Below are 195,026 nucleotides of genomic sequence, written 5' to 3'. Positions count from 1 at the left end.
CCGAGGCGATCATCTCGAGGGTGGACTGCTGGCGCTGGACCTCGGCGTCGACCGCGGCGGCGATCTCCGGGTCGAGCTCGTGCAGCGACTGATTGAGCAGGGTCATCGGCGGTCTCCTTGGGTGTGGGCGCGGTGGGCGGCGCAGGCGTCGGCGGACAGCGCGCCGGCGATGTCCTCGGCCCGTGGCCGCAACTGCCGGCTACCGGTGTGCAGGGGTGCGGGCAGGGGGAGTTGAGGCGGGGAGCTCATGAGACGGCGGCCGTGGCGGTGGGGACGAGGGTGCGGCGGAGACGGTTGAAGAACTTCGGCTGATTGAGCGAGAGCACGGCGACGGGGATGCCCTCGCGCCGGTAGACGGCCGTGAAGGAGCGGCTGTCGACGTCACCTTCGACGACTTCGGGCTCGGCGTCGGGCGTGACGTGTCCGGCGAGCTGGATGCGTACCTGGTACTGGTCGGACCAGAAGTACGGCGCGGTGAGCGGGGCGGGGGCGGACACACCGGTCAGCAGTGTGCGGGCGGCGGTCCTGGCCTGCTCGGTGGCGTTGCTCCAGTGTTCGATGCGGGTGTGCCGTCCGGTGAACGGGTTGGGACAGCGGGCGACGTCACCGACGGCGACCACGCCGGGGACACTTGTCGAGCAGCCGGCGTCGCACACCACGCCGTCGTCCACCTGCACGCCGGAACCGGCGAGCCAGTCGGTGGCGGGCCTGACACCCACCCCGACCACGACGACGTCGGCGGGCAGCACCAGCCCGCCCGCCAGCCGTACGCCCGTGACCCGTCCCTCGCCGATGAGTTCCGCCACGCCGGTTCCGCACAGCAGGCGAACCCCGTGATCCTTGTGGAGCGAGGAGCACACCAGCCCCATCCGGCGCCCCAGTTGGCGTTCCAGCGGTACGTCGAGCGCCTCGACGACGGTGACGTGGAGCCCGAGCCGGCGGGCGGTGGACGCCACCTCGGCGCCGATGAAACCGGCGCCGATGACGACGACCCTGGGCCGGCCGTCCAGCAACTCGGCGCGCAGGGCCTTGGCATCGTCCAGGGTGCGCAGGGTGTGGACACCGGCCAGTCCGTCCGCGCCGGGGAGCGTCCGCGGGCTGGCGCCGGTCGCGACGACGACTCCGTCGGTACGCACGTGCCGTCCTCCGGCCAGAGCGACGGTACGGGCGAGGGAGTCGAGCCGCACCGCGCGCTCGCCGAGCAGCCATTGCACGTCCAGGTCCTCGTATTCGTCCGCGTCACCGAGCGCGAGCGCGTCGGCGTCGAGGTCCCCTTTGAGGAAGTCCTTGGACAGCGGCGGGCGGTCGTAGGGAGTGTGCCGCTCCTCCCCCACGACGACGATCTCGCCGTCGTAGCCCTCCGCGCGCAGCGCGCGGACCGTGCTCAGTCCTGCCAGCGACGCACCGACGACGGTGATGCTCCTCATGCGGACTCCAGAGAGAGTGTTTCGCATAACACAACGACGTTCTCTATGCGCAACATGCTTCGGGTGGCATGCCGGGGTTGTCAAGAGGGTGGAGTGGCGCATCAATCCCTCATGGCGCTCAATGTTGCGCGATTCGCAACGAAGAACCCGTCCATCTGCCGAAAGGGCCACAACAGCAGGTGGACGGGCGCGGCTGGGGAGGGGGGCGGGGAGGGGTCAGTGCGTGGACCGTGCCTCGAGCTTGCTCTGCAGCCAGGTGTGGAAAGCACCGATGTGGTGCTCGCTGGGCACCAGGACGCCGCCCTTGGCGTACATCCGGGAGCTCATTCCGGGCTGGGTGCGTTCGCAGGCGTCGAAGTCCTGGCGGTTGACCCGGTCGAAGAGTTCCACGGACCGGCTGACGTCCTTTCCGCCGTCCACGACGTGCGGGAGGTAGAGCCAGTCGCACTCGACGACCGTGCGGTCGTGGGCTATCGGGTACATCCGATGGAAGATCACGTGGTCGGGCACGAGGTTGACGAAGACCTGCGGCCGGACGGTGATGGCGTAGTAGCGACGGTCCTGGTCCTCGGCGACCCCGGGAATGCGGTCAAGACCCTCGGATCCGTCGACGGTGAAGCCCTGGACCTCCTCACCGAACTCGGCACCATGGCCCACGTAGTACTGGGCCGCATAGCCGTCCGCGAACTCCGGCAGCACCTCGGTGAGTTCGGGATGGATCGTGGCGCAGTGATAGCACTCCATGAAGTTCTCGATGATGAGCTTCCAGTTCGCCCTCACGTCATAGACGATCCGCCTGCCGACCGACAGGTTCTCGATCCCATAGCGCTCGATCGACTCGACGTCGCCCAGGCGGGAGACGACGTCACCGATGACGTCCGCCTCGAAGGAGGGCGGATTCTCCGCCAGGCAGACCCACACATACCCGAGCCACTCCCGTACGTGGACGTTGATCAGCCCGTACTCGGTCCGGTCGATGTCCGGCATCGACGTCAGGTTGGGCGCGGCCACCAGCTTGCCGTCCAGTCCGTAGGTCCAGGCGTGGTACGGGCACTGGAAGGCCCGCTTGACCTCGCCGGACTCCTCGGTGCACAGCTTGGCCCCGCGATGCCGGCAGATGTTCAGGAACGCCTTGACCGAGCCGTCCCGGGACCGGGAGATCAGCACGCTCTCGCGTCCCACCTGGCAGGTGCGGAAAGCTCCGGGCCTGGCCAGCTCGGAGGCGCGGGCCGCACAGAACCACATGGCCTCGAACACCCGCTCCTGCTCCTGGGCGAAGACCTCGGGGGCCGTGTAGTACTCGCCGGGCAGCGTGGGGATCAGGCTGGGCGGCAGGTTCGTGATGGTCATCGTGTCACCTTCGGAAGATGTCAGACGCGCACGCGGCGGGGGTCGAAAAGGTCGATGGAGTGGTCGGTGGTGCCTTCGGTGGCCAGATCGGCGAGGATCTCGCCGATCACGGGGACGAACTTGAAACCGTGGCCGGAGAAGCCGCAGGCCACCGTCACCTGCGGATGCTCGGGGTGCCGGGCGACGACGAAGTGCTCGTCCGGCGTGTTGGCGTACATGCAGGCCGCGGCCTTGAGGAAGCGGCCGGGCAGGGTGGGGATGCGCGGGCGCAGGTACTCGGCCATGGCCGCGATCTCGTCCGGGTGGATCCGGCGGTCGAGGGTGTCGGGGTCGCTGGGGACGCCCTTGCGGAAGAAGGCGACCTTGGCGCCCCCGTCGGGGCCGTCGAGGGAGGGGAAGCCGTAGATCTGGGTACCGTCCGGGTCCTCCCAGATGTAGACGGGGTGCCGGTCGGCGGTGAACGGGCCGGTTCCGCCCTCGGGTTGGAACCAGTACATGACCTGACGCTCCACGGTCACGCTCACACCGAGGTCGGCCAGGAGCTTCGGCGCCCAGGCCCCGGGGGCGATGACGAGCCGGTCGGCGGTGTAGGCACCACGGTCGGTGACCACCCAGGCCCTGCCGCCCGGGCCGTCGGCCTCCCAGCCGAGGACCGTTTCCGCGAAGTGCAGATCGGCACCGCGGGCCCGGGCCAGGTCCAGGTGGGCCGTCACGGTCGTCTCGGGCCGAGTGATGCCGGCGTTGCGCTCGTAGAAGGCGACGTCCTCGGCCGCCGGGTTGAAGGTGGGGAAGCGGCGCCGGATGTCGGCGGCGCCCAGGACCTCGTGGTCCAGGCCCCACTCGTGGGCGCTGCGCAGGGTGCCGGCGAAGGCCGCGCTGTCCTCACGGCCGATCATGAGACCCCCGGTCTCGGTGAAGACCTCACGGCCGGAGTCGGCGGCCAGCTTCTCCCACAGTTCTCGGGCACGCAGGAGCAGGGGTACGTAGGCCGGGTCCTCGAAGTAGGCCTGCCGGTAGATACGTGATCCACCGTGGCTGGCGCCGAGGTTGTGGGCCGGGCCGAAGCGCTCCAGGCCGAGCACTCGCTTGCCGCGGGCGGCGAGGTGACAGGCGGCTGCGCTGCCCATGCCGCCCAGGCCGACGACGATCACGTCGTACGAAGAGGCCATGTGTCCATCTCCTGGTAGTCGTGCCGACGGGATTCCGGTCCCGCCGGCGCTCGGGCCGGTTCAGCGCCGGATGGGGGACATCTCGGGGTCGGACAGGGGCTCGGCGGCGGTGAGGGCCGCGCCCCCGGCGCCGAAGTACTCGATCTCCACCGGGGCTTCGGGAGCGGTGTGTCTCCCCGCCCGGCCGGCCGGCCGGGCGCACACGACGGCGACCCGGCGCCGATCACGAGGACCTCGTCGTCGCCTATCAGCCGGACGTGGTGGCCCGTCTCCCGCGTTTCACCGCCCGGTTCGAAGGTGTCGGAGGTGACGAGGGGCTCGATCCGCGCGGTCACAGGACCACCACCGAGCGCAGCACGTCGCCGTCGCGCATCTTGGCGAACGCGGCCTCCACGTCGTCCAGAGTGATCGTCTCGGTGACGAAGCCGCCCAGATCGAAGCGGCCCTGGAGGTAGAGGTCGATCAGGGCGGGGAAGTCCCGGGAGGGCAGGCAGTCCCCGTACCAGGAGGACTTCAGGGCCCCGCCGCGACCGAAGACGTCCAGCAGCGGCAGGGTGAGGGTCAGCTCCGGGGCGGGGACGCCAACGAGGACGGCGGTGCCGGCCAGGTCACGGGCGTAGAAGGCCTGCCTGAAGGTCTCGGGGCGGCCGACCGCGTCCACGACGACGTCGGCACCGAAACCGCCCGTCAGCTTGCGGATCGCCTCGACGGCGTCGGTCCTGGAGGAGTCGACGGTGTCCGTCGCGCCGAACTGCTCGGCCCACTTCAGCTTCCGCTCGTCGACGTCGACGGCGATGATGCGTCCTGCGCCGGCCACCTTGGCGCCCGCGATGGCGGCCATGCCCACGCCGCCACAGCCGATCACCGCGATCGAGTCGCCGCGGCCCACGCCGCCTGTGTTGACCGCGGCGCCGAACCCGGCCGTCACACCACAGCCGAGCAGCCCCGCCGCGGCGGGAGAGGCGGTCGCGTCCACCTTGGTGCACTGGCCGGCGGCGACCAGGGTCTTCTCGGCGAAGGCGCCGACGCCCAGGACCGGGGAGAGCGGGGTGCCGTCCGCCAGGGTCATGGGCCGGGTGGCGTTGTGGGTGGCGAAGCAGTACCACGGCCTGCCTTTGCGGCAGGCCCGGCAAGTGCCACAGACAGCACGCCAGTTGAGGACGACGAAATCGCCGGGAGCGAGGCCGGCGACGCCCTCGCCGACCGTCTCGACGACACCCGCCGCCTCGTGGCCGAGCAGGAAGGGGAATTCGTCGTTGATCCCACCCTCCCGGTAGTGCAGGTCCGTGTGGCAGACGCCGCAGGACCGCACCCGCACCAGCGCCTCACCGGGGCCGGGGTTCGGCACCAGGATCGTCTCCACCGAAACCGGTGCGCCCCGCTTCCGGGCGACGACGGCGCGTACCTCGTGTGTCACGGTCGATCTCCTCGTCGAGGGGACGGCCGAATGCGATCTACGGGATCTTCGGCCTGGTGTTCTGGATGGCGGGAGGACGTCGATCGCTCCCCCGGAGCGATCGACGAGGGGAGGGGGAGAACTTCACCGGGGCCCTGACGAGACCGGTACCGGGCCGCTGACCGAGTTGCACATAACGCAACTCCATTCGCAATGAGCAACGATCGACCAAACTGTCTCCCTGTGGCCACCCTCTGTCAAGGGGTTGGCCGGGCGGACTTGCCGTCCGCCGCCGGACCTCGCGCCGCACCGTGGTCTTCCGCCGACGAACAGGCGGCCCTAATGTGCGGGGAGAAAGTCGGCGCCAAGCGCCCAACCGGCGTCTTGTCCGGTCACTCTGACCCCTGGCCACACGCCGACGAATACGTATAGTTGCGCTATGGGCAACCACACCGCAGATAGCGAAACGGCAGGTCCCGCGGTGAACGGAGTGCAGTCCGTCGACCGCGCCGTCAGCGTCCTGGAGATCCTCGCCCAGCGTGGCGAGGCGGGCGTCAGCGAGGTGGCCGCCGAGATCGAGGTCCACAAGTCCACCGCGTTCCGTCTGCTCGGGGCACTGGAGGCGCGCGGCCTGGTCGACCAGACGGCCGAGCGGGGCAAGTACCGGCTGGGCTTCGGGATCGTGCGCCTGGCGGGCGCGGTCACGGGACGCCTCGACATCACCCAAGAGGGCCGGCCGGTGTGCGAGCGGCTCAGCGAGGAGATCGGCGAGACGGTCAACATCGCGGTCCTGCAGGAGCACTTCGCGGTCAACCTCTGCCAGGTACACGGCCCGGGCGCGGTCGGCACGCACAACTGGGTCGGGCAACTCACCCCGGTGTACGCCACGTCGAGCGGCAAGATCCTGCTGGCCCACCTACCGGCGGAGGAGCGCGCCGCCGTGCTCGCGACGTGCGAGGTGGAGAAGCTGACGCCGCGCACCCCGACGGCCGGGACCAGGCTGGAGAAGGACCTCGCCGAGGCGCGGGAGCGCGGGTACGCGGTGACGCTGGAGGAGTTCGAGATCGGACTGCACGCCCTGGCCGCCCCGATCCGGTCCCGCGACGGCGAGGTCATCGCCGCGCTCAGCGCCTCCGGTCCCGCGTACCGCTTCACCGAGGGACGCATCCACGAGGTCGCACCCCTGCTGGTCAGGGGCGCTGAGGAGATCAGCCGCCGGATGGGCCACCTGGGCTGAGGCTCGACGGGACGCTCAGCGCAGCGGTGACCGTGCCGACGCCGCCTCGACGCCCCAGCGGGCCGTCACCCGTACCGCGTCCAGTGTCGAGACGACATCGTGCACCCGCAGGCACCAGACGCCCTGCGCGGCGGCGAGCACGGACACCGCGGCCGTCGCGGCATCCCGCTGCCGTGCCGGGCGCGGTTGTCCCGTCGCCCGGTCCGCCAGCAGACGGCCCAGGAACGACTTGCGTGACGCGCCCACCAGGACGGGACGACCCAGTGCACTGACCTCCCCGAGGCGGCCCAGCAGCTCCCAGTTGTGCTCGGGCGCCTTGGCGAAGCCCAGCCCGGGGTCGACGATCAGGCAGCCGGGCGGGACCCCCGCCTCCAGCGCGGCCTCGATCCTCGAACGCAGCTCGTCGAGCACGTCGCTGACGATCTCGTCGTACAGGGCGTTCGCCTGCATGCCCGCGGAGTGCCCGCGCCAGTGCATCACCACGTACGGCGTGCCCGCCCGGGCCATCAGCGGCAGCATCGCGGGGTCGGCGAGGCCCCCTGAGACGTCGTTGACCATCCGCGCACCGGCCTCCAGCGCGCGGGCGGCGACCTCGGCCCGCATGGTGTCGACACTGACGATCGCGCCCGTCGCGGCGAGTTCCCGGACGACGGGCAGGACGCGTCGCAGCTCCTCCTCGATGGGCGGGCGTGCCGCGCCGGGGCGAGTCGACTCGCCGCCCACGTCCACGATGTCCGCACCCTGTTCGAGCAGCGCGAGCCCGTGCGCGACGGCCGCGTCCGCGGCGAACGACAGCCCGCCGTCGGAGAACGAGTCCGGGGTGACGTTCACTACGCCCATGACCAGGGTCTGGCCGGGCCGTGGCAGCCCGTGCGGGTGGAGTACCGGTGTTCCCGGGTGGGTGGGAGTGGGGGCGTGGGCGGTGGCGGTCATGGGTGTCCGCCTTTCGATGCGTATGACGAAACCTGCTGCCAGAACCCGCTCAGACGTATTCCGTCGCCGCGTCGAGCAACCAGTCCGTCAGATAGCCGGCGAACGAGGAGCGGACCAGGACCCAGAATCCGGCTCTGGGTTCGTCCCGGGCGACCAGGACGACCTGCGTGCGGCCCAGGGTGGTCTGGGCGCAGCGTCCCGAGCCGAAGACCCGCGGGTGCAGGTCCAGGGAACAGCCGTGGGCCAGCAGGTCATGGGCGCGAGGGCCCGTGACGAGGAGCGTGGTGCGCTGCGCGGAGACGTCGGTGACCGAGACCGGCTCGTCTCCCGCGGCCTCCCGGATCCGGCTCTCCACCTCTCGTTCACCGCCCGGCGGTCCCACCACCAGCCATTCGTCCGGGCCGAGCCACAGCGCGGTCAACTCCCCCGCACGTACGACGGTGTTCGGTTGGAGGGGCAGCTGGAGACCCAGTGCGAGCCCGACGGCTTCCGCCGCCGTTCCCTTGGCGTCCAGGCGCACGTCGAGCTGGGCCAGGAAGGGGAGTTCGGCCAGCCGGATCGCACCCCCGGACGTGCGAGTCGCGGCGGCCAGTCGGCCGGCGACATGCGACAGAGGGCTGCGGAGCGGGGCGGTAAGGGCGGTGTCAGCCATCGCGACGGGCTCCCTCGGGGTCGTAGAGGACGGGGCTTGCCACGGTCACCGGCACCAGTTGGTCGCCCACGGGGGCGTACAGACGCTCGCCGATCCGATTCCGGCCACCCTTGATCAGGGCGAGCGCGAAGGTGCGGCCGAGGGCCGCGCTGCGGTAGCTGGAGGTGACGTGGCCGAGCATCGGGACGGGCGGGGCGGGAAGCACGCTGTCGGCCACCAGGTGGGTGCCCTCGGGCAGGAAGGCGCCGGGGTCCTCGGGGAGGAGGCCGACCAGGTGCTTGCGGTCGGGGCGGAGGTTGTCCGCACGGGCGTATGACCGCTTGCCGACGAAGTCCGGCTTCTTCTTCGACACCACCCAGCTCATGCCGAGGTCCTGGGGAGTGACGGTGCCGTCGGTGTCCTGGCCGATGATCGGGTAGCCCTTCTCGGCTCGCAGGACGTGCATGGTCTCCGTGCCGTACGGGGTGATGCCGTACGGGGCGCCGGCCTCGTACAGTGCCTCCCACAGGGCGAGGGCCTCCCAGGGCGAGACATTGATCTCGTAGGCGAGTTCGCCGGAGAAGCTGATCCGGCACACCCTGGCCTCGATGCCCGCGACGGTCGTCTGTCGCCATGCCATGAACGGGAAGTCGTCGTTGGCCACGGCCAGTCGGGGGGCGAGCGAGCCCAGGACCTCGCGGGAGCGGGGGCCGACCAAGGCGACCGTGGCCCACTGCTCGGTCACGGAGGTGCAGTGGACCTTCAGCTCGGGCCACTCGGTCTGGTGCCACTCCTCCATCCAGTCGAGTACGGCGGCGGCGTTGCCCGTCGTCGTGGTGACCAGGAAGCGGTTCTGGGCGACGCGGATGACCGTGCCGTCGTCGAAGACCATGCCGTCCGGGCGGCACATGACGCCGTAGCGGATCATGCCGACCTTCAGGGTGCTCATCATGTTGGTGTAGAGCCGGTCAAGGAGGACCCCCGCGTCCGGGCCCTGCACGTCGATCTTCCCGAGGGTGGAGGCGTCCATGAAGGCCACGCCCTCGCGGGCGGCGGCGCACTCGCGCAGCACGGCCGCCTCCATGTCCTCGCCGTCCTGCGGGTAGTACCAGGGACGCTTCCACTGGCCGACGTTCTCGAACAGGGCGCCGTGCGCGACATGCCAGTGGTGGAGGGCCGTCGTGCGGACCGGGTCGCTCAGCGTGCCCCGGTCGCGGCCGGCGAGCGCGGCGAAGGAGACGGGTGTGTAGGGCGGGCGGAACGTCGTCGTGCCGAGTGCCGAGATGTCCACGCCGAGCAGTTCGGCTACGACGCCGCTGGCCAGGACTCCGGAGGTCTTGCCCTGGTCGTTGGCGGTGCCGGCCGTGGTGTACCGCTTGGTGTGTTCGACCGAGCGCAGGCCGGCGCCGGTCGCGCGGGCCAGGTCGTCGACGGTGACGTCGCGTTGGAGGTCGACGAAACGGGGAGCGTCCGAGGCGCCCGGGAGGACGTACACGTGCATCGGTGGCGTCTGCCGCGGCTGGGCGGCCACCTCCGGGAGGCGGGGCGCCTCGGGCGTGTACCCCTCGGCCTCGACGGCGCGGGCACCGGCGGCCGCGCCCTGTGCCAGGACCGTCGCGGGGTCGAGGACGCCGCTCGCGCCGCCCACGACCTCGACCGCCTGGCGGCAGGTGTCGGGGACGAAGGAGCCCAGCGTCTCGTCGTGGCGCAGCCTGCCGCCCGACTGGCTGAACAGGTGTGCCACCGGGTTCCAGCCGCCGGAGACCAGCAGCAGGTCGGCGGCGAACTCCCGCCGCCCCGCGGACTCTCCGTACGGTGCGACGGTCACGGTGGTGAGGCGTGCCTCGCCCTCGGTGCCGGTGACGGCGTGGCCGGCCAGCACCTCGATCCCGGCCGCCCTCGCGCGCTCGGTCCACTCCCCCGGTCCGGGGCGGGTGTCGACGATCGCCGTGACGGCCAGGCCGGCCGCGGTGAGGTCCAGCGCTGCCGCGTAGGCACTGTCGTTGGTGGTGAGGACGACGGCGCGGCGGCCCGGCAGGACACCGTGGCGGTTGACGTACGTGCGGGCCGAGGAGGCCAGCATCACTCCGGGGCGGTCGTTGTCCGCGAAGGCGAGTGAGCGCTCGTGGGCGCCGGTGGCGAGGACTACGCGGCGGGCGCGGACGCGCCAGACACGTTCGCGGGAGACGTTGTCGGGGGCCTCGGCGCCGAGGTGGTTGGTACGGCGCTCGACGGCGACGAGGTGGTTGTCGTCGTAGTAGCCGAAGACGGTGGTCCGGCGCAGGACGCGGACCTCGGGGGCGGTGTCGAGCTGTCCGGTGATCTCCCGCACCCAGTCGAGGTGTTCGGCCGTGCCCAGGAGGCTGCCGCCCGGCTCCGACTGGTCGTCGGCGAGGATGACGCGGGCGCCGCTTCTCGCTGCCGCAGCCGCGGCCGCGAGGCCTGCCGGACCCGCGCCGACGACCAGCAGGTCGCAGTGGGCGTGTACGGCGTCGTAGCGGGCCGGGTCCGGTTCGGTGGCGAGACGGCCCTGGCCGGGAAGGCTGCTCGCCACGAGGCCGTCGTAGAGCTCGACGGTCGTCGCGGGCAGCATGGGCTCCGGGAAGGGCTCCTCGATCTGGACGACCGCGTTGGGCTCCTCCACACCGGCGGAGAAGATGCCGCGGGGGCGGCCGAGCTTGATGCTGGTGCCGGCGTGGATGACGCCGTTCGCGAGGAGGGCGGAGGCGAGGGTGTCGCCCCGGAAGCCGCGGTATTCGGTGCCGTCGAAGGAGAAGGTGAGGGGGGCGTCGCGGTCGATGCGGCCGCGGGTGGGGTGGCGGAAGGGCTGGCCCGCTGCGGAGCCGCTGATGAATGCGGCTTCGCCCCCGCCGCCCCTGCCCGTCCCATCCTGGGGGCTGCCGCCCCCAGACCCCCGCTTCGGCCCTGAAGGGGCCTCGTCCGCCAGCGCCGGACGGGCTGGTTGTGGACGTGGCTGAGAGACGAACGGACGCGGCTCCGCTGTCGCCGGGCGCTCCTCCCCCGTCCGGTACACCGCCAGGATCTCGTTCGACGACGTGTCCCGCACCGCGTTGAACCAGCGGCGGCAGCCCGCCGCGTGGCTCCAGCGTTCGGCGAAGGGACCCTTCGTGTTGTCACGGAAGAACAGGTACCGGGCCCACTCCTCGTCGCTGAGGGCCGCCGGGTCCTCCGGATACGGCACGTGGGCCTGGCCGCCGTAGTGGAACTCGGCCTCGTCGCGGGGCCCGCACCACGGGCAGGGGATGAGCAGCATGGATCGGCTCCCTAGTGGGCCACCGCGGCCGCGCCGTGCTCGTCGACGAGCGCGCCGGTGGTGAAACGGTCGAGCGAGAAGGGGGCGTTGAGGGGGTGGGGGGTGTCGTGGGCGATGGTGTGGGCGTAGACCGAGCCGACCCCCGGGGTGGCCTTGAAACCGCCCGTGCCCCAGCCGCAGTTGAGGTAGAGGTTGTCGACCGGTGTGAGCCCGATGATCGGTGAGGCGTCGGGGCTGACGTCGACGATGCCGCCCCAGGTGCGCAGGACGTGGGCGCGGGCGAAGACCGGGAAGAGCTCGAGGGCCGCCGACATCTGCTCCTCGATGATGTGGAAGGCGCCGCGCTGGGTGTAGGAGTTGTACGCGTCGATGCCCGCGCCCATGACCAGCTCGCCCTTGTGGGCCTGGCTGACGTACACGTGGACCGCGTTGGACATCACCACGGTCGGGTGCACCGGTTCCAGCAGCTCCGAGACCAGCGCCTGCAAGGGGTGGCTCTGGAGCGGGAGTTCGATGCCGGCCATGGCCGCGAGGACCGAGGTGTGACCCGCCGAGCAGAGCGCCACCTTGCCCGCCGCGATGGGCCCGAGGTTCGTCTGCACGCCGATCACGCGGTTGCCGACCACGTCCAGGCCGGTGACCTCGCAGTTCTGGATGATGTCGATCCCGGCGGCGTCCGCGGAGCGGGCCAGCCCCCAGGCGACGTAGTCGTGCTTGGCGATGCCCGCCCGCGGCTGGTAGGTGGCGCCCAGGACCGGATAGCGCACGTCCGGTGAGATGTTGACGATCGGGCAGACTTCCTTGACGCCGTCCGCGTCGAGCCACTGGGCGTCCACGCCGTTGAGGCGGTTGGCCTCCACGCGGCGCACGCTGTCGCGGACGTCCTGGAGGCTGTGCGCGAGGTTCAGCACGCCGCGCTGGGAGAAGAGGATCGGGTAGTCGAGCTCCTCCGCCAGGCCCTCCCACAGCTTGAGGGCGTGCTCGTAGATGCCGGCGCTCTCGTCCCACAGGTAGTTGGAGCGGATGATCGTGGTGTTGCGGGCCATGTTGCCGCCCGCGAGCCAGCCCTTCTCCAGCACGGCGACCTTGGTGATGCCGTGGTTCCTCGCCAGATAGTGGGCGGTGGCCAGGCCGTGTCCGCCGCCGCCGACGATCACCACGTCGTACGACCGCTTCGGCTCCGGCGTACGCCACAGCCAGTCGGGGTGGTCGGGGAGGTCGGCGCCGGGGGTGCGGGCGTTCATCGGACGTCTCCGTCTGCTGAAAGGTACGGATACTGCGGGCACTTGGGGACTGGAGCGTTCATGCGGCGGTGGCGTTCCTCTCAGCGGCCTCGACGACGTTGGCGAGCAGCATGGCCCGCGTCATGGGGCCCACGCCCCCGGGCATGGGCGCGAGCCATCCGGCGACCCTGGCGGCGTCCGGGTGCACATCGCCGACCAGCCCTTGATCGGTGCGGGTGATGCCGACGTCCAGGACCGCCGCGCCGGGGCGCAGCATGTCCTTCGTGATCAGTCCGGGCGAGCCGGCGGCCGCGATGACGATGTCCGCCTCGCGGACGTGCCAGGCCAGGCCCTTGGTGCCGGTGTGGCACAGGGTCACGGTGGCGTTCTCGGACCTGCGGGTGAGGAGCAGGCCGATGGGGCGTCCTACCGTGAGGCCCCTGCCGACCACACACACCCGGGCCCCTGCGAGCGGCACCTCGTACCGGCGGAGCAGTTCCACGATGCCGCGCGGGGTGCACGGCAGCGGGGCGTCGACGCCCAGGACGAGCCGGCCGAGGTTGACGGGATGCAGGCCGTCGGCGTCCTTGGCCGGGTCCATGCGTTCCAGTACGGCGTTGGCGTCCAGGTGGCGCGGGAGCGGGAGCTGGACGATGTAGCCGGTGCAGGCCGGGTCGGCGTTGAGTTCGTCGATGACGTCCTCGACCTGCTGTTGCGAGGCGTCGGCGGGCAGTTCCCGGCGGAGGGAGGCGATGCCCACCTGGGCGCAGTCGCGGTGCTTTCCGGCGACGTAGGCGTGGCTGCCGGGGTCCTCGCCGACCAGGACGGTGCCCAGACCCGGCGGCCGATCACCGTCGGCGGTCAACTTGGCGACGCGCTCCGCGAGTTCGCCGCGGATGTCGGCGGCGGTGGCCTTGCCGTCGAGCAGCTGTGCGTTCACCGGCGGTGTTCCTTCCCTCGGAGTCGACGCGGGGTGTCAGCCACGGAGGCGGGACATGGTGGGGTCGAACAGCGGCTCCGCGGCGACGACCGCCTCGACACGCTGGTCGAAGTAGCCGATGTGGACGGTGGTGCCGGGGGTGGCGAGTTCGGCGGGGAGCCAGGCGTAGGCGATGCCCTTGCCGATGGTGTAGCCGTAGGCGGCGCTGGTGACGTAGCCGACCGCGCGGTCGCCGTCGTACACCGGCTCCTTGCCCATGACGACCGACCGCGGGTCGTCGATGGTGAGGCAGGTCAGCTTCCGCCGTACGTCGGCCTTGCGGCGCTCCAGCGCGGCCTTGCCGATGAAGTCGTCCTTGTCGGGCTTGACGGCGAAGCCGACGCCGGCCTCGTAGGGGTCGTGCTCGTAGGTCATGTCGGTGCCGAAGGAGCGGTAGCCCTTCTCCAGGCGGAGGCTGTTGAAGGCGCCGCGGCCGGCGATGACGCCACCGAGGGGCGCCGCCGCCTGCCACAGGGTGTCCCACAGCTTCAGGCCCTGGTCGGCCGTGGTGTAGAGCTCCCAGCCGAGTTCGCCGACGTACGACAGCCGCATCGCGGTGACGGGCACCGAGCCGATGTAGGCGCGCTTGGCGCGGAAGTACTTCAGGCCGTCGCCCGAGAAGTCCTCGTCCGTCAGCGGTTGCAGGACCTTGCGGGCGAGCGGGCCCCACAGGCCGACGCAGCAGGTGCCGGGGGTGATGTCGCGGACCTGGACCGTGCCGTCGGCGGGGAGGTGGCGGGTGAACCAGTCCAGGTCCAGGTTGCCGTTGGCGCCGACCTGGAAGAGGTCGCGGGCCAGACGGGCTACGGTGACGTCGCTGCGGATGCCGCCGTCGTGGTTGAGAAGCAGGGTGTAGGTGACCGAGCCGACGGACTTGGCGACCTTGCCGGTGCACAGGCGCTCCAGGAAGCCTGCGGCACCTGGGCCCGTCACCTCCACTCGCTTGAGGGCAGTCATGTCGTACATCGCCACGGTCTCGCGGGTGACCTGGGCCTCGGCGCCGACGATGGGCGACCAGAACCGGGCTGCCCAGTCCCCCGGCGTGGGGATGCTGCGGCCTTCGACGAGGCGCGCGTTGGCCTCGTACCACTGCGGGCGCTCCCAGCCGTTGGCCTCCAGGAAGAGGGCGCCCTGCTCCTGTTGGCGGGCGTGGAAGGGGCTGGTGCGGATCGGGCGCGGGTGTCCCGACGGCTGGAGGGGGTGGAGGATGTCGTAGACCTCGACGAAGTTCTGGCAGTCACGGGCCAGGACGTACTCCGGGGACAGTTGGTGCGGCTCGAAGCGGTTGACGTCGCACTCGTGCAGGTCGAAGGACGAACAGTGGCCGTCGACGAGCCACTCGGCCATCGCCCGGCCCACGCCCGCGGAGTGGGTGACCCACACGGCCTCCGCGACCCAGAAGCCCTTGACGTCCGGGGACTCGCCGAGGAGCGGGAAGTTGTCGGTGGTGAAGGAGAACAGGCCGTTGATGCCCTCCTCGACCTTCGCCTCCCGCGTCGCCGGGAGCAGGGACTGGGTTTCGGTCCAGGCGGGCTCGAAGTCCTCCTCGGTGAACTTCAGGATCGACGGCATCTCGTCGGCCTCGTCCACGGAGAGGATGTCGTCGGCGGAGATGGGCATGGGGCGGTGCCCGTAGTAGCCGATGCCGATGCCGTCGAAGCGGTCGCGGTAGTAGAGGTCGGCGTCCTGGTGGCGCAGGATCGGGCGGACCGCCTCCTCGGTCTGGCCGGCGAGGGCCGGTACCGGGCCGGTCCAGGCGAGTTGGTGGGCGAGCGGGGTCAGCGGGAGGTTCATGCCGACCATGCGGGCGATCTTCGGGCCCCAGATGCCGGCGCAGCACACCACGATGTCGGCGGGGATCTCGCCCTGGTCGGTCAGGACGCCGGTCACCGCGCCGTCGGCCCGAGTGACGTCGAGGACCTCGTGGCGGGCCAGGAAGCGCACGCCGCGCCCGGTGGCCCGGCGGATCTGCGCCTCGACCGCGAGGACGGCCTTGGCGAGGCCGTCGGTCGGGACCAGGAGGCCGCCGAGGACCTTGTCGCGGTTGACCAGCGGGTGCTGCTCGACGCACTCGTCGGCGGTCAGGATCCGTGACTCGATGCCCCAGGCGCTGATCCAGCCGTGGCGGCGGTGGAGTTCGGTCAGGCGCTCCTCAGTGGTCGCCAGTTCCAGCCCACCGACCTGCAGGAAGCAGGGCTTGCCGTCGACGTCGAGGGAGCAGAACTTCTCGACGGTGTAGCGGGCCAGTTCGGCCATGGTCTTTGAGGAGTTCGTCTGGAAGACCAGACCCGGAGCGTGCGAGGTGGAGCCCCCGGTGGCGGGGAGGGGGCCCTGGTCGACCACGGTCACCTCGGTCCAGCCGCGCGCGGAGATCTCGTCCGCGAGAGCCGCGCCGACGACTCCCGCTCCGATGATGACCACTCGGGGTCCCGCCATCGCCGCACCTCCGGTTTGAAAACCAGTCGAGCCGATCCAGTTGCTGTCTACGCAACTTGATTCAGGTTGCGCAACTCAATGTGCCTTCCGCGCAGGTGGGTGTCAAGGGTCCGAGACCTCGGAAAAACGAGCCGGAACACGGCGATGCCCGGTGGGCGGTGCGCACGGGGTGCGCACCGCCCACCGGGCATGTTCCGGCCGGTTTCCGGCTGCCGGATCCAGGCGTTACTTGATCCAGGCGTCCACCTTGTCGCGGTTGGCCTCGACCCACTTCTTCGCCGCCGCCTCGGGGGTCATCTTGTCCACCGCGATGTACTTGGCCACGACGTTCTGGTCGTCGTTCGTCCAGCTGAAGTTCTTCACCAGGTCATAGGCCGGGCTGCCCGACTTGGCGAACTTCGCACTGACGATCTTGTCCAGCTTGTACACGGGGTAGTCGCAGGCGACCTTCTCCGCGTCGGCGTCGCAGCCGTCCTTGTACTCGGGCAGCTTGACCTTCTCCAGCGGTACCTCGGACATGAACCACTGTGGCTCGTAGAAGTAGCCGATCACCCATTCCTTGTCCTTCTCCGCCTTGCGGAAAGCCTGGATGAGTGCGGTCTCGCTGCCCGCGTACACCACCTTGAAGTCCAGCTGCAGGTTCTTCACCAGCGCCTCGTCGTTGGTGACGAACGACGGGTCACCGTCGAGGAGCTGGCCCTTTCCGCCGGACTCGGACGTCTTGAACTCGGCCGCGTACTTGTCGAGGTTGTTCCAGTCGAGGATGTCGGGGTGCGCCTTGGCCAGCCACGGCGGCACGTACCAGCCGATGAGGCCTTCGTTACCGGTCGGGCCGGCGTCGACGGCGGTCTTCTGGCCGGTGATGTACTTCTTCTTCAGGTCGTCGTGACCCCAGTTCTCGACGACGGCGTCGACCTCGCCCGTCCCGAAGCCCTGCCAGGCGATCTCCTCCTTCAGGTCCTTCTTGGTGACCTTGCAGCCGAGGTCCTGCTCCGCCACGTAGGCGATGACCGCCGCGTTGGCCTCGTAGCCCACCCACGGGTTGACCGCGAGGTTGAAGGTGCCGCACTTCCCGGAACCGCCCGAGCCGCCGGCCTCCGAGGAGCTGTCACCGACCTTCGCACCGCCGCAGGCGGTGAGTGTGAGGCCGAGGACCGCTATGCCGGCCGCGCCGACTCTCCACTGTCTTGCTTGCCTTGCCATGGTCAGTTGCTCCTTACGCACCGGTACGCCGCGCCGCTGCCTGAGTGATCCTGTCGAACATGACTCCGAGAAGGACGATGGCCAGCCCAGCGGCGAGCCCCTTCCCGTACAGCTGTCCCTGCGAGAAGCCGGCCACGACGTCGTAGCCGAGGGCGCCCGCGCCTACCAGGCCGCCCACAACAACCATCGACAGCACGTAGATCAGGCCCTGGTTGGTGGCCAGGGTCAGGGCACCGCGTGCCATCGGCAGTTGAACCTTGGTGATGATCTGCCAGGTGTTGCACCCGGCGGAGGTGGCCGCCTCCACGGTGGTGGCAGGCACGTTCCGCACCCCGTCCGCGATGATCTTCATGGCGACGGGCGCCGCGTAGACGACGGCCGCGACGATCGCCGTGAAGCGGGTCGCCCCGAACAGCGCGAGGAACGGCACGAGATAGACGAACGGCGGCATGACCTGCGCCGCGTCCAGACTGGGCCTGAGCAGCCGGTCCACGAGCGCGCTGCGTCCCATCCACACGCCGAAGACGATGCCGAGCAGCATGACGAGCACCGTCGCGACGACGGTGGACGCGAGGGTCGTCATGCTGTCCGACCACACTCCGGTGCCGACCAGAAGGGCCACGCACACCGCCGTGGTGATGCCTGCGCGCCAGCCTCCGAGGACGACGCCGAGCGCGATCAACGCCGCGCCGACGAGCCACCACGGGGAGTCGGTGAGCAGTGTCTGGAACGGGTTGAGCAGACCGTTGGTGAGGGCGTCGCGGAAGGCGTTGGTGACACCCGACAGGTTGTCCTGCGCCCAGGTGGTCACCGTGTCGGCCCCACTGGAGATGGCGCTGCCGACGCCGCCCTCGCCTGGGAACTCCGCCCCCCACACATAGGTGTGGGACAGGTAGATCAGGACGGCCGTAACCGCCGCACCCACGCCCAGCAGCGGGCGTCGCCAGGCCGGGAAGCGGTTCTTCGAACGCCGGGCCGCCTCCTCGCGTCCGCTCGCCGCGGTGGTGACGCGGTCCAGCACGATGGCCATGACCACGATGGCCAGACCCGCGTTGAAGGCCGTGCCGACGTCGAGCGACTGGAGCGCCTGGATGACGGTCTTGCCGAGGCCGGGCGCGTCGATCAGGGCGGCGATGGTCACCATGGCCAGGGCCGCCATGATGGTCTGGTTCACGCCCATGACCACGGTCTGCTTGGACATGGGCAGCAGCACCTTCGTCAGGGACTGCCGCCGGGTGGCGCCCAGCGAGTCGGCCGCCTCGACCGTGGTCTTCGGTACGGAACGGATGGCGTGCGCGGTGATGCGCATCGCGGGCGGCGCCGCGTAGATCAGCGTGGCGATGGTGGCGGACGCCGGGCCGATCAGGAAGAACAGGGTCAGCGGGGCCAGATAGACGAAGGTCGGCATCGTCTGCATGAAGTCCAGGAAGGGCGTCGCGATCCGGTTGAACCGGTCGGACAGCCCCGCCCACACGCCCAGCGGGATCGCGAACAGCAGCGCCACGAAGACCGCGGAGACGGTGAGCGCCAGGGTGTCCATGCTCTCCTGCCACAGGCCCTGCAGGCCGAGGAAGGTGAAGCCGGCCACCGCCAGCAGCGCGACCCGCCAGTTGCCCATGGCCCAGGAGACGTAGCCCGCGATGCCGACGACACCCAGCCATCCGATCTGTGGGACGGGCCGGTCGGCGGAGGGCTGCGAAATCAGTTCCTGCACGAACGTCACCAGGGAGTCGATGACCAGGCGGATCTCGTTGAAGAAGTACAGGAAGAGCGGGTTGGAGTCGCGGTTGGCGCCGATCGAGTCGTTGACGTCGTTGAACCACCGGTGCAGATCGGTGAGGTCCGCCGCCGCGAGGGACAGCGTCTGCCGTCCGCGCAGCACGGCGAACAGCACCAGCCAGACGAGAAGGATCGCGCCCACCACCATGGACCGGCTGACCCCGCGCCCGCTCCTGACGGGAGCGTCCTGCTCGACGACCTGGGTCTGCTCCGGTTTCTCGGCCTTCTCCACGGTGACGGTCATCACGCGCCGCCTTCGTGCCCGGCGACCACCGCGAGGATCTCCTCGTCGCCGACGATGCCGAGCAGCTTGCCGTTGTCGACGACCTTGACCGGCTTGTCGGCCGCGAGTACCGCCCGCGTGGCCTCCTTCACCACGACGTCCGGACCCAACTCGGGACCGTCCAGTTCGTCGCCGTCCGCCGGCGGGCGCATGATCCACCGCAGGGTCAGCACGTCGCCGCGCGGCACGTCCTTGACGAACTCGCGCACGTAGTCGTCCGCCGGGGCTCCCACGAGCTCGTCGCCGGTACCGCACTGGACCATCTTGCCGTCGCGCATGATCAGGATGCGGTCGCCCAGCTTGAGTGCCTCGGAGAGGTCGTGGGTGATGAACACCATCGTCTTGCCGACCTCGTGGTGCAGGCGGATGACCTCGTTCTGCATGTCACGGCGGATCAGCGGGTCGAGCGCCGAGAACGGCTCGTCGAAGAAGAGCACGTCCGGATCACCGGCCAGCGCACGGGCCAGGCCTACGCGCTGCTGCATACCGCCGGACAACTGGTCGGGGAAGGAGTTCTCGTAGCCCGCCAGGCCGACCAGCTCGACGACCTCCTGCGCCCGCCTGGTGCGTTCGGACCTGCCCATGCCCCGGATCTCCAGACCGAACGACACGTTGTCGACGACGCGGCGGTGGGGCAGCAGCCCGAAGTGCTGGAAGACCATGGAGAACTTCCGGCGCCGCAGGTCGCGCAGGCGTTTGGCGTCCGCCTGACGGATGTCCTCTCCCTCGAAGACGATCTCACCGGCGGTGGGTTCGATCAGCCGGGTCAGGCATCGCACCAGCGTGGACTTGCCCGAACCGGACAGGCCCATGACGACGAAGACCTCGCCGGGCGAGACGTCGAAGTGGACGTCGCGTACGGCCGCGGTGCATCCGGTGCGGTCCATGAGCTCGCGGCGGGTGAGCCCGCACAACTCGTCGGAGTCCGGCACCTGGTCGGCCTTCGGCCCGAACACCTTCCACAGCCTGCGCACGGAGATGACCGGGGTGGAGCCCGAGTCCTGGGGCGTGCCGCGCCGCTGCGGCACCTCGGTCTGTGTGGTCACGTTCGACCTTCTTTCGGCGTTCAGCCGCGGAACCAAAGCTGCGGCCGTGGTTGGATGTTCTGCCAGATGTGCTTGGGTTCTCGGTACTCGCCCAGGCCGGCCGGTCCCAGCTCGCGGCCCACGCCCGAGCGCCCGAAGCCACCCCATTCCGCTTGCGGCACGTAGGGGTGGTAGTCGTTGATCCACACCGTGCCGTGGCGCAGCCGCCGGGCGACCCGCTGGGCCTTGCCGGCGTCCTGCGTCCAGACGGCTCCGGCCAGTCCGTACTCGGTGTCGTTGGCGATGCGTACGGCGTCGTCCTCGTCGGTGAAGCGCTCCACGGTGAGCACGGGCCCGAAGGACTCCTCGTGCACCACGCGCATGTCCTGCCGGCACTCGTCGAGGAGGGTCGGCGGGTAGTAGTGGCCGTTCGCGAGCGCCGGGTCGTCCGGCCGCTCGCCGCCGCAGCGCAGTACGGCGCCCTCGGCGAGACCGGCCGCGACGTACGCCTCGACCTTCTCCCGGTGCTGTGCGGAGATCAGCGCGCCGGTCTCGGCCTCGGGGTCGAAGGGGCCGCCGAGGCGGATTTGCCGGGCCCGGCGGACGACCTCGTCGACGAAGCGGTCGTGCAGGGAGTCCTCGACGATCAGCCGAGCCCCTGCCGAGCACACCTGTCCCGAGTGCAGGAAGACGGCGGTGAGGGCGAAGTCGACGGCCGTCTCGAAGTCGGCGTCGGCGAAGACGACGTTGGGGTTCTTGCCGCCGAGTTCCAGCGCGACCTTCTTCACGGTCGCGGCGGCGGCGGCCATGATCCGCTTGCCGGTCTCCAGGCCTCCGGTGAAGGAGACCATGTCCACGGCCGGGTCCTCGGACAGCGGCGCCCCCACCTCGGGTCCCGTGCCCAGGACAAGGTTCGCGGCGCCGGCCGGGAGCCCTGCCTCCCGCAGTGCCTTCATCAACAGGATCGAGGTGGAAGGGGTGAGTTCGCTGGGCTTGAGGACGATCGTGTTGCCGGCGAGGAGCGCCGGGGCGACCTTCCAACTGGCTTGAAGCAGCGGGTAGTTCCAGGGGGTGATGAGCCCGCACACACCGACCGGCTCGTAGACGACCCGGCTCACGGCGTCGTCGCGGCCGGTGTCGATCACCCGGCCGGCGTCGGTGCCGCCGAGCCCTCCGTAGAAACGGAAGCAGGAGACGACATCGGCGATGTCGTACTCGCTCTCCACCAGCCGCTTGCCGGTGTCCAGCGACTCGGCGCGGGCGAACTCCTTCGCGTCGCGCTCGATGAGGTCGGCCGTGCGCAGCAGCAGTGCGCCGCGCTCCCGCTCGGGAGTGCCCGGCCAGCGCCCTTCGTCGAAGGCCCGGCGGGCCGCGGCGATCGCCTCCTCGGCGTCGGGGCGCGTTCCTTCCGAGACGGTCGCCACGAGCGTGCCGTCAGCGGGACATCGGATCTCCCGGTGCCCGCCGGCCACCGGGTCCCGCCATTCACCATCCACGTACAGGTCTGCCACGCGCCGAGCCTTTCAACTGAAGTCGTTGCGCATCGTGCACCCGATTGCTTGTGGTGGAACACCCTGGCGAATGGCCAGACAGACGTCAAGGGGTTGACCGATGACGATTCGGCCATCCGATCACTTGCACGACCACCCTTGACCGCAAGCGGCGACAAGCCGACGATGTTGCGTATCGCTCACCATGTTGTGCAATACGCACCGACGGAGGCCGACGTGTCCCCCAAGTTCCCTCGACCGCATCCTGGCCGTGAGTATGTCCTCACCCTCTCCTGTCCGGACAGCACCGGACTGGTCCACGCCGTGAGCGGCTTCCTCGTCAGGAACTCCGGCAACATCCTGGAAAGCCAGCAGTTCGACGAGCGACTTCAGGGTCGTTTCTTCATGAGGGTCCACTTCGACGTTTCCGATCCGGACGCCGATCTGGAAAGTCTGCGTTACCGGTTCGGTCCCGTGGCCCAGGCCTACGGCATCTCTTGGACCCTGAACGACGCGGCCACGCCGATCCGGACGCTGATCATGGTGTCCAAGTTCGGCCACTGCCTCAACGACCTGCTCTTCCGTCGGCGAACCGGCAGCCTCAACATCGAGATCCCCGCGATCGTCTCCAATCACCGGGACTTCGAGGGGCTCGCGGAGACGTACGGCATCCCCTTCCACCACATCCCGGTGACCAAGGAGACGAAGCCCGAAGCCGAGGCACGGCTGCTGGAGCTCGTGCGTGAACTGAACATCGACCTGGTGGTACTGGCCCGCTACATGCAGGTCCTCTCCGACGACCTGTGCAAGCAGCTGGAGGGGCGCGCCATCAACATCCACCACTCGTTCCTCCCCAGTTTCAAGGGCGCGCGCCCCTACGAGCAGGCCTACCAGCGCGGCGTCAAGCTCATCGGCGCGACGGCGCACTATGTGACACCGGACCTGGACGAGGGCCAGATCATCGAGCAGGACGTGGTCCGGGTGGACCACTCGCTGGACCCCGGCGACCTGGTCACGGTCGGGCGGGATGTGGAGGCGCAGGTGCTCGCGCACGCGGTGAAGTGGCACAGCGAGAGCCGCGTGATGGTGGACGACAACCGCACGGTGGTCTTCCGCTGAGCCGCGCCCACCGGGGGGCGGGACCGGATTCCTGGTCCCGCCCTGTCGTATACGGCTCGTATGCTCGTCCTCGCCCCGGCAGACGAGCATGCGACGCCGATCCCGTCACAGTGGCCCTGGATCTCGTCGGTGTACCGCTGGTCTGTCTTCTCGCACGGTCCGCAGCCGGGCATCCCCTGGACGAAATCGGCTTCCCGTCGGTACCGGTCGCCGCCCTTCTCCCGGTTCAGCCGCCGAGCCGGTCCAGCAGCGCTCGGCGCCACCGCTCCGTTTCCGCGATCTGGTTGAACGTGAACAGGTGCAGACCGGCCACCCCTGCCGAAGGTGCGCAGAGCGCCCCCTCGCTGTGGGACAGCAGCCTTTCGGGGGCATACCCTCCGGGGGCCGCGAAACGCACGAACCACGAGGCGTGCCTCGTCAGGAAGCGTGTCGACTCCCCCACCCCGATCTTCGTGGCCATCGCCAGCAGTTTCGCGCGCTGCACGGGCCCCGCGATGCCCACATGGACCGGCAGGGTGACATCCCGGCGCCGGATGCGAACGATCCACTCCCCCAGCAGCCGCGGGTCGAAGCAGAGGTTGCTCACGATGTACGTGGCGTGCTCACGCTTGTCCCACATCGCCTGGACGGTGACGTCGTCGTGGATGAGGGGATGGCTCTCGGGGTAGCCGGTGACGCCGACGTGCGCGAAGGGCCTGCCCAGCTCGCTCAGCCTGCGCAGCACCGGCAGTGCCCCGTCATAGGCCCCGGCCGGCGGGTCGGCGTCGCCGGCCGGGACGAAGACGTCGTCCACGCCCGCCTCGCGGAGCCGGCCCGCGACCTCCTTCAGGTGCAGATCATCCCGCAGGAGCCGCGCCGGGACGTGCGGGACGACCCGGTAACCGTGCGCCGCGAGCCGGCCGGCGAGGTCGAGCGTCGGTTCCAGGCCCTTGACCGGCGACGCCGTCACGGTGACGACGACGTCACGCGGGACATGGGCGAGGACCTTGTCCTCGGTCGCCTTCCCGGGCAGCACCTCGTAGCGGACGCTCTCCAGCAACGTCCTCAACCCCGTGACACCCAAGGCCTGCCTACCCGTCCTGCTTCCGGGCGTCACGGTGGCGGTAGAACGCCGCCTTGGACGGCTCCGGCGGCTTCTTGTCGAGGATCAGGTCGGCGGCCTTCTCGGCGATCATCATCACGGGGGCGTAGATGTTGCCGTTGGTGACGTACGGCATCACCGACGCGTCCACGACGCGCAGGCCGTCCACCCCGTGCACGCGCATGCTGGTGGGGTCGACGACGGACATCTCGTCGGTGCCCATCTTGCAGGTGCAGGACGGATGCAGGGCGGTCTCCCCCTCCTTCGCGACCCAGGCGAGGATCTCCTCGTCCGTCTCCACCTTGGGCCCCGGCGAGATCTCCCCGCCGTTGTAAGCGGCGAGCGCGGGCTGGTCGAGGAGCTTGCGGGTCACGCGGATCGCCTCGACCCATTCGCGGCGGTCCTGCTCGGTGGAGAGGTAGTTGAAGCGCAACGCGGGGTGCTCGCGCGGGTCCCTGCTCTTGATCTTCACCGAGCCGATGGCGTCGGAGTACATGGGGCCGACGTGCACCTGGTAGCCGTGACCGCCGGACGGTGAGGAGCCGTCGTAGCGGACGGCGACCGGCAGGAAGTGGAACATCAGATTGGGGTAGTCCACCTCCTCGTTGCTGCGGGCGAAGCCGCCGGCCTCGAAGTGGTTGGTGGCGGCCGGGCCCTTGCGGAAGAGCCACTGCAGCCCGATGAAGGGGGCGCGCCACTTCGCCATGTACGGCTGCATGGAGACGGGTTGCCTGCAGGCGTACTGGACGTACACCTCCAGGTGGTCCTGCATGTTCTCGCCGACGCCCGGGAGGTCGTGGACGACGTCGACACCCAGGGCGCGCAGTTCCTCGGCGTTGCCGACGCCGGAGAGCTGGAGCAGCTGTGGGGAGTTGATGGCACCGCCGCAGAGGATGACTTCCCTGGCGCGGACCTGCTGGAGCGCGCCGCGGCCGCGCCGGTACTCGACGCCGACGGCACGCTTGCCCTCGAAGAGGACGCGCGTGACGAGGGCACGGGTCCTGACGGTGAGGTTCGGCCGCTTCATGGCGGGCTTGAGGTACGCCTTCGAGGCCGACAGGCGACGTCCGCGGTGGACGTTGCGGTCGAACCTGGCGAAGCCTTCCTGCCGATAGCCGTTCACGTCGTCGGTGGGCGGGTAGCCCGCTTCCTCGGTGGCCTTGAGGAAGGCGCCGAAGAGCGGGTTGGTCGCCGGACCACGTTCGAGGACGAGGGGGCCGTCGTGGCCGCGGAACTCGTCGTCCGGGTCGGCTGCCAGACAGTTCTCCATCCGCCGGAAGTACGGCAGACAGTGCGCGTAGTCCCAGGTCTCCATGCCGGGGTCGGCCGCCCACCGCTCGTAGTCCATGGGGTTGCCGCGCTGGAAGATCATGCCGTTGATGCTGCTGGAGCCGCCCAGCACCTTGCCGCGCGCGTGGTAGATGCGCCGGCCCCCCATGTGGGGTTCGGGCTCGGACTCGTACTTCCAGTCGTAGAACCGGCTGCCGATCGGGTAGGTCAGCGCCGCGGGCATCTGGATGAACACATCCCACGGATGGTCGGAACGGCCGGCCTCCAGTACCAGCACCCGGTTCGCCGGGTCCGCGGAGAGTCTGTTCGCCAGTGCGCTGCCGGCCGATCCGCCGCCGACGATGACGAAGTCGTATTGCAGGGGAGCCATGGTGCCTCGTCTCGCTCGCGCCGTAGATACGCGAGGCATGCTAGTACCGGTAGCGCTATACGCACCAGGTTGCGAACAACGCAACTTGTGGGGCTTCGTTTCGGTGCCGTTACTTGCAACGCTGTTGTTTACTGCGCGTATAGTTTCGTTGTGAGCAACCAAAGCCAAGACACCGAAACGTCACATTCGCAGGCCGGTGGAGTCCAGTCGGTCGACCGCGCCATCAGCGTCCTGGAGATCCTGGCCCAGCGCGGCGAGGCGGGCGTCAGCGAGGTGGCCGCCGAGATCGAGGTTCACAAGTCGACCGCGTTCCGTCTGCTCGGCGCCCTGGAGGCGCGGGGCCTGGTGGAGCAGGCGGGGGAACGCGGCAAGTACCGCCTCGGCTTCGGCATCGTACGCCTGGCCGGCGCGGTGACGGGACGTATCGACATCACCCAGCAGGGCCGCCCGGTGTGCGAGCGTCTCGCGGAGGAGCTCGGCGAGACGGTCAACATCGCCGTACTGCAGGAGCACTACGCGATCAACCTCTACCAGGTACGCGGCCCGGGAGCGGTCACCGCGCACAACTGGGTCGGCCAGCTGACGCCGCTGCACGCCACGTCCAGCGGCAAGGTACTGCTGGCACATCTGCCCACCAAGGAGCGCGCCGCGCTGCTGGCCGAGTCCGGCCTCAAGAAGGTCACGCCGCACACCATCACCTCGAAGACCAAGCTCGAGAAGAACCTCGCCGAGGTGCGGGAAGCCGGCTACGCATGGACGAAGGAGGAACTGGAGCTCGGCCTGCACGCCATGGCGGCGCCGGTCCTCGACCGGGACGGAGAGGTCATCGCGGCCGTCACGGCCTCCGGGCCCGCGTACCGGTTCACGGAGGAGCGGATGCGCGAGCTGGCCCCGGTACTGATCAAGGGCGCCGAGGAGATCAGCCACCGGATGGGCTACCTGGGCTGAGTCACCCCCGAGGGGTACCCAGGCGCTCGTTCACCCAGTCGTGGAAAGCACCGATGTGGTGCTCGCTGGGCACCAGGACGCCGCCCTTGGCGTACATCCGGGAGCTCATTCCGGGCTGGGTGCGTTCGCAGGCGTCGAAGTCCTGGCGGTTGACCCGGTCGAAGAGTTCCACGGACCGGCTGACGTCCTTTCCGCCGTCCACGACGTGCGGGAGGTAGAGCCAGTCGCACTCGACGACCGTGCGGTCGTGGGCCATCGGGTACATCCGGTGGAAGATCACGTGGTCGGGCACGAGGTTGACGAAGACCTGCGGCCGGACGGTGATGGCGTAGTAGCGACGGTCCTGGTCCTCGGCGACCCCGGGAATGCGGTCAAGACCCTCGGATCCGTCGATGGTGAAGCCCTGGACCTCCTCACCGAACTCGGCACCGTGGCCCACGTAGTACTGGGCCGCGTAGCCGTCCGCGAACTCCGGCAGCACCTCGGTGAGTTCGGGATGGATCGTGGCGCAGTGATAGCACTCCATGAAGTTCTCGATGATGAGCTTCCAGTTCGCCCTCACGTCATAGACGATCCGCCTGCCGACCGACAGGTTCTCGATCCCGTAGCGCTCGATCGACTCGACGTCGCCCAGGCGGGAGACGACGTCACCGATGACGTCCGCCTCGAAGGAGGGCGGATTCTCCGCCAGGCAGACCCACACGTAGCCGAGCCATTCGCGCACGGCCACGCTCACCAGGCCGTACTCGGTACGGCCCACGTCGGGCATCTTGGTGAGGTTGGGCGCCGCGACGAGTTTGCCGTCCAGGCCGTAGGTCCAGGCGTGGTACGGGCACTGGAAGGCCCGCTTGACCTCGCCGGACTCCTCGGTGCACAGCTTGGCCCCGCGATGCCGGCACACGTTGAAGTACGCACGGATCGAGTTGTCCCGGGCCCGGGTGACCAGGATGCTCTCGCGGCCTACGTCGACGGTCCGGAAGGCACCGGGCTTCGTCAGCTCGGACGCGCGCGCGACGCAGAACCACATGGTCTCGAATATGCGCTCCTGCTCCTGGGCGAAAATCCCGGGGTCCGTGTAGGAGGAACCGGGGAGGGTGGCGATCAGGCTGTCCGGCAGGCTGGTCGAGGTCACGGTGAACTCCTCGGAGTACGTCGTGGAGGGGTCATTCACGCGCCGGGAAGAGCCACTCCGGAAGGCGTTGTGTATAGAGCAACGCTACGCGCTATGTGCAACCGCAGCATGGGTTGCCACCGGGGCGGTGTCAAGACGTGGTGGAGGCGATCTGCTTGCGCCAGCGCGTGAACAGCCGCGGCTGGTTCATCCCGAGTACGGCGACCGGATGCCCGGCCCGCCGGTATACGGCCAGGACGTCCCGGTCGTCCGCGGCACCCGCCTCGATGGTGACGCTGTCCGCTCCGGCCGCGTGACCGGCGAACTGGATCTTCACTCCGTACTGGTCGGACCAGAAGTACGGCGGCCGCGGGGCACCCGGCTCCACCGCACCGCCCGCGAGCAGCGTGGCGACCGCCGCGTCGGGGCGCTCGCGCGCACCGGTCCAGTGTTCGACGCGGCGATGGGCCGCCGTGCGCGGGTCGTACCAGTTGGCGCAGTCGCCGACCGCGACCACACCCGCCAGGCTGGTGCGCCCGTCCGCGCCACACTTGACGCCGTTGTCGAGAGCGATGCCGGAACCTGCCAGCCACTCGACGCACGGGCGGGCCCCCACACCGACCACCACGATGTCGGCGGGGATGCTGCGGCCATCCTCCAACAGGACGGCGTCGACGCGGGTTTCCCCGCTCAACCCCTTGACGCCCGCACCGCACAACAGCCGTACGCCGTGGTCCGTGTGCAGTCCGGAGACAACGGCGCCCATGGCTTCGCCGAGTGGTCCGGCCAGTGGTGTCGGGGCCGCCTCGACGACCGTCACGTCCAGACCGAGGGCGCGAGCGGTGGAGGCGACCTCGGCTCCGATGAAGCCGCCACCGATCACCACCAGCCTCCCCCCTTCGGCCAGTTCGCCGCGCAGGGCCCTGGCGTCGTCCAGGGTGCGCAGCGTGTGGACTCCGGCCAGACCCTCGGAGCCGGGGAGGGTGCGCGCCGCGGCGCCGGTCGCGATGACGACGCCGTCGGCCCGCACCTCCCGGCCGTCGGCGAGCCGGACGGCACGCTCCGTGTGGTCGAGTCCGGTCGCACGGACGCCGAGCAGCCACTCCGCCGCCAGGTCCTCGTCGGCGGACTCAAGGGCGAGTTCGGCCTCCCCGAGGATGCCGGCGAGGAACTCCTTGGACAGCGGCGGCCGGTCGTACGGACGGTGAAGCTCCTCGCCGATGACGACCAACCGCCCGTCATATCCCTGCTTCCGCAACGAGCGTGCCGCCGACAGGCCGGCCAGCGAGGCACCGACCACGGCGACCGTCCTCACGCGGGACCGCCGGCGAGCCGGGCCGCGACGCAGGGCGGCAGGTTGGGGGCGTCCATGGACAGGCGGACGTAGACCATGCCGTCCTCGACGAAGACCTCGTGGGTCCGCACCGGAAGCTTGGCCGGCGGGGAGTCGACCGCGCCGGTCCTCAGGTCGAACTTCGAAGCATGCAGCGGGCATTCCACCTCACAACCCTCCAGCCAGCCGTCGGCGAGCGACGCGTCCTGGTGGGTGCAGGTGTCGTCGATGGCGAAGAGTTCGCCGTCGTCGGTGTGGAACACCGAAACCGGCGGATCGACATCGAGCCGGTGGGCCTCGCCTCGCGGGAGATCCTCGAGACGGCACGCGGGAATCATCATGACACCTCGGTGCGTATAGCGAAACGGATTGCGGTAAGCGCAACATTAGTTTGAGGTCGCCCAGAACCCTTGTCAAGGCGTTCCGAGGCTCCTCCGAGTCGTTCGTCGCGTTGCGTCATGGAAAACGCGATTCACATAAGACAACTACAGCCCGCTGTGTCGACTCACGGCGATCGTGAGCCGACACAGCGGGCGCGCGGGGTGCGCCGACGGGCGTCAGAAGCCGCGGTCCATCCAGTCCTGGAGGTGCGGGGCCTCCGCCGCGACGGTCGTCGTCTCCCCGTGCCCGGTGTGCACGACGGTGTCGCCCGGCAGCTTCAGCAGCCGGTCCCGGATCGACTCGATGATGGTCGGGAAGTGGCTGTACGACCGCCCCGTGGCCCCCGGTCCGCCGGCGAACAGGGTGTCGCCACTGAAGAGCGCCGCGAGAGAAGGCGCGTACAGACAGACCGCGCCGGGGGCGTGGCCGGGGGTGTGCAGCACGGTCAGCTCGACGCCGGCCACCGCGATGCTCTGGCCGTCGGTCAGTTCGGCGTCCGGCGCCTTGTCCGGGTGGGTCTGTTTCCACAGCGGCAGGTCGTCCGGATGGAGGAGGACCGGGGCGCCCGTGAGCGCCGCGAGTTCGGGCGCGGCGTCGATGTGGTCGTTGTGCGCGTGGGTGCACACGACGGCCCGCAGGGTGCGTCCGCCGACGGCTCGGGCGATCGCCTGGGCGTCATGTGCGGCGTCGATGACGATCGCCTCCGTGTCGTCGCCGACGATCCACACGTTGTTGTCGACGTCCCAGGTGCCGCCGTCCAGCGAGAACGTTCCCGAGGTGACGAGGTGTTCGATGCGGGCGGCCATCACAGGACCACCACCGAGCGCAGCACGTCGCCGTGGCGCATCCGCTCGAAGGCCTTCTCGACCTCGTCCAGCGCGATGGTCTCCGTGACGAAGGCGTCCAGGGCGAGCCGGCCTTGGAGATAGAGGTCGATCAGCATCGGGAAGTCCCTGCTCGGCAGGCAGTCGCCGTACCAGGAGGACTTCAGCGCGCCGCCGCGGCCGAAGACGTCCAGCAGCGGCAGTTCCAGCTTCATCTCCGGGGTGGGCACACCGACCAGGACGACCGTACCGGCGAGGTCGCGAGCGTAGAAGGCCTGCCGGTACGTCTCCGGGCGGCCCACCGCCTCGATCACCACGTCCGCGCCGAATCCACCGGTCAACTCGCGGATCGCCTCGACCGCGTCGGCGTTCCCGGAGTTGACGGTGTGGGTCGCGCCCAGCTTCGCGGCGGTCTCCAGCTTGCGGTCGTCGATGTCGACCGCGATGACCTTCGCCGCGCCCGCCAGGTTCGCCCCGGCGATCGCCGCGGCCCCGACACCGCCGCAGCCGATGACGGCGACCGAGTCCCCCCGTCCGACGCTCCCGGTGTTGATGGCCGCGCCGATTCCCGCCATCACGCCACACCCCAGCAGACCGGCGGCGGCGGCCGACGCGGTCTGGTCGACCTTCGTGCACTGCCCGGCCGCGACCAGCGTCTTCTCCGCGAACGCGCCGATGCCCAGCGCCGGCGAGAGCTCGGTGCCGTCAGTCAAGGTCATCTTCTGCTTCGCGTTGTGCGTGTTGAAGCAGTACCAGGGCCGTCCGCGCAGACAGGCCCGGCACTGACCGCACACCGCGCGCCAGTTGAGGATGACGAAGTCGCCGGGAGCGACGTCGGTGACCCCCTCCCCGACCGACTCCACGACCCCCGCGGCCTCGTGGCCCAGCAGGAACGGGAAGTCGTCGTTGATGCCGCCCTCGCGATAGTGCAGATCGGTGTGGCAGACCCCGCAGGCCTCGATCTTCACCAGTGCCTCACCCGGACCCGGGTCGGGCACGATGATCGTTTCCAGGCTGACGGGGGCGCCCTTGCCCCGCGCGACGACAGCACGGACCTGGTGCGTCATGGCCACTCCTCGACTGGTCGAGACTTGAATCAGATGTTGCTCATTACGGCACACATCTCACGTGTCGCAACACAGCATCGTTGAGCGCCGACCGGGGGTCAAGGAGCGCGACGACGGTTCCGTCAGCCGGTCGGGAGGGCGGCACAGCGGCGTGAACGCCAGGCGGGGCGTGGCGGCACATGTCGGATCCACGACTCCGCCGCTCGCGGGTCCCACCGCTTCTCAGCGGGCAGAGGAGGTGGACTGCGTGGTGTGCGTGGACCGGCCGGTCGTCATGGGGTCACCGTGGGAAGGCACCCGCCGTCGAGCGGGCGGGAACGCCGCTCGGCCGGTACGCGCCCGACGCCACCGTGAGCAGTCGACGCGCTGTGAACTGCGTCTCGACCCACTCCCGCTCGGGGTCGGAGTCCCAGGTGATCCCGGCTCCCGTACCGAAGCGCAGTGACGAGCCGCCGGAAGCGGTGCGGTCGATCCAGAAGGTGCGGATGCCGACCGCGAGCTCGCCCGCGGCGCGGTCGGCGTCGACCCAGCCGACGCCACCGCAGCAGGGGCCGCGCGGCGCGCCCTCCAGCGCCTCGATGAGCGGACGACCGGCGGAACGCGGCACGCCCGTCGGTCACGCACGGGGCTGCGTGTCCGCGGAGGCCGGTTCCAGCCGCACGACGACGGACTTCGACGTGGGCGTGTTGCTGACGGCGGCCGTGGAGTCCAGGGGCACGAGGACGTTGGTCTCGGGGAAATAGGCGGCGCAACAGCCTCGGGGGGTCGGGTACGGCACGGCCCGGAAGGCACGCGCCCTGCGCTCCACGCCGTCCCCGTACTCGCTGACGATGTCGACGAGGTCTCCCTCTGCCAGACCTCGCTCGGTGAGGTCGTCGGGGTGCAGGAAGAGCACCCGGCGGCCTTGGCGGACCCCGCGGTAGCGGTCGTCCAGGCCGTAGATGGTGGTGTTGTACTGGTCGTGGGAGCGGAGCGTCTGCAGCAGCAGTCGGCCCGGCGGGACGTGGGGCCACTCCAGCGGGTTGACCGTGAAGTTGGCCAGACCGGTGGCGGTCGTGAACCGGCGCTCGTCGCGGGGCGGGTGGGGCAGGGCGAAACCGCCCGGCCGTCGTACCCGGGTGTTGAAGTCGCCGAAGCCGGGGATCACGCGTTCGATGCGGTCGCGGATGCGGTCGTAGTCCGCCTCGAAGTCCTCCCACGGTACCTGCGGACCTGTCTCGTCGAGGGTGGCCCGTGCCATCCGGCAGATGATCGCGACCTCGCTCAGCAGATGCTCGGACGCGGGGGCGAGCCGCCCCCGCGAGAGGTGCACCATGCCCATGGAATCCTCCACCGTGACCAGTTGGGGCCCGCTCGGCCCCTCGTCGGCTTCGGTCCGGCCGAGACAGGGGAGGATGAGGGACCGCTCCCCTGCGATGACATGCGAGCGATTGAGCTTGGTCGAGATCTGGACGGTGAGGCGGCAGTTGCGCAGCGCCCGCTCGGTCAGCTCGGTGTCGGGGGCCGCGGCGACGAAATTGCCGCCCAGCGCGACGAAGACCCGTACGTCTCCGTCGCGCATGGCACGGATCGTCTCCACCGCGTCGTGACCGTGCTGCCGCGGGGGCGTGAACGCGAACTCGGCGCCGAGCGCGTCCAGGAACGCGCCGTCCGGCTTCTCGTAGATCCCCATCGTCCGGTCGCCCTGCACGTTGGAGTGACCGCGCACCGGACAGAGACCGGCGCCCGGGCGGCCGATGTTGCCGCGCAGCAGCAGAAAGTTGACCACGTCCCGGATGGTGGGTACCGAGTGACGGTGCTGCGTGAGCCCCATCGCCCAGCAGACCACGACCTTGTCGGCGGCCAGCACCTGGCGGAACGCGGCCCGGATCTCCTCCTCGGGCAGGCCGGTGGCTTCCAGGATGTCGTCCCACGACGCCTTGCGGGCCTGCTCGGCGAATTCCTCGAAGCCATGCGTGTACCGGTCGATGAAGGAGGTGTCCAGGCAGGTGCCGGGGGCTTCGTCCTCCGCCTCCAGCAGCATGCGGTTGAAGGCCTGGAACAGCGCCTGGTCTCCGCCCAGCCTGATCGGCAGGAACTGGTCCGCCAGCCGGGTGCCGCCGCCCAGCAGGCCGGAGGGCCGCTGGGGGTTCTTGAACCGGAGCAGCCCGGCCTCGGGCAGGGGGTTCACGGCGATGATGCGAGCGCCCCGCCGCTTGGCCTGTTCCAGCGCGGAGAGCATGCGGGGGTGGTTGGTGCCGGGGTTCTGGCCGACCACGAGGATGAGATCGGCCTCGTGGAGGTCGTCCAGACGGACGCTGCCCTTGCCGATGCCGATGGTCTCCGTCAGGGCCGAACCGCTGGACTCATGGCACAGGTTGGAGCAGTCCGGCAGGTTGTTGGTGCCGAGCATCCGGACGAAGAGCTGATAGACGAACGCGGCCTCGTTGCTCGCCCGTCCGGAGGTGTAGAACGCCGCCTGGCCCGGGTGAGCGAGCGCGGTGAGTTCGCGGGCGATCACGGCGAAGGCGTCGTCCCAGGAGATCGGCTGGTAGCGGTCGCTGCCGGCCGGGCGGTACATGGGGTGGGTGAGGCGTCCTTGCTGCCCGAGCCAGTAGTCGCCGCGGGGAAGCAGGTCGTCCAGGGTGTGCTCGGCGAAGAAGTCCGGGGTGACCCGGCGGAGGGTGGCCTCCTCGGCCACCGCCTTGGCCCCGTTCTCGCAGAACTCCGCCCGGTGCCGGTGTTCCGGCTCGGGCCAGGCGCAACCGGGGCAGTCGAAGCCCCCCTTCTGGTTGACCTGGAGCAGGGTGAGCAGGCTGCGGCGGGCCCCCATCTGCTCCCCGGCGTGGCGCAGTGAGGAAGTGACCGCCGGGATGCCGGCGGCGTACTCCTTTGGGGGCCCGACCCGCAGACGGGCGTCGCCGGGATCCTCAGCAGGTGCCTTGCGAGTCATCGGAAGTGCTACTCCGCAGGTAGAGGGGATCAGAGCCACTCATCGCCGGGCTCGCGGCCCGGCGTACGGGGAGCCGCCACCGGAGACCAGGCGAGTTGCTCATTAAGCAACAGTATCTCCATACGCAACGCACTAAGAAAGCCTGACGTGCGACCTTCTGTCAAGGCCGCCCGCGCCGCCGATTCGACGCAGCACCCACGAAACCCCGAGAGAGAACACGGCAATGGCGTCCGGCAACCCGGTCCGCGCGCCGCACACGTCCACCGGATGCCGGAGTGCCCCGTGTGAGCGTGCGGGCAACGTGGCAGCGATCCTGCATGCCCCTGATGGTCACCCGTGCGACGGGAAGCACCGGTCCTGTTGACCGAGGCCCGCGTCCCGAGGGTTGGCGCGACCTCCTCGACCCGGCCCGGCGGCTGCCCGACCACTCCGGCAGCCGCCGCGTCGACCGGCACTCGGCCGGCCTGAGCGTGAAGTCCCGTACGGTGTGCGCGCGAAGGCATTCGGCCTGGCGCCGGTCCTGCCGAGGAGGGCTGACCATCCGGATGGTCCGTTCTCACGACATCGCCGAGGCGATCGGGGGCAGGGTGTGGCTGTGCCCTTGACCACCCCCGCGATCCCTGCGCGCCCCGGACCGCCGCTCGTGCCCGCGCTGCTCGCCGCCGCCCACGGCGGCCCGGCCCTCGCGGTCACCGCTGTCGCGGGCCTGCTCGCGCTCCGCGCGGACCTGCGCCCCTTCGACGCCGTCGCCGTCACCGCGGCGGTGTTCACCGGCCAGCTCACGATCGGCTGGGGCAACGACCTGCTCGACCTGCGGCGCGACCGCGCCGTAGGTCGTACCGACAAGCCTCTGGCCGTCGGGGCCCTCCCGGTCAGCCGGGTGGTGCCGGCCCTGCTCGTGGCCGCACTCGCCTGCCTCGTGCTGTCCGCGCTGACCGACTGGCGCAGCGCGCTGGTCAACGCCACCCTTGCCACCGGTGCGGGCCACGCCTACAACCTGGGGCTCAAGGCGACCGTGTGGTCCTGGGCGCCGTACGCGTGCGCCTTCGGCACGCTGCCGTCGGTCGTCACGCTCGCCGACCCCGCCCAGGGCTGGGCGCCGCTGTGGATGGCCGGCGCCGGCGCCGCGCTCGGTGTCGGGGCACACCTGCTCAACACGCTGCCCGACCTCGCCGACGACGAGCGGACCGGCGTCCGCGGGCTCCCGCACCGGCTCGGTGAACGTCGCTCGCGCGTCCTTGCCTCCGTGCTGCTGCCCGCCGCCTCGCTGCTCGCCGTGCTCGGCCCCGCGGGAACCCCCCGGGCGTGGGCGTGGGCGGCCGTCGCTGTGGTGATCGTCCTCGCCGTGCTCACTCTGGTCGCCCACGGTCGTACTCCCTTCCGGGCCGCGGTGGCCATCGCCCTGGTCGACGTCGTCCTGCTCGTGGCAGCCGGCTGATGGCGCCCCCGCCCCACCTCTTCGACCTAGCGGTGGCCGGCCTGCGCGCGCAGCGTCGTCGGGAGTCCGTCGCCCACTCGCCCGGCCGGCCGACCAGTCCGACCAGCTCAACCGGTTCGGCCGGTTCGGCCGGTTCGGCCGGTTCGGTCAGCACGACCAGTTCGACCAGTTCGACCAGCCGATCACAGGAGCCAGCATGAGCATGCGCGTCCTCAGCGTTCGCGGCGCCCTGCCGGAGCACCGCCACCGTCAGGAGGAGATCACCGAGTCCTTCGCCTCCACGCTGGTCGAGGGCACGGTCGACCGTGGCGTCCTGGAACGGTTCCACCGCAACGCGTGCGTCGAGACCCGGCACACCGTGCTCCCGCTGGAGGAGTACGCCCGGCTCGAGGACTTCGGCCAGTCGAACGACGTCTTCATCCGGGCCGGTGTCGAGCTCGGCGCCCGCGCGGTCGTCGACGCGCTCAAGGGCGTCGGCCTCACACCGGCCGACGTCGACTACATCGTGTCGTGCACGGTGACCGGCCTGGCCGTCCCCTCGCTCGAGGCCCGCGTCGCGGCGGAGATCGGGCTGCGGCCCGACGTGGTGCGCCTGCCCCTCGTCGGCCTGGGCTGCGTGGCGGGCGTGGCCGGTGTCGCCCGCCTGCACGACCTGCTGCGCGGCCGTCCGGACGGGGTCGCGGTGCTGATGTCGGTCGAGCTGTGCTCGCTCACGCTGCAGCGCGACGACACCTCGGTCGCCAACCTCGTGGCCAGCGGCCTGTTCGGGGACGGCGCCGCGGCGGTGGTGGCCGTCGGGTCCGAGCATCCGCTCGCGCGGTCCGACGACCCGGCTCGTCCCGAGGTCCTGGCCTCGCGCAGCCGCCTCTACCCCGACTCGGAGCGCATGATGGGCTGGGACGTCGGCTCCGGCGGGCTGAAGATCGTGCTCGACCCGTCGGTCCCCGACCTGGTGCGCCGTCACATCGGTGACGACGTCCGGGGCTTCCTCGCCGACCACGGACTGACCCGCGACGACCTCGGCTGGTACGTGGCGCACCCGGGCGGCCCCAAGGTCCTCGAAGCGCTGCAGGAGGCCCTCGGCATCGAGCGGGACGCCCTGGGCGTGACCTGGGACTCGCTGCGGCGGATCGGCAACCTGTCCTCCGCCTCGGTGTTGCACGTCCTGGCGGACACCCTCGCCGAGCGCCCGGCGCCGCCCGGCTCCTACGGGCTCATGGTCGCCATGGGTCCGGGCTTCTGTTCCGAGTTCGTGCTCCTGCGCGCCCCGGGCGGTGAGCGGTGAGCAGCGAGGTCCTGTTCACCGTCCTGGTCCTGGCCGTCGGTCTGGAGCGGGTCGCCGAACTGATCGTGTCCCGGCGCAACGCCGCCTTCAGCCTCGCGCGGGGCGGCGTGGAGTCCGGGCGGGGGCACTACCCGTTCATGGTGGTGCTGCACACGGGTCTGCTGGTCGGCGCGCTCGTGGAGGTGTGGACGCGCCGCCCGGACACGGTGGCGGTTCTCGCCTGGACCATGCTCGCCCTCGTCGCGGCCTCGCAGGCGTTGCGCTGGTGGTGCATCGCCACCCTGGGACGGCAGTGGAACACCCGGGTGATCGTCGTGCCGGGTGGCGCTCGCGTGACGGGCGGCCCCTACCGCTGGGTCCCGCACCCCAACTACGTCGCCGTCGTCGTGGAGGGGTTCGCGCTGCCGTTGGTGCACTCGGCATGGGTCACGGCGGTTCTCTTCACCGTGCTCAACGGGTGCCTGCTCGCCACCCGTATCCGCACCGAGGACGCCGCCCTGGCAGAACTGGCCTGAAGGAGGCGCCCATGGACCTGCTCGTCGTCGGCGGGGGGCCGGCAGGCCTGGCCACCGCCCTGCACGCGGCCCGGGCGGGGCTCGATGTGACCGTGTGGGAGCAACGCGCCGGCACCGTCGACAAGGCGTGCGGCGAGGGCCTGATGCCGGGGGCCGTCACCGCCCTGGCGGTCCTCGGGGTGTGCCCGCCGGGGCACGATCTGCGCGGCATCCGCTACGTCGCCGGACCGCGCCGTGTCGATGCCGACTTCGGAGCGGGACCGGGCCGCGGGGTGCGCCGCACGACGCTGCACGCCGCGCTGCGTGAGGTGGTGCTGGCCGCGGGCGTACGGGTCGAACAGCGCACCGCGCGCCGTGTCGAGCAGGACAAGAGCGGTGTGTCGGTCGACGGCGTCCGTGCCGGTCACCTCGTCGCGGCCGACGGCCTCCACTCGCCGATCCGCCGGGCACTGGGGCTCGACCGGCCACGCCCGGCCCGCCCGCGGCACGGGCTGCGGCGGCACTACCTGCTCGCCCCCTGGAGCGATCACGTCGAGGTCCACTGGTCCCGGGGCGCGGAGGCCTACGTGACCCCGGTGGCCGACGACCTCGTGGGGGTCGCGGTGCTCACCACCGCCCGCGGGTCGTACGACGACCACCTGGCCGCGTTCCCCGAGCTGCGGGAGCGGCTGGCCGGGGCCGGGCACGCCGGGCCGGTGCGCGGGGCGGGCCCGCTCCGCCAGGACACGAGCGCGCGCACCGCCGGCCGGGTGCTGCTCGTCGGCGATGCCGCCGGCTACGTCGACGCGCTGACCGGAGAGGGCATCGCGCTGGCGCTCGCGCAGGCGCCGGCGGCCGTCCGGGCCGTCTCCAGCGGTGACCTGGCGGGCTACGAGCGGGAGTGGCGGCGGCTCACCCGGCGCTACCGCTGGCTGACCCACGCCCTGCTCGGCGCGACACGGCTGCCCCCGGCCCGCGCTGCGCTGGTGCCGCTGGCCCAGCGGCTGCCCTGGCTGTTCTCCGCGGCCGTCGACGCGCTGGCCCGCCCCGCCGGGCAGGACGTGGAGGCGGGCAGGTCGAGCGGGTAGTCCCTGGCCACCGCCCGGTCACCGACCCACGCGGCACTCCCGCCTACGGGGCGGTCCCGGCGGCCGGAGCGGACGGCCCCACGGGCGGGTGGGACGGACACCGCTCGGGCGCCTTCGAAGGTCCTCGTGCGCTGTGAGGCAGACAGCGGGGCGCTGAGGGGCAAGAGCGGTCGGCTTCGTGGACCTAGCGTGCCGGGTGGAGAACCCGCGGTGCCGGAACCCGCGGTTCACGCACGACATCAGGAGAGTCACATGTCCGACGCCGTCGAGCCGGTTCAGCCGGTCCTGGAGCCGGCGGCCGCCGCGTTCGCCGAGGCGACCGCGAACCCGCCCTATCTCTTCGACCTGCCACCCGCCGAGGGCCGCAAGGCCGTCGACGAGGTGCAGTCCGGGGAGATCGCCAAGCCGGAGGTCGACGAGGAGTGGATCACCGTCTCCGGTGGCCCCACCGGAGCGGTCCGCACCCGGATCGTCCGCCCGGCCGGCGCCGGAGGTGTCCTGCCGGTGATCGTCTACATTCACGGGGCGGGCTGGGTGTTCGGCAACGCCCACACGCACGACCGGCTGGTGCGCGAGCTGGCCGTGGGTGCGAACGCCGCCGTGGTATTCCCCGAGTACGACCTCTCGCCCGAGGCCCGCTACCCGGTCGCCGTCGAGCAGAACTACGCGGTCGCCCGCTGGATCGTGGAGCAGGGCGCGTCCAGGGGTCTGGACGCCGGCCGCATCGCGGTGGCCGGTGACTCGGTGGGCGGGAACATGACCGCCGCGCTGACCCTGATGGCCAAGGAGCGGGGCGATGTCCCCCTGGTCCAGCAGGTGCTGTTCTACCCCGTCACCGACGCGTCCTTCGACACCGCCTCCTACCACCAGTTCGCGGAGGGCTACTTCCTGCGCCGCGACGGCATGCGGTGGTTCTGGGACCAGTACACGAGTGACGAGGCCGAGCGCGCCCAGATCACCGCCTCCCCGCTGCGGGCCACCACCGAGCAGCTGGCGGGGCTGCCGCCGGCCCTGGTCGTCACCGGTGAGGCCGACGTCCTGCGCGACGAGGGCGAGGCCTACGCGAACAAGCTCCGCGCGGCCGGCGTGCCGGTGACCGCGGTGCGTTTCCAGGGCGTCATCCACGACTTCGTGATGCTCAACGCCCTGCGCGAGACCCACGCCGCCGAAGCCGCCATCGCGCTGGCCGTGGGCACACTGCGCACCGCCCTGCACGGCCACTGAGACATCCCCCAAGAGACCTCGACGAGGAGAACCCGTATGTCCACCACCCCCACCGTCCTTCTGGTGCACGGCGCCTTCGCGGACGCCGGCAGCTGGTCCGGTGTCGTCGCCGAGCTGCAGCACGACGGCATCCCTGTCGTGGCCCCGCCGAACCCGCTGCGCGGCCTGGCGTCCGACGCCGCCTACATCGCCTCAGTCGCCGCCCAGATCAAGGGTCCGGTCGTGCTGGTCGGCCACTCCTACGGCGGTGCGCTGATCTCCGTGGCCGGCACCGTCGACAACGTCGTCGGGCTCGTCTACGTGGCGGCCTACGTCACCGAGAAGGGCGAGAGCCTGGGCGAGCTGCAGGGCCGCTTCCCCTTGTCGCCGCTGGTCGGCAGTCTGCGCGAGGGGACGTACCCCGTCGAGGGTGCGCAGCCCGCGGTGGAGTTCACCATCAAGCCGGAGGCGTTCCCCGAGATCTTCGCCGCGGACGTGCCGGCCGAGGTCACCAAGGTGCTCGCCGTCAGTCAGCGGCCGCTGGCCGCCGGGGCGTTCACGGAGGCGGCGTCGGCCGCCGCGTGGCGGGCCAAGCCGTCCTGGGCGCTCGTGGCCGGCGCGGACCAGGCGATCAACCCCGAGGTGCAGCGCTTCGGCGCCGAGCGCGCCGGGGCGACCGTCGTCGAGCTGGCGGGCGCCTCGCACGCCGTGGCGGTGTCCCGGCCCAAGGAGGTCGCCGACCTGATCCGCGAGGCGGTGCGCGCGACCGGCTGACGCGACGCCTCCCTGCCTGCCGTGCGCACCGCGTGTTCACGGCAGGCCCACCATGCCCTCATACAATTCTCGTGATCATGTTCGGGCGATCTGGCCCGGGCCTGGTGTGCACGAGGGGGCGGATTGGCCGGGGAGAGCGCGGCGTTCGGGGCGCTGCTACGGGAGTTGCGGCTCGCGGCGTCGCTGACGCTGGAGGGTCTGGCCGAGACGTCGGGGGTCAGCGTGCGGGGCATCGGGGATCTGGAGCGGGGTCGTCGGGCGGCCCCGCAGCGCCGTACGGTGGCCGCGCTCGCCGACGGCCTCGGCCTGGCGGAGCCGGGACGCGAACGCCTCCTGGCCGCCGCCCGGGCCGGACGCTGCCCCGGTTACAGCCCGGCCGGTGTGCGCGCCTTTCCCCGCGGCATCGCCGACTTCGTGGGACGGGAGCGGGAGTCGGCGCGGCTGCGGGAGCTGGCGAGGGGGGCGGGGTCCAGCGTGGGAGGTACGCCGTCCAGGCCCCCCGTCGTGGCCGCCGTGTCCGGTCCCCCGGGCGCCGGCAAGACCACCCTCGTCCTGCACGCCGCGCGGGAGCTGGCGGACCACTTCCCGGACGGCCAGTTCCTGGTGGACCTGCGCGGCATGGAGGACGCCCCGCCCGAGCCCGCCGAGTTGATGCTGGGCGTGCTCAAGGCGCTGGGTGTGGCCGACCGGGATCTGGCGAAGGCCGGGCCGCAGGGCCATCCCGGGCTGTACCGGCAGGTGTTGGCCGACCGGCGGTGTCTGCTGGTGCTGGACAACGCCCGTGACGAGGCCCAGGTCCGCCCGTTGCTGCCCGGCGGCGGAGCGGTGCTGGTCCTGGTGACCAGCCGACGGATGCTCACCGGGCTGGAGAGCGTGCACCGGCTGCCGCTCGGGGAGTTGAGCGCGGACGAGGCGGCCGTGTTCCTGACGGGCCTGGTGGGTGCGGAGCGGGCCGGTGCGGATCCGGCCGCGCTGGCCGAGGTCGCCGAGCGGTGCGGGCATCTGCCGCTGGCGCTGCGGGTGGCCGGCAACTGGCTGGCCACCCGTACCGGTTGGAGTGTGCGCCGGCTGGCCGACCGGCTGGCCCTGGAGGAACGCCGCCTGGACGTACTGGCGGCCGGAGACCTCAGGGTGTCGGCCGCGTTCGACCTGTCGTACCGGCAGCTCACGCCCGGGGCGGCCCGGCTGTTCCGTCGGCTCGCCCTGGTGGAGGGGCCGGACGTCGGCGCGGCCTGCGCGGCACGGCTGACCGGGCAGCACCTGTTCGACGCCGAGGACACCCTGGAGGAACTGGTCGAGACCGGTCTGCTGGGGATGGAGGGTGACCGCTACCGCTTCCACGACCTGCTACGGCTGTTCGCCCGCGCCCGGCTGGCGGCGGAGGAGAGCGCCGAGGACTCCGGGCGGGCCCGCGCCGCGATGCACCACTGGCTCCTGGAGACCGCCGTGGTGGCGGGCCGCTGGTACGAGCCCGGGCACGGGGCCCCGCCGGCCGCCTGGCAGGGCGACGTCGACCTGTCGAGCGCCGAGAGTGCCCGCCGGTGGCTGCAGGCGGAGGGCGCCAACTGGCTGGCCGCGCTGCGCCGGGCCGCCGAGGCGGGCGAGCACGCCGGGGTGGTGGAGGTGGCCGAGGCCCTGCACTGGTTCTCCGACCAGTGGATCTACTGGGGGCACTGGCCGGAGGTCTTCGGCACCGCCGCCCGCAGCGCGCAGGCCCTCGGCGATCCACTCGCCGAGGCGACCCAGCTCAACTACCACGCCTGGGCGCTGCTCGTGTGCGAGGGACGCCACCGCGACAGTCTCGCCCGCGCCGCGCAGGCGCTCGCGGTCGCCGAGCGCGCCGGTGACCCGGGGCAGCAGGCGTGGGCGCACTTCTACACGGGCTGGGCGCTGCGCTGGCTCGGCGACTTCACGTCGGCCGCCGAACACAACCAGCGGGCCGCCGAGCTGTTCCGGGCCGCCGGTGACGTGCACGGCGCCCTCCAGGCCATGAGCGGCCAGGGCAGCGTCCTGCTGGAGGCCGGCCGGCCGGAGGAGGCCATCGCCGCCAACCAGCGGATGCTGACCCTCCTCGACCGGGCCCAGGACCGCCTCGAACCGCACATCGCGCTGTTCACCCGGCTCAACAGACACAACGGAAACGGTCGCGCCTACGCCCTCCTGGAGCGCTGGGACGAGGCCGTCGAGCACCTGCGAACGGCCGTCGAGCTCAGCCACGACAGCGGCAACACCGGTCTGGAGAGCCGCTCTCTGGTCGAACTCGGCAAGGCTTTGCGCGCCGCCGGACGCGAGGCCGAGGCCCGGGACACGTTCGCCCGCTGTCTGTCCCTCGGCGCGGGCGCGGACCCGGGTGCGGTCACACAGGCCCGTGAGCAACTCGCCCGCGCGGACTGACCCGGCTTTCTGCCTGTGTTCTGCCTGGAGCCCCCGGCGCCCGCCTGCTTGGCTGCTGGGGAACCGGCGGGCCGCCAGACCGAGAGGCCGCCGGCGCACACGACAGGGGGCGAGCCAGTTGAGTCCGGTGCTGACCACCGCTTCGGTTCCCGACCGGGACAAGGTCGCGTACTGGCGGGACGCGGTGGGGCGAGCCGTCGTACCCATGACCGTCACCCCGCGCGGCACCGGCCCGTTCGACGGCCGGATCACGACCACCGGCCTCGGGTGTCTGCGGGTGTCCACGCTGGAGGCGGACGCCGGACGGGTCAGCCGCACGCCGTCACTCATCGCGTCCTCACCCGAGGCGTTCCTGGCCGTGGGAGTCCAGGTGTCGGGGTCGGCGACCCTCGCCCAGGACGGTCGGCGGGCCGCGGTGAGGCAGGGGGACCTCATGGTCTACGACACGACACGACCGTACTCCCTGGACCACCCGGAGCGGTTCGTCTCCCACGTCTTCGTGCTCCCCCGTCACGCGCTGGGCGTTCCCGACGCCGACCTGCGCCGGATCACCGGCACCGCCATCGGCGCCGCCGACGGCTTCGGCACGGTGCTGCCGCCCTTCCTGGCCTCGCTGGCGGCCTCGGCGCACTCCTACTCCCCGGCCGTCGGGGGCAGGCTGGCCGGCAGCGTCGTCGACCTCGTCGCCGCCCTGGTGACCGAACGCACCCGTCAGGCCGACGCCGGCCCGGACGGCACGCGCGACCCCCTGGTGGTGCGGGTGCGCGACCACATCGACCGGAACCTGGGTGATCCCGCCCTGTCACCCGAGGCCATCGCGGGGGCGCACCAGATCTCCGTCCGATATCTGCACCGGCTCTTCGAAGGCGAGGGCATCACCGTCACCCGCCTCGTCCAGCGGCGCAGACTGGAGGAGTGCGCGCGCGAGCTGGCCCGCCGCGGCCGGACGAACCCCACCGTGTCGGCGGTCGCCCGGCGCTGGGGCTTCGTCAGCCCCACCCACTTCAGCCGCGCGTTCCGTACGGCCTACGGCGTCCCGCCCCGCGAGTGGCGGGATCGGCGCGCTCCCGCGGCCGCCGGGGCGGAGAGCGCGTTCCCCGGGACCTGATCCGTACCGTCGGCGCCGGGCCCCGCCGCCCGGGACCCGGCCCCGCCTCTTCCTACGCCGCCGCCTCCTTCTCGGTCTCCCCGATCTCCGTGACCCCGGCCGGCCGCTGGGCGAACTGCGTGCGGTGCAGCTGCTCGTACCGTCCGCCCAGCGCGAGCAGTTCCTCGTGCGTGCCCCGTTCCACGATCCGGCCCGCCTCGACGACCAGGATCAGGTCGGCCGTGCGGACGGTGGACAGCCGGTGCGCGATCACCACGGCCGTCCTGCCGTCCAGCGCCTCGGCGAGGGCCTCCTGGACGGCCGCCTCCGAGGTGTTGTCCAGATGTGCGGTGGCCTCGTCGAGGATGACGACGCGCTGGCGGGCCAGCAGCAGGCGGGCGATGGTCATGCGCTGGCGTTCGCCGCCGGAGAGGCGGTAGCCGCGTTCGCCGACCACGGTGTCGAGGCCGTCGGGCAGGGAGCGTACGAGATCGTCGAGACGGGCGCGGCCCAGGGCGTCCCACAGCTCCTCCTCCGTGGCGGTGGGGCGGGCCAGGAGGAGGTTGGCGCGGACGGTGTCGTGGAAGAGGTGGCCGTCCTGGGTGACCATGCCGAGGGTGGAGCGCAGCGAGTCGGCGCTCAGGTCGCGGACGTCGACCCCGCCGATCCGGACGCTGCCCTCGTCCACGTCGTACAGGCGCGGCAGCAGCTGGGCGACGGTCGACTTGCCGGCACCGGAGGAGCCGACGAGCGCGACGGTCTGCCCGGGCTCGGCGCGGAAGGAGATGCCGTGCAGGACCTCGTCGCCGCCCCGGGTGTCGAGGGAGGCCACCTCCTCCAGGGAGGCGAGGGAGACCTTGTCGGCGGAGGGGTAGCCGAAGCGGACGTCGTCGAACTCGACGGCGACCGGGCCTTCGGGGACCTCGCGGGCGTCCGGTTTCTCCTCGATGAGCGGCCTGAGGTCGAGCACCTCGAAGACCCGCTCGAAGCTGACCAGAGCGCTCATCACCTCGACGCGGGCGCCGGCCAGCGCGGTCAGCGGTGCGTACAGGCGGGTCAGGAGCAGGGCGAGGGCCACCACGGCGCCCGGGTCGAGGGTGCCGCGCAGGGCGAACCAGCCGCCGAGCCCGTAGACCAGGGCCAGTGCCAGGGCGGAGACCAGGGTGAGCGCGGTGATGAACACCGTCTGGGCCATGGCTGTCCGTACGCCGATGTCCCGCACCCGGCGGGCCCGGACCGCGAACTCCTCGGACTCCTCCTCCGGACGGCCGAAGAGCTTGACGAGCGTGGCGCCGGGCGCCGAGAAGCGCTCGGTCATCCGGGTGCCCATCGCCGCGTTCAGGGCCGCCGCCTCCCGTTGCATCCCGGCCATCCGGCTGCCCATGCGCCGGGCCGGGATCACGAACACCGGCAGCAGTACCAGTGCCAGGAGGGTGATCTGCCAGGAGAGGGTGAGCATCACGGCGAGCGTGAGCAGCAGGGTCACCACGTTGCTGACCACTCCGGAGAGGGTGTTGCTGAAGGCGCGCTGGGCGCCGATGACGTCGTTGTTGAGACGGGAGACGAGCGCTCCCGTACGAGTACGTGTGAAGAACGCGACCGGCATCCGCTGCACATGGTCGAACACCGCTGTCCGCAGATCGAGGATGAGGCTCTCCCCGAGCGTCGCCGACAGGCGCCGGCCGAGCACTCCGAGGGCCGCCTCCGCGACCGCGATCAGTGCGATGAGCAGGGCGAGACGTACGACCGCGCTCTCGTCGCCGCCCGACACGATCGTGTTCACGACGCGTCCGGCGAGCACCGGGGTGGCGACGGCGAGCAGCGCGGTCACGACGCCGAGCGCCACGAATTTCGCGATACGGCGGCGGTGCGGGCGGGCGAACGTGCCGATGCGGCGCAGCGTGGCGCGGGCGAGAGGGCGGCGTTCCCGCTCGGCGTTCATCACACTGTGCAGCTGTGTCCAGGCTGTGGTCTCCATACTCATGGGAGAGAACCTAGAACCTCAAGCATGATTGAGGTCAATGTCCGTCCGCTGCCCGCCCTCGCGAAGGATCCGATGACCGTGCGCCATCCTCTGTCCCCGCATCCGCAACCCGCAGTTGGCGCGGACTGGGAAGCCTCTGGGAGCGTGACAGCGGTACAGCTCCCCGAACTCCCCCGTCGTGCCACGGTCCGCAGGCTGCGCCAGATCCTGTGCCTGCTTCCGCTCCTGCTCGTCACCGTCGTCGCGGTGGAGCACCGGTCCGTGCTCGCCGAGGGTTTCGGCCATCTGCAGAACGCCCGCTGGCCCTGGCTGGCGGTCGCGGTCTGCGCCACCTGCCTGACCTGGGTGGCCGCCGCGTGCACCCGGCAGGGCGCGGTCGTCGAGTCGCTGCCCAAGCGGCGGCTGCTGGCCACGCAGTTCGCGGCGGGCGCGGCCAACCACCTGCTGCCGACCGGGCTGGGCGCGAGCGCGGTCAACCTGCGGTTCATGACGGTGTGCGGGCTGCCGCTCGCCCGTTCCTCCGCCGCGCTCGCGCTGTATCTGCTGGCGGAGTCGATCGGCCGGCTCGGCATGCTGGCCGTGCTGCTCGTCGCCTTCCCGGACGCGCTGCGCCTCGGGGCGCTCCTGCCCGAGGGGGCCGTCGGCCCGCTGGTGCTGGCCGTCGTGGCGGCCCTGACCGTGGCGGCGGGCGTGCTCGCGTGTGTACGACGGGTCCGAAGGGCCGTGTCGTCCTTCCTGCGGACGGCGCTGGGCGAGGCGCGTTCCGTGCACACCCGGCCGGCCCGGGCGCTCGCCCTGTGGGGCGGTTCGCTGGCCTTTCCGCTGCTGCAGGCGGCCGGACTGGTGGCGGTGGGGCAGGCGATGGGGCTGCCGGTGCCACCCGCGCACATGGCCCTCGCGTATCTCGCCGCGACGGTGGCGGTGGCCCTGGTGCCCACGCCGGGCGGGGTCGGTTCGGTGGAGGCGGCCCTGATCGTGGCCCTGGTCGCGGCGGGCGGCCCGGTGGCCGTGGCGACGGCCGTGGTCCTCGCCTACCGGATCATCACGGTGTGGCTGCCGCTGCTGCCGGGCGCGTTGACGCTCGCCGCGCTGGTCCGGCTGAAGGTGATCTGACCCCGGCGGGGTGAGGCCCCCGGCTCGGCCGGGTGCCCGGCGCCCGGCCGGGAGGATCGGCTGAAAGAGTGCGATCGGCGACCCCGCCCGGTACGAACTCCTGTGCCGGATACGGCAGGATGAGCGGTCGCGCGACCACGAAACCTTCACGGTCTGCGCGATCGCACATCCCGCAATTCGAACAGGTGGCAACGTGACGGCATTTCAACGGGATCTCACCATGGACGACCTGGTCGCTGCCGGAATCGCCGTGGTCGCGGGCCTGCTGGCGGCGTTCCTGCTGCGCATGCTGCTCAAGTGGCTGGGCAAGCACGCCGACCGCACCAGGTGGAGCGGCGACGACGTGATCGTGGCCGCGCTCAGGACCGTGGTGCCCTCGGGCGCGATCGCGGGCGGTGTGGCCGTCGCCGCGGCGGCGCTGCCGCTCACCTCGGGGGTCCAGCGCACCGTCAACCAGATCCTCACCGTCCTGCTGATCTTCGTCGTCACGGTGGCGGCGGCCCGGGTCGTCGCCGGCCTCGTCCGGACGGTCACCCAGTCCCGCTCCGGGGTCGCCGGGTCGGCCACGATCTTCGTCAACATCACGCGGGTGCTGGTCCTGGCGATCGGCTTCCTGGTGGTGCTGCAGACGCTGGGCATCTCCATAGCCCCGATGCTCACCGCCCTCGGGGTCGGCGGTCTGGCGGTCGCGCTCGCGCTCCAGGACACCCTGGCCAACCTCTTCGCGGGCATCCACATCCTGGCCTCCAAGACCGTCCAGCCCGGCGACTACATCCGGCTGAGCAGCGGCGAGGAGGGCTACGTCGAGGACATCAACTGGCGTCAGACCACGGTCCGCGCGCTCTCCAACAACCTGGTCGTCATCCCCAACGGGGAGCTCGCGAAGACGAACATGACCAACTTCATGCGTCCCGAGCAGCAGTTGACGATCCTGGTCCAGGTGGGGGTCGCCTACGACAGCGACCTGGAGCAGGTCGAGCGGGTGACCTGCGAGGTCGTCACCGAGGTGATGACCGGCGTCGAGGGCGCCCTCCCGGACCACGAGCCGCTGGTCCGCTTCCACACCTTCGGCGACTCGCGGATCGGCTTCACCGTCATCCTGGGCGTCGGCGAGTTCAGCGACCAGTACCGGATCAAGCACGAGTTCATCAAGCGCCTGCACCGGCGCTACCGCGCGGAGGGCATCCGCGTCCCGGCGCCGCAGCGGACGGTGGCACTGCAGCAGGGCGCGGTGGTGATCCCGCAGCAGCGCGGCTCGGAGTTCGAGCCGGGCGAAGTCGCCTCCGCCCGGCTCGACTGATCCCCTACAGGGTGGCCGAGTTGTCGTGGTGCCTGCTCGCCGGGCTCTGCGACCTGCGCAGCGTCGAGGTCACCGGCGTCACCGTCCAGTCCGGGTGACCGGGCATCCGCGGGGTCTTCGTGCCGTACAGCCAGTCGCGCAGGAATCCGGACTGGTCCTGCCCGGAGACCTCCGTGGCGACGGCGATGTAGTCCTCGGTGGACGCCGAGGAGTTGCGGTACCGCTCCAGGAAGGTGCGCTCGACGGCCTGGAAGACGTCCTGGCCGACGGCCTGCCGCAGGGCGTACAGGACGAGGACGCCGCCCAGGTAGCGCTGGCTGTCGAAGAGGTTGGCCGCGTTGGGCGAGGCGACCGGCCCGGAGGACTTGCGCCACTGGTCGCCGCGCGCGTAGGTGTCCTTCATCCGGGCTTCCATCGTGGTCAGGCCCAGTGAGTCGGCCCAGCCGCGTTCGTAGCGGTACAGCAGCCCGTAGAAGTCGGCGTGGCCCTCGTTCAGCCACAGGTCGGCCCAGGTGGCGGGGCTGACGCTGTTGCCGAAGTAGGAGTGGACCAGCTCGTGCATCATGTGCGAGCCGATCTTCGGCTCCGCCTGGAGCAGGTAGTTCGGCTTGTAGAGGGTGAGGGTCTGGGTCTCCAGGCCCGTGAAGTCGAAGGCGTTCGGGTCGTCCGAGTTGCAGGGCAGCAGGCCGTACGTCTCGAAGGGGTAGGCCCCCAGTCGTGCCTCGACCCACTCGACGAGGGCGGGCGTCAGGGCCAGCGCCGGCTCCAGGGCGGCCTCGCGCGCGACCGGCACGACGTCCCTCAGCGGCAGTCCGTGCGGGCCCTGCCGGTCCTTGACCACGTAGTCGCCGACCGTGATCTGCACCAGCTCGGTGGCGATGGGTGAGCGGGAGCGGTAGGTGTACGCGGTCCGGTCGCCGTCGAGGCTCTCGGTGTGGACGAGGGAACCGGACGCGACGCCGCGCAGGCCGTTGGGCACGGTGAGGCGGAAGGTGAAGTCGGCCTTGTCCGCCGGGTGGTCGTTGCAGGGGAAGACGGTGTGCGCGGAGTTCGGCTGGGGGCACACCGCGAAGCCGTCCGGGGTGGCGACCCACGCGGTGTGTGCGAGCTGCCGGCGCGGGTCGGCCGTGTACTCCACGCACACGGTCACGGAGGTGTCCTGCGCCAGCGGCGCGTCCGGCGTGATCCGCAGCTTCTCGTCCACCTGCTCGTGGCCGGCCGGGCGGCCGGCGACACGGACGGCGCGTATGTCCAGGCCGAGGGCGTCGAGGGAGAGCCGGGTCAGGGCCTGGGTCGTGCGTATCCGCAGGGTGGCCTCGGCTTCGACGAGCCGCGTCGTCGCGTCGTAGGCGAGGTCGAGGTGGTAGGCGGACACGCGGTAGCCGTCGTTGCCGAGGCTGGGGTAGACGGGGTCGCCGAGGGTCTCCGGCCCCGGTGTCCCGGTCTCCTCCGGGGCCGCGAAGGCCGAGGGCGCCGTGGTCATGGCCACGGCGGTGCCGAGGAGCAGGGTGGCCGGGGCCGTCACTCTGGTGCGATATCTCATGGTCAGCTTTCGCTCGGACGGCCGGGTGGTCATATCCGGCCGTTCGTCCAGTGGGCGATCGTGGCGATCACCCTCCATGACCACATGATCGGAAGAGTTGGTTGCCTCAGAGGGCGGTTTTCTCCCACGGCTCGCTGCACAACTGTGCGGACCCCTGTCGAGTCGAGGTCGTCCACGAGATATCTTGATGTCGAGCAATGTTGCAGACGTGGAGCGGAGCACCCGGTGACTGACTCGACCATCATCTATACGCACACTGACGAGGCCCCGGCCCTGGCGACGTATTCCTTCCTGCCGGTGGTCCAGGCGTACGCCTCGCAGGCGGGTGTCGCCGTCGAAACCCGCGACATCTCGCTGGCCGGGCGCATCATCGCGCTGTTCCCGGAGTACCTGGAGGAGGGCCAGCGCATCCCGGACGCCCTCGCGGAGCTCGGCGAGCTGGCCAAGACGCCCGAGGCCAACATCATCAAGCTGCCGAACATCTCGGCGTCGATCCCGCAGCTGAAGGCCGCGATCGCCGAGCTGCAGGCCCAGGGCTACGCGCTGCCGAACTACCCGGACGACCCGAAGACCGACGAGGAGCGGGAGATCCAGGCCCGCTACGACAAGGTCAAGGGCTCCGCGGTCAACCCGGTCCTGCGTGAGGGCAACTCCGACCGCCGCGCCCCCGCCTCGGTCAAGAACTACGCCAAGACCCACCCGCACCGCATGGGCGCCTGGAGCGGCGAGTCCAAGACCAACGTGGCGACCATGGGCGAGAACGACTTCCGCTCCACCGAGAAGTCCGCCGTGATCTCCGAGGCGGGCTCCCTCAGGATCGAGCTGGTCGGCGACGACGGCACCACCACCGTCCTGCGCGAGTCGGTACCCGTCCTCGCGGGCGAGGTCGTCGACGCCTCGGTGATGCGCGTGGCCGCCCTGCGCGAGTTCCTGACCGCGCAGGTCGCCCGGGCCAAGGCCGAGGGCGTGCTGTTCTCCGTGCACCTCAAGGCCACGATGATGAAGGTCTCGGACCCGATCGTCTTCGGTCACGTGGTGCGCGCCTTCTTCCCGAAGACCTTCGCGAAGTACGGCGAGGCCCTCGCCGCGGCCGGCTTGACCCCGAACGACGGTCTGGGCGGCATCTACAAGGGCCTGGAGGGCCTGCCGGAGGGCGCCGAGATCAAGGCCTCGTTCGACGCCGAGCTCGCCGAGGGCCCGGAGCTGGCCATGGTCGACTCCGACAAGGGCATCACCAACCTGCACGTGCCGTCCGACGTGATCGTCGACGCCTCGATGCCGGCCATGATCCGCACCTCCGGCCACATGTGGGGCCCGGACGGCCAGGAGGCCGACACCCTCGCGGTGCTCCCGGACTCCAGCTACTCCGGCGTCTACCAGGCCGTGATCGACGACTGCCGCGCCAACGGCGCCTACGACCCGTCGACGATGGGCTCGGTCCCGAACGTCGGCCTCATGGCGCAGAAGGCCGAGGAGTACGGCAGCCACGACAAGACGTTCGAGATCCCGACCACCGGCACGGTCCGCCTCGTCGACCCGACCGGCAACGTGGTCATCGAGCAGGCCGTCTCCGCCGGTGACATCTTCCGCGCCTGCCAGACCAAGGACGCCCCGATCAGGGACTGGGTGAAGCTGGCCGTCACCCGTGCCCGCGCCACCGGCGACCCGGCGGTGTTCTGGCTGGACGAGACCCGCGCGCACGACGCCAACCTGATCACCAAGGTCAACACGTACCTGCCGGAGCACGACACCGAGGGCCTGGACATCCGGATCCTCAACCCGGTCGAGGCCACCAAGCTGTCTGTGGAGCGCATCCGCCGCGGCGAGAACACCATCTCGGTGACCGGCAACGTGCTGCGTGACTACCTCACCGACCTGTTCCCGATCCTGGAGCTGGGCACCAGCGCCAAGATGCTGTCGGTGGTCCCGCTGATGGCGGGCGGCGGCCTGTTCGAGACGGGCGCCGGCGGCTCCGCCCCGAAGCACGTCCAGCAGCTGGTCAAGGAGAACTACCTGCGCTGGGACTCCCTCGGTGAGTTCTTCGCGCTGGTCCCGTCCCTGGAGCAGCTCGCCGACTTCACGGGCAACTCCCGGGCGAAGGTCCTCGCCGACACCCTCGACCGCGCCACGGCGACCTTCCTCAACGAGGACAAGTCCCCGACCCGTCGCGTCGGAGGCATCGACAACCGCGGCAGCCACTTCTACCTGTCCCTGTACTGGGCGCAGGAGCTTGCCGCGCAGACCGACGACGCGGACCTGGCGAAGGCCTTCGCCCCGCTCGCCGAGGCGCTCACCACCAACGAGCAGAAGATCGTGGACGAGCTGAACGCCGTCCAGGGCTCGGCGGCCGAGATCGGCGGCTACTACCAGCCCGACCCGGCCAAGGCCGCCGCGATCATGCGCCCGTCGGCCACGTGGAACGAGACGCTCGCGTCTCTGTAACCGAGCGACGGCCTCCTAGAGGCTCCGCATGACTCCGCCCCGGTCGGCACTGCCCGGCCGGGGCGGAGCAGTGTCTCACCAGTCCCGGGTGGCGATCAGTTCCTCCACGTCCGCGTCCGCGAAGCCGTAGGCCTGCGCCACGAACCAGAAGTCCTCGGCTATCTCCTCGCGCGCCACGGTCTCGATGTCGCTGTCGGCCTCCTCGAACGCGGCCTGGAGGTCGTTGAACTCCTCGGTGGCGGCGTGTGTCAGGGCGTACAGCGCCGCCAGGTCGGCGGGCCGGTCGGCCTCGACGCGCTCACACAGCCGCAGCAGGATGTCCCTGCCCCGGTCCACCACGTGGTCGGGGTAGTAGTCGTCCCGGTACAGCCCCTTGAGGAACGGGTGTTCGGTCACCTGCTGGTTACTGACGGGCATGCTGCTCCCCGGCCTTCCTGCGTTTTGATGTGGCACCTTGATCGTGCACCACGCCACTGACAACGCCCCGGGAGCCGCCTCGTGACCTCCGCCCCACCGTCCTACGAGCTGCTGCCCGGCGCGGCCGTCTCCCCGGTGATCCTGCATGTGCCGCACTCGGCGCGGGAGATACCACCGGCGGTGCGGGCGGGGATCGTGCTGGACGACGCGGGGCTTGAGCGGGAGCTCGACCACATCACCGACGCGCACACCGCCGAGATCGCCGCGGCTGCCGCGCAGCGGTCGGCCGTCACGCCCTGGCGGTTCGTCAACCGGCTCTCCCGGCTGGTCGTGGACCCCGAGCGGTTCCCGGACGAGCGGGAGGAGATGCTCGCCGTCGGCATGGGCGCCGTGTACACCCGGACCACGCACCGCGCGCCGCTGCGGCCGGCCGACACCGACCCGGAGCCCCTGCTGGAGCGGTACTTCCGGCCGTACGCGCGGGCGATGACCCGGGCGGTGGCCGACCGGCTGGCCGCCGCAGGGCGGGTCGTGATCATCGACGTGCACTCCTACCCCACCGAGGCGCTGCCCTACGAGCTGCACGGCCAGGGGCCTCGGCCGCCGGTCTGCCTGGGCACGGACTCCTTCCACACGCCCCGCGAGCTGCTCGACGCGGCCCGGGAGGTGTTCGCCGGGTGCGGGGAGATCGGGCTCGACAGCCCGTTCGCCGGGACGTACGTGCCGCTCGACTTCCACGGGAGCCAACCGCGCGTGTCCGCACTGATGGTGGAGATCCGCCGGGACACCTACATGAGCGAGCCGGGCGGCCCCGCCGGCCCCGGCCTGACCCCGCTCGCGGCGGCACTGGCGCATCTCGTCGACGCCGTGACCGGCTGACCTCCGGCCGGCACACTCCCGCGCGTCAGCCGCCCGGCGCCGGTGAGGGGTCCGCGGGGCGCGGATCGGCGCGCTGCGCCCGGGGGCGGCCTCGGCGCCGAGCCAGCGGGCCACGCGACACCGGATGCGTCTCCCGCCCGGCGAACACCGGAGACCACGACCCCGAGATCTTCGCGGAGCCGGACCGGACCGGCTGTCCCGCGATCCAGCTGCCCGGCGCCGGTGACGGGTGCGCGGGGGCGCGGATCGGCGCGGGCGACACCGGATACATCCCCCGCCCGGCGAACACCGGAGACCACGACCCCGAGGCCTTCGCAGAGCCGGACCGGACCGGCTGTCCCGCGTACTCCCGCGCGTCAGCCGCCCGGCGCCGGTGACGGGGGCGCGGGGGCGCGGATCAGCGCGGGCGACACCGGATACATCCCCCGCCCCGCGAACACCGGAAACCACGAACCCGAGATCTTCGCAGAGCCGGACCGGACCGAGCGTCCCGCGATCCGCACCCGCGTCTCGTGGTCGGCAGCGGGCGCACGTGCGGTTCGCGGTGCCGGCCGACCAGGGCCGCCGGCGCCTGAAGACGGTGATCCGCGGGCAACGGGCCCGGCCGTCACCCGGTGACGGAAGGCACCCTGCCCTCCCGACCGCTCAGGCGCGCAGCCACTCGGTGACCACCACCTCCCCGCCGGCCCGCAGGCGCAGGGCGAACGGTCCGGCCGGGGTGACATCGGAGCTGAAGCGTCCGAGGTCGTCGGCCACGAGGGTGGCACCCGCCCGGGGCCCGCTCAGGACCTCGATGCCGGCCGGCTGCGGTGGCAGGACCTGCCCCATCAGTCCCTGCGAGGTCACCTCGACGTCGATGGTCACGTCCCCGGAGTGGAAGGTCAGCATCCGGGGCGGGTCCGTCGCTCCTCTGACCGGGATCGCGTCGACCAGCGAGTCGAAGGTGAGCTCGGCGAGCCGGGCGTCGAGGTCGTGCAGCGCGTAGGCCTCCACGGCGAGCTGCCGCAGCGCGGTCGGTACCGGGTCGAGAATGCCGGCCGCCTGACGCAGATCGTCCAGCAGGCCGTCGTCGAACCCCGCGTCGGGTTCCTCGTCGGGCACCTCGTCGCCGATGCCTTCGCCGGCGAAGAAGCCCCCGTTCAGGTCGTTCAGGTCGTTCAGGTCGTTCAGGTCATCCATATCGCTCATGTCGTTCACAACGCTCCCCGTGCGTCGAGTCGGGCCCGCAGGCGGCGCAGACAGCGCTGGCGCAGCGGCCCGATACTGCCCACCGCGATACCCAGTGCGGCGGACACCTCCTGGTAGCTGGGCGGCGGCGAGGCCATCAGCACTCGCAGCAACTGCCTGCACCGGTCGCCGAGTTCCTCGAACTCCTGCCACACCCGTCGGATGCGCTCCGTCTCGGCGGCGGCCTCCTCCGAGTCGAGGAACGACTGCTCGGGCGTACGGTCCTCGCTGATCCGGTCCAGGACCTGCGGATCGTCCGTGGGTGTCAGCCGCCTCAGGCTCTTGAGGACCTTCAGGCACTCGTGCCGCGCGGTGCTGGCCAGCCAGGAGCCCGCCTTCTGCGGTTCGCGGATCCGGCCCAGGTGCTGGGCGAAACGGAACCACACCGTCTGGTACACCTCGTGCGCGTCGGCGTCGGACAGCCGGTGTGCGCGCACCACGGACCACACCAGTGGGCTCAGCCCCTCCACCAGCGCCTTCCAGGCCGCCCCGTCGCCGTCGACGGCGGACTGGACGAGCACGCCGACATCTGCACGGTCCACGGCCCCACCCCTCGTGTACGGCCAGTCATGGTACGCCGTGGAGGGGGCCGTTCCGGCCGTCATGCGCCCGCCGTGGGCTGCCCGCCCGTGACCGGCCGCCAGCTCGCCGGCCGCAGCGCCGGCACGTGCGCCCCGCGCACTTCCGCGAACTCGGTGTTGGCGGCGAGCAGTTGCTGACGGGCCACCCGGGGGTCGGTTTCCTTGTGCGCGGTCATGTGGGCGGCGACCAGACCGGCGACGACGGGGGTGGCGAAGGAGGTGCCGCTCCAGTGCGCGAACCCCTCGAAGGACACCCGATCGGGGGTGTCGGACTCACCGTCCTCGCTCAACACCCCGCTGTGCTGCGGGGACTGGCAGGTGCAGGGGTAGGTGAAGCCGTAGCGGCAGGCGTCGTAGGTGGTGTGCTGGTACACGTACGGGACGGGTGCCTCGAAGCCGGTGAGGACGCTGGTGAGGCGCTCGCCCGGAGCGTAGGCGTTCACCCAGGGGCCGTGGTTGCTGAAGCAGGCTCCGAACTCGCCGTCGCCGCGCAGCGCGCCGACCGACAGGACGACGTCCCGGTAGTCGGGCAGCGCGGCGTAGGCGGCGGGCCAGAAGGGCGTGGCGCTGGCGTTGTTGCCCGCCGCGGCGATCAACAGGGTGCGCTGCTGCCGGAGTTCCTCCATGAAGGCCTGGACGCCGAGTAGGCCGTCGGTGCGGCCGTTGGAGGTGCCGGCGGAGAGGCTGATGATGTCGGGCCAGCCGTCCTCGACGGCGTCGAACAGCCGCTCGCCGAACTCCGACTCCAGGATGGCGCCGGCGTCGTTGAGACTGCTGCGGACGGTGATGTCGGTGTTGGGTGCGACGGCCGCGACGAGGCCCGCGATGAACGTGCCGTGTCCGATGTACTGCAGGAGGTTGCCGTCGCCGTCGGTCTCGGTGCCGTGCAGGTCGCCCCTGACGTGGGCGAGCAGGGGGCCGGCCGCCGTGTGGTCGTGCGTGAGGCCGTTGTCGACGACGAGGACGCCGACGGCGGTGTCCGGGTCGTGGCCGGCCTCGGCCCGGGCCGGGTTGATGCCCCCGGTACGCGGGGCGGGCACCGGCTCGTCGCCGGGACAGGAGTTGACCGCGATCGACACCACGTGGTTACGGCTGACCAGCCGGTGGCCCCTGCGCCCCTCGGGCTCGCGCAGGGCCCGCAGCGCGTGCGCGACGGCCAGGTCGGCGCGCCGGTCGCCCTGACCGGGGTCGCCGACCTGGATGCGGGTGATGCCCGAGCGGTTGGTCTCCGGGCTCGCCCGGCGTACGTGGTCGGCGCTCAGGTCGGGCGCCGCGGTGAAGTGGCTGCGCACGCTGTCCTCGACGAGCCGTGCCTCCTCACCGTCGCGGGCGAGCACGACGCCCTTCTCGTAGATGAACTCCGCCGAGTCGTCCGGTCCCAGGGCCAGGGGGACGTCGGGCATGGAGCGCTGGATCTGGTCGAACTGTTCGTGGAATCGCTGTGGTGCCATTGGCAGGTCCTCCCACTGAGGCGGTGGTCGACAGTCAGAGCCGCGGGGACGCCGCCTGATACAGCGCCAAACGCGTGTGGTGTGCAACCGGGGCCACTACCATCCATGGAGTGACAGCGGGAAGCGACTCGGTTCTCGAACTGCTGCCGATGGTGTTCGCAGCGCCCAACGAGGCCCTGGCGCGGGCAGAACACGTGCTGGAATCAGATCCGTCACCGTGGTGCGCCTCCGTAGCCCACCAGGTGATCGGCATCTGGCAGCGGGACTGGGGCGACATGAAGGTCGCGCTGCACCATCTGCGCCGCGCCCGTGACCTGGCGGCGCGCGCGGGTTCCGCGGACCGGGAGGCGGACGTCCTGGCCGCGCTCGGCGTGGCGCTGGTGCACGCGGGCCGCACCCGGGAGGGCCTGAAGGAACTGGAGCGCGGTGTCGCCGTCAGCGGCGGGCACACCCGCGCGCGCGTCCTGTACCGGCGGGCCTACGCCTCGTGGGTGCTGGGACATCACCGGGCCGCGCTGGACGACGTGCGTCGGTCCATCCCCGTGCTGCGCCAGGCGGACGACGTCATCTGGACGGCCCGTGCGCTGACCCTGCGCGCGACCGTGCATCTCGCGCTCGGCACGGTGGACCGGGCGGACGCCGACTTCACGGCCGCCGAGGCACTGTGGGACACCACCGGCCAGGAGCACGACAAGGCGGACGCGGTGGAGAGCCGGGGCCTCGCCGCCTTCCGCTCGGGCGACATCCCGGTGGCGCTGCGGCTGCTGGACGAGGCGGGCGAGCGGTACGCCAAGCTCGGCACTCCGACCTTCATGCTCAACATCCGGCGCTGCGAGGTCCTGATGGCGGCCGGCCTGGCCCCGGAGGCGCTGGCCGAGGCGGACGCGGCGATCGGGGTCCTCGACGGGATCGGCGGACAGTCCACGCGCAAGGCCGAGCTGCTGCTGGCAGCGGCACGGGCGGCCCGGCTGGCGGGCGACCCGCACACGGCGATCGCCCGCGCGGACATGGCCGTACGGCTGTTCGCCGGTCAGCGGCGCACCTGGTGGGAGACGCACGCCCGGCTGGTACTGATCGAGGCGCGGGTCGCCGCCGGGCGCGGCTCGGGCCGGCTGGTCGCGGACACCGCCGCGGTGGCGGAGCGGCTGGCCTCGTTCGGCTCGCCGGCCGCGCCGGAGGCGTCGCTGCTCGCCGGGCGGATCGCCCTGGGCCTCGGCTGGACGGCGGACGCCGAACGGCATCTGACGGCCGCCGCACGCAGCCGGCACAGCGGGCCGCCGCTGGCGCGGATGACGGGCTGGGCGGCGCAGGCGCTGTGGGCCCGGGCGGCCGGTTCCGGCCGGGGTGTGCTGGAGGCCTGCCGGCGCGGGCTCGACGTGCTCGACGACCACCGGATGACGCTCGGCGCCTCGGAGCTGCGGGCCCGGGCCACCGCACAGGGCGCCGAACTCGCCGCGCTGGCCCAGCAGGCCAGCCTCGACTCGGGCGGCCCGCGGCGGCTGCTGGTGTGGAGCGAGCGCTGGCGGGCCACGGTCCTGTCCGCGCCACCCACCCGGCCCCCCGCCGACCCGGCCCTGCTCAGCGGGCTCACCGCCTTCCGGGAGATCGCCGCCCGCGCCGAGGCGGCCCGGATGGAGGGCCGTCCGGTGCCGACGCTGGAGCGGGACCAGCGGCGCCTGGAGCGGGAGATCCGCTCCCGGACCCTGCACATCCGCGGCGAGGCACCCGGCGGCGGCGACCGCTTCGACCCCGCCCGGCTGCTGGCACGGCTGGGGGACGACGACGTGCGGCTGGTGGAGCTGGCCGTCGTCGACGGGCGGGTGCACGTGCTGCTGTGCGGGCAGGGGCGGGTGCGGCGGTTCGAGGCGGGGCTGCTGGCCGCGGCGGAGACCGAGGCCGAGCATGTGCAGGCGGGGCTGCGGCGGTTGGCCCACCCGGGAGCGGAGGCCCGACTTCCCGTGGTGGAGGCCGCGGGGCGGCGCCTGGAGGAGCTGCTGTTGGGTCCGGCGGCGGCGCAACTGGGGTCGGGGCCGGTCGTGGTGGTGCCCCCGGGCCGGCTGCACCGGGTGCCGTGGGCGCTGCTGCCGTCGCTGCGGGAGCGGGTGTTCAGCGTGTCGCCGTCGGCGAGCAGCTGGCTGCGCGCCCGGGAGACGTCCCCGCCGCCGGGTGGCCGCCAGGTCCTGGTGCGTGGGCCGGGGTTGGCGACCGGTGGTGCCGAGGTGCCCGAACTGGCCGAACGGTACGGCGGATCGACCGTTCTGGAGCACGAGGACGCGCGGGTGCCCAGGGTGTTGGCGGAGCTGGACGGGTCGGCGCTGGCCCACATCGCCGCGCACGGCACGTTCCGCGCGGACAGCCCGTTGTTCTCGTCGCTGCGGATGGCCGACGGGCCGTTGATCGTCCATGACTTCGAACGCCTGGACCGCAGCCCGTACCGGATCATCCTCTCCTGCTGCGACACCGCCCGGTTCGCCTCCGTCGGCGCCGACGAGCTGCTGGGTCTGGTCACCGCGCTGCTGCCCCTCGGCACGGCCGGGGTGGTGGCGTGCAGCGCACCCGTCAACGACGCGGCGGTGGTGCCCCTGATGCTCGCCCTGCACAAGGGACTCAGCGCCGGCCTGTCCCTCGCGGAGGGTCTGCGCGACGCCCGCGCGGCGCTTCCCGGCGACGCGACCCACCAGGCGACGGGATGGGCGTTCTCGGCGTTCGGGGCGGCGTGACGTCGCCGACGGGGCGGTGCGGCGCCCCGCCGGCGACCGGGTCCGGGGCGGTCTGACCCCTCCCCCGATCACGGGGGTCAGACCGCCGGTCCGGTGGGCGGCTCAGGCCGACTGCGCCTGAGGCGGTTCCACGAGCCAGGGCAGCGCGCCCCGGTCGCTCGCGCCGAGGCGGGCGTACGCGCCGTAGAGGTGATTGCCGACGGTACGGATGGACAGGGTGAGCTTCTCCGCGATCTGCCGGTTGCTGAGGCCGGCGGCGGCCAGGGTGACGATCTGCCGCTGACGGGCGGTGAGTTCGCCCAGCACCAGGCCGGACAGGGCCGGCGTGCGGGCGCCCTGGCAGCGCCGGGCGAGGGCGACGGCACGGGTACGTGAGGTGCGGGCCGCACGCGGGTCGCGATGCGCGCGTACGGCCTGTGCGTGCGCCTCGGCGGCGAAGAGCAGCAGGCCGCGCTCCTCCAGTTCCGCGGCCGCCCGGTCCAGGGCGGGACCGTCACGGCGGGCGAGAGCGTCGGCGTGCCGGCCCAGGACGCCGGACAGCCTCCCGACGGCCGGCTCCGGAACGCCGAACCGGACGGCCTCGTACACCTCCTCGACCTCGCCGGGGACCACGGCCGCCTGCGCGTCGCCGGTGACCGCCGCCACCTCGGCCTCGCCGGTGACCGCCGCCACCGCCGCGTCGACGTCACCGCCCGCCGCCGACAGCCAGGCGGCCGCCCCACCCCCGTGGGAGCGGCCGCCCAGTACCTGGTGCGCGGTGGCCGTGTCGCCCGACTGGGCGGCGACCAGGGCGAGTTCACGGCGGCAGGCCGGACTGTCCCCGGCCGCCCGCAGCCCCTCCCGCGCCCATGCCGCCGCCTCGCGCAGTTCTCCCCGCAGCCGCGAGAACCGCGCCCGTACGGCCGCGTAGTCGGCGGGCACCCCGGTGCCCTCGTCGAGCAGCCACTCCCCCACGGGTGTCGGCGTCGTCCGGACGTACGCCCGCTCGATCGCCCTGGTCAGCGCGGCGGACTCGGCGGCCAGAGCGGCCGTGCAGCTGTCCGGCGTGCGGGCCAGCCGTCGCGCCCGCAGGCGTCCGGCCGACGCGCGCAGCACCGGACCGTACAGCGGGCGGGCGAGGTGGACCGAGCCGTGGTCGTCGACGCTGACCAGGCCGTCGGCCTCCAGGCGTTCGAGGCCGCGCAGGTCGAGGTCGTCCATGGGGAGGGAAAAGGGCTCACCGAAGGCCAGCCGTTGGAGGGTCTCGAGCTCCCCGGGGTCGGGGCGGTCGAGGATTCGCGCGGTGTGTTCGCGGACGGTGGCCGTGATCGGCACGGGACCGCGCCAGGAACGGGTGCCCGAGCCGTCCGGTACGGGGGCGAGCAGGTCGCGTACCGCGCCGAGCAGGTCGCGCAGCAGCCTCAGGTCGCCCTCGCACAGGCGGTACAGGCGGTTGACGGTGAGGGGCTCCAGGCCGTCGCCGGTGACCGACGCCAGCAGTCGGGCCGTCTCCTGCCGGGGCAGCGGGTCCAGGGCGAGGCGGGGCAGCAGCTCGCCGGTCCACAGGCGGGAGATCGCGCCGGGCACCGGGGCGCCCTCGGTGGTGACGACCAGGAGGCGGGTGCGGCCGTGCACGGCCAGCTGGTGGACCAGGGCGGCGGAGGCGTCGTCGAGCAGATGGGCGTCGTCGACCAGCAACAGCCGCGTGCCGGAGAGAAGTTGGACGGCGCGGTGCAGGGACACTGACTCGGGGAGCAGGTGCGCGAACGCGGCGAAGGGGATCTGCCGGGTCTCGGGCGTCCCGGCGACCGTGGCGTAGTCGGTGCCGCGGACCGCCTCGGTGGCCAGGCGGGTCTTGCCGCTGCCCGCCGCGCCGGTCACCACGATGCCGCGCCGTGCCGAGGTCAGGGCCCCGCGCACCAGATCGAGTTCGTCCTCGCGCCCGGTGAACGGCCAGGGCAGCTCCAGCGTCTTCGCGTCCCGTTCGAAAGTCGTCACGAGAGCTAGAGCAGCCCTACTCACTCTTGATACAGGGGGACTTGAGTAGGCCCCGACTCAGGCGCCCGGGAGCGGTCGAGGGCAGGCTGTTCGCCATGACCGCACGCTACTGCTCTCTCGCGCAGCAGCCCGCCCCGGCCTTCGCGCCGGGACTGGCCGCCGAGCGGCACAGTGCGCTCATCGCCGGGGGCCGGATGTGGGCCAACCACACCGTGCTGCACTACTACTTCTTCGAGGACGACACCGACGGGTCCGTCATTCCGGTACCGGGAACCGGCTCGAGCAGGCGGGTGCCGTGGGCCGGCGCCAAGGAGCAGCTGGACGTCGTACGCGAGTGCTTCCAGGAGTGGCGGGACCTCGGTATCGGGGTGACGTTCGCCGAGGTCGGCGACCGTTCGGAGGCCGAGCTGCGGATCGGGTTCCAGGTCGGGGACGGCTCCTGGTCGACGGTGGGCAAGGACGCCCTCCGGGTCGGGCTGAACGAACGCACCATGAACTTCGGCTGGGACCTGACCGCGGCCGGGGAACGCGGCACGGCCCTGCACGAGATCGGGCACGCGCTCGGCATGCTGCACGAGCACCAGAGCCCGTTCGCCGGTATCCACTGGGACGACGAGGCCGTCTACGCCGACCTGGCGGGCCCGCCGAACTTCTGGAGCCGGGACCGGACGTTCGCCAACATCCTGCGCAAGCTGGACCCGCACGAGGTGCACGGTTCGGTGTGGGACCCGCAGTCGATCATGGAGTACCCCTTCGAGGCGGGGCTGATCCTGGAGCCGGAGCAGTACCGCAGGGGCCTCACCCCGCCCGGTACGCTCTCCGCCGCGGACAAGGAGTACGTCCTGCGCTGGTATCCGCCGGCCGAGCCGGGGTGGGTGCCCGCGCTGGTGCCCTTCCGGTCGGTGCCGCTGGGTCTGGGCCCGGGCGAGCAGGCCGACTTCGTCGTCGAGCCGCCGGAGACCCGCGAGTACACCGTGGGCACCTTCGGCGAGAGCGACGCGCTGGTGGTGCTCTTCGAGGAGCGGGACGGCGAGCCCCGCTACCTCACCGGCGAGGACGACGGGGGCACCCCGCGCAACGCCACGATCAAGGCCCGTCTGGTCAAGGGCCGCCGCTACTTCGTCCGTGTGCGCCTGTACTCCGGCTGGGGTTCGGGGGAAACAGCCGTCATGTGCTGGTGACAGCACGGCAGGCCGCACGGACGATGTCGGACCGCGGTCCGGCGCCGGGGGAGCGGGCGAGGACGTCACCTTCGGGGGAGGGTGACGTCCTCGCCCCACGCCACCGCCGGGATCACACCGCCTGGTGGTGGGCGGCCGTCGCACGCGTCACCTCCGCCAACTCCTGCCGCACCTGCGGCGGTTCGAGGACCTCGGCATCGGGTCCTAAGCCGAGCAGGCGACGGCAGGCGGCTCGGGGCGAGTCGAAGTGCAGGAGGAGGCGGTACCAGCCGTCCTCCGGGTCCGGGGTGGCCCGGGCGGCGGACGTGGTGTCGCCGAGCACGTCGGGCAGGGCGGCGACAGTTGGAAGGGCTAGTGGACTTGGGCCGTGTGTGTCGCCCAGTCGAGGATCTGCACGGCCGATCCGGCGGCTTCCAGGCCTCGGCAGCGGGAGTGGTGCCGACGGGCGATGCCGTCGAGGTCGAGGTGGCCGCCGAAGGCCGGGTGGGCGGCCAGTCGGCGGGCGTAGGCCCACAGGAGGGGGTGGTCGGCGATGCGGTGCACGGCTGCGGCGTCCAGGTGATGGCGGTGCACGGTGTCGAGTTGGACGAGGGTGACCCACAGGTCGACGTCCGCCCCGGTGACCTGCTCCCGGATCAGGAACTCCCGCCCGACCAGCCAGCGCTCCAGCGCGCCCAGCGTCTCCAGCAGCTCGGCGAGCGCCGCGTCCCGCTCCCCCGGCCCGACGCCCGCCGTACCGGCCCGCTGCGCGGCCTGTTCGATGCCGCGGGCACAGAGCCGTTCGACGGCCTCGATCTCCGACTCCGCCCCGCGCGGGTACAGGGCCGTTGTGCCGCCGCCGAAGTGCCGGGACAGGTCACGGGTGATGTCGGGCGCGTGGGTGCTCACGATCCGCCCCGACCAGTCGTCGCTGAGTACCGGCCCGACGGCCGCGCCCGTGTACCGGTGCACGCTCGCCTCGTAGAGCGGGCGGAGCGCGGAGTGTCCCCCGTCGGGGCAGTCGGGGACCACGCCGAGGGACGTCACCGGGCAGACGTCGTCGAGTCCGAGCAGGCTGTGCGCCACGGCGATCCGGAGGCCGTCGGGACATGTGGGCGACAGGTGGAGGCGGTAGCGGCGGGGCACGGCGTAGTGCCCGCTGCGCGCGTCCTGGCCGATCCGGCCCCGGAACGCGGGTGCCGGGCGGGTAGCGGGGACGGAGGCGAGCGGAGTGACGGACATGGTTCTCCCCGGGGTGGAGGCGTGGACGTACGCGCGGCGGAAGCGACGTCGGGCGACGAGCGGCGGCCGCCGCCCCGTGCGGCACGGAGCAGACGGCACCCTTCGGGGCACCGCCTGTCCGCTCGGGCACGGGGCCGGCCGGGCTCAGCCCAGGGGGCTGATCGCGCTGCAGACGCGCAGCAGATCGATGTGACGGCGGGAGGTCAGAAGAGGGGACGGCCGAGGCGTACGGCTCACACCGCTGGTGATCGGCTCAAGGCGCCCCATGCTTCCCTACCTGTTCACTAGGATTCCCCTCTGGAGTCTGGTTGGCCCTCCGGTCCCCGTCAAGGGTGCGTCCACCAGGCGGGCACCCGCCGGCCACGTCCGGCTACTCCGGCGGTGTCGGCGTGTCGTGCGTGCGGTACATCGCCTGGACGTCAAGCTCCAGTTGGACCGTCGGGCCGACGACCGCGATGCCGCGTGCCAGCATCGAGCGCCAGTTGAGGGTGTAGTCCTCTCGGTGCAGTTCCGCCTTGGCCAGGGCCGCGCAGCGCAGCTCCTCGCCGTAGCCGCCGTTGACCATGCCCAGATAGGTCGTGTCCAGCGAGACCGACCGGCTCACGCCGTGCATGGTGAGGCTGCCCAGCAGGCTCCACTTGGTGCCGCCCCGGTAGGCGAAGCGGGTGCTGGAGAACTCGATGTACGGGTAGCGGTCGACGTCGAGGAAGTCCGCCGAACGCAGGTGGGTGTCACGCGTGTTGTTGCCGGTGGTGATGCTCGACGCGTCGATGCGCACCTGGACGCGGGACTGGCTCATGTCCTGGGCGACCTGCAGGCCGCCCTCGAACCGTTCGAACCGGCCGTGCACATGGGCCATGCCGACGTGCTTGGCGACGAAGCGGATCGCCGTGTGCGGCGGGTCGAAGAGCCAGGTGCCGGGGACCGGCAGTTCGAGCTGCCGGGCCGACTGGAGCCAGACCTGCTGCGCGGCGGCGCGGCTGTCCGGTTCGACGTCGAAGGTCTCGCGGTGCGGTTCCAGCCCCTCGGCCACGATCAGGAGGCTGTAGTTGCCCGGCGGCAGGACGGCCATGAAGTAGCCGTACGGGTCGGTGGTGCCGCGGGCCGCGACCCGGTGGCTGCGCAGTTCGGTCACCGTCACGTCGGCGCCGCCCATGGGCTCGTTCACGGGGTCCAGGACCTCGCGGACGACGACACCGGCGCCGGACGGTACGGGAGGCGTGAGGCCCGCGGCGCCTCCGGAGGCTGTCCTGAATCGCCGCCGGAGCAGTCCGAGGGGCATGGTGTTCACCTTTCGGTCTTCGTTCGGTTTGCGTCTGTGGGGTTCGGGGCGGGCCTCGGTCGGAGGTCACTGCCGGGCTGGTGGTTCGGGGCGGGCCCCGGTCGGTGGTCACTGCCGGGCTGGGGGTTCGGGGCGGGCCCCGGTCGGAGGTCAGTGCCGCGCTGAGGGCCGGTCGCCCGCGTACGCCGCTCTCAGTACCCCGAGCACGCCGGCCTCGGTGACCTCACGCGGGTTCGGGTACGCCTGCCCGGACACCGCGCCCGCCGCCACCGCCACGTCGGTCTCCTTCAGGCCGAGTTCGGCCAGGGAACGGGGTGCGCCGAGGCGGCCCGCGAGTTCCCGGAGGGCTTCCGGCACGTCGTCGGTGTCCAGGGCCCGGCCGAGCGCCGCCATGGCCTCGGGCGCGGCGGGCGCGTTGTACGCGAGGGCGTACGGCAGGACCACGGTGTGGGTTTCGGCGTGCGGCAGGCCGAAGGTGCCGCCGAGGACGTGGCACAGCTTGTGGTGCAGGCCCATGGTGGTCGCGCCGAGTGCGGCGCCGCAGAGCCACGCCCCGTAGAGGGCGCGGCCGCGGGCGTCCAGGTCATGGGGGTCGGCCGCCAGGGCGGGGAGGGCACCCGTCATGGCCCGTGCGCCTTCCTCGGCCATCAGCGAGACCAGCGGTGAGGCGTCGGGCGCGTACAGGGCCTCGGCGGCGTGCGCCACGGCGTTGACGCCGCTGGTCACGGACAGGCCCACCGGCAGGGAGAGGGTGAGTTCGGGGTCGTAGACGACGCTGCGCGGCAGGACCGACGGGTCGCGGCCGGTGCGCTTGGTGCCGTGCTCGGTCAGGCCCCAGACGGGGGTCATCTCGGAGCCGGAGTACGTCGACGGCACGGCGAGCAGCGGGAGGCCGGTGCGCAGCGCGATCACCTTGCCGAGGCCGATGGCGGAGCCGCCGCCGACGGCCACGCAGCCGTCGGCGCCGACGGCCCGCACCGCCTCGACGGCCCGGTCGGCGACCTCCGCCGGTACGTGCATCCGGGCCTCGGCGTGCAGCCCGGCACAGGCGTCGCCCAGCGCGTCCGCAACGGCCCGGGCCGTCTCCGCGCCCCGTGGCCCGCAGACCACCAACAGCCGCCGCAGTCCGAGGCGTCCGGCCTCGTCCGGAACCGCGGTGACCGAGCCACCGGGCCGCAGGACGACCCGCATGGGCTGAGCCTCGTAGGTGAACTCCCTCATGACCGGACCGGGTTGAGCACGAGGTCGAAGCGGGCGTGTCGGAACGGGTTGGGGAGGCCGAACTCCCGTGCCAGGGACGGGTCGTCGGTCTCGGAGAAGTCCTTGACGAGGCTCTCCTTGACCGCGAACACGGCGTCCGAGTCGAGGTGGTCGCTGCCGGCCACGAAGATGTGCGTGGTGACCGGCGCGTGCCCCTCGGCCGAGGCGATGAAGTGGATGTGGGCCGGGCGGTAGGGGTGGCGGCCGGTCGCCCGCAACAGGTCACCGACGGGGCCGTCCGTGGGGATCGGATACGGGCTCGGCACGCAGGTGCGGAACCGGAAGCGGCCCTCGTCGTCCGCCGTGAACAGCCCGCGCCCGTTGCCGGGTGGCTGGACCTGTGGCTGCTGCACGTCGTAGTACCCCTCGGCGTTCGCCTGCCAGACGTCGAGGGTCGCGCCCGGCAGCGGGGTCCCGTCCCGGGACAGCACGCGCCCGCTGACCACGCACGGCTCGCCGTCACCGACCAGGTCGATGTCGGCGCCGAGCGCGCGGACGGGGGACTCGGTCATGTGGAAGGGACCCAGCACCGTCGACTCGGTCACGTCCTCGCTCCCGTTCTCGCCCCCGTTCCCGTTCCCGGCCTCCCTCCCGTCTTCGCCGCCGGCTCCTTCGCTGTTGATCGTCTCGACGAGCATCGACACGCCGAGCACGTCCGACAGGAGGACGAACTCCTGCCGGGTGTCCGTGCAGGCCTGCCCGGTCGCCGTCAGGAAGTCGACGGCCCTCCCCCACTCCGCCATGGTCGGCTCGGTCTCGCGGACGAAGGCGTGCAGATGGCGGGTGAGGGCGGCGAGCAGTTCGCGCAGCCGGGGGTCGGCCGTGCCTTCGAGGCTGTCCACCACAGCCTCGGTGATGTGGGCGGTGAATTCGCTGGTCATGTCCCGTGGTCCTTCCCGTCAGCCATGTCCGAGGATGCGTCGCACCGCCTCGGTGAGCAAACGGTCCGCCTCCGCGTCGGACGCGGCCGCCGTGGCGTGCCGGAAGGCGACGTACCCGTCCGGCCGTACGAGCAGGGCTCCCCCGTCGGCCACCTCGCTGAGCCGCGCCCAGTCCCCGTACGGGTCCTCGTACTCCTGGCCCGGTCCGATGACGACGGTGGCGATCTCCAGGTCCTGGGCCCGGGCCGCCTCGGCCCAGGCCGTGCCGCCGATGCCGGTGAGCAGCGTGAAGCGGCCCCGGCCGACGGTGTCGAGGGTGGACAGGGTGCGGGTGCCCGAGGTGATCCAGGCGTGCGGGAGCTTGGCGCCGGGGCGGGAGCTCGGCTGGTGGTACAGCTCCGGGTCGCGGTCGAACCCGGGGGCGGGCGTGCCGTCGGGGACGATCGCGTCGGAGGCGTAGCGCTGGTTGAGGTCGACGCCGTGCGCGTTGAACTCGTACACCTTGAACGCGATCGCCTCGCGCAGCCTCGCCCGCTGTTTCCGCGCCGCCTCGGTGTCGTCCTTGCGGGCGTCGATGTTGGCCCACAGCTGCTCGGGGGTCTGCGGGGAGAGGCCGTCGAGGGCCTCGAAGACCGGGGCGGTCTCGCCGATGGACCTGTTGGCGCGGGTGACGATCTGCCTGCCGATCGGGGCGCGCTCGGCGGTGTAGGTGTCGAGCAGCTTCGGACCGGCGACGCCTTCGAGGACGAGCTTCAGCTTCCAGGCCAGGTTGTAGGAGTCCTGGATGGAGGTGTTGGAGCCGAGGCCGTTGGACGGCGGGTGGCGGTGCGTGGCGTCTCCGGCGCAGAAGACGCGGCCGTTCGCGTACGTCTGCGCGTACATCTCGTTGACGGTCCAGGCCGAGGACGACTTGACGGTCACGGGGATCTCGTCGTCGCCGACCAGCTTGCGGACGACCGACTCGGCGTACTCCGTGGTCAGGTCGGGTGCGCCCGCGGTGACGTCGTACCCCCAGACGACCATCCACTTGTTCCAGGGCCGGACGCAGCGCACCAGGCCGGCGCCGATACCTCCGACGGTGGCCCCGGGCGCCAGTACCCAGTACAGGGTGGACGGCCGGTGGGCGGTGTACCGGCTCAGGTCGGCGTCGAAGACGATGTTGACGCTGCCGGCCACGCCCATCTGGCCGCCCATCGGCAGCCCGGCGTCCGCGGCGACCTGCGAGCGGCCGCCGTCGGCACCGACGAGGTACTTGGCCCGGATGGTGTACTCGTCGCCGCGCAGCCGGTCCTCGACGGTGACCGTCACACCGTCGGCGTCCTGGACGAAGGACTTGTAGACCGTGCTGAACCGCAGTCGCGTGCCCCTTGCGACCGCCGCGTCGACGAGCACCGGCTCCATGAGGTGCTGGGGCATGTCGCACATGCGGGTGGGGCTGGCGAGCTCGTGGGCCGCCTGCACGAGCGGGTCGTTGCCCCAGGACCGGACCCGGCCGAGTTCCTCGCCGGCCAGGCTGGTGCAGAAGGTCGTGTTGCCCATCAGGTGCTGTGGCGTGGCCTTGGCCACGACCTCGTCCTCGACCCCGAGGTCCCGCAGCACCTCCATGGTGCGCTGGTTGGTGATGTGGGCCCGGGGTGTGTCGGCGAGGCTCGCGTAGCGGGTGACGACGATGTTCGCGACGCCGTACGTGCTCAGGGCGAGCGCGGCGGAGGCGCCCGCGGGGCCGCTGCCGACGATGAGTACGTCGGTCACGACATCGGGCTCGACGGTGTGCACGGCAAACGCTCCAGGGAATGAGGACAGGGGCCGACCTTCCAAGATCATGTAGGGCGGCGAGGGAGCGCGGGTGTCTCAATTCGAGACAGCGTCGAGACGGCGGGCCGGGGAGCATCGCGGGGAATACGTGCCGCGACAGTCGAACGTTCAACCACTCCCGGTAGGGTGAACGCCGTCGTGACCACCGCAGAGCACCCCACCGCCCGCCCCGCGCTCGATTCGCTGCGCAGGGCCCGCGAGCTGTTCCTGACGGGGCGGCAACTGCCTGACGGGGTGCCGGAGGAGATCGTCTCCGCGTGGAGGCGCGCCCGGTTCCTCGGCGTACGGCACGACGTCGGGGACGCGGTGCCCGAGCGCGCCGTACGGCCTCCCGAGTCCCTTCTGCTGACCGCGGCGCGGCCGGTGCTGGAGCGGATCGCCGCCGGTCTCGGCCCCGGGCAGCCGGCGCTCGTGCTCACGGACGAGCGGCTGCGCGTGCTGTGGTCGACCGGGTTCGCCCGGGACGACCTCGGCCGTCCCGACCTCTCCGAACAGGCGGTCGGCCACAACAGCGCGGTCCGCGCGCTGCGTACCCGCCGACGGGCCGAGGTGCACGGGCCCGAGCACTTCCTCGACCTGTGGCAGGACGTCTCCGCGGTCAGCGTGCCGCTGCTCGCGCCGGGGACGGGGCGGATCCTGGGCACGGTCACGGTGGCCTCCCGACTGTGCGCCGAGTGCGGGCCGCATCCGGGCGCCCCGCTCGCCGAGGCCGCCGCGAGTGCCGTCGAGGCGGAACTCCTCGCGCGGTCACGGTCGGCGGAACGCGTGTTGCTGGACGCGTACCTGCGGGCGGTGGGCGAGGAGCCCGGGAGGCAGGGGCGCCGCGCGGTCGTCGCCCTCGACGGGCGCAACCGTCTCGTCAGCGAGGACGCGGCACGACTGCTGTCGCCGGAGGGCCTGGAGGCGCTGGAACGGCACACGGTCTCCTTGCTGGAAGCGGCTTCGGGGGTGGGCACGGAGGCCGGCGGCCCGGGTTCAGGGGCCGGTTCGGCGCTCGCCGGCACCGGGGCGGCAGCGGATGCGACGTTCCAGAGGACCCGGACGGCAGCCGATGCCACGCCCCAGACGACCCGGACGGCAGCCGATGCCACGCCCCAGACGACCCGGACGGCAGCCGATGCCACGCCCCAGACGACCCGGACGGCAGCCGATGCCACGCCCCAGGGGGCCGGGACGGCAGCCCGTTCCGCGCCTTCGACGTCGTACGACATACGACTCCCGCACACGGCCGGGTGTTCCGCGACCGTCACCCCCGTACTGCACCAGGGCTCGGCGATCGGCGCGGTCGCGGTGCTGGAGCCGGTGGGGGACGCGGCGGACGTGTCGTCGGCCGGGACGGGCGGCGTGGGACTTGCCGGGCGGTCGGTGCCCTGGCGGCACGCGGTGGCTCGTGCGACGGAGCTGGCCCGGCACCCCGGCCCGCTCCTCATCGTCGGGGAACGCGGCACCGGGAAGACCGCGCTCGCCCGGGAACTGGCCGCGAGCCCGTTGGCCGCCGACGCGGCGGAAGGGGAAATCGGCTCCTGGCTCGGGCAGTTGGCACAGGACCGGGCGCTCCTCGTACGCCACGTCGAGCGTCTTGAGCAGTCCGACACGGCGACCCTCAACGCGCTCCTCGAAACACATCCGGACGCCCCGCTACTGGTCACGTACACCCCCGGAACGCCTCCCGGCCCGTGTCTTCAGCGACTCCTCGACTCCCTCGCCGCACGGTCGGTCACCCTCCCCGCCCTGCGCGAACGCACGGAGGACATAAGGGAGTTGCTCACGGCTCTGACGCCCGGGCCGGTGCCGGGGCAGCCGCCGCTCACCTGGACGCTGGACGCGCTGCGCGCGCTGGAGCGATACCCGTGGCCCGGCAACGTCACCGAACTCGCCCACGTCGTACGTACGTTGGCGGAGACCCGCCGCGCGACGGGCCCCGTCCGACGCGCCGAGCTGCCCGACCTCGTACGTGAGGGGCCCGCGCGCCGCCGCCTCAGCCCGATGGAACACGCGGAGCGCGCCGCCATCCTGGACGCCCTGCACCGAAACGGCGGCAACAAGGCCCGCACGGCGGCGGCCCTGGGCATCGCGCGCGCCACGCTGTACCGGAAGCTGCGGGGTTACCGGGGCTGAATGCGAACAGGAAGCGCGTCGTTGAGAGCAGGTCGAGTCATTGGGACGAGGCCGAGGGGAAGTCCCTGATCAGGGGAACGCTGACCTGCTACTGAACCAACTACCGGCAGCCGGCCGCACAGGGCCCGGCATCTCGGGGCGGCTGCCCTTCGCGCCGGCCTGCAGCCGGCGCGGTGGCCTCGTGGTCGCGCGCACCACCAGCGTCACCCGATCAGTGGCCGTGATGAAAGCCCTCAGTGACGGACGCGAATCACTTGTTCCATGTCAGGCTCACTTTCAGTTGAGCGGAAGCTCCGGCTGCCGTGATGACCGCCCCTGCCTGGGCACTGAGTTCGACACCGAACTCGACGACGAGGACGTCGGGCCGTTGCACGAAGTCCTCCACTTGCTCGGCCACACCACGAGTAACGGCCCGCACGGCGTGCATGACCGACTCGAACGCACCCTCGGCCTTCTCGATTACCGCCGACGTCGAGGCACCCCGGGTGCGGATGGAGCTAGGCGCCTGCCCGTCGGAGACCCTGACGCGCACGGCGCTGCCGTCGTCTAGCGAGAACTCCATAATGGTCATAAAGTATGGATTAACACGAAATGCTAGATATCGCCAGGTAGTTGAGGGTTCTCCTATTGCCCGAGCGCGCACGCGAAGCGAGGGCAGGGGCGGTGGGCTACGGCCGCACTGGATGCGGCCTTACTCCCGAAGGAGCTGAGCGATGCCACTCGCCGTCGAGATCGTTCTTATCGCCATCGGTATTGTCCTCCTGGCGCTCGCCCTGATCGGCAGCGGCATCTCGCGCCGCTTGATGACCATCCCGAAGATGCATCGGGCACCGCGCGTCGTGCTCGCCATTCTCGGTGTTCTGCTACTGGCCGGCGGAATGTGGGGGCTGTCGATCGAGTCGGAAGAGCAAGGTCCTTCGCTGGGCGACCTCAAATCGCACATTCCCGCCGAGGTAAAGTCCGCACTGAACTGCACCGAGTCCGCCGAGTCCCCCAAGGACGCGGTGAAGGTGGACTGCAGCACGGTTGACAGCGTTCCGGAACAGGCTTGGTACATCATGTTCCCCGACGTGAACGCCATGCAGGAATACTTCATGAAGCAGGTCGCCCCCGGCAGCCTCCAGGGAGACGAGTGCAGCACCATAGACGACTACACGGAGGGGAGCCACCAAACATATTCCTTCGACGACCAGTCCGTAGTTATCGGCGACTACGCCTGCTACAGATCCGAGAATATCGCGGTCGCCATGTACACGGACCGCCGTTTCAACATCGTCGTCGGGGCCCAGATCTCGAATCCGCAGTACTTCACCGACTTCCAAACCTGGGTCGCAACCACCTCGCAACCTGCGGGAGATGCGGACGCTACCCCGACGCCCTCGCACACGTCGCAGTGAGTCGTTGACCCCGCCGGAGAGAAGGCGCCATGGCGGCGGAGTTGGATTTCGTACTTGAGATGAGCGAGTCGCCCGGCGGCTACAGCATCGAGGTGTCGTCGCCGTGCGGTGAGGACCGTGTCGTCACCGCTATCGACGCCCATGAGTTGCTGTTCAGGCTCCCCTCGTTGCAGGCGGCGGTTCTCGGTTCTGCCGTGCGCTCACGGGGCGTGGGAACCGAACTGGAGGCACCCGCTCGGCAAGTCGGTGGCATTCTTTTCGACGCCGTTTTCCAAAGTTCGATCAAAGCGCTCTACCTTGCCAGCAGGCAGAGAGCGCAAGAGCGCGGACAAAGACTGCGCATGGTGTTGCGGGTCCGTTCCCCGGAACTCGCCGCACTGCCCTGGGAGCTTCTGCACCACGCGAAGCTCGGTGGCTACCTATGCCTGCATCACCCGATCATCCGCCACGTCGAAATTCTTGAGCCGGTCTCTCCTCTTGGCGTGAAGCCGCCGCTGCGCATCCTGGGAATGGTGTCCCTTCCCGGCTCGCTCGGGACGCTGGACGCGGAAGCCGAGCGGGAGAGCCTGACCACCGCGCTCACGCCACTCATTGACGAGGGAATGGTGCGGTTGGACTGGGTGCAGGGCCAGACCAAACAGCATCTCTTCGCGGCACTGTTCCACGGCTGCCACATCTTCCACTTCATCGGTCACGGAAGGTTCGACGAAGTCAGGCGCCAGGGAATGATCGTCTTCGCCGATGAGCAGGGCCGGGAGGACCCGTTGCATGCCGAGGCGCTCGGCTCGCTGATCAGCGTCGCCGAGCCCGCTCCACGCCTCGTGGTGCTCAACAGCTGCGAGACGGGAACCTCCCACGCGCAGGATCTGTTCTCCAGCACGGCGGCCGAGCTGGAGCACACGGTGCCTGCCGTGGTCGCCATGCAGTTCGCCGTGACCGACAAGGCGGCCGTTCTCTTCTCCCGAGCCTTTTACCAGGCCCTCGCGGCCAACCGGCCTGTCGACGAGGGGGTGCGTGCGGCCCGCATCGCGTTGCGGGCCGACAAGGACGACAGCCTCGAATGCTTTACACCCGTCCTGTACCAGCGCAGTGGCGACGCCCGACTCTTCGACCTCACCTCGCCACGGCCATCTACTCCGCCTGGGACAGTGGTCGACGAGATCAATCAGATCCAGCGGGAATCGGACCAAGGCACGGATTCCGAGCCGCCTGCCTCACCCTCCACGCCACTGCCTCCCCGGAAGGCCACTTCCCCCTCCAGGACATCCTCCCCTGGCTTCACGCCACGTTCCGAGATCGACACTGAGCGCTGGGTGGTCAGCTTGGCCATCCACCCGCAGGGGCGGCTGCTTGCCACCGGCGCCCGCAAGCTGGTGCGGATCTGGGACGTGATCACCGGCCAGGTGACGTGGGAGCGTCGGCTCGGCGGGTGGAGCACGATGGTGAACGCGGTTGCCTTCAGCCCGGACGGTGAGAAATTGGCAGCCGGCAGCACGGACAATCTCGTGCGTATCTGGGAGATGACGACGGGATCACTGGTCGCGGAGCTGGCCCACGGCCACTTTGTCGACGCGACCGACTTCGACGGCAGCGGGAGATATCTGGCCACCGGGGCCGCAGATGCGACGGCGTGCGTCTGGGATCTCAGTACCGGCAGCCGGATACTGTCCCTGCGCCACGCCCGTGCGGTCAAGGACGTGAAGTTCAGCCCGGACGGGCGCCTGCTGCTCACGGCATCCGCGGACGGGAACGCGTACGTCTGGGACACGGACACTGGCTGGCAGAAGGCGCAGATTCCGCACCGGGATTTCGTCCTCGGTGTCGCCTTTTCCCCTGACGGGCAGAAGATCGCCACTTGCAGCGAAGACCGCACCGCTCAGATAAGAGAGTCGGAGTCATGGGCTCCGCTCTTCCACATCGAGCAGAGAAAGGGTCTGAGGGCGGTGGCCTTCAGTTCCGACGGCACCATGATCGCCACCGGCAGTGAGGACGGCACCGTGTGCGTGTGGCGGGCCGACACGGGGTCGTCACTTTTCAGCGTCAAGCACAGTCGCTCGGTGAACACCTTGGCGTTCTACCCGGACAGTCGGTTCCTGGCCAGCGCGGGTGAGGACAAGGTGGTGCGCAGTACCAGGCTTCCCGAGGTCGCCCCGCAACCCGTAGGTCAGGAATCGTGAGAAGAGAGCCCGGAAACGATCGAGGGCCTCGTCTCACATGATGTGATCCAAGGCCCTGATCTGCGACTACGGAGTGAACTCCGGTCGGGACGACAGGATTTGAACCTGCGACCCCTTGACCCCCAGTCAAGTGCGCTACCAAGCTGCGCCACGTCCCGGTGCGCTCACGGTTGCTCGTGTGAGCGCGCGGGTCAACCCTACCCCATGAGGGCGGGCCGACCCGCTGTCCCCAGGTCAGCCGCGTGCGGCGGACGCCGGGGTCTGCTGCGGCGCGGTCTCCTGCGCCGCGGCTGTGCCGTCGCCCACGACTGAGGCGTCACCCACCGCCGAGGTGTCCCCCGCGGCCAGTGGCCCGCCCGTCGTACGGCCGCCGCGCCGGACCGGCACCAGCAGCGCGGCCAGGGCCGCGGCCAGGCACAGGACGGTGAGCAGGGCGAAGCCGTGGGTGTAGCCGGAGGCGTACGGGAGGCCCGAGGGCTGGAGGTGGCCGGTGACCAGGACGCCCGTGACGGCGGCGCCGATGGATCCGCCGATGGTGCGGATGTTGGCGTTCATGCCGGTGGCGGCGCCGGTCTGGTCGGCGGGAACGCTGGCCACGATCAGGTTGGCCATGGAGGCGAAGGCGAGTCCGATGCCGAGGCCGAACAGGCCCGCCACCAGGGCGACCTGCCACCGCTCGTCATGCCAGACGGTGAGGATGCCGCAGGCCAGCGCGCCGAGCGCGGCACCGGCGGTCAGCAGGACCTTGGCGTCCAGGACCGGTTCCAGGCGGCCGCCGACCACGCCCGAGAGGAACATCGCGACCAGCATCGGCAGCATCAGCAGTCCGGCGGCGGTGACGCTCGCGCCGAAGCCGTATCCGGCCGACGACGGCGTCTGCACGAAGCCCGGTAGGAAGGACCAGATCGAGTACATCCCGGCGCCGAAGAGGAGGGCCGCGGTGTTGGTGGTCCACACGGCCGGCAGCCGCAGGACACGCAGGTCGATCAGCGGGGTGTGGGAGCGGGCCTCGGTGAGCAGCCACAGCGCGAACAGCACGACGGCGGCCGCGAACAGGCCGATCACCCGGGCCGATCCCCAGCCCCACACACCCGCCTGACTCAGCGGCAGCAGCAGGGCGACCAGCCAGGCCGACAGCAGCGCGGCGCCGAGCCAGTTGACCTGCCCCTCGGCCCTGGTGGGCGACTCGGGTACGTAGCGGACGGCGATCAGGGTGGCTACGGCGACGATGGCGACCGGGATCCAGAACAGGAACCGGTAGTCGAGCGCGGTCACGATGGGTCCGGCGGCGACCATGCCGACGCCGCCGCCCGCCGCGATCACGGCGGACAGGTTGCTGATGCTGCCGCTCACCTCGGCCGGGGCGAACTCGTCCCGGATGATGCCGAACGACAGGGGGAACAGCGCTCCCCCGACGCCCTGGATCACGCGGGCGAGGATCAGCACGCCGATGCTCGGTGCGAGCGCGGCGAGCAGACAGCCCACCGCCACGGTGAGCAGGACGGCGACCAGGGTGCGCTTCTTGCCGATCAGGTCGCCGACGCGGCCGAGGATCGGGGTGAAGACCGAGGCGGACAGCAGATAGGCCGTCATCACCCAGGTCGCGGTGGACTGTGAGGTGTGCAGCGCGTGCTGGACGGTCGGCAGGGCCGGCGCGATCAACGACTGCAGCATGGAGAACACGCCGGCACCGGCCGCGAGGACCGCGAAGGTGAGGCGGGTGGACTTGCGGGGCATGAAGAGCCTCTCCGAACACAGGGTGCGGCCGAAGCCTCGGCGCGTGGTCGTCGGGCCTGATCCGGCGTGCCCTGCGGGCAGCACGGAGGGGCCGACGGCCACGGGGAGCGGTCGCGGAGGGGAAGGTCGGGGCGGGGAAGGTCGGGGCGGGCGGCGCCTACCAGGCGGGGCCCGATGTGCGTACCGGGTACGTCGTCGATGCGCGCGGCCGCACGCGTCGACGGCGAACGCACCCCGCACTGCTAAAGTGGAGGTACGCCTCCACTCTAGCGGAGGCCAACCTCCGCTTCAACCGCGTCCGCCTCCGGGAGGCACCGTGAGCACCCAGCCGCTGCCCGTCAGCGAGATCGTCGCGTCCCGGCGACCGCACCGGAAGGACGCGGCACGCAACTACGACGCCCTGCTCACGGCCGCCCGGGAGGCGTTCGCGGAGCACGGCGCGGAGGCCTCCCTGGAGGACATCGCCCGGCGTGCCGGGGTCGGCATCGGCACGCTGTACCGGAACTTCCCCACCCGCCGTCACCTCTTCGAGAGCGTCTACGCGGACGAGGTCAACGCCCTGTGCCGGGCCGCCGAGGAGGTGGCGGACCGGGATCCCTGGGACGCCCTGACGGCCTGGCTGGAGCGCTTCGCCGGCTACATGGTGACCAAGCGGGCCGTGCGCGACGCGCTGGACGACGAGTCGGAGATCTTCGCCGCCTGCCGGGAGTCCATGTACGCGGCCGGGGGCCCGCTGTTCGCCCGGGCCCAGCAGGCCGGCGAGGCCCGCGCCGACATGGACTTCGTCGACCTGCTACGCATGGTCTCGGGCATCACCGGCACGACCTTCGACGACGACGCCCAGCGCGACCGGATCCTCGCCGTCGCCCTCGACGGCGTGCGCGCGAAGCGCTGAGATCCACGGCACTGGCTTTTTATTGCCTGACTCAAGTAAATTCAGGCGCATGTCCCTCCTGGCCCGGCCCGCGGTGGCCGCTCTCGCCGCCAAGACCATGCAACGCGTGACCTCGCTGGCCGACCGGCGCTCCGGCGGACGCGGCTCCGCGGCGGCCTCCCACGCCCGCTTCCCCGAGTTCCCGCGCACGGTGCGGGAGCTGACCATCCCCACCACCGTCGCCCCGGCCCGGGTGACGGTGTACCTGCCCGCGGCCGGGAAGGGCGAGGACGGCGCCCCACCGGTGCACGTCAATTTCCACGGCGGCGGATACGTCATGACGCTCACCGAGTTCGACGACCCCCTGTGCCGCTTCCTGGCCGCTCAGGCCGGGGTGGTGGTCATCAACGTGGACTACGTGGTGGCCCCGCAGCACCCGTTCCCGGCTCCGCCCCGGCAGGCGTACGAGATCGTCCGCTGGATCGCCGAGCACGGCGCGGACCACGGCTGGGACGGTGGGCGGCTCACGGTGGGCGGGCAGAGCGCGGGCGGCGGGCTGGCGGCGGCCGTGGCACGCCAGGCGCTCGAGGAGGGCGGCCCCGCGATCGCGCTCCAGGTGCTGCACTATCCCCCGCTGGACCTCGCGACGGGCGCGAGGAACAAGCGCGCCAAAGCCGCCAGGCCGATGCTGCGTCCCTGGATGGCCGACGTCTTCGACACCTCGTACGTCCCGGACGTACGGCTGCGCACCGACCGGCTGGTGTCGCCCGCGCACCCCTCCGACACCGCGGACCTGACGGGCATCGCCCCGGCCCTCGTGGTGACGGCCGAGTACGACCTGCTGCGGGCGGAGGCCGAGGGCTACGCCGACCGGCTGCGCAGGACGGGGTCCCTGGCCGGGCACCACGAGGTGGCGGGGGCCGACCACGGGTACGACGGGTCGGACGACGAGAAGGCGCGGGAGGTCTACGCCCTGATCGCCCGGCACCTGCGGCGGGCCGTACGCCCCTGAGGCCGCGGAACCCGCCGGCCGTCCCCGAGCGGCCGGTGAAGTCCGGTCTGCCGCGTCCCGTGGTCGCCAACTGCCCGTCAGGTCCTAGGGTTTGGCGTATGCGACTGACAGTTCTCGGCGGCTGCGGGGCCTGGCCCACCGCGGTCCAGGCATGCAGCGGATACGTCGTCGAACACGCGGGGTTCCGGCTGCTCGTCGACCCCGGATACGCCACGCTGCCCCGCCTGTTGACCCACACCACGGTCGACGCGATCGACGCCGTGCTGGTCAGCCACGGCCACCCCGACCACTGCGCCGACCTCAACCCCCTGTTGCGTGCCCGGGGGTTGAGCGACTCACCTCCGCCACGGCTGCCGGTCTTCGCACCCCACGGCGCACTCGACGCCGTACTCGCGCTCGACAAGCCGAGCATGCTCGCCGACGCGTACCACCTGCGGGAGTTTTGGCCCGGTGAGCGGCTGGAGATCGGCCCCTTCACCGCGGACACCGTGCTGTTGCCGCACTTCGTGCCGAACGCCGGCATCCGGCTGCGTGCCGCCGGGTCCGTTCTGGTCTACACCGGCGACACCGGGCCCAGTGACGACATTCCGCGCCTCGCCGAAGGCGCGGACCTCTTCCTGTCCGAAGCGACGTACGTCCACCGGGTCCCCTCCCCCACGGACGCGCCGTACCTGCTGACCGCACGGCTGGCCGGGCGGTACGGCCGGCAGGCGGGCGTGGCGAGGCTGTTGCTCACGCACCTGTGGCCGGGCACCGACCCCGCCGCGGCCGAGGAGGCGGCCGCGGAGGCCTTCGACGGCGGCCTCGGCGTCGCGACCCCCGGCCTGGTCGTCGACCTGTAGAACGCCGGACCCCGGTCCCGCTTCCACCACGGTGACCGGCGTCCGTCCCTGCCGGCCGGCGTCGCTCGGGCAGCTCACCGCAGGCTCGGTGGGCGCTGATCAGCCCCTGCTCGGCGGTGTTCCCCGGGGTCCGCCGGCCGCCGCGCACCGCGGCGACGCCGATGAAGACCATCGACGACAGGCCGGCGAGGGCGAAGGCGGTGAAGCCCCATTCGCCGTTGCCCGCGGCGAGCTGCCGGCCGCCGAGCCACGGCCCGAAGACGGCACCGAAGCGGCCCGTGCCGGAGGTCCGGCCGACGGTGGTGGCCCGGTTGTCCGGGTCGGAGCGGATGGACACCGTCGCGTAGATCATCGTCTGGCGCTGTTGAGGAAGACGCCGGTGAGGAAGACGCCGGTGAGGAAGACGACGACCATCGTGGCGCTCGTCGGCATGTGGACGCTGAGCAGGAAGACACCGGCGGCGGTCAGCGCGAATCAGACCGCCGAGATGCGCGGCACGCCGAAGCGGTCCGCGGCGCGGCCTGCGACCAGCATGCCCACGATGCCACGAGGTTGAAGACGACGAAGGAGAGGGTCACGCCGGGGCGACAGGGTCCTACGCGACCGGCGGAGTGCCGTGCGTGTGGAAGGACTCGATGGTCTTCAGGCCCCAGGCCTGCCCCCTCGTGCGCTCCTCCTCGGTCCAGGTGACCAGCGGCCAGTCGGGCGCCAGCACCAGCCGGGTGAGCGGGTTGCACAGCTCGATCCGGTTGCCGCCGGGCTCGTAGACGTACAGGAAGAACGTCTGCTGGATGGCGTGCTTGTGCGGGCCCGTCTCGATGAACACACCGCTGTCGATCGCGAGGTCGGCCGCCCGCAGGATGTCCTCGCGGGTGTCGGTCGCGAAGGCGATGTGGTGCAGACGGCCGGCCGAGCCGGTCCAGTCCGAGGTGTAGACGACGTCGTACGACTTGTTCGTGTACGTCAGCCAGCGTGCCGCGACCTCGCCCGTGTCGAGCCGGATCTGCTCCGTGGGCCGGGCGCCGAGGACGTGCCGCTGGAACTCGGCGTTGGCGAGCACGTCGGCGGCGAGGAAGTTGACGTGGTCCAGGCGCCGAACGCCCACCCCCCGGTTGGGCTTGGCCTGCGGCTGGTTCTTCAGCGCCGGCTTCAGCTCGTCGGGGGCCTGGTAGTACTCGCTCTCCCAGTACAGGGCGTGCTCGTGGCCGTCCGGGTCGGTGGTGACGTAGAGCTTGCCGAGGCCGGGTTCGTCCTCGACCCAGTGCCCGGTGCCGCCCGCCTCCTCGATCGCCTTGACGCGGCGGTGCAGCGCCTCCTCGCCGGAGGTGCGCAGGGCGAGCCGGCCGAGGCCGGGCTGCTCGCGGGCGGTGAGGACCAGGCTGTGGTGCTCGTAGTCGTCGAAGGTCCGCAGGTAGACCGTGTCGCCGTCCTGCCCGTTGACGGTGAGCCCCAGGTAGTCGCTGAAGAAGGCGACGCTGGCGTCCAGGTCCGGGGTGAACAGCTGGGCGTGGCCGATGTGGGCGATGTCGCCGAGCGGCGGAGTCATCGTTGACCTCCTCGGGGTCGCGGGGGAAGCGGTGCCGTCTCGGCGGGCCGGGGGAAGACGGTGCCGTCGAAGATCCTGCGGGCGGTGCGCACCACGGCGGTACGGCGGGCGGAGGGCAGGCCGTCGGGGGTGGTTCCCACGCTGCTTTCGATGTCCAGGAACCCCGTGGGGTGTTCTATGCGGACGCGGTCGCTCTCGCCGTCGAGCGCCGCCAGTCGGGCGCCCACACTGCCGTCGATCCGCAGGCCGGCGGCCACACTGGCCGCGCCCAGCACCCCGATCGACGGGTGGCAGCGCACCGGGATGAAGGTGCGGGTGGTGACCGCGCCGCCCTCCCGGGGCGCGGCGAGGAGCGTGAGCTTGGGGACGGTGGTGTCCGACACGTCGCCGAGGCCCATCAGACGTCCCGCCGCCAGCCGGATGACCCGGAGGCGGTCCGCGAGCGCGACGTCCTGCTCCAGGTCCCCTGGAGGCTCGTAGCCGGTGACCTCGAGTGCGGTGGCCTCGATGAGCACCGTCGGCATGCCGTTGTCGACACAGGTCACCTGAACGCCGTCGATCTCGTCCCGGACGTTTCCGGTGGGCAGCAACGGCCCGGTGCCGGGCGGGAACTCGATGACCACCGGCGCGGCCGTGCCCGGCACCCCGGAGATCTCGGCGGCACCCGTGTAGTCGACCCGGCCGCCCGGCGTGGGGAAGGTCGCGGTGGCGTACTCACCGGAGTTGACCATGCGGATCCGGACGGAGGTCTCCTCCTCCCCCGCCGTCACCAGCCCGCGCTCCACGGCGAACGGGCCGACGCCGGCGAGGATGTTCCCGCAGTTTTGACGATCACTCACCTCCGGTCTGTCGAGGACGACTTGGAGAAACAGGTAGTCGACGTCGGCGCGCGGGTCCGCGGAGGGTGAGACCACGGCGACCTTGCTGGTGAGCGGGTGCGCGCCGCCCAGGCCGTCGATCTGCCGCTCGTCGGGGCTGCCCATGACGCGCAGCAACAGCTCGTCGCGCGGAGCCGGCTCGGCCGGGAGGTCGTCGGCGAGGAAGTAGGCACCCTTGGAGGTGCCGCCCCGCATCAGCAGGCAGGGCACCCCCTCCGGCTCACGCGTCACGACCCCGCTCCCCCGCCGGTGTACTCCTCGTAACTCTTGTACTCGACGCCGAGGCGGGCGAGGGTCTCGCGCAACCCGTAACGGTCCAGGCCGAGTTCGCCGTCGAGGAAGGCGGCGCGGGACCTGGCCTCCTTCGCCTCGCGGGCCTCGGACGCCGCGACGACGGCACGCACCCGCTCACGGGGTACGACCACCACGCCGTCGTCGTCGGCGAGGATCACGTCGCCGGCGTGGATCACCTGACCGTCGATCGCGACCGGCACGTTGACCGAGCCGCCGGTCGCCTTCACCGTGCCCTGCGCGGAGACGGCCCGGGACCAGACCGGGAAGTCCATCTCGCGCAGTTCCTCGGTGTCACGGACACCGGCGTTGGTGATCAGCCCGCGCACCCCGCGCTGCCGGAGCGCGGTGGCGAACAGCTCGCCGAACATGCCGTCGGTGGACGGGGAGGTGGTGGTGACGACCAGGACGTCACCCTCGCCGCACTGCTCGACGGCGGCATGGATCATGAGGTTGTCGCCGGGCCAGCTCAGGACGGTGACCGCGGTGCCCGCGACCCGTACGCCCTGCTGGATCGGGCGGATTCCCGGCCCGAGCAGGCCCGCGCGGCCCATGGCCTCGCTCACGGTGGCCACGCCGTACCCGGCGAGGGCGTCGACGTCCTTGACTTCGGCCTTCGGCGGGTTGGTGACGATCACGCCGCTCATGCCAGCTCCTTCGCGATCTGTGGGTACGGGCGCATGTACGCCTCGGCCATCGTCCGGTGGGCCAGCCCCAGGTTCGGACCGGCGTTGCGCTTGAGCTGGACGCCACGGCGGACGGCGAGGTCGGTGTAGTAGTCCCACAGGTGCTGCTGGGCGCCCAGGCACTCCATGGCCTTGCGCTTGGTGTCCCACACCTCGGTGATGTCGAGCAGGACCTCGGGCTTGAAGCCGCTCATCTCGGGCTGGTGCGGCTCGAAGTAGAAGACCGGCGGGGCGCCGATGATGTCGCCCGCGCCCGGGTAGCCGATGGCCTGGGCCAGGACCCGGGCCTCCAGGGCCATGCGGTTGGCGGCCGGGTGGTCGCCGTTGTACGGGTCCTCGGTCGGGTGGGTGAGCACGACGTCGGGCTGGGTGTCGCGGTAGACCTCGACGAGCCGGTCGGTGAGCTCGGGGGTGACGAGGAGGGGGTAGTCGCCGGCGTCGTAGAAGCGGACCTCGGCGCCGAGGGTGGCGGCGGCGCGCTCGGCCTCGTCCCGGCGTATCGCCTTGATCTCGTCCAGCTGTCTGCCCTCGCGCCAGGCCTTGGCCGACTCGCCCCGCTCGCCGAAGGTCAGACAGGCGATGGTGACCTTCTCCCCGCGGGAGGCGGCCAGGGCGATGGCTCCGCCCGCCCGCCACACGAAGTCCCCGGCGTGTGCGGTGATGACGAGTGTCGATCGTGGGGTGGCGGGCGCGTCGCCTGTGTGCGTCATGACTCGGATCTCCTTGAAGTGACAGGTGTGCGCCCGCCTCGCGCGACTCAGTCGCGCAGCGCCTCGATCACGCTGGTGAGGTGGGCGCGGACGGCCTCCTCGGCCGCCTTCGGGTCCCTGGCTCTGATCGCCTCGATTATCGCCAGATGCTCGTTCAGGGACTGCTGTGGGCGTCCCGGCCTCAGTGCCAACTGGAAACGGTGGCGCACCAGTTGGGCGTTGAGCCGCTCCAGCAGTTCCAGTGCGGTCCGCTGGCCCGAGAACTCCCGGATCCTGGTGTGCAGTTCATGGTTGAGGTCGGAGTAGGTCACGGGGTCGCCGTCGGCCACGGCCTTGGTCATCGCCGTGCCGAGGTCCGTCAGTTCGGCCAGCTGTTCGTCGTCGGCCGCGACGGCCACCTTGGCCGCGCACAGCCCTTCGAGGACCATGCGGCACTCGGTGATGGCGACCGCTTCGTCCACGGTCACCACCCTCACCCGCGAGCCGCGGTTGCGGATCCGCTCGACGAGTCCCTGGGCCTCGAGATCGATGAGTGCCGCGCGGATGCTGGCCCGCGTCACACCGAACTGCTCGGCGAGTTCGTTCTCCACCAGCCGCTGCGCCGGTGCCATGTCGCCGTGCAGGATCGCCCGCCTCAGCTGCGCGAACGCATGCTGTTTGGCCTGCTCTCCGGTGCTCGGACGGGCTTGTGTCGGCATCGTTGCCCTCCCTGAGTGAGTGCCTGTCGAACCTAAATCTAGTCAGACAAGATTGTCAACAATTTTGTCCGCCGTATTGCGACCGCGCCACCGGACCGACGCGGACGTGGTGGCCCACCACCTCGTCCTTGCCCCATCTACAGGCGGGCGCGGTCGCCCGGACGCTGCCCGCGCGACCCGAGCGCATCGCCCGCGACCCGTCCGGGACGACCTCGTCGGCGCTGCGCGAACTCAAGTCCACCGTCGGCCTGTTGCGCCACCGGGCGGAACCCACGCGTCCGGCCCCTTGAACCCCTCCGGCCCTGCCGCAGCCGACGGGCCGCCCCCGCCCACCCTTGGCCTGGCCCAGCTCCCCGACCTCGCGACGTCCTTCCGGACCGCCGGACTCGAGGTCACGCTCGTCGGCGACGGTGACGGCGACGGCGACCCGCACCCCCTGTCCGCCGGTGCCGCGCTGACGGCGTACCGGATCGCGCAGGAGGCGCTGACCAACGTCACCAAGCACGCGGGCACCGGCACGGCCGAGGTGCGGCTCGCCTACACGCGCGACCACCTGGTCGTCTCGGCCACCGACACGGGCGGGCCCGGCCGGCCCGACTCCCCCGACCCCGGAGGTGGGTACGGCCTCATCGGCATGCGCGAGCGCGCCCACTCTGCGGGCGGCCGGCTCCGCACGGGCCGGCGCCCACAGGGCGGCTTCGAGGTCGTCGCCGAACTGCCGCTACAGCGGTCCCGACCGGAGAAGCCCGCGGCCACCTGAGGCACTCCCCGCCTCATGGTGCTCGCCACACCCCGATTCCACTTGCTTAAGTCAATCAACTGAGATTCACTTGAGTGAGTCAAGCAATACCTCTCTTCCTGAACCCCCTCGCACGACGGAGGCCCTCGCCATGTCCGACGCCCCTGCCCGCACCCCTGCCGCGGGGTCCTCCGCCCCGCCGAGGGCGAACGCCGTCGTGGCGGTCCTGGCCCTGGCCGGGATCGTCGTCTCGCTGATGCAGACCCTGGTCATCCCGATCGTCCCCGAACTGCCGAAGCTCCTGGACGCCCCCGCCTCCGACACCGCCTGGGCCGTCACCGCGACACTCCTGGCCGCGGCCGTCGCCACCCCGGTCGTCGGCCGGCTCGGCGACATGTTCGGCAAGCGCCGCATGCTGCTGGTCAGCATCGTGCTGCTGGTGTCCGGCTCGGTGGTCTGCGCGCTGGCCGACTCCCTGGTCCCGATGATCGTCGGCCGTGCCCTGCAGGGCCTGGCCGCGGCGGTCGTCCCGCTCGGCATCAGCGTCATGCGGGACGTGCTGCCGGCCGAGCGGCTGGCCGGGTCGACGGCCCTGATGAGCGCGTCCCTCGGGGTCGGCGGCGCACTCGGCCTGCCGGCCGCCGCGTTCATCGCCGACAACTGGGACTGGCACCTGCTGTTCTGGGTCTCCGCCGTCCTCGGCGGCCTGTCCTTCCTGCTGGTCCTGGCGGTCGTACCGGAGTCGAAGGTCCGTAGCGGTGGCCGCTTCGACCTGGTCGGCTCGCTCGGCCTGTCGGCCGGGCTCGTGTCCCTGCTGCTGACCGTCTCCAAAGGCGCCGACTGGGGCTGGACCAGCGGTACCACCCTGGCTCTGGCGGTCGCCGCGGTGGTGATCCTGGTCGCGTGGGGCACCTACGAACTGCGGGCCGCGCAGCCGCTGGTGGATCTGCGGACGACCGCAAAGCCGCAGGTGCTGTTCACCAACCTCGCCTCGATCGCGCTCGGCTTCTCGATGTTCGCGATGTCGCTGGTCCTGCCGCAACTGCTCCAGCTGCCGGCGGCGACCGGCTACGGCCTCGGCAGGTCCATGCTCACCGTCGGTCTGGTGCTGGCCCCGCAGGGTCTGGTGATGATGGCCATGTCCGCCGTGTCCGCGGGCGTCACCAAGGCCAAGGGGCCCAGGGTCACCCTGATGATCGGCGCACTCATCGTGGCCGCCGGCTACGCCCTCAACATCGTGCTGATGACTGAGGTCTGGCACCTGATCCTGGTGTCCTGCGTCATCGGTGCCGGTGTCGGCTTCACCTACGGCGCGCTGCCCGCCCTGATCATGGGCGCCGTCGCCCCCTCCGAGACGGCCGCCGCCAACAGTCTCAACACCCTGATGCGGTCGCTGGGCACCTCCTTCGCCAGCGCCATCGCCGGCGTCGTCCTGGCCCAGATGACCACCGACTTCGGCGGCTTCGCCCTGCCCTCCCAGAACGGGTTCAAGGTGGTCATGGCCATCGGCGCCGGTGCCGCCCTGCTGGCCTTCCTGTTCGCCCTCCTCATCCCGCGGCGGCGCCCGGCCGCCGAGACACCGGCCGACGGCCCGGCGGAACCCTCGGAGGTCACCGCGGCCAAGGCGTAGGCGCAGGTGTACTGACAGGACCTCGGACGGCCGCCACCCACCAGGGGGCGGCCGTCCGGCGTGCCCGGGCGGCGGCGGCTCCGACCGGCGCCGGCCCGACGAGGTGTCCTCCCACCTGGGTTGATCTCGCACACCCTGTCCAAGGCCCGCCGCCGCCCCGCCTGGTTAGGGTCGGCCCATGACGCACAGCTTCGCTCTCCACATCCCCGACGCCGAGCTCGAACCCGAGCCGCTGGACCCCGAGCAGATCGTGTCGGGCACACCCGAGGTGACCGGGAAGGTCGTCTGGGAGTCGGCGGACGGCCGGCAGATCCGCGGGATCTGGCAGATCACCCCCGGCGTGGTCACCGACACCGAGGCCGACGAGCTGTTCGTCGTGGTCAGCGGGTCGGCCACGGTCGAGGTCGCGGGCGGACCGACGCTGACGGTCGGGCCCGGTGACATGGCCGTACTGCGTGCGGGCGACCGTACGACGTGGACGGTGCACGAGACGCTGCGGAAGGCGTACGCGATCAGTCTGTGAGCGGCGGGGCGGCGGTCGTCCCCCGGATCTCCAGGGCGGGTGCGGCCAGATGGAGCCGCCCCGCTCCCTGGGCGCCCTCGAAGCGGTCGATGAGACAGCGGGCGGCATGGCGGCCGACCTCATGGCCGGCGTTGTCGACGGTGGTGAGCCACAGGTGCCGCAGCCGGGAGATGCTCGTGTCGTCGTAGCCGGTGACGGACAGGTCGCGCGGGACCCGCAGGCCCAGTTCCTCGGCCGCCGAGAGCACACCGACGGCGGTGATGTCGTTGACGGCGACGACGGCGGTGGGCCGCCCGGGCCGGCCGAGCAGTCGTACGCCGGCACGGAAGCCGCCCTCCTCCGTCATGTCGCCCGGCTCCACCAGCGCCCGGTCCGCCAGGCCGTGGTCCCGCATGGCCTCCTCGAAGCTGCGGCGGCGCAGTTCGCCGACGGCCCCGTAGCCCGCGATGTGCGCGATGTTCCGGTGGCCGAGGCCGACGAGGTGCTCGGTGACCAATCGCGCGCCCCGCTCGTCGTCGCCCGCGACCACGTCGACGCCGGGCGGCACGGCCTCGCGGGCGCCCGCGACGACCACCGGCATCCGCTCGGCGACGGCCTCCAGCGCGGCCGTGTCCGGCAGGGTGCCGACCACGACCAGGCCGTCGACCTGGAGGTCGAGGAAGGGCCGGGCGAGGTCCTGGCCGGTGCGGCGGTTGAGGCGGGCGTCGCCCAGCAGCATGTGCAGGCCGTGGTCGTGCAGCAGCGGGTTCAGACCGTCGAGCAGGTCCACGAACCAGGGGTTGCGCAGGTCGTTGAGGAGGACGCCGACCGTGCGGGTGCGCTGTTCGCTGAGGCTGCGGGCGGCGGCGTTCGGGCGGTAGCCGAGCTCCCGGACCGCCCGCAGCACGGCGTCCCGCTTCTGTGGGCGCACCTGCTCGGAGCCGCGCAGCACGAGCGAGACCAGCGACTTGGAGACGCCGGCCCGGTCGGCGACGTCGCGGATGGTCGGCGGTCTCATGTGTGGACCGTTCCATGCGCGGGGTCGGCCTGTCAAAGGGTTGACACCACCGGAAACCCCGCTCAGGGTGGCCTGGACAAGTTGTGGACCGGTCCAAAGAGGGGCTGTCATGGTGGATTCGCTCGGGGTCGCCGTCGTCGGGTTCGGCTGGATGGGCCGGGTGCACAGTCAGGCGTACGCCCGTGTCCCGCACCACTACCCGGCGCTCGGCCTGCGTCCGGAGCTGGTGGCGGTCGCCGACGAGGTGCCGGGGCGGGCCGAGGAGGCCGCCGCCCGGTTCGGGTTCGCCTCGGCGGCCCGGGACTGGCGCGAGGTGGCCGCCGACCCGCGGGTGCGGGCGGTCAGTATCACCGCGCCGAACTTCCTGCACCGTGAGATCGGTGTGGCGATGGCCGAGGCCGGCAAGCACATCTGGATCGAGAAGCCGGTCGGGCTGACGCTGGCGGACGCCCGGGCGGTCGCCGACGCCGTCACCCGGGCCGGCGTTCGGGGCGCCGTCGGCTTCAACTACCGCAACGCGCCCGCCGTGGAGACGGCCCGGCAGCTGATCGGCGCAGGTGAGATCGGCACGGTCACCCATGTCCGCATCCGCCTGTTCAGCGACTACGCGGCCCACCCCGACGGCGCCCTCACCTGGCGGTACGAACGGGAGCGCGGCGGCAGCGGAGTGCTGGGCGACCTGGCCTCGCACGGTGTGGACCTGGCCCGTTTCCTGCTCGGCGACATCGTCTCCCTGACCGCCGACACCGCGGTCTTCGTGCCGGAGCGGGCCCGGCCCACCGGCGCCACGGCCGGACACAGCCGCGCCGCGGGCGGCGAGCTCGGCCCCGTGGAGAACGAGGACTACGTCAACTGCCTGCTGCGCTTCGCCTCCGGCGCCCGTGGCGTCCTGGAGGCCTGCCGGGTCTCGGTCGGTGAGCAGAACAACTACGGCTTCGAGGTGCACGGCACCCGGGGAGCGGTGTTCTGGGACTTCCGCCGGATGAACGAGCTCGGGGTCAGCCGCGGCGACCGGTACCAGGACCAGCCGGTCAGCACGGTGTACATGGGTCCCGGCGAGGGCGAGTACGGGGCCTTCCAGCCGGGTTCCGCCAACGCGATGGGCTACGACGACCTCAAGGTCGTCGAGGCGTACCGCTTCCTGCGTTCGATCGCCGAGGACCGTGATCACGGCACCACGCCGGCGGACGCCGTGCACAGCGCCGCCGCACTGGAGGCGATGGTCCGGTCCGCCGAGAGCGGCGCGTGGGTCAACGTGCCGGTGGCGTAGGCATGTTGTAGGGCGTCACCACCTGGATCGCGGACGGCAGGGCCGGCCCCGCGGGCGGCAGGGCTCCGTGGGCTCGCATCACGAGGTGGCAGGCCTCGCGCAGGTCCTGGCGCAGGTCGTGGTGGAGCACCGCGGACAGGCGGTGCTCGCGCAGCAGCCGGGTGTTGTCGTGGTCGAGGTCGTGGGCGATGAACACCGCGCACTCCCGGCCCAGGTCCCGGAAGGCCCGCAGGGTCGCGATGTTGCCGCCGCCGATCGAGTAGACCGCCCGGATGTCCCGGTCGCGTTCCAGCGCGGCCCGGACCAGGTCGTACTGGGTGGCGTCCAGGCCCTGTCCTTCGGCGATCTCGACCAGGGTGCGGCCGGGATGACGGCTGCGCATGGCGCCGCGGAAGCCCATCTCGCGTTCCTCCTCGTTGCGGAAGAAGCCGCTGCTGAGGCTGGTGAGGACGTTGCCGGGGCGATCGCCGAGCCACTGGCCCATGAGGTACGCGGCGGTCGCGCCGGCCGCGCGGTTGTCTATGCCGACGTAGGCGAGGCGGGCGGTGGCGGGCAGGTCGGTGACCAGCGTGACGACGGGGATGCCGGCCTCCGCGAGCCGGCCCACGGCCGCGGCCACCTCGGGGACGTCGGGCGCCTTGAGGACCACCCCCTGCGAACCGCGGCGGGCGATCCGGTCCAGGGCCCCGGTCAGCTCCGTGACCGGGCCCGTCTCCCGGAAGTGGAAGCGCGAGCGCACCACCGCCGGGTGCAGGGACGGCAGCTCGGCCTCGAGGGCGGCGCGTACGGCGGTGGAGAACCGCTCCGGGGCCTGCATCACGATGTCGATCATGAAGGTGCGGCCGACCAGGCGGACCTGGGTGCGCTGCCTGTCGAGGTCGGCGATGGCCTGCCTGACCTCCCGCGCGGTGCTCTCGCGGACGCCGCCCCGGCCGTTGAGCACCCGGTCGACGGTGGCCTCGCTCAGGCCCGCCTGACGTGCGATCTCCCGGATCGGGTAGGGGTGACCCACCGGATGCTCCTTGAGGGGTTTTTGACGGCTCGCTGCCGGTTGTTCGACGGGTTTGTACTGACAAGAATGTCAGAGCCGGATCGCGCCGTGACCGGCAGTGTGTCGCTTCCTGTGGCCGAAAGAAGGACGAGGATGTCCGTCACCGCCGCTCAGTACCGTGCCTGGCTGACCGAGCAGGACTGTGATCTCGATGTCTTCCGCTCGCTGGTCGAGCGCTCGACGGACATCGCCGACTATCCGCACGCCTCGACGGTCGTGAGGAACGTCCTCGTGTACGACAGCGAGCGGCTGCGTGCGGCCGGCCCGGACCGTGAGGTGCGGGCCGAGCTGGTCCGTGCCTTCACCGACGGCCCCGGCGTCGTGGTCTTCCGGGGCGCCTTCCCCGAGCCGTCGGTCGTCGACCGGCTCACCGGGGTCTTCGACGCCCTGATCGCCGAGCAGCGCGCCTCGGGAGCGGACCCGGGTGACCACTTCGCCAGGCCGGGCGCCAACGACCGGGTGTGGAACGCCCTGGAGAAGGCGGCTCTGTACGACCCGGAGGCGTTCGCCGACTACTACGCCAACGAGATCGTGGCGCTGGCCTCGACCGCCTGGCTCGGCCCCGGCTACCAGGTCACCTCGCAGGTCAACGTGGTCAACGCGGGCGGCGCCGCGCAGACCGCCCACCGCGACTACCACCTGGGCTTCCTCTCCGAACGGACGGCGGCCGACTACCCGGCGCACGTGCACCGCCTCTCCCCCGTACTCACCCTCCAGGGCGCGGTCGCTCACGGCGACATGCCCGTGGAGTCCGGCCCGACCATGTACCTGCCGTACTCGCAGACCTTCGAGCCCGGCTACCTCGCCTGGCGCCTGGAGCGGTTCCAGGCGTACTTCAAGGCACACCACGTGCAGCTCCCGCTGGCCAAGGGCGATGCCGTGTTCTTCAACCCGGCGGTCTTCCACGCGGCCGGCACCAACCGCACCCTGGACACGCGGCGCATGGCCAACCTGCTCCAGGTGTCCTCGGCCTTCGGGCGGGCGATGGAGACGGTGGACCGGGAGGCGGTGACGAACGCCGTCTACCCCGTGTTGCGCAGGCGCCGGTCCGAGGGCGTGGACCAGGCGTGGCTGGAGCGCGTGATCGCCGCGAGCGCCGAGGGCTACCCGTTCCCCACCAACCTCGACAGCGACCCGCCGGTCGACGGTCTGGCCCCGCCCTCGCAGGCGGACGCCGTACGGCGGGCGTTGCAGGAAGAGTGGACCCCGCGAGCTCTGCGGGACGAGCTGCGGGCCTGCGCCGCACGGCGCGAGAGCTGAAAGAGAAACAGACACATGGGACTTCTCGACGACAAGGTCGTCCTCGTCAACGGCGGCAGCCAGGGGGTGGGCGCCGCCATCGCGCGGGCCGCCGTCCGTGAGGGGGCGCTGGTCGCCGTCACGGGCCGGCGCCCGGAACCCGGTGAGGCCCTGGTGGCGGAGCTCGCGGCGGCCGGCGGCAAGGCCATGTTCGTACGGGCCGACCTGGCCGACGCGGAGCAGGCCAAGTCCTCCGTCACTCAGGTCGTCGCGGCGTACGGCCGGGTCGACTGCCTGGTGAACTCGGCGGGGCTGACCTCGCGGGGCACGCTGCTCGACACCACGCCCGAACTGTTCGACCAGCACATCGCGATCAACCTCAAGGCGCCGTTCTTCGCCATGCAGGCCGCCGTCGCGGACATGGTGGGGCGGAAGGCTCCCGGCACCGTCGTCAACATCATCACGTCCTCGGCGCACGGCGGGCAGCCGTTCCTCGCCCCGTACGTCGCCGCGAAGGCGGGGCTGATCGGGCTCACCCGCAACGCCGCGCACGCGCACCGCTTCGACCGGGTCCGGATCAACGGCCTGAACATCGGCTGGACCGCGACCGAGGGCGAGGACACCACACAGAAGACCTTCCACGGCGCAGGCGACGACTGGCGCGAGCAGGCCGCCGCACGGCTGCCGATGGGCAAGCTCGGCCAGCCGGACGAAATCGCCGACTTCGTCGTCTTCCTGCTGTCCGAGCGGTCCGGGGTGGTCACCGGTTCGGTGATCGACTGGGACCAGAACGTGTTCGGCGGCCTGGACTGACCTTCCCCCTCCACCTGTCACCGCCCCGCGGCCGCTCGCAGTACCCGCACCCGCACCCGCACCCGCACCCAAGGAGCAACTCCCCCATGCGTATCGGAATCCTCGGCCTCGGCCGCATCGGCGCCTTCCACGCCGAGACCCTCTCCCACCTCGACGTGGTCGAGTCGCTCGTCGTCGCCGACCCGTTCGCGGACGCGGCCAAGGCCGCCGCCGAGCGGTTCGGCGCCGAGGTCGCGGACTCCCCCGAGGCCGTGCTGTCCGCCGGGGTGGACGGCATCGTCGTCGCCGCGGCGACCGACGCCCACCCCGCGCTGATCCGCGCCGCCGTGGCAGCGGGCGTGCCGGTGTTCTGCGAGAAGCCCGTCGCCCGCACCATGCGGGAGGGCATCGAGGTCCTCAAGTCCGTCCAGGACAGCACCGTGCCGATCCAGATCGGGTACAACCGGCGCTTCGACGCCGGGTTCGTCGCCGCGCGGGCCGCCGTGCAGGGCGGTGAGCTGGGCAAGCTGCACACCGTACGGTCGACGACGCTGGACCCGGCGCCGCCGCCCGCCGCGTACGTCGCTTCCTCCGGGGGCATCTTCCGGGACTGCTCGGTGCACGACTTCGACATCATCCGCTGGGTGACCGGCCGCGAGGTGACCGAGGTGTACGCGGTGGGCGGCAACCGGGGCGCCGACTACATCAAGGCGGCGGGCGACGCCGACACCACGGGCGCGATCCTCACCCTGGACGACGGCACCATCGCGGTCATCTCCAACTCCCGTCACAACGCCCGGGGTTACGACGTCCGCATGGAGATCCACGGCTTCGCGGACTCCATCGCCGTCGGCCTGGAGGACAAGCTGCCGCTGCGCTCCGTCGAGCCCGGCGTGACCTTCCCGGCGGGCACCCCGCACGACTTCTTCATGGACCGCTTCACCGAGGCCTACCGTGCCGAACTCACCGCGTTCACCGAGGTGGTGGCGGGCACCCGTCCCTCCCCCTGCACGATCGAGGACGCCCTGGAGGCGGGCTGGATCGCCGAGGCGTGCACACTGTCGCTGGGCGAGCACCGCCCCGTGACCATCGAGGAGGTACGGCAGGCATGAGCCGACCGGGCCGGGAACCACTGCGCATCGGAGTACTGGGCGCCGCTCGCATCACCGAACGCTCCCTCGTCGACCCGGCCCGGGCGGGTGGTCACCGCCTCGTCGCGGTGGCCGCCCGCGACCGCTCCCGCGCCGAGGCCTTCGCGGCGGAGCACGGCGTGGAGCGGGTGGCGGACTCCTACGCCGACCTGATCGCCGACCCCGAGGTGGAGGTCGTCTACAACCCGCTGGCTAACGGCCTGCACGGGCCGTGGAACCTCGCCGCCCTCGCCGCGGGCAAGCACGTCCTGACGGAGAAGCCGTCGGCGAGCAACGCGCGGGAGGCGGCCGAGGTACGGGAGGCCGTGGCGAAGGCGGGCACCGTCTTCCTGGAGGGCTTCCACTACCTCTTCCACCCGGTCACCCGGCGCCTGCACGAGATCCTGCGCAGCGGTGAACTCGGCGAGCTGCGGCGGGTGGAGACCATGGTCGCCATCCCCGCGCCGGACGACGAGGACCCGCGCTGGTCGCTGCCGCTGGCCGGGGGCGCCGTGATGGACCTGGGCTGCTACAGCCTGCACGCGGCGCGGATGCTCGCGCCCTGGGCGGGCGGGGCCCCTCGGCTCGTCTCCGCGCGGGGCGGGGAGCGCGCGGGGGCGCCTGGCGTCGACGAGTGGCTGGACGCCGAGCTGGAGTACCCGGGCGGGGCCACCGCGACCGCCCGCTGCCACATGGCGTACCACGAGCTGGAGATGAGCTGCCGGATCGTCGGCACCCGCGGTGAGGCGAGCGCCCCGAACTTCGTCCTGCCGCACCTGGACGACCGGGTCGTGGTGCGGACGGCGGACGGCGAGCGCACGGAGCGGCTCGGGACGCGCTCGTCGTACTCGTACCAGCTGGAGGCGTTCGCGGACCGGGTGCGGGACGGGGCCGCGATGCCGCTGGACGCGGACGACGCGGTTGCGACGATGACGCTGATCGACGAGTGCTATCGGGCGGCGGGGTTCGAGGCACGGCCGCGCACGGCGGTGGGAGGCTGATCCCAGCCGGTCGCCGGGCCGCCCGGATCACTCCGGCCGGTGTTCCGGGCCGCCGAAGTCCGGGCTGCTGTAGTCCGGGCTCGTGTAGCTCGGACGGGGGCCCGGAGCGGCGTCGCCCGAGGTGGTGAAGCCCGGGCGGCCATAGCCGAGGTCCGGGATGCGGGAGGCCGGTGACGGCGGCGCGGAGTGCCGTGCGGCGCCGCCCGGGTCGGCCAGCGCCTCCCGCAGGAACGGCAGGATGCCTCTCTCCAGTAGTGCGTCTCGCCAGGCCTGCCTGGCGAGACGCACTTCCGTGCTCTGCTCGCCGTACGGCCCGGCTTCGAGCGGGGGCGGCTGGTTGCGCAGCGCTGTGATTACCAGGGCGACGAAGGCGACCAGGAGCGAGGCCGCCGTCACGCCGCCGAGCACCCACCCCGCGGTGAGCATGGTCTGGGCGAAAGCCGGTTCGGGGGTGACCATCTTCAGGAGGTACCCCACGAGCAGGAAGAGCACCGTCGCGGTACCGGCGAGCACGGGTGTCAACACCGCGGCGACCGCCCCCACACCCGCGCCGCTGGCCCCGGCCTTACCCAGGGCGGTGGCGAGCCCCGTCGAGCCCGGCTCCTCGACGCCCCTGCCGGACGCGGACCGCGCCGGGTGGTGCAGTTCCTCGCGCACCTTCACGTAGTGCTGGTACTCGGTCGCCGCGGCCGTCGTGATGAGTGCGGTGGCGTTGAGCGCCATGGTGCGCAGCTGTTCGGGGTTGAGCCGCTGACCGACAGCGGCCAGTTCCGGGCGGTGGCGGGCGGAGCGCAGCGCCTCGTCGAGGATCCGCTCGTATTCCGGGCGGTCCTCGCCGAGCAGATGGGCGGGGCCGGTGTTTCCGCCACTGGAGGTCGTGTGCCACACGGCCCGCCGGTCGGCCGTCGACGGCCTCGCCACCGGCTCGGGGGTGTGTTCCGGGTAGTCGGCACAGTTCGGGCGTTCCGGCACGGTCGGTGCCGGTGCCGGCCTCGGCCGCTCTTCCGTGGCCGACGGCGCGGACACGCGAGGCGCGGAGGGGCGTACGCGAATCCCGAGCAGTGACGCCAGAAGGCGCCGCTTCGCGGGAAGCAGGCGCTGCTGCTCGGCCGTGGGCGGTCTCGGCGCCGAGCGCTCGACGCCGAGGATGCTGGCGGCGATACGTCGGCGCACGGAAGGTCGTTCGGTCACCCCGTCCCCTCCTCTCCCAGGACCGGCTGCTGCGGCTGGGGCGGCACCTCCCGGCCGCGACGACCCCGGTCGGGGCCGCCCGCCGGGTTGGCAGGCCGACCGTTCGGGTGAGGCCGGGGCGTCTCGTCCGGCCGCGTCGCCTGCCGTAGGTCCGCCGGCGGCCCGTCACCGTCCGCGGACACGGCCCCGGCGACCGGGCGCGGTTCGGACAGCGCGGCCGGCGCAGGGGTGTCCAGGGTGTGCACGGCCGTCGGCGTCGCGGTGAGTGGTGCGACCGCGGTCGTCGGAACCGGCGTCTGCTGCTGCTCGGCACCCTGCTGCGCCGACACCTGGCCGCCGGTCAGAGCGTCGTTCACCGACTGGACGCGGCCCAGCTGGGTCAGGATCACCGGCGCCGAGATGCCCACCACGAGAGCGGCATAGGCGCCGCTGATCTGGCCCGTGGTGCCGAGCAGCACCGCGGCTCCGGCGCCCATGGCGCTGTGCACCACGGCGGCGACGGGGTCGCCTATGGGGTCGAAGTAGCTGCGGAATCGGGGTGGTTCGCTTTGTTGCCCGAGGGGTAATCGCCGGTGGGCGCGCCGGTCCGTCTGCCAGTCGAGGAAGCGGGTGTAGACGTCCAGAAGCCCGCGCAGTGCGCCACCCGCCGCTCCCAGCAGGACCAGCGTCGCTACCTCCACGGCTTCCCCCGGTGCTGCGAACGGCGGGTTCCGGCCTTCGGAACCCGCCTCACGAGCGTAGAGCCCCGCGTGGATCGAACGAAAGGGTTCGGGAATCTGGGGCACACCAGCCGCGGTCATCGGTACAACGGCGGCTTCTCCACGAGGTCGATCTCCACCCGGCCGCCGTCCGTCAGCGCCCGCACCCCCGCCTCGCAGACCGCCGCCGCGGCATAGCCGTCCCAGACGCTCGGGCCGGTCACCTCGCCGCGCCGGGTGGCGTCGACCCAGGCCTGGATCTCGCGGTCGTAGGCGTCGGCGAAGCGCACGGTGTAGTCCTGGTCGATGGTGCCGCCCCAGCGGCCGGCCATGTGGGTGACCATGGCATGGCCGTCACCGATGCGGGCGGTGCCACGCTCGCAGACCACCTCGGCCTGGACCTGGTAGCCGAAGCCGCAGTTGACGAAGATCTCGACGTCGGACACCGCTCCGCCGTCCGTCTCGAAGACCACGAACTGCGGGTCCTGCAGGGCGTCCGGCGCGCTCGCGGAGGGGGTGGGGCGCAGCACCGTGACGGCCGCGATCTCGTGGCCGAGCAGCCAGCGGGTCACGTCCGTCTCGTGCGCCACCGAGTCGCTGATGAGCATGTCGCTGGTGAAGCCGGGCGGGCTGGCCACGTTCCGGTGCCGGTTGTGCAGCAGTAGAGGCCGCCCCAACTGGCCCGTTTCCAACAAGGACTTGAGTCTGACGTACTCGGCGTCGTAGCGCCGCATGAAGCCTACCTGGACCAGTCGGCGGCCCAGCTCGCACTCGGCCTCCAGCACACGCAGCGCGGAGGCCGCATCGGGGGTGAGCGGCTTCTCGCACAGCACCGGCAGTCCGTGCTCGAAGGCGGTGAGCAGGGTGGCCTCGTGGGCGGGGCCCGGCGAGGCGACCAGGACGGCGTCGACGTCGGCCGCCGCCATCGCGGCGGCCGGGTCGGTGTGGGCGGTGCAGCCGTCGACGCGGGACGCGATCGTCTTGGCGCGCTCCGCGTCGAGGTCCACGACCGCGCTCACCCGCGCTCCGCTGGTGACCTCCTGGATACGCCGGACGTGGTCCGCGCCCATGCGGCCGGTGCCGATGACCGCGACACGGAGTTCTTCACTTGTGCCTCGGGGGCTCATGGTCGTCCCTTTCAGGCGCCGCAGGACCTCAGGAACTTGCGGGTGCGGACGGCGATCGGCAGCGGCTTGTCCGGCTCGCACGGGTACATGTCCTGCTCGACGATCGCGAACAGCTCGACGCCGAGTTTCTGCGCGGCCACCAGGACGGGCTCCAACTCCGGTACCCCGGAGGGGGGTTCGCACATCACGCCACGCTGCACGGCGGGTCCGAACGGCACCTCGTTCTTGACGACGTCGGCGAGGATCACCGGGTCGACCTGCTTGAGGTGCAGATAGCCGATGCGTTCGCCGTACGTCTCGATCAGCTTGACGCTGTCGCCGCCGCAGTAGGCGTAGTGGCCGGTGTCCAGGCAGAGCCGGACCAGGTCGGAGTCGGTCGAGTCGAGGAAGCGCTCGACGTGGTGCTCGGTGTCGATGTGGGTGTCGGCGTGCGGGTGGACGACGATGTCGAGGCCGTACCTCTCCTTGACCTCGCGTCCCAGCCGCTCCATGCCCTTGGTGAGGTGGCCCCACTGCTCGCCGGTCAGCTCCGGCGGCTCCAGGATCTCGGCGGTCTTGTCGTCACGCCAGAAGGACGGGATGACGACGAGGTGCCGTGCGCCCATGGCCTGGGTGAGCGCGGCGACCTGGCTGACGTGCCGCCAGGTGGCGTCCCAGACGGAGGGCCCGCGGTGCAGGCCGGTGAAGACCGTGCCCGCCGAGACCTTGAGGTCGCGCCTGCTCACCTCGTCCGTCAACCGGGCGGGATCGGTGGGCAGATAGCCGTACGGACCCAGCTCGATCCAGGAGTAGCCCGCCTCGCTGACCTCGTCCAGAAACCGTTCCCAGGGCACCTGCACCGGGTCGTCGGGGAACCAGACGCCCCAGGAGTCGGGGGCCGAGCCGACCCGGATCCGGTCGAGCGAGGCGGCCACCTCAGGACTTCCCTTCGCCGGTGGCGGCGGGGACGGTGAGCTCCTCGGCCTCGGGGAGCCGGTCGACGTCGACGCCGCGGACCTGGGCCAGTTCGTGCTTGAGGGAGGCGAGTTCGGCGCCGCCGGCCATGTGGTTGGTGAGTTCCTCGAGGCTGACCTGGTCGCGGGAGGCGGAGAGCTCCATGGTGCCCAGGCGCAGGACGCTGAAGTGGTCGCCGACCATGTAGGCGTGGTGCGGGTTGTGGGTGATGAAGATGACGCCGAGGCCGCGGTCGCGGGCGGCGGCGATGTACTTCAGGACCACACCGGACTGCTTGACGCCGAGGGCGGCGGTGGGCTCGTCGAGGATGAGGACGCGGGCGCCGAAGTAGACGGCGCGGGCGATGGCCACGCACTGGCGCTGGCCGCCGGAGAGGGTGCCGATGGGCTGTTCGAGGTCGTCGAGGACGATGCCCATGTTGCGCAGTTCCTGGTCGGCGGTCTTCTTCATCCTCTCGATGTCGAGACGGCGGACCGGCCAGGGGCCCTTGGTCATCTCGGAGCCGAGGAAGAAGTTGCGCCACACCGGCATCAGCGGCACGACGGCGAGGTCCTGGTAGACCGTGGCGATGCCCTTGTCGAGCGCCTCGCGCGGGGTGGAGAAGCGCACCGGTTCGCCGTCGACGAGGAACTCGCCCTCGGTGTGCTGGTGCAGCCCGGACACGATCTTGATGAGGGTGGACTTGCCGGCGCCGTTGTCGCCGAGCACGCAGGTCACCCGGCCGGGGTGGACCTGGAGACCGACGCCGTGCAGGGCACGGATGTTGCCGTAGGACTTGCCCGCGTTGCGGAGTTCGACGAGGGGGTGGTCCCCGTTCTCGGGCGCGGTGTCCTGGAGGATGGCGCCGTGTGTTCCGGCTTCGTTGGTCATTCGGGTCACCTCCGGGTGGCCGTGCGCTGGACCCACAGATTGATCAGGACGGCGCCGAGGAGCATCACGCCGAGGAAGGCCTTGAACCAGTCGGGGTTCCAGCCTGCGTAGACGATGCCCTGCTGCACCATGCCGAACATGAACGCGCCGAAGACCGGGCCGATCGCGCTGCCGGCGCCGCCGGTCAGCAGACAGCCGCCGATCACGGCCGCGGAGATGTAGATCAGCTCCTGGCCGACGCCCTCTCCGGACTGCACGGTGTTGAAGGTGAACAGCTGGTGCATGCCGACGAACCAGGCGCCGAAGCCGACCAGCATGAACAGCGAGATCTTCGTGAACGTCACCGGCACGCCGACCGCTCGCGCGGACTCCTTGTTTCCGCCGACCGCGAAGATCCAGTTGCCGTACTTGGTGCGCAGCAGCACCCAGGTGGCCAGCGCCGCGAACACCAGCCAGTACACGATCGTGATCTTCACCTGGACGTTGCCGACCTCGAACGACGAGGCGAAGATCTTCTTCGCCTGGCCGAAGCCGTCCATGTCGCTGATGTCGTCGGTGGCCACATTGGTGGTGACCAGCTTGGTGACGGCCAGGTTCACGCCCTGCAGGATCAGGAACGTGCCCAGCGTGATCAGGAAGCTGGGCAGCCCGGTCCTGACCACCATCCACCCGTTGAAAAAGCCGATCCCGAGGGAGACCAGGAGCGCCACCACCACGCCGACCCAGACGTTCGCGGTCAGCTGGTAGCTGAGCATGCTCGCGGTGAGCGCCGAGGTGACCACCGCGACACCGGCCGACAGGTCGAACTCGCCGCCGATCATGAGCAGAGCCACCGGCAGCGCCATGATCCCGATGGTGGAGGACTGGTACAGGATGTTGGCCATCGCACCGCCCTCACGCACCGGCGGTGCGGCGACGAGGAAGAACACCCACACCGCGACGGCGCCGAGGAAGACACCCACCTCGGGGCGGGCCAACAGACGCAGCACCAGGGGGCGTTCACTGGTCCGGCCGTCGGTCTCCTTGCGGCCGGGGGCCGGCGGTGTGGTCACCGCCGGCTCGGCGTGCTGGGTCATGCTCATCACCTGGTGCCCTTGGCCGCGAACGCGGCCACCGACTCGACGTTGGACTTGTCGACGAAGGCGGGACCGGTCAGCACCGGCTGCTCGCCACCGCCCATGTAGTTGCCGTTGTTCTTGTAGAGCCACAGCGAGTCGATCGCCAGGTAACCCTGGAGGTAGGGCTGCTGGTCGACGGCGAACTCGATCGTGCCCTGGTCGATGGCTCCGGTCAGTTCCTTGTTGAGGTCGAAGGTGGCGACCTTCGCCTTGCTGCCGGAGTCGGCCACCGACTGCACCGCGGTCAGTGCGAAGGGGGCGCCGAGGGTGACGACGTGGTCGATGGACTTGTCCTGGCTGAGCTTGGCGGTGATCGTCGACTTCACGGACGGCATGTCGGTGCCGTTGACGTTCAGCGTCTGCAGCTTGCCGGAGAAGGTCTTCTCCACGCCGTCGCAGCGCTGGGTGAGGCCGATGTTGCCCTGCTCCTGGATGACACAGACGGCGCTCTTGGCGCCGGCCTGGTTCAGCCGCTTGCCGAGCGCCTCGCCCGCCACGGTCTCGTCCTGGCCGAAGAACTCCATCAGGCCGAGCTTCTGCCACTCGCTGACACCGGAGTTGAGGCCGACCACGGGTATGTTCGCGGCCTTCGCCTTGCTCACGACGTCCTTGAGGGCGTCGGGCTTGGCGAGGGTGATGGCGATGCCGTCGACCTTCTGGTCGATCGCGTTCTGCACCAGGTTGGCCTGGTTGCCCGCGTTCGGGTCGGCGGAGTAGATCAGCTTGATGTTGTCCTTGGCGGCCGCGGCCTCGGCACCCTTGCGGACGATGTCCCAGAAGGTGTCGCCGGGCGACTGGTGGGTGACCAGCGCGACGGTCATCCGGGGAGTGCTGGCCTTGCCCGCGGAGGCACCGGCCTCGCTCTCCTCGGACTTCTTGCCGCCGGAGCTGCTCGAGCAGCCTGCGAGGGTCAGGGCCGCTGCCGCGGCGACGGCGACCACGGGGGTGATTCTGCGGGAGCGGAAGCGAGAAGAGCGGTCCATCTTTCCTGCACCTCACTGTGCTACGGGGGTAAGGCATCTACGGAATGTTCAGGGGCCCGGGACCTCGGAGGATCCGGGTCGTGCGCCGCCGAAAAGCGGCTGGTGCGCTGGGACGGGATCCAACTCCCCTGGCGCGGCCGCTGTCAATACTTTGTTAAGACATCATTTCACAAGCAGGTCCGAATGTAAGTACAAACCATTGACAGCGTTGGCCTTCCCGGCCTACACCTGAGGGCTACAGGTCCTTCGGGGCCTGTCACCCCCCGCGCAGTCCGAGGAGGTTTTCCATGGCCGGATCAGCCACTTTCTTCGACCTGATCACTATGGGCCGAATCGGAGTGGATCTCCACCCCAACCAGTCCGGTATGCCCGAAGGTCGTGTGGAGACCTTCGGGAACTTTCTCGGTGGTTCGGCCGCGAACGTGGCGATCGCGACGGCCCGGCTGGGGCATGCCAGCGCCGTGATCACCCGCACCGGCGCCGATCCGTTCGGAGTCTATCTCCACCGCCAGCTGCGGGAGTTCGGGGTCGACGACCGCTGGGTGACCTCGGCCGACGGCCTGTCCGGCGCCCCCGATCCGTCCGCCCACACCGACGAGTTGGACTACTTCGCCATCCGCGCGGCCCGGATCTTCTGGATCACCGGCACGGCGCTCAGCGGGGAACCGAGCCGGTCGGCGACGCTCGCCGCCCTCAAGGCACGCGGCAGGACGAGCACGACGGTCTTCGACCTCGACTGGCGGCCCGCGCTCTGGCACAGCACGACCTCCGGGCACCCGGACGAGGCCCGCCCCTACTACGCCGAGGCCCTCCGGCACGCGACCGTCGCCGTCGGCAACCTCGACGAGTGCGAGATCGCCACGGGAGTGCGCGACCCCCGGGCGTGCGCGGAGGCGTTGCTCGCGGCGGGTGTGGAGCTGGCCGTGGTGAAACTGGGCCCGAAGGGCGTGCTCGCCGTGCACCGCGACGGCACGGCGGCCGAGGTCCCGCCCATCCCGGTCCGCGTGGTCAACGGCCTCGGCACCGGCGACGCGTTCGGCGGCGCGCTGTGCCACGGGTTGCTCCTGGGCTGGGAGCTGGAGCCCGTCCTGCGGTACGCGAACGCCGCCGGGGCCCTCGTGGCCTCCCGTCCCGCCTGTTCCTCCGCGATGCCGACCGGGGCCGAGGTGGAGGGCCTCCTGGCGGGCGACGGTAAGGCACCGGCCCCGGAACGAAGCCTGCCCTGAAGCCGGTCGCCTCCCGCACTCCCCTGTCCCCCACCGCCCTTTCCCAGCGAGGTCCCCGATGAGCCACCCCACGAGCGTCCGTCTGACCGTCGCCCAGGCGCTGGTGCGGTTCCTGTCCGTGCAGTACACCGAGCGGGACGGTGTACGCCACCGGCTGATCGCCGGAACCTGGGGCATCTTCGGCCACGGCAACGTGGCGGGCATCGGCCAGGCGCTGGTGGAGGCGGGCGAGGACGCCATGCCCTTCCACCAGGGCCGCAACGAGCAGGCCATGGTGCACGCGGCCGTCGGCCACGCCCGCCAGCTGGACCGGCTGTCCGCGCAGGCGGTCACCACGTCCATCGGCCCGGGCGCCACCAACCTCGTCACCGGCGCGGCCCTCGCCACGATCAACCGGCTGCCGGTCCTGCTGCTGCCCGGCGACTACTTCGCCACCCGCTCCGCCGACCCGCTGCTCCAGCAGCTGGAGCACCCCACCGAGGCCGACGTCTCCGTCAACGACACCCTGCGCCCGGTGTCGAGGTACTTCGACCGTGTCACCCGCCCCGAGGCCCTGATCCCCTCGGCCCTCCAGGCGATGAGGGTGCTGTCCGACCCCGCCGAGACCGGCGCGGTCACCCTCGCCCTGCCGCAGGACGTCCAGGCGGAGGCGTACGACTGGCCGGCCGAGTTCCTCACCGAGCGCGTGTGGCACGTACGGCGTCCCGCGCCCGACCCGGTCGAGCTGGCCGAGGCCGTGCGCGCCGTCAGGGCCGCCTCCCGCCCCTTGGTGATCGCGGGCGGCGGAGTGCACCACAGTGAGGCCGAGGAGGCACTCAGGGCGCTGGCGGAGGCCACCGGCATCCCGGTCGCCTCCACACAGGCCGGCAAGGGCTCCCTGCGGTACGACCACCCCGCCGACCTCGGCGGCATCGGCCACACCGGCACGGCGGTCTGCGACGACATCGCCCGCACCGCCGACCTGGTGATCGGGGTCGGCACGCGCTACAGCGACTTCACGACCGCGTCCGCCACCCTCTTCCAGAACCCGGACGTGCGGTTCGTCAACCTCAACATCACCGCGTTCGACGCCCACAAGCTGGCGGCGCGGACGGTGGTCTGCGACGCCCGGACGGGCCTTCAGGCGCTGACCGCGGCCCTCGAAGGCCACCGCGTGGACCCCGCGTACGAGAGCGAGTACCGCGCCGGCAAGGACCGCTGGGAGCGGGTCGTGTCGGCGGCCTACCGCGCCGACGACGAGAACGCCGTGCCGACCCAGACGCAGCTGCTCGGCGCGCTGGACTCGGTCGTGGGCGAGGACGACGTGGTGATCAACGCGGCCGGGTCGCTTCCGGGCGACCTGCACAAGCTGTGGCGGGCCCGCGGCCGGCGCCAGTACCACCTGGAGTACGGCTACTCCTGCATGGGCTACGAGATCCCCGCCGCGATCGGCGTCCAGCACGCCACGCCGGACACTCCGGTGTGGGCGCTGGTCGGCGACGGCACCTACCTGATGATGCCGACGGAGATCGTCACGGCCGTGCAGGAGGGCCTGCCCGTCAACCTGGTCCTGGTCCAGAACCACGGCTACGCCTCCATCGGCGGTCTGTCCGAGGCGGTCGGCGGCGAGCGCTTCGGCACCCCCTACCGCTTCCGGGCCGTCGACGGCACCTTCACCGGCGCCCCGCTCCCCGTCGACCTCGCCGCCAACGCGGCCAGCCTCGGCATGGACGTCCTGCGCGCCAAGACCGTGCGGGAGCTGCGCGAGGCCCTGGCCACGGCCCGCGCCTCCGACCGGCCGACCTGCGTGTACGTCGAGACCGACCCGACGCCGACCGCTCCCCCTGCCGAGGCCTGGTGGGACGTGCCGGTGGCCGAGGTCGCCTCCCGCGAGGCGGCCCTGCGGGCGCGGGAGGAGTACGACCGTCAGGTCGCCGCCCGCCGCCACCACCTCTGACCCCGCTCCCGACCCCCGAGGGAGGTACCTCCATGGCGAAGACCGGCGGCTACTCACGTGCCGCGACCGCCCCCGCGCTCGGCTCCCTGGACTTCGCCCTGGACCGGGGCAGCCCGGTGCCGCTGTACTACCAGCTCGCCCAGCAGCTGGAGGCGGCCATCGAGCACGGCGTGCTGGCCCCGGGCAATCTGCTCGGCAACGAGATCGACCTGTCCGTACGCCTCGGCCTGTCCCGGCCCACGGTCCGCCAGGCCATCCAGTCCCTGGTCGACAAGGGCCTCCTGGTGCGGCGGCGGGGGGTCGGCACCCAGGTGGTCCACAGCCAGGTCAAGCGCCCCCTCGAACTGAGCAGTCTCTACGACGACCTGGAGGCGGCCGGGCAGGGGCCGGCCACCCGGGTGGTGCGCAACGAGGGCGTCCAGGCGTCCGCCGACGTCGCCGCCGCCCTCGGCGTCGCGGAGGGCAGCCAGGTGACGATCCTGGAGCGGCTGCGCTCCACGCACGGCCAGCCCGTGGCCTTCCTGTGCAACTACCTGCCCGCCGGTCTGCTCGACCTCGACACCCCGAGGCTGGAGGCGACCGGCCTGTACCGGATGATGCGCACCGCCGGCATCACCCTGCACAGCGCCCGCCAGACCGTCGGCGCCCGCTGCGCGACCGCCGACGAGGCCGCCCTCCTCGACGAGCAGGAGGGCGCCGCGCTGCTGACCATGCAGCGCACGGCCTACGACGACACGGGCCGGCCGGTCGAGTACGGCACGCACATCTACCGCGCCTCCCGGTACGCGTTCGACTTCCAGCTGCTGGTCAGACCCTGAGCCGAGGGCTTTCGTCCACAGGCCTGCCACCGGTCCGTCTTGACTCTCGCGTACAACGCGGGGGAAAATCGTACATATACGTCGTAAGCGTACGACGTTTTTCACGGGCGGGAGCGTCCGGGCATGGCACGCAGCGAGCCGGTACCGTCGACCGTCCTCGTCACCGGCGGGGCGGGTTTCATCGGCAGTCACGCCTGCGTGGAACTCCTCGACCACGGCTACGAGGTGATCGTGGTCGACGACTACTCCAACAGCACCCCCCAGGTCCTGGCCCGGGTGGAACGGATCGCCGGGCGTTTCGTCGGCGCCGTCTACGAACTGGACATCCGTGACCGCCGTGCCCTGTCGGCCGTCTTCCATCGCCACAGCGTCGACGCCGTCGTGCACTTCGCCGCGCACAAGTCGGTCAGCCGCTCGACCCGGACGCCCGCCGAGTACTACGACACCAACGTCGGCGGCACCACGGCCCTCCTGCACACCATGCACGAACACGGGGTGTCCCGGCTGGTGTTCTCCTCCACCTGCTCGGTCTACGGCGACGCGGACGACGGCCGGCTGGACGAGGCCACCCCGCCCCGCCCCACCAACCCCTACGCGGCCTCCAAGTGGCTCTGCGAGCAGATCCTCGCCGACGTCTGCCGGCGGCTGCCCGAGTACACGGTGATGTGTCTGCGGTACTTCAACCCGGCCGGCGCCCACCCCAGCGGGCTGCTCGGCGAGGACCCGCTCGGCGAGCCCGACAACCTCATGCCGTACGTGGCCCAGGTCGCCGTCGGCCGGCGGGAGCGGCTGCGGGTCTTCGGCGACGACTACCCCACCGCCGACGGGACCGCGGTCCGCGACTACGTCCACGTCATGGACACCGTCCACGCGCACCGCGTAGCGCTCGACCACCTCGTCGACGGACCCGGCATGCACGTGTACAACCTCGGCCTCGGCAGGGGCCGTTCGGTCCTCGAGGTGGTCGCCGCGTTCTCCGAGGCGTGCGGGAGGCCGGTGCCGTACGTGGTCGCGCCCCGGCGCCCGGGCGACGTCGCCGAACTCGTCGCGGACGTCTCGGCCGTGGAGCGCGCCTGGGGCTGGCGCCCCACCCAGAACCTCGCCGACATGTGCCGGGACGCGTGGCGCTTCCAGCGGCTCAACCCGCACGGCTACGCGTAGCTGCGGCGGCACCGGTCAACGGCGGTTCGGGGGACGGGGCATGGAGAGCGCGAAGGCCGTCTCGACCAGCGCGATGTGACTGAACGCCTGCGGGGCGTTGCCCAGTTGGCGTTCGGCGTCCGGGTCCCACTGCTCGGACAGCAGCCCGACGTCGTTCCGTACGGCGAGGACGCGCTCGAAGGCCTCACGGGCCTGCCGCGGCCGGCCGGTGCGGGCGAGAGCGTCGGCGTACCAGAGCGAGCAGGCGACGAACGCGCCCTCGCCGCCCGGCATTCCGTCCACCGCGTGCGGCCCGGCGCCGCCCTGCGCGTACCGCCGTACGAATCCGCCGTGGCCGAGCCCGCGCACGGCGCGGACGGTGGCGCGCACCCGCTCGTCCCGGGCGGGCAGGAACCCTAGCCGGGGCATCAGCAGTGCCGAGGCGTCCAGCGCGCCGGAGCCGTAGGACTGCACGAAGGACTGCCGGTCCGGGTCCCAGCCCTCCCGGCAGACCTCGCGGTGCACCTCCTGACGCATGGCCCGCCACTCGCCCGAGGAGCCGTTGCGGCCGAGCAGTTCGCCCATGCGCAGCGCGCGGTCGGCGGCCACCCAGGCCATCACCTTGGAGTGCACGAACTGCCGCCGCGGGCCGCGCACCTGCCACAGTCCCTGGTCGGGTTCGCGCCAGTGCCGGTACAGGAAGCCCATCAGCTCCTGGACCAGGTCCCACACGTGGGCGGGCATGGGGATGCCGGCCCGCAACGACAGCCACAGCGTGTCCAGGACCTCGCCGTACACGTCGAGCTGGAAGTGGCTCATCGCCGAATTGCCGAACCGCACCGGCCGCGATTCCGCGTAGCCGGGCAGCCAGGGCGCCTCGGTCTCCGGCAGCAGCCGCTGCCCCTTGACGCCGTACACGGTCTGCAGGTCGGCGGGGTCGCCGGCGATGGCACGGACGAGCCAGTCCAGCCATGCCGTGGCCTCCGCCCGGTATCCGCTGCGCAGCAGACAGGACAGCGTGGCCGTGGAGTCGCGCAGCCAGCAGTAGCGGTGGTCCCAGTTGCGTTCGCCGCCGACGCAGCCGGGCAGGGAGGTGGTCGGGGCGGCGACCATGCCGCCGGTGGGGGCGTAGGTGAGTGCCTTGAGGGTGATCAGGGAACGCACCACGGCCTCCCGCCACGGGCCCTGGTAGCGGCACTGGGCGCTCCAGTGGTGCCAGAAGTCCGCGGTCTCCTTCAGGACCGTCTCGGCCGGGAGGGCCAGCGGGGCGGGCGCTTCGGCCCGGTGCGACGGCGCCCATGCCAGGGTGAGGGCCACCCGGCGTCCGGCCTGGACGGTGACCTCCCAGGCGGTGGCGTCCGCGCGGTCGGCCACGGCCCGGACCGGGCCGTCGGCGCCGAGCCACACGGCGTCCGGTCCGGCGACCGCGACGGTTCGACGGCCGGCGTCACGCAGCCAGGGCACCACGCGGCCCTGGTGGAACCGCAGCCGCAGCTCGCTGCGCACGGTCACGGCACCCGAGATGCCCTCCACCACCCGCACGAGGCACGGCAGTTCGGCCCTGGGCGGCATGAAGTCCGTGACCCGCACCGCCCCGGCCGGGGTCTCCCACACCGAGTCCAGGACCAGTGTGTCGGCCCGGTAGGCGCGCCGGGTGCAGGGGCCGCCGGTGACGGGGGCGACCTGCCAGAACCCGTGGTCCTCGGTGCCCAGCAGGGCGGCGAGGCACGCCGGGGAGTCGAAGCGGGGCAGGCACAGCCAGTCGACCGAGCCGTCCCGGCCGACCATGGCGGCGGTCTCCAGGTCGCTGAGGAGGGCGTAGTCCTCGATGGGCGCGCTCATGACCGGAGAGGACCCCTCAGAGGGGGACCCTCTTCCTCCCCTCTTCCTGTGCGGCCCGGCGGAGCAGCGGCTCCCACCAGGAGCGGTGTGTGCGGTACCAGTCGACGGTCTCGGCCAGTCCCGGGGACATGCCCTTGGACGGTGTGAAGCCGAGCTCGGTACGGATCTTCGTGAAGTCGACGGAACAGCGCCCGTCGTGGCCCGTGCGGTCCTTGACGAACCGCACCAAGGCCCAGTCGCCGCCGCAGGCAGCGAGCAGCAGGGCGGTCAGTTCCCGGTCCGACAGTTCGTTGCCGGCGCCGATGTTGTAGACCTCGCCGGGGCGGCCGAGGGCGCGGACGAGTTCGACACCCCGCACATGGTCGTCGACGTGGATCCAGTCGCGGACGTGGTGCCCGTCGCCGTGCAGTGACACCGGTCTGCCCTCCGACAGCCGGGTGATGAACAACGGGACGACCTTGGCGGGGTGCTGGTGGGGTCCGTAGGTGTTCGCGCACCGGGTGACGCGGACGTCCAGGCCGTGGGCGCGGTGGTAGGCCAGTGCGATCAGGTCCGCGGCGGCCTTGGAGGCGGCGCGGGGCGAGTTGGGCCGCAGCGGGTCGGTCTCCGGCCAGGAGCCGTGCCGGATCGAGCCGTAGACCTCGTCGGAGGAGATGTGCACGAACCGCCGGGCCCGATGCCGCAGGGCGGCGTCCAGCAGGGTCTGGGTGCCCAGTACGTTCGTCTGTACGCAGGCGGCGGCGCCCGCCGGGGGCCGGCCGGCCGGGGACTCGGCGGCGAAGTGCACGACCTGGTCGTGCTCGGCGAGCAGTCCGTCGACGAGGTCCGCGTCGCGGATGTCGCCGTGCACGAAGGTGAAGCGCTCCTCGCCCCGCACGTCGTCCAGGTTGGTGGTGCCGCCGCAGTGGGTGAGGTTGTCGAGGACCGTCACCGCGACGTCCGGCGGGCCGCTCGGGCCGAGCAGCATGCGGACGTGGTGCGAGCCGACGAACCCCGCCCCGCCGGTCACCAGGATGCGGGTGGCGCTCACGACAAGAGCCGCACTGTGCTGTGGTCGCCGGGCACCGGCCGGTACACCGCTCGGGTGCGCGGCGCCGGGGTGTGGGTGACGGGGCGAAGCCGGGTGCCCGCCGCACCGCACAGGACGAGAGCTCTCATGACGGCCGCCCCACGGTGGATCGGTCCGGTGGTGTGAGGGTCTCGGTCGGTGCCGCGGACCAGGCGAGGGTGCGGCGCAGCCCTTCGTCCAGCGGCACTCGCGGTTGCCAGCCGAGGTGTTCGCGGGCCCGGTCGACGACCGGCCGCCGGCGGACCGGGTCGTCCACGGGCAGGGGCAGGAAGCGCAGGCCGGCACGGGATCCGGTGAGCAGCAGGATGAGCTCGGCGAGTTCCCGCACGGTCCGTTCACCGGGGTTTCCGAGGTTGAAGGGGCCCGGGTGCGACGAGTCGATCATGGCGGTCAGGCCGCGGACCAGGTCGTCGACGTAGCAGAAGCTGCGGGTCTGGCCGCCGTCGCCGTACACGGTCAGGGGCCTGCCGCGGAGGGCCTGCCTGACGAAGGTGGAGACCACCCGGCCGTCGTGCGCCCGCATGCGGGGACCGTAGGTGTTGAAGATCCGCACGATGCCGGTGTCGGCGCCCCGGGAGCGGCGGTGGGCCATGGTGAGGGCTTCGGCGAAGCGCTTGGCCTCGTCGTAGACGCTGCGCGGTCCGATGGGGTTGACGTGTCCCCAGTAGTCCTCGTCCTGCGGGTGCACCTGGGGGTCGCCGTAGACCTCGCTGGTGGACGCGAGGACGAACCGGGCCTGGTGGCGCACGGCCAGGTTCAGCAGGTTCTCCGTGCCCCGGCTGCCGGCGGCCAGCGTCTCCAGGGGATGGTTGTGGTAGTCGTACGGCGAGGCGGGGCTCGCGAGGTGGACGACGGCGTCGACCCGGCCGGAGACCCGGAAACGCCCGGTGACGTCGCAGGTGGTGCACTGGAAGCCGGGTGTGGACAGCAGGTGTGCGATGTTGGCGGCGCGGCCCGAGGAGAAGTTGTCCAGGCAGCAGACGCTGTCACCCCGCTCCAGCAGGGCCTCGCACAGGTGTGAGCCGAGAAAGCCGCTTCCGCCGGCCACTACGACACGCATGGCGTCCTCCCGCCTTTCGCTCGCTGTCAGTTCCCGCCCAGCCTCGGCCGGCCGGGTGCGCGCAGTGTCCAGCCCGCGGCGCGCCAGGCCTGGGGATCGAGGCTGTGGCGGGCGTCGACGATGACCGGGGTGCGCACGACCGTGGCCAGGGCGGCCGGATCGAGGTCTCGGTACTGGGGCCACTCGGTGAGGTGGAGCACGATGTCGGCCTGTTCGCAGGTCTTGTTCACGTCCAGCGCGAACTGCAGGGCGGGGTACGCGGCCCGGGCGTTGTCCACCGCTTCCGGGTCGTGGACGCGGACTTCGGCGCCCCGGCGCCGTACCGCCTCCGCGACGGCCAGCGCCGGCGAGTCCCGGACGTCGTCGCTGCGGGGCTTGAAGGCGGCCCCGAGGACCGCGACACCGCGGTCGGCGAAGGATCCGCCGACCAGCCGCTCGGCGAGTTCGACGGTGCGTCGCCGCTGCCGGGTGTTGATCTCGTCGACCTGACGGAGGAAGGCCACCGACTCCCCCAGTCCCAGTTCCTCGGCGCGGGCCGTGAAGGCCCGGATGTCCTTGGGCAGACAACTGCCGCCGAAGCCGAGGCCGGGCGCGAGGAAGCGCGGGCCGATCCGGGAGTCCGCACCCATCGCCTCGGCCAGGGTCAGGACGTCGGCACCGGTGGCGTCGCAGATCTCCGCCATGGCGTTGATGAAGGAGACCTTCGTGGCGAGGAAGGAGTTCGAGGCGAGTTTGACCAGTTCCGCGGTGGCGGGGTCGGTCACGATGAAGGGGGCGCCGGCCGCCGTCAGGGGCGCGTAGATCTCTCGCAGCCGTGCCTCGGCGGTCGGGGTCCTGACGCCCGCCACGATGCGTTCGGGCCGCAGCGTGTCCTGGACCGCGCACCCCTCGCGCAGGAACTCCGGGTTCCACGCCACGTCGGCGGCGCGGCCCAGCCGCCGGGCCAGCATGTCCGCCGTTCCGACGGGCACGGTGGACTTGCCGACCACCAGGACCGGCTGGTCCGGCTGGTCCCCGGCGTCGGCGAGATGGGCGGCGAGGCCGTCCACGACGGCCTCGACGTGGCGCAGGTCGGCGGCACCGGAACCGGGCAGTTGCGGGGTGCCGACGCACACGAAGTGCGTGTCGGCGAACCGGCAGGCCTCTGCGGTCGAGGTGGTGAAACGGAGCCGTCCGGAGTCCACCACGCGCTGGAGGGTCCCGCCCAGGGCCGGCTCGAAGAACGGGGGCCGTCCGGCGGCGAGCGCGGCGGTCCGTTCCGCGTCGACGTCCACGCCGAGGACCTCGTGCCCGATGTCCGCCATGCAGGCGGCGTGGACGGCTCCTACGTATCCGGTGCCGATGACGGTGAGGCGCATGTCGATCTCCCGGGGGGCGTGGGTGGGGGCGACGAAAATCCGGCTCAGGTGCCGGGTGCGGGTCAGGGCGGGGGCAGACCGAGCAGGTCGCGGTAGCAGGCGTCCACGGCCGCGCACATGGTCTGCGGAGCGAACGTGGCGCGGACCCGCCGTCGGCCTTGCCGGCCCATCTCGGCGGCCTCCCGCGGGTGGTCGAGCAACCAGGTGACCGCCCGGGCGGCGCCGTCCGGGTCGGCCGGTGCGACGAGCAGCCCGGTGGCGCCGTGCTCCACCAGGTCCGGAACGCCGTTCACGGCGGTGGCGACGACCGGGCGGGCGGCGGCGAGCGCCTCGGTGAGGGCCCGGCCGAGCCCTTCGTACAGCGAGGTGATGACGAACGCGTCGAGTCCGGCCACCAGCCAGTCGGCGTCGGCCCGGTCGCCGGTGAGGACCACCTGCACGTCCAGCTCCGCGGCGAGCCGCCGTACGTCGTCCCGCAGCGGTCCGTCGCCGATCATCACGAACGCCGTGTCGGGGCGTCCGGCTTGGAGCGCGGCCGCCATGCGGACGAAGTCCAGGGGCGCCTTCTGGGCGTCGAGGCGGCCGACGGTGCCGACGAGGGCGGTGTCGCGCGGCACGCCCAGCACGCGGCGGGCGAGGGGGTCGAACCGTTCGGGTATGTGCGCCAGGTCGACCGCCGACGGCACCACGTGGACGCGGCCCGGCGGGGCGAGGCGCTCCGCGACGGCCTGCTCGGCGACGCGGGGCGCGACGGCGAGGAAGCGGTGGGTGAAGCGCCGGGTGGCGCGCTCCAGACAGCGGTAGAGCGTGCGCCTGGGGCGGGACTGGTACGGGTGGAAGCTGAGGCCGTGGATGGTGTGCACCACCACCGGTGTGTGGCACAGCCGGGCGGCGATCCGCCCGAGGAAGCCGCCCTTGGCGGAGTGGGTGTGCACGACGGTGAACCGCTCACGCCGGACGAGCCGCACCAGACGCCACAGCACCAGAAGGTCGGCGGGGGTCAGGGTGTGCCGGAAGCCGGGGATCTCCGCGGTGCGCACTCCGGCGGCCCTGGCCCGCTCCCAGAGGTCGCCGCCGGGCACTCCGGCGATCCAGACCTCGTACCGGCCGGGGTCCATGCCCTGGGCCGACAGCAGTGTGTTGCCTCCGGCTCCGGCCTGGAGGCGGGTGATGACGTGCAGCACCTTGATCCGGGGCAGCGTCGGCGGAGGCGGCAGCTCCGCCGCCGACGCCACCTGCGGAGGCGTCGCGGGCCAGTCGGCGAGTGTGCCGCCGGACCGTCCCGCGCCGGGGACCAGCGTCCCGTTCCGCATCATCCATCACCACCGGTGTAGAACCGTATATTTACGGCGTATACGTACATCTTCTCCCATCGGGCGATCGGGGTCAATCCGGCAGAGGATGGAGCATGTCGGACACCCGTCGAGAGACGGGCCGAGCGAGTCACGCGCCCCCCGAGGAGCACCCATGGCCCTGGCCGAACTGGACGAGATCAGGCCGCTGTTGGTGTGTCCGCGCTGCCGGTCGGATCTGGCCGAGCGCCCGGACGGCCTCCACTGCACCTCCGCCGACTGCGCCTGCCACTCCCCCACGCCGGCTCCCCCGGCCTTTCCCCTGGCCGGGCGGTGGCCGGTGCTGGTCGACTTCGGGCACAGCGTGGTCGGCCGGGACACCGTGGCCTCGCTCGCACGGCACGCGAACGCGCGCGGGGGCGCCGACGCGCTGCCGGCCCCGCTGCGCCGCGTCATCAAGCCGCCCAACCGGGTCGCCGCCCGCAACATCGACCTGCTGCTGCGCGCCCTGCCGGGTCCGGCACCGAAGCTGCTGGTCGTGGGCGGGGCGACGGTCGGCAACGGGGTGGGTGCCGCCTACCGGGACGCGCGGGTACGGGTGATCGGGTTCGACATCGCGGCCGGACCGGTGACGCAGTTCGTCGCCGACGCCCACCAGGTTCCGCTGCGCACGGGCAGCGTCGACGGGGTGCTGGTGCAGGCGGTGCTGGAGCACGTGCTCGATCCCGTCGCGGTGGTCGCCGAGATCCACCGGGTCCTCCGCGACGACGGGCTCGTCTACGCGGAGACTCCGTTCCTGCAACAGGTCCACGCCGGCGCCCACGACTTCACCCGCTACACCGCCAGCGGCCACCGCTATCTCTTCCGGCGCTTCGAGGAGCTCGCGGCCGGGCCGGTCACCGGCCCCGGCACCCAGCTCCTGTGGAGCGTGGACCACCTGGTCAGGGGACTGACCCGGCACGCCCTCCCGGGCCGCGCGGCGCGGGCGGCACTCTTCTGGCTACGGGGCCTGGACCGTCTCGTCCCCGCGGACTTCGCCCAGGACGACGCGTCGGCCCTCTACTTCCTGGGACGCAGACGGGACCGGCAGATGACCGAGGACGAGATCGTCGACTACTACCGGGGAGCGCAGCGGCACTCCGATCCGACCTGATCCAACCTGGTCCGACCTGATCCGCCTTGATCCGGCCGCACCCACACCTGGGCACCTTGGGCTTCACGACCGTCCGGCCAGTGGCTGTCCGCCCGGCAGGCCGTCGGCGAGCGCGGCCGCCTCGGCGCGCAGCATCGCGGCGAGACCGGTACGGATGTCCGTGGCGGGACGGTAGGCGAAGACGTCCCGGGCCAGAGCGATGTCCGCGGCCGTGCGGCGGGCGTCCCCGGGGCGGGCGGGCCCCGGTACGACGCGCACGGGAGCGGCCAGACGACCGAGTAGCTCGATGACTTGACGCATCGTCACCTCGCTGCCTCCGCCCAGGTTGGCCACTCCGGCCCAGGGCGAGAGGGCGGCCGCGCGCATCGCCGCGACCACGTCCCCGACGTAGGTGAAGTCACGGCTCTGCCCGCCGTCGCCGTACAGCGGGAAGGGGCGGCGGGTGCAGGCCGCCGTCACCAGCCGGGCGAACGCCATGTCGGGTCGCTGGCGTGGCCCGTAGACGCTGAACAGGCGCAGCGAGGCGGTCGGCACGCCGAAGACGGTGCGGTAGGTCTCGCACAGCTGCTCGGCGGCGAGCTTGGTGACGCCGTACGGCGACACCGGCCGCGGCCGCACCGTCTCCGGGGTCGGATACGCCTCCGCGTCGCCGTACACGGACGAACTGGACGCGAAGACCAGCCGGCCCAGTCCGGTGTCCCGGGCCGCTTCCAGCACCCGCTGGGTGACCAGGACGTTGCGTTCGAGGTAGACGGCGAACTCAGGCCCCCAGGAACCGCGCACGCCGGGCTGACCGGCGAGGTGGTAGACGGCGTCGGCCCCCGCGAACAGCTGCCGCAGGGGGAGGCCGAGCAGGTTCCCCGTGCGGAGGGTGAACCCGTCGCGTCCGCGCAGCGCGGCGAGGTTGTGCCGCTTGCGCGCGGGGTCGTAGAAGTCCGTCATCGCGTCGACGCCGACGACCTCGTCGCCGCAGGCCACCAGGTGCTCGCACAGGTGCGATCCGATGAACCCGGCCGCGCCGGTCACCACGGCCCGCATCAGGATCCGCCTCCTCGACGCCGCTGCACCGGGTCGCTCGGGCCCCGGGACCCCGGGCCCCTGGATCCCGGCCCCCTGGATCCCTGACTCCGGTCCCACGGGGCGGACAGGACGTACAGGACGGTCCTGGCGGTGTAGCGCAGTACGTTCCACAGGGTCGGCCGGCTCAGGAACTCCGCGTCCAGCGCGGTGCGTCGGGGCACCTGCACGGCCAGGTAGTACGCCTCGGGATCCGGGTGTCCGTCGAGCTGGGCGGCGTAGGAACGCGAGCGCAGCTGGCAGGGACCGGTGAGGCCGGGGCGGTGCCGGAACACCCACCGGTACTCCGGCGGATAGCGGCGGGCCAGCCCGGGGACCTCGGGGCGGGGGCCGACCAAGGTCATGTCGCCGCGCAGGACGTTCCAGAGCTGCGGGAGCTCGTCGAGGCTGAGCCGGCGCAGCACTCGGCCTGTGCGGGTGACCCGCGGGTCGGCGCGGCCCGTGACACCGGGACCGGCTCCGCCCTCCCGCATGCTGCGGAACTTGTAGAGGGTGAACTCACCGCCGCCCGCCCCGACGCGTCGCTGCCGGAACAGCGCCGGCGGGCCGCTCGTGACCCTCACCAGCACGGCGAGCAGGACCAGCAGGGGGGCGAGCAGGAGAAGGAGGGTGAGGGCCACGGCGACGTCCAGGGCCCGGCGCCCCGGCGTGAGCCGCGCCGCGGCCGTGAGGGGCGGGGACGGCGCCTGCCGGGAAAGGCTGTCGATGGTTTCCATACGGCCCTCCTCGATCCGGGCGAACCTGCCCAGAGGGTGTATATTTACATCGTAAACACAGTTTCCGTCATCCACGATCGCAGGGCAAGTACCTCTTGGTGAAAACGGAGGGTGCGCAATGTTCGAGCCTTACTTCTTCTCGGGTGAGTCCCTGGCGCCTCTCGCCGACTCGCGTCGCGAGGAATTCCGCACCGCGGAGCCGTTTCCCCATGTCGTCGTGGACGACTTCCTGCCCGAATGGGTCGCGGACCAGGTGGTGGGGGAATTCCCCAAGCCCGGGGACGTCCCCTGGCAGCGGTTCGACCGGGCGACGTCCAAGAAGCTGGCGAGCGAAGGGGACGAGTTCATCGGGGAGTTCACCCGGCACCTGATGGCCCAGTTCAACTCCGCGGCGTTCCTCGGCTTCCTGGAGCAACTGACCGGCGTCGAGGGTCTGGTGCCGGATCCGTACTTCGAGGGCGGCGGGCTGCATCAGATCGAGCGCGGCGGATTCCTCAAGGTGCACGCGGACTTCAACTGGCACAACAAGCTGCGCCTCGACCGGCGGCTGAACGCCATTCTGTATCTGAACCGGGACTGGGAGGAGTCGTACGGCGGAGCGCTGGAACTCTGGGACCGGGAAATGACCCGCTCGGTCACGCGGCTCCTCCCCGAGTTCAACCGCTTCGTCGTCTTCGCCACCACGGATGACGCCTTTCACGGCCACCCGGAGCCGCTGGCCTGCCCGCCCGACCGGACCCGCCGCTCGCTCGCGCTGTACTACTACACGAACGGCCGCCCGGCGGAGGAGTTCTCCTCGGCTCACAGCACGCTGTATCAGCGGCGGCCGGGAGAACACGCCGGGCGTACGCGCAAGGCGGTGGAGCGCGTGACTCCCCCGGTCCTGCTGGACGCGGCGAGGCACGCCAGGCGAAGAGCACGTTCCCGCTAGCGGCTGTCACGAGGTCGTCCGGCCCTGGGCACCCAGGACCGGACGACCTCGTGCCCTCACCTCAGGGACGCACGAAAAGCGCGCCCAGAACCGCCCGGAACAGCACAACCAGGGCCGCGGGGAAACAGCGCCCAGGGGCGCGGGGAACTGCGCAACAGGGGCGCGGGGAACTGCGCCACCAGGGGCGCGGGGAACTGCGCGACACGCCACAACGGACCCGCAGCCCGCCCCCGGCAGAACCCCACCCCCCTACCCGGCGGCCCTCACCCCGGCGCCGGACACCACCGCACAGCACCGCACCGCACCGCACCGCGCATCACCGCCCCTGCCGAAACCAGCGCAGAAAACTCCGGTAGACCGCCAGCGTGGCCCCCAACTCCGCCCACCGCCCCCGCAACACCGCGGCCGCCAGTCGCGCGGCCGGCTCCACGGACACGGTCAGCGCCATCAGCGCCCATGCCCGCGGCCGCGTCCAGTGCCGGAACGCGTACGTGCTGCGGCTGCACATCAGCAGGTAGTGCCGCCACGGCCCGAGCTGGGAGGAGCTGACCTGCCCCGCGTGATGGACCCGGGCCTGCTCCACGTAGTAGGACAGCCAGCCGGCCCGGCGGGCACGCCAGGCGAAGTCGACGTCCTCGAGGTACAGGAAGTACCGCTCGTCGAAGCCGTGCAGTTCCTCGAACACCGGTCGGCGCACCAGGAAGAACGCTCCGATGACCTGGTCCACGGGCCCCGAACCGGTCAGCTCCCGGGGGCGGACGTGGTGCGACGGGAAGAGGGCGGGCGCGACACGGTCGAGCCCCGTCATCTTGCCGAGGTAGACCCGCAGGGTGGGGAACCTCGAACACGAGATCTGTGGATTGCCCCGCTCGTCCACCATGAGCCCTCCGAAGATCCCGATGTGATCCTCGGGCGGGCTCCGCAGGACCCGTGCGACGACGGCCAGACTGTCCGGGTAGAGCTCCGTGTCCGGGTTGAGGAAGAGCAACAGGTCGCTGTCGCACCGGGCGGCGCCCTGGTTGCAGGCGACGGCGAAGCCGCGGTTACGGGGGTTGCGCACCACGTCGAGCGGGATGTCGGCCGCGCTCAGCCCCTGCAGCGAGTCGTCGCCGGAGGCGTTGTCCACGACCACGATCCGCGCCACCTCCAGCTCCGAGCGGTCGGCCCGGACGACGGAGCGCAGGCAGTCGCCGAGATGCCGGCCGGCGTTCCAGTTCACGATCACGACGTCGACGGCCGGGACGGTCCGCGGTGGGGTGGTCATCGCGGCACCGGACCCAGTTCCAGGGCCGCCGCCCACGCCGGCAGCCAGGCGTCGTAGGAGTAGCGGCGGGTGACGGTCTCCCGGGCGGCGCGCCCGAGCCGTTCCCGCTCCGCCGCCGGGGCGTCGAGCAGGCCCAGCATCGCGCCGGTCCACTCGTCCCGGGTCCGGGCCGCGGGCATGCCGAACCCCGACAGCAGCTCGGCGTTGACGCCCAGCGGGCTGGCCACGGCGGGCAGTCCGGCAGCGGCGTACTGGAGGAGTTTGTACCCGCACTTGCCGAGGCTGTAGGCGCTCGCGGCCAGGGGCATCAGGCCGACGTCCATGCCGGCCAGCGCCGCCCTCTGGCTGTCCGGGCTCCAGGCGATCCGGTCGACGAACGACTCCAGGTCCCCGAGGGCCGGCGTGGTCGTCCCGACGAGGGTGAGCCGCGCGCCGGTCCTGCGGTGGACCTCCCTGAGCGCGGCGGCGATCAGCAGCAGGCACGCCTCGTTGTGGGGCGAGCCGATCCAGCCCAGGCGCGGCGGGTCGTGCAGTGCGTACGAGGTCTTGGGCGTGTAGTCCTGCGGGGCCACGCAGCTGGGAATCACCACGACGTCCCGATGGTGCCGGGAGGCCCACTCGGCCAGCACGTCGTTGCCCGCGATGACGCGGTCCGCGTGCCGCACGGCCACCCTGGCCTTGCCGGCCTTGGGCGCGATCCGGCGGGCCAGACCGCCTTCGCCCGTGTCCCACTGCAGGGCGTCGTCGAAGTCGTACACGGCGAACTCGGCGCTGGACAGCAACCGCCGCTCCCACCAGCCGCGGCTGAGCGGCGAGGCCTCGCGGTGCAGCAGCAGCATCCGGGGACGGCCGCGTGCGATGGCGCCGAGGCGCAGCTCCGCCCTCGCGAGGGACACCGGGTGCCGGGCGAGCCGGGACGGCGCGGCGTCCGGCAGCGACAGATAGCTGCCGACGGTGAAGTCCGCGCCGACACGGTCCAGCCACTCGAAGACCCGGACCCGAGAGCTTCCCGCTCCTCGCCCGTAGGGGGTGATCGCGCAGCGTTCCAGGTGTCGATCCATGGTCTGCGTCCAGTCGTTCCGGCGGAGGACTGTGCCGCTTCGCCGTATGCTGATATCGTACGTTTACGACGTAAATGAGCTGTGAATCCACATATTGCGCCCTCGGCCGGACGACGTCAAGACAGCCCGGAACACACCGGGGCGGAGGGGAGCCTCCATGGATTTCCACGACTTCGTCGCCGCCCTGCGCCGCAGGTGGCGGTTCGTCACGGTGTGCGTGCTCCTGGGACTGGCCGGGGCCGTCGCCGCGACCGCCCTGCTGCCCCGCACGTACACGGCGACCGCGCAGCTCTTCATCGCCACCAGCGACGCGACCAGCGGTGACGCCTACCAGGGCGGCCTGTTCACGCAACAGCGCGTGAAGTCCTACACCCGCATCGTCACCAGCCCCGCCGTGCTCGACGGGGTCATCTCCGAACTCGGGCTGCGGACCACCCCCGGGCATCTCTCGCAGAAGATCAGTGCCCAGTCGCCCCTGGACACGACCCTGGTCGACATCCGGGTCACCGACGGGTCGGCCGCGCAGGCGCAGACGATCGCCGACGAGACCGCCGTCCAGTTCACCAAGTACCTGGCCACCATCGAGGGCTCCTCGGCCGGCGCCCCGCCCCTGGTCAAGGCCAGCGTGGTCGGGGGCTCCGAGCCGCCGTCGACGCCCACCAGTCCCCGCCCGGCGGTGAACGTGGCCATCGGTCTGCTCGCCGGGATCGTCGTGGGCGTGGGCGGCGCGGTGCTGCGCCAGTCCCTCGACACCACCCTGCGCTCGGCGGACGACGTCCGCACCCGGCTGGGCCTGACCACGCTGGGTGTCGTTCCCCCGCCCGGCGGGCCCCGAAAGCGCAACGGAAGCACCCGGCGGACCGAGGCCCTCGCCCAGCTCCGCACCCGTCTGCGGTTCGCCGTCGGGGACGACATCCCGCACTCCGTGCTGATCTGCGGCGCGCTCCCCGCCGAGGGCAGAACACGCACCGCCGTCGACCTCGCGACGAGCGTCGCCCGCACCGGCCGACGCGTCGTCCTGGTGGAGGCGGACCTGCGCCGGCCACGGCTGGCGGCGGAACTGGGCCTGCGTGGCACGCCCGGGATGACCGGCGTCCTCACCGGGCAGGCATCGCTCCCGGAGGCCCTCGAACGCGTGGAGGGCGGGACCGTCCGGGTCCTGCCGAGCGGCCCCGTCCCCGCCGATCCGGGCACGCTGGTCTGCTCCGCCGAGATGGGGAAGCTGATCCGCGCCCTGGAGGCGGAGGCCGACCTCGTGGTGGTGGACAGTCCGCCGCTGCTGTCGTTCGCCGACGCGGCCGCGCTCGCCTCCATGACGCAGGGTGTGCTGCTGGTCGTGCGGTCCGGGAAGACCCGCCGCGACGACGCCCGGCGCGCGCTGGACACCCTCGCGGCGGTCCGTGCGCACGTACTCGGCGCCGTCCTGACCGCGACACACGCCGAGGGACTCGCCGACTGGCAGCCGCCCGGCGACGGCGACCCGCAGGCTCCTGGGACGACGGCCCGGCACCCGGGTCAGAAGACCGCGGACCGTACGGACCGCGTGCCCGTGGCAGGTCCCCGGGCCTCGATGACGAGCGCCCGGGCGGCCCTTCCCCTGCGGGCGGCACCGGCGACGGGCGGCGTCACCCGGGCCCACCGGCACCACGACTAGGCGAAGCGGGGCACCGGTATGACACAGGACCAGGCCCGTACCGTCATGGCCCTCGGCATCCTGGCCGTGCTGTCGCTGATCCCGATCGCGGTGGCGCTCATACGCTCCCGCGTCTTCCGGGACTGGGACCTCACCGCCACGGTGGTCTTCCTGACCGGCGTGCTGGCCAACGCGCCGACGGTCGCGTACGTGATCCGCGCGGGGCGGCCACAGCTGCTCGACCCGCGGGGAGAGACGGTGATCGGGTTCCCGGGGTGGGTGAACCAGATCGGGTCGGTCGCCAACGGCCTCCTGCTCGCCACCTGCGTCGTGTTCGTCGTCCACCGGCTGCTCGTCACCCGGCCCCGGATCAACGTCGCCCCGCTCCTCGCTCTCACGCTCGTCGCGCTGTTCGCCCTTTCCGACGGCCTGCACGGGCAACAGTTCCTCGCCCCCCGGCAGTTCGTCCTGCTCGCGGTGCTGCTCGCGGCGGTGGTCGCGCGGCCCGGCCGGGCGGCGTTCCTGGGCGCCTCGGCCGCCGTGCTGCTGTTCACAGTCCTCGGCGGCATCGAGGCACTCGTCGAGCCGGCGAGCGTCCTGCGGGAGTGCCGGCCCGACAACCCCTGCGGCCTGCTGGGAGTTCACTACGCGGGTGTCTTCACCAACGAGAACATCTTCAGTCTGCTGCTGGCTCTCGGTGTCCCCCTCGTGTGGCTGGGGCTGCGCGGCCGCGTCCGCGTCCTGCTGGCCTGCTACGTCGCGTTCCTGGCCGTGGCGACCGGCAGCAAACTGGCCACCGTGGCGGCTCTGGCGGCCCTGGCCCTGCTGGTCCTGCTGCGTCCCCGTCTCATGAGCGAGGGTGGCCGGAGGGTCTCGCCCGGGCGGATCCTGCTGACGGTGCCGGTCCTGGGGGTGGCGTCCTTCATCGGCCTCGCGGCGCCGTTCCATCACCCCGGAGCCGATCGCCTCGGTGACCGGGCCACGATCTGGGAGATGGCCAGGACGGAACTCGGCGGCTCGCCCTTCCTGGGCTTCGGCGGCAAGGCCTGGTCCGGCAAGTACCAGGTCGGCGAGATCCCGGCCGCCGTCTCGCCGTCACTGCACAACCAGTGGATCGACATCCTCTACGCAAGCGGTCTCGTCGGCCTCGTCCTCTTCGTGCTCCTCCTGGCCCACCTGCTGCTCAAGGGCGGCACGGCCGCGTTCCCCGCCGCGGCCTGCGTCCTGCTGCCGGTCCTGCTCGCCTCGGTCCTGGAACGCCCCTGGTCGTTCGACATCAGCAACTCGCTGACGGTCACCCTCGTCGCGGCCCTGCTCATCCCCGCGGCTGTCCGTCCAGCAACCGCTGCAGCGGCTCCAGGGTCCGGTTCCAGTCCAGACGCCCTGCCTGTGCGTACGCCGTGTCACTCGCCCGCCGCCACCGCTCCGGATCGCTCAGCCCCTCGATGACCGACGTGAACGACTCCTCGCTGTAGGGGACGGACCCGCGCAGCAGGTCGAGGTGGCGCCGCCAGTCGGGCACCAGGACAGGGAGGCCGTACGCCAGGTAGTGCAGGTGCTTGGCCGAGAAGCCCTCCCGTCGCAGCAGGTCGCGCGAGCAGGTGATCAGTCCGAACTGGTAGTGGCGCAGGATCTCCGGCGAGGCGTAGCCGCGGTAGTTGATGCCGAGCGCCGGATCGGGCGGCGGTCCACCGTAGACGTCGATGTGCGGGTACCGCCGGTTGAGGCGGGCCAGCAGGGAGAGGTCGATGAACCGTGAGCTGAGCGAGCCGAGGTAGGCCACGCGGGGTGGAGCGGCGAACCGGGCGCGCTCCGGCGACGGAGTGCATCCCCAGTTGAGTTGCAGGAAGTTGCCGCCGCTTATCCCGTAGTGCTCCTGGGCGTAACGGCCGTACGACTCCCAGGAGAAGGAGAGGTGCTCCATGTCCTCCAGGAACCCGGTCTCCCAGCGCCGGAACCTGCGGTGCTGGCGATCCGTCAGCCGGCTCTCGCAGTAGACCTCGTCGGCCCACGGGTTGGGGCAGTCGTACAACGTCCGCGCCGACGTGCCGGTGGTCAGGACACCGGCGTCGTACGGCGTCGCGCAGATGACGAGGTCGTAGTCGTCGACGTCGAGCTCGTCCGCGAGGATGCGCCGCCGCAGCCGGTGGTCGGTCAGCAGGACGTGGTACGAGAGATGGCGGCGCCCGAACGCCCAGCGGCGGGTGAGGAGTTTGGACGCCACGTCGTTGACGTACAGGGCGAGCCGGGCGGGCCGCAGCGAGCCCGGCAGCATCCGCCCCATGGAACCCGGCGCACTGGCCGCCCTGGACAGACAGTTGGTGTCCACGAGTCGCACGTCGTGGCCGTGCTCCTCCAGGAACCGCTGGATGGCCAGCGGCCTGACGCTGTTGGCGTAGCCGTCCAGCTGGGCCACGATCAGGATTCGCCTGGCCCGGGACGGACGAGGGACGGGTGTGGTGGGGGTGTTCATGCGGCTTCCTCCTTCTCCACGTGCGCCGCGGGACTTCCGGTGGGGGCACGGGTGGCTCCGAACCCGGGCCGGAGCAGGGCCGCGGCGGCGGCCAGGCCGAGCAGTACGGGCACGCCCGCCAGCAGCAGCGGCAGCACGCCGTGCCACCCGAGCCACAGGACGAACAGGTTTCCCGCGACGGACACGCCGGTGGCCAGCGCGGTGGCCGGCAGCCAGCGCGCGGGCAGCCGCCGTTCGTGCAGATCGGCCAGTCTCCGGCACAGGACGACGAAGTACACGGCCCCGGCCGTGAGGCCGATCGCGGTCGCCAGGACCACTCCGAGGACGCCGAACAGCAGCGTCATCGGCACGGTGAGCGCCAGGTTGACCGCCGTCGCACACCACGAGTAGCGGGTCTCGTAGCCGGGCAGGCCGATGGCCCGTACGAAGCACGTCCGCACACCGGTGAAGGCCACCTGCACCGCGTAGCCCGCCAGCAGGACGGCCGCCACCACACCGCCGAGGGCCAGTTCGGGGCCGAGCCAGACCTGTACGGCGATCCCCACCACGGCGGTGGTCACCACGCCGTAGGTGAGGACGGCCGGCAGCCAGCGGGGCTGCAGGTGGTGGAACTCCCGTGCGGCGCCCGCGCGTCCGTGTTCGGCGTAGACGTGCGTCATACGGGTGAGAATCGGCGGGAAGGCGTAGAGGGGCAGGCTGCGCAGGGCGGTCGCGGCCTGGTAGCCGACGGCGTAGATGCCGACGTAGCGCACCGGCAGCAGCGCGGCGATCACCACGGCGTCGATCTCGCCGTTGAGGAAGACCGTGAAGCCGGACAGCTGCATGCGCAGCGCGTAGCCCCAGAACTCGTGGCGTTCGGCGCGCGGTGGCAGCAACGGCCGCCGGACGCGAAGGTGCCGCGCGCCCGCGGCCAGCCCGCCGACCGTCACGAGCAGGTAGCGGCCCGCCGCCAGGACGGCGAGCAGGGGCAGGTCGCCGCCCTCGTCGACCAGCACGATCACGGCCGTCGCGAAGGCCAGGCACGAGCCGCCGCTGACACCCGCCAGGGTGCGGAAACGGGTGTTGGCCTGGAGCAGCGCGATCGCGGAGTTGGACGCCAGTGCCAGCGTGAGCAACGGCCCGAGCGCCATGAGCAGTTGGCGCGCCTCTTCCCTGAGCCGAGGGGGTACGTCCAGGGCCGACACGATCGTCGGGGCGAGCAGCAGGCACAGGCCGGTGACCACGGCGCCCAGTGCCGCGAACAGTGCCAGCGACCCGATCACCAGCCGCGCCGCGCCCTCCCGGTCGCCGCGTGCCGCGTGGTAGGCGTGGAAGCGGGCGAGGGACGCGCCGACTCCGCCGTCCAGCACGGTGAGCGTCGCCAGGAAGACCAGGACCAACGACCAGACGCCGAACCGGTCCAGGCCGAGATGCCGGATGAGATACGGCGTGAGCACGAGGTTGGTCAGCAGGGGGGCCGCCTGGGCGAGGGCGCTGAAGCCGACGGCGGGGGCCAGTCCGGCGCGCGCGCCGTTCCCGAGGAGGGCTCGGCGGCCGGGGTGCCCGCGACGCATGCCGGGTCACCTCCCGGTGCCGGGCGGATGTCCCGTCTCGACCGACTGCCACTCCGCCCGCAGCCTCTGCCGGTCCAGGATCAGGGCGTACTGCCCGTCGATCAGTTCCGAGCGGACGATCGGGGCCGTGGTGAACGTGGCGTCGGCGGTGTCGAGGTGGCGCAGGCCGAGGACGAGGGCGCGCAGGTCGCCGTTGGACATCCGGTCGTCCACGCTCACGGTGCGCGTGATCGCGTCGAGTGTGCGGTCGGCGCCGAACGGGTCGGTGACGCGCACGTCGCCGCGGATCTGGCCGACCAGACTGCGGAGGAACTCCTGCTGCCGCTTGATGCGGTCCAGTTCGCCACCGGGCAGACCGTGGCGCTGGCGGACGTACGCGAGGGCCTGCTCGCCGTTCAGGACGTGGGTACCGGCGGTGAAGTGGCGGTTCTGCTCGGGGTCGTAGGCGTCCTGGGCGATGGTGACGGGGACGCCGCCGACCGCGTCGGTGAGGGAGCGGAAGCCGTGCCAGTCGATGACGCCGAAGTGGTCGACGCGGGTGCCGGTGAGGTGCTCCACGGTCTGGATGAGCAGGGGCGGGCCGCCCCAGGAGAACGCGGCGTTGATCTTCGCCGAGCCGTGGCCGGGGACGGGCACCCAGCTGTCCCTCGGGATGGAGACGGTGTACGCGGTGTGCTCGTCACCGCCGAGGTGCACCAGCATCAGCGTGTCGCTGCGCTGGGCGCCGTACGTCCACAGTCGGCCGGTGGCGTCGCTGCCGGTGGTGGGACGCTTGGAGCGGCTGTCGACGCCGGCCAGGAGGAAGGTCGTGCCGTCGTCGTGTCCGGGGGGTTCGGGCGGCCGGGAGCCTTCCGGGAAGGCGTCGGGGATGCGGGTGACCTGGTCGCCGTAGTGGTCGGTGGCCCACCAGACGCCGCCGGCGCCCAGACCGAGCAGCGCCAGGACCGCGACCAGGCCGATGACCAGGACGCGGCGCAGCAGGCGGCGCGGGCGCCGGACCCGCTGCCTCGGCTCCCAGGTCGGCCAGGGGCGGCGCGCGGGCATCAGAAGTCGTCCGGGTACGGGTCGGCCAGGCCGCCCTGGGGCTGGGTCGGGGCGGGCGGGGGGAAGCCGGGGAGGAGCCGGGTCAGGACGCGGCGTACCTCGGCGGAGTCGTTGTGCTCCGCGGCGGCGTACAGCGCGGGCAGACCCTGTGCGAGGTCGGCGGAGCGTTCCTGGGGGGCCGTGGCGGCGAGGATCCGAGGGTGGGTGGTGTGGGCGTGGTTCTCCTGGGCCGAGAAGAGCGTCTCGTTGAGTTTCTCGCCGGGGCGCAGGCCCGTGTAGCGGATGTCGACGTCGGGGACGTGCACGGAGCGGGCGAACTCGCGGACGAGGTCGACGATCCGCACCGGTCCGCTCATGTCCAGGACGAACACCTCACCTCCGCGGGCCATCCGGGCGGCCTCCAGGACCAGGCCGACGGCCTCCTCGACGGTCATGAAGAAGCGGGTCGCGTCGGGGTGGGTCACGGTCACCGGTGTGCCCGCGCCCAACTGCTGCGCCACGACCGACAGCAGGGAGCCGCGGCTGCCCAGCACGTTGCCGAAGCGGACGGCCGAGAACACGGTTCCGGGTGGGGCGTCCCGCTGGGCTTGGTGCACGATGAGCTCGGCCAGTCGCTTGGTGGCTCCGAGCACCGACACGGGGTCGGCCGCCTTGTCCGTGGAGATCAGCACGAACCTCGCGGTGCCCGCCGCCGCGGCGGCGCGGACCAGGTTCTCAGTGCCTCGGACGTTGGACTTCACGCCTTCGCAGGGGTGCAGTTCGAGCAGCGGCAGGTGTTTGTGCGCGGCCGCGTGGAAGACCACCTCCGGGCGCAGCGTACGGAAGATCTGGTCGATGCGGGGGCGGTCGCGGATGTCCGAGATCACGATGTCGTCGGAGTGCAGGGCGTCGCCCTGGAGTTCCAGTTGGAGCCGGTGCAGGTTGGACTCGTCGTGGTCGAGGAGGAAGAGGCGGCTCGGGCCGAAGGCGCGGACCTGGTGGCACAGTTCGCTGCCGATCGAGCCGCCGGCGCCGGTCACCAGGACCCGGCGACCGGCGATGGTGGCACGCGCCTCGGGACTGACCACGTGCATCTCGGCGCGGCCGATCAGCGCGCGCACGTCCAGTTCGCGCATGTCGTCGCCGACCACGTCGCGGCGCAGGGCGGCGATGAACGACGGCAGGTAGCGCACACTGGCGCCCGCGGCCTCGGCGGCCCGCGCCACCTCCCGGAACCGGGTGGGGTCCAGGCCGGGGATGGCCACGACCACCGCCTCCGCCCGGTGCAGCGGCACCGCCGTGCCGATGTCCTCCAGGCTGCCCAGGAGCGGCAGGCCCCCGATGAAGCCCGCCCGGCGCTTGGCCGGATCGTCGTCCAGGAAGCCCACCGGCTCGAGCCCGTACTGCGGGGTGTGCGCCAGGTCCCGGGCGAGCGCCCGCCCGGCCTCTCCGGCGCCGGCGACCAGGGTGCGCAGGCCGGTGTGGTGCGGGGAGGTGGCCGCGAGCCGGGCGAGGTGGGAGCAGACCCTGTCGACCGAGCGCTCGGTGAGGTGCGGGTACAGCGGCAGGGACAGCAGCTGCGGGAACAGCGCGTCGGCGCCCGGCAGGCCCCCCGGGGGGATGATCGCGGCACCGCGGAAGTACGGCATGTGGTGCAGGGGGATGAAGTGGACCGATGTGCCGATTCCGAGCTCGGCCAGTCGCTCGACGAGTTCGTCGCGGCCGGTCCCGTAGCCCTCCAGCACGCGGACGACGTGGAGGTGGCGGGCGTGCAGGCCGGGTGCCGCGGGCTCCAGGGGTTCGACACCGGGTACCGCCTCCAGCGCCGCCGTGTACTGCGCGGCCAGGGCGTGGCGCCGCATCTGCCAGTCGCCGAGGTGCCGCAGCTGGGCCCGTCCGATGGCGGCCTGCAGGTCGGTCATGTTGGCCTTCAGGCCGGCCTCTTCCACCGTGTACCGCCAGGTGCCGCCGGGCAGTGCGCGGCGCCAGGCGTCGGCGGACATGCCGTGCAGCCGTCCGCGCCGGATCCGGTCGGCGAGCAGCGGATCGTCGGTGGTGACCATGCCGCCCTCGCCGATGGGCAGGTTCTTGGTGGCGTAGAAGCTGAAGCAGGTCGCCTTGGACACGCTGCCCACGGGCCGGTCGCCCACCGTGCCGCCCAGGGCGTGCGCGGCGTCCTCGACCACGCGGGCCAGGGGCAGCCCCGCGGCCTCGGCCAGTTCGGCGACGGGTGCGGGGGCCCCGGTGTAGTGCAGGACCATCATCGCCCGGGGCCGGCCGCAGGCCGCGGCCGCGCGGGCCACGGTGGCGGGGGTCGGCATCCCGGTGCGCGGGTCGACGTCGACCAGGACGGGCCGCAGTCCGGCGTGCAGGATCGCCTGGGCCGCTCCGCAGAAGGTCAGCGCCGGGATCAGGACCGGCGCGCCGTCCCGCAGCCGCAGGGCGCGCAGCGCCAGTTCGAGCGCGGCCGTGCAGGAACTCACCGCGACGGCGTGGGCGGCCGACACGTAGGCCGCGAAGTCGTCCTCGAACCGCTGCGTCTCGCGTCCGGTCGTGACCCAGCCGGAGCCGAGCACCCGCTGTGCGGCCCGCCGGGCCTCGGGACTGATCCAGGTCGTGGCGAAGGGCACGTCCGTCAGGTCCGGCCCGTCCCGCCCGGTCGCGTCGGCAGCACGGGACTCGACGGGGGGTGTGCCGTCCGGTGTGATCCAGGCGCGGTCGGCCTGTTCCTGCCGGGTCCGAAGCCGGTGGACTGTCATCTCGTGCTCCCCACTCCTGGCTCGACGGGGGAACCGTGCTGAGCGAGGGGCGGTGACGCCCATGCGCCCATTCGGCGTATATTTACGTCGTATACGTACACCTTGCCCCCGGGCATGCGTAGAGTCAACACAAGCGGGAGCACTGCACGTACCGACCGTCGGGAGGCGAGGCATGGCCGGTGAGAGGGCCGAGGCACGGAGCAGGGGCGCGCGGGCTGCGGACGGCCCGGCGCGCCGGGCGGGCGACCGGGGCCGCTACGGCCGACTGAGCCGGGAGCGGGTGCTCGCCAGCGCGCTGCAGCTGGTCGACCGGGAGGGTCTGTCGGCCCTCAGCATGCGGCGGCTCGGGTCCGAGCTGGGCGTGGAGGCGATGGCCCTCTACCGGTACGCGGCGAGCAAGGACGCCCTGCTGGACGGTCTGGTCGAGGCCCTCTACCTGGAGCTGGAGGAACGACTGGCCGCCGCCCCCGGCCAGGAGGGCGAGGCCGACGGGGCGGGCGACTGGCGCGCCGGACTCCACCGTGTCGCGCGCACCACGTACGACGTCTGCCTCGACCACCCCCAGGCGGTCCCGCTGCTGGCCACGCGCATGCTCGCGGTGCCGCTGGCACGCAGGCCGCTCGCCGTGCTCAAGGACCACGAGCGGGTGCTGGCACTGCTGCGAGGTGCCGGGCTGGAGGACGACCGGGCGGCCGCCGCCTTCCGGGCCTTCACCTCGTGGCTGCTCGGCTACGTGTCCGTGGAGCTGCGTCCGATGGTGGACAACCCCGACGAGTCCGACCCGGCGTTCCGGCTGGGCCTGCACCGGATGCCGGCGCAGGAGCTGCCCGTCCTGCGGGAGGTCGCCCCCGCCCTCGCCGAGCGCGGCGGGCCGGAGGGGCTGGCGGCCGGGCTGGACGCGCTGCTCGACCGCTTCGTCGAGGCCGGGTGAGGCGCGGGGCCCACTGACGGCGGCCGCCGCCGAGACAGCGGAGGCCGTGACGGCGGCGGCCGTGACCTACGAGAACCGGATGTCAGTGCGCCTCGTCCAGCCGCCCCCGCTGCTCCGTCGTCAGCTCCAGGTCCACCGCCGCGAGGTTCTCCTCCAGCTGCGCCACCGACGAGACGCCCACCAGTGGGATGACCGGCGGTTCGCCGCCCAGCTGCCAGGCCAGGACCACCTGGTTGACGGTCGCGCCGGTGTCGCGGGCCACCTCGCGAAGGGCCGCCAGCCGGGCGGGCGTGCCCGGGTGGTCGTAGCCCGGCAGCAGCGGGCGCTCGGGGCGGGCGTACGTGCCCTTCAGCAGGGGCGAGTAGGCGACCAGGGTCAGGGCGGGCTCGGCGCGCAGGTAGCCGAGCAGGTCCGGGCCGGCGGCGGCCAGGCTGCCGTCGGGGAAGAGGTCGCCGGGCACGTCGGTGCGGGAACGGAGGTAGCTGTGCTCGTACTGGAGCACCTCGTAGCCGGGCAGGCCGGCCGCCGCCGCGAGGGAACGGGCCCGCTCCACCCGCCAGACGGCGTGGTTGCTGACGCCGAGGAGGCCGACCGTGCCCTCCGCGACCAGGTCGGCGAAGCCTGTGACCGTCTCCTCCAGCGGGACGGCGTGGTCCTCGATGTGGGCGTAGAGCAGGTCCAGTCTGTCGACGCCGAGGCGCTCGCGGCTGCGTTCGGCCGACTCGCGGATCACCTTGGCGGACAGGCCCTCCGCGTTGTCGACGTAGCCGGTGCCGGGGGCGAGGGGGCGGGCGCCGAGCTTGGTGGCGATCACGATCTCGTCGCCGACGCCGCGGCTGCGCCGCCAGCGGCCGAGGAGTTCCTCGCTCTGGCCACCCTGACCGTCGTCGGTCCAGAAGGCGTAGTTGTCGGACGTGTCGACGAAGGTCCCGCCGGCCTCGACATAGCGGTCGAGCACGGCGAAGGAGGTCTTCTCGTCGGTGACGGAGCCGAACAGCATCGTCCCGAGGGCGAGCACGCTCACCTCGCGGCGACGGTCCGGGGCGCTGCCGATGGTGCGGTACTTCATGATGTCCTCCCGTTCGCACGCCCGTCTTCGGGGCACGAACGGGAGTCTTCATCTTCGAGCGCACTTCAAGTCAAGGGCCTGCGCGGCGAGTTGAAGGGCGAGGGTCGAGTCGGAGGACTTGGCTCAGCGGGCGAACGGGCCTTCCAGCGCCGCCCACTGCAGCAGCATGATCGTCTTCGCGTCGGCGATCTCCCCGGTGCGGATCATCTCCAGGGCACGGCGGAAGGGCAGTTCGAGGATCTCGATGTCCTCGCCCTCCTCGTCGAGACCACCTCCCGCGTGGGTGCGGGTCGAAGGGCCGTAGGCGGCGGCGTAGAAGCTGACGCGTTCGGTGACCGAGCCCGGGCTCATGTAGACGTCGAAGACGTGCTGGACGTCGCCGATGGTGTGCCCGGTCTCCTCCACGACCTCACGGCGTACGGCGATCTCGGGGTGTTCGTCCTCGTCGTCGAGCAGGCCGCCCGGGGTCTCGACCAGCAGGCCGTCGGGGTGGCCGTTGACGTAGACCGGGAAGCGGAACTGGCGGGTGAGCAGCACGGTTTCGCGTTCGGCGTCGTACAGCAGCATGGTGGCGCCGTTGCCGCGGTCGTGCGTCTCGCGCTCCTGGGTGCTCCACGTGCCGTCCGCGTGCTGGATGTCGAAGACGGTGGTGCGCTCGACGTACCAGTGGCTGGACAAGAGGGTCACGTCCCGCACCTTGACGCGGGGGTTGCCGGTGAGGTCCCGGCCGGTGCGGTCGAGTCCGGTGCGGCCCCGGCGGTCGGGGGTGTCGACGCCGGCGGTCATCGGGAACCGGCCGCGGAGGAAGGGGCGGGGAAGTACGAGTTGGTCATGCCCGCTTCTACCATTGCGGGCCGCGTCGCGTCGCACGGGCGGGGGCGGACAGCGGGTCCGGCGCGGGCCACCGGCCTGGTTCACCCCTCACGGGCGGTCCGCGCCAGCACGTCGTAGCCGACGAACGTGAACATCCGCTCCCCCACGGCGAGAGGCGCGGGTTCGCCCGCGAACCGGTGCACTCCGACCCCGAACCCGGCGTCGGGCGCGGACAGCCACTCCCTCACGAAGCCGCGCCCCTCCAACCAGTCGCAGATCTTCGGGAACACGTCCGGCCGCTTGCGGTGGCGGGTCCACACGAGCGTGCCGCCGTCGGCACACAGCTGGGTGCAGAAAGTGGTCGTGCGCTCGATGTCCTCGTCACAGACGTTGCCGAACACCCCGCACATCAGCACGAGGTCCGCGGGCGCCATACCGCGGTAGTGCTCGGTCAGCGCGGCGTCGCCGACGACCGCCTCCACCCGGTCCAGGCCGAGAGCACCGGCCGCTCGCCGGGCCGCGGCCACGTTGCGCGGGTCCAGCTCCACCAGCCGCGCGGCGACGTCGTCCCGACGCGGGTGACCGGACAGCGCGCCGAGCAGGTCCCGCCCCTGGCCGGCGCAGACGCTCACCACCCGCACGGCACCGGGAGGGCGGGCGTCCAGGGCCGTCCTGATCCGCTCCCGGACCACGTGAAGCCGACGCCCGAGGGCGGAGTCGGCGCGGTCGTAGTCGTCGTGCCACGCGTGCCAGTCCATGAAAGGACCCTAGGAGGGCACCGGCAGGCCGCGCAGTCGATTTTCCCTCGCGACAGGGCGGGGGCCGGAGCGAAGATTCGATCATCCGACCGATCGAGCCGTAGGCTCAAGGACATTGCTCTGCAAGGAGATTGACGGCGGCCGTGCTGCGCCACCCGCCGGAGGGGCGGGTACGTGACCCACGAGGAGCTGATCCGGCCACTGCCGGAGCTGCTTGAGGCACACGCGGAGAGCTCACCGTCACGGGTGGCCTACGCCGACGACGTTCGCGCGGTCACCTATGCCGAGTTGGAACGGCGCACCGGCCGGCTGGCCGCGTATCTCGCCGGGGTGGGTGTCCGGCGCGGGGACCGGGTCGCGATCTGTCTGGGCAACTGCGTGGAGATGGTGGAGGGCGTCCTCGCCACCGTCCGGGCGGGGGCCGTCGGTGTGCCTCTCAACCCACGGTCCTCCGACGCCGAACTCGCCCACTTCCTGGCGGACAGCGGCGCTTCGGTCGTCGTCACCGCCCCCGCTCACCTCGCCCGGCTGCGCGGCGCGGCCGGCGCGGACCGCCGTATGCGCGTTCTGCTCACCGGCCCGGGGCCGGTGCCGGCGGACGCCCCCGGGGGCACGGGTCTGTTCGAGGAGGCGGCCGGGGCGGAGGCGGCCGAACCACCCCGGGACGACCTGGGGCTCGACGAACCGGCCTGGATGCTCTACACCTCCGGCACCACTCACCGGCCCAAGGGTGTGCTGTCCACGCAGCGCGCCGCCCTGTGGTCGGTGGCGGCCTGCTACGCCCCGGTCTTCGGGCTCTCGCCCGAGGACCGGCTGCTCTGGCCGCTCCCGCTGTTCCACAGCTTCGGGCACTCGCTCGCGATCCTGGGGGTCACCGCCGTCGGCGCGAGCGCCCGGATCACCGGCGAACTCCTGCCGCCCGACGGTCTGTTGCGGGAGCTGCGCACCCCTCACGAAGCGCTCGGCGGCCCCTACACGGTCCTGGCCGGCGTACCCGCCGTCTACCACCGGCTGGTGGCGTCGGCCGCGGGAGCCCCGCCGCCGCCCGATCTGCGGACGTGTGTCGTGGCGGGTGCCCCGAGTGCGCCGGACCTGCGGCGGGCGGTGGCGGAGCTCCTGGGCGCGCCGCTGCTGGACGCGTACGGCAGCACCGAGACCTGCGGGATGATCGCGGTGAACCGGCCCGGCGGGCCGAGGGTCGACGGCTCCTGTGGGCCGCCGGTCCCCGGCATGGACGTACGGGTGGTCGATCCGCGGTCCGGCGACGATGTCGGGGACGGCACCGAGGGCGAGATCTGGGTGCGCGGACCGAGTCTGATGTCCGGGTACCACAACCAGCCCGAGGCGACGTCGGCCGCGCTGCGGGCCGGCTGGTACCGCACCGGTGACCTCGGACGGCGCGTCGAGCACGGCCATCTGCTGCTCACCGGCCGGGTGAGCGAGCTGATCATCCGCGGCGGGGAGAACATCCACCCCACCGAGATCGAGCACGCCCTGCTGCGCTGTCCGGGGGTGCGGGACGCGGTGGTGGTGGGCAGAGCGGACGACGTGCTGGGCGAGGTCCCGGTGGCCTACGTCGTCCCGGGGCCGGAGGGGTTCGACGCCCGGCGCGTGCTGGCCGCGTGCCGAACCCGGTTGGCGGAGTACAAGCTGCCCGTCGAGATCCGCGAGATCGCGGCCGTGCCGCGCACGGCGTCCGGCAAGATCGCCCGCCACGCGGTCCTGCCCGACCTGGCCCGCCCGGTGTCCGAGGGGCCCCCGCCGCCCGAGGGCGGCCCGGCCCTCCGCACCCCGACGGCGGCCGAGGGAGCCCTGCGCCGACGGCTGCTGTCCCTGCCGCCGGAGGGACGGGAACGGGCGCTGTGCGAGGCGGTCCTCGCGGAGACGGCCGCGGTCTGCGGCGGCGGACCGGACGGACCGCTCGACGGCGAGGCGACCTCGATCGGTCCCGGCGTCGACCACCAGATCACCGGCACTGTCACTGCCAAAGACACAGGCACGGGCACCGGCACAGGCACAGGCACAGGCACAGGCCACCAGATCACCGGTCACGGCGCCGACCACCCCTTCAGCGACCTCGGGCTGACGTCCGCGGGCGCCGTCACGCTGATCGACCGGCTCGGCGAGGCGACCGGGTTGCGGCTCCCCTCGACACTGGTCTTCGACCACCCCACTCCGGCCGCCCTCGCCCGGCACCTGCACGGTGTTCTGTTCGCCCCGGCGCCCGCTCCCCCGCCGCACCTCGCCGCGGAAGCGCACGCCGACGACCCCGTGGTGATCGTCTCCATGGGCTGCCGCTACCCGGGCGACGTCGACTCCCCCGACGACCTCTGGGACCTGGTCACCGAGGGCCGGGACGCGATCTCGGGCTTCCCCACCGACCGGGGCTGGGACCTGGCGGCGCTCTACGACCCCGATCCCGACCGGACCGGCACCTCGTACACCCGCAGCGGCGGATTCCTGCACCGGGCCGCGGAGTTCGACGCGGGCCTGTTCGGGATCTCGCCCCGTGAGGCGCTGGCCATGGACCCGCAGCAGCGGCTGCTGCTCGAGACGTCGTGGGAGGTCTGGGAGCGGGCGGGCGTCTCCCCCTGCGCGCTGCGCGGAAGCGACACAGGCGTGTTCGTCGGCGTGATGCACGGCGACTACGCCAGCCGTCTGGACCGGCACGAGCTGGAGGCCCATCTCGCGCTGGGCTCGGCGGGCAGCGTGGCCTCGGGCCGGATCTCGTACGTCTACGGCCTGCGCGGGCCCTCCGTCACACTCGACACCGCGTGCTCGTCCTCGCTGGTGGCGCTGCACTGGGCGGCGAAGGCGCTGCGCTCCGGTGAGTGCTCCCTGGCCCTGGCGGGCGGGGTCACGGTGATGGCGACGCCCCAGGCCTTCACGGCGTTCAGCCGCCAGCGCGTCCTGTCCCCGGAAGGCCGCTGCAGGTCGTTCTCGGAGGAGGCGGACGGCACCGCCTGGGGCGAGGGAGCGGGGCTGGTCCTGCTGGAGCGGCTGTCCGACGCCCGGCGCAACGGTCACCCGGTCCTGGCCGTCCTCCGGGGCTCCGCCGTCAACTCGGACGGCGAGTCCAACGGTCTGACGGCACCCAACGGTCAGGCCCAACAGCGGCTCATCGAACGCGCGTTGGGCGACGCGGGACTGCGCGCCGAGGACGTGGACGCGGTGGAGGCGCACGGCACGGGCACCAGACTCGGCGACCCGGTCGAGGCACGGGCCCTGCTCGCCACCTACGGCCAGGGGCGCCCCCAGGACCGTCCCCCGCTGTGGCTGGGCTCGGTCAAGTCCAACCTCGGTCACACACAGGCGGCCGCCGGGGTCGCCGGGGTCATCAAGATGGTGCAGGCCCTGCGGCACGAGCAACTCCCCCGGACGCTGCACGCGCACACCCCCACCCCGCACGTCGACTGGTCCGCCGGCCGGGTGCGCCTGCTGACCGAGGCCCGCCCGTGGCCCGCGACGGACGACAGGCCGCGCCGGGCCGGCGTATCGGCCTTCGGCATCAGCGGAACCAACGCGCACGTCGTCCTGGAGGAGGCTCCACGGCCCCCCGCTCCCTCACCGACGGCCGCCGCTGAGGCGGCGGCACCCCTGGCCGCCGAGGAAGCTGCCCCCCTGGCCGCCGAGGCAGGGGTGCCGTGGCTGCTGTCCGGCGCGGACGAGGCGGCCCTGCGCGCCCAGGCCCGCCGGCTCGCGGCCCACTTGGCCGCCCGGCCCGGTCTGTCGGCGGCCGACGTCGGCTTCTCGCTGGCCGTGTCGAGGTCGCCGCTGGCCCACCGGGCGATGGTCCCGGCCGGTGACCGGGCGCGGATGCTGACGGCACTGGAGGCCATGGCCCAGGGCCGCGGCGCGGTACGGACCGCCGTGGACCGCGGCGTCCGCACGGCCTTCCTGTTCACCGGGCAGGGCGCTCAACGCGTCCGCATGGGCATGGAGTTGCGTGCCGCCTTCCCCGCCTTCGACGCGGCCTTCGACGAGGTCTGCCAGGAGCTGGACGGCCGCCTGGAGCGACCGCTGAAGGTGGTGCTGTCCGCCGAACCGGGCTCCGCGGACGCCGGGCTACTCGACCGTACGGACTTCACCCAGGCCGGTCTGTTCGCCTTCGAGGCGGCGCTGTTCCGCCTCCTGGAGTCGTGGGGCGTGCGCGCCGACTTCCTGGCCGGCCACTCCGTCGGGGAACTGACGGCAGCCCATGTCTCAGGCGTGCTGGATCTGGCCGATGCCGCACAACTCGTGGCGGCCCGGGGCCGGTTGATGCACGCCCTGCCCGCAGGCGGGGCGATGGTCGCGCTGCACGCGACGGAGGAGGAAGTCCTCGCCGCGCTGAGCGAGTTCGAGGGCCGGGTGGCGGTCGCCTCCGTCAACGGGCCGCGCTCGGTGGTGGTTTCGGGTGCCCGGGACGCGGTGCTCGCCGTGACGGCGGCCTTCGAGGCGCGGGGGCGCAGGACCGTACGCCTGCGGGTCGGCCACGCCTTCCACTCGCCCCTGGTGGAACCGATGCTCGACGCATTCCGTGGCGTCGCCGAGGGGCTGGCCTTCCGGCCGCCGCGGATCCCGGTGGTGTCGGCCGTGTCGGGCCGCCCGGTCGAGGCCGAGGAGCTGTGCTCGCCCGAGTACTGGGTGCGGCACGCCCGCCTGCCGGTGCGGTTCGCCGACGCCGTGCGGTGGCTCGGGAACAACGGGGTGTCGGCGTTCCTGGAGGTCGGCCCCGGTCCCGCGCTCACCGCCGCGGCAGAGGACTGCCTGGCGGACCCGGACGACGGGAGCCGCGCCCCGGTGTGCGCCGCCGCCACCCGCCGCGGCGAGCGCGAACCGCAGACCCTGCTCTCCGCCGTGGCCCGGCTTCACGTACACGGGGCACACGTCGACTGGCCCGCGGTGTTCGCGGGCCGGGATGCCCGGCGGGTGGACCTGCCGACGTACCCCTTCCAGCGGCGGCGGTACTGGCTGGACGCCCAACGCACCCCGCCTCCCTCCGCGGAAGCGCTCGGACACCCGCTGCTGGGCCCGGCGTTCGCCGTACCGGACTCCGATCGGACGGTGTTCTCCGGGCTGCTCTCCGCCACGGCCCATCCGTGGCTCACCGACCACGTGATCGGCGGTACGGTCCTGGTCCCCGCGACGGCGTTCGTGGAGCTGGCCGTACAGGCGGGCGACGAGGTCGGCTGCGGTGCGCTCGACGAACTCGTGCTCCTGGCCCCGCTGCCGCTGCCCGCCGCCGGTGGCGTACACCTCCAGGTCGTCGTGGGCGCGCCGGACGAGTCCGGCCGACGCCCGGTCGACGTCCACGCCCGGCCCGCCGCCGAGGACGACGACGCCGAACCCGCCTGGACCCGGCACGCCACGGGGCTGCTCGGCCGCGTCACCCCGGCGGACGACACACAGCCGGACCCGGAACTCGCTCAGTGGCCGCCGCAGGGCGCGACCGAGGTGGACCTGGCCGACGCGTACGCCGGTCTCGCGGACGCCGGCCTCGCCTACGGCCCGGCCTTCCGGGGCGTACGGGCGGTGTGGCGGCGCGGCGACGAACTGTTCGCCGACGTCCGCCTGGAGGAAACGGAGTCGGCGTCCGCCCACCGGTACGGGATCCACCCGGCGCTGCTGGACGCGGCCTTGCACGCCCCGCTCCTCGCGGGCCCGGCACCCGAGCCGGACGCGATCCGGGTGCCCTTCGCCTGGAACGGCGTGCGCCTGTTCGCGGCGGGCGCGTCCGGGGTGCGGATACGGATCGCCCCGGCCGGGACCGACGCCGTCTCGGTGACGGTCGCCGACCCGGCGGGGCACCGGGTGGCACAGGTGCGCTCCCTGCTCACCCGTGAACTCCCCGCCGGGGCCGTCGAGTCGGCGGCCGACGTGGTGCGGCGTGCCCTGCTGCGCTCCGAGTGGACCGCCCTCGACCGGCCCGATGGCGAGCAGCGCCCGCGGACCACCGGACGCTGGGCGCTCGCGGGCCCGGACGACCTGGATCTGCGGGGCTCGCTTCCTCACCTGTTGGGAGCGGACACACCGGAGCCGGACACCGTCGTCGTCACCGCGGTCGGTGACCCGGCGGCGGGCGCCGATCCGATGCCGGCCGTGCACGAACTGACCGGCAGGGTGCTCCGTACCCTCCAGGACTGGCAGGACGACCCACGCACCGCCGGTTCGCGCCTGGTCGTGGTGACGCGGGACGCGACCGCACCGGAGCCGGATCTGGCCGGGGCGGCCGTGTGGGGGCTGGTGCGGGCGGCCCAGGCCGAGTTGCCCGGGCGCGTCGTCCTCGTGGACGTGGACCGGCGTCCGGACTCGCTGCGGCTGCTGCCGTCCGCGGTGGCGACCGAAGAACCGCAGATCTCCCTTCGCGACGGGCGGTCGGCCGTGCCGCGTCTGGTCACCGCGGGTGAACTACCCACCGGGAGCGGCTCCTTCGGCCCGCACGGCACCGTCCTGATCACCGGCGGTACCGGTGCGCTGGGTGCGGAGCTCGCCCGCCATCTCGTCACCTCCTACGGCGTACGACACCTTCTGCTCACCGGGCGGCGGGGGCCCGAAGCGCCGAACGCGGGCGAACTGCGGGCCGCGTTGCGCGAGTTGGGTGCCGAGGTGCGTGTTGTGGCCTGTGACGCGGGCGACCGTGCCGCGCTGGCCGAGGTGATCAAGGGCTGTGCGCCCGCACTGACCGCCGTGGTGCATGCCGCCGGGGTGCTGGACGACGGAGTACTGACCTCACTGACTCCCGAACGGATGACCTCCGTGCTACGGCCCAAGGCGGACGCGGCCTGGCATCTGCACGAGCTGACCCGGGACCTGGACCTGTCGGCGTTCGTCCTGTTCTCCTCCGTCTCCGCCCTGCTGGGCCGGGCCGGCCAGGGCAACTACGCGGCGGCGAACGCCTTCCTGGGCGCCCTGGCCCGGCATCGCACCCGACGGGGACTGCCTGCCGTCTCCTTGGAGTGGGGCCCCTGGGAGCACGGTGCCGGCATGGCCGGCGCGGGCGTCCCTGGCCGCACGGCCGGTGACGTGTTGCGGGCGCTCTCCGTGCGGCAGGGCCTGGCCCTGTTCGACGCGGCGCTGCGCACGGGTGAGCCGGTGCTGGCGCCGATCCTGCTGGACCGCGGCACACTCCGGACCGCCCGAGGGCCCCTTCCACCGCCCCTGCGCGGACTGGTACGGCCGCACCGGCCCGCCGCGGCCGCCGGGAGTACCGGCACCGAGCCCGGTGGCGCGCGGTCCTGGGAGCCCGGAGCCTGGCTCAAGGTGCTGGCGACGTCGCCCGTCGGCCGACGGGAGGACGTACTCGCGGAGTTGCTGAGCGCCGACGTGGCGGCCGTCCTCGGACATCCGGACGCCGCCGCGCTGCCGGCAGGCAGGTCCTTCGACGAGCTGGGCTTCGACTCGCTGATGGCGGTCCAGGTCCGCAACCGGCTCAGCACGGCTCTGCGGCTGAGGCTGTCCGCCGCCGTGGTGTTCGAGCATCCGACCGCGCGGGGGCTGGCCCGCCACGTGCTCGACCTGCTGGACGACCTCCCCGAGGCCGCACCGGAACCGGAGGAGGCGCCCACGCCCACGTCCGAGTCCGCACCGGCGCCCGGCCGCACACCGACATCCGGCCACACCCCGACGGACAGCGATACGCCGACGGACAGCAGTACACCGACGGACAGCGGTACACCGACGGACGGTCGGCCCCCGCAGACCCTCTCCACGCTCTACCGGCAGGTCTGCGAGGCCGGTCAGGTGGTCGCCGCGATGCACATGCTGGTCACGGCTTCCTGGGCGGTGCCGACATTCGGGCAGGCCGACAGCCGGCAGCACGCGCTCCCACCGCTGCGGCGCGCCCGGGGTTTTGGCGAGGGACCGGTGCTCGTCTTCTTCACCGGGTACCACCCGCCCGTCGCCGCCCCCGGCGGCGAGTTCGCCACGTTCCACGCCCACTTCCAGGGCGAGTGGGACGTACTCGAACTCCCGCACCCCGGCATCGGCTCCGGCAGGGCCGTGCCGGCCGACCGGGACGCGCTCGCCCTCACCCATGCGGAGACGGTACAGCGGCACGTCGGCGACCGGCCCTTCGTGATCGCCGGTGTGTCCACCGGCGGCGCGGTCGCCCACGCCGTGACCCGTCGGCTCGAAACCACGGGGACCCCTCCCCTCGGGCAGGTGCTGCTGGACACGTACCTCATCGACGAGGGCAACAGCGACAAGCCGTGGCTGCTGTCCCTGCCGGCCGTGATCGCGCCGCGCCTGGGCGGGAACCGGTTCACCGGGGACGAGGACGCCGGGGTGGCGGCGCTGGGCGCGTACACCCGGATGTTCCTGGACTGGGATCCGGAGCCGGTGGGCGTCCCCACGCTGCTGGTGCGCGCCACACAGCCGACGCCCGAGATGGCGGCGGGCGCGGGCCCGCAGGAGTGGCGGACGTCCTGGCCGCTGCCGCACTCCCGAGTCGACGTGCCCGGCGACCACTTCTCGTTCATGCGGGAACACTCGGGCACCGCGGTGGCGGCCGTCCGCACCTTCGTCGACTCCCTCGCCCGTACGGACACCCCGTCGGCGCCGACCGCACAAGGAGACTGACCGATGCGACTCGCCTTCGCCGGACCGGTGATCGAATGGCGCGGACCGGCGCCGTACTACTTCGTCCTCGTGCCGGACGAGGAGTCGGCCGACATCCGCGAAGTGGCCGCTCTGGCCACCTACGGGTGGGGTGCGATCCCGGTGGAGGCCCGGATCGCCGGGATCGACTTCACCACCTCGCTGTTTCCCAGGGACGGCGCCTACCTGCTGCCCCTCAAGAACGCCGTGCGCAAGCCGCGGGGCCTCACGGCGGGCCACGAGGTGACCGTGGAGATGACCGTCCTCCTCGGCCCCTAGGGGCCGGCGTCGGACGACCGTGCGCCCTTGGCCGGCCCCCGGGGCTCGGGTTCACAGCAGGTCGGCCCGAGCGGACCTGCCGTCCAGGTCGGCCTGGGCGGGGGTGTCGTCGAGGTCGGCCTGGGCTGGGGTGTCGTCGAGGAAGCCGCCCGACTGGTGCTGCCACAGCTTCGCGTAGGCGCCTTGTGCCGCGAGCAGTTCCTGGTGCGTGCCCTGCTCGACGATCTGCCCGCGATCGAGGACGACGAGCTGGTCCATGCCGGCGACCGTGCTCAGCCGGTGTGCCACCACGAGCGCCGTGCGCCCCTCCATGAGCCGCCACAGCGCCTCCTGGACGAGGAGCTCGCTCTCCGAGTCCAGCGCGCTGGTCGCCTCGTCGAGCAGCAGGATCGGCGCGTCCCGCAGGATCGCCCTGGCGAGGGCGACCCGTTGGCGCTGTCCGCCGGACAGCTTGATGCCACGCTCGCCCACCATGGTCTCGAAGCCGTGCGGCAGCGCGTCGGCGAACTCGGTGACGTGCGCGGCCTCGGCGGCACGGCGGATCTCGGCGTCGGTGGCGCCCGGCCGGGCGAACGCGATGTTGTCCCGCAGTGTGCGGTGGAACATGGCCGGGTCCTGCGGCACATACGCGATCAGGCCGCGCAGGTCGGCCTGGCGCAGCCTGCTGATGTCCTGACCACCGATCAGGATCCGGCCGGCGTCGATGTCCGTCATCCGCAACAGCAGCCGGGAGAGTGTGGTCTTGCCGCCGCCGGACCGGCCGACGAGACCGATCTTCGTCCCGCTGGGCACGGTCAGGTCGAGTCCCTCGAAGAGCGTCGTCTCCGCCCCCGCGTGCGCGAACCTCACCTTGTCGAAGCGGACGTCGGCGGCCCCGGGCGGCAGCGGCTCCGGCGAGAGCGGGTCGAGCACGGTCGGCGGGGACAGCAGCAGTTCGGTGAACTGCGCGGCCTCCGTCATCGCGCCCTCCAGCCGGCGGTAGATCTGGTTGAACTCGAACATGATCCGCGTCGCGTTGGTGTAGTACGTGAAGGCGACCACGACCGCCTCCACCCCGTGCCCGCCCCCGCCCAGCGTGACCGCGAGCAGCAGCCCCAGCACGTTGGTCAGCACGGACAAGGGCGCGACCAGAGTGTCGATGCGCAGGTTGCCGTAGTCCCAGGACCGCAGGGACAGTCGCCGCGACTCCGCCACGCGGGTGCGGTGTTCCGCGGCCTCGCGTTCCTCGGCGGCGAACGCCCGGACCGTGTCCATGTTCATCAGGCTGTCGGCGACGTGACCCGAGACCCGGGCGATCGCGGCCTCGCGCTGCGCGACGAGCACCTGGCGGCGCCGGATGAGGGGTGCCACGCACAGCGCGGTGAGGGCGATCATCACCAACAGCCCGACGACGAGCAGCGGTTCGTAGCGCCACAGCACCACAGCCCCGAACAGCAGCGGCACGAAGTTGGCCACGACGTTGAACGTCAGCGTGTCGACGAACTGTTCGAAGCGGGAGGCGAAGCTCAGGACCCGCTTGGTCAGTGACCCGGCGAAGTTGTCGTGGAAGAAGGCGGCGTCCTTGGCGAACAGCTCGTCCATGCCGATCACGTACAGGTGCTCGATGCCGAGGGCGTCGAGCCGGTTGAGACAGTGCAGGCCGGCGCGCCACAGCGCCTCCGCGAGCAGCAGGACGCCGGCGAAGCCGAGGACGTACGGCAGCGCCGAGCCGACCGTGGCGGTGGCGTCGTCGGCGATGCGGCCGACGAGCTTCGCGACGACCAGCGGCGCGATGTAGTAGAGGCCGATGTTGCCCAGCGCGGGCAGCAGCATCCCGGGCACCGTCAGCCGTCGGAGCCGGGCCAGTTCCCGTCCGTAAAAGCGAAGCGCGAGGAGCACCGGGCCCTTGCCCGGCGGGGCCTCGCGCGTTGCAGGCGATTCCATCCCCATCCCGTGGTGTCGTACGGCAGCCGGCCAGGTGCTTCTGGCGTGCGGTGCCGTGGGTGGTGTCCGCGCGTGGCTTCGGTGGGCGTGAGGGCGCCGCTCGGGAGTCCTCCGACAGGCAAGGACACGAAGAGTGCCGACGTCGTCACTGTGCGAATACGAGCGGACCGGGAAGGGAGTGTCCCGCGACGGCGTACGCGACGTCCAGGCATTTTCGGCCCGTGCGAAAAGGGCCCTCACAGGCTTTAGCCTGCGAAGACCCTTCGTACGGCAGAGCGCCCTACTCCGGCCGCCTCTTGAGTCGCCGGGTACGTGGACGCGGATCGTGCCCCGTCTGGCGCATCGTCAGCCCGTGCTCACCGGATGCGTGAGGTTCGCTCCGGTCGCCGGGTCGAACACGTGGGCCTTGGCCATGTCGACCCGCAGTTCTACCGGTTCGCCCTCGCGGGCACGCGTGGCGGCGTCCAGACGGGCCACGATGTGATGGGGGTCGGTGCCGGTGTCGCGCAGGCCCGAGTCCTTGGCGAGTTCCTCCAGTTCGGCGGTCGTCGCCGGCCCGCCCTCCGCGGCGAAGTAGACATACGCGTCGGAGCCCAGCGACTCGAGCACCTCCACGGTGGCGGTGAAGACCGGGCCCGTCCGGTCCCGGTCATGTGACAGGGCCACGTCGTGGAATGCCTCCGGTCGCAACCCGACGATGACCTCGCGGGGGGCGTTCTGGCGTTCCAGCGCCTGCCTCGTCCGGTCGTCGAGGGTCAGGTCGCCCAGGGACGAGCGCAGGGCGCCCTCCTCCAGGGTGGCGTTCACGAAGTTCATCGCCGGGGAGCCGATGAAGCCCGCGACGAAGATGTTGCGCGGCAGGTCGTAGAGCTCGGCGGGGGTGCCGATCTGCTGGACCAGGCCCTGCCTCATGACCACGACGCGGTCGCCCAGCGTCATCGCCTCGGTCTGGTCGTGGGTGACGTACACGGTGGTCGTGCCGAGGCTCCGCTGCAGCCGGGAGATCTGGGTGCGCATCTGTACCCGGAGTTTGGCGTCCAGGTTGGACAGTGGCTCGTCCATCAGGAACGCCTTGGGATCACGGACGATCGCCCGTCCCATGGCCACCCGCTGGCGCTGACCGCCCGAGAGGTTGGCGGGCTTGCGGTCCAGGTGCTCGGTGAGGTCGAGGATCCGGGCGGCGTGCGTGACCTTGGCGTCGATGGTGTCCTTGTCCACCTTGGCCAGGCGCAGCGGGAAGCCCATGTTCTCCCGGACGTTCATGTGCGGATACAGGGCGTAGCTCTGGAACACCATGGCGACGTCGCGTTCCTTGGGAGCCAGGTCGTTGACGACTTGGTCTCCGATGCGCAGCGTGCCCTCGGTGATGTCCTCGAGTCCGGCGATCATGTTCAGGGTGGTCGACTTGCCGCATCCCGACGGGCCGACCAGGATCACGAACTCGCCGTCGGCGATCTCGAGGTCCACGTCCTTCACGGCGAGGGCCCCGTCGGGAAAGCGCTTGGTGACTCCCTCGAGGATGATCTCGGCCATGGATGGTGCCTCCTTGCCTTCATGCCTTCCGGGTCCGGGTACCGCGGTCGGTGTCCCGGACCGGTGGCCTGCCTGCCGCGCTCGGCCCGTTCACCCCTTGACTGCCCCGGAGGTCAGTCCGGCGACGATCCGCCGTTGGAAGAGCAGGACGAAAACGATGATCGGGATGGTGATCACCACAGCGGCGGCGGCGATCGACCCGGTGGGCTGCTGGAACTGGGAACTGCCGGTGAAGAACGCGATCGCGGCAGGCACGGTGCGCGCGGACTCGGTGGACGTCAGCGAGATCGCGAACAGGAAGTCGTTCCAGCAGAAGATGAACACGAGAATGGCCGTGGTGAACACGCCCGGCGCGGCCAGCGGCGCGATGACCAGCCGAAAGGCCTGCGCGGGTGTCGCCCCGTCGACCTTGGCGGCCTTCTCCAGATCCCAGGGGATCTCCCGGAAGAACGCCGACAGGGTGTAGATCGCCAGCGGCAGCGAGAAGGTCATGTACGGGATGATCAGCCCGATCCAGGTGTCGAAGATCCCGATGATCCGCTCGATGTTGAACAGCGGTGACACCAGGGAGATCGGCGGGAACATGGCGATCAGCAGTGACATGCCGATCAGTACCCGCTTGCCGGGGAACCGCAGCCGGGCCACCGCGTAGGCGGCCATGGTGCCCAGTGCCACCGCGATCACCGTGGCGATCAGGGCGATACCGATCGAGTTGATCAGCGCTCGGGTGAACTCGGCGGTCTCGAAGATTCCCCGGTAGTTCTCCCAGGTCCAGTCCGTGGGGATGTAGTTGCCGTCCGTCAGGGTGCTGGGGTCCTTGAACGACAGCGCGGCGATCCACCACACCGGGAACAGGGCGTACAGCACCACCACCACGTTCAGCACACCCCATCGGGCGGCATGTGTCTTTCCCACCTCGGCCATCAGCGCTTCACCTCCGCGCCGGGTGCCGCGGTGCCGAACAGTTTGACGAAGGTGAAGGCGATGATCCCGACGCAGATGAAGATCAGGACCGAGATCGCCGACCCGATGCCCAGGTTCAGCGCGGTGAACAGGTTGTCGTACCCGAGGATCGACAGAGAGCCGGTCCCCTGGGCGCCCGCGGTCAGGATGTAGATGTTGTCGAAGATCCGGAAAGCGTCCAGTGTGCGGAAGAGCAGTGCCACCAGGATGGCCGGCTTCATCAGCGGCAGCATGATCTTGGTGAAGCGCTGCCAGGCGGTGGCACCGTCCACCATGGCCGCCTTCAGGGTCTCCTCGGGGACCAGCGCGAGGCCCGCGAGCAGCAGCAGGGCCATGAACGGCGTCGTCTTCCACACCTCGGCGAGGATGATGAGCCAGAGGGCCGGCCACTGCTCGGTCAGCGGAGCCTCCCCGCTGGGCAGCAACTCGGCGAGGTATCCGAGCTCCGGGGTCCAGGCGTACTGCCAGGAGAAGGCGGCGACCACGGTGACGATCCCGTACGGCACGAGGACCGACGTGCGGACGACTCCGCGCCAGAAGATCGTGCGGTGCATCACCAGGGCGAGCCCCATCCCGAGGACCAGTTCGATCGCCACGGACACCACGGTGATGAACAGCGTGACCCAGAAGGCGTCCCACCAGAACGGGGAGGAGAGCACCGCCCCGTAGTTGCTCAGGCCCACGAACTCCGCCCGTCCGGGAAAGCGCAGGTCGTATCGCTGGAGGGATAGATAGACGGCGTACCCGATGGGGTAGGCGGTCACGGCGATCATGACGACGACGGCGGGTGCGCAGAGCATCCAGCCGAGCCGCCGCTCCTGCCTGGCGCCCGCCGAGAGTGCCGCCCGGTCAGGCTCCGCCTGCTCCGTCTCCGCCCCGGGGGGCGGTGGGGGGCCGGCGGGTCGCGCCCGCGTGCTCATCTCGGGCCGCCCGGGGACGAGGCCCGCGCGCTGCGGCGCGGGGCGACGTGGTGGTGCGGGAGGTGGTGGTTCACGGGATCACACCCTCGGATCGCAGGGCATCGTCGATCTGTTCCCCGATGGTGTCGACCGAGCTCTCCGGTTTGATCCCGGACGGCGGAGACAGTGTGTGGGAGACCGCGATCGACACGTTCTGGTAGACCGGAGTGATCGGGCGTACGCTCGCCGACTCCAGGGCGGCCAGCACTTCGCGGGAGAAGGGGTATTCCTTCATGAACGCGGGCTCGTCGTACAGGGCGCGCAGGGTGGGCGGCAGACCGCCCTCGAGCGCGGCGGTGAGCTGGTTCTCCCGGTTGCGCAGGCACAGCGCCGCCTCGAAGGCCAGGTCGGGATGGCGCGAGTAGGCGCTCACCGCCAGGTCGATGCCGCCGATGGTGGGCCGTGCCGGGCGCTTCGCGTCGACCCTGGGGTACGGCGCCCAGCGGAAGTTCTTGAACAGCTGGGGGTTGTTCGCCTTCATCGACGGATAGACGAACGGGTAGTTGAGCTCGAACGCCGCCGTCCCCGACTCCATGGCGAGCCGGTTCTGGTCCTCCATCTGGTTGGGCAGGGAGGGGTCCGCGGCCGGGGACTTCGCCAGAGCACGCATGATGCCGGCGGCCCGCACGGCGGGAGGGCCGAGGGAGGGCTCGGTCGCGCGCGCGTTGAGGATGGAGCCGCCCGCGCTGTTGATCAGCGTGTTGAACCAGACGGTCAGGCCCTCGTACTGGGCGCCCTGGATCTCCACGAAGTGCGGTTTGCCCTGCCGGGCGAGGTTGCCGGCCATGTCCAGCATCTCGGCCCAGGTCCTGGGCGGGGTGGGCACCAGGTCCTTGCGGTACCACAGCAGTTGGGTGTTGGTGTTGTACGGGACGGCGTACAGCTTGCGCTTCCAGGTCGAGGTCTGCAGTGGTACGCGCAGGGTGCCGTCGACGGCCTGCCGCCTCGCCGCCCCCGTCCATTCCCGGATCCACCGTGCCTCGGCGAACTCCGCCGCCCAGGTGACGTCCAGGCCCAGGATGTCGAGCGAGTCGTCTTCGGCGGCGAGTCTGCGGACGAGTTGCTGGCGCTGGCCGTCCGCGGCACGCGGGAGCTTGTTGTAGCTGATCCTGTAGCGGCCGCCCGACGCCTGGCTGCACCGGTCGGCCGCCTTCTGGAGCGCTCCGGAGTCGTCCGGGAAGTTGTACCAGTTGAGGGTGGGCGTACCGGAGCCCTCCTCGTCGCCGCAGGCGGCGAGCACCGACGCCAGCAACGGCAGTACGGCGATGGCCCGCAGCCATCGCGCCCCTCCGGGACGTCCCCTCTGACCTGAAACCGGCCGGCAGCCGCACCTCGCGTGCACGCGCTCCACACCTCGCTTCCGGACGGTGGCATGGGAATCGGACCTTGCAGCGTTTCCCTCCGGCGAACACTAGAGGTCACATAAGGCGTGATCAAGCACATATCCCCCAAATCACCCAGTTGCCCGTTTCGGGACCGCAACGTGGGCGCCGCGTTCTCCGACGTGACGGTGATGTCGCCACCGGGGCTGCGCGACGAAAATGGGTTGCCGCTGGTGCTCGGGACGCGAATGCTTCCCCTGTGAAGATGCACGCCAACCAGCTGACGGTGTCACCGGAGATGGTGCGCACGTTGGTAGATCAGCAGTTTCCTGAGTGGCGGAGCCTGCCGGTCAGGAGCATCGCTGCGCAGGGCACGGTCAACGCCGTCTTCCGCATTGGCGATCGGTTGGCAGCTCGGTTCCCTCTCGAGTCCGCAGACGTCGAGTCGACGCGGCGTGGGCTGGAGTCCGAGGCGGAAGCGGCTCGCGAACTGATGGGCCGCACTCGCTTCCCCACTCCCGAGCCAGTCGCGCTGGGTGAACCCGGGGCGGGCTACCCGCTTCCGTGGTCGGTGCAGACGTGGCTGCCCGGCGTCGTGGCCGACGACGAGGACCCTGGCGAATCGTCTGCGTTCGCCCGTGACTTGGCCGATCTCATCGGCGGCCTACGCGCGATCGACACGCGTGGCCGCAGGTTCGCCGGCACAGGCCGAGGTGGCGACCTGCAATCCCAGGACGCGTGGATGGAGACCTGTTTCAGACAGAGTGAGCGACTCCTGGATGTCCCTCGGCTGCGCCGTGTCTGGGCAGCTCTGCGTGATCTGCCGCGAGGTGGGGCCGAGGACGTCATGGCCCATCGCGATCTGATTCCCGGCAATGTGCTCGTGTCCGCCGGCCGGCTTACGGGGGTTGTCGACGTTGGCGGCTTCGGGCCGGCTGACCCTTCGCTGGATCTCGTGAGCGCGTGGCATCTGCTCGAGGCCGGGCCGCGGCAGGTGCTCCGCGATCACCTGGGTAGCGACGACCTCGAATGGGAGCGAGGCAAGGCATGGGCTTTCGCTCAAGCGATGGGGTTGGTCTGGTACTACGTCGACAGCAACCCGGGCATGAGTCGGATGGGTCGCCGATCCTTGGAACGTGTCCTGGCGGACGAATCACTCGCGTGACCTGCTCCCGACCATCGCCGCAAGGACATCGACGGGACGATCGGCAGGCAAGGTCGCGATCCGTCGCGCACCGTGGCGGACCTCGATGGTCGGCGAACTGTCGGCGCGTGGGACCGGCACCTTGTCCTCACCCGTTGGCTCCTCAGCATCCGGGCAGCATGCAGGGAAGGACCAGCACGAATGATCAAGGGGCCGTTTCAGATCTTATCTGAAACGGCCCCTGACCTGCGACTTCGCAAAGTCGGGACGACAGGATTTGAACCTGCGACCCCTTGACCCCCAGTCAAGTGCGCTACCAAGCTGCGCCACGTCCCGATGCGTTTCCCGCGGTGCCCCGCGTGATCACGCGAGAAGCACCTTACCCCACGGGAGAGGACCTGCCGAAGGCGGGCGGGGCAGGGTGGGCCGGGGGTGGGGGGCGGCACAATCGTCGTATGGGCAGTGCATCCTCAGGACGACAGGCCGACGCACGGGACCGGGACGACGAGGGGCGGGCGCGCAACGCGCGGCCTCGGGACGGGCTCGGGCGGCCCCTGCCGTACGGCGCGGAAGGCGTGCGGCGGCAGCCCGAGGGGGTCGTCCGCACGCCGGACGAGAGCGTGGCCGAGGCTCAGGAACTGCTGGACGCGGGGAAGCCGTTCCACGCGCACGAGGTGTTCGAGGACGCCTGGAAGTCGGGCCCCGAGGAGGAGCGCGGCCTGTGGCGCGGCCTGGCCCAGCTCGCCGTGGGCCTCACCCACGCGGCGCGGGGCAACGTCACGGGCGGCGCCCGGCTGCTGCGGCGTGGGGCCGGGGCCGTCGAGGAGTGGGCGTCGTCGGCGGGGCGGGAACGGCCGTACGGGATGGACCTGGCGGGGGTCGTGGGCTGGGCGCGGCGGCTGGCCGAGTACGTGGAGCGGGGCGAGGCGACGATCGACGCGCGGGAACGGGCGCCACGGCTCCGGGACTGAGACACCTCCCCGGCGCGGGAGCGAGGGCGCCGCGCGGGCGCGGAGAACACGTGGTCAGTGCCGTGCGGCAGACTCGGGGGCGTGCGGAACATCCATGTCATCGGTATCGGCGCGGGCGACCCCGACCAGCTGACCCTGCAGGCGGTCAGGGCGCTGCGGAGCACGGACGTGTTCTTCGTCCTGGACAAGGGCGAGGCCAAGTCGGACCTCGTACGGCTGCGCCGGGACCTGCTCGACGCGCATGTGCCACAGGGCACGTACCGCGTCGTCGAGGCACGTGACCCGGAGCGCGACCGGGCCGCCGGCGGCGACGCGTACTCCCCCGCCGTCGGTGACTGGCGTGGCGCCCGCGCCGGGATCTACGCGCGGCTGATCGCCGAGGAGCTGGGCGAGAACGGGCGCGGGGCGTTCCTGGTGTGGGGGGATCCGGCGCTGTACGACAGCACGATCGGGATCCTGGACGAGATCCTCGACGGGGGTTCGGTGCGCTTCGAGTACGACGTCGTGCCCGGCATCAGCAGTGTCTCGGCGCTGGCCGCCCGGCACCGCACCGGCCTGAACCGGGTCGGCCGGCCCGTCCAGATCACCACCGGCCGACGGCTCGCCGAGGGCTTCCCCGAGGGCGTGGACGACGTCGTCGTGATGCTCGACGCCCAGCAGGCCTTCCGGACGTACGCCGACGAGGACATCGACATCTACTGGGGTGCCTACCTGGGCACGCCGGACGAGATCCTCGTGTCCGGGCCGATCGCGGAGGCCGCGCCCCGTATCGAGCGGCTGCGTGCGCAGGCCCGTGAACGCAACGGCTGGATCATGGACACGTACCTGCTGCGCCGTAACCCGTAGGTCCGCCGCCCCGAAGCCGAGGCAGCCCGCGTTGAGCACCGCCGCCCGACCGTGTCCGCCGGCCTCCGGGAAGCCGCGGCCGGCCGCTGAAAAGCGGGTGCCGGGTGGGTGGGCGGTCGCCATACTCACGGTCATGTCTCCGCCACCGGCCCGCTTCCGTGATCCGCTCAGCACCGAGTACGACTTCATCGACGTGATACTGGTGCGCTGCCCGCGCTGTGCGCGGATCGCCCGGGTTCAGGCGCAGCCGACAGCCGAAGCACCGCCGCACACCCGGCTGTTCACGCCCCGCCGTCTCGTCTGTCGTACCTGTGGGCTGTCCCGGACCTGGCAGGGCGGGTGGGCCGCCCTCTCCGGTGGCTCCCGGGCACCGGACCACGATCCCTACTTCCGTCTTCCGCTGTGGCTTCAGGTCGAGACCCGGCACGGCGTGCTGTCGGCGTACAACCTCCGGCAGTTGGATCTGCTGGGGAAGTTCGTCGCCGCGCCGCTGCGTGAGCGCGCCCCCTGGTACGGCACCGGTCCGCGGATGACCTACGTCGCCCGGCTGCCCGCCTGGGTCAAGAGCGCCAAGAACCGCGAGGAGGTGCTGCGGGCCGTCGACCGGATGCGCGCCTGCGTGGTCAGCGCAGGCTGAGGCCGAGCCAGGTCAGAACCGCCGCCACGTCCGGTACCGCTTTCACGCCGTCCGGCAGGGGCGGGCGTCCCACGATGACGACGGGCAGCGCCAGTTCCCGGGCGGCCGTCAGCTTGGCGGCTGTCGCCTCGCCCCCGCTGTCCTTGGTCACCAGTACGTCGACGCAGTGGTCGTACAGCAGGGCGGACTCGTCGGCGACGGTGAACGGGCCGCGGGCCAGGAGGACTTCGGTGTGCGGCGGCATCGGCGGCTCGGGCAGTTCCACGGAGCGTACGACGAAGTGCAGGTCCGTGAGATGGGCGAAGGCGGCGAGGCCCAGCCGTCCGGTGGTCAGGAACACGCGTCGGCCGAGCCGCGGCAGCAGGTCCGCCGCGGTGCTCAGCGACGGGACGGTGTGCCAGCGGTCCTCGGGGCCGGGTTCCCAGGCCGGGCGGTGCAGCACCACCGCGGGAACCCCGGTCGCCGCCGCGGCCGCCGCCGCGTTCGTGGTGATCCCGGCGGCGAAGGGATGCGTCGCGTCGACAAGCGCGTCCACCCGCTGCTCGCGCAGCCAGCCGGCCATCCCCTCCGCCCCGCCGAAGCCTCCGATCCGGACCTCCCCGGCGATCGCCCCCGGCCGCGCCACGCGTCCGGCGAGCGAGGTGGTGACACGCAGACCACGGCGCGCCGCGAGTACCGCGGCCAGCTCCCGGGCCTCGGCGGTGCCGCCGAGGATGAGGACGTGCGAAGGCATGGCGCGAGCCTACGAGGTGCGCTTCTGTCGCGGCTAGCGCAGCAGAAGCTGGAGGCCGCCCACGATCGTCGCCGCGATCACCAGTTGTTCGAACAACCGCTGGTTGATCCGGTTCACAGCCCATTTGCCGATGAACGCGCCGGGCACGACGAAGGCCACGAGGGCCGCGTCGAGGAGCAGTGAGCGGCCGTCGATCAGGCCGAGGCCGACGCTGAAAGGCACCTTGGACACGTTGACGATCAGGAAGAAGAAGGCGGAGGTGCCGAGGAAACCGAGCTTGCGGAAGCCCGCGGAGAGCAGGTACATCGACATCACGGGACCGCCCGCGTTGGCGACCATGGTGGTGAAACCGCCGAGGACGCCGTACGAACGGGCCTTGACGCGCCCGGCGCCGGTACTGACCGAGTCCGGTTCCTCCTGCGTGTCGGCCGTGCGGCGCCGCCACACCGTCACTCCGGCCATCAGCAGCAGGATCGCCCCGATCGACGTCCGTACGGTCCCGTCGCCCGCCCACGTCAAGAACAGCGTGCCGGCGACGACGCCCACCGCGACCGCCGGGAACAGTCGCCACAGCGTGGGCCAGTGGGCGTGGCGCCGGTAGGTCAGCACGGCGAGCACGTCACCGGCGATGAGGATCGGCAGCAGCACACCGGTCGAGGCACGGGCGGGCAGCACCGCGGCGAAGATCGCCAGGCTGACGGTGTTGGCCCCGCTCACGGCCGTCTTCGAGAAGCCGACGAGCAGGGCGGCGAAGGCGAGGGCGGCGAACTCCCAGCCGGTGATGTGCCAGAGGGTCATGGTGTTCATGCGAAGACCGATGCTATGTGCAAGGAACCTGGCCCGTAAGGAGCGTCTCGCCAGGTGACCCGGGGTGGCGTCGGTCAAGCCCTCGGGGGTGGTGTCCGCCTAATGGCGCTCCACCAGCACCGCGCTCCCCTGCCCCACTCCCACGCACATCGTCGCCAGCCCCCGCCCCGTGCCCGTCCGGCGCATCCGGTGCAGCAGCGTCGTCAGGATCCGGGCGCCCGAGCAGCCCAGGGGGTGACCGAGGGCGATCGCGCCGCCGCTCGGGTTGACCAGGTCCGGGTCGATGCCGAGCTGGTCGACGCAGGCGAGGGCCTGCGCGGCGAACGCCTCGTTGAACTCGGCTTCCCGCAGGTCGGCGACGGTCCAGTCGGCGCGGGCCAGCGCCTTGCGGGTGGCCGGGACCGGGCCGATGCCCATCACGTCGGGGTGGACACCGGCCGAGGCGCCGGCGACGTAGCGGCCCAGTGACTCCAGCCCGAGTTCGTTCAGGGCCTCCTCGCTGACCAGGAGCAGTCCGGCGGCGCCGTCGTTCATCGGCGAGGCGTTGCCCGCGGTCACGGTGCCGCCCTCGCGGAAGACGGGCTTCAACCGGGCCAGCTTCTCCGGTGAGGTGTCCTCTCGGATGCACTCGTCGCTGTCGACGATGACACCGTCGGGGCGTTCCACCGGCAGGATCTCGTCGTCGAAGTGGCCGTTCTTGCGGGCGTCCGCGGCCAGGCGGTGGCTGCGCAGGGCGAAGGCGTCCTGGCGCTCACGGGTCACGTCGTACCGTCGGGCGACCTCCTCGGCGGTCTCGCCCATGGCGAGCAGGCCGTGCAGCTCCTTCATCGCCGGGTTGACCAGGCGCCAGCCGAGTCGGGTGTCGACGGTCTCGATCCGGTGCGGCAGGGCCTCGTCGGGGCGGGGCAGCACGAAGGGGGCGCGGCTCATCGACTCGGAGCCGCCCGCGAGGACGATGTCGGCCTCGCCTGCGGCGATGGCGCGGGCCGCGGTGGTGACGGCTTCGAGGCCGGAGGCGCACAGCCGGTTGACCGTGGCGCCCGGCACGGTCTCGGGCAGGCCGGCGAGCAGTGCGGCCATGCGGGCGACGTTGCGGTTGTCCTCGCCGGCCTGGTTGGCGGCACCCCAGTAGACGTCGTCGATGCGCGCCGGGTCGAGCGCGGGGAGGTCGGCGACGAGTGCGCGGATCACGGCGGCGGCGAGGTCGTCGGGACGTACGGCGGACAGGGCGCCGCGCAGTCTGCCGATGGGGGTGCGGCGGGCGGCCGCGAAATGGACGGGACGCACGAAAGGACTCCTGACCGACGTCGCTCGGCATCGGGGCACGATCACCGACCGGTTAATTAGCGCTGCTAGTTTCTCTTTTCCCTCACTGTAGTCGGGACGATTCCTCGCGGGAAGAGCCCCGGTGGGCGAGGCGGGCGGGTACGACCGCGGTGTTTGCGGCGGTGCGCCCGGGGCACCCGCGCAGCCATGGAGTGGTTGCGCAGTGCGGCCTGCGTGGGCGAGGACCCTGAGCTGTTCTTTCCCGTCGGCACGACCGGACCGGCACTGCGGGAGATCGCGGCCGCCAAACGCGTCTGCGCCCGCTGTCCGGTGGCCGGCCCGTGTCTGACGTACGCGTTGGACAGCGGGCGGGCCTCGGGCGTGTGGGGCGGCACCTGCGAGGAGGAGCGCGACGCACTGCTCCGCACCACGAAAGACGAGGCTGCAAGGAGACGCACCATATGACTGTCGTGAAGAGCACGATTCCCGAAGCCGCCCGTCAGGTCACCGGGGACGCACTGCAGAGCACGCTGGTTGACCTCCTCGGGCTCTCCCTGATCGGGAAGCAGGCGCACTGGAACGTCGTGGGCCCACGCTTCCGTTCGATCCACCTCCAGCTCGACGAGGTGGTCACGGCCGCGCGCGACTTCGCGGACACCGTCGCGGAACGCTCCTCGGCGCTGGGCCTGCCGCCCGACGGCCGCCCGGAGACGGTCGCGTCGGCCTTCACCCTGCCCGGCCCGAAGGAGGGCTGGGTGCGTGACTCGGAGGTCGTCGGGCTGATGGTCGAGTCCCTGGAGGCCGCCATCGCACGGCTGCGTGAGCGCATCGAGGCGACCGAGTCCGCCGATCCGGTCACCCAGGACCTGCTGATCTCGATCACCGCCGAGCTGGAGAAGCAGCGCTGGATGTTCGACGCCGAGAACTGGCCCAGGGAAGACTGACCCGACGCCCGAACCCCTGCGCACGAAGAGGCACTTGATGACCGACGCCCTCGAACTCGACGCGCTCTGGCAGGAGTTCCACCGCGTGGTGAACATGACCTCCCAGGAACTGGCCGCGTGGTTGCGGGTCAGCGAGGCCACCGAGAACGCGGAGCCCCTGCCGGAGCACGCGGGCGCGCCCACCGGCGAGCATGTCCTGGCGATCCTGCAGAAGCGGCGTACGGACCTCACCGACGACGACATCAGCGTCATGTACGAGGTGGTCGACACCGTCACCGAGGAGACGGACGCGGCCGACGCACCCGAGGCCGAAGAGACGCGCCGGCACCGCCTGATGACGGTGGGCCACGACCCGCTCAAGCCCTGAGCTCGCCGCGCACCCCGAACCAACCCTGTCCGCCGCCGCGTTGACGCGGCGGCGGACCGTCGGCTGTCGGCGGCGGACCGCCGGACCGGCGGCCGACAGCCGCTCGCGCAGGTGGCCGACAGCCGCTCGGACAGGTGGCCGAAGACCGCCTCCGTCCCGCCCCATGATCGTGCCAGACTGCTCGCACATCCTGTCGAACACCGTGCAGGCGCATTCGAGCAGAGGAGCACCGCGTGACCGAGCCGGCCGTCCACCGGACCCACCCGACCGGACCCGGCGTCACCCGGATCGACACCACCAGACCCCATCCCGCCCGGGTCTACGACTGGTTCCTCGGCGGCAAGGACAACTACCCGGTCGACGAGGCCCTCGGCAAGCAGATCATGTCGATCGACGCCGGAGCCCCTCGCGCGGCGCGCGCCAACCGCCGCTTCATGCAGCGGGCCACGCGCCGGCTCGCCCGGGAGGCGGGAATCCGCCAGTTCCTCGACATCGGCACCGGCATACCCACCGAGCCCAACCTCCACCAGATCGCCCAGTCCTTCGCGCCGGACGCCCGGGTCGTCTACGTCGACAACGACCCGATCGTCCTGGCCCACGCGGAGGCCCTGCTCCGCGGCACCCCCGAGGGCGTGACGGAGTACCTCCAGGCGGACGCCCGCGAACCGGCGGCCATCCTCGAACAGGCCCGCCGGATACTCGACTTCGACCGGCCCGTCGCCCTGTCGCTGATCGCCCTGCTGCACTTCGTCGCCGACGAGGACGGCGCGCACGAGCTGGTGGACACCCTGGTCGAGGCCCTCGCGCCGGGCAGCTGCCTGGTGGTGTCGGCGATGACCGCGGACTTCGAACCGGAGAACGTACAGCGGGGCATCGCCGCGTACGCGGCGGGCGGGGTGACGCTGGTGGCCCGGTCACAGGCCGAGATGGGCCGCTTCTTCAAGGGACTTGAGGTCCTCGACCCGGGAGTCGTGTCGGTGGCCGACTGGCATCCGGAACCCGACGCGGGGGGCGACGCGCCGGACGGGCCAGGGCCCGTCTCGCTGTACGGCGGGGTCGGCCGCAAGCCGTAGTCAGGCGGAGAAGTCCGCTCGCACCTCCCAGCCGTGGCCGCCGCGCGGCCCCGCGTGCAGCGCGCCGCCCAGGGCCGTCACCCGCTCCTTGAGGCCGACGAGGCCGAAGCCTCCGCCGTGTGCCGCGTCCGGGAGCCGGCCGCCGCCACGGCCGTCGTCCGTCACGGCCACCTCCAGGCGACCCGGGTCGAGGCGCAGCCGGACGGTGACCTGGGTCGCGTCGCCCGCGTGGCGTCGTACGTTGGTCAGCGCCTCCTGGACGACGCGGAAGGCCGCCGCCTGGACCTCGGGCGGGAGGTCGTCGTGGACCGTCGGGTCGCGGAGCAGGGTGACCTTCTGCGGCGGGCTCGCGAAGCGGTCGACGAGGCCGGCGATGCCGGCCAGGTCGCCGACCGGGCGTTGGTCGGCCGGTTCGGTGCCGGTGTCGCGCAGCACGCCGACCGTGCGGCGCATCGAGGCCAGCGCCTCGGTCGCGGCGCGCTCCATGCCGGCGAGGACGGGATCGAGTTCGTCCTGCCGGGAGTCGGCCGTCATGCGGGCCATCCGGGTCTGGACGAGGATCCCGGTGACGTGGTGGGCGACGAAGTCGTGCAGGTCGGCGGCGATGTCGAGGCGTTCCAGGCGGCGGGTCTCGCTGACGGCCACGGTCCGGCGGTACTCCATGGAGCGCGCGGAGGCCGCGAACCCGGCGGTGAGGCCGACGAGGACCAGCCCGATGAGCATGTAGCCCAGCAGATTGTCCGGCCTGTCGCGCAGGGCACGCACGGGCATGGCCACGACCGCACCGCCGTCCAGGACACCGCACACCACGGCCCAGCGGCGCGGGCAGCGCCGTACCGCGATCCACAGCAGGCACAGCAGGCACAGCAGCTCACCCAGGCCGAACAGGGCGTCGGTGCCGCGCAGCGAGGCCAGCGTGTAGAGGCCGGAGACCACGGCGGGCACCGCGCAGCGCACCTGGGGGGTGAGCCGGCCGGGGCGTCGCACGGCGGGCCACAGCACCGCGGCGCCGCCCACGAGCAGCACGACCGCCACCGGCCGGACACCGGTGCTCCGGCCGGCCGAGGAGGCGAGATCGACAGCGGCCGCCGAGAGGAGGACGCCGACACCGGCGACCCGGGCCGGCCCCCGGAGTGAGAGGGACTTCATGCCGCTCACCGTAGGGAAGGGGGACGGGGGCGGGATCGGCCGAACGGTCGAGGCGGGCCGCGCGAACGCCGACCTTATGGCCGAGGCGGGCGCCCGGGCGCACGGGCGAGGGTGGAGCCACTTCCTCCCCAGGCGGAGCCGCCTCCCCGGCTCTCTGCCGTCAAGCCCTCAGGAGCACGTCATGCAGCGCAAGTTCCTCGTCGGTGCCGTCGGCGGTGCGGCCACCGTCGCGGTGGTCTTCGGCCTCGGCACCCATCTGCTGTCCGGCACCGAGTCCACCACCGGGCTCGACAGCCACACCGTCACGACCGTCGGCGGCCACAAGGCTCTGTCGAGCAACATCGTCGCGGGCCGTACGGAGAGCAAGTACCACCCGCTGCCCTGGGTCGGGGACAAGGTGTACGGCGTCGCCTGCCCCACCGGTCTCAAGGCCGTCGCCGGGGCCACCGTCACCTGCACCGGCAAGAAGGGCGACGGCACGTCCGTCGACATACCGGTCACCGTGGTCAAGGCCACGAGCGACTCCGTCACCTGGAAGTTCGAGCGCTAGAAAAGGGCCACGCCACATCATGAACACCGTTCTGGCCGGGCACGGCCTCGTGAAGAAGTACGGCTCCACCACCGCCCTGTCCGGCGTGGACGTCGAGGTCGGCGAGCGGGACTCGCTCGCGATCATGGGTCCGTCGGGATCCGGCAAGTCCACCCTGCTGCACACCCTCGCCGGGATCGTCCGCCCCGACGGTGGCCAGGTGCTGCTGCGCGGGGAGCGCATCGACAAGCTGGGCGAGAACCGGCTCAGCGCGCTGCGCCGCAAGCGCTTCGGCTTCGTGTTCCAGTTCGGTCAGCTGCTGCCGGAGCTGCCCGCCGAGGAGAACGTGGCCCTGCCACTGATGCTGGAGGGCATGCCCCGCGGGCAGGCCGTCGAGCGGGCCCGCCGCTGGTTCGCGCCGCTCGGCCTCGACGGCCTGGAACGCCGGCGGCCCGGGCAGCTGTCCGGCGGCCAGGCCCAGCGGGTGGCGATCGCCCGCGCGCTGGCCGTCGAACCCGACGTGGTCTTCGCCGACGAGCCGACCGGTGCCCTGGACCAGACCACCAGCACCGAGGTCATCCGGCTGCTGACCTCGGTCACCCGTGAGCAGGGCGCCGCCCTGGTCATGGTCACCCACGACGCCGACGTCGCGGCCCACTGCGACCGCGTCCTCCAGGTCCGGGACGGCCGGATCAGCAACCACACCCAGTACACGGTCGCCTGACCTCTTCTCAGCGGAGATGCCGATGCGTTCCCCCGTCCTGCCCCTGACCTGGCATCTCGCCCGGTCCTCCGGCCGTCGCGGCCTGCAGAGCCAGTCGCTGGCGGCCGGGGCCGCCGCGGTCGGCGCCTTCGTCCTGCTGGTGATGATCGCCGCCTGCCTCGGTTCCGGCACCCGCGCCGAGCACACCGCCTGGCGCACCCCCGACGCCGACAGGCACGGCACCGCCGTGCAGGCACTCGCCACCACCTACGTCCGCCACGACCCCCTCACCGTCGTCTCGCTGGCCCAGCTGCCCGGCCGTGCGGCGACCCCGGCGCCGCCCGGCCTGAGCACCTTCCCGAAGAAGGGCGAGGTGTACGTCTCCCCCGCCCTGGCGCGGCTGCTGCACGAGCTGCCCGCGAGCCAACTGGCCGACCGCTTCCCGACCGTGAGGTCCTACGGCACGATCGGCGCCGCCGGCCTCGCCTCCCCGGACGAACTGGTCGCCGTCGTGGGCCGGGCGGCGGGCGACCCCGCGATGTCGGAGGCGGCCGCGGAGGGCGCCAGCTGGTTCGACGACGGTCAGGCGGCGCGGGCCGTGGTGTCCGGGTTCGCCGGCGGCAAGTCGAGCATGTTCACCGACTCGGACCAGACCCTCGCACTGCTGGGCGTGGTGCTGCTGGCCATGCCGGTGGTGGTGCTGGCCTCGGCGGCCGGACGGCTCGGGGCGGCCCGGCGCGAGCAGCGGCTCGCCGCGCTCAGGCTGGCGGGAGCCACCCCGCGCCAGATCATCGCGATGAGCGCCGTGGAGTCGGCCTGTGTCGGCGGCGCCGGGGCCCTGACGGGCGCGCTCGCCTACGTGGCGCTGCTGCCCGCCCTCGCCGAGGTGCCGTACGGCGTCGGCGGCTGGTACACCGGCCAGTTGTGGGTGGGGCTGCCGTGGCTGGCGGCGGTCGTGGCGGCGGTCACCGCGCTCATCACCGTCAGCGCGGTCTCCATGCTGCGGCAGGTGGCGACCTCTCCCCTGGGGGTCGCCCAGGAGGCGAACCCGCGACGCACCCGCATGATCCGCCTCGTGCTGTTCGTCGGGGCCCTGGCCTACATCTGGCTGTCCACGGGCAGCGGCGGCCAGCTCGGCCACCGGCAGCTACTCACCCTGCTGATCCTGTTCTACGGCGCGTTCTGGCTGTTCGGGCCGTGGGTCGTGGACCGGCTCGGCCGGATCGTGGGCCGCTTCGCCCGTCGCCCGGCGACCCTGCTGGCCGCGCGCCGCCTCAGCGACGACCCGCGCGGGGCCTGGCGTACCGTCAGCGGTCTGGTGCTGGCAGGGTTCGCGGCCGGGTTCTTCTCCGTGAGCATGCTGGGCTCCGCCGGCTCTCAGTACGACGACCAGGTCGCCGTGATCACCTCGAGCGCCGCAACGGCCCGCGACACGGTCGGTGAGGCCCGTGCCCTGCTGGACCGGGCGGGCGTCACCGCGACCGTCACCGTGGCGCGCGAGGACGACTGGGACAGTCTGCTGGGCGGCAGTCCGGGCGTGGTCGCCCGGGTCTCCGGGGGCCCGGAGCAGACGGACACCGCCGTCACCGCCCTCACCTCCACGGGGACGGGCCACCCGCCCTACACCCAGGACTACGCGTCCGCGATCGACAGCACGGTCACCGACCGCATCGCCCAGGTCAGCACCGCGACGCTGGCGCTGAGCTTCGTCGTGGCGACCGCCTCGGCCGGCCTGACCGCGGCGGCGAACGTCCTCGACCGGCGGCGCGTCTACGGCCTGCTGCGGCTGGCCGGCACGCCGCTGCGGGTGCTGAACCGGGCCCGCGTCCGTGAGACCGTCCTGCCCCTGGTGGTGCTGGCCGGCGGCACCACCGCGATGGGCGTCTACGGGTCCTACCAGCTCAACAAGGTGGCCGGCGCGACGATCAACACCGCGGGCGCGGTCGAACTGGTCGTGTGCGTGCTCGTCGGGGCGCTGGCGATGTTCGCGGCGATCGGCGCCAGCAGACCGCTGCTGCGGAGGGTCACAGCCGACCCGGCCCAGACCGCGGACTGACCACCGCGCTCCCGCCACCGGATTCCCTCCGGCCGAGAACCCGCCGCGTCCACGCCGCACCACGGCTCCACTCCACCGGACGACGGCCCGCCGTGAGAGGGCGGGCCGTCGTCCCGTCCCCCTGAGGCATGATCGAGCCATGACGAGCCCGACCCCGGCCGGCCGGACCGGCGCCCCCATCCGCGTCCTCATCGCCGACGACCAGGAGATGGTCCGTACCGGATTCCGCTTCTTTCTGGACGCGCAGCCCGACATCACGGTGGTCGCGGTGGCCTCGGACGGCGAGGAGGCGGTGGCGCTGGCCCGCGAGGTGCGGCCGGACGTGTGCCTGCTGGACATCCGGATGCCGAAGCTGGACGGGCTGGAGGCCACCCGGATGCTGGCGGGGCCCCAGGTCGCCGATCCGATGCGGGTGGTCGTGGTGACCACGTTCGACCTCGACGAGTACGTCTACGGGGCGCTGCGCGGCGGCGCGTGCGGGTTCCTCCTCAAGGACTCCGGGCCGACCCTGCTGGCGGAGGCGGTCCGCGCGGCCGCGGCGGGCGACTCCCTGGTCTCCCCCTCGGTCACCGTCCGTCTGCTCAAGCACGTGACGCAGGACCCGCAGCCCGTCGCCCCGGCCCGCCCGCGGCCGCCCGTCGAGCCCCTCACCGAACGGGAACTCGACGTGGTCCGCCGCGTCGCCCTGGGGCGCACCAACGCCGAGATCGCCGCCGAGCTGTACGTCTCGCTCTCCACGGTCAAGACACACCTGTCCAGCGTCCAGCTGAAGCTGGCCGCCCGCAACCGTGTGGAGATCGCGGCCTGGGCCTGGCAGAACGGGCAGGTACGGCCCGGCTCCTGACCGGCGCTCAGCCGCCCGAGCGGATGAGTCCCGTCAGGTAACGCCACAGCGACGACCGCCGTTTGGCGGCCTGGTCCGGCACGTCGGCGGCCAGGGCAGCGGCCTCCGCGGGCACCCGCACCGCAGGCAGCGCCTCCCCCGCCAGCTCGTAGCGCACCGGCAGCGACCGCAGTCCGCGCATGAACGGCGAGGAACGCCAGGGGAGTTGGTCGACCGGGAGGGCGAGCTCCAGGTGTCCGAACCTCTCGAAGAGGCGGCTCACCCCGGCGGACGCGATCGTCGACGCCAGTTCCCTCGCGGGGCACTGCCGACGGCCCGCGCCCCACGACAGGTGCGCCCGGCTGCTGATGGTGGAGGAACCCGGTGCCATCTGACCGGCGAAGAGCGGGTCGGCGTGCGCGGCCGCGGAGGAGACCCACACCGGGTCGCCGGCGTGGATGGTGTAGTTCCCGAGCCGGGTGTCCTCGACCGCGAACCTCGGCACGAAGTTGACCAGGGGCGGCTTGCGCATGACCACCCGGTTCATGGTCTCCCGGACCATTCCCGCGGACAGGGCGCTGCGCACTCCGCCGTCCCGCTCCCCCGAGAGCACCTCGACCACGGTGTTGGAGATGAGGATGCCGACGTGGTCGGAGGTCATGCCGAGCAGCATGAACAGCTCCCGGGCCAGCTCGTCGACCGAGAGGTCGGGGTGGGCGGCCAGCAGGTGGGAGGGGAAGTCGTCCCCGGGTTGCGCGACCTTGGCGGCGGCCAGCTCCGAGAGCGTCCGCAGCAGCCGCTCCAGGGCGGGTTCGGCGTCCGGGCCCGCGTCCAGCACCCGCCACATGTCCATCAGGGCGTCGTCGCCCTGGGAGCCGGGGAAGCCGAGCAGGTGACTCGCCGCCATCAGCGGCAGCGGGCGGGAGAACTGCGCCGACAGGTCGGCCAGTCCCGTGCGGCCACCCTGCCCGAGCAGGGTGATCAGGTCGTCGGCGTAGACCGTGACGGCCGACCTCAGCCGCTTGGCCTGGGGGTTGCGCGGGTCCTGGAACGGCCTGAGGGCGGCGTCCCAGGCACCGCGCAGCGCGGGGTAGCCCGGACCGCCCTGGATCAGCACGTGGTTGACCTCGAGGGAGGGGCCGAGCGGCCAGTCGGCGGGGACCCGGCCCTCCGACCTGGCCCGCCAGTTCTCCAGGCCCTTGGGCCAGGCGGCGTCGTCCTGCAGCACCTGGAGCGACTCCCGGTAGCCCAGCACGAGCCACGCGGGCACGCCCAGCAGATCGACCGGCGCGACCGGGCCGTGACGCTGTCGCAGTCGCTCGTAGACGAGGCCGGGGCGGGTCTCGTAGTCCCGGGTCAGCAACGGCTCGGGGGCCAGGGCCTCCAGCCGCTCGCCGCTCGGCGTCGACTCCCCCGCCTCTTCGTCGACCAGGTGGAAGTCCATGATGCTGCGGCCCCCTTCGACACCGCGCGTAGCGGTCTGCAGCCTGTGAGTGGTTGCGGATCGAGGAGACCGTACCTCAGGCGTCACCCGAGTCACACCATGGGGTACTGACCGGTAATCAAAATGATGCGCCGGCCCCGGACCCGTGACCGCCAACACCCGTCCACACCCGCCCTGTTCACGCCCTCTCCCCCTTGCCCGTCACCAGCTGCTCCAGCCGGTCGAAGCGTTCGTGCAGGGCCCGGGCGGTCTCGTCGCACAACTCGTGGGCCTCGTGGGCGAGGTGACGGTGGCGCTTCTGTTCCCGTGAGACGAACCAGGTGGCCAGGGCCGCGGTGACCATGCCGTACGTGGTGATGCCGACGACCATCACCACCGAGCCGATGATCCGGCCCCACAGGGTGACGGGGTAGAAGTCGCCGTACCCGACGGTGGTCGCCGTCTCGATCGACCACCACAGGGCCTTCGGGTACGAGGTCAGGTTGGCGCGCTCGGCGCCGTCCTCGGCGGCGATCACGGCCCACGAGCCGAGCAGCATCACCACCACGAGGACGAGCGTGGCCCAGCCCGCCGCCTTCAGGTGGAGCGAGCGGCCCTCCCGGCCGAGCAGCGTCTCGACGGCCCTGGCGAGGAATCCGGGCAGCATGCTCGCTCCTTGGGGTCGGTCCGGGCCGTATGCGGACAGTGTCGTGGCGAGGGCTCGCAGGGGCATGCCGGGCGGGGCGTTCGAGTCGACCGGGCCCGGGTCCCGCGCCTCTCACCCGAACAGGCCCGTGCGCTGGTGGGGCGTGGGGGCCGGTGGTGCGCTGGGGGCATCCACCACGTCTTCATGGAGGCATCCGCGATGACCGCTCGTCCGACCCGTCCCGTCCGGTTCGTCACGTCGGCCCTGGCGGCGGGCGCGTTGCTGACCACCGCGGCCTGCTCCGACGACGGCGGAAGCGGCGCGGCGGCCTCCGACGTCACCGCCTCGCCGGTGGCCGAGCAGTCCCGTGCCGCCCGGCCGCCTGCCGCGAAGACGCCGACCCCCTCGCCGTCCGGCGCGCTGACCGCGGCCGGGGCGCGGGCCGCGCTGCTCACCGAGGCCGACCTGGAGGACGACTGGACGCAGGTGGGCGACAAACAGGCCGCTTCCTGGCGCGAGAGTCTGCTCGTCGGCACGGTCGACGTCGCGGAGTTCCTGACCGCCAAGACCGACGCCGACGACTGCCAGAAGCTGCTCGACACGCTCTACAGCGACGACCTGCTCGGCAAGCCGTCCGGGGCGGGTGCGCTCAGAGGTTTCGCACAGGGCGACTCGCGTCTGCTCCAGCAGGTCGCCGCCTACGACAAGGTGGCCCTGGACGAGTCCCTGGCCTGGATGCAGACCCTGCCGACCGAGTGCGACCAGTTCACGGCGACCGACGACACGGGCGACGAGCGCACGGTCCAGGTGATCAAGACCTCCGTGCCGAACGTGGGCGACGCCCGACAGGGACTGCGCGTCACCGTGCGAGGTCCGGCCGGTGACACGCCCGCCACGCTCACCCTGGACGTCGCCGTCGTGCGGGTCGGCACCGACGCGATCACCGTCACGGCCGGCGGCCTCGACGGGGACGAGAGCGACTCGGTCGAGCAGGCGGTGCGGATCGGCACCGAGCGGCTCAAGGACGTCCAGGCGGGCCGGACGCCCTCCGCGGACCCCGGCGAGGTCGACTGACCCTCACCCACCGCTCCGCTGGGCCGTTTCCGGGACAAGCTGATCATCGGACGGCAGAATGGCCGCGACGGGCCCACAGGCGAGAGGGAGCAGTGACGTGAGCGAGAGCGACACCCCGGCAGGCAGGTCGGCGAGGCTGAACACCGGTGTGGCGCACAACGCGCGCGTGTGGAACTACTGGATCGGCGGCAAGGACAACTACGAGGTCGACCAGCAGGTCGGCGAGCACGTGGCCAAGATGTTCCCGATCATCCGGGACATCGCCCGCGCGGACCGCTGGTTCCTCGGCCGGGCGGTGCGGTTCCTCGCCGAGGAGCGGGGTGTCCGTCAGTTCCTGGACATCGGCACCGGTCTGCCGACGGTGGACAACACCCACGAGATCGCCCAGCGGATCGCCCCCGAGTCCCGGATCGTCTACGTCGACAACGACCCCATCGTGCTGGTGCACGCCCGGACCCTGCTCACCAGCACCGCCGGCGGCGTCACCGACTACATCGACGCCGACGTGCACGACCCGGACGCCATCCTCGAACGCGCCGCGCAGACCCTCGACTTCGACCAACCCGTCGCGGTCATGATGCTGGGCATCCTGAACTTCGTGCTCGACACCGGGCAGGCCCAGGACATCGCCCACCGCGTCATGGCCGCGTTGCCTTCGGGCAGCCACCTCGCTCTGACCCATCCCACCTTCGACGCCGACCTCGGCGGCGAGGGACAGATCCCCGCGATGAAGTTCTGGAACGAGAACGCCACGCCGCCGATCTGCGCGCGCGGCCGCGAGGACATCGCCTCCTTCTTCGAGGGACTCGAGCTGCTGGAGCCGGGGCTGGTGTCCTGCTCGCAGTGGCGCGCCGAGCCGGACTCTCCCCTCGTGGTACCGCAGTTCGGCGCGGTGGCCGTGAAACCCTGACGGGGCGCCGACCCGCCGGCCGAGCCGTCATGGAGGACGTATGACCACCCTTGCCGACCCCGTCCCCGGCGGACGTCCCGGTGACGTCGAACGCGCGGCCGTGCTCGCCGAGGAGCTGGCCGGGCGGGGCGTGCACGGGATCGTCCTGTCGTACGTCGACACCGCGGGCGTGACCCGGGTCAAGACCGTCCCGACCGCGAAGCTCGCGTCGGCCGCGGCCTGGGGCGTCGGCATGTCGCCTGTGTTCGACACCTTCCTCGCCGACGACTCGATCGTCGCCACCGACGTGCTCGGTTCGCCGGACGGCGATCTGCGTCTGTATCCCGACCTGGACCGGCTGGTCGCGCTGGTCGGGCAGCCGGGCTGGGCGTGGGCGCCGGTCGACCGGATCACCCAGGAGGGCGCACCGCATCCCGGATGCGGCCGCACCCTCCTGCGCAGGACCGTCCGGGAGGCCGCCGACCGGCACGGCCTCACCTTCAGGGCGGGCGTCGAGATCGAGTGGTCGGTCGGTCAAGGCCCGTCGGCGCAGGGGGACTTCGTGCCCGCGACGACAGGACCGGCGTACAGCGCCACCCGGCAGGTCGAACTCGGCGACTACACCGCCGATCTGCTGGCGGCCCTGGCGGCGCAGGGGGTCGAGGTCGAGCAGCTCCATCCCGAGTACGCGGCCGGGCAGTTCGAGGTCTCGGTGGGCGCTCTCGACCCGGTGGCGGCGGCCGACCGCAGTGTGCTGGTCCGGCAGACGATCCGCGCGGTGGCGGGGCGCCACGGCCTCGTCGTCTCCTTCGCCCCGGCGGTCTTCGCGCAGGGCGTCGGCAACGGCGGCCACATCCACCTCTCCGCCTGGCGCGACGGTGTGAACCTGCACGCGGGGGGCGCGGGACGGTACGGCATGACGGCGGAGGCCGAGTCCTTCGCGGCCGGCGTACTCGCCCGTCTGCCCGCCCTCACGGCGGTGACCGCGCCGAGCCCGGCGAGCCATCTGCGTCTCAAGCCGTCCCAGTGGGCCGGGGTGTTCACCGCCTGGGGCCGGGAGACCCGTGAGGCGGCGGTGCGGGTCGTGACCGGCACGGCGGGCGTGCGCGCGCAGGCCGCGAACCTGGAGGTGAAGCCGGTCGACCTGGCCGCCAACCCCTATCTCGCGCTCGCCTGTCTGATCGCGGCCGGTGTGGACGGCATCACCTCGTCGGCGCCGTTGCCCGAGGAGATCAGCGGGGATCCGGCCCTCCTGGACGCCGGGAGGGCGGCGGCCCAGGGCGTACGGCGACTGCCGACCTCGCTGTCCGAGGCGGTCGAGGCGTTCCGCGCGGACGGGCTGCTGCGGGCCGCGTTGGGCCCCGTGCTCGCCGACGCGGTCATCGCCGTACGTCTGGGGGAGATCGCGGCCGTGGCCGGACTGGACGACGAGGGCGTGGCGGCGGCGTACCGCTGGAAGTACTGACATGGGCCCGGGGCCCGTCCACGAGGCACTCGCGGCCGTGCGGCTGGTGGACCATCACTGTCACTCGGTCACCACCGGGGACCTGGACCGGGCGGGCTTCGAGTCGCTGATCACCGAGGGTGCGGTGTGGCCCGGGGTCTCACCGTTCGACAGTCCGGTCGGGGTGGCCGTCCGCCGGCACTGCGCTCCCCTGCTGGGTCTGCCGCGTCACGCGCCCGCCGAGGAGTACCTGGCCCGGCGGGCGGAGCTCGGCGCGCGCGAGGTCAACCGCCGCTTCCTCGCGGCCTCGGGCACCGGGGTGTTCTGCGTCGACACCGGGTTCGCGCCGGACCGCGGCACCGCGCCGCGGGAGTTGGCGGAGGCGGCGGGCGGGACGGCGTACGAGGTGGTTCGGCTGGAGGCCGTCGCCGAGTCGGTGGCGGCGGGCGGGGTCGAGCCGGACGAGTACGCCGAAACGTTCCGCGCGGCCGCCCTGGAGGCCGTCCGGAGGCCGGGCGTGGTGGCGGTGAAGTCGGTCGCCGCCTATCGCACCGGCTTCGACCTGGACCCGGCGAGACCGTCCGGCGCGGACGTCACCGAGGCGGCCCGGCGCTGGCTGGCCGACGGCGGCCGGCTGGCCGATCCGGTCCTGGCCCGCCAGCTGCTGTGGACCGCCGTGGATCTGGGCCTGCCCCTCCAGCTGCACACCGGCTTCGGCGACGCGGACATCCGCCTGCACCGGGTGGACCCCACCCACCTGACGGACTGGCTGCACCTAATCGCCGGCACCGTCCCGGTGCTCCTGCTGCACTGCTGGCCCTACCTGCGCCAGGCCGCCTACCTGTCGGCGGTCTTCGAACAGGTCCACCTCGATGTGGGGCTCACCCTGCACTACGTCGGTCCCGGCCGGGCCGGGGCGGTCCTGGCGGAGGCGACGGAGATCACGCCGTTCCGCAAACTCCTGTACAGCTCGGACGCGTACGGTGTGGCGGAGTTCTACCATCTCGGCGCGCTGGCGTTCCGGCAGGGCCTGGCCGGCCTGCTCCAGGAGCGGGTGGACGCCGACGAGCTGAGCCTGCCGGACGCGCTGCGGATCGCGGCGTGGACGGGCGGCGACAACGCCCGCCGCCTCTACGGACTTCCCCCGACCGACACCGATCCTCCTCTCCCCAGCCCAGACCGCGACTGAGCGTTCGCGTTTCCCGGAAAGTATGATCAAGCAATGTCTGACATGACCGAAACCACGCCCGGCTGGCTGACTTCCGACGACCTCGAGCAGGCGCGCGCCCGCATGCCGATCCTGTACGTCGAGGCCGTGCCCGTACGCGTCGACGACAGCGGCGAGGTCACCAGCGTCGGCCTGCTGCTGCGCATCGGGTCCGACGGAACGGTCAGCCGGACCCTGGTCTCCGGCCGCGTCCTGCACCACGAGCGGGTCCGTGACGCCCTGCTGCGCCACCTGGAGAAGGACCTCGGCCCGATGGCGTTGCCCCGGATCCCGTCCTCCCTGCAGCCCTTCACGGTCGCGGAGTACTTCCCCACGCAGGGCGTCACGCCGTACCACGACCCCCGTCAGCACGCGGTGTCCCTCGCCTACGTGGTCCCGGTGACCGGTGACTGCCGACCCCGCCAGGACGCCCTCGACCTGGTCTGGTTCAGTCCCCAGGACGCCCTGTCACTCGCGGTGCAGAGCGAGATGCCGGGCGGGCACGGAGTGCTGCTCAAGCAGGCGCTGGCACACGTGGGCTACGCGGTCTGACGCCCTCGCCAGTCGTGGGCGTGGGCGCGGGGATCGTGGGTTCCTTGATCGCCGCCCACCAGGCCCGTCGCGGTGCCGGCGTCACCCTGCTCGACCGGGGCGTCTCCCCGCGTCGTGCGGGACCGTTGGCTCCTTCGGATGGATCGGGGCCGCGGCGGGGACCGACCGGCCGGGCGGCGGTGCGCGGGAGCTGCGCGGCTCCGTCCTGACGGACCACCGGCGCTCGCGTCCGAGGTGCCGGGCCGCCCCGGTCGGGGGCATCGTCGCCACGCCGGACGTCGAGGTGCGCGAGGTGGTAGGCGCCGGGCAGCTGCTGATGACCGCGGCGCCGTCCCCGGCGTCCGCCGACCGGCTCGCGGAGAACGCGCGGCGCCGGCTGCGGACCGCGTTCCGGGGCGCCGGCGACTGCCGGGCCCGACTGCCGGGTGCCGGTCTACCGCGTGAGCGGGCAGCCGGGTACCGGACTACCGCGTGAGCGGGCGGCCGGTGCCCGCGCGCGGGCCGCTGCCCGGCCAGGTCACGCCGGACCGGTCGGGGTACCTGGGCGTCCACACTCGGCCGTCGCCCTGGCGCCCACCGTTACCCTGGCGCCTACCCTCGCCCTGGCGCCCACCGTCGGGCGGCTGGTCGTCGAGGAGATCGTCAGCGGGCAGCCGACGGCCGCACCTCGCCGGTGCCGTCCCTCGCCGGGCGCAGGCTGACGCGGCTCACTCGGGATCCTCGGCCTTGCGCTGCGTCGTGCCGGGCTCGCCGGTGTCGCGCCGCCATTCGACGACCAGCTCGTCCTTGGCGCCGAAGCGGACCAGGTGCCGGCCGACAACGTCCTCCAGACGGTCGAGGCCTTGAATTCAGATTCGGATGTACTGTCGCCGGATGCTGATCGTTGCCTCCGACATCGACGTGCTGGCCCGCTTTGGCCGCGCGCTCGCCGCCGACGATCCGCTGCCGCATCCTGCTCGCCCTGTGTAAGGCGCCGGCGTACCCGGCCGACCTCGCCGACGCGCTCGGCGTGTCCCGGACCCGGCTGTCGAACCACCTGGCCTGCCTGCGCGACTGTGGTCTCGTCGTCACCGCGCCGGACGAGCGCCGCACCCGCTACGAGCTCGCCGACGAACGCCTCAGCCACGCCCTGGACCACCGATGATTATTTAGGGTTGTCAAGCTAGTTAGCAGGTCAGCGTCGTACGATAGGTGAAGGCAAGTAAGGCAAGTCGAGCAGCTGCGGGGGCTGCCACCGCGCAGGCCCCGGCCAACACCCCACCCCGGCCCCAACGTGAACACGTCCACCTCTTGCGTCGGCGCGTTTTCACCACCCAAGCTGGGGGGCGGCGCTCACTCAGCGAACGGGGGCGGGATGGTCGCTGCCGCGGACATCATCAGGACCAAGACGACCGGCTTCGTCGGCCGCGACTACGTCTTCACCGCCGTGGATAAGTTCCTCGAGGACCACGACCGCGGGTTCCTGGTCCTCGAAGGCGATCCCGGAGCCGGTAAGACCGCCATTCTCGCCGAGTACATACGCCGGACCCACTGTGTCGGACACTTCAATCTGCGTGCCCAGGGGCTCAACACGGCTGGGCACTTCGTGAAGAGTCTGTCCGAGCAGTTCGTGGCACGCTACGGCACCCATGGGGCCGGCGGTGCAGACGGCGGTGAGGCGGTACCTCGGATGCTCAGCGAGGTCAGGGCGATACTGCCGGACGGAATTCCGCTGGTGGTCGCGGTGGACGCTCTCGACGAGGCGGAGGCGCCCCCCGGCGCGGCGAACCCGTTGTACCTTCCGGGGATTCTGGACAAGGGCACCTATCTCGTGCTGACAACGCGCCGCAACGAGACTGCGCTGCACGTCGACGGCCCGTTCCAGAAGATCGATTTAAAGGACTTCCACGCCGAGACCATGGCCGACGTGCGGTGTCACCTGGAGAACCGGTTGTCCCAGGGCGCTCTTGCCCGCCGCGTGGAGGAATCTCACCTCAGCGCAGGCGAGGTGGTAGCCCGGCTCAGTGAGATGAGCGAGGGCAACTTCATGTATCTCTATTACACGCTCATAGATATTGCGCGGTCGCCCGGCCTCGATCTGGACCGATTTCTGCGGGAGTTGCCTCAGGGTCTTGAGAACTACTACCGGATGCACTGGCAGTCGATGGGCATGACCGCTGCCGAGGCACCAACGGTGAACGCGTGGATTCTGTATGTCTTGTGCGAGGCGGAGGCTCCGCTGCCGGCGTGGATCATCTCCTCGATCCTGGCTCCCGTCACGACACGGGTGTCACCGGCGTCCGTGCAGCAGTGTCTGACCCAGTGGCTGCCGTTCCTGCACCGGGACGTATCGACCTCACCGGCCAAGTACAGCCTCTACCACGCCAGTTTCCGTGACTTTCTGCACCGTCACGACGTGGTCGCCAACGCCGGCATGGACCTCACCAACGTCCGTGCGGCCATCGCTGAACTGCTGTGGCAGCACATGATGGGGGACACCGAGGACACATGACTCATGAGCTGGAGACCCTGGCCCTGAGCAGGATGGTCGCCCTCCTCCACGGTGCGGGGCAATCGCGGCGCGTCTACCAGGTGTTCGAGTCCGACCGATGGCTGCTGCTGCACCTCCGCGACCCGAAACAGGGTTGGGCGGGGTACGCGTCGGACCTCACCCTCGCCTTCGACAGCCTCGACCGGGACATCGCTCGGGGAAGTGCGCCGGCCGGTGAATCCGTACTGCGGCTGGTGCGCCTCTGCATGATCCGGTCGGCCCTCACCTCGTCGACCGACATCCCCGAGGGCGTCCTGCACGGCGCTGTCCGCTCCGGGGCATGGCAGGGAGAAGACATCACTTCGGCGATCGAGCGGTATGCCGACCGCAACCGGCAGGCTTCAGCCTACGTCTCCCTGCTGCGGTCGAGCATGGATACCGAAGGCCGCACCTCGGTACAGCGGGCACTCACCGCCCTCGCCTTCGTCCGCCCCGACCAGATGCCGACGGCCGAATTGCTGTGCGGCATCCCCCTCCTCGGCCCACCCGATCGAGGTGCCGTGGCGGACCGGCTCGCGCTGTGCCGCATGGAGCCGCTCGGACGCTTCGCCCTGCGTGGACGCGGCTCCGGGCCGGGCGTCCTCAGTGCGGTCGCCGTCGTCAAGATGATGGCGGAAGTCCCCGAGGCACGACGACCGGCCCTGGTGAAGAAAGCCGTCGACACGCTCCTCGAAGAAGCGGACCGCATCAGCCGGAACGCCCAGGCGGAGTATGCGGACCCGCTCGACACCGCCACCACCCTTCAGGACGTCGCGACAGCCGATCTCACGGAAGTGACGTACGGCGACTACAGACGCAGGCCCCGGGTGTTGGCGGCCTTGGCCACGGCTGCGGAGTTCCTGCCCGCGTACCCGTCCCCCGACGACCTGCCGGCCGCGTTCGCGTCGTGTGTGGGGAGTGCGACGTCGGCCGAGGAATGGTCGGCGTTCTCGGCGAGCTGTGCCGCGGGCTTGCACGAGGCGGGCGTCCCCTGGGAGCCGCCGGCGTACGTGCAGGCGGCGTGCTACACGTCCCCGCTCTGGCGCCGGGACCAGGACCGCCTGTGGTGGCAGTGGCAGGTTCTGTTGCGCAGCAGTTTGTCGAAGGAGGGTCCCCAGTGGGAAGACGAAAGAGACCATATCGGCTACCTCACGCTGGAGGAGGTACAAAGCGGATGGGTGCAGCGAGCCCTCGGTGCCCTGAAGGCGACGGGCGGCTCCGGCCTCCCCGCGGCACCTCCGCTCCCCCCAATTGTGCCGACGCCGCAGCAGAACGAGGAAACGCCCGCCGAATCGGGGTCCCTCGCGATGGACGCGGTCATGCGCTCCGCGGCCCCGTTCGTCGCCGCGATGTCCGTGGCGCTGAGCGGCAAGCGTGCAGAAACTGTTGACGAGTTCATTCCCGCCGTGTTCGACGACGGGCTCCTGGACGTGCAGTTGCTCAGTCTCGACAACGCCGTGCGGAATGAGCAGCTGGACCCTGAATTGGCCGGACGCACGATGGGCGGGTTGCTGCGCCACGCGCTCGACTCGGCGCATCGAGCGGGCGGCATGCGGAGCGCCTGGACCAGTGTGGACACCGAACTGATCACGGCGGCAGACCTGACACCCGTCGTGGACTTCGTACTCGGCCTGCCGACGGAGCCGGAACGCAACCACGCCAGCGGTCTGTTCCAGTCGCACGAGGCAGAGGTCCGGGACGTCCCGCTCTTGGCCGCCCTGGAAACGGTCGTCGACCACCTCGACACGAGGGGTGCCGTCCGCTTGGCGGACGCTTTGTTGTCCGTGCGCAGCACACCGGTACGCAACCGGGGCTTAAACATCCTGGCAACCCGTCTCCCCAGGGAGACGATCGAACGAATCCTTGCCCTGAGCTGGCGACCGGGCGACTCGCGCGAACAGGTGTGGGCGCTGCGCGAGATCGCCGCCGGCTGTCCGGCCGACGCGACTGAAAGGGCAGTCATCGAGAAGATGGCTGTCGCTGCGGCGGACGGCATCGAGGACGGCTGGGCTTACGCCGACGCGCTTCTGAACTCCCCGGGCGGGAACGACCACAACGCCGCAGCCGTGATAGCGAGCCCCGAAGTGCTGGCAGCGGTGAGGCGGTTGAGCGTCAACAACCGGACGGACGCCCTGTGCGGGCTGTGTCGGCACGCCGGCCGTGACCAGACGGTTCCCGCGGCGCTGTTCGAGGAGATCCTGAAGCTGCCGGCCGTGAATGCGTTCGGCACCTACAGTTGGCGCGCTGTCGCCCTGGTTACCTGCGCGGAGTCCCTCGACGCGGCCATGGCAGGTCAGGCCCTGGATTCCGCCATGGAGCTCCCGGAACGCTTCACAGGCGGCTCCAGCGAGGCATGGGGACGCGACTGGACCACCGAGTTCCTGCGTGCGACCGTGGTGCACGCACTGGCCCCGGCGTTGTCACCGTCCGACGCGCGCCGTGCCTTCGACTACGCGAAGGGCCTGCCCTATCTTGCGCGCGAGCCCCTCTTCCGCACACTGGCGAAGACGGCCGACGCCGCACTGGCCCGTCTGCTCTTCGACCACACCGTCGAGTGTTATCGGGGCTACCTGCAGCTGGATGACTCCGCACCGCCACGCGAAGTCGAGCAGGTCGTCTCCATGGAAGAGCCCGCGGTTTTCCTGATGCACCGGCAGGTGCAATCCGCGGAGATCATCGCCGCGGTGGTGGACCGGCTGGACGGCGCGCGCCGCGCGGTCGCGGCAGAGGTGGCCATGGGTTTCTCCGCCTCCGGTCCGTGCGCGTGGCTCGGAGCGGCCGTCCTGAACCACCTGCAGGAGAGGGACGAGGTGAACGTGCCGCTCCTCACCGGGGCGGCGCTGGCAGATGCATACGGTTACGTCACCGAGGACCCGGCGCGTATCGATCTGCTGATCGACCTGCTCCCCCATGCGGATCGTCACACCGTGGAGCGGCAGGCGGAGCTCGCGGAGTTCGTCGCGCCGCGGTTCCCGGACCTGAGCGAACCCTTCCTCGATGAGGCTCGCCAACGATCCCTCGACCCACACGACTTGGCCGAGTACCGTCGGCTGACCGGCGAGGACCACCTGTCACGGCTCGGGCAGGAGAGCTCGGACGGCCTGCCCCAGGCAGAGGCGAGGCGGCGGATGGCCGACTGGATCCTAAGCCCCTTCGCGCGGCGCCTGCGCAACGACGTCCTGAGGGAGATGCTGCTGGCTTCTCCGGTCCTCAGTCGGATCCACGCCTTGTCGCGGCTCTCGGAGGTCCTGCCCGAGAAGTTCCACACCGACGTACTGACCGCTTCGGTCCGGCAACTCGTCGATCACGCGCCCCGTCTTGGCGAGGACGACTTGGCCGCGCTCACCCAGGTCGTCGAGCATCTGCCCGGCGCGGAACGGGGAGTGTTCCTCGATGTGGTGGCCGCGCTCCCCGAGGCCGAGAGTCGGTCCGCGGCAGCTGTCGAGGCCGAGTTCCTGGAGGAGATCTACCAGGACTGGGGCGGCTTTCTGCGCCCGCACCCCCGGTACGAGGAGAACAGCAGGTCGGTAGTGGCACAGCTGATCGGCAGCCAGCTCAGGGGCGAACGGTTCCGTTCGTCCGTCCATTTCATGACGTCACGTGTCCGCTTCCTGGCGCAGTTGGCGCCATATCTGCCGCAGGACGACGTCATGCGGGCAGTGCTGCTGCTCCGCGACTTTCCCGAGCCCGAACGGGCCGAAGGGCTCGCCGTGCTACTGCCAGTGGCCGACGAGACAACCGCCCGGCTCGTCCACGCTGAGGTCCAGTCGCTGGAGTCCCGGTTTGCCCGGCTGTGGGTGCTCTGGCGTGCCCAGGACGCGCTGCGCGACGCGGGAACGGACACCATCGCGCCGGCCGAAGAGAACGTCGCGTCGTTCGACACGCCCTCCTCGGTGGGAGCAGCGGCCTTGCTGATGACGGGACATCTGGGCGCGGACCGCACGTTCGACATCATCCTCGACCAGGCCGGGAAAGCTGGTGCCGCTGGTGACGACGAGGCGCTGCTGAAACTGATGACCCTCGCTGTGCGGATCGGAAAGGAGGCGCGGGATCGCAAGCGGCTGTCTGACTTGCCAGCCCGGCTGTCGACGCCGAAGGCCCGGTATCAGGCGCTGCTCATGTTCGGCCGGGCCGGTATGAGACTGTCCGACTGCCTGCACGCGGACGGCGAGGACGGCGGGGAGGCAGTTGCTCTGCTTACCGCTGTGTCCCTGCGCCTGTCCGAACTCTCCACGCAGCCACGCACACAGTTCTTGCGTGCCCTGTCGGGTGAGATGGCGGCGCTCACCGGTTTCCTCGATAGCTCCGAGCAGCTGGCGCTGGCGCGGATCATCCGACAGGTTTGCGACCAGTGGCGGTGGCCGTGACGCCTGGGTCCCGCCGGACAGCTCCCTCAGTCACCGAGCCAGCGCCGTGGCGGTTCGTGCGCGGTCCGCAGCCAGCGCAGGCCCGCTGAGTCTGTGAAGCAGACCGCGGCCGAGGCCGGCAGGTCGACGGTCTGGGCCTCGTCGGCGGCCTCGACGACGAGCCGTCGCACCTCACCGGGCCTGAGAGCCCGTACGCTCTCCGTCGCCGATCCCGGGCCAGCTGGGACGAAACGTCCGTTGCGTTCCTCGACGTTCTGACCGGTCACTCGAAGGGCTCCGGCGCCCGTCACCCGCACGTCCAGATCGTGGATCGCCTCGTTGCTGTCGTTGCGGATCTCAAGGAAGGTCAGGCCCAAGCCACGCCGTATCGTGGCGGAGACCAGACGGGCCGTCGACGCCTCCCGGTCGCGGAGCTCCGACGCCAGTCTTCTGTTGTCCTTGACAGCGAGCCGCAGCGCCACAGCCACCGCCGCGAACGTTCCGATGGCGCCTGCCACTTGCCCGACAGCACTCAGCCAATCGGTGATCAAAGGCGCCTGGCTGAGCAGCATCGGCAGGGCTCCCTTCCCGTACAACGCACCTACCCATCCTCTGCCTTGGCTGACACCTCGGGCATGGGCAGGCCAGCCGCCTCGCCTGCGACAGGCCGACCCCGGGGAGCGCCGATCGTTGTCGATCGCCGCCGTGGTCGCCGTGGAGTCCGACCAGTCCTGCCCGGACGCCGCCACGAAGGGCTGCTGCTGATGACCGCGATATCCCTCGGCCCGTCCCCGGCCCGCCGTGACGCGCTTGCCAAGCGCATACGGCTGCTGGTCGCGCCACCAACACCTACAACGTCATCGAGGCCGTCGTCGCCATCACCGTCGGCACGATCGTCTCCTCCACCGCGCTGATCGGTTTTGGCCTCGACTCCGTGATCGAGGTGTCCTCCGCGGCCGCGGTCGTCTATACGTCGGGGCCCTGGCCGTCGGGGGGCTGCTGGGCTCGGCCGTCGGGCCGGGCCTGGAGCACGCGATCCCCTCCACGCGGCTACCGGGCGGCGCGGGCTGCGCATCGCGTTCACCGCGGACACTCATCTGCGCGCCGACTTCCGCTCCGGCACCGTCCAGCTCGGGCACGATCCTGGCCTGCCGGACACAGCTCCACCTGCGGATCAGAGCCTCTACCGACATGTCGGTGCTCAGCCCGAAACATGTCCCGGCTTAGCGCCGTCCCGACGTTCGGCCACCGCCTACGACGAGGTCAGGGGCCTGGCCTGCTGGTGGTGAGGAGAGTGCGCGCGTAGGTAGTGAAAGATCCCAGCAGCTGGGTGACGCGCTCGGTTCCGCCGCTGAAGAACGGTAAGAAGATCATCGCGGGGACGGCGGCAGCCACAGCGATGAGGACCACCGGTACGAGCAGGGCGACGAGCAGAACCCGCTGGACAGCGCCGAGCGAGTGAACCGGGACGGGGAAGAGTGGCATCAAGGCCTCCGTGGGGACGCAGTGGGTCTACGCAGAGACCAAACCGCGGGAGAGCTATTCCGGCGATCATGCGCGTTACGCCAAGAGTATTTACGCTGGTCACAGAGCCACACGGCGCATTCCTGGCGACTCCGGACCGGAGCTCCAACCGGAATGGCCAATCGGAGCATCGTGAGCGATCAATCTCGACGCACGCACTTCCAGGACCTGTTCTGGAAGCAGCTGGACGGACTTCACGAGGCTGCTGGCGACCCTCTCGACAAGGACCTGATCGACGCGGCCTCGAAGAAGGGCGTATCCATCGCCGACGCCACGCTCAACGACTGGTTCAAACACAAGTCAGTGCCCAGCGACCGAAGCGCCAGACAGTTCACAGCCCTCGTGGCGGACCTGGAGCAGCGCGCGCGGCAGCGCCACGGCACCCGCTACGCACAGCACGGCGTCGACTTCGGGCAACTCCGAGCAGACGCACACAAAGAACGGCTCCGCAAGAACCAGCACGGGGGCCAAGCAGACGAGACTCAATTCGCGACCAGCACAGACTTGGGGCGCCCAGTTCAAGAGATCACCGACCCTTTCGCGCTGGAAGTGCACCGGCCCATCAGCATCCCGGGTTCCGATGATCTAGATCCACTGCCCTCATACGTAGAGCGTGGCCATGACTCGGTTCTCGGCAAGATGGTCCAGGACGCCGTCAACGGCCAGAGCAGCATCGCGGTGCTGATCGGCATGTCCTCGTCCGGGAAATCCCGCGCTTGCTGGGAGGCCGTGCAGGCCTTGCCGACTGGATGGCGTCTCTGGCGACCAACTACCCCTTCAACGGCGGCAGCCCAACTGAACCAGGTCGGCAACCGCACAGTGATATGGCTCGACGACACCCACGACAGCTTCTTGTACACCCCCTCGCCAGACGAAGGCGAGAACTTCGCGCGTAGCCTGATCGAACTTCTGCACGACTCTAGTCGCGCCCCTGTTTTGGTACTGGAAACGATATGGCCGGATACCTGGAAGACGCTCATAATTGGCCATGACGGTGATCGCCAACGGCAGCGTGCTCGCCAATTGCTGACAGGTCATGGGATCGAAGTTCCGCCTTCCTTTACCAGCATGGCAGACCTAGCCAAGCTCGCGGAGAAGGCGGCTGACGACCCACGGCTTGCCCAGGCTCAGGCCGAGGCCGAGGACGGCGAGATAACCCAATACCTTGCCGGCGTGCCGGTCTTGATGGAGCGATACCGCACGGCTCCAGACGGCGCAAAGTCATTGATCTGGGCCGCTATGGATCTGCGTCGTCTCGGACATCCGAGGGCTATACCCTTGGATCTCCTAAAGCCCGTAGCGCTCGGCTACCTCAGTTCTTCGCAATGGCATCGGCTGAGTCGTGAGGCAGACTGGTTGCACGAAGTGATCCAATACGTTGAAGCAGACTGCCTCGGCGCTCGTGGACCCCTCACACCCATTCACCCGAGCCCGGGAATCCCGCCGCTCGGCACACCTCACTACCGCCTCGCCGACCCTCTTGAACAGCACGCTCGTAGTGTCCGCAGGACAGTCGTGCCGCCCGAAGCCTTCTGGGAGGCCATCGCCCGCAACGTCGACAACCCAGAGCTACTATTCGTCTTCGCTGAAGCTGCAGAGAAGCGATGGCTACTGCGTCATTCGGCGCAGCTCTTCTTGAAGTCAGGAGATGCTGGACTGGGCTTCATTCTTCAGGCTGCGGGTACGACTTTCGAAAGCAGGAGTGACGGATGATGACTTGGACCGCCGAGCCCGGAAAACCTACACGGAATACGATCTGAAGCACAACGCGCACAGCGATCTGAAGCGCAGGTTTTCGGATGACACTATTACTGATGAAGATTTTTTGGAAACGCGTTATGTAAAGCCCGCGGTGGTCGCAAAGTTGGAACGCGAGGGAAGATTCAACGATGCCGAGCAGTATGCCCTCGCCGAAGCAAAAGCGGGCTATCCATCCGCTCTGAAAGAACTTATCGACTATCGCACCACTAATCGCGCACAGGGGCGCCTCAGGCTTTGGTCCAAGCCTTACCAGCTCCCGCCCATCCAGCCAGACTCCAAGTGGGGGCAGATCGATCGCTACGGACTGGAGGCTGACGGCAGCGTGTCCGCGCCATGGAGGTGGACGGACATCTGCCTCTCATGAAGCGTGGCGACACTCGGTCCCAGGCTCGGCTGTGCACGCATGGCGGTGCTGACTTCGACAACTAGTAACACCGGAGGGGCCGGATGAGCACGGGTACCCCTCTGGCCCCAGGCACGAAGGCTGAACTCGCACGACCGCCCCCGGATACAGGGAACTGGCGTCCGGGTTCGACGTCCTTCGGCTGCAGGATTTCGGGAACCCGCGCGCTTCCGAACGTGCGGCGCAGAAGATCCGCCGCCAGGAGCAGGGCCACCAGTACGCCGAAGCCCAGCTCGTCGCGCTCGGAGCGCCCGTGCCGCGGGCTGGCTGCAGTCCGACGGTCTGGCTCCGGGATGCCCTAGTCGCGGTCCGTGCCCGCAACGTACGGCACCGCGGCGCGCACCGCTACGTATGGCGGCTCGGCCGAAGCCGGCGTGAGCGGGAGCAGATCAAGCTCGGCCTCCCTGCTCGACAGCCTTATCCCAAGCAGGCCGACCTCGAACGAGTCGGGGTCTGACCGCTCGCAGCTGCGCGGTACGCGCTGCCGCCCCGGCCGTCCCCTCAGGGACTGCCCATCACCCCCCTCTGAAGGGAACCGATCCATGTCGAACCCCAGCCCCCCGTACGTCGACCCGGTCGAGTTCGCCGCGACCCGGCACCGCATTGTCATCAACCTGTCCGGCGGGAAGGACGGACTTGTGGCCGGCCTGATCGCGATGGACGCTGCCCGCCAGGCCGGTGTCGCCGACCGCGTCTGGACCGCCCACGCGAGTCTGGGCCCGATGGAGTGGCCCTCCGTCACCGTGGACGGGGTTCACTGGCCGAGTGCCAGCGAACTCGCCGCACAGCACAGCCAGGCCCTCGGCGTGCCGCCCGAGCGGCACATCGAGGTCCGGCGCAGCCGTGAAGTCGACGGTGAACGGGTGCCATTCGACCTGCTGACTTTCATCGCGGAGCGAGGCGACTAGCCCTGGCTCGGCCGGGCCCGCACCTGCACCGGCCCGTGGAAGACGAAGATGGTGTACCAGGCGTTCACCCCGCAGGTCCGCGCGCTCAGGAAGGAGACGGACGGCCCGCTGATGTTCGCCAACGTGCTCGGGATGCGGGCTGAGGAAAGCACGGAACGCCGCAACCGGGAGATGTGGCGCCGTACGACCGACAACTCGGCCCGGGTCGTCGACGAGTGGCTGCCCGCCCACCAGGTCACCACCGAGGAGGTCTGGGAGCGCACGATCAGTGCCGGGCTGCCCTACCACTGGTGCTACGACTCGTACCCCGGCGCCAAGGACCGGCGTGGTTCCAGTCGCTGTTCGTGCTCGGCCTGCACCCTGGCCAACCACCGCGATCTACTGCTGACCGCCGGGCGCCGCCCGCGGCTCGCCGAGCTGTGCGCGCTGGTCGAACGCGTCCGCCAGGTGCCGTTCAACCCGAACATCACCATGGCCGAGGTCATCGCGCTGTCCCGTCGGCGCGACGCCCCGTCGAGGTTGAGGAGACCGAGGACTTCGAGCGGATGGAGCGCGACGTCCACGCCGCCTTACGCAAGCCGCCCACATGGGACTCCAAGGCCCGGACCGGGCCGGGCGAGCTCCTGCACAGCGCCGCCGGGTGCGATGGCTGCAGCTGACCACCACACCGGCGCTCACCCCCATCCGGGAGGGATACTCAATGACGATGACTACGACCCAGCGCATCCTCGACCTCGCTGCGGCCGCACCGGCCAGCCACGGCGAGGACCTGGTGCTGCTCCTGAGCGAGGCGAACGAGCTGTACCAGCAGGGTCTTCAGGACCTGCACCGGGATGTGGCAGCACGTCTCGGCGGGCTGGCCACCGCGGATCTGATGTTCGCCGCGGATACCGCCGGCATGCCCTGTGATCCCTCGCAGGACCGCGACGAGGTGATCCTGCTGCTGGCCCTGGTCGAGTGGGAGATGACGGCGGCCGCCATGGCGTACGCGGAGATGGCCGAGGCCGCCGCGCGCCGCGGTGTCTGCTTGATCCCCGAGGAGTAAGCCGTGAGCGCGGCCGTCAGAGAAAACCTTGAGCCGCGGGCTGGACCTCCAACCGAAACTCCTGCCATTATTTGCTTTGCGAGTCGGGCTGGCCGGCTCACAGCTACAGGACGGACGGTTCTGCCATGACCTCGCGCCGTGAGCCTCGCCTGGCCGACGCTGCCGAGATCGCGGCTGAACAGGGCCTGACACCCGCACGGATCACCGGCCTCTACACCGAGCGTGCTGAGAACGCGGCCGGCGAGACATTCCCCGAGCCTGTCGACAAGCGTGGCCGCGCCCGCCTGTGGGACCACGAGGAGGTCACCGAGTGGTTCGCCCACCGGGCGACGGCACGGCTCGCTGAACACGCACCGCCCTCCCTCGCCCCGGAGACGCTGCTGAACGCCGCGGAGGCCTCGAGGTACCTCGGCTACAAGAACTCCAACCAGGTCACCACCTTCGTGCGCGACCACCCCGGATACTTCCCCGAACCGGACGTCGTCGAAGAAAAGGGCACGGCCGAGAACCCCTACCGCCGGCAGCTCTGGAAGGTGCAGACCCTGCAGGAGTGGATGGCCACCCGGCCCGGCCGCGGCAGACGAGCCGGAGCCAAGGAGGCACCCCCCCTGCCCGACGTGCCCGTCGACGGCGATCCCGACGAGCTCCTGGGGGCGAGCCAGGCGGCCGCGCTGCTGGGGTACAAGAGCGTCGGCTCCTTCTCCAGCAGCCTGTCCCAGGGCAACCTTCCGCTACTGAAGACCACGGACGGGGTTGCCGAGAATGCCGGGCGACAGAACGGGCGCCGTCGGTGGACGCGCCGGCGCATCCTCGAGCAGGCCGCCCAGCGGTCCAAGAAGTAGTACCCGGCGGTGAGCGGCCTCCGCACACCGCCCCATGACGCGGCCCCCGGCTTTGGGAGTTGGTCCCTTGCGGGCCGGGTGTCGCACGATGGCCGGCATGGCGTGGCTCGCCACCACGCCCCGCAGCAGCATCCGCTGCTGCAGACCGGCCATCGTCCCGCTTCTGAACCGCCGTGCTGTCGAAAATCGGTGAAAACCTGCGACGCTCCGCCGACCACGGGCCCGACCACGGCAATGTTCTTGAGCCGTGACCTTGGTCGGGGGTTGGGTCGGGGGCTGAGGGTTGCCTCCTCCCCATGACCCATTCCACATCAAGTGTTCCAGCTGCCGAGTTGGCCCCCAGCCCCGCTGAACCGCTGCGCCTGCAGGTCTTGACCGCGCTCGCCCTGCACCGCATGGCCACGACCGGCCAGTTGCGCCAGATGCTGCGGCCGGACAGCTCCCGCCAACTGGTCTCCCGCGTGCTGAACAGACTGCGTTCCACGGGCTTCGTCGACCTCACCCCGCTGCCGGACTCGGACCGGTCGCGTACGCACGCCTGGTACCTCACCCCGGAGGGGTCGCGTCTGACCCGCGATATCCCCATCCTTCGGGGGCGTCCGCCGTACCCCATCACCTCGACAACCGCAGCGTCGCTGAAGACGCCGCACACGCTGACCGTCGTCCGCGCCCACCTGCCGTTTGCGGCGGACGCCCGCCGGCTCGGGCACGAGCACGGCCCGTGGGACTGGACTCCTGAGGTGGCTCACCTCATCGGTGAGGGCGAGAGGCTCGTTGCCGACGCCGTCATGCACTACACCGTCGTCGACGGCGAGCACCGGCGGAAGCTGCGTGCGTTCGTGGAAGTCGATCGCAGCACCATGAGCAGTGAGCGCCTGGCCGTGAAACTGATCGAGTACGCCAGACTGTTCCTGTACGAAGTCCAGCCCGTCGGGCGACGCCGGCCGACCTCCACCGGTCCGACGTGGCTCCGCTGGTACCCGGTCTTCCCTCGCGTCCTCTTCGTACTTACCGGCGCCTCCCGGGCCAGGCTGGGTGACCGAATCAGCGACCTGCAGGCGATGGTCGCTCAGCACCCGCTCGTCGCAGCCCTCGCCCGCGAGGTTCAACTGGGAGCCGGCGTCCTGGAGGACATCGAGGAGCACGGTCCGTCCGGGTCGGTGTGGGTGCCGTTGACAGGGGGCGAGCCCCGCCCGTGGACCAATCTGTAATGACGTCGTCCGGCATTTACTCGACCACTGACCACGCTCAACTACCTGCCAGATATGCCTGAAACCGCAGACCGTGCTGACCTGCGCTGGAGCCCAACGTCCAGAATGCGGCACGCGGCCGGCGACGGCTATACGGCCGGCGCCGGCAGTGCGGGCGTCGCGCTGCTCGCCTATCACACCATCCAGGCCGCGGTGTACGGGCTGTTCGGAGCCGTCATGAACGGCCTGGCGATTCAGTACTTGAACCTGGACGTGCCCTGGTGGCTGATCGCGCTCGTCACGATGGCTGTCGTGCGGGCGCTCGGCGCGGCCGGAGTCGATGTGGGCGCCAAGGTTCTCGCCGTGTTCGTCCTGGCCGAGATCAGCCTGCTCCTGGCCTTCAGCGTGGTGCTGTTTCTCAAGGGCGGCGGATCCGGCGGACTGGTCCCCGGCTCTTCCTCTCGCTGTCGGCGACGCTCGACAGAGCGCCCGGAGTGGCGCTGATGTTCGCGGTGGCGTCGATGTTCGGTTTCGAGGCGATGGCGATCTACGGGGAGGAGGCACGCGAACCGTACAAGACGGTCCCCCGGGCCACGTACCTCGCGGTCATCCTCATCACCTCGTTCTTCGCCTTCACCACCTGGATGCTGATCTCGGCGCACGGGCCGTCGGCCAGCGCGGCCCACGCCGGCGCGGCTCTGGAAGCCGGGGACGGAGCAGCCTTCGTCGCCGGCCCCGTGGCCGACGAACTCGGTGCATGGGCAGGCGACGCGCTCCCGATCCTGCTGGCCACGTCGCTCTTCGCGAGCTCGCCCGTGCCCCGCCTCGCGGTCGTAGCGGCGAGCGGTCACCTCCTTCCACGGCAGCGAACGCAGCGCGTTGATGCCGCACGCGCCGTCAGGTCGGTGATGGCGTAGACGGTCTCACGGGTGATCGTGCCGGTCTTGAGGTCGGTGCGATGCCGGTGGATCTTCGCGGCCTGCGCCAAGTGCGGGAAGTCCAGCCCGAGACTGGTGACGGTGAGGGTGCGCACCGAGCGGGTCTCCCCAGGCCATCGGCCAACTCGCCCGCGCGCAATGAGCAGTGTGCATCGTGAAGTCGCAGGTCACGGGTCTGGTGTGAGTCGTCTTCGGGATTTTCGGGCTGATCGTGGGCGGATGCCTGTCGCGAAGATCATCGGTCAACGGGCGATTTCGCGGTTGGTCAGCACCAGCAGGGCCCTGACCAGGACGGTCGCCGACTTCGGGTCGGCGCGGAGCTTGGTGAGGACGCGCCAGTTCTTCAGGTGGGCGAAGCCGTGCTCGACCGGGGCGCGGACTGCGGCCAGCACGGTGTTCGACAGTTTCTGGCCGGGGGTCAGGGGCCGGTTACGGGCGGCCTTGTAGCCGGTGATCACGGCCGGGTCGGCGTCCGGGTCGTCGTTGTCGTCGAGGCCGATGAAGCCCAGGTCGGCGATGGCGCCGAGGCCGGTCGCGCGCAGATGGGCGGTGAGGTGGTCGTGCCGACAGGCGGTGATCTCCGAGGTGCGTCCGGGCCGGGCCGGGGAGACCCAGAGCAGCCGGCCACGATCGTCGGTGAGTGCGATCACGAGTAGTCCGTGGCATTTGCTCTTACCGGAGTAGTTCTTCCGGTTCGCGTCTCCGGTGCGGCGTCGGGTGCGTATCAGCGAGCCGTCCAGCAGTACGATGCCGCCGCCCGTTCGGGCGATCTTCTTGAGCGCGCGGTCCAGGCGCGGGGCGCGGGCGGCCAGCAGGCCGACGACCTCGCGCACCCACCGGCTCACGGTGGTGCGGTGGATGCCGTTGCCGCCGGCCAGGTCGCCGGGCCGCTGGTCACAGCGCAGCACCGCCAGCACGATCCCGGCGATCTTCCCGGCGGGCAGCGCCCGCCACGGCGAGCGGATCTTCTTGCAGTGGCCGCGGATCAGATCGGCGAGATAGTTCAAGGTGGCGCTCGACAGCGGCAGGCGGGCGGTGTAGACAAGGCCGTCAGGGCCCTCGACGGTTTCGTTGTTTTTCTTCACACCAAACTCAACTGCCGCCGGGGGCCCGCCGGTTCACACGGAGTGGATTGTCAGCGGTCCATCAGTACGAACACGCCCCACCCGAGGTATTCACGCTGGTACCTGGCGTGCTGGACGGGTGCCGCGGTAAGTTCCGCGCGCATCTCGTCGGCGAGCTCGTCGTCGGGGTTGGCGTCGAGCCAGCGCCGGATGTTGAGCCACTGGGCCGCGACATACCGGTCCCAGCTGTCCTGGTCGGCGACGACCATCTCAACGACGTCACATCCCAGGTCCCCGAACTGCTGGAGCAGTTCGGGCAGGGTAAGCAGGTCGTCCTTGCGGGCCATGTGGCAGCCCTCGACGGTGGCCTGGTCCTCGGGCTCGCGGCGCCAGTACGGTTCGCCGATCAGCATCATGCCGCCGGGAGCGAGACTGCGCCGCAGGAGTTCGACAGTGCCGGCCACGCCGGAGCCGATCCAGGTCGCGCCGATGCAGGCGGCGATTCCGACGGGATCGTCGGCGACGTGTCCCGAGGCATCCGCATGCACGAAGTCGACCCGGTCGGCAACGCCCAGCTCCGCAGCCCGCTCACGGGCGGCGTGGAGGAAGACGGTGCTGATGTCGACCCCGGTCCCGGTGACACCGTGGTCCCGGGCCCAGGTGCACAGCATCTCGCCCTTGCCGGAGGCGAGGTCGAGCAGGCGCGTGCCCGGCACCGGGCTGATGGTCTGGCCCAGGAGAGCCAGTTTCTCGCTGGTAAACGGGTTACAGATGCGATGGCTGCTCTCGCGGATGGTGAAGCTACGCGGCAGATCCATGACAGGGGTTCCTTCGGTTCGTGGAGGTCGCAACGGTGGGGCTGAGCGGCTGACGGGAGCTGACCGCGGGAACCTGAACCGTCATCAAATACACCTCTTCGAACGTATGAAGGCTGGGGCCGGTCGAGGCTACGGCGCTTGTGATCACCGTGTCCAACGCAATTGCGCCTTACGGCGGGCACTCATGCGCTGCAGTCGCCCGCCCGTTACGGCCTGTGTCATCAGCGTCACATCCCGCAGCGCCTAGACGATCGCGGCTGACAACCTGACGGGGGATGCCGGCGCCTTCTCGAACGTCATTCTGAAACGCTCAGTAAGAGCTACCCCGGCCCGTCAGGCGGAGGCTCTTCCTGGGGTTGTGTCACGTCCATAATCGCCGCCGCCGTGCCCTCCTCCAGCAGGTCGTCGAGGATGGTTCGGAAGGCGTCGTCGCCGAGGGCAGCCCTTTGCCGGCTGAGCCAAGCGAGAGTGTTGCTTGGCGGGTTTCCGATTTCCAGCTGAAGCCCCAACGCCTGCAGCGTGTAAGGCACGCCTTCTGCGGGGCGCTGCTGCACCGTGCGGAGCACCCCCAACTGGCCGTAGCTGCTGGCGATGCCGGCCCGGTCGCCGAGCTCCTCCAGGATGGTGAGGGCGGCGCGGTAGCGCTCCTCCGCCTGGGCATAGTCACCCCGCTCCTGAGCGATGATGCCGAGCTGGTGGTAGCTGCTGGCGATGCCGGCGCGGTTGCCGAGTTCCTCCTTGATGGTGAGGGAGGCGCGGTAGCGTTCCTCGGCCTGGGCATAGTCACCCCGCAGCTGAGCGATGGTGCCGAGCTGGTGGTAGCTGCTGGCGATACTGGCTCGGTCGCCGAGCTCCTCCAGGATGGTGAGGGCGGCGCGGTAGCGCTCCTCCGCCTGGGCATAGTCAGCCCGCTTCTGGGCGATGATGCCGAGCTGGTGGATGTAGGCGGCGGCAGAGCGGGAGCGGGTGGGGAGCCAGGTGAGGGTTTCTTCGAGCAGGTGAAGTTCCCAGTCCCAGGCTCCCAAGGTGTGCAGCTGAGAGCAGACCTGCCATGTGGTGGTTTCGGCTTGGTCGAGGTCGCCGGCTTGGTGATGGTGGTGGCGTGCTTCGATGAGCTGGGTGATGTCGTCGGTGCGGGACTGGGGCTGGACGTTGACGCGCCATTGCCAGTAGGCGGCCGCCCGCCGGTGAGCGGCGTTGAGGGTGTCGGGGTGGGCGCGTCGGCGGAGGGCTGCGGCGGTCCAGTGATGCGGCGTCAGCCCGCTGGGGAGGCTGCCCGGCTCATCTTGGGGCGCGGGCGCCGGGGATACTAGCCCGAGGTCCAGCAGCCGCTTCAGGGCGTTTCCGGCCTGGGCGTCTCCGCCGACGGGGCTCCCCTGCAGCTCTGCCCGGACTGCTTGATATTCGGCGAACGTCTCAGGTGGCAGGCCGTAGCCGTTCTCCGGCCCTGCTCCGGCGGCTCGGGCTTCCGCGATGAGCGCGTTCATCGCCTGGAGGCGCTGAAGGAGGGCGGGATCGAGGTCGGGGGATGTGGTGAGTTCTGACTGCTGCCAGGCGGCCCCGGTCCGGTCGACCGGGGTGCGGTAGACGGCCAGGCCGTCCAGCAGCAGCCGTGCCCCTGGTACGTGTTCGATCTGTGTGAGGAGAGTGTCGAGGAGGATGTCGTCGACGGCGAGGGTGACGGTCTCGGCCAGCGCCGTGTCCAGGTCGCCCTTGACGCCTGCGAGCCAGCGCTCGGGATCGAGGATGCCGCGGTCCTCGAGGGCGGTTTCCATGCGGTCGGCGATGTCGGGGAAGCGTGCCTGCCCGCCGCGCAGCAGGGCGTCGAGGTATTCCAGGGCGCGCGGGTGGCCTCCGACGTCGGTGTAGGCACGCTGCTGGTCGGCAGGGCTGAGGGCGTCCAAGCCGGGCAGCCGCCAGATCAGCTTGCGGGTCTCCGCAAACGACAGCGGCCCCAGATGATGAGCGGCCAGCCGTCGGTGGGCGCGGCCGGGGAGGCTGAAGGGGTAGCGGCTGGTGACCAGCAGCCGGGTGTCTGGGCTGGCCGCCGTCCATGCATCCAGCAGATCCGCCAGTTCCGGATCGGCCGGCCGCCAGCCGTCACCGGACGGCGTGCGAGTGAGGAGGTCTTCGGCATTGTCCACGATCAGCACCGCTGGGAGCCGGGGCAGCACGTTCTGCCGGACCAGCTCCCAGCTCTCCCGCCACGGCGCACGGGCATCTGTCAGTGCCACGGTTGCCTGCCGCAGCGGGTCGCTTTCCGGAAGGCCTTCGGCCGAGCAGTAGGCGTTCAGGCGCAGTCGGAGGGTCTGCAGCACGGCATCGGCAGTGAGGGCCGTCGTGGCCGAGACAGGCACGATCAGCCGGTTGTGGGTGCCGTAGTGATGCAGGAGTTCGGCGGCCAGGGTGGACTTGCCAACTCCGCCGATCCCGTGCACCAGGACCCCGGCCTTACGGTCGTCACGCAGGACGGCCAGCAGGCGGCGCAGTTCGGTGCGGCGGCCGACGAACTCACCAACTCTACGCACCACCATGCCCCTATTCAGCACCGTTTCCGGCACGACCTGTACCTGGCCGACGCTGAGGGTTCGGTCGAACAACGGCAGCGGCGGCCCAGCCAGGAACAGGGCCGGGGTCGACCACTCTGGCCACACGGCGAACGGATCGTTCTCCGGCAGCTTCCGACGTCGTGTTTCCAGGGTGCGGCGGGCGTTGGACAGCGCGGTCAGGGGATCGGGGTGCTCCACACGCGCCAGCGTCTTGTATGTCTCTGCGGCCAGTTCGGTGGCGTAGTGGTCGGTGACGGCTTCCGTCATCGCCAGCACCGCCGGCACGCCGCGCGCCAGCAGTTCACGCGCCAGACCGGCTCGAGCGCGCCCTTGCGCCCGCGCATCTTCTGCTTCTGGGGTTTCGACGTCGCTGTCCGAAGGCTCTGCCTTCTCCGGGGGCTGCTCTTGCGACGGCTGCGCGGCGGGAGTGGGGGTGCGGGCTGTGGAGCAGCCGGCCAGTACCACCAGTGGCACGGTCCGGCCGGTGGGCAGACCTTCCGACAGGAACCGCTCCGCATCGACCTCGTCGGCCCGACCCCGCTCGTCCTCGAGGAGCAGCCTTCCGGGTCCGGCGTGGCAGGACAGGTGCAGGATGTGGAACCGCTCCTGCTCCAGGGCGGCACGGATCTCGGCCAGACTGCCCCAGTTCAACACCCGCACATACGCACCCTGCCCGGCCCGCGCCGGGCCGGCCGCGTCCAGGATCCGGCCCAGCTCCCGCTCGTAATCCAGCAGCTCGCCCCCACCCGCCTCCGGGCTGGCCACCACCGCCAGGATCCGCAGCGGCCCCGGAATTTGCACCGCCACCGGAGCTTCCTCCCGCGGGATCGTGCGGTACAGCTCCACCTGCTTCGACAGCACCAACGGTCCGGTCCCCGGCACGGTCAGGGTCTCCCACGGCAGGTTCACCCACCGCGGGTCGTCCACTGCCAGCCCGATCCGCAACGACTCATGACGCGCCCGGACCGACTGCTCCTCGCAGGCCAGGGCTGCCGCCACCTCACCGCAGGCGAACCGCTCACCCAGCGCCACACCCACCGCCGCCAGCGCCGCCGAAGGCCCTCCCGAAGCCGTTATCTCCTCCGCCGTCAGCAGATGCCGCGTGACCTGACCGTGGGAGGCCCGGTCACGAGACCGTTGCAGCAGCCACAACTGCTCCTCGAGTTTGTGATCCACGCCGCGCGGCTGGCACGACACCTCACCTCTCGCGGTGGAGAACGTCACCTTCGAGGTGCCGATCCGTAACTCCGCCTGCGTAGGCCCGTCCGGCCGGTAAGCCACAGTGTCGGGCACTGCAAGCGGCTCGCCACGCTACGGACGCCGCGCCGACGGTTGGCCGCGTACGGCCTGCGCCAACTGCCGTACCAGGCTCTCGTACTGGGCCGGAGAAGCGGCATGCCGGAAGTCGACGTAAAAGCGGGAAGCGATGAAGGGCGGCAGCTCCACCTCGCCCACCACAACCGGGATCAGCGGCTTGCCGTGCTCTACCGCAGCAGTCACGGCGGCCGCGAATTCCTCGCCGCACCACCCGGACTCCACCCAGCTCCGGCTGACAACAGCCACCACGGCGCCGGCCTTCGTCAGCCCGTCCTGCAACCGTGTCGCCACTCGCTGGCCTGCGACCATCTCCCACTGGTCCAGCCACACATCCAGGCCCAGCCGGTGCAGGTTGTCTGCCAGCTTGGATACCCACGGCGCATCGATATGCGCGTACGAGATGAACGCATCGAACCGCTCGACTTCAGCCACACCACACCCCCGAACCAGACCCCCGCGCGACGTGAGTGCCCCCGGCCACTGCTCTCCAAGCTGGCCACACACTAGAGCAGCTCAGACGCCCTGTACGCCTGCAATGACGTAATTGCCCCGCCCCGGAGACCATCTCCCCCTGTGCTGCGTCCCGGAGACAGCAGTTCGTCCATGTCTGCGAGGTCGACGCCTGACAGTGCGGTCAAGCCGGCTTCGGTGTGCACCGTTGAGTCGGCCCTGGCCCGTCACACTCCCCCGAGGTGAGGGGTCAGGCCCTTCGTGCCCGGGCGCCCGGCGGGATCCAGCCGCGGGATCGGCGTACGGGCCTAGCGGTACGCCAGGCTCTGGCCGGATTGGTAGGCCGATGAGCCGGCGAGGTCGCCCACAGGCGGCGGCCTGGCCGGCGAGTGCCGTCTCGTCATCGTGGGCCACCAGGTCGACAACAGCCAGGTCAGAAAAGGCGCCATACGCTTCATGGACCGGTCTCCCGCCTGTCACGACGAGCGTGGGAGCGCCTTGGGTTCTGCCCGGGACTCGCTTTCACTCCGGCCGAGTTCTCGCCGTGCCAAGCCGGCGCGGACGCGGACGCGGTGCCCGCACGCCCGGGCCACCGCCAACCGCGCTCAGTCGGCCGGTGTCACCAGGACGATGGTCTCCCACGGTCCGTCCGCGAATACCTTCAGCGCCTCACTCCAGGGCGAAGCCCGCGAGCCCCTTCAAGGTCTCCTCGAATGCGGAGCCTGCGGCATGGGGCGGGCCGATTGCCGTGTGTGGGGCGATCTCTATGGCTCTTCTGTTCCCCGGGCTCGCCGTGCGGCTTGCTGGAAGGCGCGGTCTGGTGCGCGTTTTGCCTGCCACGCTTCCTTGAAAGCGCTCGGCGTAACTCGGTGAGCCGACCGTGTTCTTCCCACCGGGCCGCCGAGAACCAGTCCGTCCCGGCCTTCTCCCAGTCGTAGGCAGCGCGCCGAAACCAGGGTGCCGTTCAGGCTGTGGTCGCCGTAGTGTCCCGGGCGAGAGGCGGTTGCAGTGGAGATCACGGTGCAGTGGATCAGGACGTCCTGGACGAAGCACTCCAGGGGCGGTGATGCTGCTGCCCGCAGGAATTCAGCGCCAACGGGGTTCCTGGTGTCACCGGTGCTGCCTTCCTTCGCCCAGGTCATCCAGATGTCCGAGCGTGACGGTTTCGAGCCGCATGAGAGCGAGAGGGACTTGCGACGGGTCGGACTCAGTTTGCGAGACGAGGGTGATCGGCTCCGGGTGCTGGCGCGTGTGGAGCCGTTGTTCGGATTGCCGCCGCGCCCGCGGCGGCCGCCGGCGGTGCGCCTGGGCCCGGGGCACTGGGTCCGTTGGCAGTTGAACTATCGGTTCAGTAGCGCCGCTGGAATACGGGGCTGGTCGTACTGGCTCGACACGTTCAACGTTGCCTATGGGCCCGTCGACTCGAACGTGTTCCTGTCGGAGCCTACCGTTCTGGTTGATGAGCGCGGTCCTGTTCGATAGGCATCTGTCGGCGATGGGTTGGTCATGCGTTCTGTCTGAGGGCGGGCGGCGACGAGGCGAGAGGAATGCCGGTCTCGATGGTGTTGCCGCCTGGTCGAGCGCCTTCGATGTCGGTCAGAGCGTCCATCACGGCTTCGAGAGCTGGCCACCGGAGTCGAGAACATCCGTGCCGAGAAGGCAGAGCGGATCGAAGCCGCGGAGAAGGCCCTTGCCGAGATCGAGGCCCTCGCCGCGTCGTTGCGCGGCGACGACCCCGAGCAGGCTGACGCCGTCGAGCCGGCCGAGCCCGCGGCCGTCGAACCGCCCGCCGAGCCGGAGCCCGTTGCCGGGCACCGCGCAAGGCTGTGGTCAGTCTCCGCTGCGTCGCCCGGCTGTCGAGACGCACGTCGAGGGCGCCGGGCAGCCTGCTCTGCTCGCAGGCCCTTGGACAGCCGTGAGGCGTCGAGGTGTGCTGCGCATGTGGGAGTCGGCCGGGAGGTCATCACCGCACCCGGCGACCCGCTGTAGGGAACCTCAACCCCGAGTTCGACGGTGGACCGAGGCATCGGTTGCCCGGTCCGGCGGCCGGAGAAGAGCCATCGGGGCCCAGTAGGCTGCGCCGGGTGAAGAGTGAACCCTGTCGCGTCAACAGTTTCCGCCTCATCGTCACGGGAGGAGGCACTGGCGGCCACACTTACCCGGCCCTCACTGCGATCCGCACGCTGCAGAATCGACTGGCGGCCGAGGGGAGGGCACTGGAGGTGCTGTGGATCGGCACTGCCGATGGCCTGGAGGCGCGTGTCGCGCCCGCCGAAGGGATCGCGTTCGCCACCGTGGCCACGGGGAAGATCCGCCGCTCCAGCAACCCCCTCATGATGATGTCGGCGTCGAATATGCGCGACATGGCGCGGGTGCCGCTCGGCGTGGCCCAGGCAAGGAAGCTGGTCGCGGACTTCCGGCCGGACGTGGTACTCGCCACCGGCGGCTACGTCGCCGTCCCCGCCGGGCTGGCCGCGCGTATGTGCCGGCGTCCGCTGGTGCTGCATGAGCAGACGGTGCGCCTGGGTCTGGCCAACCGGAAGCTGGCCGGTTCGGCGACGCGGATTGCGGTGTCGTCGGAGTCGACGTTGCCCCTTCTGCCGGAGGCGGTACGGGGCGCTGCGGTCGTCACCGGCAACCCGATCCGGCCGGAGGTGCTGGCCGGGCACCCGGACAAGGCGGTGGGTGCGCTGGGCCTGCACGGCTTCGACCGGCGGCTGCCGACCGTGTACGTCACCGGCGGCGCGCAGGGCTCCCAGCAGATCAACGGCGTCGTGCGGGACGCTCTGCCCTGGCTGCTGGAGCGGGCGAACCTGGTCCACCAGTGCGGGCCGGACAACGTCGAGGAGCTGCGGCAGTACGCGGCAACCCTGTCGGCGCCGCTGGCTGGCCGGTACTACCTGGCTGGGTTCGTCGGCCCGGAGCTGCCCGACGTCCTCGCGCTCGCGGACGTCGTGGTGTCGAGGAGTGGGGCCGGGACCCTGGCCGAGCTCACTGCGCTCGGCAAGCCGGCCGTGTTCATCCCGCTGGCCTCCTCGGCGGGGAACGAGCAGGCATACAACGCCCGCCATCTGGAGGAGGCCGGGGCCGCCGTCGCCCTGCTCGGTGAGGTCACCGCAGATCACCTCCGAGATGCCATCGGCCCGCTCCTCTCCGATCCCGCGCGGCGGGACGAGATGGCGGAACGGGCCCGGGCTTACGGCCGGCCGGATGCGGCGGACCGGCTCGTCGACGTGATCCTGTCCGCCGCATCCGGCTGACTCGCCTGTGACGCGCGGTGTCGGCCGATGCGCAGCGCCGTGCCCGCCTCGATCAGCGCGGCGCAGTCGTTGAACACATCGTCCCTCCGGCGTACTTGAGGACCTGTCCGAGGGCGGAGACCACGTGCTCGATGTGCTGCTCGGTGAGGTGCTGGTGGAAGGGCAGGCTCAGGATCTCCTTGGCGGCCTGCTCGGTGGCGGGCAGCGTGCGTTTCCAGGCTGCGAACGCGGGCTGACTGTGGTTGGGCGGGTAGTGGACACCCACTCCGACACCCTGGGATCGCAAGTGTGCGAACACCGCATCCCGGTTCTTCACTCGGACCTGGCACAGGTGGGGCACGGAATGGTCGGGGTCGACATCGACGGGCGTCACGCCCTCCAGTGAGGAGAGCGCCGACCGGTAGGTTCGCCACAGGTTTCGGCGGGCACGCTCAGTGGTGCCGAAGTGGGCGAGCTGGGCCAGACCGACGGCCGCGTTGAGGTTGGAGAGCTGGTACCGAAGGCCGAAGGACTCCACACGGTAGGTGGTTGTGTTCGCACGCTGCGCCTGGGACTGGACGACGCCAAGGAGCCGGAGTCGACGGATGGCGTCGGCTTCTTCCGGCGTGCGGGGTATGACCATGCCGCCCTGGCCGCAGGTGAGGTTCTTGATCGGCCCGAAAGAAAAACAGGTGAGGTCACCGGTCGCGCCGACCCTGCGA

The 195,026-nt window shown here is 71.5% G+C and carries 161 protein-coding genes, 2 tRNA genes and 4 pseudogenes (1 of these 167 only partly in view); 75 read left to right on the top strand and 92 right to left on the bottom strand.

Translation table 11 applies throughout. From position 1 onward, the window contains the following. Positions 1-102: 102 nt before the first annotated feature. The 5 genes from AQJ84_RS43705 to AQJ84_RS05295 all read right to left on the bottom strand — a co-directional run bounded on the left by AQJ84_RS43705 (position 103) and on the right by AQJ84_RS05295 (position 5,363). Entirely contained in the window at positions 103-249 is a 147-nt protein-coding gene (locus tag AQJ84_RS43705; RefSeq protein WP_198536280.1) for a hypothetical protein, read from the bottom strand. Next, the gene (locus AQJ84_RS05310; protein ID WP_030037496.1) at positions 246-1,427 is read right to left on the bottom strand and encodes an NAD(P)/FAD-dependent oxidoreductase; all 1,182 of its coding nucleotides are present in this window, start codon (positions 1,425-1,427) and stop codon (positions 246-248) included. The genes AQJ84_RS43705 and AQJ84_RS05310 overlap by 4 nt, the downstream gene beginning before the upstream one ends. A 216-nt stretch (positions 1,428-1,643) precedes the next feature. Next, entirely contained in the window at positions 1,644-2,777 is a 1,134-nt protein-coding gene (locus AQJ84_RS05305; protein WP_059198797.1) for an aromatic ring-hydroxylating oxygenase subunit alpha, read from the bottom strand. A gap of 20 nt (positions 2,778-2,797) precedes the next feature. Then, the gene (gene solA / locus AQJ84_RS05300; RefSeq protein ID WP_030040928.1) at positions 2,798-3,946 is read right to left on the bottom strand and encodes an N-methyl-L-tryptophan oxidase; all 1,149 of its coding nucleotides are present in this window, start codon (positions 3,944-3,946) and stop codon (positions 2,798-2,800) included. Between the two features lie 331 nt (positions 3,947-4,277). Beyond that, positions 4,278-5,363, bottom strand: coding sequence for an S-(hydroxymethyl)mycothiol dehydrogenase (locus AQJ84_RS05295; protein WP_030040927.1), 1,086 nt, complete (start codon positions 5,361-5,363; stop codon positions 4,278-4,280). Positions 5,364-5,781: 418 nt separating this feature from the next. On the opposite strand from AQJ84_RS05295, the gene AQJ84_RS05290 reads away from it, so the two are divergent. Next, complete coding sequence (locus tag AQJ84_RS05290; RefSeq protein WP_051869986.1) at positions 5,782-6,579, top strand: IclR family transcriptional regulator; 798 nt, start codon at positions 5,782-5,784, stop codon at positions 6,577-6,579. Positions 6,580-6,594: 15 nt separating this feature from the next. Here AQJ84_RS05290 and folP read toward each other — a convergent pair whose 3' ends face one another. From folP to AQJ84_RS05240, 10 genes are all read right to left on the bottom strand, one after another. Next, the gene (folP, locus tag AQJ84_RS05285; protein ID WP_030040925.1) at positions 6,595-7,512 is read right to left on the bottom strand and encodes a dihydropteroate synthase; all 918 of its coding nucleotides are present in this window, start codon (positions 7,510-7,512) and stop codon (positions 6,595-6,597) included. Positions 7,513-7,561: 49 nt separating this feature from the next. Continuing rightward, positions 7,562-8,164, bottom strand: coding sequence for a sarcosine oxidase subunit gamma (locus AQJ84_RS05280; protein WP_030040924.1), 603 nt, complete (start codon positions 8,162-8,164; stop codon positions 7,562-7,564). Then, the gene (locus AQJ84_RS05275; protein WP_053193818.1) at positions 8,157-11,417 is read right to left on the bottom strand and encodes a sarcosine oxidase subunit alpha family protein; all 3,261 of its coding nucleotides are present in this window, start codon (positions 11,415-11,417) and stop codon (positions 8,157-8,159) included. The genes AQJ84_RS05280 and AQJ84_RS05275 overlap by 8 nt, the downstream gene beginning before the upstream one ends. Before the next feature lie 11 nt (positions 11,418-11,428). Beyond that, complete coding sequence (locus tag AQJ84_RS05270; protein WP_030040920.1) at positions 11,429-12,661, bottom strand: sarcosine oxidase subunit beta family protein; 1,233 nt, start codon at positions 12,659-12,661, stop codon at positions 11,429-11,431. 58 nt (positions 12,662-12,719) lie between these two features. Then, entirely contained in the window at positions 12,720-13,580 is an 861-nt protein-coding gene (locus tag AQJ84_RS05265; protein ID WP_030040919.1) for a bifunctional methylenetetrahydrofolate dehydrogenase/methenyltetrahydrofolate cyclohydrolase, read from the bottom strand. A 36-nt stretch (positions 13,581-13,616) separates the two neighbouring features. Then, complete coding sequence (locus AQJ84_RS05260; protein ID WP_053193816.1) at positions 13,617-16,055, bottom strand: GcvT family protein; 2,439 nt, start codon at positions 16,053-16,055, stop codon at positions 13,617-13,619. 225 nt (positions 16,056-16,280) lie between these two features. Further along, complete coding sequence (locus tag AQJ84_RS05255; RefSeq protein ID WP_030040917.1) at positions 16,281-17,258, bottom strand: ABC transporter substrate-binding protein; 978 nt, start codon at positions 17,256-17,258, stop codon at positions 16,281-16,283. Positions 17,259-17,271: 13 nt separating this feature from the next. Next, positions 17,272-19,281 carry an ABC transporter permease gene (locus AQJ84_RS05250; RefSeq protein WP_030040916.1) on the bottom strand — a complete coding sequence of 670 codons (2,010 nt, stop codon included), beginning with the start codon at positions 19,279-19,281 and terminating at the stop codon, positions 17,272-17,274. Beyond that, on the bottom strand, positions 19,281-20,366 hold the full coding sequence (locus tag AQJ84_RS05245) for a quaternary amine ABC transporter ATP-binding protein (RefSeq protein WP_030040915.1): 1,086 nt from the start codon (positions 20,364-20,366) through the stop codon (positions 19,281-19,283). Before AQJ84_RS05245 ends, AQJ84_RS05250 begins: the two co-directional genes overlap by 1 nt. Positions 20,367-20,386: 20 nt before the next feature. Then, positions 20,387-21,856: an aldehyde dehydrogenase family protein gene (locus tag AQJ84_RS05240; RefSeq protein ID WP_053193813.1), complete on the bottom strand. Its 1,470-nt coding sequence runs from the start codon at positions 21,854-21,856 to the stop codon at positions 20,387-20,389. Between the two features lie 216 nt (positions 21,857-22,072). Between AQJ84_RS05240 and purU the strand changes: the two genes are divergently transcribed. Further along, on the top strand, positions 22,073-22,954 hold the full coding sequence (gene purU / locus AQJ84_RS05235) for a formyltetrahydrofolate deformylase (protein WP_030040912.1): 882 nt from the start codon (positions 22,073-22,075) through the stop codon (positions 22,952-22,954). A 226-nt stretch (positions 22,955-23,180) separates the two neighbouring features. Here purU and AQJ84_RS05230 read toward each other — a convergent pair whose 3' ends face one another. Together AQJ84_RS05230 and betA are read right to left on the bottom strand one after the other, a co-directional pair. Then, entirely contained in the window at positions 23,181-24,017 is an 837-nt protein-coding gene (locus tag AQJ84_RS05230) for a methylenetetrahydrofolate reductase (RefSeq protein ID WP_030040911.1), read from the bottom strand. Positions 24,018-24,024: 7 nt separating this feature from the next. After that, on the bottom strand, positions 24,025-25,695 hold the full coding sequence (betA, locus tag AQJ84_RS05225; RefSeq protein WP_030040910.1) for a choline dehydrogenase: 1,671 nt from the start codon (positions 25,693-25,695) through the stop codon (positions 24,025-24,027). Between the two features lie 150 nt (positions 25,696-25,845). Between betA and AQJ84_RS05220 the strand changes: the two genes are divergently transcribed. Beyond that, complete coding sequence (locus tag AQJ84_RS05220) at positions 25,846-26,643, top strand: IclR family transcriptional regulator (RefSeq protein ID WP_030040909.1); 798 nt, start codon at positions 25,846-25,848, stop codon at positions 26,641-26,643. A gap of 1 nt (position 26,644) precedes the next feature. Here AQJ84_RS05220 and AQJ84_RS05215 read toward each other — a convergent pair whose 3' ends face one another. From AQJ84_RS05215 to AQJ84_RS05185, 7 genes and pseudogenes are all read right to left on the bottom strand, one after another. After that, entirely contained in the window at positions 26,645-27,775 is a 1,131-nt protein-coding gene (locus AQJ84_RS05215; protein ID WP_059198801.1) for an aromatic ring-hydroxylating oxygenase subunit alpha, read from the bottom strand. Between the two features lie 130 nt (positions 27,776-27,905). After that, entirely contained in the window at positions 27,906-29,069 is a 1,164-nt protein-coding gene (locus AQJ84_RS05210) for an NAD(P)/FAD-dependent oxidoreductase (RefSeq protein WP_079022684.1), read from the bottom strand. Beyond that, positions 29,066-29,428 (bottom strand): bifunctional 3-phenylpropionate/cinnamic acid dioxygenase ferredoxin subunit, encoded by a 363-nt coding sequence (locus tag AQJ84_RS05205; RefSeq protein WP_030040905.1) that lies wholly within the window; start codon positions 29,426-29,428, stop codon positions 29,066-29,068. The genes AQJ84_RS05210 and AQJ84_RS05205 overlap by 4 nt, the downstream gene beginning before the upstream one ends. Before the next feature lie 216 nt (positions 29,429-29,644). After that, complete coding sequence (locus AQJ84_RS05200) at positions 29,645-30,274, bottom strand: MBL fold metallo-hydrolase (protein ID WP_030040904.1); 630 nt, start codon at positions 30,272-30,274, stop codon at positions 29,645-29,647. Next, a complete protein-coding gene (locus AQJ84_RS05195; RefSeq protein WP_030040903.1) occupies positions 30,274-31,359 on the bottom strand; it encodes an S-(hydroxymethyl)mycothiol dehydrogenase in 1,086 nt (361 codons plus the stop codon). The genes AQJ84_RS05200 and AQJ84_RS05195 overlap by 1 nt, the downstream gene beginning before the upstream one ends. A 280-nt stretch (positions 31,360-31,639) precedes the next feature. After that, positions 31,640-31,972: pseudogene (locus AQJ84_RS05190) on the bottom strand (chorismate-binding protein); the annotation flags it as partial. 3 nt (positions 31,973-31,975) lie between these two features. Continuing rightward, complete coding sequence (locus AQJ84_RS05185; protein WP_030040901.1) at positions 31,976-34,291, bottom strand: FdhF/YdeP family oxidoreductase; 2,316 nt, start codon at positions 34,289-34,291, stop codon at positions 31,976-31,978. A gap of 595 nt (positions 34,292-34,886) precedes the next feature. Here AQJ84_RS05185 and AQJ84_RS05180 point away from each other — a divergent pair. The 8 genes from AQJ84_RS05180 to AQJ84_RS05145 all read left to right on the top strand — a co-directional run bounded on the left by AQJ84_RS05180 (position 34,887) and on the right by AQJ84_RS05145 (position 44,075). Further along, a complete protein-coding gene (locus tag AQJ84_RS05180; RefSeq protein ID WP_078631951.1) occupies positions 34,887-35,729 on the top strand; it encodes a UbiA family prenyltransferase in 843 nt (280 codons plus the stop codon). 196 nt (positions 35,730-35,925) lie between these two features. Beyond that, the gene (locus AQJ84_RS05175; RefSeq protein WP_053191720.1) at positions 35,926-37,014 is read left to right on the top strand and encodes a type III polyketide synthase; all 1,089 of its coding nucleotides are present in this window, start codon (positions 35,926-35,928) and stop codon (positions 37,012-37,014) included. Then, the gene (locus AQJ84_RS05170) at positions 37,011-37,529 is read left to right on the top strand and encodes an isoprenylcysteine carboxyl methyltransferase family protein (protein WP_030040896.1); all 519 of its coding nucleotides are present in this window, start codon (positions 37,011-37,013) and stop codon (positions 37,527-37,529) included. The genes AQJ84_RS05175 and AQJ84_RS05170 overlap by 4 nt, the downstream gene beginning before the upstream one ends. Positions 37,530-37,540: 11 nt before the next feature. Continuing rightward, the gene (locus AQJ84_RS05165) at positions 37,541-38,596 is read left to right on the top strand and encodes an NAD(P)/FAD-dependent oxidoreductase (protein ID WP_030040895.1); all 1,056 of its coding nucleotides are present in this window, start codon (positions 37,541-37,543) and stop codon (positions 38,594-38,596) included. Between the two features lie 252 nt (positions 38,597-38,848). After that, a complete protein-coding gene (locus AQJ84_RS05160) occupies positions 38,849-39,820 on the top strand; it encodes an alpha/beta hydrolase (RefSeq protein WP_030040894.1) in 972 nt (323 codons plus the stop codon). A 36-nt stretch (positions 39,821-39,856) separates the two neighbouring features. Then, the gene (locus AQJ84_RS05155; RefSeq protein WP_030040893.1) at positions 39,857-40,573 is read left to right on the top strand and encodes an alpha/beta fold hydrolase; all 717 of its coding nucleotides are present in this window, start codon (positions 39,857-39,859) and stop codon (positions 40,571-40,573) included. A 123-nt stretch (positions 40,574-40,696) separates the two neighbouring features. Beyond that, on the top strand, positions 40,697-42,967 hold the full coding sequence (locus AQJ84_RS05150; RefSeq protein ID WP_053191722.1) for an ATP-binding protein: 2,271 nt from the start codon (positions 40,697-40,699) through the stop codon (positions 42,965-42,967). Positions 42,968-43,085: 118 nt separating this feature from the next. Continuing rightward, the gene (locus AQJ84_RS05145) at positions 43,086-44,075 is read left to right on the top strand and encodes an AraC-like ligand-binding domain-containing protein (protein ID WP_053191726.1); all 990 of its coding nucleotides are present in this window, start codon (positions 43,086-43,088) and stop codon (positions 44,073-44,075) included. A gap of 52 nt (positions 44,076-44,127) precedes the next feature. Here the strand turns inward: AQJ84_RS05145 and AQJ84_RS05140 are convergent, their stop codons facing one another. Next, on the bottom strand, positions 44,128-46,032 hold the full coding sequence (locus AQJ84_RS05140) for an ABC transporter ATP-binding protein (RefSeq protein WP_198536327.1): 1,905 nt from the start codon (positions 46,030-46,032) through the stop codon (positions 44,128-44,130). Between the two features lie 150 nt (positions 46,033-46,182). Here AQJ84_RS05140 and AQJ84_RS05135 point away from each other — a divergent pair, with 150 nt between their 5' ends. Next, positions 46,183-47,151, top strand: coding sequence for a lysylphosphatidylglycerol synthase transmembrane domain-containing protein (locus AQJ84_RS05135; protein WP_053191728.1), 969 nt, complete (start codon positions 46,183-46,185; stop codon positions 47,149-47,151). Between the two features lie 220 nt (positions 47,152-47,371). Further along, complete coding sequence (locus AQJ84_RS05130; protein ID WP_030040889.1) at positions 47,372-48,451, top strand: mechanosensitive ion channel family protein; 1,080 nt, start codon at positions 47,372-47,374, stop codon at positions 48,449-48,451. A 4-nt stretch (positions 48,452-48,455) separates the two neighbouring features. Here the strand turns inward: AQJ84_RS05130 and AQJ84_RS05125 are convergent, their stop codons facing one another. After that, positions 48,456-49,994, bottom strand: a complete 1,539-nt coding sequence (locus tag AQJ84_RS05125) for a M1 family metallopeptidase (protein WP_030040888.1) — start codon at positions 49,992-49,994, stop codon at positions 48,456-48,458. A 225-nt stretch (positions 49,995-50,219) separates the two neighbouring features. Here AQJ84_RS05125 and AQJ84_RS05120 point away from each other — a divergent pair, with 225 nt between their 5' ends. After that, positions 50,220-52,436 carry an NADP-dependent isocitrate dehydrogenase gene (locus tag AQJ84_RS05120; RefSeq protein ID WP_030040887.1) on the top strand — a complete coding sequence of 739 codons (2,217 nt, stop codon included), beginning with the start codon at positions 50,220-50,222 and terminating at the stop codon, positions 52,434-52,436. A gap of 75 nt (positions 52,437-52,511) precedes the next feature. On the opposite strand, the gene AQJ84_RS05115 is transcribed toward AQJ84_RS05120, so the two are convergent. Beyond that, positions 52,512-52,853, bottom strand: coding sequence for a DUF5713 family protein (locus AQJ84_RS05115; RefSeq protein ID WP_030040886.1), 342 nt, complete (start codon positions 52,851-52,853; stop codon positions 52,512-52,514). An 81-nt stretch (positions 52,854-52,934) separates the two neighbouring features. Here AQJ84_RS05115 and AQJ84_RS05110 point away from each other — a divergent pair, with 81 nt between their 5' ends. Then, positions 52,935-53,732, top strand: coding sequence for an N-formylglutamate amidohydrolase (locus tag AQJ84_RS05110; RefSeq protein ID WP_030040885.1), 798 nt, complete (start codon positions 52,935-52,937; stop codon positions 53,730-53,732). A 645-nt stretch (positions 53,733-54,377) separates the two neighbouring features. Here the strand turns inward: AQJ84_RS05110 and AQJ84_RS05105 are convergent. Genes AQJ84_RS05105 through AQJ84_RS05095 form a run of 3 tightly spaced genes read right to left on the bottom strand, consistent with a single transcriptional unit; the run spans position 54,378 to position 56,991 of the window. After that, positions 54,378-54,920: a hypothetical protein gene (locus AQJ84_RS05105; RefSeq protein WP_030040883.1), complete on the bottom strand. Its 543-nt coding sequence runs from the start codon at positions 54,918-54,920 to the stop codon at positions 54,378-54,380. A 5-nt stretch (positions 54,921-54,925) separates the two neighbouring features. After that, entirely contained in the window at positions 54,926-55,501 is a 576-nt protein-coding gene (locus AQJ84_RS05100; RefSeq protein ID WP_030040882.1) for an RNA polymerase sigma factor, read from the bottom strand. Between the two features lie 59 nt (positions 55,502-55,560). Then, complete coding sequence (locus tag AQJ84_RS05095) at positions 55,561-56,991, bottom strand: S8/S53 family peptidase (protein WP_053191730.1); 1,431 nt, start codon at positions 56,989-56,991, stop codon at positions 55,561-55,563. Positions 56,992-57,140: 149 nt separating this feature from the next. On the opposite strand from AQJ84_RS05095, the gene AQJ84_RS05090 reads away from it, so the two are divergent. After that, positions 57,141-59,711 carry a CHAT domain-containing protein gene (locus tag AQJ84_RS05090; protein ID WP_030040881.1) on the top strand — a complete coding sequence of 857 codons (2,571 nt, stop codon included), beginning with the start codon at positions 57,141-57,143 and terminating at the stop codon, positions 59,709-59,711. A 102-nt stretch (positions 59,712-59,813) separates the two neighbouring features. Here the strand turns inward: AQJ84_RS05090 and AQJ84_RS05085 are convergent, their stop codons facing one another. Then, complete coding sequence (locus tag AQJ84_RS05085; RefSeq protein WP_053191732.1) at positions 59,814-61,688, bottom strand: LuxR family transcriptional regulator AbsR2; 1,875 nt, start codon at positions 61,686-61,688, stop codon at positions 59,814-59,816. 95 nt (positions 61,689-61,783) lie between these two features. Between AQJ84_RS05085 and absR1 the strand changes: the two genes are divergently transcribed. Then, positions 61,784-62,869: a beta-glucuronidase AbsR1 gene (gene absR1 / locus AQJ84_RS05080; protein ID WP_030040879.1), complete on the top strand. Its 1,086-nt coding sequence runs from the start codon at positions 61,784-61,786 to the stop codon at positions 62,867-62,869. Positions 62,870-62,981: 112 nt separating this feature from the next. Here absR1 and AQJ84_RS42925 read toward each other — a convergent pair whose 3' ends face one another. From AQJ84_RS42925 to AQJ84_RS05050, 7 genes are all read right to left on the bottom strand, one after another. Continuing rightward, positions 62,982-63,191, bottom strand: a complete 210-nt coding sequence (locus tag AQJ84_RS42925) for a WYL domain-containing protein (RefSeq protein ID WP_030040878.1) — start codon at positions 63,189-63,191, stop codon at positions 62,982-62,984. A gap of 29 nt (positions 63,192-63,220) precedes the next feature. Beyond that, a complete protein-coding gene (locus AQJ84_RS05070) occupies positions 63,221-64,090 on the bottom strand; it encodes a glutathione S-transferase C-terminal domain-containing protein (protein WP_030040877.1) in 870 nt (289 codons plus the stop codon). 144 nt (positions 64,091-64,234) lie between these two features. Further along, positions 64,235-64,357 carry a putative leader peptide gene (locus AQJ84_RS44900; RefSeq protein WP_310591776.1) on the bottom strand — a complete coding sequence of 41 codons (123 nt, stop codon included), beginning with the start codon at positions 64,355-64,357 and terminating at the stop codon, positions 64,235-64,237. Positions 64,358-64,460: 103 nt separating this feature from the next. Continuing rightward, a complete protein-coding gene (locus AQJ84_RS05065) occupies positions 64,461-65,372 on the bottom strand; it encodes a YceI family protein (protein ID WP_030040876.1) in 912 nt (303 codons plus the stop codon). Between the two features lie 150 nt (positions 65,373-65,522). Beyond that, positions 65,523-66,593 (bottom strand): maleylacetate reductase, encoded by a 1,071-nt coding sequence (locus tag AQJ84_RS05060; RefSeq protein WP_030040875.1) that lies wholly within the window; start codon positions 66,591-66,593, stop codon positions 65,523-65,525. Next, complete coding sequence (locus AQJ84_RS05055; RefSeq protein ID WP_030040874.1) at positions 66,590-67,513, bottom strand: dioxygenase family protein; 924 nt, start codon at positions 67,511-67,513, stop codon at positions 66,590-66,592. Before AQJ84_RS05055 ends, AQJ84_RS05060 begins: the two co-directional genes overlap by 4 nt. An 18-nt stretch (positions 67,514-67,531) precedes the next feature. Further along, the gene (locus AQJ84_RS05050; RefSeq protein WP_053191734.1) at positions 67,532-69,289 is read right to left on the bottom strand and encodes an FAD-dependent oxidoreductase; all 1,758 of its coding nucleotides are present in this window, start codon (positions 69,287-69,289) and stop codon (positions 67,532-67,534) included. A 177-nt stretch (positions 69,290-69,466) separates the two neighbouring features. Between AQJ84_RS05050 and AQJ84_RS05045 the strand changes: the two genes are divergently transcribed. Further along, a complete protein-coding gene (locus AQJ84_RS05045) occupies positions 69,467-71,446 on the top strand; it encodes a helix-turn-helix domain-containing protein (RefSeq protein ID WP_079022687.1) in 1,980 nt (659 codons plus the stop codon). Positions 71,447-71,696: 250 nt separating this feature from the next. On the opposite strand, the gene AQJ84_RS05040 is transcribed toward AQJ84_RS05045, so the two are convergent. Further along, a complete protein-coding gene (locus tag AQJ84_RS05040) occupies positions 71,697-72,017 on the bottom strand; it encodes a CU044_2847 family protein (RefSeq protein ID WP_030040869.1) in 321 nt (106 codons plus the stop codon). 142 nt (positions 72,018-72,159) lie between these two features. Between AQJ84_RS05040 and AQJ84_RS05035 the strand changes: the two genes are divergently transcribed. Together AQJ84_RS05035 and AQJ84_RS05030 are read left to right on the top strand one after the other, a co-directional pair. Continuing rightward, positions 72,160-72,843, top strand: coding sequence for a tetraspanin family protein (locus tag AQJ84_RS05035; protein WP_030040868.1), 684 nt, complete (start codon positions 72,160-72,162; stop codon positions 72,841-72,843). Between the two features lie 29 nt (positions 72,844-72,872). Then, positions 72,873-75,020, top strand: coding sequence for a CHAT domain-containing WD40 repeat protein (locus AQJ84_RS05030; protein ID WP_030040867.1), 2,148 nt, complete (start codon positions 72,873-72,875; stop codon positions 75,018-75,020). Positions 75,021-75,104: 84 nt separating this feature from the next. Here AQJ84_RS05030 and AQJ84_RS05025 read toward each other — a convergent pair. Further along, a tRNA-Pro gene (locus AQJ84_RS05025) sits at positions 75,105-75,178 on the bottom strand. Between the two features lie 76 nt (positions 75,179-75,254). After that, positions 75,255-76,757 (bottom strand): MFS transporter, encoded by a 1,503-nt coding sequence (locus tag AQJ84_RS05020; RefSeq protein WP_225889063.1) that lies wholly within the window; start codon positions 76,755-76,757, stop codon positions 75,255-75,257. A gap of 316 nt (positions 76,758-77,073) precedes the next feature. Here AQJ84_RS05020 and AQJ84_RS05015 point away from each other — a divergent pair, with 316 nt between their 5' ends. The 4 genes from AQJ84_RS05015 to AQJ84_RS44895 all read left to right on the top strand — a co-directional run bounded on the left by AQJ84_RS05015 (position 77,074) and on the right by AQJ84_RS44895 (position 80,041). Then, positions 77,074-77,652 carry a TetR/AcrR family transcriptional regulator gene (locus AQJ84_RS05015; protein ID WP_030040864.1) on the top strand — a complete coding sequence of 193 codons (579 nt, stop codon included), beginning with the start codon at positions 77,074-77,076 and terminating at the stop codon, positions 77,650-77,652. A 49-nt stretch (positions 77,653-77,701) separates the two neighbouring features. After that, entirely contained in the window at positions 77,702-78,643 is a 942-nt protein-coding gene (locus AQJ84_RS05010) for an alpha/beta hydrolase fold domain-containing protein (protein WP_030040863.1), read from the top strand. A 98-nt stretch (positions 78,644-78,741) separates the two neighbouring features. Then, a complete protein-coding gene (locus AQJ84_RS05005; RefSeq protein WP_030040862.1) occupies positions 78,742-79,485 on the top strand; it encodes an MBL fold metallo-hydrolase in 744 nt (247 codons plus the stop codon). 88 nt (positions 79,486-79,573) lie between these two features. Further along, entirely contained in the window at positions 79,574-80,041 is a 468-nt protein-coding gene (locus tag AQJ84_RS44895) for a hypothetical protein (protein WP_157874962.1), read from the top strand. Positions 80,042-80,080: 39 nt separating this feature from the next. Here the strand turns inward: AQJ84_RS44895 and AQJ84_RS04995 are convergent, their stop codons facing one another. Genes AQJ84_RS04995 through AQJ84_RS04975 form a run of 5 tightly spaced genes read right to left on the bottom strand, consistent with a single transcriptional unit; the run spans position 80,081 to position 84,294 of the window. After that, on the bottom strand, positions 80,081-81,031 hold the full coding sequence (locus AQJ84_RS04995; protein WP_030040860.1) for a catechol 2,3-dioxygenase: 951 nt from the start codon (positions 81,029-81,031) through the stop codon (positions 80,081-80,083). Beyond that, on the bottom strand, positions 81,028-82,140 hold the full coding sequence (locus AQJ84_RS04990) for a 4-oxalomesaconate tautomerase (RefSeq protein WP_030040859.1): 1,113 nt from the start codon (positions 82,138-82,140) through the stop codon (positions 81,028-81,030). Before AQJ84_RS04990 ends, AQJ84_RS04995 begins: the two co-directional genes overlap by 4 nt. Continuing rightward, positions 82,137-82,847 (bottom strand): 4-carboxy-4-hydroxy-2-oxoadipate aldolase/oxaloacetate decarboxylase, encoded by a 711-nt coding sequence (locus tag AQJ84_RS04985; RefSeq protein WP_030040858.1) that lies wholly within the window; start codon positions 82,845-82,847, stop codon positions 82,137-82,139. Before AQJ84_RS04985 ends, AQJ84_RS04990 begins: the two co-directional genes overlap by 4 nt. After that, positions 82,844-83,596 (bottom strand): PIG-L deacetylase family protein, encoded by a 753-nt coding sequence (locus AQJ84_RS04980; RefSeq protein WP_030040857.1) that lies wholly within the window; start codon positions 83,594-83,596, stop codon positions 82,844-82,846. The genes AQJ84_RS04985 and AQJ84_RS04980 overlap by 4 nt, the downstream gene beginning before the upstream one ends. A gap of 47 nt (positions 83,597-83,643) precedes the next feature. Continuing rightward, positions 83,644-84,294, bottom strand: a complete 651-nt coding sequence (locus AQJ84_RS04975) for a GntR family transcriptional regulator (protein WP_030040856.1) — start codon at positions 84,292-84,294, stop codon at positions 83,644-83,646. 128 nt (positions 84,295-84,422) lie between these two features. Here AQJ84_RS04975 and AQJ84_RS42915 point away from each other — a divergent pair, with 128 nt between their 5' ends. From AQJ84_RS42915 to AQJ84_RS04960, 4 genes are all read left to right on the top strand, one after another. Next, positions 84,423-84,584, top strand: coding sequence for a hypothetical protein (locus AQJ84_RS42915; RefSeq protein ID WP_157874963.1), 162 nt, complete (start codon positions 84,423-84,425; stop codon positions 84,582-84,584). Further along, positions 84,581-85,054, top strand: coding sequence for a sensor histidine kinase (locus tag AQJ84_RS04970; RefSeq protein WP_051869982.1), 474 nt, complete (start codon positions 84,581-84,583; stop codon positions 85,052-85,054). Before AQJ84_RS42915 ends, AQJ84_RS04970 begins: the two co-directional genes overlap by 4 nt. Positions 85,055-85,184: 130 nt before the next feature. Continuing rightward, positions 85,185-86,663, top strand: coding sequence for an MFS transporter (locus tag AQJ84_RS04965; RefSeq protein ID WP_053191738.1), 1,479 nt, complete (start codon positions 85,185-85,187; stop codon positions 86,661-86,663). 178 nt (positions 86,664-86,841) lie between these two features. Continuing rightward, complete coding sequence (locus tag AQJ84_RS04960; protein ID WP_030040854.1) at positions 86,842-87,186, top strand: cupin domain-containing protein; 345 nt, start codon at positions 86,842-86,844, stop codon at positions 87,184-87,186. Here the strand turns inward: AQJ84_RS04960 and AQJ84_RS04955 are convergent. After that, positions 87,176-88,183: a LacI family DNA-binding transcriptional regulator gene (locus AQJ84_RS04955; RefSeq protein WP_053191739.1), complete on the bottom strand. Its 1,008-nt coding sequence runs from the start codon at positions 88,181-88,183 to the stop codon at positions 87,176-87,178. The two genes, AQJ84_RS04960 and AQJ84_RS04955, sit on opposite strands and share 11 nt — an antisense overlap. A gap of 109 nt (positions 88,184-88,292) precedes the next feature. On the opposite strand from AQJ84_RS04955, the gene AQJ84_RS04950 reads away from it, so the two are divergent. Then, complete coding sequence (locus AQJ84_RS04950) at positions 88,293-89,453, top strand: Gfo/Idh/MocA family protein (RefSeq protein WP_053191741.1); 1,161 nt, start codon at positions 88,293-88,295, stop codon at positions 89,451-89,453. Here the strand turns inward: AQJ84_RS04950 and AQJ84_RS04945 are convergent. Continuing rightward, the gene (locus tag AQJ84_RS04945; protein WP_030040851.1) at positions 89,434-90,465 is read right to left on the bottom strand and encodes a LacI family DNA-binding transcriptional regulator; all 1,032 of its coding nucleotides are present in this window, start codon (positions 90,463-90,465) and stop codon (positions 89,434-89,436) included. The two genes, AQJ84_RS04950 and AQJ84_RS04945, sit on opposite strands and share 20 nt — an antisense overlap. 132 nt (positions 90,466-90,597) lie before the next feature. Between AQJ84_RS04945 and AQJ84_RS04940 the strand changes: the two genes are divergently transcribed. The 4 genes from AQJ84_RS04940 to AQJ84_RS04925 all read left to right on the top strand — a co-directional run bounded on the left by AQJ84_RS04940 (position 90,598) and on the right by AQJ84_RS04925 (position 94,666). Further along, positions 90,598-91,764 carry a phytanoyl-CoA dioxygenase family protein gene (locus AQJ84_RS04940; protein WP_030040850.1) on the top strand — a complete coding sequence of 389 codons (1,167 nt, stop codon included), beginning with the start codon at positions 90,598-90,600 and terminating at the stop codon, positions 91,762-91,764. Positions 91,765-91,779: 15 nt separating this feature from the next. Beyond that, complete coding sequence (locus AQJ84_RS04935) at positions 91,780-92,556, top strand: SDR family oxidoreductase (RefSeq protein WP_030040849.1); 777 nt, start codon at positions 91,780-91,782, stop codon at positions 92,554-92,556. 86 nt (positions 92,557-92,642) lie between these two features. After that, the gene (locus AQJ84_RS04930; protein WP_030040848.1) at positions 92,643-93,647 is read left to right on the top strand and encodes a Gfo/Idh/MocA family protein; all 1,005 of its coding nucleotides are present in this window, start codon (positions 92,643-92,645) and stop codon (positions 93,645-93,647) included. Further along, positions 93,644-94,666 (top strand): Gfo/Idh/MocA family protein, encoded by a 1,023-nt coding sequence (locus AQJ84_RS04925; protein ID WP_030040847.1) that lies wholly within the window; start codon positions 93,644-93,646, stop codon positions 94,664-94,666. Before AQJ84_RS04930 ends, AQJ84_RS04925 begins: the two co-directional genes overlap by 4 nt. A gap of 27 nt (positions 94,667-94,693) precedes the next feature. Here the strand turns inward: AQJ84_RS04925 and AQJ84_RS04920 are convergent, their stop codons facing one another. The 7 genes from AQJ84_RS04920 to AQJ84_RS04890 form a co-directional block, all read right to left on the bottom strand. Then, entirely contained in the window at positions 94,694-95,554 is an 861-nt protein-coding gene (locus AQJ84_RS04920) for a hypothetical protein (protein WP_053191757.1), read from the bottom strand. A gap of 299 nt (positions 95,555-95,853) precedes the next feature. Beyond that, positions 95,854-96,537 (bottom strand): hypothetical protein, encoded by a 684-nt coding sequence (locus tag AQJ84_RS43700; RefSeq protein ID WP_051870221.1) that lies wholly within the window; start codon positions 96,535-96,537, stop codon positions 95,854-95,856. 116 nt (positions 96,538-96,653) lie between these two features. Next, the gene (locus AQJ84_RS04910) at positions 96,654-97,682 is read right to left on the bottom strand and encodes a Gfo/Idh/MocA family protein (protein WP_053191743.1); all 1,029 of its coding nucleotides are present in this window, start codon (positions 97,680-97,682) and stop codon (positions 96,654-96,656) included. Between the two features lie 11 nt (positions 97,683-97,693). Next, on the bottom strand, positions 97,694-98,596 hold the full coding sequence (locus AQJ84_RS04905) for a sugar phosphate isomerase/epimerase family protein (RefSeq protein ID WP_053191746.1): 903 nt from the start codon (positions 98,594-98,596) through the stop codon (positions 97,694-97,696). Between the two features lies 1 nt (position 98,597). Beyond that, positions 98,598-99,506 (bottom strand): ATP-binding cassette domain-containing protein, encoded by a 909-nt coding sequence (locus AQJ84_RS04900; protein ID WP_053191748.1) that lies wholly within the window; start codon positions 99,504-99,506, stop codon positions 98,598-98,600. Between the two features lie 5 nt (positions 99,507-99,511). Continuing rightward, positions 99,512-100,588, bottom strand: coding sequence for an ABC transporter permease (locus AQJ84_RS04895; protein ID WP_053191750.1), 1,077 nt, complete (start codon positions 100,586-100,588; stop codon positions 99,512-99,514). Further along, positions 100,588-101,607, bottom strand: coding sequence for a sugar ABC transporter substrate-binding protein (locus AQJ84_RS04890; RefSeq protein ID WP_030044295.1), 1,020 nt, complete (start codon positions 101,605-101,607; stop codon positions 100,588-100,590). Before AQJ84_RS04890 ends, AQJ84_RS04895 begins: the two co-directional genes overlap by 1 nt. Positions 101,608-101,894: 287 nt before the next feature. On the opposite strand from AQJ84_RS04890, the gene AQJ84_RS04885 reads away from it, so the two are divergent. The 4 genes from AQJ84_RS04885 to galE all read left to right on the top strand — a co-directional run bounded on the left by AQJ84_RS04885 (position 101,895) and on the right by galE (position 106,748). Then, on the top strand, positions 101,895-102,833 hold the full coding sequence (locus tag AQJ84_RS04885; RefSeq protein ID WP_030044294.1) for a PfkB family carbohydrate kinase: 939 nt from the start codon (positions 101,895-101,897) through the stop codon (positions 102,831-102,833). Between the two features lie 58 nt (positions 102,834-102,891). After that, entirely contained in the window at positions 102,892-104,769 is a 1,878-nt protein-coding gene (iolD, locus tag AQJ84_RS04880; RefSeq protein ID WP_030044293.1) for a 3D-(3,5/4)-trihydroxycyclohexane-1,2-dione acylhydrolase (decyclizing), read from the top strand. Between the two features lie 32 nt (positions 104,770-104,801). Next, positions 104,802-105,587 (top strand): GntR family transcriptional regulator, encoded by a 786-nt coding sequence (locus tag AQJ84_RS04875; protein WP_030044292.1) that lies wholly within the window; start codon positions 104,802-104,804, stop codon positions 105,585-105,587. Between the two features lie 123 nt (positions 105,588-105,710). Next, positions 105,711-106,748 carry a UDP-glucose 4-epimerase GalE gene (gene galE, locus AQJ84_RS04870; protein ID WP_053191753.1) on the top strand — a complete coding sequence of 346 codons (1,038 nt, stop codon included), beginning with the start codon at positions 105,711-105,713 and terminating at the stop codon, positions 106,746-106,748. A 15-nt stretch (positions 106,749-106,763) separates the two neighbouring features. On the opposite strand, the gene AQJ84_RS04865 is transcribed toward galE, so the two are convergent. From AQJ84_RS04865 to AQJ84_RS04845, 5 genes are all read right to left on the bottom strand, one after another. After that, on the bottom strand, positions 106,764-108,569 hold the full coding sequence (locus tag AQJ84_RS04865; protein WP_053191755.1) for a glycoside hydrolase family 15 protein: 1,806 nt from the start codon (positions 108,567-108,569) through the stop codon (positions 106,764-106,766). A 16-nt stretch (positions 108,570-108,585) separates the two neighbouring features. After that, positions 108,586-109,599, bottom strand: a complete 1,014-nt coding sequence (locus tag AQJ84_RS04860; protein WP_030044287.1) for a dTDP-glucose 4,6-dehydratase — start codon at positions 109,597-109,599, stop codon at positions 108,586-108,588. 124 nt (positions 109,600-109,723) lie between these two features. Then, the gene (locus AQJ84_RS04855) at positions 109,724-110,698 is read right to left on the bottom strand and encodes a UDP-glucuronic acid decarboxylase family protein (RefSeq protein ID WP_030044286.1); all 975 of its coding nucleotides are present in this window, start codon (positions 110,696-110,698) and stop codon (positions 109,724-109,726) included. A 26-nt stretch (positions 110,699-110,724) separates the two neighbouring features. Beyond that, a complete protein-coding gene (locus tag AQJ84_RS04850; RefSeq protein ID WP_030044285.1) occupies positions 110,725-112,056 on the bottom strand; it encodes a UDP-glucose dehydrogenase family protein in 1,332 nt (443 codons plus the stop codon). A gap of 62 nt (positions 112,057-112,118) precedes the next feature. Further along, the gene (locus AQJ84_RS04845) at positions 112,119-113,372 is read right to left on the bottom strand and encodes a glycosyltransferase (protein WP_051870220.1); all 1,254 of its coding nucleotides are present in this window, start codon (positions 113,370-113,372) and stop codon (positions 112,119-112,121) included. A 151-nt stretch (positions 113,373-113,523) separates the two neighbouring features. Between AQJ84_RS04845 and AQJ84_RS40575 the strand changes: the two genes are divergently transcribed. Continuing rightward, positions 113,524-114,501: a class I SAM-dependent methyltransferase gene (locus tag AQJ84_RS40575; protein WP_037804335.1), complete on the top strand. Its 978-nt coding sequence runs from the start codon at positions 113,524-113,526 to the stop codon at positions 114,499-114,501. A gap of 63 nt (positions 114,502-114,564) precedes the next feature. Here the strand turns inward: AQJ84_RS40575 and AQJ84_RS04835 are convergent, their stop codons facing one another. Next, positions 114,565-115,539: an NAD-dependent epimerase/dehydratase family protein gene (locus AQJ84_RS04835; RefSeq protein ID WP_051870219.1), complete on the bottom strand. Its 975-nt coding sequence runs from the start codon at positions 115,537-115,539 to the stop codon at positions 114,565-114,567. Next, the gene (locus tag AQJ84_RS04830; RefSeq protein ID WP_063753191.1) at positions 115,539-116,294 is read right to left on the bottom strand and encodes a sugar transferase; all 756 of its coding nucleotides are present in this window, start codon (positions 116,292-116,294) and stop codon (positions 115,539-115,541) included. Before AQJ84_RS04830 ends, AQJ84_RS04835 begins: the two co-directional genes overlap by 1 nt. 118 nt (positions 116,295-116,412) lie before the next feature. Here AQJ84_RS04830 and AQJ84_RS04825 point away from each other — a divergent pair, with 118 nt between their 5' ends. After that, entirely contained in the window at positions 116,413-117,225 is an 813-nt protein-coding gene (locus tag AQJ84_RS04825) for a 2OG-Fe(II) oxygenase (protein ID WP_037804333.1), read from the top strand. Between the two features lie 316 nt (positions 117,226-117,541). Here AQJ84_RS04825 and AQJ84_RS04820 read toward each other — a convergent pair whose 3' ends face one another. Continuing rightward, positions 117,542-118,489 carry a glycosyltransferase family 2 protein gene (locus AQJ84_RS04820; protein ID WP_037804331.1) on the bottom strand — a complete coding sequence of 316 codons (948 nt, stop codon included), beginning with the start codon at positions 118,487-118,489 and terminating at the stop codon, positions 117,542-117,544. After that, the gene (locus AQJ84_RS04815) at positions 118,486-119,550 is read right to left on the bottom strand and encodes a glycosyltransferase (RefSeq protein WP_053193396.1); all 1,065 of its coding nucleotides are present in this window, start codon (positions 119,548-119,550) and stop codon (positions 118,486-118,488) included. Before AQJ84_RS04815 ends, AQJ84_RS04820 begins: the two co-directional genes overlap by 4 nt. A gap of 157 nt (positions 119,551-119,707) precedes the next feature. On the opposite strand from AQJ84_RS04815, the gene AQJ84_RS04810 reads away from it, so the two are divergent. Both AQJ84_RS04810 and AQJ84_RS04805 read left to right on the top strand, forming a co-directional pair. Next, positions 119,708-121,204, top strand: a complete 1,497-nt coding sequence (locus AQJ84_RS04810; protein WP_051870217.1) for a polysaccharide biosynthesis tyrosine autokinase — start codon at positions 119,708-119,710, stop codon at positions 121,202-121,204. Positions 121,205-121,222: 18 nt separating this feature from the next. After that, a complete protein-coding gene (locus tag AQJ84_RS04805; RefSeq protein ID WP_030044276.1) occupies positions 121,223-122,632 on the top strand; it encodes an O-antigen ligase family protein in 1,410 nt (469 codons plus the stop codon). 1,020 nt (positions 122,633-123,652) lie between these two features. Here AQJ84_RS04805 and AQJ84_RS04800 read toward each other — a convergent pair. From AQJ84_RS04800 to AQJ84_RS04790, 3 genes are read right to left on the bottom strand one after another with little or no spacing between them, the layout of a single operon-like run. Further along, a complete protein-coding gene (locus AQJ84_RS04800; protein ID WP_030044274.1) occupies positions 123,653-125,209 on the bottom strand; it encodes an oligosaccharide flippase family protein in 1,557 nt (518 codons plus the stop codon). Positions 125,210-125,215: 6 nt separating this feature from the next. Further along, positions 125,216-126,253 (bottom strand): LCP family protein, encoded by a 1,038-nt coding sequence (locus AQJ84_RS04795; protein WP_079022770.1) that lies wholly within the window; start codon positions 126,251-126,253, stop codon positions 125,216-125,218. Beyond that, positions 126,253-128,991: a DegT/DnrJ/EryC1/StrS family aminotransferase gene (locus AQJ84_RS04790; protein WP_030044272.1), complete on the bottom strand. Its 2,739-nt coding sequence runs from the start codon at positions 128,989-128,991 to the stop codon at positions 126,253-126,255. The genes AQJ84_RS04795 and AQJ84_RS04790 overlap by 1 nt, the downstream gene beginning before the upstream one ends. A 172-nt stretch (positions 128,992-129,163) precedes the next feature. Between AQJ84_RS04790 and AQJ84_RS04785 the strand changes: the two genes are divergently transcribed. Further along, a complete protein-coding gene (locus tag AQJ84_RS04785; RefSeq protein ID WP_030044271.1) occupies positions 129,164-129,922 on the top strand; it encodes a TetR/AcrR family transcriptional regulator in 759 nt (252 codons plus the stop codon). An 82-nt stretch (positions 129,923-130,004) separates the two neighbouring features. On the opposite strand, the gene AQJ84_RS04780 is transcribed toward AQJ84_RS04785, so the two are convergent. From AQJ84_RS04780 to AQJ84_RS04770, 3 genes are all read right to left on the bottom strand, one after another. Then, a complete protein-coding gene (locus AQJ84_RS04780; protein WP_030044270.1) occupies positions 130,005-130,991 on the bottom strand; it encodes an aldo/keto reductase in 987 nt (328 codons plus the stop codon). A 123-nt stretch (positions 130,992-131,114) separates the two neighbouring features. Next, a complete protein-coding gene (locus tag AQJ84_RS04775; protein ID WP_030044269.1) occupies positions 131,115-131,777 on the bottom strand; it encodes an NUDIX domain-containing protein in 663 nt (220 codons plus the stop codon). A 128-nt stretch (positions 131,778-131,905) separates the two neighbouring features. Next, positions 131,906-132,562, bottom strand: a complete 657-nt coding sequence (locus AQJ84_RS04770; RefSeq protein ID WP_030044268.1) for a class I SAM-dependent methyltransferase family protein — start codon at positions 132,560-132,562, stop codon at positions 131,906-131,908. Between the two features lie 174 nt (positions 132,563-132,736). Between AQJ84_RS04770 and AQJ84_RS04765 the strand changes: the two genes are divergently transcribed. Then, positions 132,737-141,121, top strand: coding sequence for a type I polyketide synthase (locus tag AQJ84_RS04765; RefSeq protein ID WP_053193393.1), 8,385 nt, complete (start codon positions 132,737-132,739; stop codon positions 141,119-141,121). Between the two features lie 3 nt (positions 141,122-141,124). Next, the gene (locus AQJ84_RS04760; RefSeq protein WP_030044266.1) at positions 141,125-141,418 is read left to right on the top strand and encodes a DUF1905 domain-containing protein; all 294 of its coding nucleotides are present in this window, start codon (positions 141,125-141,127) and stop codon (positions 141,416-141,418) included. A gap of 51 nt (positions 141,419-141,469) precedes the next feature. Here AQJ84_RS04760 and AQJ84_RS04755 read toward each other — a convergent pair whose 3' ends face one another. The 5 genes from AQJ84_RS04755 to AQJ84_RS04735 form a co-directional block, all read right to left on the bottom strand. Continuing rightward, the gene (locus tag AQJ84_RS04755; protein ID WP_079022772.1) at positions 141,470-143,341 is read right to left on the bottom strand and encodes an ABC transporter ATP-binding protein; all 1,872 of its coding nucleotides are present in this window, start codon (positions 143,339-143,341) and stop codon (positions 141,470-141,472) included. A 345-nt stretch (positions 143,342-143,686) separates the two neighbouring features. Then, positions 143,687-144,874: an ABC transporter ATP-binding protein gene (locus AQJ84_RS04750; protein ID WP_030044264.1), complete on the bottom strand. Its 1,188-nt coding sequence runs from the start codon at positions 144,872-144,874 to the stop codon at positions 143,687-143,689. Positions 144,875-144,964: 90 nt separating this feature from the next. Then, entirely contained in the window at positions 144,965-145,798 is an 834-nt protein-coding gene (locus tag AQJ84_RS04745) for a carbohydrate ABC transporter permease (RefSeq protein WP_030044263.1), read from the bottom strand. After that, positions 145,798-146,757, bottom strand: coding sequence for a carbohydrate ABC transporter permease (locus AQJ84_RS04740; protein WP_030044262.1), 960 nt, complete (start codon positions 146,755-146,757; stop codon positions 145,798-145,800). The genes AQJ84_RS04745 and AQJ84_RS04740 overlap by 1 nt, the downstream gene beginning before the upstream one ends. A gap of 70 nt (positions 146,758-146,827) precedes the next feature. Next, a complete protein-coding gene (locus tag AQJ84_RS04735; protein ID WP_225877425.1) occupies positions 146,828-148,048 on the bottom strand; it encodes an ABC transporter substrate-binding protein in 1,221 nt (406 codons plus the stop codon). 329 nt (positions 148,049-148,377) lie between these two features. On the opposite strand from AQJ84_RS04735, the gene AQJ84_RS04730 reads away from it, so the two are divergent. Continuing rightward, a complete protein-coding gene (locus AQJ84_RS04730) occupies positions 148,378-149,283 on the top strand; it encodes an aminoglycoside phosphotransferase family protein (protein ID WP_225877424.1) in 906 nt (301 codons plus the stop codon). A 241-nt stretch (positions 149,284-149,524) separates the two neighbouring features. Here the strand turns inward: AQJ84_RS04730 and AQJ84_RS04725 are convergent. Then, positions 149,525-149,598: transfer RNA gene (locus tag AQJ84_RS04725), tRNA-Pro, on the bottom strand. Between the two features lie 119 nt (positions 149,599-149,717). Between AQJ84_RS04725 and AQJ84_RS04720 the strand changes: the two genes are divergently transcribed. The 3 genes from AQJ84_RS04720 (at position 149,718) to AQJ84_RS04710 (ending at position 151,716) form a co-directional block, all read left to right on the top strand. Next, entirely contained in the window at positions 149,718-150,233 is a 516-nt protein-coding gene (locus tag AQJ84_RS04720; RefSeq protein ID WP_053193388.1) for a DUF309 domain-containing protein, read from the top strand. 81 nt (positions 150,234-150,314) lie between these two features. Next, entirely contained in the window at positions 150,315-151,079 is a 765-nt protein-coding gene (cobF, locus tag AQJ84_RS04715) for a precorrin-6A synthase (deacetylating) (RefSeq protein WP_030044258.1), read from the top strand. 133 nt (positions 151,080-151,212) lie between these two features. After that, positions 151,213-151,716 carry a hypothetical protein gene (locus AQJ84_RS04710; protein ID WP_030044257.1) on the top strand — a complete coding sequence of 168 codons (504 nt, stop codon included), beginning with the start codon at positions 151,213-151,215 and terminating at the stop codon, positions 151,714-151,716. Here AQJ84_RS04710 and AQJ84_RS04705 read toward each other — a convergent pair. From AQJ84_RS04705 to AQJ84_RS04695, 3 genes are all read right to left on the bottom strand, one after another. Continuing rightward, positions 151,703-152,449, bottom strand: coding sequence for a cobalt-precorrin-6A reductase (locus AQJ84_RS04705; RefSeq protein ID WP_030044256.1), 747 nt, complete (start codon positions 152,447-152,449; stop codon positions 151,703-151,705). The genes AQJ84_RS04710 and AQJ84_RS04705 overlap by 14 nt on opposite strands. Before the next feature lie 33 nt (positions 152,450-152,482). Further along, the gene (locus tag AQJ84_RS04700; RefSeq protein ID WP_030044255.1) at positions 152,483-153,256 is read right to left on the bottom strand and encodes a sulfite exporter TauE/SafE family protein; all 774 of its coding nucleotides are present in this window, start codon (positions 153,254-153,256) and stop codon (positions 152,483-152,485) included. Positions 153,257-153,355: 99 nt separating this feature from the next. Continuing rightward, positions 153,356-154,543 (bottom strand): thiolase family protein, encoded by a 1,188-nt coding sequence (locus tag AQJ84_RS04695; protein ID WP_030044254.1) that lies wholly within the window; start codon positions 154,541-154,543, stop codon positions 153,356-153,358. A 186-nt stretch (positions 154,544-154,729) separates the two neighbouring features. On the opposite strand from AQJ84_RS04695, the gene AQJ84_RS04690 reads away from it, so the two are divergent. The 4 genes from AQJ84_RS04690 (at position 154,730) to AQJ84_RS04675 (ending at position 156,906) form a co-directional block, all read left to right on the top strand. Continuing rightward, complete coding sequence (locus AQJ84_RS04690) at positions 154,730-154,987, top strand: WhiB family transcriptional regulator (protein ID WP_030044253.1); 258 nt, start codon at positions 154,730-154,732, stop codon at positions 154,985-154,987. Then, positions 154,984-155,466, top strand: a complete 483-nt coding sequence (locus tag AQJ84_RS04685; RefSeq protein WP_030044252.1) for a Dps family protein — start codon at positions 154,984-154,986, stop codon at positions 155,464-155,466. The genes AQJ84_RS04690 and AQJ84_RS04685 overlap by 4 nt, the downstream gene beginning before the upstream one ends. 37 nt (positions 155,467-155,503) lie before the next feature. Beyond that, positions 155,504-155,833, top strand: a complete 330-nt coding sequence (locus AQJ84_RS04680) for a DUF3140 domain-containing protein (protein ID WP_030044251.1) — start codon at positions 155,504-155,506, stop codon at positions 155,831-155,833. Positions 155,834-156,066: 233 nt separating this feature from the next. Then, on the top strand, positions 156,067-156,906 hold the full coding sequence (locus AQJ84_RS04675) for an SAM-dependent methyltransferase (RefSeq protein WP_053193386.1): 840 nt from the start codon (positions 156,067-156,069) through the stop codon (positions 156,904-156,906). On the opposite strand, the gene AQJ84_RS04670 is transcribed toward AQJ84_RS04675, so the two are convergent. Then, positions 156,907-158,055: a sensor histidine kinase gene (locus AQJ84_RS04670; protein ID WP_030044249.1), complete on the bottom strand. Its 1,149-nt coding sequence runs from the start codon at positions 158,053-158,055 to the stop codon at positions 156,907-156,909. Between the two features lie 181 nt (positions 158,056-158,236). Here AQJ84_RS04670 and AQJ84_RS04665 point away from each other — a divergent pair, with 181 nt between their 5' ends. The 4 genes from AQJ84_RS04665 (at position 158,237) to AQJ84_RS04650 (ending at position 162,187) form a co-directional block, all read left to right on the top strand. Further along, positions 158,237-158,605 (top strand): DUF4333 domain-containing protein, encoded by a 369-nt coding sequence (locus AQJ84_RS04665; RefSeq protein WP_030044248.1) that lies wholly within the window; start codon positions 158,237-158,239, stop codon positions 158,603-158,605. Positions 158,606-158,624: 19 nt separating this feature from the next. Beyond that, a complete protein-coding gene (locus tag AQJ84_RS04660) occupies positions 158,625-159,308 on the top strand; it encodes an ABC transporter ATP-binding protein (RefSeq protein WP_030044247.1) in 684 nt (227 codons plus the stop codon). A 22-nt stretch (positions 159,309-159,330) separates the two neighbouring features. Next, entirely contained in the window at positions 159,331-161,343 is a 2,013-nt protein-coding gene (locus AQJ84_RS04655; RefSeq protein ID WP_053193384.1) for an FtsX-like permease family protein, read from the top strand. 139 nt (positions 161,344-161,482) lie between these two features. Next, positions 161,483-162,187: a response regulator gene (locus AQJ84_RS04650; RefSeq protein ID WP_030044244.1), complete on the top strand. Its 705-nt coding sequence runs from the start codon at positions 161,483-161,485 to the stop codon at positions 162,185-162,187. Positions 162,188-162,194: 7 nt separating this feature from the next. Here AQJ84_RS04650 and AQJ84_RS04645 read toward each other — a convergent pair whose 3' ends face one another. Together AQJ84_RS04645 and AQJ84_RS04640 are read right to left on the bottom strand one after the other, a co-directional pair. After that, positions 162,195-163,610, bottom strand: coding sequence for a cytochrome P450 (locus AQJ84_RS04645; protein ID WP_053193382.1), 1,416 nt, complete (start codon positions 163,608-163,610; stop codon positions 162,195-162,197). A 178-nt stretch (positions 163,611-163,788) separates the two neighbouring features. After that, positions 163,789-164,256, bottom strand: coding sequence for a potassium channel family protein (locus AQJ84_RS04640; RefSeq protein WP_030044242.1), 468 nt, complete (start codon positions 164,254-164,256; stop codon positions 163,789-163,791). Positions 164,257-164,454: 198 nt separating this feature from the next. Here AQJ84_RS04640 and AQJ84_RS04635 point away from each other — a divergent pair, with 198 nt between their 5' ends. The 6 genes from AQJ84_RS04635 to AQJ84_RS04610 all read left to right on the top strand — a co-directional run bounded on the left by AQJ84_RS04635 (position 164,455) and on the right by AQJ84_RS04610 (position 169,876). Continuing rightward, positions 164,455-165,309 (top strand): hypothetical protein, encoded by an 855-nt coding sequence (locus AQJ84_RS04635; protein WP_030044241.1) that lies wholly within the window; start codon positions 164,455-164,457, stop codon positions 165,307-165,309. A gap of 97 nt (positions 165,310-165,406) precedes the next feature. After that, positions 165,407-166,219 (top strand): SAM-dependent methyltransferase, encoded by an 813-nt coding sequence (locus AQJ84_RS04630; RefSeq protein WP_030044240.1) that lies wholly within the window; start codon positions 165,407-165,409, stop codon positions 166,217-166,219. 40 nt (positions 166,220-166,259) lie between these two features. Next, positions 166,260-167,663 (top strand): type I glutamate--ammonia ligase, encoded by a 1,404-nt coding sequence (locus AQJ84_RS04625; protein ID WP_053193380.1) that lies wholly within the window; start codon positions 166,260-166,262, stop codon positions 167,661-167,663. A 1-nt stretch (position 167,664) separates the two neighbouring features. After that, positions 167,665-168,831, top strand: coding sequence for an amidohydrolase family protein (locus AQJ84_RS04620; protein ID WP_053193377.1), 1,167 nt, complete (start codon positions 167,665-167,667; stop codon positions 168,829-168,831). A gap of 33 nt (positions 168,832-168,864) precedes the next feature. After that, a complete protein-coding gene (locus tag AQJ84_RS04615; RefSeq protein WP_107082864.1) occupies positions 168,865-169,401 on the top strand; it encodes an NUDIX hydrolase family protein in 537 nt (178 codons plus the stop codon). A 283-nt stretch (positions 169,402-169,684) separates the two neighbouring features. Beyond that, positions 169,685-169,876, top strand: a complete 192-nt coding sequence (locus tag AQJ84_RS04610) for a hypothetical protein (RefSeq protein ID WP_030044233.1) — start codon at positions 169,685-169,687, stop codon at positions 169,874-169,876. Between the two features lie 232 nt (positions 169,877-170,108). Here AQJ84_RS04610 and AQJ84_RS45065 read toward each other — a convergent pair whose 3' ends face one another. Beyond that, positions 170,109-170,249, bottom strand: coding sequence for a DUF2218 domain-containing protein (locus AQJ84_RS45065; RefSeq protein WP_374935444.1), 141 nt, complete (start codon positions 170,247-170,249; stop codon positions 170,109-170,111). Positions 170,250-170,274: 25 nt separating this feature from the next. Here AQJ84_RS45065 and AQJ84_RS04605 point away from each other — a divergent pair. The 3 genes and pseudogenes from AQJ84_RS04605 to AQJ84_RS04595 all read left to right on the top strand — a co-directional run. Then, positions 170,275-170,536 (top strand): annotated as a pseudogene (locus tag AQJ84_RS04605) (ArsR/SmtB family transcription factor); the annotation flags it as partial. A 219-nt stretch (positions 170,537-170,755) separates the two neighbouring features. After that, complete coding sequence (locus AQJ84_RS04600) at positions 170,756-171,892, top strand: P-loop NTPase family protein (protein WP_051870214.1); 1,137 nt, start codon at positions 170,756-170,758, stop codon at positions 171,890-171,892. Continuing rightward, the gene (locus tag AQJ84_RS04595; RefSeq protein ID WP_030044231.1) at positions 171,889-176,277 is read left to right on the top strand and encodes a hypothetical protein; all 4,389 of its coding nucleotides are present in this window, start codon (positions 171,889-171,891) and stop codon (positions 176,275-176,277) included. Before AQJ84_RS04600 ends, AQJ84_RS04595 begins: the two co-directional genes overlap by 4 nt. 26 nt (positions 176,278-176,303) lie before the next feature. Here AQJ84_RS04595 and AQJ84_RS04590 read toward each other — a convergent pair whose 3' ends face one another. Next, entirely contained in the window at positions 176,304-176,774 is a 471-nt protein-coding gene (locus AQJ84_RS04590) for a hypothetical protein (RefSeq protein WP_030044230.1), read from the bottom strand. Positions 176,775-177,020: 246 nt separating this feature from the next. Here AQJ84_RS04590 and AQJ84_RS43920 point away from each other — a divergent pair. Continuing rightward, positions 177,021-177,226, top strand: a pseudogene (locus tag AQJ84_RS43920) (cation transporter); the annotation flags it as partial. Positions 177,227-177,519: 293 nt separating this feature from the next. Here the strand turns inward: AQJ84_RS43920 and AQJ84_RS04585 are convergent. After that, a complete protein-coding gene (locus AQJ84_RS04585; RefSeq protein ID WP_030044229.1) occupies positions 177,520-177,741 on the bottom strand; it encodes a hypothetical protein in 222 nt (73 codons plus the stop codon). 171 nt (positions 177,742-177,912) lie between these two features. Between AQJ84_RS04585 and AQJ84_RS04580 the strand changes: the two genes are divergently transcribed. The 3 genes from AQJ84_RS04580 (at position 177,913) to AQJ84_RS04575 (ending at position 180,852) form a co-directional block, all read left to right on the top strand. Further along, on the top strand, positions 177,913-179,493 hold the full coding sequence (locus AQJ84_RS04580; RefSeq protein WP_128092375.1) for a hypothetical protein: 1,581 nt from the start codon (positions 177,913-177,915) through the stop codon (positions 179,491-179,493). Next, on the top strand, positions 179,483-179,905 hold the full coding sequence (locus tag AQJ84_RS42910) for a hypothetical protein (RefSeq protein WP_159042784.1): 423 nt from the start codon (positions 179,483-179,485) through the stop codon (positions 179,903-179,905). The genes AQJ84_RS04580 and AQJ84_RS42910 overlap by 11 nt, the downstream gene beginning before the upstream one ends. A gap of 581 nt (positions 179,906-180,486) precedes the next feature. Continuing rightward, positions 180,487-180,852 carry a hypothetical protein gene (locus AQJ84_RS04575; RefSeq protein WP_051870212.1) on the top strand — a complete coding sequence of 122 codons (366 nt, stop codon included), beginning with the start codon at positions 180,487-180,489 and terminating at the stop codon, positions 180,850-180,852. Here the strand turns inward: AQJ84_RS04575 and AQJ84_RS04570 are convergent. Further along, positions 180,849-181,115 (bottom strand): hypothetical protein, encoded by a 267-nt coding sequence (locus AQJ84_RS04570; RefSeq protein ID WP_051870211.1) that lies wholly within the window; start codon positions 181,113-181,115, stop codon positions 180,849-180,851. The genes AQJ84_RS04575 and AQJ84_RS04570 overlap by 4 nt on opposite strands. 443 nt (positions 181,116-181,558) lie before the next feature. On the opposite strand from AQJ84_RS04570, the gene AQJ84_RS04560 reads away from it, so the two are divergent. From AQJ84_RS04560 to AQJ84_RS40560, 4 genes and pseudogenes are all read left to right on the top strand, one after another. Next, positions 181,559-181,897 carry a hypothetical protein gene (locus AQJ84_RS04560; protein ID WP_225889062.1) on the top strand — a complete coding sequence of 113 codons (339 nt, stop codon included), beginning with the start codon at positions 181,559-181,561 and terminating at the stop codon, positions 181,895-181,897. A gap of 125 nt (positions 181,898-182,022) precedes the next feature. Then, the gene (locus AQJ84_RS04555; protein WP_030044225.1) at positions 182,023-182,739 is read left to right on the top strand and encodes a hypothetical protein; all 717 of its coding nucleotides are present in this window, start codon (positions 182,023-182,025) and stop codon (positions 182,737-182,739) included. Between the two features lie 296 nt (positions 182,740-183,035). Further along, complete coding sequence (locus tag AQJ84_RS04550; RefSeq protein WP_053193371.1) at positions 183,036-183,950, top strand: replication-relaxation family protein; 915 nt, start codon at positions 183,036-183,038, stop codon at positions 183,948-183,950. 120 nt (positions 183,951-184,070) lie between these two features. Beyond that, a pseudogene (locus tag AQJ84_RS40560) lies at positions 184,071-184,735 on the top strand (amino acid permease); the annotation flags it as partial. Positions 184,736-185,109: 374 nt separating this feature from the next. Here the strand turns inward: AQJ84_RS40560 and AQJ84_RS04535 are convergent. The 4 genes from AQJ84_RS04535 to AQJ84_RS04520 all read right to left on the bottom strand — a co-directional run bounded on the left by AQJ84_RS04535 (position 185,110) and on the right by AQJ84_RS04520 (position 191,047). Then, complete coding sequence (locus tag AQJ84_RS04535; protein ID WP_053193366.1) at positions 185,110-185,952, bottom strand: transposase family protein; 843 nt, start codon at positions 185,950-185,952, stop codon at positions 185,110-185,112. A 50-nt stretch (positions 185,953-186,002) separates the two neighbouring features. Next, positions 186,003-186,749: an SAM-dependent methyltransferase gene (locus AQJ84_RS04530; RefSeq protein ID WP_030042351.1), complete on the bottom strand. Its 747-nt coding sequence runs from the start codon at positions 186,747-186,749 to the stop codon at positions 186,003-186,005. A gap of 320 nt (positions 186,750-187,069) precedes the next feature. Further along, positions 187,070-190,522, bottom strand: a complete 3,453-nt coding sequence (locus AQJ84_RS04525) for a CHAT domain-containing protein (RefSeq protein WP_159042783.1) — start codon at positions 190,520-190,522, stop codon at positions 187,070-187,072. A gap of 87 nt (positions 190,523-190,609) precedes the next feature. After that, entirely contained in the window at positions 190,610-191,047 is a 438-nt protein-coding gene (locus AQJ84_RS04520) for a toll/interleukin-1 receptor domain-containing protein (RefSeq protein ID WP_053193360.1), read from the bottom strand. Between the two features lie 1,026 nt (positions 191,048-192,073). On the opposite strand from AQJ84_RS04520, the gene AQJ84_RS43915 reads away from it, so the two are divergent. Continuing rightward, positions 192,074-192,547: a hypothetical protein gene (locus AQJ84_RS43915; RefSeq protein ID WP_053193356.1), complete on the top strand. Its 474-nt coding sequence runs from the start codon at positions 192,074-192,076 to the stop codon at positions 192,545-192,547. 126 nt (positions 192,548-192,673) lie between these two features. On the opposite strand, the gene AQJ84_RS42905 is transcribed toward AQJ84_RS43915, so the two are convergent. Further along, positions 192,674-192,880 carry a hypothetical protein gene (locus tag AQJ84_RS42905; protein ID WP_030042347.1) on the bottom strand — a complete coding sequence of 69 codons (207 nt, stop codon included), beginning with the start codon at positions 192,878-192,880 and terminating at the stop codon, positions 192,674-192,676. 269 nt (positions 192,881-193,149) lie between these two features. On the opposite strand from AQJ84_RS42905, the gene AQJ84_RS04505 reads away from it, so the two are divergent. Then, entirely contained in the window at positions 193,150-194,325 is a 1,176-nt protein-coding gene (locus AQJ84_RS04505) for a UDP-N-acetylglucosamine--N-acetylmuramyl-(pentapeptide) pyrophosphoryl-undecaprenol N-acetylglucosamine transferase (RefSeq protein WP_030042346.1), read from the top strand. A gap of 52 nt (positions 194,326-194,377) precedes the next feature. Here AQJ84_RS04505 and AQJ84_RS04500 read toward each other — a convergent pair whose 3' ends face one another. After that, a protein-coding gene (locus tag AQJ84_RS04500; protein ID WP_030042345.1) for a DegT/DnrJ/EryC1/StrS family aminotransferase crosses the window boundary here: on the bottom strand, positions 194,378-195,026 show its 3' portion. Its footprint extends 509 nt past the window's final position; the window shows 649 of its 1,158 coding nt (coding positions 510-1,158); the start codon falls outside the window, past its right edge — the gene reads right to left on this strand; its stop codon occupies positions 194,378-194,380.

The organism is Streptomyces resistomycificus (assembly GCF_001514265.1).
GTDB lineage: Bacteria > Actinomycetota > Actinomycetes > Streptomycetales > Streptomycetaceae > Streptomyces > Streptomyces resistomycificus.
This window is presented reverse-complemented; position numbering and strand designations above follow the sequence as displayed.

What these genes read in the sequence shown, in the direction of transcription:
- AQJ84_RS05250 (WP_030040916.1), bottom strand. Translation starts at nt 19,281, where the DNA reads ATGACCGTCACCGTGGAGAAGGCCGAGAAACCGGAGCAGACCCAGGTC.
- AQJ84_RS04705 (WP_030044256.1), bottom strand. Translation starts at nt 152,449, where the DNA reads ATGCCTTCGCACGTCCTCATCCTCGGCGGCACCGCCGAGGCCCGGGAG.
- AQJ84_RS05310 (WP_030037496.1), bottom strand. Translation starts at nt 1,427, where the DNA reads ATGAGGAGCATCACCGTCGTCGGTGCGTCGCTGGCAGGACTGAGCACG.
- AQJ84_RS05305 (WP_059198797.1), bottom strand. Translation starts at nt 2,777, where the DNA reads ATGACCATCACGAACCTGCCGCCCAGCCTGATCCCCACGCTGCCCGGC.
- AQJ84_RS05065 (WP_030040876.1), bottom strand. Translation starts at nt 65,372, where the DNA reads ATGCCCCTCGGACTGCTCCGGCGGCGATTCAGGACAGCCTCCGGAGGC.
- AQJ84_RS05125 (WP_030040888.1), bottom strand. Translation starts at nt 49,994, where the DNA reads ATGAGATATCGCACCAGAGTGACGGCCCCGGCCACCCTGCTCCTCGGC.
- AQJ84_RS04670 (WP_030044249.1), bottom strand. Translation starts at nt 158,055, where the DNA reads ATGAAGTCCCTCTCACTCCGGGGGCCGGCCCGGGTCGCCGGTGTCGGC.
- AQJ84_RS05010 (WP_030040863.1), top strand. Translation starts at nt 77,702, where the DNA reads ATGTCCCTCCTGGCCCGGCCCGCGGTGGCCGCTCTCGCCGCCAAGACC.
- AQJ84_RS05105 (WP_030040883.1), bottom strand. Translation starts at nt 54,920, where the DNA reads ATGAGCGATATGGATGACCTGAACGACCTGAACGACCTGAACGACCTG.
- AQJ84_RS43705 (WP_198536280.1), bottom strand. Translation starts at nt 249, where the DNA reads ATGAGCTCCCCGCCTCAACTCCCCCTGCCCGCACCCCTGCACACCGGT.
- AQJ84_RS04900 (WP_053191748.1), bottom strand. Translation starts at nt 99,506, where the DNA reads ATGACCAACGAAGCCGGAACACACGGCGCCATCCTCCAGGACACCGCG.
- AQJ84_RS04780 (WP_030044270.1), bottom strand. Translation starts at nt 130,991, where the DNA reads ATGAAGTACCGCACCATCGGCAGCGCCCCGGACCGTCGCCGCGAGGTG.
- AQJ84_RS04555 (WP_030044225.1), top strand. Translation starts at nt 182,023, where the DNA reads ATGACCTCGCGCCGTGAGCCTCGCCTGGCCGACGCTGCCGAGATCGCG.
- AQJ84_RS04930 (WP_030040848.1), top strand. Translation starts at nt 92,643, where the DNA reads ATGCGTATCGGAATCCTCGGCCTCGGCCGCATCGGCGCCTTCCACGCC.
- AQJ84_RS04775 (WP_030044269.1), bottom strand. Translation starts at nt 131,777, where the DNA reads ATGACCGCCGGCGTCGACACCCCCGACCGCCGGGGCCGCACCGGACTC.
- AQJ84_RS04960 (WP_030040854.1), top strand. Translation starts at nt 86,842, where the DNA reads ATGACGCACAGCTTCGCTCTCCACATCCCCGACGCCGAGCTCGAACCC.
- AQJ84_RS05195 (WP_030040903.1), bottom strand. Translation starts at nt 31,359, where the DNA reads ATGACGCACCAGGTCCGTGCTGTCGTCGCGCGGGGCAAGGGCGCCCCC.
- AQJ84_RS05040 (WP_030040869.1), bottom strand. Translation starts at nt 72,017, where the DNA reads ATGACCATTATGGAGTTCTCGCTAGACGACGGCAGCGCCGTGCGCGTC.
- AQJ84_RS04995 (WP_030040860.1), bottom strand. Translation starts at nt 81,031, where the DNA reads ATGACTCCGCCGCTCGGCGACATCGCCCACATCGGCCACGCCCAGCTG.
- iolD (WP_030044293.1), top strand. Translation starts at nt 102,892, where the DNA reads ATGAGCCACCCCACGAGCGTCCGTCTGACCGTCGCCCAGGCGCTGGTG.
- AQJ84_RS04550 (WP_053193371.1), top strand. Translation starts at nt 183,036, where the DNA reads ATGACCCATTCCACATCAAGTGTTCCAGCTGCCGAGTTGGCCCCCAGC.
- AQJ84_RS04855 (WP_030044286.1), bottom strand. Translation starts at nt 110,698, where the DNA reads ATGCGTGTCGTAGTGGCCGGCGGAAGCGGCTTTCTCGGCTCACACCTG.
- AQJ84_RS05140 (WP_198536327.1), bottom strand. Translation starts at nt 46,032, where the DNA reads ATGGAGACCACAGCCTGGACACAGCTGCACAGTGTGATGAACGCCGAG.
- AQJ84_RS05035 (WP_030040868.1), top strand. Translation starts at nt 72,160, where the DNA reads ATGCCACTCGCCGTCGAGATCGTTCTTATCGCCATCGGTATTGTCCTC.
- galE (WP_053191753.1), top strand. Translation starts at nt 105,711, where the DNA reads ATGGCACGCAGCGAGCCGGTACCGTCGACCGTCCTCGTCACCGGCGGG.
- AQJ84_RS05155 (WP_030040893.1), top strand. Translation starts at nt 39,857, where the DNA reads ATGTCCACCACCCCCACCGTCCTTCTGGTGCACGGCGCCTTCGCGGAC.
- AQJ84_RS04685 (WP_030044252.1), top strand. Translation starts at nt 154,984, where the DNA reads ATGACTGTCGTGAAGAGCACGATTCCCGAAGCCGCCCGTCAGGTCACC.
- AQJ84_RS04660 (WP_030044247.1), top strand. Translation starts at nt 158,625, where the DNA reads ATGAACACCGTTCTGGCCGGGCACGGCCTCGTGAAGAAGTACGGCTCC.
- AQJ84_RS04620 (WP_053193377.1), top strand. Translation starts at nt 167,665, where the DNA reads ATGGGCCCGGGGCCCGTCCACGAGGCACTCGCGGCCGTGCGGCTGGTG.
- AQJ84_RS04790 (WP_030044272.1), bottom strand. Translation starts at nt 128,991, where the DNA reads ATGACAGTCCACCGGCTTCGGACCCGGCAGGAACAGGCCGACCGCGCC.
- AQJ84_RS04985 (WP_030040858.1), bottom strand. Translation starts at nt 82,847, where the DNA reads ATGAGCGGCGTGATCGTCACCAACCCGCCGAAGGCCGAAGTCAAGGAC.
- AQJ84_RS04935 (WP_030040849.1), top strand. Translation starts at nt 91,780, where the DNA reads ATGGGACTTCTCGACGACAAGGTCGTCCTCGTCAACGGCGGCAGCCAG.
- AQJ84_RS44900 (WP_310591776.1), bottom strand. Translation starts at nt 64,357, where the DNA reads ATGGGGCGCCTTGAGCCGATCACCAGCGGTGTGAGCCGTACGCCTCGG.
- AQJ84_RS04895 (WP_053191750.1), bottom strand. Translation starts at nt 100,588, where the DNA reads ATGAGCATGACCCAGCACGCCGAGCCGGCGGTGACCACACCGCCGGCC.
- AQJ84_RS04625 (WP_053193380.1), top strand. Translation starts at nt 166,260, where the DNA reads ATGACCACCCTTGCCGACCCCGTCCCCGGCGGACGTCCCGGTGACGTC.
- AQJ84_RS05030 (WP_030040867.1), top strand. Translation starts at nt 72,873, where the DNA reads ATGGCGGCGGAGTTGGATTTCGTACTTGAGATGAGCGAGTCGCCCGGC.
- AQJ84_RS05060 (WP_030040875.1), bottom strand. Translation starts at nt 66,593, where the DNA reads ATGAGGGAGTTCACCTACGAGGCTCAGCCCATGCGGGTCGTCCTGCGG.
- AQJ84_RS04835 (WP_051870219.1), bottom strand. Translation starts at nt 115,539, where the DNA reads ATGCGGGCCGTGGTGACCGGCGCGGCCGGGTTCATCGGATCGCACCTG.
- AQJ84_RS04830 (WP_063753191.1), bottom strand. Translation starts at nt 116,294, where the DNA reads ATGGAAACCATCGACAGCCTTTCCCGGCAGGCGCCGTCCCCGCCCCTC.
- betA (WP_030040910.1), bottom strand. Translation starts at nt 25,695, where the DNA reads ATGGCTCCCCTGCAATACGACTTCGTCATCGTCGGCGGCGGATCGGCC.
- AQJ84_RS05165 (WP_030040895.1), top strand. Translation starts at nt 37,541, where the DNA reads ATGGACCTGCTCGTCGTCGGCGGGGGGCCGGCAGGCCTGGCCACCGCC.
- AQJ84_RS05115 (WP_030040886.1), bottom strand. Translation starts at nt 52,853, where the DNA reads ATGCCCGTCAGTAACCAGCAGGTGACCGAACACCCGTTCCTCAAGGGG.
- AQJ84_RS04805 (WP_030044276.1), top strand. Translation starts at nt 121,223, where the DNA reads ATGACACAGGACCAGGCCCGTACCGTCATGGCCCTCGGCATCCTGGCC.
- AQJ84_RS04770 (WP_030044268.1), bottom strand. Translation starts at nt 132,562, where the DNA reads ATGGACTGGCACGCGTGGCACGACGACTACGACCGCGCCGACTCCGCC.
- AQJ84_RS04530 (WP_030042351.1), bottom strand. Translation starts at nt 186,749, where the DNA reads ATGGATCTGCCGCGTAGCTTCACCATCCGCGAGAGCAGCCATCGCATC.
- AQJ84_RS04755 (WP_079022772.1), bottom strand. Translation starts at nt 143,341, where the DNA reads ATGGAATCGCCTGCAACGCGCGAGGCCCCGCCGGGCAAGGGCCCGGTG.
- AQJ84_RS04815 (WP_053193396.1), bottom strand. Translation starts at nt 119,550, where the DNA reads ATGGATCGACACCTGGAACGCTGCGCGATCACCCCCTACGGGCGAGGA.
- AQJ84_RS05290 (WP_051869986.1), top strand. Translation starts at nt 5,782, where the DNA reads ATGGGCAACCACACCGCAGATAGCGAAACGGCAGGTCCCGCGGTGAAC.
- AQJ84_RS05005 (WP_030040862.1), top strand. Translation starts at nt 78,742, where the DNA reads ATGCGACTGACAGTTCTCGGCGGCTGCGGGGCCTGGCCCACCGCGGTC.
- AQJ84_RS05205 (WP_030040905.1), bottom strand. Translation starts at nt 29,428, where the DNA reads ATGATGATTCCCGCGTGCCGTCTCGAGGATCTCCCGCGAGGCGAGGCC.
- AQJ84_RS04745 (WP_030044263.1), bottom strand. Translation starts at nt 145,798, where the DNA reads ATGGCCGAGGTGGGAAAGACACATGCCGCCCGATGGGGTGTGCTGAAC.
- AQJ84_RS04965 (WP_053191738.1), top strand. Translation starts at nt 85,185, where the DNA reads ATGTCCGACGCCCCTGCCCGCACCCCTGCCGCGGGGTCCTCCGCCCCG.
- AQJ84_RS04875 (WP_030044292.1), top strand. Translation starts at nt 104,802, where the DNA reads ATGGCGAAGACCGGCGGCTACTCACGTGCCGCGACCGCCCCCGCGCTC.
- AQJ84_RS04680 (WP_030044251.1), top strand. Translation starts at nt 155,504, where the DNA reads ATGACCGACGCCCTCGAACTCGACGCGCTCTGGCAGGAGTTCCACCGC.
- AQJ84_RS04585 (WP_030044229.1), bottom strand. Translation starts at nt 177,741, where the DNA reads ATGCCACTCTTCCCCGTCCCGGTTCACTCGCTCGGCGCTGTCCAGCGG.
- AQJ84_RS04785 (WP_030044271.1), top strand. Translation starts at nt 129,164, where the DNA reads ATGGCCGGTGAGAGGGCCGAGGCACGGAGCAGGGGCGCGCGGGCTGCG.
- folP (WP_030040925.1), bottom strand. Translation starts at nt 7,512, where the DNA reads ATGACCGCCACCGCCCACGCCCCCACTCCCACCCACCCGGGAACACCG.
- AQJ84_RS04810 (WP_051870217.1), top strand. Translation starts at nt 119,708, where the DNA reads ATGGATTTCCACGACTTCGTCGCCGCCCTGCGCCGCAGGTGGCGGTTC.
- AQJ84_RS05255 (WP_030040917.1), bottom strand. Translation starts at nt 17,258, where the DNA reads ATGGCAAGGCAAGCAAGACAGTGGAGAGTCGGCGCGGCCGGCATAGCG.
- AQJ84_RS04635 (WP_030044241.1), top strand. Translation starts at nt 164,455, where the DNA reads ATGACCGCTCGTCCGACCCGTCCCGTCCGGTTCGTCACGTCGGCCCTG.
- AQJ84_RS04595 (WP_030044231.1), top strand. Translation starts at nt 171,889, where the DNA reads ATGACTCATGAGCTGGAGACCCTGGCCCTGAGCAGGATGGTCGCCCTC.
- AQJ84_RS04885 (WP_030044294.1), top strand. Translation starts at nt 101,895, where the DNA reads ATGGCCGGATCAGCCACTTTCTTCGACCTGATCACTATGGGCCGAATC.
- AQJ84_RS05185 (WP_030040901.1), bottom strand. Translation starts at nt 34,291, where the DNA reads ATGACTCGCAAGGCACCTGCTGAGGATCCCGGCGACGCCCGTCTGCGG.
- AQJ84_RS04925 (WP_030040847.1), top strand. Translation starts at nt 93,644, where the DNA reads ATGAGCCGACCGGGCCGGGAACCACTGCGCATCGGAGTACTGGGCGCC.
- AQJ84_RS04650 (WP_030044244.1), top strand. Translation starts at nt 161,483, where the DNA reads ATGACGAGCCCGACCCCGGCCGGCCGGACCGGCGCCCCCATCCGCGTC.
- AQJ84_RS04800 (WP_030044274.1), bottom strand. Translation starts at nt 125,209, where the DNA reads ATGCGTCGCGGGCACCCCGGCCGCCGAGCCCTCCTCGGGAACGGCGCG.
- AQJ84_RS04950 (WP_053191741.1), top strand. Translation starts at nt 88,293, where the DNA reads ATGGTGGATTCGCTCGGGGTCGCCGTCGTCGGGTTCGGCTGGATGGGC.
- AQJ84_RS04615 (WP_107082864.1), top strand. Translation starts at nt 168,865, where the DNA reads ATGTCTGACATGACCGAAACCACGCCCGGCTGGCTGACTTCCGACGAC.
- AQJ84_RS04690 (WP_030044253.1), top strand. Translation starts at nt 154,730, where the DNA reads ATGGAGTGGTTGCGCAGTGCGGCCTGCGTGGGCGAGGACCCTGAGCTG.
- AQJ84_RS04825 (WP_037804333.1), top strand. Translation starts at nt 116,413, where the DNA reads ATGTTCGAGCCTTACTTCTTCTCGGGTGAGTCCCTGGCGCCTCTCGCC.
- AQJ84_RS04955 (WP_053191739.1), bottom strand. Translation starts at nt 88,183, where the DNA reads ATGAGACCGCCGACCATCCGCGACGTCGCCGACCGGGCCGGCGTCTCC.
- AQJ84_RS05095 (WP_053191730.1), bottom strand. Translation starts at nt 56,991, where the DNA reads ATGGCACCACAGCGATTCCACGAACAGTTCGACCAGATCCAGCGCTCC.
- AQJ84_RS04600 (WP_051870214.1), top strand. Translation starts at nt 170,756, where the DNA reads ATGGTCGCTGCCGCGGACATCATCAGGACCAAGACGACCGGCTTCGTC.
- AQJ84_RS05020 (WP_225889063.1), bottom strand. Translation starts at nt 76,757, where the DNA reads ATGCCCCGCAAGTCCACCCGCCTCACCTTCGCGGTCCTCGCGGCCGGT.
- AQJ84_RS05070 (WP_030040877.1), bottom strand. Translation starts at nt 64,090, where the DNA reads ATGTCCGTCACTCCGCTCGCCTCCGTCCCCGCTACCCGCCCGGCACCC.
- AQJ84_RS04910 (WP_053191743.1), bottom strand. Translation starts at nt 97,682, where the DNA reads ATGAGCCCCCGAGGCACAAGTGAAGAACTCCGTGTCGCGGTCATCGGC.
- AQJ84_RS04740 (WP_030044262.1), bottom strand. Translation starts at nt 146,757, where the DNA reads ATGAGCACGCGGGCGCGACCCGCCGGCCCCCCACCGCCCCCCGGGGCG.
- AQJ84_RS05160 (WP_030040894.1), top strand. Translation starts at nt 38,849, where the DNA reads ATGTCCGACGCCGTCGAGCCGGTTCAGCCGGTCCTGGAGCCGGCGGCC.
- AQJ84_RS05260 (WP_053193816.1), bottom strand. Translation starts at nt 16,055, where the DNA reads ATGGCGGGACCCCGAGTGGTCATCATCGGAGCGGGAGTCGTCGGCGCG.
- AQJ84_RS04980 (WP_030040857.1), bottom strand. Translation starts at nt 83,596, where the DNA reads ATGACGCACACAGGCGACGCGCCCGCCACCCCACGATCGACACTCGTC.
- AQJ84_RS05270 (WP_030040920.1), bottom strand. Translation starts at nt 12,661, where the DNA reads ATGAACGCCCGCACCCCCGGCGCCGACCTCCCCGACCACCCCGACTGG.
- AQJ84_RS04845 (WP_051870220.1), bottom strand. Translation starts at nt 113,372, where the DNA reads ATGATGCGGAACGGGACGCTGGTCCCCGGCGCGGGACGGTCCGGCGGC.
- AQJ84_RS04865 (WP_053191755.1), bottom strand. Translation starts at nt 108,569, where the DNA reads ATGAGCGCGCCCATCGAGGACTACGCCCTCCTCAGCGACCTGGAGACC.
- AQJ84_RS05200 (WP_030040904.1), bottom strand. Translation starts at nt 30,274, where the DNA reads ATGGCCGCCCGCATCGAACACCTCGTCACCTCGGGAACGTTCTCGCTG.
- AQJ84_RS04575 (WP_051870212.1), top strand. Translation starts at nt 180,487, where the DNA reads ATGTCGAACCCCAGCCCCCCGTACGTCGACCCGGTCGAGTTCGCCGCG.
- AQJ84_RS04645 (WP_053193382.1), bottom strand. Translation starts at nt 163,610, where the DNA reads ATGGACTTCCACCTGGTCGACGAAGAGGCGGGGGAGTCGACGCCGAGC.
- AQJ84_RS04890 (WP_030044295.1), bottom strand. Translation starts at nt 101,607, where the DNA reads ATGGACCGCTCTTCTCGCTTCCGCTCCCGCAGAATCACCCCCGTGGTC.
- AQJ84_RS04975 (WP_030040856.1), bottom strand. Translation starts at nt 84,294, where the DNA reads ATGCCGACACAAGCCCGTCCGAGCACCGGAGAGCAGGCCAAACAGCAT.
- AQJ84_RS04720 (WP_053193388.1), top strand. Translation starts at nt 149,718, where the DNA reads ATGGGCAGTGCATCCTCAGGACGACAGGCCGACGCACGGGACCGGGAC.
- AQJ84_RS04560 (WP_225889062.1), top strand. Translation starts at nt 181,559, where the DNA reads ATGACTACGACCCAGCGCATCCTCGACCTCGCTGCGGCCGCACCGGCC.
- AQJ84_RS04655 (WP_053193384.1), top strand. Translation starts at nt 159,331, where the DNA reads ATGCGTTCCCCCGTCCTGCCCCTGACCTGGCATCTCGCCCGGTCCTCC.
- AQJ84_RS04850 (WP_030044285.1), bottom strand. Translation starts at nt 112,056, where the DNA reads ATGCGCCTCACCGTCATCGGCACCGGATACGTAGGAGCCGTCCACGCC.
- AQJ84_RS04795 (WP_079022770.1), bottom strand. Translation starts at nt 126,253, where the DNA reads ATGCCCGCGCGCCGCCCCTGGCCGACCTGGGAGCCGAGGCAGCGGGTC.
- AQJ84_RS05090 (WP_030040881.1), top strand. Translation starts at nt 57,141, where the DNA reads ATGGTGTTCGCAGCGCCCAACGAGGCCCTGGCGCGGGCAGAACACGTG.
- AQJ84_RS04820 (WP_037804331.1), bottom strand. Translation starts at nt 118,489, where the DNA reads ATGACCACCCCACCGCGGACCGTCCCGGCCGTCGACGTCGTGATCGTG.
- AQJ84_RS05275 (WP_053193818.1), bottom strand. Translation starts at nt 11,417, where the DNA reads ATGCTGCTCATCCCCTGCCCGTGGTGCGGGCCCCGCGACGAGGCCGAG.
- AQJ84_RS04640 (WP_030044242.1), bottom strand. Translation starts at nt 164,256, where the DNA reads ATGCTGCCCGGATTCCTCGCCAGGGCCGTCGAGACGCTGCTCGGCCGG.
- AQJ84_RS04700 (WP_030044255.1), bottom strand. Translation starts at nt 153,256, where the DNA reads ATGAACACCATGACCCTCTGGCACATCACCGGCTGGGAGTTCGCCGCC.
- absR1 (WP_030040879.1), top strand. Translation starts at nt 61,784, where the DNA reads ATGACCGCACGCTACTGCTCTCTCGCGCAGCAGCCCGCCCCGGCCTTC.
- AQJ84_RS04760 (WP_030044266.1), top strand. Translation starts at nt 141,125, where the DNA reads ATGCGACTCGCCTTCGCCGGACCGGTGATCGAATGGCGCGGACCGGCG.
- AQJ84_RS05175 (WP_053191720.1), top strand. Translation starts at nt 35,926, where the DNA reads ATGAGCATGCGCGTCCTCAGCGTTCGCGGCGCCCTGCCGGAGCACCGC.
- AQJ84_RS04710 (WP_030044257.1), top strand. Translation starts at nt 151,213, where the DNA reads ATGTCTCCGCCACCGGCCCGCTTCCGTGATCCGCTCAGCACCGAGTAC.
- AQJ84_RS04940 (WP_030040850.1), top strand. Translation starts at nt 90,598, where the DNA reads ATGTCCGTCACCGCCGCTCAGTACCGTGCCTGGCTGACCGAGCAGGAC.
- AQJ84_RS05055 (WP_030040874.1), bottom strand. Translation starts at nt 67,513, where the DNA reads ATGACCAGCGAATTCACCGCCCACATCACCGAGGCTGTGGTGGACAGC.
- AQJ84_RS04750 (WP_030044264.1), bottom strand. Translation starts at nt 144,874, where the DNA reads ATGGCCGAGATCATCCTCGAGGGAGTCACCAAGCGCTTTCCCGACGGG.
- AQJ84_RS04665 (WP_030044248.1), top strand. Translation starts at nt 158,237, where the DNA reads ATGCAGCGCAAGTTCCTCGTCGGTGCCGTCGGCGGTGCGGCCACCGTC.
- AQJ84_RS40575 (WP_037804335.1), top strand. Translation starts at nt 113,524, where the DNA reads ATGGCCCTGGCCGAACTGGACGAGATCAGGCCGCTGTTGGTGTGTCCG.
- AQJ84_RS05130 (WP_030040889.1), top strand. Translation starts at nt 47,372, where the DNA reads ATGGACGACCTGGTCGCTGCCGGAATCGCCGTGGTCGCGGGCCTGCTG.
- AQJ84_RS05280 (WP_030040924.1), bottom strand. Translation starts at nt 8,164, where the DNA reads ATGGCTGACACCGCCCTTACCGCCCCGCTCCGCAGCCCTCTGTCGCAT.
- solA (WP_030040928.1), bottom strand. Translation starts at nt 3,946, where the DNA reads ATGGCCTCTTCGTACGACGTGATCGTCGTCGGCCTGGGCGGCATGGGC.